Below are 230,686 nucleotides of genomic sequence, written 5' to 3' on the forward strand. Positions count from 1 at the left end.
AAAGAAGCACTAACGCTACTGAAGGACTGGCAAGATGAAGGGTTCATGGATCCGCAATTTGGTACCCGCACGTATGACGATATCCATGCCATGATGGTTAATGGAGAAACGGGCATCGCTTTTGGTCCTTGGCACATGCCTGACTGGGGCTTAGTACAAGCCAAACAAAATGATCCAAATGCTGAATTTGTTCCTTATGCCCTTGAAAATGCTAACGGCGATGGAGGGGTCAATGCCGTGGCTAACCGCGGCACTGGGCAATACATCGTGGTGCGCAAAGGTTTTTCTGAGCCGGAAAAAATCATGGAGATGATCAATCTGATTTATGGTGAAGTTGCCAACTCGGAAGATATTGAAGCCGAGTTTCCGGAAATTTATGACTATGCGAAAGTGGATGTCGATGGGACGGTTCGTCCATGGAATGTTGTTTTCTTAAAAGCCTATAGTGAGATTGATGATGCAGTAGAAGCTTCCAAGGCGGCGGTTGGCGAAACATCTATCGAGGATATCTCCAACTTCTTCATCAAAGAAAACGCCGAAAAAATCAAGCAATATCTGGATAGCCCTGAAGAAACTGATCCGGTGGACTGGACCCGCTATGCCTCCCGCTATTTAGCCGTCAATAATGTGATGGGCGGTATCAGAGAGCAAGGACGCTTGAATGAAGTGAAACCACCGCGTTTTGATTCGATCAAAGCCAATGAACGAAACGGCGCACAAGTAGGGAAACTGGAGGAAGAGACCTTCATTAAGTTTATCACTGGAGAAGAACCCCTGGAAAACTTCGACAACTATGTTGAAACCTGGAATAGCCAAGGTGGGACAGCCATACTTGAAGAAATGCAAGAAGTAGTAGATCAGCGAGCAGATAATTAAGCGGCCACTCCAGCGGTTCTGACACTCGTCTTTCGAACAAAGAAAAGCAAGGTTGTATGCAGGAAAACCGACTGCAGGTGCCTTTTCTTTGTTCGAATTTTTTCATCAAGCGGCTGGTGAGGCAAAAAATTTATGGAGGAGTAAGTAAATGGAACTTTCTGTTGAAAAAGAAAGCAAAAAAGAAAAGAAAAAGTGGTTTTCTCGAGATCAGCTTTTCTTTCTAGGGATGATTTTACCAGGCATCATTTTTATTTTGATTTTTTCTTATGGTCCTATGTTTGGGTTATTGATGGCATTTCAAGATTATGTGCCAGCGAAAGGTGTATTGGGTTCTGAATTTGTAGGATTCGAGCACTTTCGCTACCTGTTCAGTTTACCGGATATTTTCTTAGTAACTAAAAACACGATTTTTATCGCTTTTTGGAAAATTATCTTTAATACGATCGTACCGATTCTTTTTGCGATTCTATTAAATGAAGTGCGTGTAAAGTGGATGAAACGCTCCATTCAGACCATCGTATATTTGCCCCATTTTCTTTCATGGGTCATATTGGCTTCAGTAGTGGTCAATTTATTCAGTCTTGATGGAACGGTGAATCAGATTTTACAAAACTTTGGTGTAGAACCATTAAACTTTTTGGGTAGTAATCAGTTGTTTCCTCGTTTGCTGATCGGGACCGATGTTTGGAAAAGTTTTGGTTACAGTTCAATCGTGTACCTTGCTGCCATTACCTCGATCGATCCGGGATTATATGAAGCAGCAACGATGGATGGTGCTTCTTGGTCAAAAAAAGTCTGGCACGTAACCCTGCCGGGGATGATGCCTTTTATTTTGCTGATGACGATTTTGTCGCTGCCTAATATCTTGAATGCCGGCTTCGACCAAATTTATAACCTGTATTCTCCGGTTGTGTATCAAAGCGGCGATATTATCGATACCTATGTCTACCGAATCGGTCTGATCGGTAGAGACTACAGCTTAGGGACTGCCGTTGGTCTGGTCAAATCGGTGATCGGTCTATTCTTGATTTGGTCTTCCAACAAAATTGCGGAGAAGAAGACTGACAGAGTGATGTTTTAAGGAAAGGAAAAAAGAGATGAAAGAAAAATTTAGTATACGGCATGCAGTAATTTATTTGATCGTCATTGTTTTGGCTCTTTCTTGTTTAGTACCGATGTTGAATGTCGTGGCACTTTCTTTAAGTAGCAGCAGTGCCGTCGCGGCAAATGCTGTGGGGCTATGGCCAGTAGATCTGACCTTAGCGGCTTATGAGCGCATCATGAGCGATCAGCAGTTTTGGCGTTCTTTTGGTATTTCAGTCATTCGTGTGGTGATCTCTTTATTGCTGAATTTGGTGATGATCGTAACGATGGCTTATCCGCTATCTAAATCAAAAAAAGTATTTCGAACGAGAAAATTATTCATGAGTGTGATGGTTTTCGCTATGCTCTTCAGTGGCGGCATGATCCCAACGTATTTGGTCGTTCGCAATCTAGGATTATTGAATACGATTTGGTCCCTGATTTTACCTAGTGCAGTCCCTATCGGCAGTGTGATCTTGGTGATGAATTTCTTTCGGGGAATTCCCAAATCATTGGAAGAATCTGCTCGGATCGATGGGGCCAACCCACTGCAGATTTTGGGACGAATCTATATTCCAATGTCTTTGCCGTGTTTGGCAACCGTTTCTCTATTCAGTATTGTCGGTAGTTGGAATGATTTTTTCAGTGGACTGATCTATATGACCAAGACTGAAAACTATCCTTTAATGACCTATATCCAAACACTATCAGTCAACATTGCTGAAACAATGCAACAAGCTGGGAATTTGACTTCCGAGCAGCTACAAAGTCTGCTAGCGGTCTCTGATCGAAACTTGAATGCAGCGAAGATCGTGGTGGCAGTGGTGCCGTTATTGATTATTTATCCGCTTCTACAAAAATATTTCGTTCAAGGAATCGTTGTCGGATCAGTAAAGGAGTAAACCCACATGATACACTTTTTTCATTCAGAAAACTTCTTCGCACGAATCGCTTGGAAATTCAGCCAGTTGCTCCTATTAAATGTACTACTCTTGTTTTTTAGTTTGCCGCTCTTCACGATCGGTGCAGCCATTACTGCGGGTTCTAAAGTGGCGACTGATCTGATAGAAGGAAAAGCACCGGCTGTTGTTCAGCAGTTTTGGTCGGTCTTTTGCCAAAGCTTTCGAAAGAGCACTCTTATCTGGATCAGTCTACTTTTTTCTTTGTGGCTTTTGACTGCTGATTGGTTGTATTATTTCCAACTAAAAGGGACGCCTGATCTTTTTACCGTAGGCTTAGTAATTTGTACGTTCATGTGGCTTCAATTTTTCCAAGTTTCGTTTTTCTTACTCGCACGTTACGATAGCGGAATCAAAACGATCCTTTTGAACAGCATAAAAGTCGCCGCAAAGCACCCTTTTAAAATACTTAGTCTTCATATTCTGACTGCAGCCCCTATTGTCATCATGCTTCTTTCACCCTATGCGCTGGTTTTCAGCATGTACATTGCCTGCTTTTTTGGTCTTAGCTGTTTTTTGTATGCACGCTGTCAGTTATTGTTGGCAATTTTCAAGAAATATGAGAAGGTAGAAATAGCAGAAAAGTAACTGGCTTTTATAGTTAGAAACGTTGAATGGAGGAATTTTGATGGGACAAAACACGCAGTATGGAGAAAAAAAGATTGCGATCGATCGCAGGATCGGTTTTTTAGAAGAACATACGTATCACGGGAATGATCTTGGTGTGACTTTTCAAGGACAGCAAACCACGTTCAAATGCTGGTCACCAGAGGCAGAGGCCGTTTCAGTATTGCTTTATCAAAGCGGTGTTGCTGGGACTGACGATCGTCTGCTGACGCTGCCAATGGTTCAAGAAGACAACTGTTGGCAAGTCACGACGGAAGAAAACGTCAAGGAGCTGTTTTATACCTTTGAGTTTCAACGAGATGGGCAGAAAATAGAAGCGATGGATCTTTATGCCAAGGCAGTAGGGATCAACGGAAACCGCGGTGCGATCATTGATTTAAAGGAAACAGATCCTGAAGGTTGGCAGGAAAGTCACGGCGTCGGTCAGCAGTCGATCACAGATGCCTATATTTGGGAATTGCATGTCGAAGATTTCAGTGGTGCCGAAAACAGCGGTATTTCACCAGAAAATCGCGGAAAATATTTAGCCTTCACTGAAAAAAAGACCCATCTGGTGGGAGATGAAAGTCAACCAACTGGCATGGCCTATTTAAAAGAGCTGGGGATCAATTATGTTCATCTGCTGCCGATCTTCGATTTTGACAATGATGAAACTTCGTCTGCCTACAATTGGGGCTATGATCCGAAAAATTACAATGTACCTGAAGGACGATACGCTTCTGATCCTAGTGATCCCAAGGCGCGGATTCGTGAATGCAAGCAAATGATCCAATCGCTGCACGAAGAAGCCATCGGCGTTGTGATGGATGTGGTCTTTAATCACACTGCGATCACGGAAGAATCATGGTTTAATTTGACGGTGCCTGATTATTACTACCGTCAAGATGATGCAGGGAATTTTGCGGACGGTTCTGCTTGCGGCAATGAAGTGGCTTCTGAACGGAAAATGATGCGTAAATTTATCATTGATTCAGTTTTATATTGGGCGCAAGAATACAAAATCGACGGCTTTCGTTTTGATTTGATGGGCTTGATCGATGTGGAAACCATGAACCAATTGCGGCAACGCCTAGATGATGCCGGCTTCAGCCATGTGATTTTATACGGCGAGCCATGGGATGCCGGCAGCAATCAAATTATTCAGCCGAATATCCCAGCAAATAAAAGTAATGTTTGGGCACTGTCAGAAGGTGTTGCTGTTTTTAGCAATGATTTAAGAGACAGTATCAAAGGCGATGTCTTTGAAGAAACAGACGGCGCGTTTATTCAAGGAATGAATGGTCAACCGCAAGTCAAGCAAACCTTTTATGCAGCAAATTTGGCAACGGCGATTCAAGGAAATACGAAAGTTGCCGCACAAGAAGGCGCCGAGCGCTGGGCAAAATCGCCCCGCCAAGTGATCGCCTATGCTTCAGTCCATGATAATTTGACCTTATGGGACAAGCTGGTGGCAACCATGCAGGCTTCAGTGAAGGAAAGAAATTATGAGTTTGATCCTGAGCTTTTAGCCCGCAATAAACTAGCAGCAGCCATTTTGTTTACTAGCCAAGGAGCAGTGCTGACTCAAGCTGGGGAAGAATTTGGCCGTACCAAAGAAGGAGATGAAAATTCCTTCCGTTCGCCACTGGCAGTCAATCAGCTGGATTGGTCACGTGCCAAAACCTTCAAAGAGTTGCGCGAGCTGTATCGGGGCTTGTGGGCATTGCGGCAGTCCTATGCACCATTGAGAGATGCCACGACCCAAACGGCTGAAAGCATGGTCTTTTATGAGACAAAGAATGAAAATCGCTTGGCGTATCAAGTACCCAATCGTGACAAACAGCATCCATGGCGTTCCTTGTTCGTTTTACTCAACAGCACGGAAGAAAGCTGGTCCTTTGGCTTACCGACGGCAACAGAAAATGCTTCTTGGCACATCATTGCTGACCCCAAAGGAGCTGGGATCACTTCTCGCGGCGTAGCAGCGCCAAGAATAACCATCGACCCCTTATCCTTCTGCATTTTGGCGGAACAAAGTAACTAATCAAAGTAGAAGCTAAAACAAACTAAAAATTTTAGTTTGTTTTAGCTTTTTTAGTAGTAAAAAAACAATTCTTTTGCTATACTTTTAACAGAATGAGAAGCAGAAAGCGGTGAGCAAATGAAAGTTGTGATCTCTGATATTGCCCGAAAAGCTGGCGTTTCCAGCGGAACTGTCTCTAATGCAATCAACAATCGTAAGGGGATCAGTGAACAAAAACGGCAAGCGATCTTGAAGATCGCTCGTGAGATGGGGTATTTTGATCAGCGAGAAATTAAAAAAACGGAAAGCCAAAAGATCAAATTTGTTGTAATGAACAAACAAGGAAATGTCGTAGGGGATACGCCTTTCTTTTCTGAATTGATCCGGGGGATCGAAATGGAATGCAGCGCGTTAGGCTATGAATTGGTCATTTCCCATATCACATTGGCGCCAGAGGAAGACCCGATCGAAAAGATCCGCCCAGAATTAGTAGATGGTTTGCTATTGTTAGGAACGGAATTGGAAAAACAAGATTTAGCAGTCTTCCGTCATTTGGAAGTACCCTTAGTGATTTTAGATACGATTTTTAATTCGCAGGACTTTGATTTTGTCGCCATCAATAATCGTGACAGCGCCTATGAGATCGTTGAAAAGATGATCGAAAAAGGCCACCGAGACATTGGCATCATCAACTCAACCTTTCAAATCAACAATTTCCGTGAACGCAAGCAAGGGTTTATTCAAGCGATCCAAGAGCATGATCTGATCCATTATGAAGAGACGGAAGCCTTAGTAGAACCCACCTTGGAGGGCTCATATCAAGACATGAAGGTCTATTTGGAATCCTTGCGTGCCGATCAGCGGCCGTTACCAAGCGCCTTTTTTGCGGTCAATGACAACATCGCCATCGGTGCAATGAAAGCCATTCGCGAAGTGTTCCCCGATCATCCGTTGGCCATCGTTGGGTTCGATGATATTCCTTTGGCGGAATTTTGCAACCCACCGCTGACCACCGTCAAAGTAGATAAAGTGTACCTTGGTCGCCAAGCCGTGCGACGCTTGATCGAGAAAATCACCAGTGAAGATGAAAACCATCTGAAAATGCTGGTCGCCACGACGATCGTCGAACGCGAAAGCATCAAATAAGAAAAAAATAAGAAGAAGACAAAACGTTTAGCAAGCGTTTTGTCTTTTTTTAGTTATTAAACAAAAATATTTATCTAAAACTATTGCAAAATATTTAGCTTATGCTATATTTAAGGTGTAAAAAGTAAGGGATTACATTTTGAGGAAGTGAATAGATGACACAGATCGGTCTCTTTTGTGCAACTGGGCTCTCCAGCGCACTGCTCGTCAAAGCGCTCAAAGAACAACTAGCGGATGATCAGCATTACCAAGTGAATTCCGCGCCTTTTTCAGAAATATTTATGGTGGGAAATGACTATGATTTTTTGATTTTAGCTCCTCAAACCCGCTTCAATCAAGCGAAAGTCGCAACAGCCTTTCCTAATAAAAAAATCGTTTTACTGACGGATAAGGAATTTCTGAGCAGAAATGTAGCACGAATCGTCGAAGAAATAAAAATTTAGCTAAATATACTAAAACGCAAAGGGTGGTTTTATGGATAAAGTAACAATCGGGTTCGCCCCGACTAGAAGAAATTTATTTAGTGCAGAAGCAGCCATTGAGTACGCTAATCTGACACGACAAAAAATGGACGAACTGGCCATTGATTATGTAGATATTTTAGATATCAACGAAGATGGCTTGCTATACGATGATGAAGGGGTTGAAAAAATCGCCGAAAAATTCAAAGCAGCAAAAATCGACGGTCTTTTTCTAGCCAATGAAAACTTTGGTACGGAATATGCCTGTGCTCGTCTAGCCAAAAAACTAGATGTCCCCGTCTTACTATGGGGACCCAAAGACGAGACACCAGCCGCCGATGGTTCACGTTTGCGGGATACGCAATGCGGTCTTTTCGCTATCGGAAAAGTCTTGCGCCGTTTCAAGGTACCTTTCACCTATGTCAAAAATTCTGATATTGATTCACCGGAATTTGCCCGCGGCTTGCAAGACTTTATCAAAGTCTGCAATGTCGTCAAGACCTTCAAACAAACACGAATCTTGCAAGTTGGCCCACGCCCCTTTGATTTTTGGACCGTGATCTGCAACGAAGGCGAACTATTGGAGCGTTTCAATATCTCGCTATCACCAGTACCGATCCAAGAAGTGGTGCAAGAAATCAAGAAAGTCAAAGAACAGCAGCCAGATAAATTGCAAGCAGTCATTGATTATTTCGAAACCAATACGGAAGTCCAAATTTCGGCGAAAGATTTGGAGATGGTGGCAGCCCTTAAAGTGGCCTTGCAAAACTTATGTGAAAGCTACGGCTGCAATGCAGGGGTCATCCAGTGTTGGACGGCTTTACAAGACGAAATCGGTATTTTACCGTATGCCTCCCTGTCGCTTTTACAAGAAGAAGGTCTGCCTTTTGTCTGTGAGACGGATGTTCATGGGGCGATCTCGGAACTGTTGGTCGAAGCCGCTTCGTTGGGGGAACACCGTGCGATCTTTGCGGATGTCAACTGCCGCCATCCAGAAAACGAGAATGGCGAATTGCTGCAGCACTTAGGGGTTTTTGCTTATTCCACCGCGGAGACCAAACCCATTTTGCCGCAACGGCATTTTGTTTTTGACTATCCGGGATCAGTCGCTTTTCGGGCAATCAAAGACGAGTATACGTTGTGTCGCTTTGATGGAGACAACGGCGAGTATTCGTTGCTGATGGGCACCGGCAGAGGGATCGATGGACCATACAATCAAGGAACCTATCTCTATCTAGAATTTGCGAATTTGAATCGCTTGGAATTCAAACTCGTTGAGGGCCCTTATATTCATCATGTTGCGGCGGTCAGAAAAAATGTGGTGCCGATCTTGTACGAAGCGTGCAAATATATCGGCGTGCAGCCAGATTTTTATGATCCGATCGAAGAAGACGTCAAAGCATACTTGAGAGGGGATCAATCATGGAAATAAACGAGCTGGAAATGAAGGCTTTAACGATTCGAAAATCCGTGTTAGAGCTGATCTATCAAGCAAAAACGGGTCATACTGGTTCGGATCTTTCTTGTACCGATATTTTAGTGGCCCTGTATTATCAGATAATGAATGTGGATGCGAAAGATCCCCAAAAGCAAGATCGTGACCAGTATATCCAAAGTAAAGGACATGCTGCAGAAGTACTATGGGCCGTTTTAGCGGACAAAGGTTTTTTGCCGAAAGAAGAATTAGCCACCTTTTCGCAATTTGGTTCACGACTGATCGGTCATCCAAACAATAAAGTAGCTGGGGTTGAGATGAATACTGGTTCGCTAGGTCACGGCTTACCCGTCGCAGTAGGGATCGCCTTGGCAGGCAAACTGGATCACCGCACGTATCAAACCTATACGTTGTTGGGAGATGGCGAATTAGCAGAAGGCTCGGTATGGGAAGGAGCCATGGCGGCTGCCAACTACCAGCTGGACAATTTGACCGCCATCATTGATCGCAACGGCTTGCAGATCACTGGAGCCTCGGAAGATGTGATGGCCGTGGAGCCGCTAGATGAAAAATGGCGTGCCTTTGGTTGGGATGTGCATATCGTTGATGGCAATGATATGGCTGCCTTGGTGGCTGCATTAGAAAAACCGCATCAGCCCAATCAACCGAAGCTGGTCATTGCTAAAACCATCAAAGGCAAAGGCTATTCTGCAGCCGAAAATCAAGCGCAATGGCATCATAAAGTGCCAACGGCAGAAGAGCTTGCACAAGCTATTGCCGAACTTGATCAGCAAATGGAGGTTTTGACTCATGGGAAAAAATAATATTGCCAATCGCCAAGCGATGTGCGACGTATTGATTGAAGAAGGAAAAAAGAATCCTGCGATCACGGTGTTGACCAGTGATTCTCGTGGTTCCGCTTCGTTAGCACCTTTTGCCAAGGAATTACCGACACAATTGGTGGAAGTAGGGATCGCAGAGCAAAACATCGTCAGTATTGCGGCCGGCTTAGCCCATATGGGCAAACGCCCTTTCGTTGCATCCCCTGCTTGTTTTCTCAGCATGCGCAGTATCGAGCAGATCAAAGTCGATGTCGCGTATTCGAATAAAAATGTCAAACTCGTAGGCATCAGCGGCGGTGTCAGCTATGGGGCATTAGGCATGAGTCATCATTCCTTGCAAGACATCGCAGTGGCACGAGCGATCCCTAATTTGCAAGTGCTGTTGCCAGCAGATCGCTTTGAAACGATCCAAATGTTTAAAGCCTTAGCGGCATCAAATGAACCAGCCTATATCCGTCTCGGTCGCAATCCTGTTGAAGATTGTTATGATTCTGCAGATTATCCTTTTGAGATCGGCAAAGCCATTGAGCTGAGAAGCGGTCAAGATGTCGCATTGCTCGCCACTGGCGAAACCGTGCGCCAAGCGTTGGATGCTGCTGAGCTATTGGAAAGACAAGGTATCACTGCTACCGTTTTAAATGTTCATTCCTTGAAGCCCTTTGATTCAGAAACGGTCAAACGAGTGGCGAAAGAAACAGGCACCGTGATCACTGTGGAAGAACACAGCCGATACAACGGCTTAGGAGCTGCCGTGGCGGAAACGCTGGCAGAAGAAACGGGCATTCGACAAAAAATCATTGCTTTTCCGGATGAAGCCTTGATTACTGGTTCTTCGTCAGAACTGTTTGCCCATTATGGCTTAGACGGTGCCTCCATAGCGAAAACAGCGGTTGCGTTTCTAGGAGCTTAAGATGGACAAGACCTATCAGCTTGTTTTAGATCAGAGTACATCCGGTACCAAGCTCTTACTGTTTCAAGAAGGGAAAATCCTGCAGCGTTACGATAAAAAACATCGCCAAATTTATCCAAAAGTCGGGTGGGTCGAACATGATCCCCTTGAGATTTGGCAAAATGTCCAAGAATTGCTGGCACAAGTGTTGCAAGAACAAGCGATCACTGCAGATCAAATCGTTTCCTTGTCATTGACCAATCAGCGGGAAACGATCGTTGCATGGGACCGATTGACTGGCAATCCCCTGTACAATGCGATCGTGTGGCAATGCAACCGCAGCGCCGCGATTTGTGAAGAATTGACGGCACAAGGCTGGGAAAGGACGATCAATCAAAAGACCGGTTTACGCTTAGACCCGTATTTTTCCGGCACCAAAGTGAAATGGTTGGCCCAAGAATTATCAGCCATCAAAGAAAAGTCGGGGACTGGCGAATTGGCGATCGGTACGATGGACAGCTGGCTGTTGTGGAATTTAACGCAAGGGACAGTATTTGCGACAGAAGCCAGCAACGCTTGCCGAACATTGTTTTATAATATTGAAGAGGGCCGTTGGGATGCAGAGCTCGTCAAACTTTTTGGCATCCATTTAGCAGACTTGCCAGCGATCCAACCTGCTGATACGGTTTTCGGTAGCTATCACGGAATCCCTATCAAAGGGATCTTAGCCGATTCACAAGCGGCATTATTCGGTGAAGGTTGTCAAAGCCTTGGGGATGTAAAAATCACGATGGGCACCGGTTGTTCGATCATGATGCAAGTGCAGCAGGAGCAGACGTTGCGGGATCGCCGCATTTTGACGACGGTCGGCTGGCAAACTAGCCAGGAAACAGCGTTTGCGCTAGAAGGCATCATCCGTTCCTGTGGTGACGCCATCAACTGGTTCAGTGAGCAAGTGGCTCCGCTGCCAGATGTAGCTGAGATCTGTCAAGAAGTGCTGACCAGTGACAGTCAAGAAGACATCTATTTTATCCCAGCATTGCAAGGAATGGGTGCCCCTTTTTGGGATAATACGATGACTGCCAGCTTTGTCGGCATGAAACGCACAACGACGACTCATGAGCTGTTGAAAGCCGTTTTAGAAAGCATCATTTTTCAAATCAAAGCAGTGATCGATGTGATGGAAGAAGTCGCTGAACGACTGATCAATCAGGTAATGATCGATGGCGGTGTTTCGAAAAACCGCGCCTTGATGAGCTTATTGGCGACTTTGATCAATAAACCCGTCATCGTCAGCGAAGTCGAAGAATTTTCAGCCATCGGCACAATGCTTGTTGCCAAACCAACCATGAATGAACCAGCTATTCAGCAAACCACGATCGTTCCGCAAGCCGAACAGGCCGTGATCCGTTTGAAATATGAAAAATGGAAACGGTTCATTGAGAAGTCAGCTGCTTTTAGTGAAGGATAGAAGAAGATCATAGGAACAGGATGCCTCGTTTTGCTTTTTCGAAATGTACAGGATGGCTGAATTTTTAATAAAGCAAGACGCTATTTTTGTAAGAAAAGGAGATGATAACAATGAATAATAAAGCCAGAACAATTATAACGACCGATGGTGAAGTCGATGATATGAATTCATTTTTACGCTATTTACTTTATAGCGACTGTTTTGATACCGAGGGGATTGTCTTGACAAGTTCAGTTTATCATTATGCTGGGGATCCAGATAAAGGCATTGAACCGTATCGTTGGACAGGATCTGAGTGGATCAATGACTTTATCGATCTTTATGCTCAGGTATATCCGAACTTGAAAATACACGCTGAAGACTATCCTTCTCCCGAATACTTGAAAAGTATTTACTATATTGGCAACATTGATTCTCCGGGAGAAATGACCAAAGAAACCGAGGGTTCCAAATTCCTTGAGGACTACTTGATCAATGATACAGATCCACGAAAACTATACATTCAAACATGGGGAGGAACGAACACAACGGCACGGGCATTGAAATCGATTGAGGAAAAGTATGCTCATCAGCCAAATTGGTCGGCAATCAAAGAACGAATTGAAAAAAAGGTGATTATTTATATCATTCTTGACCAAGATGTTACTTATAGCGAATATATTGAGAAAAATTGGTCGATTGAAGTGATCAACGATCGTTTCAATTTCTGGTATTTTGCCTATGCCTGGAAAATGGTTGAGTCTCAGCTAGCTACACGATTACAGCCCAAATGGCAGTTAAATTTAAGAGACAATCACGGTCCCTTATTAAAAAAATATGCATTGATTGGTGATGGCAATGTTTTAGAAGGCGAACTTGAAGAAGAACAGCGGGGGATTGATCAATATTTAGAGAAAAATCCTGACTATGCGCGCTTTGATTTTATCTCAGAAGGAGATTCCCCTTCTTACTTCTATTTCTTAAACAATGGGCTACGAAATAGTGATGATCCTAGCTATGGTGGTTGGGGTGGGCGTTTTGAAAAGGTTGACGCTGCCCGGAAGTATATCAATAGTGCTATGGACTATAATCCTTATAACCAACGTTATGAAGCGCAATATACTCTAACGAGATGGTTCGATGACATTCAAGATGACTTTAAAGGACGGGCAGCTTGGTGTATTGCCAAAACCTATGATGAGGCGGCTCACTATCCGATCGTCTCTATCGAAAAGGGGAATGATCAAGAAGTTTCTCCTGGAGAAATCCTGACAATCCATGCGAAAGCGACTGATCCAAATCAGCGAGATTTGGCGTTTAAATGGTGGCATTATTTTGAGGCATCAACTTATCAAACGACACCTGTTCCAACTGGCAATGAGTTTGAATCGATGGGCTTATTATTTGGTAAGGTATCGGAAAAGCTTGCTAAACAACCCGTCGATCCAGTTAAGCTTGTTCGAGAAAACACAGAAACCGTCGAAGTGAAAATTCCAGAAGATATCCAATCTGGTCAAACGATTCATTTGATTTTAGAGGTAACGAATGGCACTTTGACAACGTATCAGCGAGTTATTTTAATCGCCAAATAAAAAATGGAGTGATAATTATGCAAACAAATAGAAAATCTGAACACTTCATGTTCAAAGTGGCCCTTCTTTCCTTATCTTTGATGCTGACAACGAGTGGCGCGATTGCAGCAACTGTGAGCTTAATGCAAGAATCGTTTGTTGATCAAAGTGCAACGGCGGTTGAGGCATTAGTTACCGCCTCCAACTTCACAGTAATGATTTTTGTGTTGCTTAGTTCCTTTTTTGTTCGGGCAATCGGTACACGAAAAACAGTGTTATTGGGTTTGATTTTATCTTTTCTCGCTGGGATTTTTCCCGTGTTTTCCAGTAGTTATTCCCTGATTTATTTTTCACGATTAGTTCTAGGTGCGGGTTTTGGTTTGTTCAATTCCTTAGCCGTTAGCTTGATTGGTGAATATTATGAAGGCGAAGAAAAAGCACGACTGATCGGTTTACAAAGTGCCGTTCAGAGTGCTGGGCAAACAGCAGTTACCTTTTTGATCGGTATCCTGATGTTTAGCGGTTGGCAAATTGCCTTTGCTGCCAATTTTGTCGGAATCATTCCTTTAGTGCTTTATTTTATCTGGGGACCTCGAGATGATGAACCAAAACTTACTGATATCGTCGCGTCAGAGGAGGAAATTGGAACTAAAACAAAGCAGTCGATCAATTTACCAGTCATTTTACAAGCGATCGCTTTACTGATCAGTTTTGCATTTTTGATGGTCTTTTTCCTAAAATCAAGTATCTTCGTCGCAGAAGAAAACTTCGCCAATCCCTCGTTCATTGGTATCGTCATGTCGATCTACACGTTTGTTTCGATCATTGCCAATCTGTTTTACAGTAAACTCGTCAAACATACAAAACATTTTTCTTTACCAATTAGCTATCTATTTCTGGGATTGGGGTTTATTTTTCTTAGTCAGACCACTAACTTTGTTACATTTACCGTGATCGTTATTTTCTTAGGATTTGGTGGATCATTGCTGTTGCCTTATTCATGGGGATTGATCATGAGTAAAGCACCAAAAGGATCAATTAATTTGGCGATCTCGATTGCAATGGTCGGCACAAACCTGGGTTCTTTTCTAGCCCCATACTTCGGTTCGTTACCGGCGATCATGTTTGGCAATCAGCGTGCTGCTTTTGCTTTTATCTTTGCTGGAACTGTCATGTTGATTTTTGCTGTGATCTATTTGCTGATTGGCAAACGGTTAACATTGGATTAATAAGGGTAATCAAAAATAGAGATTAGAGGAATGAGATGAAGTATCTAAGTATAGATGTGGGGGGCACATTTGTTAAATATGGTGTTGTAGATGTTTCCGGACGTTTAACGGCTTGTGAAAAACAAAAAACGCCTCAAAACTTGGCGGATTTTCTCGAAGTAGTCCGAGCGATTGTTCAGCGATTCAAAACTGAAATTGCAGGTGTAGGTCTTAGTCTACCAGGAAAAGTAGATACCGAAGGGGGAATCGTTTATTTTGGGGGCTCTTTGGGCTATCTCCATGAGGTTCCGGTGAAAGCACTGATCGAAGAAGCTTGTGGCATTCAGTGTGAGTTAATAAATGATGGCAAAGCCGCCGCCCTTGCTGAACAGTGGTTAGGGAATTTACAAGGTGTAAAAAACGGCGCAGCGATCATTTTAGGGACTGGGGTTGGCGGTGGTTTGATTCTAAATCATACACTATTCGAAGGTAGCCATTTTCAAGCCGGTGAATTAAGCTTCATGACTCAGGCTCCTTCATTGAAGAATGTCTCAGATGTGACTGGTTTTACGCATTCGGCGGTTGAATTTGTGAAGCAAGGTGCCGCACTGTTAGGGCTTGAAGATGAACATGATGGACTCGCTGTTTTTGAGGCAATCCAACAGGAAGCTAGTCTTGAATTAACGCAGCTTTTTGAAAACTATTGTGAACGTATCGCGACGCTGATCATCAATCTGCAAGCAGTCATCGATATGGAAATCGTTGTGATTGGGGGAGGGATCAGTCGACAAAGTATTTTGATTGATCAAGTTCAATTGAAGTATCAGGAGTTGCGTGACCGAGTGGCCTTGATCGATTTGATGTTAGCTCCATTAAAGATCCAAGGATGTAAATTTCAAAGTGAAGCGAATCTTCTAGGTGCGATCACGCTATTTCTAAAACAGGAAGAGTGAGCAGCTGAAGTAGTTTCACTTAGAAAAAGAGTATGACAGAGCAGTCGGTATTGCGTGTTTAGAAGAACGATCGATTGCTTTGTCCAGGTATTCAACTAATGCACTTTGAAAAATGCAAAAAATGAAAACGATTTAAATTGATTGGGAATTTAAGATGCTTAAGGAGGAACTATATGGAGACCAAACGAATTCAACTGAATCAAACGGCTTACGTGGATACCTATTTATTGCACCAATCCAAAGAGTACAATGTCGGCAAGAAACGACCGCTAGTGATCGTCTGTCCAGGCGGCGGCTACGCCTTTACCAGTGATCGAGAGGCGGAAGTCATTGCCTTGAAATTCAATAGTATCGGGCTAAATAGCGTTGTTTTATGGTACACCACCGGTGATCAGGTGAAAAACGTTCCCCACAATGCCTTGATGGAAGCTGCCCAAACCGTCAAAATCATTCGTGCGCATGCTCAAGAATGGTTGGTGGATGAGGAGCAAATCATCGTTTGCGGTTTTTCAGCAGGCGGACATCTAGCGTTGCAGCTAGCGACGCGCTGGCACGATGCTGAGCTGGCAGAAGTGTTGGGCGTCAGCAGTGACTTACTGAAAGTGAATTTGGCGATCGCTGGCTACCCATTGGTTTATCAAGAGCATGCTTTCCCAATCGATGAGCTAGGCTTTGCCGCTCGTCTAATCGAAACACCTTTAACTGCCAACGAGCGCTTTTTTGGGAGTAAACAACCGACGGAAGAAGCCATTCAATCCATGAGCATTTTGCATCATGTCGATCAGTGGACACCTCCGATGTTTCTCTGGCATACGACGGAAGACGTCTTAGTCGATGTGGCGCACTCGTTGAAGTTGGCGGTCAAATTAAGAGAAGCAGAAATTCCATTCGAACTGCATATTTTTGAAAAAGGCGAACACGGACTGGCATTAGCGGATCGAACAACGGCACGCAAGTCAAGTCACCTCAATGCCCATGTCGCCAAATGGTTTGAGCTGTGCGAAGGCTGGCTCAGTAGTTATATTGATTAATAACCGCCAGTGCACAACTTGTGCCGATGAAAGGAGAGCTCCACCGTGAAAATCACCGTAAACCAAAACAAACGCACCTTATTGCGAGACGGACAGCATTTCTTTTATTTAGCCGATACTTGCTGGAGTGCTTTTACTAGTATTCAAGAAAATGACTGGATCACCTACTTAGACAAACGCAAAGAGCAGGGATTCAACACCCTTCAAATCAATGTGTTACCGCAATGGGATCGCAGCCGTGGTCAATTTGACTGCTTGCCGTTTCCCCTTGATGCGGGTGTCTTTGATTTTACGGTTTGGGAGGATGCCTATTTCGAACGGGCTCAGCGTCTTTGTAAAATTGCCGATGAGAAAGGCTTTACTTTAGCATTGGTTGTCTTGTGGTCAAACTATGTCGCTGGCACTTGGGCTAGCCAGTTGGACAAAGAACGCAACGTGTTGCCGGAGGATTGCCGCCAGGCCTACTATCAAAAAGTGATTAAGACGTTTGATGCCTTCCATCCGATCTACTTTATTGGTGGCGATACGGACTTCCCAACACAGCCAACCATCGATACGTATCTAGAAGCCTTTGTTTTCTTTGAAAAGCATTCGCCCAATACCTTGAAAACGATTCATATCAAGGGACGTTTTGAAGAAATCCCTGAACCTATCGTCGAACATTTGGACTTATTTTTATACCAATCAGGTCATAACAGCGCCTTTTTGAATATGCCTTATTATTTGGCAGAGCGTTTTTATCAACGAGAACCGCAACTGCCGATCATCAACTCAGAACCTTGCTATGAACAAATGGGCTATGCCCGTCACGTATACGGTCGATTTGGTCAAAAAGATGTCCGCAAAGCAGCATGGCAATCATTGTTAGCCGGCGGCTCGGCTGGGATCACGTACGGTGCCCACGGCATCTGGAGTTGGCAAACCCCGACGGCAACCTTTGCGGAAGAAATCGGGGAAGCGTTTGATCGTCCGATGATTTGGCCAGAAGCTTTGTCTTTTCCTGGGGCAGATGATTATGGCTTTATCAAGCAATTATTTGAATTATTAAATATTCAGGAGCTTGTGCCTTGCCAAGAGCGCTTGATCGATGCAGATGAACAGATTCGTATGGCAGCTATCGCAGGAAGGAAGGATGCCTTGCTTTACTTGCCAAGCAATACAACAGTTCGCCTGCAAGGAGATCTTTCTACAGCGACCGTCACATTGATCGATTTGAACACCAATCGTTTCTTGAAACCAAAACTGACAGTTACTGATGGTATCACTGTTTTCCATCCCCACAATTGTCACGAAGATGTATTGTTCGTCATCCAAATAAAGGAGTGAAAAGAAAATGGATAAATATATGGATAAGGTATTAGTATTTGCAGATAAAATCTCCAACAATCGGTATTTAAAGGCAATTTCAAACGGGTTGATGGCGACGCTGCCGATCAACATTATTGGCTCGATCGCCTTGTTGTTAGCAGTTTTGCCGATTCAAGGGTGGACAGATTTTATCAACTCGATCAATATTGGCGGTTATTTTTCCGTCGGTTACAGTATGACCGTTGGGGTTATCTCAGTGTACGCTTCCTTTCTTGTCGGTCACCGTTTAGCGACAGAATTTAAGCAGTCGGCAGTCCCTGCCGGCATCGTTTCGTTGTTTGCCTTTTTGATGATGACGCCAATGGTCACCTTGGAGGAAACAACGACCCTCGACATGAGCAAACTCGGCGCTCAAGGCTTGTTTACCGCTATGATCTGCGGCTTAGTTTTTGCTCGTTTGTACTGCTTTATTTTAGAAAAAAAAATCGCCATCAAAATGCCAGCAGGCGTGCCGCAATTTGTGACGGATACCTTCGCCGGTTTGATTCCAGCAATTATTTCTGGGTTTACCGCGATCGTCATTAGCTGGGCATTCAGTTTTACTTCTTATGGCTCATTTTCAGATTTCATCTATCAAATCTTGGCAATGCCGCTGCAAAGCTTGTCTTCTAGTGTCGGTTCGTTGTTATTTATTGTACTGATCCAAATGGTGCTATGGTTCTTCGGTATCCATGGTTCGTTGGTGGTGGGTAGCTTTGTCACCGCTTTGTACTTACCAATGGATGTAGAAAATATGGATGCTTTAGCTAGCGGTGTTGCTCGTTCCGAGCTGCCAAATATTTTGAGCAAGTCGTTTTATGATTTGTTTGCTGGTATTGGTGGGGCTGGGGGAACATTGTCATTGATTATCGTTATTTTGCTGTTGGCGAAATCAAAACAATCACGGACAGTCGCTAACCTAAGTGCCGTTCCTGGATTGTTCACCATTAATGAGCCGGTGATTTTTGGCTTACCGCTGATTTTGAATCCAATCATGGCGATTCCGTTCATATTAACACCATTGGTTCAAGTGCTTGTGGCGTACCTAGCGATCTGGAGTGGGATCGTTCCACGACTTAGTGGCGTACAAGTTCCCTTTGGCACACCGATTTTTCTAAATGGGTTTCTAGCTGGAGGCTGGCAGGTCGCAGTTCTACAAGTCGTTTGCGTTTTGGCAGGCTGCTTGCTGTACATTCCTTTTGTTAAAGTCTTAGATAAAGGAAAATTAAAAACCGAAGCAGAAGCAGCGCAAGCGGAGGGTCACCCACAAACTGAAAGTATCGATGCAACGGGGGAAACGGTTTAAAAGAAACCGATTTTATGATGACAAGCCAACGAGTTAGTGCTATAGTTAAAGAAAGAAAACCCACGTGGATTGTTACTGACTCGATCAGGCAAGACCTAAATAAGAAAGCGCTATTCTCGTTTTAGCAGCGGCTCTTATTTAGGTTTTTTGTTTTTTATCGGAGATTTTTCAGTAACCAGCTAGGTAGGTTTATCAAAAGAAAACAAAAGGAGAACGAGCAAATGGCAAAATTTCCAGAAAATTTCTTATGGGGCGGCGCGACCGCAGCGAATCAATTAGAAGGGGCGTTCGATCGCGATGGCAAAGGATTGTCAGTGGCGGATGCAATGCCTGGCGGCAAACAGCGTTTAGCGATTTTAGGTAGTGATACGTTTGATTGGACGATCGATGAGGACAAATACACTTATCCAAATCATCGCGGGATCGACCATTATGACCGTTTCAAAGAAGACATTGCGTTGTTTGCAGAGATGGGCTTCAAGAGCTATCGTTTTTCTATCGCTTGGACACGTATCTTTCCAAAAGGCGATGAAACGACACCAAACGAAGCTGGGCTAGCATTTTACGATGCGCTGATCGATGAATGTTTGAAATACGGGATCGAGCCAGTGGTTACGATCTCCCACTATGAAATGCCTTTGCATTTAGCCAAAGAATACGGTGGCTGGAAAAATCGAGCATTGATCGATTTCTATGAGCGTTTTGCAAAAGTCGTCTTGGAACGGTTCCACAGCAAAGTCAAATACTGGATGACCTTCAATGAGATCAACTCTGCTTTCCATTTCTCTGCATTGAGTCAAGGAATGGTCAACAGCACGGGTGCCAGCGACTTTACAAACGTGATCCAAGCGTGGCACAACCAATTTGTTGCCAGCAGTAAAGCAGTCAAAATCGGCCATGAATTAAACCCAGAGTTACAGATCGGTTGTATGATCATTTATGCAACGACTTACAGCATTGATGCGAACCCAGTCAACCAAGTGGCGACGATGATCCATAATCAAGCCTTCAACTACTACTGTGCCGACGTGCAGGTACGTGGAAAATACCCATCCTTTACGGATCGTTTGTACAAAGAACACGGCGTCAATAAAGAGGATCTTGAGATTACCGAAGAAGACTTAGCCTTGATTGCTGAACATACTGTTGACTATGTTGGCTTCAGCTACTACATGTCTTCTGCCGTGGATATCACCACAGAAGAAGCCGATGAAGTGCAAGGAAACTTGTTAGGCGGCGTCCGCAATCCATTCTTAGAAGCAAGTGAATGGGGCTGGCAAATCGACCCAGAAGGGCTGCGCATCGCGTTGAATGAACTGTATGATCGTTACCAAAAACCGTTGTTTATCGTGGAAAACGGCTTAGGAGCCATTGATACCTTTAACGAAGAAGGTAAGATCGAAGATGATTATCGTATCGATTACTTGCGCCGCCACATTGAAGCAATGGGGGAAGCGATTGCTGATGGCGTAGATTTGATCGGTTACACGCCATGGGGCTGTATCGATCTTGTCAGTGCTTCAACAGGCGAAATGAGCAAACGCTATGGCTTTATTTATGTTGACTTTGATGACGAAGGCAACGGCACGATGGATCGTTCCAAGAAAAAATCCTTCGATTGGTACAAACAAGTTATTGCAACAAACGGAGAAGAGTTGGCCTAAGTGTTTCGTTAGACTCACGGATGACGCAGGATCCGTTATAAAAGAAAACCGATCAACGGTGCTCCTATACTGGCGCATCGTTGATCGGTTTTTTGTGATATTTGGGTTTAACGGGTATGTTCATAGCTGTCTCGTAACAAAGATTGGAGTTGTTTTTCTGATACAGAGCCATCTAGTAATGCGGTGAGCCAATGGTTTTTATTCATGTGATAAGCGGGTAAATAGCCGCGACTTTGATTGATGATCGAAACCATTTCGGGCGCTGCTTTGATATCTAAAATTTCGATCATTTCCGTTCCTTCCAAGCCTAATTTTTGCTTTTCTACAGTCATCAGCAAGCCAAACCATTTGCCGCTTTTACGGTGCCGCAAGACTTGGTACTCGGGAAACTTTGCAAATGGATGGTCGATCTGAACATCATTGAAGGTCTGAGCGAATGCGATCAGCCGGTTTTTAAGATCCATGGGTATCCCTGCCTTTTTATTCATTCAACTCCAGTATACTGTATTTTTGCCAATATTTCGCTGGAAAAGGAGATTGGGCTCTTTGGTTTAATGAGCCGTATCACCTGCTGCATCGATAGTAATAAATAAGGCGAAGTAGCAGGCGGTTTATTTTCTCAATTTGACACTCAGCTTTCGGCATTACTTGTCATTACATTCGATTACGATATAATGTTCTTACAGAGTAATTACAAAAACAGAGAGAGGAGTGTAACGATGATTACGAAAACAAGAAAACAAGGGAATTCCATTATGTTGACGGTGCCCAAAGACTTTGGTATTCCCAATGGTGTGGAAGTAGAAGCAAAGCTAGTAGAAAATGGAATCTTGTATGAATTTATTGAACCGGTAAAGCCATTCGATGATTTCAGTGAAGATATCTTGACTGATATTATTAATGAGGGATACGAACACGAAGATATTTTATCCGAATTTAAAGCGCGTAAGAGTAAGCTGATTTCTTCATTTAAGACAATTGCAAAGGAGACTGCTACCGACGGGAAAGCAATGACCAAAGAGGAGTTGGCAACTGAAACTGGCTTATGAGGTGATTCCATCTAGACAAGTAGTGAATTATTTAAAAAAGTTGAAGGAGAAACCGCTGAAACAAAAGTTTCTTCATGTCATTTATGATGAAATAGCTGTCGAACCGTATAGCGGCGATCAAAAAACTGGCGCTTTAGCTGAAATCTGGTCAAAGGGTTTTAAGTATGCAGGGACAACCTATCGTATTGCTTATGATGTGATCGATGACTAAGTGATTCCAGACTTGTTATGTGGCACCCATGAGAATTTTTATGGACAGTTAAAGCAGTTAATGAAATAACTGGGGACCTGAATCGAAGAGTTGCGCGTAGGCGGACTCTTTTTTTGCTTTCTATTAAAAGTACGATAAGTGAAAGGTTCTAAGAAATGGATGCCTATGCTAAGATAGAAGAAACCAGCAGCGTAAATAAGCAAGTGAGGTGGTCGCTATGAAAACGACAAGTCAAGTATACATTCGTTTAAATGAACATCTATTTAAATGCAAAAAATACGATTTGAATTTTTTGATAACAAAACTTTTAATTGAGCGAATCGATGAATTTCCTGCGATCTATATTGAAGAAATCGCCTATGCTGCACAGACGACCCCTGCCAGTATCACTAAATTTTGTAAGAAACTTGGTTATGCTAGTTTTAAAGAAATGCGTAATGACCTCACGATTTATTTTGAACAAGAGTACCATTTAGCGAATACGATGTTTGAAGGGATGCTAGCGAATCTCGATACAAAGAGTGAAGTATCTGAAATGGTTGACCAATTTTTAGCCCGAGAGTACATGGTCCAAAAACAGATTTTTGACCAATTTGATCAACACCAATGCACACGGATTGCAGAAGAAATGAAACGAAAAAAACGAGTGGCGATCTTGGGTAACAGCTATTCTTTTTCGGTTGTTAATCTCCTGCGGGAACTGCTTAGTCAAATGGGCTATATCGTTTTTGAAGTGAACCGTAATGCGGAAGACCAGCTGATTGATCAAGTATTGCGGGAAACAGATATCTGTTTTGTGATCAATCTAACAGGTAGCTGGATCGACAAAAAGGCCTACTTGCTTGAAAAAACTGCCTGTCAGAAAGTTTTATTGACGTTCAGCGAGCAAGCCGCTCAAAGCAGTCTCTTTGAAGAGCGTGTCTTGTTTAAAGAGGTCGTTCCATTGATGTCGTCGAATTATTACTCGCAAAAAGTGCTTCATCTATGGATGATTTTTATGATTATGAATATGAGAAAAGAGTAAACGTAAAAAGCTATTTTCCATTTTTGGAAAATAGCTTTTATTGTTTCCTAATGAGAAAGCGCTTATATTCAAGTTAAGATATATCTTAAAAAATTTAGGAGGATTTACTGATGGATAAATTAATGCAATTTATTGAAACCAAAGTGATGCCGCCGATGATGAAACTTTCTAATCAACGTCACTTGAGTGCTGTTCGCGATGGGTTGATCGCAACGATTCCAATCACAGTGATCGGATCGATCTTTTTATTGATTCCGTATATTCCATGGCCTCAATCGTATGTATCATTTATGGGCAATCATCCCGACTTAGTGGCAAAACTGATCATTCCCTTCAATATGAGCATGGGACTGCTTTCGATCTATGCAGCTTTTGGCATTGGCGCACGATTAGCGCAAAGCTACCAACTGGATAGTTTGGCAGGGGGCGTTTCTGCAATTTTTACCTTTTTTACTACATTGACCTTCACTTCTTTAGATGAAGGAACGTTTATCTCTACGCAATATCTTGGAGGAGAAGGCATGTTTGCTAGTATTTTGACAGCTATATTAGCAGTCGAGTGCATGCGCCTTTGTAAAAAATACAATATTGGGTTTAAACTGCCAGAGCAAGTCCCTACGAATGTCAGCAGCAGTTTTGAAGTGATTATTCCCGTGTTTTTTTCAATGACGATCGTTTGGATCATTGTTCACTTGATCGGCTTTGACATCAATGCCCTGATTGCAAGTTTGATCACACCCTTATTAAGTGTTTCTTCCAACTCGTTAGCAGCACCCTTGGTCTATGTAGGATTGACTTGTATCATGTGGCTATTTGGGATTCATCCGCAAATATTAGCGACGGTGATGTTGCCGATCTGGCTAGTCAATTCTGAAGCAAATATGGCAGCAGCACAAGCCGGACAAGCGATTCCTAATCTGGGGGTACAGCCGTTTATCTTTACTTTCTTATGGATCGGCGGTGGCGGAGGAACCTTAGCACTTTGCGCAATGATGTGTTTCTCCAAATCAAAATTTTTAAAACAACTTGGTCGTCTCAGCTTTATTCCTGGGGTCTTCAACATCAATGAGCCACTGTTGTTTGGGTTGCCGATCGTTTTGAATCCAGCACTGGCGATTCCCTTTGTCGTGGCACCAATCGTGACCACTTTCGTGACCTATTTCGCGTTTGTGTCCAATCTTGTTCCCGGAATGGCGTATCCATTAGCGGCTGTGTGGACGGTTCCGAGTATTTTTTCAGCAGTAATCGCAACAGCCAGCATTCGCGGTGCTGTCTTAGTAGTGGTGAATTTCTTGATTTATTTGGGTATTTATTATCCTTTCTTCAAGGCCTACGAGCGCAAATTAGTGCATGAAGAAGGTCAAACCGAAGCATAAGTCTATGAGATGAGCAATCAAATTTTGAGAAGAGGAGCAATGACATGAAGAAAAATAAGAAGCAATTTCCTGCCGATTTTTATTGGGGAGGTGCAGTTGCCGCAAATCAATTAGAAGGGGCCTATCTTGAAGGGGGAAAAGGCTGGAGCGTGGCAGACATCAATCGCTTTCGTAATGATATCGATATAAAAAAGAAAAGCAACAAAGAAATAACGACGGCAGACGTTGAATTTGCTTTAAATGATCAAGAAGGGCGTTACCCGAAACGGGATGGGATCGATTTTTACCATACATTTCGTGAGGATCTGGCACTCTTGGCAGAAACAGGCATGAATTCGTTTCGAACATCTATTAGCTGGGCGAGAATTTTTCCAAAGGGAGACGAACAAACGCCCAACGAAGAAGGGTTGCGCTTTTATGACGAATTGATCGATTGTATCCTTGAAAACGGTATGGAACCCTTGATCACCTTGTCTCATTATGAAATGCCGATCCATTTAGCGATGGCTTATGATGGCTGGTCAAATCGTAAACTGATTGATTTCTTTGTTCATTTTGCGCAAGTCGTATTCAAGCGATACCAAGGAAAAGTCAAATATTGGATCTTAGTCAATCAAATGAACTTAATTACCCATGAATCATTTAACCACCTTGGTATTCCCGCTGACCGAGTCGACAATCTGAAGCAAGCTAAGTACCAAGGGGTTCACAATGAATTGGTAGCATGTGCGAGAGCGATCAAAGTAGGGAAAGAAATTGATCCTTCTTTTCAAATTGGGATGATGTCTTATTATGGCAATGTTTATCCAGCTACTTGTAAACCGTTGGATGTTCTGAGTGCTCTCAAAAATAATCAAATGGAATATTATTATTCAGATGTACTTGCGCGGGGAACTTATCCGAATTATGCCTATCGCTTTTTTGAAGAAAACGGCATCGAGATTCAATTTGGGGAAAACGATGAAGCGGACTTCAAGCATACGGTCGATTTTGTTTCTTTCTCCTATTACTACACGCGAATCATTCATAGTGAAAACTACGGGAAAGAAGACGCAGCTTCGCCTAACCCTTATTTAGAAGCCAATGACTGGGGCTGGGCGATTGATCCAATTGGGTTACGGATTGCTTTGAATGAGTATTATGATCGGTACCAATTGCCGATCATGATCACAGAAAATGGTATGGGTTTTTATGAGACATTGAATGAAGAAGGAACGATCGATGATACGTATCGCATTGATTTTCTGAAACAGCACATTGAACAAATGAAAGAAGCAATCTATGATGGCGTAGAACTGATCGGCTACTATCCTTGGGGACCGATCGATCTTGTTAGCTGCTCCTCATCAGAAATGAGCAAGCGGTATGGGTTCATTTACGTGGATCTAGATGATTGGGGCAATGGTTCAGGAAAACGGTACAAAAAAGCCAGCTTTGACTGGTATAAGAAAGTGACGGCTTCTAACGGAGAAATCCTCGATTAAAAAAAAAGCGGCAACGACGAAGCAGAAGCTTGATCGTTGCCGCTTTTTTTATAAGAGAGTCAGAAAAGGGAGCCGGCGTCATTAGCGTATCCGTTTCTGATAAAGCATTCGTGCCAAGAACCAGCTCACGACTACGATACCGCCGCACCAGCTAAAGGCACTGATCAAGGTGGTATCTTTCAAGTTTAACAAAAGCCCTCGCAAAGAATGGATGATCGGCGACATTGGTTGGTATTCAGCAAAAATGGCTAACGGGCGCGGCATGGTTTCCGTAGGGACGAAACCAGAGCTTAAGTAGGGCAACAGGGTGATCAAGACAGTAAACAAGGTAGCTGTCTCGGGGCTTTTGGCGATGAGACCAACCAGAACTGAGACCCAAGTAAAAGCGAAGGTGAAGCAAAAGATCAATAGGAAGGCGAGCCCCCAGCCAGCAACTGTGGCTTGAGGGCGAAAACCGATGACCATGGCAACGATCAATACGACCAAGGTACTGATCAAGCTCCGAAGGGTCGCGGCGAAGACATGGCCGTTTAAAAAGGCTGAGTTAGAAATATTCAAGGTCATCAGCCGTTCCACCATGCCGGATTTCAAATCTTCCGTCACCGTTACCCCAACGGAGGAAGCACTTTGGGCGATACATTGGACGAGGACACCGGGAACGACAAAATCGACATAAGAAGTATCGCCGACGTTCATAGCTCCACCAAAAACATAGACGAAGAGGATCATTAAAATCGCTGGGGTCAAAATTCCACTTAGCAGAGTCTCCATACTGCGAATCGATAGCAAGAGATTGCGCTTGAATAAGGTGTTGGTTTCTATAATTGCTTTCATTGGTTTCCTCCTTGGACAAGTGTTAGAAAAATATCCTCTAAAGAAGCATTCTTTTGATTAAAACTGGTGATGGTGATCGGTAGTTGATTGAGTTCCTGCAACAGCGTGAAGGAATGCTGGAAGTCTTGACTGACGGGAAATGCCAGAGAGAGACTGGACTCATTGACTTGCAGCGGAAAATCAGACAGATGCTGACGCACGGTTTGCAAGTGTTCTTTTGTCAATACGCTGATTTCCATCGTTTGCGAAGGGTGCAGTGCTTTGACTTCCGTTGGTGTTCCTTGCAAGATGATTTTCCCTTCATGCAAAATGGCGACTTGGTCTGCTAAAAATTCAGCTTCTTCTAGGTATTGGGTCGTCAGGAAAATCGTTCGTCCTTGAGCGGCGATCTCTTTGATCATGTGCCATGTGGCTAAGCGGTTTTGCGGGTCTAACCCGGTCGTCGGTTCATCTAAAAAGAGCAGGTCAGGTTCGCCGATAAAACTCATGGCGATGTCTAAGCGCCGTCGCATGCCACCAGAATAGTTTTTGACTAGTCTGTTGCTGGCATCCACCAAATCAAAACGCTCTAACAACTGTTGGACGATCAATTGTTTGTTTTTGACATGGCGCAAGGCAGCAATCATCAGCAAGTTTTCTCGTCCGGTTAGTTCTTGATCGACGGCGGAAAATTGCCCCGTCAGACTGATTTTCTCGCGAATCGCTGCTGGATCTTTGGTCAAGTCGATCCCATCGATCAGCGCGGTTCCTTGGTCAAAAGGCAGGATGGTAGACAAAATTTTGACTAGAGTGGTTTTTCCAGCGCCGTTTGATCCTAGTAAGACAAATACTTCGCCAGGAGTGACGTCAAAAGTGACCTCTTTCAAAACGGTTTTGTCTTTGAAACTTTTTTGTAAATGTTTCACGTGAAGCAGTTTCTTTTTTACATGGGTATCCATAGCTTTTCCCTCGTTTCTATAAGATAATTCAACTATAAAGGCTCTTCGGGAAAAGCAACTGCTTATTTCAATATATTGAAAAAGAAGGTGAAAAAATGAACAATTATGGTGCGACAGTGAAAGAGCTTCGCAAAAGCAAAGGCTTACTATTGAAGGAATTAGTGGACGAACAATTGTCGATGTCTTTGTTATCGCAATTTGAAAATGGCAAAACGACGATTTCCTGCGAACGATTTCATCGTTTGCTAGATAAACTAGAAGTGAGTTTTGCCGAATTTCAACTGCTGCATACGGGGGAGCATCATTCGGAGGCTCAAAAGCTAATGGTCGACTATGTCCGTTCGATGGGGATCGAATCTATTGATGAAGTACCTAAACTAAAAAAGAAATATCAAAAGCTGACCGCCTACTTTCAACGACATTACTCCTTGGAGCTGGACCACTTCTTACAACTGATCCGTTTTGACTACTTGATGAAAGAGGAGCTTTTTAAAGGGGTGCCCATCCAGGAGGCGTACCCGAAACACAATTATTGTTTGGACTCTGCGAAACATTACTTGCTGAATACCGATACATGGGGTGTTTATGAGCTGCGGCTATTTGCCCGCGTAGCAGTTTCGATGGAGCCAGCTTTGCTTTGGCGCTGTTTGACGATCGCCATCAAAAAGAGTCAGCGCTTTGCAAAAATCCCCGGCAACAAAGATATTCTATACAACACGTTTGAGACGGTGTTTTCCGTCTTTGCTGTTTTTGATGAGGTGGATTATGCGGAAAAGACCTTTCATATATGGCGAGATCATGTTTATGAAAAAGAACACATTGAGCAAGCGATCTTTATGCCGTTTTTTGAAGGCTGGACATGTCTATTAAAACAAAACAAGCCAAAAGCGGCGGACTTAATGCAACAAACGTTAGATCAATTGGAAAGATTAGGGATGAAGACCACGTTTTCCATGTATCAGTCATTAAGCACATTTGTTTTAAAGGAGGATTTCCCGGGAATTTTATTGAGTGATCCTTTGCTTTCTGAGGGAACTCGTTACGGGTGGGAAGAGCCCTAAAAAGCTATATTCCGCTGATGAAAGCGCCTTATGTTTAAGAATCGGAGAGGAAGTGATTAAAAATCAGTAAATGCAAGCAATTTGCTTCTTTTTTACTGATTAGAGGAGTATATTCGAAGTTGGAATTTTTCTTTCTTTAGAATTATTTTAATGCACTTTTTTATGAAATAGGAGGATGTAGGATGGATATTGTGACACTAGCGCGAATCCAGTTTGCGATGACGACGATTTTTCACTTTTTCTTTGTACCGTTTTCGATCGGAACTGGTGTCGTCGTTGCAATTATGGAGACACTTTATGTGATCAAAAAAGATGAAAAATATCGCCGGATGACGAAGTTTTGGGGAAATATTTTTCTATTAAGTTTTGCTGTCGGGGTCGTGACAGGGATCATTCAAGAATTTCAATTTGGGATGAACTGGTCAGACTATTCTCGTTTTGTCGGGGATATTTTTGGTGCGCCCTTGGCTTTGGAGGCTTTGTTGGCGTTCTTCTTAGAATCGACGTTCTTAGGACTGTGGATCTTTACATGGGATCGGGTCAGTCCCAAGCTGCACGCCACCTTTTTCTGGTTGGTGACGCTTGGTTCGATGCTATCGGCGTTTTGGATCTTAGCTGCCAATAGTTTTATGCAGCATCCAGTGGGGTATACCTTGAACAATGGCCGGGCAGAAATGACTGACTTCGGTGCATTATTGGCAAATCCACAAGTGTGGTATGAGTTTTTACACGTGATCACCGCAGCCATCACGATGGGTGGGATCATTGTTGCTGGTTTATCAGCCTTTCGTCTATTGAAGAAAGACAAAGACATTGACCGCGATTTTTTCAAAAAATCAATGCGGATCGGTTTTGCGGTGGCATTGTTCGGTTCATTCACCGTCTTGCTAGCCGGGGATGAACAAATGAAATACTTGGTTGAAGAACAACCAATGAAATTTGCCGCAATGGAAGGAACTTATGAAGATACCGGGAGTCCTGCGGCTTGGACTGTCGTTGCTTGGGCGAATGAAGCGGAACATCACCAAGTTTTCGGTATTTCGATTCCATATATGTTGAGTATCTTAGCCTTCAATGAACCCTTCGGCTCAATCGATGGGATGGATACGGTCAATCAGCAATTGATTGAAACCTACGGCGACCGTAATTACTACCCGCCGGTCAACACACTCTTTTGGAGCTTTCGGATCATGGCTGGTTTTGGTGCCTTGATGCTGTTGGTTTCTGGTCTGGGGTTGTATTTTACGCGTAAGAAGAAACCGTGGCTCTTTGAAAAACGCTGGTTACTTTGGGTAGTGGCAATCACTTTGTTCACCCCATTTATTGCCAATACAGCTGGTTGGCTGATCACGGAGTTAGGGCGTTACCCATGGACGGTTTACGGCTTGTTTACGATCGAAGATAGTGTGTCACCAAACGTTTCCGTGACCTCTCTCTTGATCTCAAATATCGTTTACTTCCTCTTATTCTCTGGCTTAGGCGGAACAATGGTCTATCTTGTGAAACGGGAAATGGATCATGGACCTGAAAAAGAAGCCTTTGGTGAAATCAGCCAAGGAGACAACCAAGATGGGTACGAAGACCCATTTGATAAGGAGGCGTTTGAAGGATGACCGGTCTGCAATTACTATGGTTCACGTTGATTGGGCTTTTATTTTCCGGATTCTTCTTCTTAGAAGGGTTTGACTTTGGTGTGGGGATGTCTGTGCAGACATTGGCTCACAATGAAGAGGAAAAAGACCAGATCGTTAAAACGATCGGGCCTGTCTGGGATGGCAATGAAGTGTGGCTATTGACCGCCGGCGGAGCGATGTTCGCCTCATTTCCATACTGGTATGCTTCTTTGTTCAGCGGGTTTTATTTGATTTTGCTGTTGATCTTAGTTGGGTTGATCATTCGTGGTGTCTCCTTTGAGTTTCGAGCGAACTTCCCGAAAGAGCACAAAAACATTTGGAACTGGACGTTGACGATCGGCAGTACGATCGTACCGTTTTTCTTCGGTCTGATGTTTGTCAGCATGATCCAAGGAATGCCTTTGGGTGAAGATGGCAACATGACCGCAACCTTTACGGATTACGTCAATCCCTTTTCAATCGTTGGCGGGATCGCGTTGACCTTGTTGTGCTACTTGCACGGATTAAACTATATCGCTTTGAAAACGGAAGGTCCGATTCGGGCACGGGCACGCAACTATGCAAGTATTTTTTATGGCATCCTATATGCAGGCTTAATCGTCTTTGCTGTGATGCTTTACTTCCAAACGGATTTCTTTGAGAATCATTTTGCGACAACGCTTGGTTTGTTGCTTGTGATCGTTGTACTGACACTGATTGCAAATATCGGCGTCTTTAAAGGCAAAGAAATGATGGCTTTCATTGCGAGCGGCTTGACGTTGATCGCTTTGGTGGCATTGATCTTCACAGGGTTATTCCCAAGAGTCTTGATCAGTTCGATCGATTCAAGCTATGACCTGTTGATCGCTGATGCGTCTTCAAGCCGCTACACATTGAAGATCATGAGTTATCTTTCACTGACGATCTTGCCTTTCGTCTTGGCCTATACGGCTTGGAGTTACTATATCTTCCGTAAGCGGATCAGTCATACGGAGGCGTTGGAGGGGTATAAATGATTGATAAACAAATCATGAAGCTCCCAGGAATGAAACAACTTTTAGGGCTGCTTGCGGGACTTTCGTTCCTGCAGGCGCTCTTCATTATTGGGCAGGCGTATGGATTGGCACGTGCCATCACTGGCTTATGGGAAGGACGACCATTAGAGGAACAGTGGGGCTGGATTCTGCTGTTCTTTTGTTCGTTTATCGCCCGGCAAGCCGTTATCTATTTCCGTTCCAAAAGACTCGATGATTACAGTTACCAGCAAGCTGCCGATCTGCGGGATCAATTATTGGAGAAATTGTTTCGTGTCGGTCCTCAGATCGCACAACAGCAAGGGACGGGAAATGTAACAACGATGGTCTTGGAAGGGATCAACCAAGTCGAAAACTACTTGAAATTGATTCTTGCCAAAATCATGAATATGTCGATCATTCCTTGGGTCATTTTGGCACTCGTTTTTTATCTGGATTGGGAATCCGGCTTGGTCTTGCTGTTGGTGTTCCCCTTGATCATCATTTTTATGATCATCTTGGGCTATGCCGCCCAAAGCAAAGCGGAAAAACAATACCGGACGTTTCAATTATTGTCCAATCATTTCATCGATTCTTTGCGAGGGATCGACACGCTGAAATTGTTTGGGGTCAGTAAAAAATATGGCAAAAGTATCTTTGCTTCCAGCGAACGGTTTCGGAAAGCGACGATGGCTTCATTAAAAGTCGGTATTTTATCGACCTTCGCCTTAGACTTTTTCACGACCTTATCGATTGCCGTCGTGGCAGTCTTGCTAGGCTTGCGGCTGATCAATGAAGGGATCTTGCTGTTTCCGGCGTTAACTATCTTGATTTTAGCACCAGAATATTTCTTGCCAATCCGCGACTTTTCCAGTGATTATCATGCAACCTTAGACGGGAAAAATGCGATGACTGCGGTGACGGAGATCTTGCATCAGCCGGAAGCCCAAGTACCGGCAGTAACGGTGCCTCGTTGGCAGGAAGACGCCCAGTTAACGATTGATCAGCTGGCTTTTTCCTACGAGGAAAAAGCAGCTTTGAGGGATATCAACTTGAACGTGACTGGCTTCAAAAAGATCGGGATCATCGGTCTGAGCGGTTCTGGCAAGTCTACCTTGATCAATACTTTGAGTGGCTTTCTCGTGCCAGACAGTGGCGAGATCACTCTTGGAGGAGCCCAAACCACGGCCTTTCGCCAAGCAAGCTGGCAAGAACAGCTGATCTATATTCCGCAAAATCCTTATATCTATCGGTTGACCTTGCAGGAAAATGTCGCGTTTTATCAGCCGACAGCTACCAAAGAAGCCGTACTGAAAGCCATTGAAGTGGCAGGCTTGACTGAGCTTTTGGCAGAGCTGCCGCAAGGGTTGGACACGATGTTAGGAGAAGGGGAACGGCATCTAAGTGGTGGACAAGCCCAACGGATCGCTTTAGCCCGTGCCTTCTTAGATCAGCAACGAAAGATTCTTTTGTTTGATGAACCAACGGCACATTTGGATATTGAAACTGAAGTTGCCTTAAAGGAACGGATGCTGCCGCTGATGGAAAACCGGTTAGTCTTTTTTGCAACCCATCGCTTGCACTGGATGGAAGAAATGGATGAAATCATCGTGATGGATCAAGGAAGAATCGTGGAACAAGGCACCTTGACACAACTGCAGCAAAAGCAAGGTGCTTTTACAGAACTAGTCAATGGAATGAGGAGGGAACAGCTTGAATAAAATCGGCTTATTGCGCTCATTGAAAACCGATACCTGGGTCAAGCCTTTCTTGTCAAAATACAAAAACGTTTTGGCGCTGGCCTTATTCCTAGGCTTCTTGACCTTTTTCTGTGGTGGGGCACTGATGTTTAATTCGGGGTACCTGATCAGCCGCTCGGCATCGATCCCAGAAAACATTCTATTGGTTTACATCCCGATCGTACTGACCCGAGCGTTTGGGATCGGCCGTCCAGTCTTTCGCTACTTGGAACGGTTGACCAGTCATAGCTGGGTCTTGCGCATGACCTCTAATTTACGTTTGAAATTGTATAACGTAGTAGAAAAAGATGCGATCTTCTTTAAGCAAGCGCATCGCACAGGGGATATCTTGGGCTTATTGGCAGAAGATATCAACCATATTCAAAACCTGTATTTGCGGACGATCTTTCCTACTGTGATCGCTTGGATCTTGTATGCGTTCTTGATCATTGGACTAGGCTATTTTTCTTGGTGGTTTGCTTTGGTGATGCTGCTGCTATTAGGGATCATCGTCTTTGTCTTGCCGCTTTGGTCGGTGATCATCAACGGCGCGCGGCAAGAAAAGCAAAAACACATGAAAAACAACTTGTATACGACACTGACGGATAATGTATTAGGGGTTTCTGATTGGGTCTTCTCTCAAAGAGGGAGCGAGTACGTGGCTGCCCATAAGGAACTGGAAACGCAGTTGCGGGCGGTGGATGAACAGATGCTGTCCTTTGATCGCCGGCGTGATTTTCTTTTACAAAGCATCTTTGGGGTGATCGCTGTCGCATTGCTACTTTGGACCAGCATTCGCTTTCCAGGTAACCACGGAGGAGCAGCCAACTGGATCGCTGCCTTTGTCCTGTGCGTCTTTCCTTTAGTTGATGCATTTGCGCCATTACCGTCAGCTGCTCAAGAAACCAATCGCTACAAAGACTCCATCGATCGCTTCAATGCATTACCAGAAGAAAATAGCCAAGAGGTCTCCATGGAGCAACCGTCAATACCTGAAGTGACGGGCCTCGTGTCGATCACAGTCAAGGACTTGCATTTTCAGTATCCTGAAGGCAAAGAAGTGCTTCATGGGCTGGATCTAACGATTCCTGCACATCAAAAACTAGCGATCCTTGGCCGCAGCGGTTCTGGGAAAAGTACATTTGCCTCCTTGTTGCGAGGCGATCTGCAACCGACGCAAGGGGCGATCACCTTAAATGACGTGCCAGTGACGGCATTGAGTGAGTCAATCAGTGACTTGATCGGTGTCATCAATCAAAGTCCCTATCTTTTCCATACGACCGTCTTGAATAATATTCGGCTAGGCAATGAGTCGGCTTCGGAAGAAGAAGTCTGGCGCGTACTGGAGCAAGTCGGGTTGAAAGAAATGGTGGCAGCTTTGCCTAATGGTTTGGCGACGATGGTGGATGAAGCCGGCTTGCGTTTTTCTGGTGGAGAACGGCATCGTTTGGCATTGGCGCGAATCTTGCTAAAAGACACCCCAATCATCTTATTGGATGAGCCAACCGTCGGCTTAGACCCAATCACGGAGCAAGGCGTACTTGAAACCTTTTTCCAAGTGCTGGAGAACAAAACGATCATTTGGATCACCCACCACTTGCAAGGAATTTCGATGATGGATCGTGTGCTTTTTATTGAAGATGGTCAGTTGACCATGAGCGGAACACCTGCCGAATTGGCCGCAGAAAATAAACATTTTCAACACTTATTGGCCATTGACCAAGGACGACGATAAAAAAGAGCGTCCATCAATCAGTGATGGACGCTTTTCTTATCATTGCGCTATGGCTCAGTAATTGCGCTGCAAGAGCAGTTCAGTTAATGAACGAATTTTGGCCTTGCTAGGTGCTTCTGGCAGCAGATCGATGTCGTCTAAGGCTTTTTGCGTGTAGGTGACCGCGAAAGCGCGCGCTTTTTCGACACCGCCGTAACGGACGACAAGATCCGCAACTTCTTGGGCTTCTGCCAAGGAGAGTGCTGCTTTTTTATTCAAATAAGGAGCGAATGCTGCAGGTGCCTGTTCTTTGGCAAATAGCAGCGGCAAGGTATAGACCCCTTGCGCCAAATCTTCTAGAATCGGTTTTTTCAAGGTGCCGCTATCAGAGGTGTAGTCGAGAATATCGTCGAATACTTGAAAGGCGATCCCGATGTTGCGCCCGATCTCACCAGCTCGTTCTTGGTTTTCTGTGTCGAGGCCGCCAAAATGAGCGCCTTCGAGACAAGCGAGCCAAAACAGTTCAGCGGTTTTGCCGTTGATGCTTTGCAGATAGTCGTCAATCGATTCATGGATGTTGTAGCGAGTGTGCATTTGATCAAGTTCGCCTAAAAGGAGTCGTTTCATGGCTTGTGCGTTGGTTTTTAAAAACGGGGAGCCATTCATACTTTCGATCAAAAGCTCAAAAAATTGGGTGAACAGAAGATCACCCGTGTAGACCGCGATATCCTTGCCATATTTGGCTTGAACAGTGACTTGACTGCGCCGCAGCGGCGAATCGTCAATAATGTCGTCATGGATCAAAGTGGCCATGTGTAAAATTTCTAGAGAAGCAGCAATTTTTGTTAATTGGTCGGTTTTTTTATAATGGGGATCGCCTAAGTCAGCAAATAAAAAAAAGAGCGCTGGCCGCAGCATTTTTCCACCTGAATAAGTAAAGTCGATCAAAACATCTTGTATCTCTTTGTTACGAACAGTAACGTGTTCTTCAATGATGGAACATACGGTTTTCAATCGTTGTTCGATCGTCGGATAATCGATCCAAAAGTCAAACATAGTATAACCCTTTCTAACAGTCATTCAGCCCTTATTCTAGCGTAAAGGGGCGTGATTGACTAGTTTAATGCACTCACTAAAGGAGGTGAAGTTGTGACGCTACCTGTATTTTTAGAACTTGTCGAATTTAAAGCAAAAACCGCCAGTATTTTGCCATTTTTTATTGGTGTCTGCTACAGCTGGTACAATTATCAAACGATTCATCTTGGCTATGTCTTGTTGTATTTCATTGCCATGCTGATCTTCAATATGGCGGTGGATATTTTAGATAACTACAACGATTACCATCATGCCACAGAAGGGCATGATTACAAAGAAAAAACCAATATCATTGGTCGGGAACAATTGTCTGTCAAATTGGTTTTTTGGTTGATGGTCTCCATGATCATCCTTTCCGCTGCCATGGGGATCGCCTTGGCAATGGTGGTTGGCTGGCCGCTCTTTTGGATGGGGCTGTATTGTTACCTAGTCGGGATCTTTTATTCCTCTGGTCCACGGCCGCTTTCTAGTTTGCCTTTAGGCGAGTTCTTTTCCGGCTTTACGATGGGCTTTATGATCTCATTGATCTGTGTCTATCTCAATGCCTATCAAACCTTTGAATGGAACATTGCCACGATTGGCAGTATTTTCTTGATCTCATTACCCAACACATTATGGATCGCCAACTTGATGCTGGCAAACAACATTTGTGATCTGGAAGAGGATGAAAAAAATGAGCGCTATACGCTGGTGCATTACCTTGGTAAAGCCCGTGCGTTGAAATTATTTATCGTGATGAACGTCTTGGCGTTTGTTGCGATCATTGCCTCAGTTGCTCTCAACATTGCGCCTTGGTCACTGGTTCTGACCTTTTTCGCGGCGCCCTTTGTCTGGCAACAGACAAAACGATTTATGCAAAAACAAATCAAAAGAGAGACCTTCATTTGTGCCGTTCGGATCCTTGCGGTCGGAGCATGCGTACAAGTGCTGTGTTTTGCGATTGGTTTGATTTTATAATTTTTACAGCAAAGAAAGGAAGTAAGGAAACATGAAGGAAGTTGTCATTTTAGGAGCAGGGTATGCTGGATTGCGAGCATTGCACGTACTGCAAGGAGCAAAAGAAGCGTTTCACATCACATTGATCGACAAAAACGATTATCATTATGAGGCAACCGATCTTCATGAAGTTGCGGCTGGTACGCAACCAAGAGACCGCATTTGCTATCCCATCAATGATGTCGTTCGTCCCCAAAAGACGAGCTTTGTTCAAAAGGAAGTTGCGTCGATCGATCGTAACCAGCAAGTGATCGTTTTTAAAGATCAATCCACGTGCACGTATGATTATTTGATCGTGGCGTTAGGCTTTGAATCAGAATCATTTGGGATCCCTGGTGTCGAGGAGCATGCGTTGGAAATGGTGGATGTCGACTCCGCAGAAAACATCTATCATCATTTGTTGAAACAAATGAAGGCATACAAAGAAACACAAAATCCTGACTACCTAAAAATCGTTGTCTGCGGTGCTGGTTTTACCGGAATCGAATTGCTGGGTTCATTGGTGGAAAACCGTAAAACCTTTGCGAAAGCAGCAGGCGTCAAGCCAGAAGACATCAAACTGTATTGTGTCGAAGCAGTGACTCGTTTATTACCGATGTTTGATGAAAAACTATCGGATTATGGGATCAAAAATCTCGTTAAATGGGGCGTGAACTTCCTGACTGGTAAACCCATCAAATCAATCAAACCGGGTGTCGTTGTCTATCAAGATGATGCCGATACAGGAGCAACAGCTGAATTATCAGCCAAAACCATCGTTTGGACCACAGGCGTCAGCGGCAGCCATGTGATGGCTGAATCAGACTTTTCTGCTCGTCGTGGTCGCGTGATGGTCAATCAAGACCTAACAGACCCTGATCATAGTAACGTCTATGTTGTCGGTGATGTTTCAGCAGTCATGGACCCAGCGACCAATCGCCCGTATCCAACAACGGCTCAAATCGCTTTGAAGATGGGGCAGCATGCGGGTAAAAATATCTTACGTCAAATGAACGGGGAAAAACCAACAGATTTCCACTTTGAATCATTAGGTTCAGTGGCGTCTATCGGCAATACCCATGCCTTTGGCTTAGTAGGGAAAATGGGCATCAAAGGCTATCCCGCTTCCGTGGTGAAAAAAGCCATTATGGACCGTTCCTTGTACCAAACCGGTGGGGTCAAAGAAGTATTGGCGAAAGGCCGCTTCGACTTTTATCATTGAGCAATAGAGACAGCAGACTGCGAGGGTGACCTCGCAGTTTTTTTTTCAAAAAAAGCAGTGGCGGCATCCCGCAGACTACTTTTTTCTCCCAGAAACTGCTATGATAGCCAAAAGAAGAGGACAAAGGAGCAAGGACAATGGCAGAAGGTCAACGAGTGTTACAGGGAATGGGAACGGTGATCACGATTTGGGTGCAGCATGAAACCCCAGAAGTGATCTTAGAGGAAGCAGCGAAAAGAGCCGTGGCCTTTGAACAGCGTTTTAGTGCCAATGACCCGACGTCTGAGTTGATGCAGATCAATCAGCAGGCAGGACAAGGAGCGATCGCCGCCACACCGGAATTGGTTGAATTGATCGCACTAGGGAAAACCCATAGCTTGCCAAAAGATAGCTACTTAAATATTGCCATCGGTCCTTTAGTGCAGGAATGGCGAATCGGGTTTCAAGATGCCCATCTACCAACGCCTGAGAAAATTGCTGAACTGCTGCCAAAGACTGATCCCGCCAAGATCGTTTTGGATGAAACGCTGCAGACCGTTGGGTTAGCTGCCGGCATGAAGCTTGATCTAGGGGCCGTTGCGAAAGGGTATTTTGCTGATTTGTTGATGGCGTATTTCAAGCAGGTCGGTGTCACAGCCGCTTTGATCGATCTTGGGGGCAATGTGGTGACTTACGGCGATGCCCCGAGCCATGCTGATGGCTATTGGCGGATCGGGATCCAAAATCCTTTCTTGCCAAGAGGGAATTTTGTCGCCGCGTTGAAGGTACACAATCAGTCAGTCGTTACATCAGGGATCTATGAACGAACCTATCAGGTAGCGGGCAAGACCTATCATCATATCTTTGATCGAGAAACGGGCTATCCGTTAGAGTCAGCCATTGCCAGTGTCACGATTCTATCCGACAAATCGGTTGATGGAGAGATTTGGACGACCCGCTTATTCGGCAAAGAGCCGCCAGCCATCTTGCAGGAGCTGGCGCCGTTAGAAGGGATCACTGGATTAGTCATTACCAAACAAGGTGAATTGATCTATCCGCAAGAATTAGCACGTTTGATCGAAACGCCAACAGCAGAATGAAAACAAGCAGCGACTACCTAGGAATATAGGTGATCGCTGCTTGTTTTTTTTGTAAAAAAAGAAAGTTAGACGTGGTGCAAAAAGGTCTCGATCAAGGCGGCTTCGCTGTTTGACAATGCCCGTTCGGCTTGGTGGGCAATAAAATAGGTGAGGGACAAGAGTTCCTCTGGCATTGGATAAAGATTAAAAGGGGTCGCGGTCGCTGCTTGTAGCACGCTTTCTGGTACGATCGCAATCCCAAGGTTGTTTTCTGCCAATGCCGCTGCTGTATAAATATTGCTGCTTTCTATGAGAACCGTCGCCTCTACTTTGTATTTTTGCAGCAATTGATCGATTTGGCGCCGAATCGCCGAGCCGCTGGCGGTCAAAATCAATGGACTTTGCAGCAAGTCTTTGACGGCCAATGAATCAGGCGCTAAATACCGCTTCTCTGGTTGATACAGGGAAGAACAAGGCGGAATGATCGCTAGATACCGTTCTTGATTGGTACTGTGGACCGTTAGATTCGGTGCGATCGTCTCAGGATTTTGTCCGATAAAAAAGTCCAGCTGCCCATTCAGCAGGCGTTTTTCATTGTGCTTCGGCAGGTCTTCCCGCAAGAAAAAGTGCACGTTGGGATAGTGTTCATAATACGCAGGCAAAAAGAGCGGCAGCAGGTAAGAACCAAGGCTTGGCAAGATGCCTAAGCGCAAAGAACGCTTCTCGGTCGCGGTATACCAAGACAGCCGACTTTTCAATTTGGCAGATTCTGTTTCCAAGGTTTCTAGATATTGATAATAGATTTTACCAGCTTCCGTCAGTTGAAAATGTCCCGGCTGCCGATTGATGATGGGGGTCCCTAGCTCTTGCTCGGCTCGTTTCACGGTTTGCGTCAAGTAAGGCTGTGAAATGTAGAGATCTTTGGCGGCTTTGGTGTAGTTGCTATGCTTTAACAAGGTATCGAGGTATTGCAGCATCAGATGGGAATCTTTAAGTGCCATCGCGTTGTCCTCCTAGTCATTTTTCTCATTATAACAAATTTGTTATCGATGGATAATTAAATAAATATTTCACAAATAAAAAATTCAGCCGTACACTTAATGGGTACTTGGGGAAGATTTTTTTGTTTAGGAAGAAGCCTTTCATCTCAGTAGGTCGTAAAAAACAACTTGAGAAACGATTGAAAAAAGAAATCAAAGCCAATGGTCAAAAACTTTTTATTTTTTGTTAAATGTTAAATTATTCACAATTAGGAGAGATGATAATGAAATTGATTGGAATCGTAGGAACCAACTCGACGCGTTCGACCAACCGTCGCTTACTGCAATTTATTCAAAGCCATTTTAGTGACCAAGCGGAGATCGAACTTTGCGAAATCAGTGATCTGCCGGCATTTAATGAACCAGAAGATCGGACGGCACCAGCGGCAGTCCAAGCCTTGTCAGAGAAGATCGAAGCAGCAGATGGGGTAATCATCAGTACACCAGAATACGACCACTCGATCCCAGCGGTGTTAAAAAGCATGATCGAATGGCTTTCTTATACGACGCGGCCTTTGATCGATAAACCAGTGATGATCACGGGTGCTTCTCTTGGTGCATTAGGTTCATCGAGAGCCCAAGCCCACTTGCGTCAGATCTTAGATGCGCCTGAAGTAAAAGCCCGAATCATGCCGAGTGCGGAATTTTTGTTAGGGCATTCCATGCAAGCCTTCGATGAACAAGGAAACTTGATCGATAACGAAAAAGTTGCCGAACTAGAAGACTGTTTCAATGAATTTGTCTTGTTCGTCGAAATCACGAACCGTCTGGTCAGTGAATATTCAACGGCTAAAGAACGAGCAAAGAAATTTTCGTGGGAACAAGCATAAGAAAGAGAGGAACTAGTCATGAAATTTGTCGGCCTAATCGGAACGAACGCCAAAAAATCGACCAATCGCCAATTAGTAGCGTTTATGCAGCGAGAATTTGCTGCCCTAGCAGAAATTGAACTGCTGGAAATCAAGGATGTTCCAATGTTCAATGAAACACAAGATCAAACCAATAGCGAAGTGATCCAACGGTTAAATAGCAAGATTTTAGCAGCCGATGGAGTGATTATCGCAACACCAGAGCATAACCATTCGATTCCTTCCGCATTGAAAAGCGTCTTGGAATGGCTCTCCTTCAATCTCCATCCCTTTGATGGCAAACCAGTGATGATCGTCGGCGCATCCTACGATGTGCAAGGCTCCTCCCGAGCACAGCTTCATTTGCGCCAAATCCTTGACGCTCCAGGTGTCAATGCGACAGTCATGCCAGGAAATGAGTTCTTGCTGGGGCGTGCGCATCAAGCCTTTGATGAACAAGGCAATTTAAAAGATCAACGAACGATCGACTTTTTGGAAAGCTGTTTCCGCAAGTTCGTTCGGTTTACGGAAGTCGCTAATTTGTTGAACGTACCAGAAGAAGTCGTTTATGAGCCTGGTGAATACACCGTCACAGCACCAGGACATAACGGGGATCTACCAATGGTCGTCAAATTAAGCGAAGAACGGATCGAAGCCATCGATATCGATACGTCTGGTGAATCAGAAGGGATCGCTGATGTCGTTTTCGTACGGATCCCTCAAGAGATCATTGAAGGGCAAACCTTAAATGTCGATGCGATCTCTGGTGCTTCGGTTACTAGTAACGGTGTCGTCGATGGGGTAGCAAAAGCCGTGAAAATGGCTGGTGCGAACCCAGATGTCTTGCGCAAACGTCCAAAAGCCGCCAGTGCTTTACAAACAGAAGATGAAACGTATACTACCGATGTCGTTGTCGTAGGTGGCGGCGGCGCAGGTCTGAGTGCAGCTGCCAGTGTGCTGCAAGCCAATAAAGACGTGATCTTAGTAGAAAAATTCCCAGCGATCGGCGGCAATACCGTACGTACTGGCGGACCGATGAATGCTGCGGATCCAAAATGGCAAAACGGCTTCTCCGCATTGCCTGGCGAACGCAGTGCTTTAGAAGAAGTGCTGACGATCGATGAACAAGACATCGATGCAGAATACTTGCCAGACTTCAAAGCTTTGAAGGCACAAATCACTGCGTATCTTTCAGAAACGACGCCAGAAAAAGAATACTTGTTTGATTCTGCTTTGTGGCATCGAATCCAAACTTATCTAGGCGGAAAACGCAAAGATTTGCATGGGCAACCGATCTATGGGAAGTACGAGCTAGTGAAAATCTTGACGGATCAAGCATTGGCCTCAGTGAAATGGTTAGAAGAAATCGGCGTAGAATTTGATATGAACAATGTCGATATGCCAGTAGGAGCGAAATGGCGCCGTGGGCATAAACCAGTCAAAAACGAAGGGTATGCCTTTGTATCGGCTTTGCATCAATTCGTGAAAGAACATGGCGGAACGATCTTAACCGATACGCCTGTCAAAGAATTATTGATCGAAGATGGTAAGGTTACTGGAATCATCGGGGAAGGCCGTAACGGTCAAAAAATCACAATCCATGCCAAAGCAGTGATTTTGGCTTCCGGCGGGTTCGGAGCGAACACCAAAATGTTGAAACAATACAATACCTATTGGACAGAGATCGAAGACGATATCAAAACGTCAAATTCACCAGCGATCACTGGTGACGGGATCAAACTAGGGGAAAGTGCTGGCGCGGAACTTGTTGGCATGGGCTTTTCACAAATGATGCCCGTATCTGATCCGAACACAGGGGCTTTATTCAGTGGGCTGCAAGTGCCGCCAGCTAACTTTGTGATGGTCAATCAAAAGGGGGAGCGCTTTGTCAATGAGTACGAAAGCCGCGATGTATTGACCCAAGCGGCGATCGATAATGGCGGATTGTTCTATTTGATCGCGGATGAAGAGATCAAGAAAACCGCTTATAACACGAGCCAAGAAAAAATCGATAAGCAAGTAGCTGCTGGTACGCTGTTCCGCAGTGAGACCTTGGCTGGCCTGGCAGAGCAGATCAATGTTGATCCAGCCGTCTTAGAGGCGACCGTTGCGAAATACAACAGCTATGTGGATGCTGGGAAAGACCCAGAGTTTGGCAAAGATGTTTTCGACTTGAAAGTGGAAAAAGCGCCTTTCTATGCCACACCAAGAAAACCAGCGGTTCACCACACGATGGGAGGATTGAAGATCGATCCGCAAACCCATGTGTTGACGAAGGAAGATCAAATCATTGAAGGACTATATGCAGCAGGAGAAGTTGCTGGGGGGATCCATGCCGGCAATCGCTTAGGCGGCAATTCGTTGACAGACATCTTTACTTTTGGCCGGATTGCTGGAAAGACAGCAGTCGCAGAACATCTCGAATAAAAAGCCTTGCGCGTTGTGACTCGTCACGCGCGCTAGCTTTTGAAAAAACATGTGAATAAAGTAACATGCTTAAAACAAAGGAGAGAAAAAATGGAAACAAAAATCAATCGCTGGCTGATTCTGATCGCTTCGACCGCAGTGTTGCTGTGTACGGGCGCTGTATATGCCTTTAGTGTCTTTGCAGGACCTCTTAGTCAATTAAAAGGTTGGTCCATGGAAGAGATCATGCTAGCCTTTACCATCAATGCCGCAGTTGGCCCGATTACCATGATTTTGGGTGGTTTGCTGACAGACCGAGGAGCCGCTAGATGGGTCATCGCTGGTGGAGGCGTGTTGTTCGGAGCGGGTTTCTTCCTGACGGGTTTGGTCAACTCACCCGCTATGCTGTACCTGACTTATGGAGTCTTTGCTGGTTTAGGGCAAGGCTTTGCCTATTCGGCTTGTTTAAGCAATACGATTCGGTTATTCCCGGATAAACGGGGACTGGCTTCGGGCTTGATCACAGCAGGTATGGGTGGGGCAGCGATTATTGCCGCACCGATTGCGAATCGTTTGATCGAATCACAAGATGTCTTAGCGGCGTTTCGGATTTTAGGAATTGCCTATATCGTGATCGTCTTGGTGGCTAGTCTATTTATTCGTAAAGCACCAGAAAATTACTGTCCAGCAGGTTGGCAACCAGCGGATCAAGGAAAAAATGGTCCTCAAATCAATCTAAATTGGTTGGACATGCTGAAGACACCAACTTTTTACTTGATTATCGTTATGTTAGGGGTAGGGGCTTTCTCAGGTTTGATGATTGCTTCCAACGCCTCAGTGATTGGGCAAAGTATGTTTGGTTTGACGGCAGCGGCCGCTGCCTTTTATGTCAGCTTGTACTCATTGAGCAACTGTTTTGGTCGTGTCCTTTGGGGCACCGTTTCTGATAAAATTGGTCGGACGAATACGTTGATGATCATCTATGGTGTGGTGGCATTGTCCTTATTCTTATTGACGCTTGGTCAAACAACTGTGATCTTCACTGTCGGGATCATCGGTTTAGGACTGTGCTTCGGTGGCGTGATGGGGGTATTCCCATCGATCGTTATGGAAAATTACGGACCGATCAATCAAGGGGTCAACTATGGAATCGTCTTTATTGGTTATTCTACGGCGGCATTCTTTGGCCCCAGAGTGGCAGCAGCAATCGCAGAAAGTAACCAAGGAGATTATACAAAAGCCTTCTATACGGCAATTTTCTTAGCAGTTTTTGGGCTTGTTCTCAACATAGGCTATGCGATGCTAAAAAAAGCCAAAAAGCCCGCACCTGTTATTAAATAACAATTCACCAAAAGTAGTCTTTTTGATAAAGGCTGCTTTTTTGGTGCTAAAACAACTCTTTTTTCTTTTTTTAGAACAGAGTATTGGCGGATGAAGCAAAAGAGAAAACTGTTTCATAGCAAGAATTTATCTCGTTGATTTCACTGTTTTTTCATCTTAACCCCCCATTTTTTAATAAATCGTGTTACAATAATAAAAGGCTAATACGACGGAGGGATTAAATGACAATTCGTAAAGAACGACGCCGCTTAGAAAAGCGCTTGAAGCGCACGCAATATACCCAAAAAAGTATTACGATGGCTACTACTTTAGTAGCGGGATCAACGTTTATCCCGACCTTAGGGCATGCGGCTGAAACGGCAACGACAGCAACCAGCAATGACCTTAAGGTCGTTGAACAAACAACAAACACTACACCAGAAACCGACAGCACGCCGGTTGAGGAAACGACAGAATCGACGACAGCACCTGTTGCGACCGAAGGAACTTCGGAAATAACGGAGGAGTCAGGAGCTGAAGCAGTTACTGAGGGATCAGAAACAGCGACGACAGAAAGCACAACAGTCGCTAGTGATGAAGTCTTAGAAGCAGATGAAGTACCATCAGCCCTTTCTGATTTGACTAGTCGGGCATTATTTTCACGGGCAACGATCGATCCGGCTGCCTTTATCAGTCAGATTTGCGGCTATGCAACGGAAGTGGCGGCAGCAAACGATCTGTATGCCTCTGTTATGATGGCACAAGCGATTTTGGAATCTGGTTGGGGCGCCTCGACTTTGACGACCACGGCCAACAATATGTTTGGGATCAAAGGCAGCTACAACGGCCAATACGTGACGATGGATACCTATGAAGATGATGGTTCTGGCAATTATTATTTGATCAGCGCTAAGTTTCGGAAATACCCATCATTAAAAGAGTCTTTTGAAGACAATGCATATGTGTTGCGCAACACGAGTTTTTCTAGCGGCAACTACTATTACAGCGGTGCATGGAAAAGCAATACGACCTCTTACACGCAAGCAACCGCTTGGCTACAAGGGCGGTATGCAACCGATACTTCTTATGCCAGCAAATTAAACAATTTGATCAGTACGTATAATTTAACGCAATATGATACTGGCAGCTCAAACACAGGTGGCGGCAATAGCAATGAAACGATCGTCAGTGATGAAACAGCGATCAATCAGCAGATGAAAACCACGTCATCTATGAATATTCGTTCCGATGCTTCCACCAGTGCCTCTATTACTGGTTCGTTAGCAGCTAATACGACGTTTACGGCAACGGCGACCAAAACCGGCACCAGCGTCAATGGCAACACCACGTGGTATAAAATTTCTGGCAAAGGTTGGGTCAGCGGCGCGTATTTGACGAAGGTTTCGACCGACTCTTCAAACAACAATAGCGGATCAGGCAACACCGGTTCTGACAATGGCAATTCCGGTACGACGATCAACAAGCAAATGAAGACGACGGAAGCGATGAATATTCGTTCTAGCGCGTCCACTAGCGGATCAGTGGTAGGGTCACTTAGCAAAGGCACGACCTTTACTGCCACTTCCATGAAAACCGGCACATCAGTCAATGGCAACAAAAATTGGTATTATGTCTCTGGCAAAGGTTGGGTCAGCGGTGCCTACCTTACTGAAGTGACCAACAATAATTCTTCTGAAGCGGAAAAAGAAGACAATGGTTCAAGTATCAATCAACAAATGAAAACGACGGCCGCATTGAATGTCCGCTCCGATGCTTCTACCAGCAGCCGTGTCGTGACAACGCTTGGTCAAGGGGTGACCGTTACCGTGACAGCGAAAAAGAACGGCACTTCAGTGGAAGGCAATAAAACGTGGTACTACGTTTCTGGCAAAGGTTGGGTCAGTGGTGCCTACTTGACAACAACCAGCAGCTCTTCCAATAATAACGGTTCAACAACCACAAATCAGCAAATGAAAACCACCGAGATTTTAAATGTTCGTTCCGATGCTTCTACCAGCAGTAGTATTACTGGTTCTTTAAGTAAAGGAGCAACCGTCACGGTTACCGCAACAAAAACCGGGACGACCGTCAATGGCACGAACAAATGGTATTATGTTTCTGGCAAAGGCTGGGTCAGTGGTGCCTACTTGACGTCTGCTAGCAGTGGGTCTTCTAATACGAATACCAGCAGCAGTTCAACGAAGACGCACACGGTGAAATCAGGGGACAGCTTATGGTCACTGGCACAAAAATATAACACCAGCATCAGCCAACTCGCATCATGGAACAACATCAACAGCAGCTATACGATCTTTGTCGGTCAAAAACTGATCGTTTCCAAGTAACAAGCAAAAAAACCGCGTGCAAGCCATTGGCTCACGCGGTTTTTTTATGATGGATCCGCTTCTTCCGGAGCAGCTAGTTTTTTTTTCAAGAAACCGCTTGTTTTTTCGTAAGCGCAATCAAACTATTTGGTCAATCATAGGACCCTGCGTTAGAATGAAAGAAGCAATAGAAATTGCTAGTTTTAAAGGAATTGCTTCAGAACCAGAACGATCGAAGCGTACACAAAATAAGGAGGATTTCACATGCACAACAGAAACCTAACGATTATTGGCAGTTACGACACTCGAACAGAAGTATTACCGGTTATTGAGCAATTGACAAACGAAGGCTATGGCAAAGAGGATATCGTGCTGTTTGCGAATCAAACAGTCATCGATCAATTTGGGTTAGAATCCATCGACGATGTGGAAGTGGAGCAGGCAGCTAGTGAGGATGAAGATCGTTCGCTTTGGGAAAAAATCAAAGATGCTTTTTCTTTCGGCGATTCCGATCATAGGCGTGATGAGCATGATCCGTTATATGGTTATCGTGATGACCTTGAACAAGACAAACTCGTTGTCGGTGTCTACGATTATCAGCCGATGGACAAAATAACCGATCGTGATGCAGATACTGGTCCGATCATCGATCAACCGTTACCAGGTGAAACAGCAATGCCAGATGAGTCCGTCCATCCAACGCCCCGCATGGGAGACAGCGATATTGAAGCACCGATCCATGACCCCAACCATCTGCGTAACTTATAAATAGAAGGGGTTAAACAATAAAGGAATCATTAAAGCCAGAGGAACAAGCATCCGTCGCACCTGCCAACCCTTAGTGAAGGGATGGGCCCGCAGGTGATCGACCGTCGCCCTCGGGCTTTTTTTGTTGCGCAACGGACAATTATGTCTTTGTCATCTTTGAAAATAAAACTTAATTTGTTGACGATTGCTTTTTTTTGTATAATATAAGAATGAGATAGATCATTGACGGAAGGTCCAACCATATTTTTGGGAAAGGATGGGGAGTGCGATGAAATTCAAGTTCAATATGCAGTCGGCATTAGTCAGTTGTTTTGTTGCGGTTTTTTTGAGTGTGGCGATCAATCAAGATGCCAATGCCTTTGTTGCCGCGCCCTTTGTACGAGATTCTTCCAGTAGTTCCTCCGAGCCACCTTACCAGACAGCAAGCAGCAGTATCGAAGAAACCTCTGATTCCAGTCAGATTTTTTATGAAGCCAGTGTTAGTTCTTACACATCGCCTTCAACGACTAGTCGCTCGATCGAAGCGTCGACAAATGAAGGCACGTCTGTTTCCGTAAGTGAAGCAGAGACAGAGCCTAGCGTCAGCACTTCTGCAAGTAGCGAAAGCAGTTCGAGTACCGCGCCGAGTGGCGGATCAACCACCACCAGCGATACGTCTAGCAGTAGCGCTAGCAGCAGTTCTTCAAGCTCTTCCAGTACGAGTTCGACCAGTACTACAACAAGCAGCTCCAGCAGTGAAACGACTGAGCCGTCTTCAGAAACCTCCAATAGCGACGACGAAGCCGCGGAAGATACGAGTGAAAATGTTGATCTAACAGTCGAAGGGGCTCACTGAGCCTGACTGTAAAAATCAGTCTCATCTAAAGGGACCATTTCAGCTAGGCCTTGTGCCTAGCTTTTTTATTTGCTTATGTTCAGAGCCACGAACACACCAAGCGCACGAAGGATGCGCGATTCCTCACTCTGAGACTTCAAAAAGTAACAAAGAGGAAGGTTTTTTGGAGGATTGCTGGAACAGAAAAGAGCTGTCTTACGTTTTTATTCACTGCCTCCATAAAAAAAGCTGCACTTGCAAGCATATCATAAAGTGATTCTGAGTAGTTTCGCTATAATAAGTGCGAGGAGGGGTGTTATGGGAAAATATTTTAAGCACTTCGAAAAATTGATTAGTGTTGTGGTTGATATCATGTTAGGACTGTTGGTTCTGTTGGTTTTGGTGGTGATGGCGGAAGCGATCTACAAAATCGTTGTCCATGTGATCCCACTGCATGAAGTTAGCGATCTTTCTTTATTGATCGAAGAGATCGCGACATTGTTTATTTTACTGGAAATTATTTTGATGTTATTGCGTTACGTAAAAGAAGGTCACCATATTCCGGTGCGTTACTTGATTTTGATCAGTATCACAGCAATTTTAAGAGAGCTGCTTTTAGCGCAAGGAAAAGGGTTAGAAACGCTCTTTTTGGCGTTAGCGATCTTGGTCTTGATCATTGTGCTGCAGGCGTTGGAAAAACTCAAAGCCTTTCATAGTTCCAAAGGACTGTAAAAAAAATCATCCGATTGGTTGACGAATGACTCGTCAAGGGATCGGATGATTTTTTAATTCTTCAAAAAGCACTCGGCTTTCTTGCTGCAGCCGCTTGCCGATATCTGTTTGCCCTACCGTTGTTCTTTCCGTTTGCCGCACGACGATTTTTTTCTGAGTGACGATGTCACGTCGCTGCTGGATGGCTTGCTGGCGATCTGTAAAGGGTTGATGGGCTGCTAAGGTCATGCCGAAGGAATTTGACAACAGCGTGTAACCAGCAATGCCTGTGACGGATTGGTAGGAGCGAGAGAGTCCGCCATCGATCACCAATAAACGACCATTTGCCTTAATGGGCGTCTCTCCTTTACGCACTTTGACAGGGGTGTGGCCATTGATGATGTGGCCTGTCGGCGGCAGACCGAAGGCAGCTAGGACACGGCAGCAGAAGTCTTCGTTTTCCCTTAAAGAATAATAGGCATTTTTTTGTTCCGTATGAGTGTTGCGATCTGCTATAAAGTAGCGCTCAAAGGTTTTCATGGCTTTTTTGCCGAAGAGGGAAGAGCCTTCGCCACACCAAAGATACCAGATCATATCGGTGGCAAGGTCTGTTTGGTTTTCTGGTTGGGCAAAACTTTCCTGCAAACATTGCTGAAAAAAGTCCATCAACGCTTTGCCTGCTAAGGGCTGCTGCTGGAAAGTAAAGGCCAGGAAATCGCCGTTTTCCCGACAAGGCAGGCAGCCGTGATACAGTAGGTTGTCGTTGAAGCGCTGGTACAATGTGCCATGCTCGACCAAAAAGCGCATATGCGCAGCTAAGCGGGGCGAGCGTTGAAATTGGCTCAGCAAATCTTGCAATACTTCATGTTCTTCGGCTGTCAAACGGTAAGGATCATCGGGATCTACTAGTTGAAAACAGCCGTTGATCAAAGGATAGGTCTGGTCTAGCTGGATTTGTTGTCGATCTTGAGACAAGCGATGCAATAAGCAGCGCTCTGCCATCGCAAATGCCGGTCGCCGCTGGATCACGGCTGCTTCGACTTTGAATTGGATGATGGCAAATGCCTGCTGCAAAAGCATGGCGGCTTTTTTTTGCTGGCTTGATAAAGGGTCCACTGTTTTTTGCGGATAAAAGCCGGCATTTTCTGTGTAATATTTTTGGCTAAAAGCCAGTGCTTTTGATAGATCGATCCCATAACCATCTTGTAATAATGCCAAATTGCCGTAGCGAGCAGCGATGCGGATCGTATTGGCCAAACAGGGCAGCGAGCCGCAAAAGCTACCGATCCACAAGATATCATGGTTGCCTAGCTGAATATCCAGTGAAGGCAAAGTCATCAAGCGATCGACGATTTTGTCTGGCGCCGGTCCTCGATCATAGATATCGCCTAAGACATGGAGATGGTCCACTACGAAACGCTGAATCAAGTACGCCAGTTCTTGGCAAAAAAGCGGGGCTGCCTCTAATTCAATGATCTTATCAAAAATCGCCTGATAGTAAGCTTCTTTATTGAAGTCGGCATCATATTGGTACAACAGTTCTTCTAAGATGTAAGCAAAAGAAGTCGGCAATGCTTTGCGTACCTTGGAGCGTGTGTATTTACTGGAAGTAAAGCGGGCAACTTTCACTAGCTGTGCCATCTTCAAGCGCCAATCGGCAGGGGTCCAGGCCTGTTCTTGTAATAGCTCCTCTGGATAATAAATGACAAAACAGAGTTCGGTCTGTTCTTCTTTCGTCAAGACACCGGTAAACAAAGTCTCGACTTTTTCTCGAATACTGCCAGAACCATTCCGCAAAATATGGTCAAAGGCATCGTATTCGCCATGCAGATCGCTGACAAAATGCTCGGTAGCTTTCGGCAGCTGCTGGATGGCTTCCAAGTTGATGATCTCGGTCAGGTTTGCCAAGGTGTCTTTATTGAACATGGGCCTGTTCTTTGGCTTGTTCTTCAATCAGCATCGCGCTTTCTTCAATGGAGCGTTTGCTGACATCGATCACCGGAATGTTCAGCTTTTTGAACCATTCATTCGCGTAGGCTAATTCTGCTTCGATTCGTTCACAATTGGTGTAATGGGTTTCTTCTTTCAAGCCCAATGAATGCATCCGGGACCGCCGGATTTCCGTAAGGGATTCTGGATTCGTAGTCAAACCGACCATTTTCCGTGGGTCGACTTGGTGCACTTCGGCTGGCAAAGCGACTTCAGGAATCAAAGGCAGATTCGCCACTTTGTAGCCGCGATTTGCCATGTATAGGCTCAATGGGGTCTTTGAGGTTCGCGAAACCCCTAATAGGACAAAGTCAGCATCGAGAAATCCCCGTGGGTCTTTGCCGTCGTCGTATTTCACCGCAAATTCCATCGCGGCCACCCGGCTGAAATATGCTTGGTTCAAGCGATGCAAGGCACCAGGCTCTTGGACGGCTTCTACACCGAATGTTTTTTCCAGCATCGTGGTCAAGGGCGACATAAAGTCGACATGCTGCAAGCCAGTCCGTTTGGCAAAGGCATCAACAAAAGCGACTAATTCTTTATTGACTAAGGTGGTAACGACGATCGATTTGTCTAGCAAGGCATCTTTGAGGATCTCGCCTAAGCTCTCTTCATCATTAGTAAAGGGAAAGAGCTGGATATCTGAAAGGTCGATCGTGGGAAACTGCGCGGAAACGGCGGCGATCAGCTTTTGTGCCGTTTCGCCTACGGAATCTGAAATCAAATATATTCGAACGTTCTTCATTGTTTTTGCCCCCTAAAAGTGTGTGTTGTCACTGTCATTGCCTGCTTGAATAAAGTAATTCATCAGCCGCGTCTTCGTGATTTTGCCGATGACTTTTTTTGGTTCCTGTGGATTGACCACTGGCAAGGTATCGACTTCATGTCGTCCTAACAACGTACCAGCCGTCAAGATCGTTTCTTCCGGTGTGATGGTCACGATGTTTGGCATGCGAGTCATGATCATCGCTACGGGTGTTTTTTCCGGTGCGGCATTGCTGATCGCAAAGCGCAGCAGATCTTTGCGGGAGAGTACCCCAATCAGTTCGTCTTGGTCATTTTTGACATAGAGGGAACCGACATCGTACATAAACAAAGTCGTGACTGCTTCATAAACGGAGACCGTTTGTGAGATCAGCAACGGTGGGATCATGACTTCTGCAACTTTGGTATGGTAGAGTTTTTCGAAAAGCAAAGGCTCAACGGTTTGTCCTGTATAGAAATAGCCGACTTTCGGTCGGGCGTCTAATAAACCGGTCATGGTCAAAATCGATAAGTCATTCCGCAAGGTTGCGCGGCTCAAACCCAACTGCTTCGCAATGGTCTCCCCACTGATCGGCTGATGCTCTTTGACGATCTCAATGATTTTCATTTGTCTTTGGCTTAATTCCAATGTGTCACCTTCTTTATTTTATGTGCTATGCTATTGATTATATGATTTTCCGAATGAAAAGGCAATCCTTCTCTTTTAAAAAGGATAAATCCCTTAAAAGTTTTCTTTTTTTGGCTTGACGATTAAATGTGTCATACTATATACTGCTAATTAATCGAAATAGTATATAACATTTAAAAGGAGGAACATGATGGAAAAAGCAGTCGTATGGTTTTCAGAAGGCACGAAAGAGCAAAAAGCATTATTAGGCGGGAAAGGGGCAAATCTTGCGGAGATGACCAATTTAGGTTTGCCTGTTCCTCAGGGATTTATCGTCCCGGCCACCATTTGCCTGACCTATTTAGAAGAACAGGTTCTTCCTGAGGCGATCATCAAGCAAGTCAAAGCTGCCATCGAAGAATTGGCAGTCCGCAGGAACAAAACATTTGGCGGACTGCACTCGCCGTTATTGGTTTCTGTCCGCAGTGGTGCCAAGTTTTCCATGCCAGGGATGATGGATACGATCTTAAACCTTGGGTTGAATGATGAAACCGTCCAAGGGTTGGCTCAGCAGACGGGGGACCCCGTCTTTGCTTATGATTGTTACCGCCGTTTGATCCAGATGTATGGGGATGTGGTGAAAGGTGTAGCAAAAGAACACTTTGAAGCCTATTTGACAGATTATAAGAAACGGCAGAATTATGTGTCAGACCAAATGATGACCGGCAATGACTGGCAAATGATCTGCCGCGTGTTTCAAAGTATTTATATGGAACATACCCAAGAAGCGTTTCCCCAAGACCCGTTTCAGCAATTATTGGCAGCCATCACGGCAGTTTTTCGCTCATGGAACAACCCACGGGCTAAGACCTACCGTTCCCTCCATCGGATCCCTGACGATCTAGGGACTGCCGTAACGATTCAAGAAATGGTTTTTGGCAACAGCGGGATTAATAGTGGGACGGGTGTCGCCTTCACCCGCAATCCAGCAACCGGGGAACCGGGACTTTTCGGCGAATTTCTAGTGTGTGCTCAAGGGGAAGATGTGGTTGCTGGCATTCGTACACCACAACCGATCCAAGCGTTGGCGCAACAACATCCTGTGATTTATCAGGAACTAAAGCAACTGGCTGAGGGGTTGGAGGATCACTATCAAGACATGCAAGACATTGAATTTACCATCGATGACGGCCAGTTGTTTGTCTTGCAAACAAGAAACGGCAAACGAACCGCCGCTGCGGCAGCGCAAATTGCAACGGATATGGTCGCAGAAGGTCGGATCACCATCAGGCAAGCCTTAGACCGAATCACACCAGAAATGATCGATCAATTGTTGCACCCGTTATTTGCCCCCGAAGCCTTGCAGCAAGCCGAAGCTTTTGCGCAGGGCTTGCCGGCTAGTCCAGGGGCAGCTTCAGGACATGTCTATTTCACTGCAGAGGCGGCGGAAAAAGCCAGCCGCACAGGAGAAAAAGTCCTGCTGCTGCGGCAGGAAACCTCACCTGAAGACATTGAAGGCATGGTGGTGAGTGAAGCGATCATTACCGCTCGTGGGGGGATGACTTCTCATGCGGCGGTGGTCGCCCGTGGTCTGGGGGTCTGCTGTGTGGTAGGGTGCGATGCATTAAGTGTCGATGCATTTTTGAAACAGGCCCGCTGCGGCGAGCTGCTGATTGAAGAAGGTGACGTACTTTCCGTAGACGGCAGCACTGGTAAACTGTATCAAGGGCAGCTGCCTATGACCAGTGTACAGGAGCGGGTTTTGCTGGATCAGCTTTTGACGTGGGCACAAGCCCAGGCAGATCTAAAGGTTTACGCAAATGCGGAAACGAAAAATGACATTGAGGCTGCGCTGGCCTTTGGGGCAGCGGGCATCGGTCTGGCACGGACGGAGCATATGTTTTTTGGGGAAGCGCGTTTGTGGAAAATGCGGGAAGTCATCTTGGCAGAAACGAAGGCGGAACGATTGGCGGCTTTGGCTGAGATCAAGGCTTATCAAAAAGCCGATTTCCAAGAAATGCTGCAGGCCGCGCAAGGAAAGAAATGCACGATTCGGTTATTAGATCCACCACTCCATGAATTCTTGCCCCATGAGCATGAACGCCTTGAGATGGCCCGCCGCAGTAAAAAATCATTGGCAGTGATCGAGCGGCGAATTGACGAACTGCAAGAGGTCAATCCTATGATGGGGCATCGCGGCAGCCGTTTAGGACTCAGCTATCCAGAAATTTATGAAATGCAAACAGCGGCGATTTGTGAAGCGGCTGTGGAGTTGCGGCAGCAAGGAGTCGAGGTAGAGGCGGCGATCTTATTGCCCCTGATCAGTTTGCCCGCAGAGCTGCAGGTGTTGAAAGAGACTTTGACACAGGTGATCGCCCAAGCAGAAGCAACCCTTCAGCAACCGTTGCACATCGAGATCGGGATGATGATCGAGACGCCTAGAGCGTGCTTGATTGCTGGGGAGTGTGCTGAAGAGGCGGCGTTCTTTAGTTTTGGTACCAATGACTTGACCCAAATGACCTTTGGCTTTTCGCGGGATGATGCCGGCAGCTTTATTCAAGCCTATTTGCAGTCGGGGATCTTACAAGAAGATCCTTACCAGCACTTAGATCAGGTAGGTGTTGGCGCGTTGATGCGTCAAGCGATCGCCGGCGTAAGAGATCGTCAGCCAGAGCACTCGATCGGTGTTTGTGGCGAAGTCGGCAGCGATCCCTATTCTATTGCATTTTTGCGAGAGATCGGCATCGACTATGTTTCTTGTTCCCCATACCGGATCCCTGCTGCTTGGTTAGCGATCGCCCAATCAGCCCCCATCATCGAAGAGGCGTCAGTGAGCACCCGCTAAAATAGGAGAAAAAAATACACCGCAGTCCACTAGCAAGGTTCGCTTGCTTGGTGGATTACGGCGTGTTCGTTTAGCGTCGTACTTACAGGGGCTGATCCGTTTTTTGGATCGCAGGTTTGCGTCCTTTTAAATACCAAGTGATCCCAATGACATGGGCGAGGTAGATGGCAGCGAGGACGAAACGTACCAGCAGATTGGAGATCAATAGTGCAGGAATTGCAAAGACTATCAGCATCATGGCAAACATCCGGAGCATTCCTTTGGTGCTCAGCTGTTTTTGTACGAGTGGTTTTTCAATGTATTTTTGATAATTTTCTGATTGAACCAAGCGTTGATAATAGGTATCGGAACTCCGCAGCCAGAAATAAGCCGTCAGCAAGTAAAAGACGGTTGTAGGTAAGAAAGGCAAGAAGATTCCTAAAGTGCCTAAACCGAATGTCAGTGATCCACAAAGAAAAAATAGTGTTTTTTTCAAAAGTAACCCTCCTTATTTGGGTGTTTCGTGTCTTACCCTCAGTATAACGGAGGAGGGGCTGCTTGAACATGCGTTTTGTGCTTTTCCCCGTTTTTTAGCGGCAATAAGAGTTTTTCTTCCCCTTACTCCTGCTTTTTTGATAGACTAGAAACAACACAAAGGGGGAAGCAGCATGGAAACGATTGAATTGAATACCGGCATTCAGATTCCAGTGATCGGCAGCGGGACGAATACATTTGGGAAAGAAAACCGAGAATACCAAGGTGCGATCAATGATGATACGACAGAGCTATTGACTGCCATCAAGCTTGGGTATCGGCATTTTGATACGGCGATTTCTTACCGCAACGAAGCCGTGGTTGGCAAAGCCATCAAGGAAAGCGGGATTGACCGCAGCGAATTTTTCCTGACTTCTAAGATTCCTGGCAAACCAGAGCATACGCAAGATGCAGCTGCCGTGAAAGCGTCTGTCGAAGCGAGTTTAGCAGCCTTGCAGACGGAATCGATCGATCTTTATTTGATCCATCATCCGTGGGACAACTTGGCAGAGATCGCCGCTGTCTGGGCGGTTCTTGAGGCTTATGTCGATAAAGGAGTCTTAAAAGCGATCGGGGTGTCCAATTTCCAAGAAGAAGAACTCAGCTATTTATTGGCAAACAGTCGGATCAAACCAGCGGTCAATCAGATCGAATCGCATCCAGGCAAGTGGAATGATGCGATCATCTCGTATTCCTTAGACAATCAGGTAGTTCCAGAAGCCTGGGGTCCGCTTTCCCGGATTTCGGAAGCGGCACGGGAAACCTTGACCCAAATCGGGGAAGCGCATCAAAAAACCTGGAGCCAAGTGGTCTTGCGTTACCAAATCGAGCGTGGGGTGATCGTGATTCCGAAATCCCATTCAGAAAAACATCAAGCCGAAAATTTAGCGCTCTTTGATTTCGCTTTGACGGCGGAAGAAAAAGCCGTCATCAAAGAATTATAGGCAATAGAAGCGGTCCTATTAAAGGGACCCTACAGCCAGTGCGGAAACTTCCGTGCTGGCTATTTTTATGCAGTCGTAACGCTCCTTGATGACTGAGGAGCTTTTCTATTCGTTACAACAGCCACCGTAAGCCTTAGCAAAAAAGAAAATGCGCTTGCAGCCGTTTCTGACAATGAATCCTCTTAAATATTCAAAGAAATGACCGATTATCCTTACTAAGGGTCGTCTACGGACGAGTCTTCAGTGGATCGTGTGAAATTGGAAATGAAGGAGTGGCACAGTTGTGAAAAAAAGAAAAAAGACGATAGGAATTTATGTGATGATCACCTTGATGCTGGTTGCGGGGATCCCGATCATTGTCATGCTGACAAGTTCCTATTTAACCACCAAGAACTTATTGATTGAACGAAATGATTTGAACAAAGAAAGTGCCGTCAATTTGATCTTGGCGGAAGAAAAGAGTTTGCGCCGATCGACGGAAAGCAAATTGAAATCAATGGCTGAACTGCCAGCGATGAAAACAGAATTCAGCATGGGACGTATCCGTTCAGATCTTTCTTTAGCGATTGCTGGGAGCAACAGCTTCTTAGCAGTAACTTTTGGGACAGAAGATGATGAGTATGTGACCTTCAATCCCTTACCGGATGACTATAAACCCACAATTCGGCCGTGGTACAAAGGGGCTGTAAAAGCCGAAGGAGAAGTGTATTGGACAGCACCTTATTTAGATACGGTGTCGAATCAATTTGTGACGTCGGCTTCGATCCGGGTCAAAAATTCCCATAATCAAGTGGGGGTTTTAAGCGTCGATGTTTCCTATGAAAGCATTCAAAACATCTTGTCTTCCTTTACCGTGGGGCGGACTGGGAATGTCACCTTAGTTTCAGAATCTGGGGTCATCGTGACCTCAAAAAATACCAAGCAAATCGGTAAGAATATCAAAGAAGAAGAAGTGTTCCAAAAAATCAAAGAAGCCAAAGATCCGACAGGCATGGTTGGTTTAGGCGACTCGAATAAAGTCAATGATGTGTTGTATGACAAGTCTGCTGATTCCAATGTTTGGGCGTACTCCGAAGTCAAAGCTAGTGATCTAGACAAAGAGTTAGGAGCGTTGGTCCGTACCACGATTATCGTTACGATCTTGATGCTGCTCTTTGTAGGACTGGTTTCTTATGCCGCGATCAAAGTAGTCGCAGCGATCATCGATTGCTTCAATCGCTACTTTAGAAAAGTCGGTGAAGGCAAACTAGAGAAGATGAGCAAAACCAAACGAGCCAAAGGCGAAAAATGGACATGGGATCAACTGGCACGCCGAGTTGTATATCCAGACAAAGCAGGCAATGAGATCCAGCAAATGGCGGACAATTACAATGTGATGATCGAAGGCACGGGTGCATTGATCCAAAAAGTACAAAAAGAAAGCAACAGTGTCGCAGGAATGTCGGATTCTTTATTAGAATTGTCAAAACAAACCAATATTGCGACAGAAGAAGTCTCTCAAACCATTACGGGGATAGCTGAAGTGACCGGTGCTCAAGCCCAAGAAACAGAATACAGCGTGTCACAAATGCAAAACCTCTCGCAGGTCGTGAAAGAATTACGAGAAAATGTTGGCGGCATGAGCAGCAAGTCGCAAGAATCTACGAAGATCAATCAAGAAAACTTAACGATCATGGATCAAGTCGATGACAGCTGGCGACAAGAGTTGGCACAGATGGAGCGCTTGATGTCGAACATGACGGGAATGAATGATAGTATCCAAAATATCAACTCGATCATTGGGGTCATCAACGATATTTCTTACCAAACCAACTTGCTAGCCTTGAATGCATCGATCGAAGCCGCAAGTGCTGGCGAGTCTGGCAAAGGCTTTGCCGTCGTGGCTGCTGAGATCCGTAAATTGGCGGAACAAAGCAAAGCTTCTACCAAAGAAATCGAAGCGATCATTGAAGAAATTCGTGAGCAGTCTAGTCAAATGGTCAAACAAACGTCGGCGTCTGTCAAAGGCGGCGTTCGCCAAACCAACTTGATCAAAGAAGCGATCTCATCTTCAAAAGAAGTTTTCCAACGCAGCAGCTATATGATTGAAGGCATCCATCATATTGAAGCAGCCAGTGCCCGTATCGAAAATATTCAAAACAGTGTACTGGAAAACTTAGAAAACATTTCCGCATCAACGGAAGAAAATGCCGCTGGCACACAAGAAGTTTCCGCAAATGCAGAAGAAGTCTTGGCAACCATGGATGAATTTACCAACCATGTGGCAGACCTCAGAGACATTGCAGAAGAGTTGAAGCGATTGACCAATCGTTTTGAAGTGGAGAAATAAATCAAGCAAAAAAATCACTCATCAGCTATTCGCAAGAATGGCTGATGAGTGATTTTTGTTTGTTGAGGAGGAGACTACAAAAAAGCCAAGACGAATGTTGCTCATCTTGGCTTTTCATAATGATATTTATAAAACCTTATTACGGGCTATTGTGTCGTTTCGGTCCGCTGGATGATCATCTCCACGCGGCGGTTTTCCGAGCGGCCTTGTGGGGTGTTGTTATCGGCTTTCGGTTCGGTATCGGCAAAGGCTTGGATGGCAGCATTTTTTTCTAAAACGGCGCCTTTGCTGATGAAGTATTCCATAACGGTAATCGCACGAGCGGAACTAAGATCCCAGTTAGATTGGTAGCGGCCATTGCCTTTTTCCGGTACGTTATCGGTATGCCCGGCGATCACGATTTTGTTGGCTTTTAGTTTTTTCAGTGAGTCCGATAGTAGATCCAGTGACTGACGAGTGGTGTCCGTGATCTCGGCGCTACCAGAGGCAAACAAGATGCTGCTGGCTAGCGTGATATGCAAGCCATCGGATTCCAAGCGGACTTCTGTCTGGTCTTTTAAGCCAGAAGCGGCGAGTTCTTGTGACAGCTGGTCGCTGATTTTTTCTAGCTGCTGATTTTCCAGTTGGGTCCGGACCGCTGCTTCTTGCGCTTGTGCTTCGGCAGAAGTGGCGGCTTTTTTTCGCGGCGTGGTCTCGCCCATATCGATCACTGACCCGATGACGGAGGCGTTGCTGTGGTGGCTGGAAAGGATGGTGCCGAATTCGCTTCGGATTTCTTGAAACTTCTCATCATCGACTTTCGCCATGGCAAACATGACGATGAATAAGGCCAGCAGCAAGGTCAACATATCCGAGTAAGGCAAAAGCCACGCTTCGTCTACATGTTCTTCATGTTTCTTTTTTCGCTTCATGTCGCTTCACCCTTTATAATTGTTCTTGCCGTTTTTTCGGATCGATCAAGCTGTATAATTTTTTCTCAATACTTTTCGGCGATTGTCCGGCTTGGATCGCTAAGACCCCTTCAACGATGATCGACATCATTTGGACTTCTTGCTCCGATTTCAAAGTTAATCGTGAGCTAAAAGGAATGAACAGCACATAACCGAAGAAAATACCATAAAGGGTCGCCACAAAAGCCGCCGAGATCATATGACCCAGTGCTTCTACATCCTCTAAATTGCCTAGCGCCCCTATCAGCCCGATCACGGCTCCTAACACCCCTAAGGTCGGGGAACTCGTGCCGGCGGTTTTAAAAATAGCCGAGCCGATGCGATGCCGTTCTTCGATCCCATAGATCTCATTTTCCATGATTTCTTGGATCTGTTCGGCAGCGATGCCATCCACCACCATTTCCAAGCCCTTTTTTAAAAAAGGATCTTCTAAGTTTTGGATAGCACCTTCAAGAGATAGTAGGCCATCGCGCCGAGCTTGGTTAGCTAATTCAACGATGGTATTGATGGTTGTTTTTAAGTCGTATTCTTTATTTTTCAGCAGAACGCCGAAGATCTTCGGGATTTTTTTGATATCACTGCTGGGAAATGAATTGATAACGGCTGCGATCACACCGACGAAAATGATAATCGCGGCTGCCGGATTGATCAAAACGGCCACATTGGCACCTTTTACAATCATCCCAACCACCACAGATATCAATCCTAAAATAATACCGATCAGCAAGAAAAAATCCATTTGTTGCGTCCTCCTAAATTCTATTTCCAGGTTTTAAACCCTCATTTATTTTATCGGTGAATTAAAATCATTCTTAATAGCAAAAAAAAATAATCCAAAAAATAACTAAAATAAATTTTCTGTTTCTCCTTTTTTTGTTCTTTTTTTGACAAGTTTCGTCAAATTGTTGAAATGGTACAGCTTGCAATTTTTGTGAATATTTATAGATGGTACCGTTTTTTTTCGTGAAGCGCTTCTCAGGGTTTGTCATGTCATCAGGCACAAATGAAAATATTTTAATCAATTTTTCGAATAATGCTTGTTTTTTTATCAAAAAACTGATTTTGATCAAAAGGCATAGATATGCTTGTAAAACGCTTTATATCGATCGTTTGCTTTTTATAACTGGGGACGAAATTGCGATGAAACAGTGTTTAACAAATAACATAACACGTCTGTAACTTAAATGTCATATCCGTAAAGTTGCAAAAATCAAATTGTAAAATAAAAATAATTCTACTATAATGACATCACGTCTTCTTGTTTTTTTAATCTATAACAAAAAAATAAATAAATATATTTGTTTCTGTTCCATCGATGAAAAAAACGTTTGGTACAGAAGGTGGAAGGAGCAATTATTGTTGGATACCTATGATTTATTAAAAACAGCTATGAACGTTTCTGCACAACGCGCAGAATTGATTTCGTCTAATATCGCTAATGTCAACACGGATGGGTACAAAGCAAAACGCATCGTGTTTGAAAGCGAATTAAAGCAGGCACTCGCTTCGTCAGGGACCGACGCTGTAACAGAAGCGTCAGTTTCTCAAGTAAAACCGAAAATCACTGAAAATGCAACTACCAGTATCAAAGACAACGGCAATAACGTGGATCTTGAGGTAGAGATGTTGGATCAAGCAGCCAATGGGTTGTATTACAGTGCATTGACCGCACAAGTCAATGGTCGCTTGCAAATGATGAATCTTGTCTTGAGTAATTGATAGAAAGCGCAGGAAAAACAAATGGGTATATTTAACGGACTAACGATCAACGCGAGCGGTCTAGCATTGGAACGGTTAAAACTAGATACGATCTCCAGCAATATCGCAAATGTAAATACAAATCAAACACAAACAACCGCGGCTTATCAAAAAAAGAGTATTCTTTTTTCAGAAAATTTAAAAAATAGTCGTGAAGGAACACCGGCTACATACGGTGTCAAAGTGACGGGGATCGCTGCCGATGAGACGGAAAAACTGACCTATGATCCTAGCAATTCCGCTGCCAACGCTGAGGGATATGTCGGTCAATCAAATGTGGATATTGCCGATGAAATGGTGGCAATGTTGCAAGCGGTTCGAACGTACGAAGCCAATGTTTCTGCTTCAGAAATGAATAAAACAATCTTGAAAAAAGCATTAGAAATATCAAAGGGGTAACGAGAAAATGGATGGACTTTTAACGACAGGATTAACAGACTACCAAAACGTTTTGCGGACACTAGGCACGGGGGCTGCTTCAAAAGAGACTAGTGTTGTGGGCACCAAGGAAAACCAGTTTTCTTCCTACTTGACCAATGCGGTCGATCAGTTGAATCAAAAAACGGCGGTCATGGATCAAGATACTGTTAATTTGATCACCGGCGATGAAAGCGATCTAGGCAATGTGATGATTCGCATGACGGAGGCGCAATTGGCGCTACAAACAGCCGTTCAAGTACGAAACAAGTGTTTAGAAGCTTACAATGACGTGAAAAATATGCAGTTTTAGCAGTGGGTGAGGGAATAAGAATAAATGATGGATAAAGTGAAAGAATGGACAGAACAACTCAAAGACCGTTGGCAAATGCAAAGCTCTTTAAAGAAAATGATCGTTGTTCTTTCCGTTATCAGCGTTCTCGGAATCACAGCAGCTGTTTATTATTTAAATACGCGAATTGAATACGGTATCTTGTTTACGGATCTAAGCGATGCCGATGCGGGAACGATCAGCAAGGATTTGGATGAACAGCAGATCGCCTACAAATTAGCCGACAATGGGACGACTATTTTGATCGATAAGGACCAAGTCGATGAATACCGCATCAATCTTGCCGTGGACAATAAGTTACCAAATACCAGTACAGGCTTTGAATTATTTGATGATGCCAACATGATGACAACGGATGAAGACCGCAAAATCATGTATCAGCGGGCAGTAACGGGCGAACTACAGCGAGCAATCGAGTCGATCGATGCGGTCAAATCCGCCAAAGTTTTACTCGTGATGCCAGAAGAAAGTGTCTTTTCTTCGGAGGAAAGTGCGCCGACGGCCTCTATCGTGTTGTCCTTGAAAAATCAGCAAATCTCAGACGAGTCCGTGCAAGGGATCGTTACCTTGACTTCCGGCGCAGTGGAAAAGCTGAAGCCTGAAAATGTAAAAGTCGTTGATAGCGCGGGCAATACGTTGACTAGAACCGAAGATGAAGCCAGTCAATTAAGTGGCTTAAACAATAAATACATTGCCATCAAAGATTCCTATGAAAAAACGCTAGAAGAAAAAGTAGCGAAGTTGCTGACACCGATCTATGGTGCAGACAAATTCCAAGTGTCGATCAATTTAGACTTGAATTTTGATTCGATCGAGCGGAAGAAAGTCACTTATGATGACCCAGAGATCAAGAGTGAAACAGTGCAGGCTGCTGGTTCGCAAGGGACCGTCCAAGAAGCCCAAACAGGGACTGTGGATGACAATGTCTCCAATGTGACGGGCACGGACGGAGAGGGGAACAATTCCTACAGTCGCTCCGTTGAAAATGAATTGGATACCGAGACCACTACGACCATTACGGCTCCTGGCATGATCGAACGAATGACCAGCTCAATCGTGATCAATGCGAACCTTTCGCAAGCGGATCAAGCAGAATTGCAGCAGTTGATTGCTAGCGCCGTCGGCTATGACAATGATCGTGGCGATCAAATTGCGATCCAAGGGTTTGACTTTGCCCAAGCAGAGGTTGATCCAGCCGCTGATCCTCAAGGGAATGAACAGATTGCAGCTGCCAAAGGTTATGTCAAGTATGCCATCATCGGCGGTATCGTGTTGACCTTGTTCTTGGTGATCTTAATGATCGTTGGCGTGATCCGACGCCGACGCAAAGAAGACGAGTTGGAAGTGGATGTGACGGATGAAATGGTCACTTTTGCACAACCATCCGCTGCTAGCATCGGAGCGAGTAACCCGGTTGCACAAGAAGTCGTTTTTGGCGGTGTCGGTAACCGGTCTGCTGAAACGAAACCAGCGGTGCCAGAAGCATCCACACAAGAAGCCACAGCAGAACATACAGGAGAACCAACATTGGATCAAACGGCTAGAAATTATGCCGAAAGCAATCCTGAAGTAGCGGCGGAATTGATCAAAGCTTGGATGAAAGAAAAATAAGGGGGCAGCCATGGATACAATAGACGGGGTAAAAAAAGCAGCGATTCTTCTGATTTCTCTAGGATCAGATACCTCTGCAAAGATCATGAAGCTGCTGCCAGAATCATTTATACAAAAAGTGAGCTATGAGATCGCCAACATCGACTTTGTCAGTCCCGAAGAGCGGGATCAAGTGTTGGAGGAATTTTCTCATACCGCAACGGCCCGCAAATATGTCTTAGACGGCGGGATCGATTATGCCAAAAATTTGCTGAACCAAGCATTAGGCCCTCAAAAAGCCAAAGAAGTCATTGACGTATTGACTCAGATTCAGCTGCGGGAACGGCCCTTTAATATCGCTCGCAAAGCCGATGTTCAACAGTTGACCAATCTGTTGATCGGCGAACATCCACAAACGGTAGCGTTGATTTTGTGCTACATGCAGCCGGACAAAGCGGCCAGCGTCTTGTCACAGTTTCCCGATCATTTGCAAGTGGAGATCGCTGAACGGATCGGGACGATCTCCAGTACGTCGCCTTTGGTGATCGAACGGATTGAAAAAGTGATCGAGAACAAATTCTCGAATTACATTGAGAACGATACGGAAAATGTCGGTGGTGTGCATACACTGGTAGAAATCTTGAACTCAGTCAGCCGCAGTACTGAAAAGAACATTTTGAACGACTTGGAAAAGCGGCAACCGGAACTATCCAACGAAGTGAAATCAAGCTTGTTTACTTTCGAGGATATCGTGACCCTCGATCGCTTGGATGTTCAAAAAGTCTTGCGAGATGTTCAAAACGATGTCTTAGTCTTAGCGCTTAAAGGCACGACCGACGACATCAAGAACTTTATTTTCTCCAACCTCTCATCACGGGCGGTGGAAAATCTGCAAGAAGAAATTCAATTTATGGGTCCTACCCGCTTGTCTGCTGTAGAAGAAGCCCAACAAAGTGTGGTGGCTGTGATTCGACGGCTAGATGAAACCGGTGAGATCTACATCGGAAGGGGCGACCAAGATGCAGTGGTCAAATAGCAGTTTATTGAAGCAGCAGGCGGTCAAAACGACTGAAGCTGCTCGCAGTATTTTGACGGATACGACCATCAAAGCGCCGATTGAGAAACCGAGCTTAGACCCAGAACTGCAAGCGGCTAGACGTGCACGCCAGTTGGAGCAGGAACGGCATCTGCAGCAAATGGAAGCCTTGAAACAGCAAATCTTGACCGATGCACAAGCGCAAGCGGCGCAAATTCTAGCAGAAGCGAGAACGGAAGGCTTTCAAGCAGGACAAGCAGACGGCTTTCAACAAGGCTATCAAGAAGGACTCAATGCCAGCAAAGAAGCCGCGCAAGCATTGATGACACAAGCCCAAGCCAATGTCGCTGAAGCCGTTTCTGAAATCAACACCTTTCGCTCAGAGAAAAAGCAAGAAATGATCGCTTACGGCACGGCAATCGCCGAAGCCTTGATCAATCAACGTTTTACAGACGAGCAAGCAGGCTTCCTGCCTTTTGTGGAGTCTGTGCTATGGCAATTTGAACAACCCGATCAATTTGTGACTATTCGCAGCCAAGAGCAGCACCTTGCAGGGTTGCGAGAATTTTTGGAAACCAAAAAACAGACGATCAGCGGGTTTCGCTATTTACTCATGGCAGATGACGGCTTGGCGGAACACGATTTTTGTATCGAATCTGAAAATGCCTTGGTGGTTTTTGAACTGAGGGAAGAAATCGCTCGCTTTTTGAGCCAATTTTTAGAAAGCAGTGTGAAGGAATGACGTTTGAATTACCGATCACAGCGCTGCGCAAAACAGCGCAAGCACAGCCGTTCTTTACCACTTACGGCAAAGTCAGCGAAGTCGTAGGTCTGCTGATCAAAGTCGAAGGGTTGGCGGTTTTCATAGGAGAAATCTGTGAAGTCGCACTGCAAAACAAGACACATACAGCTTTAGCCGAAGTCGTGGGCTTTGTGAAAAAAACCGTGCTCCTGATGCCCCTTGATCAGCTAGAAGGCATCGGACCGGGCTGTTTAGTGCGGCCAACTGGCAAATCGTTGACGGTAAAAATCGATGATACGCTGCTAGGGCACACCTTAGATGGACTAGGGCGACCGTTAGATATGGCGCTGGATCTGGAAACTGCGTCAGAATATCCAGTTAGTCAAGATTCTCCTGACCCCTTTCGTCGTCAAAAAATCGCTGAGATCATGCCGACAGGTGTCCGGGCGATCGATGGTCTTTTGACCGTCGGCCTTGGCCAACGGATCGGCATTTTTGCTGGCAGCGGGGTCGGTAAGAGTACCTTATTGGGGATGCTGGCTCGTTATTGCGAAGCAGATGTCATCGTGATCGGCTTGATCGGCGAGCGAGGACGAGAAGTCAAAGAATTTATTGAAAATGATCTAGGCCCAGAAGGCTACCGCAAGTCGGTCGTTGTCTGTGCTACCTCCGATATGCCACCGCTTGTACGACTAAAAGGGGCTCATGTGGCAACGGCGATCGCTGAGTATTACCGCGATCAAGGCAAGAAAGTCGTATTGATGATGGATTCGGTGACCCGTTTTGCGATGGCGCAGCGGGAGATCGGTTTATCAACAGGTGAACCACCGACGACCAAAGGCTATACCCCTTCTGTGTTTACAGCTTTACCGAAGTTGTTAGAGCGCAGTGGGATGTCTGACAAAGGCTCGATCACTGCCTTTTATACCGTCTTGGTAGAAGGTGATGACATGAATGAACCGATCGCTGATGCGGTGCGTGGAATTCTTGACGGTCATATTCTGTTGTCACGGAAAATCGCCGCTCAAAACCATTATCCTGCCATCGATATTCAAAACAGCCTCAGCCGTTTGATGAAGACCCTCGTTTCTGAGGAACAGCATGAACATGCGGGGGAACTAAAAGAAAACATGGCCGTTTATGCAGAGGCCAAGGATATGATCGATATCGGTGCTTACAAAAGCGGCAGTAATGCGTTGACCGACCAAGCGATCGCGTTGCATCACCCTATCCTAAGGTTTTTACAGCAAAAAGTGGATGAGCGGATCCCATTTGAACAAACGATTTTTGAATTGGCGCATTTGTTCAGTGAAGAAGCGCTGATCGAGCGCCAGCGTTCGACCATGTAAAACAGATGATAAAGGAGCAAACATGCAAGCATTTCACTTTTCCTTAGAAAAAGTATTGGATCACCGAAAAACCATTGAGCAAGAAGCCAAACGAGCGTACGCCCAAAAACAGCAATTGTTGATTCAGCAAGAACAGCACCTGAACACGCTGGCACAGGAAAAAGCCCAGCTTTTTGATGTCAATGAAATGACCATTGGGCGGATGCAAGTGCAGCAACGCTATTTGCTTGCTTTGAATGCCACCATCGATGAGGTTCAGAACAAAATGTTTCACGTGAAGCAAGAATTGGCAGAGTCTTTATCGGTAGTGGTAGAAGCGCAGCAGGAACGCAAGATCGTGGAAAAACTGCGAGAAAAACAATTTGCTGAATACACCTATGAACAGCAATTGGAAGAGCAAAAACAATTGGATGAGTTCGGCAATCGCGCCTTATTTTCTTAAAGAACTAATGTTTTAGTGATGAGATGACCTTGGTTTTAAAGCATCAGCTGAGAGGAGGTGAACAATGAAAGAGATCACAACAAGTGCCGCAACCGCTGTACCTGTCGGTAGCAAATCAAAAAAGATGGAGGCGTCACCAGAGGTCTTCAGTTTGATGATGCGACAGCTGACAGTTCAAGCAGGCAGCAACCTGCCAGCCCCTATCGAAACATCAGGGATGACGGAGCAAATCGCTGCCGCACCAGAAATGGGTACGGCCAGCAGTATGGAACATCTGCCGCAGGAGTCAGAAATCACTTCAGCAGCTGAACAATCTGCAACGACGCAAGCGCCAGAAATGAGCCAGATCAGCCAGACACCTTTTGCAGGCTTGGTTCAGGAAGCGGCACAGGCATCAATGGTAACGACGGAGCAGAACCAAACAAGCGCCACAGCAGCTTTAGCACCAATAGACGTAGCCACCACAGTCATCGACCCCTCCGAGTCTACGCTTGAAGGTCTGGATTTGATGACAAATGACAGAAGTGAAGCCGCAGCACCAACGCTTGAAACGCCTTTGCCAGAAGACTTAGTAGGCGAAGAGCAGTCCACGGCAAAAGGGATCGCGACTTTCAAGGAAATCGATTCAGTAACAAAAGCCGCGATTGCGCAGACGACAGAAGCACAGCTGAAACAGTCCACCGAAGGGACCGCTCAATTGGGCCAAACGGGACCATTGGATCAAGTGTCGCCAGTGACCCACCAAGCGACGGATACGACTAGCACCTTGCAAAGCACGAAGGAAACAGTCGCCAAAAATACGGAAGCTGTTTCTGCACAAGCCATTGCTTTTTCGGGAGTAACCGACAATGAAATGGCGACACCAGCACTGCAACTGCTTGATGTTTCTCCCCTTTTGAGCAAGCAAGGACTAGCGCCAACAAAAGCGAGTATGGAGCAAGCGGCTCTGCCCTTAGCAAAAGCGACTGCCCAACTCGTCCAAACGAGCAGCACGTCAAGCGAGAAAAAAATCACGTTGCAATTCGTTCCCGAGAAATTAGGCACGATCCAGCTTTCTCTAGAAACGAATGCCCAAGGCAGCCGCTTAGAACTGACCGTTCAGCAGCCGCAAGCCAAAGAATTATTGCTGTCCATCAAGCATGAGCTAGAGCAAGTTTTGCAAAAGCAAGAGCAGCCGATCCTAGCAATCAAAGAACCTACGTTAGCTTCTGTCCAGCAGGCTGGTCCGCTGTCAAATCAATCCTTTGCCGGCAGTATGATGGCAAGTGACAGTCAGTTAAACCAACAGCGTTTTTTACAGGCTCAAAAAGGACAAAGCAAAAAGCCATTTCATCAAAGCAATACGGTTGAAGAAGAGCAGCAATTAGCACCGATCGATCATGCGATCAGTATTTTAGTGTAAAGGAGGAGACCTATGGCAGATGAAATTACAGCAGCTGCGGCCGGTATTGCCAATATATCGGCATTAACGCAAACAAAAAAATCTTCAGATATCTCCATGGATGATTTTTTGAAGATCTTAGCAGCATCTATGAGCAACCCATCGATGGGAGGCAGCGATTCTTCTGGTGGTGGTAGCACCGACTATATCTCGCAACTGGTTCAATTTACGACCTTAGAGAGCTTGAATGAATTGAGCGAAACGTTGACGACCTCGGTGATTTTACAGCAACAGCAGCAAGCTTTTAGCTTGATCAATAAACAAGTCACTCTGATGGACGGCACAGAAACATTGTCAGGAACCATCGAAAAGGTCCGCTTTGCCAATGGCTACGCCACGATCGTCGTAAATGGCAAAGAATACAGTATGAGTGCGATCCAAGAGATTGGCGGCGAAGCAAAATGAGTTTGACGATTCAACAGGGGCTGCAAAAAGTTGCCGGGGAGCCTTATCAAAATCCCCGCAAAGCCGTGGACAAACAAGCCTTCTCTTCAATGCTTGAACAAAAACAAAACGACATCAAAGTCTCGCACCATGCGCAAAAGCGTTTGACCGCAAGGGAATTGACCTTACAAGACGATGATTACCAATCCCTTTCAACGGCGCTTAGCGAGCTAGCGGAAAAAGGCAGCAAAGAATCACTGCTTGTTTACAAAGATATGGGCTTGATCGCCGATGTCCATTCACGAACCATCATTACGGCGATGGGGATGAATGAGCTTCACACCGTCACCAATATTGACAGCGCCACATTTATCAAATAGCAGCTGGACTGAAAAGGGGCTGCAAGTATTTTCTGAATGACAGAGGGAAATACGCCAACCATAAGGAGGAAAATAAGCATGTTACGATCATTATATTCAGGTGTCAGTGGAATGAAAAATCTTCAAACGAAAATGGACGTGGTTTCAAATAATATCGCCAACGTCAATACGGTCGGGTTCAAATCAAGTAGAGTCCTTTTCCAAGACATGATGAGCCAAACGATGTCTAACGCAACTGCACCAGGCAACGGCTTAGGCGGGATCAATGCAACGCAGATCGGTTTAGGGGTTCAGACGGGCTCCATCGATACCATCAATACAGTCGGTGCCCCGCAATCGACTGGTCGCAGCATGGATTTTTATATCAGCGGACAAGGCTACTTTATGGTACAAGGACCAGGAGCAAATGGCGAAACCTATTACACACGAGATGGCGCATTTGTTCGCGACAGCAACGGAACCTTGACCAATAGTGATGGGATGCAAGTCTTAGGTCGTTCAGTCAATGGCGGTCAACCAGTTGTCTATGATGACAACTTTGATGAAAACACGGCATTGAGCGGACAAGGTGCGGTATCTCCCTTGTCGATCCCAAGCACACTGACCGTCAATGGGGAAACCTTGACCTATAACTCCATGGCAATCGATGCCAATGGCTTAGTGTTGGCAAAATACGGCAATCAAACCTTTGTGATGGGAAAAGTCGGTGTCGCAACCTTCAATAACCCAGAAGGCTTAGAAAAAGTCGGCGGCAACAACTATATCCAAACCAGCAACTCAGGAAATGCGATCGTTGCAGGCCCCGGCAATAATGGAGCGGGAACGCTGCAAGCAGGTGCCTTGGAAATGTCGAATGTCGATCTTTCGACAGAATTTACCGAAATGATCATTGCGAGCCGTGCCTATCAAGCAAATTCAAGAAGTATTACGACTTCTGATGAAATGCTGCAAGAATTATTGAATCTAAAACGTTAAGAACGTGACGCTTCATCGTTGAGAGGAGTTTGACCATGATTCTAGTGACCGCATTGAATGGCAAGCCATTCTATTTAAATCCAACATTGATTTATCGGATCGAAGAAATGCCGGATACATTGATCACACTGACAGACGGCAAAACCTTAGTGGTGACGGAAGCTGCGCAAGAAGTTGCGCAGCGGGTGATCGAGTATCATACGGTGATCCATTCGAACCAAGTGAAAACGTAAGGGTGGGAAAGATGGCAAAAGAAGAAAAAGTACCAAAAGCAGAAAAAGAGAAAAAAGGCTTGAACATGGTTGTTTTACTGCCGATCCTCTTGATCGTGGTAGTCGGCGGCAGTATCGGCGGAACCTTAGTGACGAATCACTTTTTGACGGGGGAAAAAACAGCAGCTGCTGAAACAGCAAAAGACAGCAGCAAAATCTCCTCAGACGAAGCGATCGTGGCATTGGATGAATTTTTAGTCAATCTGGCAAAAGAAGACAACCAAGAGCAGCAATACATGAAGGTCAATTTATCGATTTTAGTGGCGGATGAGGAAAAAAGCGCGGAAGCCACGAAAAATGTGGCTGTCATTCGTGACAGCGTCGTAAACTTATTGCGCCAACAAAAGGCCAGCGGTATTTTGAGCTCCGCCGAAAGTGTACCGAATTTAAAAAAAGCATTGAAAGAAACAATTAATCAGGAATACGGATCAGAAATCGCCAAGGATGTTTATGTGACGGATTTAGTGATCCAATAGAAAGAGGCATGTTGATGGAAACATTTTTATCGCTGGTCAAAATGATTGGGTTTTTGCTGCTTATTCTTTATTTGATCAACATTAGTTTGAAATATTTGAATCGTTACACGAACCAGCACAATCATCAGTTGCGTATTTTGCAAAAAATCGCCGTCAGCAAGTCGTCTTCGATCGGGATCGTCCAAATCATGGACAAATGTTACGTCATGAGCTTTTCTGAACAGCAAAATCAGATCATCAAAGAGTTGACGCAAGAAGAAACGGCCGCTTTTTTACAGCAAAGCCTAGAAAGCACCCAAGTGCAAGCTGGCAAAGATTTTTCTGAATGGCTAAACAAAGCCAAGGCGGAAATTGCTGGAAAACGAGGCAAGCAAAAATGAAGATCAAAGGCAGAGATATCAAGATCATGGCTGCGGTCCTTTTCAGCAGTCTGATGCTTCCGCAGACGGCATTTGCGCTAGACACGGAAGACGTCAGTTCCACCATCAACAATTTATTGTCGAATGGGAATGGCTCAAGTGATACGATCAATACTTTCTTGTTGCTGACGCTGCTTTCCCTTTTACCAGTCTTGCTGATCATGATGACTTCTTTTACTCGTATCATCATGGTTTTGTCCTTTGTGCGCAGTTCGTTAGGTACACAGCAAAACCCGCCCAATCAAGTGTTGATCGGGTTGGCCTTATTCTTGACATTTTTTATTATGAAACCTGTGTATACCGACGTCTACCAGCAAGCGATTGAACCGTTTGATCGACAAGAGATCAGCCAAGCCGAAGCCTTTGACCGCTCAGAAAAACGGATCAAGGCCTTTATGATGGTACAGACACGGGAAAAAGACATTGCCTTGTTTGCGGAAGCTGATGGGGAGACCGAAAAGTATCATTCTTCTGACGATGTTCCTCTGACCGTTATGGTACCGGCGTTTATTATCAGTGAGTTACGAACGGCTTTCAGTATCGGCTTTTTGATTTTTATCCCCTTTTTGATCATTGATCTGGTCGTCTCTAGTATCTTGATGTCGATGGGGATGATGATGCTGTCGCCGATCATGATCTCACTGCCCTTCAAGATCTTACTTTTTGTTTTAGTGGATGGCTGGTATCTGATCGTGGAGTCGCTGATCAAGAGCTTTCAATAGCCGCTAAGAAAGGAGCCAAGAGGAAATGACAGTAGAAATGGTACTTGATGTGCTAAGGGAAGCCTTTCTTCGAATTCTAGCGATATCTGGCCCCGCCTTATTGGTCGGCATGCTCGTTGGATTGGTGATCAGTATTTTTCAAGCCACTACCCAAATCCAAGAACAAACGTTGAGCTTTGTGCCGAAACTATTAGCGATTTTTTTGACTTTGATCTTAGCGGGAAATTTTATGCTGAATCTCTTGTTGAATTTTACCGAAATGATCTTCAAAATGATTGCGGCAATGTAAGGAGGAAACCTGATGGCGACGATTCAAGCGACGGTGTTGATTTTTTGTCGAATATTGGCGTTTGTCGTCCTTTGTCCGATCTTCTCACAGCAAAATTTTCCGTCACTGGCAAAAATCGTGATTGGCATGGCGTTGACGGTCCTATGTCTGCCGACGGCACCTGCGATTCCCGAGCTTTCCCTCTTTATGCTGACGGTTTTCGTCATCAAAGAAGTACTGTTTGGGATGGCGATGGGCTATTTGAGCCAGCTGGTCTTTACCGGTGTGGAAATTGCGGGCCAATTGATCGACTTTCAAGTAGGCTTTTCGATGGCGCAAGCCTATGATCCGACGTTGCAAATCGCCTCTTCCCAGTATGGCAAAACGTACTATTGGCTGACGATCGCTGTGTTTTTTGGTCTTGATCTGCATCATCGACTGATCACAGCACTGCTGTTGTCTTTTCGGATCGTGCCCTTAGGCTCTGTGGTGATCCAAGGCACGACGGTTGAAGGCATCGTCAAACTTTTCAGCCAAATGATGGTGATGGCAGTCAATCTTGCGGCACCAATGATCATTGCGCTGCTGTTGGTGGACCTCGTGCTAGGTGTGATCTCTCGTTCGATCCCCCAGATCAATATTTTGATGATGAGTCTCTCGATGAAAACTGCCATCAGTTTTGTGGTGTTTCTCTTGCTATTACCCAATGTCCTTTCGTACTTAGGCAAACACTTGCCAGATACGGTCCGCTACTTGCAGGAGTTTATCGAGTCCTTTCAATAAAGTAACAGGCAGCCAGCAGGAGGTGAGAAGATGGCAGAAAAAGATGGCAAAACCGAGCTACCCAGTGCCAAGCGGCTGCGGGATGCCCGCAAACGCGGGGAGGTACCTAAGACCCAGGAATTAGCAGCTGCTGTTTCGCTGCTGGTCTTCTCATTTTTGATCCTGTCTTTATGGCAGTTTTTCGCCGCTTCTTTTTTGCCTTATTTTTCCCAAAGTTTGGCGCAGCTGGCTGATTATCAAACCAGTTTGGCGGATCTGCCAAAACTGGGGGTGCAGAGTATCTTGCTGCTGCTTTTGTTGTGTGCGCCCGTCTTTCTGGTTGCGCTCGGAGTCGGGCTTATCACGAATTATGCCCAAGTCGGTCTGTTGTTTTCCGGCAAGGCCATCAAACCAGATTTTAAAAAGCTGAACCCCATCAGCGGGATCAAGCAGCAATTCAGTTTGCGCTCGTTGATGAATTTAGGCAAAACATTGGCGAAATTCGGCGTGATCGTCTACTTGTGCTATCAACAATTTTTAGCCGCCGTCCCTGTTTTACTGGGTTTGAGTGAAGTGGGGTTGGAAAAAACGATCCTGTTCATGCTGCTGCGGGCCAAAGAATTGTTTTTACAGATTTCGATTTTCTTGATCATTTTAGCCGTAGTCGACTACGGCTACCAGCGCTATAGCCATCGTAAGAACTTGATGATGAGCAAGCAGGAAGTCAAAGAAGAGTTCAAGCAAATGGAAGGTGATCCGCAAGTCAAAGCACAGCGCAAAGCGAAGTACCGTGCGATGACCCAAAATGCCATCGCCAACGTCAAAGAAGCGACGGTTTTGATCACCAATCCGACCCACTTCGCCATTGCGATTCGTTACGATGCCAGCAGTGAAGGGGTGCCTCGGGTCTTGGCCAAAGGGGCAGATCAGCTGGCGCAGCGGATGAAAGCAGAAGCCCTGAAAGAAAATATCCCACAGATCGAAAACCGTGAAGTGGCACGGGCCCTTTATCGTCAAGTAGAACCCGGGGATCTGATCCCTGTTGAAATGTATGAAGCCATTGCCGAAATCATCGCTTTGGTCTATCAGTTAGAAGAAAGCCAACGCGGCAAGATTTAAGGAAACAGGAGGAACAAAAATGAATGAGGCTGCCTCAAAACCGAAAAAAGGCATTGGTCTGGCGGATATCTTAATCTCGGTGATCGTCCTAGCTATTATTGGTTTGATTATTATTCCATTACCGAGTGCATTATTAGATATTTTGATCATTATCAATTTGACGATTGCGATCAACATTTTACTGATCACCCTGTTTACCAAATCAGTGTTGGAATTCACTACGTTTCCAACCTTGCTGCTGATCACAACGATGTTTCGTTTAGGTTTGAACCTATCTTCCACTCGTTTGATCTTGACCCAAGGAAATGGCGGACACGTGATCGATGCCTTTGCCAATGTCGTTGCCGGCAGCAATTATATCGTGGGGATCATTTTGTTCGTGATCATCATGGTCGTTCAGCTAGTCGTCGTGACCAATGGTGCAGGGCGTGTCTCAGAGGTGACTGCTCGATTCACATTGGATGCGATGCCCGGCAAGCAAATGGCGATCGATTCCGACCTAAATGCCGGTTTGATCACAGAAGCGGATGCCCGCAAACGACGAAAAGATCTGCAGCGAGAAGCTGATTTCTTTGGTTCGATGGATGGTGCCAGCAAGTTTGTCAAAGGAGATGCGATCGCAGGGATCTTGATTACTGTCATCAATTTAGTTGGTGGGGCGATCATTTTCTCCATGGGCGGACAAATGACCGTCATGGAAGCCTTCGCCCAATTCGGGAAACTGGCGATCGGGGATGGCTTGGTCAGCTCGATTCCCTCTTTACTGATTTCGATTGCTTCTGGGGTGATCGTGACTCGTTCCGATAACGATAGTTCCTTTGGTTTGGATATTGCGGCAGATGTGATGCGTAATCCCCAACTGTTTCGGATCGTGGGGGCGATTCTCTTCGTTTTAGCCTTAGTTCCCGGGTTTCCTTTTGTGCCTTTTGTGTTGATTGGCTTAGGCCTTTTCGCAGCCAGCTTTCTGGTGACGCAAAAAGAAGAAAAGCAGCGAGTGGAACAAAAACAATGGGAACAAAAACTGGCACTGGAACGCAAAAAAGAAGCACAGGAAGAAGACGATTCCGTGGCTTCCTTCCAAGTGGAACCAATCTCAGTGGAAATCGGTTATGGTTTGATCCCTATCGTGGATAGTTCGATCGACAACAGCTTGATGAACCGCATCGTGGCGATCCGTAAACAGAGTGCCAGAGAATTAGGGATCTTAGTCAGTCCCGTTCGTATTCGCGACAATCTCTATTTGGATGCCAATGATTACGTGATCAAGATCCGCGGCAACGAAGTCGGCCGCGGCGATATTTACCCGAACAAAGTCATGGTGATCAGCCCGAATGAAGAGCCATTTCCTTTTCAAGGAATCACAACAAAAGAACCAGCCTTTCATCTGGATGCTATGTGGATCGATGAATCCGATAAGGAGATGGCGGATCTGCAAGGGTTTACGATTATCGAGCCGTTGACCGTGATCGCAACACACTTAAAAGAAATCATCTATGCCCATGCACCAGAGCTGTTAGGTCGCCAAGAAGTCAAGAAATTATTGGAGGGCATCAAAGAGCAGTACAATGTCGTGATCGATGAATTGATCCCCGATATTTTGCGGCTCGGCGAGGTCCAAAAAGTTTTACAAAATTTATTGGATGAACAAATTCCCATCAATGACTTAGCAACGATCTTAGAAACCTTAGCCGATTACGGCGTTGTCACGAAAGACGTAGAAGTTTTGACAGAATATGTTCGCCAAGCACTGAAACGGACGATCGCTGCCAAGTATGCCAATGAGAACCACGAGCTGCAAGTGGCGGTGATCCAGCCGAAACTAGAAGAAATCATCGCTCAAAGTATCCAAAAAACCGCAACTGGCTCGTACCCGGTCTTAAAACCAGATACCGTGACCAAGCTGTTGGATTCCATCAGTGGGATCCAACATGCGGCGATCGCTCAAAATATCAATTTCGTGATTCTGGCATCGCCTAAGATCCGGTTAGCATTCAAAAAAATGATCGTTTTTAATTTTCCAGATATCGCCGTTCTTTCTCTGAATGAGATTCCCAATGAAATTGCGATCGAAACGGTGGGCAGTATTGACATTTAAGCAGAATTTTCTTAGGAAGGGGCATCGCCGATGTATGAAGTCGATCGAGAAGCGGAGATCATCAAGTATCTGCCGCTAGTGGAACGGGTGGTTCAGCGCCTGTCTATCAAAACCGCCGATTATGAATCAGGCGATCTCTACAATATTGGGGTGATTGGGCTGATGGATGCCTTGCGGAAATTCGATCCCTCAAAAAAAGTTCCTTTTGAAAGCTATGCAGCGATTCGCATCAAAGGGGCTATCATTGATGAAGTACGCAAGCACGCCAAAATCTCCCGTTACAAAATGGCGGCAGTCAATCAGTTTTATCAAGCGCGGCAAGAGTTGGAGCAAAGCCTCAAAAGAGAAGCGACCGACACCGAGATCTGCAAACAGTTGGGAATCAACCAAAGTCAACTAGCGGATATTTATGAGAGTCTGCACTACTTAGCCAGCGTCTCTTTGGAAGATACCTTGTTTGCTTACCAAGAAGAAGGCATGACCTTAAAAGATATGGTTCGAGATCCTGCCGAGAATGTCGAAGAGACCTTGGTCGCCGAAGAAAAACGCACCGCTTTGGTTGCGTGCATCAAAAAATTAGGGGAACGGGAACAATTGATTTTAAGTTTGTACTATACCGAAGAACTGACGTTAAAAGAAATCGCTGAAATCTTAGAAGTCTCGATTCCGCGAGTTTCACAAATTCATGGCAAAACGATTGCCAAATTGCGCACATTGATTGAGGAGGAACTGGCATGATTCGAGGACTGGATGTCTTATCACGGAACATTTCATTATTACAAAAGCGACAAGAGACGACGAGCGGCAATATTGCCAATGTCAATACAACAGGGTATCAAGCAAAAACCTTATTCCAGTCGACGCTAGACGAAGTGGCATTGCATAATTACCAAAGCGGGCCCAATGCGGATACCCGCCGTGACATCGGTGGATTGTCTTTAGGGACGCAATTAGCAGGCAGTACGATCAGTCAAGACCAAGGTGCTGTCAAACAGACGGGACAAGCCAGTGATTTTGCACTGCTTTCCGAAGGCTACTTTGTCGTTCAAAACAATGCGGGTCAGCGGTTGTATACGAGAAATGGCGACTTTACTGTCAATCAGCAGAATCAATACGTGACACAAGAAGGCTATCTTGTCTTGGGTGCCAATGGACAAGCAGTCAGCGCCTTAGGACCAGCGAACTTTCAGATCCAAACATTCCCCCAAGAAGCATTGACTACAGATGGTCAAAACTACGTGACTAGCAACGCAGCAGGAACCACGGTGAATGCACCAGTGATCCAACAAGGTGCCTTAGAACAAGCCAATGTAGCGGTTGCCGATGAAATGGTGGCGATGATCCAGACTTCTCGGGAATTTGAAGCCAATCAGAAAGTCTTGAGTTCAACGAATCAGACATTGCAAAAAGCGGTCAACGAATTAGGAAAGATTTGAGGATGAGTCAATGAATATCAGTGGATTATTAGGAATCAGCCGTTCTGGGATGAATCATTTGCAGACAAACTTAGACACGACAGCCAACAATATTGCCAACGTCAATACCAATGGCTACCAAGCACAAACGACGCACTTTCAAGCATTGATGGAAAATGCCATCGGTGCAGAAGAAACGCTGTTTAATGGCAACGCCGCCCAATATGGTGCGTCAATGGGGGCGAAGGCAACCACGACCACCAGTTTTGCCCAAGGCAATCTGGCGGGCACTGCTCAGCCATTAGATCTCGCGATCCAAGGCAATGGCTTTTTCGGGGTTCGGGACCAAACCGGTCAATTGCTGCTAAGTCGAGCAGGCAATTTTCATTTAAGTGAGAACAAGCAATTAGTCAATAGTGAAGGGTACCCTGTGGCAATGACCACAAACGTACCGACCGCGCAGTGGCCAGATGCGCAGCAAATCGCAATAGATGCCAGCGGTCAGTTGACGACGGAAGAAAATGGTCAGACTCGCGTGTTGGGACAGCTGGCCCTTTATCAGCCGACGAATACAGAAAACATCACGTCAGTGGGCAACCAACTGTACAGTGCCGGTGATCAAGCGTTGCTTACTTCGCAAACCAATCCGGCAGCCTTTGGCAGCGTGTTGCAAGGACAGTTAGAACAGTCGACGGTGGATCTAGCGACTTCCATGACAGACTTGTTAACGACCCAGCGTGCGTATGGATTGAATACGAAAGCCATGCAGACAGCTGATGAGATGTGGTCCGTGATCAATCGTTTTACAGATTAGAGGAGAAAGAACATGATTCGCTTAACCAAGGTCAGTAAAAAATTCAGCAATGGTACGTTGGCATTGGCCGATATTTCTGTTGCGATCCCTCAAGGAGAATTTATCTATGTGGTGGGTCCCAGTGGTGCCGGCAAATCGACATTATTCAAATTGCTCTTGAAAGAAGAAGAGCTTTCGGCCGGTTCTATCCAAGTCGGCAATGTCTTGTTGGAACAACTCAAAGACCGTCATCTCTATATGATTCGACGACAAGTCGGTATCGTCGGACAAGAAGACCTTTTGCTTCCTTATCTGACGGTTGCCAAAAACGTTGACTATGCGCTGCAAGTACTAGGCACTCCCCGTAAGCTGCGTCAGGAAAAAACCGCCAAAGCACTGCAACTGGTGGGTATGTTTCCTCAAAAGGATCACTATCCTGAAGAGCTTTCCGTGGGACAGCGCAAAAAAGTAGCGATCGCGCGGGCGATCGTCACAGAGCCAGCAGTCTTGATCGCCGATGAGCCCACCGCCAATCTGGATGCGAAATCAGCCGTTGAAGTCATGAAACTACTCTTGCGGATCAATCAAGTCGGTGCCACGATCCTCTTGGCGACCCACGACAGTACGATGGTCAATACGGTCCGTAATCGGGTGGTCGAGCTGCAAAACGGTCGCTTGGTTCGTGATGAATACCAAGGCGGCTATACGCGCTTTGCTGATCCAAAAGATACATATGTCTGGTGAAGATGCTTAACTTTTCTAGCAAAAGATCCGATTAAAGAACTAGAAGATTGTTTTCATAATCGGATAAAGAAGGAGTGACCCAACGATTATCAAGTGAAGAGCGAATCTTGATAAACAGCACGACTGATCATTTTGCATAGGAAAGGATACTGTTATGAAGAAGAAGGTACAAGCTATCATCAAAAAAATCCGCTTGGCGGCGTTGATTCCGCTAGGTTTTACCCTGATCGTATTATTAGGATGCTATTTCTTCGTGATCCGCACCCACGGAGACGGACAAGCAGCAAAAAGTTTCTTTATTTTTTCAGTGATCGTATTGCTGCTAGAAATCGCAGTGTTAGTAGGAATGACCTATTTGGTAAAAAAAGAGACCCACTCGGGCATGGATACGTTGTTGACAGAACTAGAAGCAGTTGGTTCTGGTGATCTGTCGCATATCGATGAGATCGGCAGCAGCGACCAAACTTCCCTTTTTGGGCAAGTTCAAAATCGTTTTCAAGGGGTTTTAAACACCTTCAAAGCGGTGATCGTTGGCATGCACGAAGAAAGCAGCCGGATGGAAAAAATGGTAGGCGGCCTAACGACAACCTCAAAAAATGCCAAAAATTCAATTGAAAATGTGCGTCAGACGATGAATGCCATCGCAGATGCCACTAGTTCACAAGCCTCCGAAGCGGAACAAACCTCCTTTGATATGGACGAGCTAGCCTTAAGTATCGAAGAGATCCACAAAGAGATCGAATTGATGAACGGCTATGTCGGTCAATCCCAAAGCAGCAATGTCCACAATTCAGAAATGATGTTCCATGTATTTGAAAGCTGGGAGATCGAACGGCAAAACCAAGCGGAATTAGTAGAAAGCATGAACGACATGAACGAAGATGTCCAAAGCATCGGTAAGATCGTTCAGCTGATCAATGACATTTCTGATCAGACCAACTTACTGGCATTGAATGCATCCATCGAAGCAGCTCGAGCTGGAGAAGCGGGCCGAGGGTTTGCCATCGTTGCGGAAGAAGTCCGCAGCTTGGCGGAACAAAGCAGTCAATCAACGAAAAGCATTCGTTCGATCATTGAAACGATCCGCAAAAAATCGGAAAAAGTGGTCTCTGCAGTGACGGATTCCTTTGAAAGCGGCGAAAAACAAACCAACAATATCAACAAAGCGATCGAATCAGCCAATGAGATCTCTGATATTGTTGAAAAATTGGTTTCAAGTATTCAAGCCGTGGAAGCCCATATTACCGGGATCGTTGAGAAAAAAGACATGGTTCAAGTTTCCGTCAGCAACATTTCGGCTGCTGTTTCGGAAACCTCTGCCGGCACCCAAGAAGTAACGGCAAACTTAGAAGACTTCTACTTAGTCATCGAAGACTTTGAACGGAATGTGCAAGAGATCGAAACGATCGCCACTATCCTTAAATTCCAAGTGGATAGTTTCAAATTCTAAAAAGGAGCAGTGACGCCAATGGAACAATACGTTGTATTTAAAAGTCATCAACAACTCTTTGCCTTGCGTATCGACTATGTGGTACGGGTCATTGAGGCTGCTTCTTTTACCCAGCTGCCAGAAGTGGCGGATTTCGTGCTGGGGATCCAGCCTTTTGAAGAGGCGATGGTGCCGATCATTGACATCCGCAAAAAGCTGTTTGATGAATTTACACCGGAAACTGGGCAAAATGTGGTCTTGTTGTGTCACTGGCAAGAGCAGGCGATCGGCCTTTACGTGGAAGAGATCGTCGGCATTTTACCGTTAGTTGAAAGTCCTAGCAATGCGGAACTAAATACATCAGGACTCAAGCAAAACTATATCGAAGCCTTTCTGAAAAAAGACGATGAACTTGTGCTGGCATTGGAGCTGCCGTTTCTCTTCAGCTATGAACAAGCCGCTGAGATGACGGCGGAGTTAGACGCCTATCAGACAGAGGAATTGGCAGCCGCCAATGACCATGACAATGATGACCGTGAATGAGGAACTGCATGTGGGGATCTCGGAGTATAAGATCGCCCAAGCGCCAACGCGTTTGATCACGGTGGGTTTAGGTTCTTGCATCGGCACGATCATTTACGATGAAGCCAGTCATATCGGCGGCTTGAGTCATATTATGCTGCCAGATAGTCAGCCTTTTTTGCACAAGCGGGAAATCAAGCCCGAGAAGTTTGCGGATTTGGCATTGCCAGCGATGGTGGCTGAGCTGGAACAAAAGATCCGTCGGCCTCGCTTTCAAGCGAAAATCGTTGGCGGCGCCAATATGTTTCAGTTCCAGACGCTTAACGCTGCCAGCAATATTGGCCAGCGCAATATTGAAGCCGTCGAGGAAGTCTTGGCTCGGTTAAACATTCCGATCGTAGCCAAACATGTTGGCGGCAGCGCTGGTCGAACGATGATCGTAGATCTTCAGGATTTCAAGACCATGGTTCGGCAAGTCAAACAAGAAATCGTTTATTTGTAAAAGGAGTACAGGGATATGAAAAAAGTAATGATCGTCGATGATTCGGCATTCATGCGGAAAGTAGTGACAGATTTATTGAATCAGCTGCCTGATATCGAAGTGACCGTCGCTGCCCGCAATGGCAAACAAGCATTGGACTATCTGACCAAAGAAGCGATCGATTTGGTAGTAATGGATGTGGAGATGCCTGTGATGAACGGATTAGAGACCTTGCGGAGGATGAAACAGCAATCAGCCATTCCCGTCATCATGCTTAGTTCATTAACCAATCAAGAAACCACGATTGAGGCATTGGCGCTAGGCGCCCGAGATTTTGTCGAAAAACCGGTCAGTCTATCGATGATTGAAAAAGAATGGATCGCTGAATTTCATCAAAAAATTTTGGCGATGGATCATGAAGCCGGCACGGTTCAAACCCTGATGCCAACGATTGCCCAGCCCACTAAGCTGACGCAAAACAGCTTGCCGGTATCACTTGATGCGCTAGTCATTGGTGCTTCAACAGGCGGACCGCGTGCCTTGCTGGGGATAATCCGCCGTTTGCCTGCGCGTTTGCGTTGTCCCATTTTGATTGTTCAGCATATGCCTGCGGGATTTACGGCTTCCTTTGCAAAGCGCTTAGACACAGAGACAACCGTCCGAGTACAAGAAGCAGTCGATGGCATGCGGATCGAAAATCAAGTGTATCTTTGTCCAGGGGATTACCACATGACGGTCAAACAAGGGCACTTGCAGCTGGACCAACGAGAAAAACGTCATGGGACGCGGCCAACCGTCGATTATCTTTTTTCCTCAGCTGCTGACTACTATGGCCCGCAACTAGCGGCAGTGGTTTTGACGGGGATGGGAAAAGACGGCACCGCTGGCTTACGACAGATCCAAGCGGCTGGGGGCTATACGATCGTTCAAGACAAAGAAACGTGTACAGTCTTTGGAATGCCGCGGTATGCCATTGAACAAGGAGTCGTGGATGAAGTCCTGCCGTTGCAGGGCATTGAAGCAAAAATTGCACAGATGGTCAGGTGAAGAAGATGGAAGAAGAATTTGCCTTATTTAATGCGTGGGTGGATCGCCGATTAGGGATTCCATTAGCCGCATACAAAGAAAATCAAATGCAGCGCCGCATCCTTACGATCATGGAAAACAGCGGGGCAAAAACGTTGAGGGAATACCAGCAATTGATCGAAGGCGATGAAGGGGTGCGGGCGGCTTTTTTAGCCCATATCACCATTAACGTAACGGAATTTTATCGCAACAAAGAACTGTTTGACGCCTTTGAACGCGTCTTGAAAACCATTGTTCTCCCGAAAACCACTCTGCCCAAAATTTGGAGTGCCGCATGTTCGATTGGGGCAGAGCCCTATACGATCGCGATGCTGCTAGAAAAAAACCAAATTGCCGCAGCCAATGTCTTGGCTACCGATATCGATACGCAAATTTTGGCAAAAGCCAAGCAAGGACTCTATCGAGACCACGAATTGCGGAATGTCTCAGCGGCAGAACGTACCCGTTTTTTTGATGCAAAAGAAAAGAACCAGTTTCAGATCAAACCAGAAATCAAACGGCGGGTTCATTTTAAGCAACACGATCTTTTGAAAGACCCGTACAATGGGCCTTTTGATGTGATCGTTTGCCGTAATGTGACGATTTATTTCAAAAGTGATGCTCGGGATGCCGTCTATCAAAAATTCAGCGATGCATTGGTGCCAGGGGGCATTTTGTTTACGGGAGCGACAGAAACGATCAATTTTGCGGAACAATTCGGTCTCAAGAAAATCGATTCGTTTATCTATCAAAAAGTATAATTTTGTAAAGGAGGGACCCATTTGGATGACAATAGTGTCTATCGTACCCTTTTCTTTGAAGAAACAGACGATCATTTAGCGCAGTTGAATGATCATGTCTTGCAATTGGAAAACGATCCAAAAGATAGCGCCTTGCTGAATGATATTTTCCGTTCTGCCCATACCCTTAAAGGGATGGCGGCAACGATGGGCTATGACGTCATGACGCAGCTGACCCATAAAATGGAAAATATTTTTGAGTTATTTAAAACAGGGACCTTGCAAGTGACCCAGCAATCGATCTCATTGATTTTCAAATGTCTAGATCGTCTGTCAGAACTTGTGGAGGATCTGCGGGAAGAACGTGACCTGCAGCCAGCTCAAATTGCCGATTTATTGGCCGAACTTGACCAAACAGAACATTCTGGCGGCCTACCAACCGAGACAGAAGCAAGTCAAAAACCCACCGCAGTGGGCGCATTAACCCCACAGCTTCAACAGATCGATCCTTCTGATCTGTATGTGATCGAGCAAGCGGCTGGAGATGGCTATCAAGCGGTCCAAATTGCTGTTCGCTTAGATGCCCAATCCATGTTAAAAGGCGCTCGTGCCTTCTTGATCATGGAAAAGCTGGGCCAAGCAGGGGATGTTCTCTATACAGAACCAGATGCCCAAACACTCGAAGAAGGCACCTTTGAATCAGATTTTTCACTGCTGTATTTGACGCAGCAAACACTGGCTGATGTCGAGCAAAACATCGCCAGCAATAGTGAGATCGAAGCCTTCGTGGTGGCACCTTTTGATCCATCAGCCGCTGTGTTGGAGGAGGCAGAAGAGTTACTTCAACCAGCGCCGACCCAAGAGTCAGAGACTCCTGCCCTTCAGCAAGCGACAACAGAAACGAAAGAAAAATCGTCGGCGCCCGCGCATCATGCGTCCGCCCAAAATCAATCGATCCGAGTCGACTTGAATCGCTTAGATTCATTCTTGGATCTCGTGTCCGAATTGGTGGTCTATCGCAATCAATTAGAGGATGTCAGTGAGCGGGAAAATATCGAAGCAGTCAAAGACCCCTTAGAGCAAGTTTCACGATTGACCTCTGAGCTGCAAGATTTGGTCTTGCGGATCCGCATGCAGCAAGTCAATGTCGTCTTTAGTCGCTTTCCGCGAATGGTTCGGGACTTATCCAATGAACTGCAAAAAGAAATGGAACTTGTCATTTTTGGGGAAGAAACGGAATTGGATAAAACAGTGGTTTCTGAGTTGAGTGAACCTCTGGTCCATCTATTGCGTAATTCTGTCGATCACGGCATCGAAGCACCCGATGTTCGAGAAAAATTGGGCAAACCGCGCAAGGGTACGATTCGTTTGGCGGCCTACCAAGAAGGCAATCGCGTGATCATTACTTTAGAGGATGATGGCAAAGGCCTTGATCCGCAAGTAATCAAAGCAAGTGCTGAAAAGAAAGGCTTAGCAACGGAAGGCCTTTCCGATGAAGCGTTGCAGCAGCTGATTTTCCATCCTGGTTTTTCAACGGCGCAAGAAGTGACCAATATTTCTGGGCGCGGTGTCGGGATGGATGCTGTGCAATCGAAGATCACCCAATTAGGGGGCACGATCGAAATGAAGAGTCAGCCGAATAAAGGCACGCAGTTTGTGATCAAATTGCCATTGACCCTGTCGATCATTCAAGCGTTGATGGTTCGTGTCGGAGCAGAAACCTTTGCGATCCCATTAAATCTCGTCGAACGCGTGGTGATGGTCAAAGAAGAAGAGATCATCCAGACGGTCTCGGATGAGGTCTATCGTTTTCAAGAGGAGTTGATTCCCTTGGTTCGGACCGATCAACTCTTAGCGATCGAAGGCGATCCATCTGAGAAAAAATTCGCCATCATCGTCAACAATGACCAGCAATTTCACGGCATTTTGGCAGATGAACTGATCGGCCAGCAAGAAATCGTCATCAAGAAAATCGATCCGCTGCTGCAAAAGCTGAATCGCTATCAAGGAGCAACGATTATGGGTAACGGCTCGATTGCACTGATCTTAGACATTCATGCCATCTGTCAGGAAAAAAAGGATGACCGCTTATGAGTTATACAGCGCTGCAGATCGATGGCCTAAAAGAACTGATCAATATCGGCGGTGGTCACGCTGCGACGAGTTTATCAAAGCTCGTCCAACAACCGATCGATATGCGGGTACCGGAAGTCGAGATTCTAGCTTATGAGGACCTGTATCAGCAGATCATGGCGGAAGACAAAGAAGTTCATGTGGTGATGAGCCAGATCGAAGGGGCGTTTCGAGGGATCTTCTTGTTTGTCTTAACGGATGAATCCGCCGCAAAATTGCGTCAGTTGATGATCCAAGAAATCGATCCGTCTGAAGAATTGAAGCAATCGGTCATCAACGAGTTGACTAACATTCTTACCAATTCTTTTTTGATCGCGATCGGCCAACTATTGGAAACTCAGCTGAGTGCGTCTTTACCAAGCGCCAGCTATGATTTCTTTGGCGCAGCGATCAGCTCCATCTATTTGGCGATGGCCCAGTATGATGAGCAGGTGATGGTGATCCGTAATGAGTTCGTCTACGCCAAAGAAACATTAGAGGCATCGTTATTTTTGATTCCAGAAATCGGTGTACTAGAAAACATATTTGATTCATTAGGAATTTGAAAGGGGCAAATACAATGTCAAAAAAAGTATTGATTGTGGATGATGCGGTATTTATGCGCATGAAATTAAAGGATATTTTAGAAAAAAACGGCTATGAAGTCGTGGGGGAAGCCCAAAATGGCCAAGAGGCTTTTGAAAAATACCAAGCAACGACACCAGACTTAGTGACTATGGATATCACGATGCCAGAAGTGGATGGCTTAGAGGCATTAAAAATGATCCGCACGTTTGATGCGCAGGCCAAAGTCGTAATGTGCAGTGCCATGGGACAACAAGGAATGGTGATGGATGCGATTCGCGCCGGTGCGGTGGACTTTATCGTGAAGCCCTTTGACACGGACCGCGTAATCACTGCCATCGACAAAGCCTTTGCCTAATGCCTAGGAGGATAGCGACATGCAGATGATTCTTTTCAAAATGGCTCAGCAGTACTATTTGATCTCGGCGGACTCGGTGGACGAGGTCATTGATGCCCCTTCCTTTACGAAGGTGCCCTTAGCACCAGAGTGGGTGGAAGGGTTGATCAATCTGCGGGGGTCTGTCGTAACGGTGATTCGTTTGGCAAAATTGATTCCCATCATGGAACCAGCCTACGAAAAAAACATATTGATCATAAAGAAGCAAGAGGAGACCAAAGGGGTCCTTGTAGAAGAAGTAATTGAAGTTCTTGATATCACCGAAGACGATATCCAACTAAGCAATCAAGAGACAGAACATGCCGTTGGGGTCGTGACGATCGGTGAAAAAGTAGCCAGTGTGATTCAAATCGATCACATGATTTTTTAAAAAAATGGGGGATTAGTGTGGATCAGGTATTGACGCAGCAAGAGATTGATTTATTGTTGAATGCGATGAGCAGCGGAGAGATCGATCAAGAAATTATTGAGATAGAAGACAAACAAGCCAAAGTGAAAGCCTACGATTTTCGCCGACCAACAAAGCTGTCGAAAGAATACGTCAATACCCTGCACATGATCTTCGAGGATTTCTCGAAGATGAGCAGCAGCATGCTTTCTACCCAACTGCGGACCAATGTTTCTTTGCAGTTGGCAGCTATCGAACAAGTCAGTTATGACGAATTTATCCATTCGATACCAAAATTTACTTTGTTGGGGCTCTTTCATTCGCAGCCTTTGAGCGGGATCCAAATGATCGAGATGAACCCACAACTGTGTATGATGTTGGTGGAGTTGTTGTGCGGCGGATTGGATGTTTATCAAAACAAGCCGATCGAAATGGATTTTAGCGAGAAAAAAAGTTTTACTGATATTGAAACAGCGATCTTGGAAGAAGTAGTAGCACAATTTGTACGGGTCTACCAAAATGTTTGGAAGGACATCGTTGCCTTGGATTCGGTTTTGGATGGAATCGATACGAATCCGCAATTGATGCAAAACATGTCGCCCAACGAACCCGTCGTGTTAGTGACCTTTACTATCAAAATTTTTGAAGTGAAACATTTTATCAATCTATGTATCCCCTATGTCTTCTTTGAAGGGATCATTGATAAATTAAGTTTCCGCAATTGGTTTGATAGCAATCAGCCAGTCAACCAAGACGATAGCCGCGAGTTGCAAAAAAGTTTGAATGGGGTCGGATTGAATCTAGAAGTTCTGCTGGGCCATGCTCAAATGAGTCTTTCTGAGTTTCTCCACTTAGAAGAAGGCGATGTCATCAAACTAGACAAAAAAATTACTGAACCATTAGAGACCTTCATCGATGGAAAACCTTACTTCCGAGCAAAACCTGGGAAGCAAGAGGACCATTTAGCCATTGAATTATTAGACAAGTTAGAAGAGGAGCAAGAACTATGAGTGAACGTTTATCCCAAGCAGAAATCGATGCATTGTTGAATCAAAGTGCCCCAACCCAGCCGCAAGGATTAGAAGAGCAAGTCAAAGTCGACATTATCGGCGAAGTTGGCAATATCTCCATGTCGCAAGCGGCGACGACGTTGTCTTCCATTCTTGATCGTCGGGTCAGCATCACGACTCCCCGGGTGTCTAAAATCAAATTTGGTGAGATCTTAAACGACCTCGTTGCACCAAAAGTAGCAACGACAGTTGAATTTAAAGAAGGCCTTTTAGGCAGTAATTTGATGCTGTTAGAAGTCAAAGATGCCATCGTGATCGCTGATTTGATGATGGGGGGAACCGGTGAAACCAGCAACACCCAATTCACGGAATTAGAGCTAAGTGCTGTGGCAGAAGCCATGAACCAAATGATTGGGACTGCCTCGACTTCGATGGCGACGATGATCAGCCGTAAAGTGGATATCTTACCGCCGATCGTCAAACTATGGGAGACACCAGAAAACATTGAGTATAGCGGGATCGAGGCAGAGGAAGAGATTTATTGTATCTCATTTTCTTTGCGCGTCGAAGGTCTGATCGAAAGCAAAATCATGCAGATCTTTACGGATCCGGTGGTTAACGATATCGCCAGTGCGATGCTGTCCGATGAAGCGACTGTCGTTACTCGAGAAACACCAACACCGCAGCCAACGGCACCCGTTACTGCGCCTACCCCTGAACCGGCGGCTACATCAAAACCCGTTGAAGTCAGCAAACCGGCGTTTCAAACATTGGCCTCCAGCGGAGTGAGCGATGGGGACAATTTGGACTTGATTCTTGATGTGCCATTGGATCTAAGTGTCGTGTTAGGCCGCAGCAAAAAAACCATTAAGGACATTTTATCTTTCAATACGGGGTCCGTCATCGAGTTGGAAAAACTGACGGATGAACCGCTAGAGATTTTGTTGAACGGCAAGCTGATCGCCACTGGGGAAGTCGTGGTCATCAATGAAAACTTCGGTGTGCGGATCACCAACATTCTTTCGCAAAAACAACGCATCCACAATTTGCATTAATTTGAAGAAATCGCAAAAAGTTAAACATATGGGTTTAACTTTTTTGTGATTTGACCGATAGTAGAGGGTAGAAGAATGAGAACGGAGGAGAACCTATGAAAATCGAAAGAGGTTACGCAGAATACAGCGACAAGGCCATCAAACGTGAAGCGGTCAAACAAGAAAAGCCAACTGCTGCTCAGACAGAAAAAACCGTCGATGTTCAATTGTCCGAAACAGCTCAAGCCATTCAAAAGAGTGCCAATCAAACAGCCAGTCGCAGTGAGCGAGTGGCTGAATTGAAACGAGCGATCAAAGAAGGCACCTACCAAGTATCTGTCGAAACGATCGCAGATAAAATGCTGCAACAAGATGAAAAGCAGGTCGACTAGATGACAGAACGGGAATTTGAGCGTCAGCTTCAGCAGTTCTTGCGGTTGCTGCAAAAAGAAAAGACCTGCTTGATCAAAAATCAAGCAGAAAAATTACCAGAACTCGTCGAGAAAAAAACCGCCTTCGTACCCGTTTTTTCCACGTATGAAGGAACTCTTTCAGTGACGATCAAAGAACTCATCCGCCAGATCCAAGTGCAGCAAGCCGAAAATCTCCTGCTGACGGAGCAAGCCATTAGTTTCCAAACCGTTTTGATGGATGCAGTCAAAGAAAATATCAAGACACCGGCAAATACGTATTCGAAATACCAAGAAAAACAAGCTGTCTCAACAGCGATCATCGATCAAAAAATGTAAGGAGTACTTCTATGACAGGACTATTTGGTTCATTAGGCACCGCAACCCGGGGCATGACCGCCAATCAAGCAGCGTTGCAAACCAGCAGCCACAACATTGCAAATACCAATACAGACGGCTACTCAAGACAACGAGTCAACTTGCAAGCCGAAGCGTCTTATCATTTAGCGGGTGTTGGCAGCATCGGTATGGGTGTGAAAGTCGGCAGTGTCGAACGGATCGTCGATGATTTTGTCATTGGACAAGTACGCAATGCCAATTCTACCTATACATATTATGAACAAAAAGCAGACATATTAGGACAGCTGGAAAGTTTAATGAATGAGCCTTCCGACAATGGACTGTCCAAACAGCTGGCAACGATGTTTGATTCTTGGACCGCATTAGCCAACAATCCTGAACTGGATACGTCTAAGACCCTTGTGCTGGAAAACAGCAGTACATTTGCCGATACCATCAACCAAATGGGCAAACAAATGACGCAGTTGCAAAGCGATACGCTGGATACCATCGAAAAATCCGCGCTGGACTTCAATGAGAAGGTCAAGCAGCTGCAATCCTTGAATGAACAAATCTATGGGTTGACGACAAGTGGTGAAACACCCAATGATCTCTTAGATCGTCGAGACAGTCTGTTGAAAGATCTCTCGGGTCTAGCAGGGATCGAAACCAAGACCGATCAATATGGCCGTGGGTTTGTATCCATGAGCGGACAGACGATTTTAAGTGCGGAGGAACGCAATACCCTTAGTGTGGTGGTGGGACAAAGCGACACAGGCGCCTTGGTTTCCAAAGACGGCAACGCCTTGAATCCTGCCGAAACCATCACGGGGTCTTATCCAGCTGGAACCGTCTTGTTGACGAAAACCACCGACAATGGCGACACCGCCTATACAGAATTGCCGATCAAAGAAGGGGCGATCGGTGGCCTGCAAGCATCATCTAGTGAAATCGGCAGCCGCTTGACGGAATTGAACAACTTTACGACGACGATCGCGCAAGCCATGAACATGGTCTTTACCGGCGGCGCTTCTCGTACAAGCGGACTATTTGAGATCGGCCAAGATGATACCGGCACAGCGACGACGATTCGGGTCAGCCAAGCACTGTTAGATAACCCAAGTCTGGTGACCGGCGGAACGAGCAATGCAGCAGGAGATGGTTCAAGAGCTGCTGCAATGGCAAAACTCAGCAGTGCCAAATTGGATTTCCCGTTGTCAGAAAAGACGATCGCTTCTTTTGATTCTGAAACATTGACGTTTGCCAATGCAGCATCCGGCATGAGTGTCAGCAGCTATTTTAACAGCATCGTCACCAAAAACGGGATCTCAAAACAGCAAGCCGACAATACGGTCAGTGCCCAATTGTCGCTGCTGAATCAACTAGAATACAAAAATCAATCGGTGTCCGGTGTTTCATTAAATGAAGAAATGTCAGATGTGATTCGTTTCCAACAAGGATTTCAGGCCAATGCCCGCATATTATCGGTCGTTTCTGAAATGTTAGACACATTGATCAATCGAACAGGAGTGTAGACCATGCGTATTTCCAATTCAATCACCTACAATGATTTTTTACGAAATCTAGGAACCAACGCCTCCAAAGTCCAATCCACGTTGAATCAGCTATCGAGCTTGAAAGAAGTCAGCAAGTCCTCGGATAATCCACTGCTGGTTTCAAAAATCATGGATCTCAATGTGTCGTTAAATCAAAACAAAACTTACAATAATACGATTAAAGACAGTATTTCTTGGACAAAAGCCCAAGATTCTGCTTTAGAAAGCGTCAGTACCTCGATGCTACGGATTCGCTCATTGGTTCAATCTTCTGCCAATGCGACGGCCGGCAGTGAGGAATTAGGCGCAAATCGTTCAGAGATTGAGCAAGAGATCGAAGGCATCGTTGAATCATTAAATACCAACTTTGATGGCCGCTATCTATTTAGCGGAACGAATACAACGACGGCGCCTTTTGAGATCGTCAAAGAAAATGACGCCATCGTCGGTATCAAATACAATGGCACCAGTGAAGACTTGCCCCGAGAAATCGCAAACGGGGTCTCGGTGGATCTGTTAGCCAGCGGTGATCGACTGATGAACGAGACGGGCACCGCTACGGATCCCCAAAATTTAAGCACCTACTTCAATGATTTATTGTCTGCGTTGCGCAGTGATGATAAAGATGCCTTAGGGGGCGAGCTTTTAACCGCTCATGACCAGCATGCCACCAATGTAGTGAATGTACGGGCGCAGATCGGCACCCTCTACAATCGCTTGGAGGCGGCAGCTGATCGAAATGAGACGGAAAAGCTGAACTTGACCGAAACACTGTCCAACAAACAAGACGTCGATATTGCGGAAAAGTATATGGAATATCAAAATCAAATGACTGCCTACCGCTCAACATTAGCAATGGGAACAAAGATCATGCAGATGTCCATTCTAGATTATTTAAATTAACCCAAAAAACTTTTGTTCTTTGACGGGAGCAAAAGTTTTTTATTTTTTTTAGAAAAAAGGCTTAACCCTGAACGGTTTCTTCCGATAAATAGTAGCAGAGGGAAACCTTAGCGAATAAAAATTAGGAGGAACTACACATGAGAATCAATACAAACGTTTCAGCATTGAATACTTACTCACGCCTAACGGCAGCAAATGCTTCTAAAAGCAATTCTTTGTCTAAATTATCTTCAGGCTTACGCATCAACAAAGCTGGGGACGACGCAGCTGGCTTAGCAATTTCTGAAAAAATGAAAGGCCAAATCGGCGGTTTGTCACAAGCAAAAAGCAATGCACAAGATGGTATCTCATTGATCCAAACAGCAGAAGGTGCATTAAATGAAACCCACAGCATCTTAGGCCGTATGCGTGACCTTGCGGTTCAAAGTTCAAACGGTACGTTAAGTGATGATGACCGCAGTGCGATCAACAAAGAATACACTGCATTGTCTGATGAAATCGACCGTATCAGCAATACCACTGAATTCAATACAAAAAGCTTGTTAACTGGTGAAGGCGATGATGCGAAATCATTCACTTTCCAAATCGGTGCCAACGCAAACCAAACAATGAGCGTTTCAATCAACAACATGAGCTCATCTGCCTTGAAAGTAAAAGGCTTAGATTTAACACAAGCCATTGACACAAGCGATGCCAAAGCTGTTGCTGCAGCAAAAGATAAAGCAGTAGCGACTGCCTTCAAAGCAGATGCTACAACAAAATATGCAGCGGACGGCACAGTTGATGCGGCAGCTGGTAAAACAGTTGCTGAATTACAAACAGCCATCGATACAGCTGCGGATGATACAGCAAAAGCAACAGCTCAAAAAACATACGATGATGCTTTAGCAACATTTACCGCTTCTGATGAAGGCAAAGCAGCAGCGGCAACTGTCAGCGTTGAAAACAACCCAATCACGAAAATCGATGAAGCGATCAAAGCAGTTTCTGCACAACGTGCGGATCTTGGTGCGGCGCAAAACCGTCTAGAACACACAATCAACAACTTAGGTACAACACAAGAAAACCTATCTGAAGCAAACTCACGTATCCGTGACGTTGATATGGCCCAAGAAATGATGAGCTTTACGAAGAGCAACATCCTTTCTCAAGCAGCAACTTCAATGTTGGCACAAGCAAACTCAATGCCTAACAGCGTATTGAGCTTGTTACAAGGATAATTTTTGATCAAGTGAACCACTGACACAAGGACTGCCTAGGGGAAGCGCAGTTCTTGTGTTTTACATAGCAGCACAAAAACGCTTAGAAATGAGGAAGCTCTGATGGATATTCAGCCAATGTCAGGAATACACCCGATCGAAGCCGTTGCGTCGGTCGCTAAAGCACGTCCGATCGAATCCCTAGATCCAGAGACCGCCAACCTTCAGCCGCAACACCAAGAGGGGAAAATGGCGGAGAAAAAGGAACGGACAGTGGTCACTGAACCGCCGATCCACTATTTTTCAGTAGCCGATCAGCACAAGATCGCAGCCTCCGTGGAGGAAGTGAATCAGCGACTACTTGGCAAAGATATGAAATTGGCTTATGAAGTACATGAGCGCACAGGGCGTACGATGGTGCGTTTAGTGGATATGCAGACCAACGAAGTGATCAAAGAGATCCCACCAGCCAACATGCTAGATGTGATTGGAAAAATATGGGATGACATGGGCATTGCGGTCGATCGAAAGGGATGAAACTATGGCAAGTGTAACCAGCAGTTCAGGAATCAGTACAACGCTAGGGAGTTATTCTGGCGTGACTTCAGAAGATATTGAAAAATTATTGGCGGCAGATGCGATCAATAAGACCCGTGCTGAGAATAAAATCACGTCGCTTAAAGCACAAAAAACGGCATGGAGTGATATCAGCACTCGCTTGACTAACTTTTTGTCAAAAGTCGATGCGTTACAAAAAGATGATGCTTATCAAACAAAAAAAGCGACGACCACCAATAGTAGTATCGCTTCAATTGCAGGAACAACGGAAGCCCCAGAAGGCACCTATGATCTAAAAGTCAACCAACTAGCAACAGCCACGAAGGTGACGGGGAGTCAAGTAGCTCAAAGCAGCAAAACGGCCCTAAATGTCAGTGGTCAGCTCTCATTGACCAGTTCGGAAGTCGATGAAGATGGCAAACCGATCACCGCTTCGATCGAGATCACGGCCGAAGACAGCTTAAAAGATGTGGCAGCTAAGATCAATGGCCAAAGCAAGACGACCTTCGTTGCAGCGAGCATCGTGGATAACCGTTTGATTTTAACGAATACGAAAATGGGCGACAAAAACTTCTTGATCGACGGCAATGCCGCCGAAGGATTAGGGATCGGTTCAACTGCGGCTACGACGCAAGGCCAACCGGCTATTTTTGAACTAGACGGCATGGAGATCACCCGCGACAGCAATAGTGTGACGGATGTTATCGATGGTGTCACTCTGACGTTAGCGAAAAAAAGCGAGGAGCATGTGACGCTTTCTTTAGCCAATGATACTTCGAAAGTCGTTGATGCAGTACAAGGATTAGTGGATCAATACAATAGCTTGATGAGTTTTATCGGCGATAATTTGACCGTGGGAGATCCTAGTAGTGAAAACAACAAGACGGGGACCTTGGTGGGAGACAGTGCGTTGACCCGTCTACAGACTCAATTGCGAAATTTGATCACCATTCCAGCCGTCAGCGGCTCAAAGCTGACTGCTAATAAGCTAGGCATCTCCACCGTCGATAATGATGGTACATTGGGACTGGATACGACCAAGTTAAAAGAAGCCCTAGCGGAAGATCCCGCTGCTGTGAAGTCCTTCTTTTATGCAAGTACGAAAACCAAAGAAGCCGATGGCACTGCGAGTACGAAAGAGACCGGCTATACATTAGCGCTAAAAGAATTAGCCAACAGCTATGTCGTCAATACTTCAGCCAATAAAGGGATCATTGCCACCAAATCTGCGACCTATGACAGTACCATCAAGGATTTGAACAAACAGATTACACGGTTTGATGCTATTTTAGCAATGAAAAAAGAGCGTTACATCACAATGTTTACCAAATTAGACTCCGTGATGATGGAGGCTGAAAATCAGCTGAGTTACCTAAGCAATCAGTTTGCCAATACGTCAAACTAGGCAGGATAGCCGATTAAAGCAGTCATTTTTTCATTCGCATAAGAAACCCTCGTCAACAAGAAAGGAAACAACCTATGGAGCCACACGTATCATTAGATGAACGTTTGAATCAGATTTTAACTGGGTTTGCAAAATGGCGCGGCGACAGCGAAGAAGCCGGTCGTTTGATGGCAGCCAATGCAGCGGTCATAGCAGCCATGCAAGCAGAAGAACAGAGCCATAGTCCACAAACCAGTGCATTGGCGCAACAAGTGATCCAAGCGTATCAAGCGTTCCTAGAGCAGGTCAAAGCCCAGCAGCAAGAGATCAAACAAGAATTGGGGCGTTTGAACCGCAAAAACAATCTTGTCAAAACGTATTTGCAGCAAGAAGACAGTGCCGCCTTCGTCGAATTTGATTTATAGTGAGGAAAAAAAGATGAATTATCAAAAAATGCAAAACAACTATCTGCAGAACCAAGTAATGAGTGCCTCCCCCAACAAACTGATTGAAATGCTGTTGCAAGCAGCCATCAAAAACATCAAATTAGCAGTGATCGCATTGGAAAAAGAAGAGTTGAGCCAAGCCCATCAGCAATTTGTCAAGGCGCAGAATATTTTATTGGAATTACGGGTCTCTTTAGACCGTGAGCAAGGCGGCGCTATTGCTGAAGATCTCGATCAGCTGTATGGCTATATGTACGATCAGCTGGTCAGTGCCAATGTCCAAAAAGAGGCAGCCCCTGCAGAAACGGTCGTCCCACTTTTAAGCGAACTACTGGAAAGCTGGCAAACGATCACCCAATAAATTTGAGAAAAAGCAAAGAAACGACCACCTAAAACCTAGAAAAGTTTAGTAATTGGTTAAATTTTTACCATGTATCCCTTTTCACTAAGCTTTCTTTTTCCCCTCCTCGTCCCTATCTGGTACTCTTTTTATGAGCGTACCGAAAAGGTGCAAGGAGGTTTTTTTTTGAAACAAAAAATAGTACAAAAGCCGCTTTTCTGGCAAGTGGTGATTCTGATTGCAATGAGTGGTGTTTTTTTATTACCGCAGATCTTAGGCCAAGGCATGATTTTGGGCTCTGATGTGGTCTTTCACTTCAATCGTTTTTATGAGACCAGCCAGCAGATCAAAGAGGGCAATTTTCAATATTTTCTTTCTATCTACGGGTTTCAGCAATCTGCTCGTATCGTCAATGCATTATACGGTCCCTTTTTTGCCTATTTCCAAGGTCTGCTGGTCTTGCTGAGTCCTTCGTGGTTTTCCTACCAACTGCTCGCCAATGGGCTGCTCTATCTGCTAGCAGGGTTTTCGATGTTTGGCTTATTAAAGAAACTACGAGTCAATGGCTGGCTGTCAGTGGGGATGAGCATCCTGTTTATGGCGACCTATTCTGTCCAGTATTGGATTGAGCGGCAGGGCTTTTCTGCTTGGGGAGCAGCCGTGTTACCGCTGTGTCTGATTCCACTGATCGCACTAGGGGAACATAAACGGTTGCGGCCTTTTGCGGTAGGGGTTTCCGTGGCGGTCTTATTTCAAATCCATGTGTTTTCAAGCATCTTGTTAGTGCTCTTATATGTGCCCTTTTTCTTACGCGCCTTTTTTGTTGGAACTTCCGGCGAAGAAAAACGACAATTGGTGCTGCGCTTAGCAGGAGCGATCGGGATTTTCTTGCTGCTGACCGCCAATATTTGGTTAGGGATGTTGGATCTCTATACGAGTAACACGTTGATCGCGCCTTTTGTGAATCGCAACATGCAGAACAATACCATTACTGGAACCAGCAGCTATTGGTGGACGACTCCGTACCTGCTGCCAATCTTATGTGCCTTGTTCTTTTGCGGTGCGATTCGTGTATGGCCTCGTCTATCCGGCGGCTTCAAATTAATGACAGCAGCTGCAGCGGTCTTTTTCGTTTTATCATCGAACGCTATTCCTTGGCAATGGCTAGGCAGTCTGGACAATGGTGTGATCAATTTACTACAATTCCCTTTTCGGTTCTTTGTTCCTGCCACGATTTTGATCTTAGTCGGTTTGTGCCTGCTGGTTCCTTATTATCGGGGCAAGCCATTGGCAAATCCGCGTTGGTTCGTCCTCGTTTTAGTTTTGAGTGTTGGTCAAATCCTGATCCAAAACACGGTCAAAATGCAGGACTGGCACTCCGATGAAGCGGCAGTTTCACTGCGAAACCACACCTATCTCTCGGCGGAATCTGAAGCGCAATTGAAGGAAGCCTATTTTAGTAAAGACAAGTCCTTAGCATTAGCGCTGTATCAACGTTCTACCCCAGATTATCTGCCCCTCTATCAAGAGACCAAGAAGAACAAGTACAATTTGTACGGGGAAGAAATCATTGAAAAAAATGATACCGTGGCAAAAACCGTAGAAAACGGGAAACTTACTTTACGTTGGCAAGGTGATCAAGAGGCGTGGAAGGCGTTACCGATCATCAATTACCGCTATACTGAATTGACCCTCAATCAGCAGCCACTAACTGAGAAAGATGTCTCTTTGAGTGCCATTGGTGCCGTTTCTGTCCAACAGCAAGCAGGGGAGAATGTCTTAGTCGTTGACTATGACGCACCTTGGTTTTTCGACGGAGCTTTATGGCTGACGATCATTTCTTGGCTCGCTTTACTCATCGGCTTTATCAGCTGGAAAACAAGACAGCTGTATCGTCGTCGTAAGGTCGTACAAGCTTTATTGAAAGAATCTGAATAAAATGAATCAGAAAAGAACTTCAGCGAGAGGGCTGAAGTTCTTTTTTTGTTGATCAGCAACAGTGTACCTATTTTTTTCCGAGAGAAACAATAATCGTTGCGTGCGCAACGATTATTCCTTATAATAGATAAGACACTTTGAAGAACCAAGAAAGGCAGGAGTGCTCATGGAAGCCATTATCCGCTCAATCAATCATATTGCCCGTCTCGCCACCCTTTATCGGGAAAAAGAACTGAAAAAATTTGGTTTAGGTGGGATGCATCATACCTATATCTTAAACATTTGCCGTCAACCGGGGATCAGTCAAGAAGCCTTAGCCAAGAAGATTTTTGTTAATAAAAGCAATGTTGCCCGTCAACTAGCGATCTTAGAAGAACGAGGATTTGTCACTAGAACCAGCAGTCCCACCGACAAACGACAATTACTGGTTTATCCAACCGAAAAAGCACTTGTTGTCCAACCAAAGATCCAACAGCTGCTTCAAAGCTGGAATGAACAAGTCGTAGCAGGTTTTTCTGCTGCCCAACAGCAGCAGTTGATCGCTGATCTGGAAATCGTCAAAGAAAATTCCCAACGGCTTTTAGCGAAAGTTGAGGCGATGGAATGAATCTTTTGACTCAATATTTAAAACCCTATATCGGCCGCATTTCCCTTGGCGTCAGCATCAAATTCTTCGGGTCATTGATGGACTTGCTATTGCCTTGGATTTTGGCGTATATCATTGATTCTGTGATTCCCACGAAGCAAGTATCAGCGATTTTTGCTTGGGGCGGGGCGATGGTGGTCTGCTCCATCATCGCAGTTGTCGCCAATATCATCGCCAATCGGATGGCCTCTAGTGTTGCTCGCGATACCACCGGTAGTATTCGCCATGATTTATTTGAAAAAGTTTCCTATCTGTCGATTCCGCAAGTCGAAGAAGTCGGGATTCCTTCCTTGGTGTCTCGCTTGACGACAGACACTTACAACATCCATCAAACGGTAGGGATGATCCAGCGGATGGGGATTCGTGCCCCGATTCTGTTATTAGGGGGAATCATGATCACTGCTACATTAGATCCCGTTTTGACACTGGTCTTAGTAGGCGTCTTGCCCTTCACTTTAGTGGCGGCAGTCACGATCTCAAAACGGGGGATCCCCTTGTTTGCCTCATTGCAAAAGCAAGTGGATGTGTTGGTGCGGACTGTCCGAGAAAATGTAACTGGGGCTCGGGTGATCAAGGCCTTGTCTAAAGCAGATTACGAGAAAAAGCGCTTTGATCACGTCAATCAAGACGTAGTAGCTGCGGAAACCACTGCTAATCGAACCATGGCTGCGACACCACCTCTGATGGACCTCTTTTTGAATATCGGGTTGACATTGGTGATCGTCGTCAGTGCCTTTCGCGTCAATCAAGGGTTGACCCAACCAGGGGTCATCATTGCCTTTTTGACCTATTTTACGATCATTTTGAATGCCATGCTCAGTATCACTCGCATCTTTGTAATCGTGTCGAAGGGGCTCGCTTCTGCCGATCGGATCCAATCCGTCTTGCGCCTCCCGCAAAATATGCAAGTCATTGAGGCACCTGTCAAAGAAGAGTCGGCGCATATCGTTTTTGAAAAAGTTTCCTTCACTTATCCTAACGGTACCCGGGTGCTGAAAGACATCGATTTCTCCTTGCAGCCGGGAGAAACCTTAGGGATCATCGGTGCGACTGGTAGCGGAAAATCAACGATCGTCAAATTACTGCTGCGGCTCTATGACCCAACGAAGGGTATGATCCGCATCGCTGGTCGCGACATTCGCTCCATCGATCCGACGGAGTTGCATCAGTTATTCGGTGTCGTCTTACAAAAAGACGTGCTTTTTGCGGAAACGATTGAAGAAAATATCGCCTTTGGCCGGCGGTTTTCCAAAGAGCAGATCGAAGAAGCGGCGGCTCGCGCCCAAGCCAAGGAGTTTATCAATCAACTACCCAAGCGCTTAGCTCATCCACTGCATGCCAAAGGCAGCAATTTAAGCGGCGGTCAAAAGCAGCGGGTCTTGTTATCGCGGGCATTGGCGGGGAATCCGGAAATTTTGATTTTGGATGACTCCGCCAGTGCGCTAGATTATCGGACCGACGCTCAGTTGCGCAAGGTCCTGAAACAGCAGTTTCAACAGACGACGACGATCTTGATCGCGCAGCGGATCAGTTCGATCCAGCATGCCGACAAAATTTTGGTACTGGAAAATGGTCAAATGAACGGTTTTGGCAGTCACCAAGAATTACTAGCAGATAATGTGATCTACCAAGCCATTTATCAAGGGCAGACAGGAGGTGCCGATGATGCCGAAGATGCCGAAGAAAAAAACGGAAAAACCAAAGGATAGCAAGAAAACACTCCGCCGTTTGTGGGGCTATCTCTACGAGTACAAAGGACTCCTGTTGGCAGCCGCTATTTTAATGATGGTCAGCAACATCTTCGCCTTGGTGGGCCCGTTGCTTTCCGGGTACGCCATTGATGCTATTCAACCGGGTCCCGGCAAGGTCATTTTTGAACGAGTCTTCTTTTATTGTGGGCTGATGCTCCTGTTTTATCTTGCTTCTTCCCTTCTTAGTTATCTGATTTCGCTCATGATGATTCGCTTGAGTCAGCGGGTGGTGGCAGCGATGCGCAAGGCGATTTTTGATAAAATCACCGAATTGCCAGTGGGGTATTTTGACCGGGTCGCCACTGGGGATATCATCAGCCGCATCAGTTATGACGTCGATACCATCAATACGTCATTGGCCAGCGATGCCATTCAAGTCCTCAGCAGTCTTGTGACGATCATTGGTTCGTTTGTGATGATGGTTTTGATTTCGCCATTGCTAGTGCTGATTTTTGTCGTAACGGTCCCTGCTTCGATCTTTTTGACCCGCTTTTTGATGAGCAAATTTCAACCATTGTTTCGCCGTCGTTCCCGCAAATTAGGTGAGCTGAACGGCTTTGTGGAAGAGATTATTTCTGGTCAGCAAACGATCAAGCTGTATAACCAAGAAGAAGCGATCATCAGCCGTTTTGACGAAAAAAACCAAGAAGCGGTGGATGCCTATTACAATGCCGAGTACTACGGTAGTATGACTGGTCCTTCCATCAACTTTATCAACAATCTGTCGTTGTCCTTGATCAGTATGTTTGGCGCCTTGCTGTTTTTGTTCGGTCATCTGACATTAGGGAATGTTTCTTCCTTTGTTCTTTACTCCAGAAAATTCTCAGGACCAATCAATGAGTTAGCCAACATCTTCAGTGATTTGCAATCGGCATTGGCGGCGGCAGAACGGATCTTCCGTTTGCTGGATGAAGAACCGGAAGTTTCTGATGTTCCTGGAGCCTACGAATACCACGAGGTGTCTGGTGAGGTCGCCTTTGACCATGTGACCTTCGGCTATCAAGCACAGCAGCCCATCATCAAAGACCTTTCGCTGCAAGTACCAGCTGGCAGCTTGGTCGCGATCGTCGGACCAACCGGAGCCGGGAAAACCACCATCGTGAACCTCTTGATGCGGTTTTATGACCCTGACCAAGGAGCGATTCGGTTAGACGGCAAAAATATCCGCCAAGCGACACGCCGCAGCTTACGGCAAAGCTATGCGATGGTGCTGCAAGACACGTGGCTGTTCACGGGAACGATTTTTGAAAATTTGGCCTACGGCAAGGCGAATGCGACGATGGCAGAAGTCCAAGCTGCTGCACAAGCCGCCCATATCCATGACTTTATTATGAGCCTGCCAAAAGGCTATGATACTTTGATTTCTGAAGACGGGACCGGTATTTCACAAGGGCAAAAACAACTATTGACGATTGCGCGAGCAATGCTGTTAGATGCCGATCTGCTGATTCTTGATGAAGCCACATCAAATGTCGACACGCAAACGGAGCTGCTGATCCAAGCAGCGATGACCAAATTGATGAAAGGCAAAACCTCCTTTGTGATCGCCCATCGCTTGTCCACGATTCGACATGCCGACACGATCCTCGTGGTGGAACAGGGCAATATCGTAGAGCAAGGGACCCACGAAGAGTTAGTAGCCAAAGAGGGGCGTTATGCCTCACTCTATCAGGCACAATTTGACGCATGATCCATAGCTAGTCCGCATCCGTACAAGGAGTAACCCACTGCTTGCACGGATGTTTTTTGCGTGCCATCGGCTTTCTTGGCACAGGTAAAAAATCTTCTTATGACAAATCAGGCAATTATCGGTATACTTAAGAAAGGGGTATCATCAAACAGAAAGAAGGGAAACAATTGGATCATAAACAACTAAAAGAATTCCCCAACGATTTCTTATGGGGTTCAGCATCAGCAGCCTATCAAGTAGAGGGCGCATGGCAAGAAGACGGCAAAGGCGCTTCAGTTTGGGACGATTTTGTCCGCATTCCAGGCAAAACCTTTAAAGCAACTAACGGAGATGTCGCGGTCGACCATTACCACCGCTTCAAAGAAGATGTTGCCTTGATGAAAGAACAAGGATTGAAAACCTATCGTTTTTCCATTGCATGGACACGGATTTTTCCAGAAGGACGAGGAGAAGTCAATCAAGCAGGGTTAGACTTTTATTTAGCATTGATCGATGAGCTGATTAAAGCAGGGATCGAACCAATGGTGACCTTGTACCATTGGGATCTGCCACGTACGTTGCAAGAAGAATATGGCGGCTGGGAATCTCGCAAAATCATTGAAGATTTCACCAACTATGCGGCCGTATTATTTGAAGCCTTTCGCGGCAAAGTTCACTATTGGGTCAGCTTGAATGAACAAAATATCTTTACTTCTTTAGGCTATCTTTTAGCTGCCCATCCACCAGGAGTGACCGATCCTAAACGGATGTATGAAGTCAATCATATCGCTAACTTGGCAAATGCGTCGGTGATCAACAAGTTTCATGAGATGAAAATCCCAGGGAAAATCGGACCAAGTTTCGCCTACTCACCAAACTACCCAATCAACAGCGACCCGAAAAATATTTTGGCAGCTGAAAATGCCGAAGACTTGATGGCGCATTATTGGTTAGACGTCTATCTATGGGGCGAATACCCGATTGCCGCAATGAATTACTTGAAAGAGCAAGGGATCGCACCAACGATTGAACCAGGAGATATGGACTTGCTGCGTTCAGCAAAACCAGATTTCTTAGGGATCAACTATTACCAAACAGCAACGAATGCCTACAATCCATTAGATGGTGTCGGTGCCGGTAAAATGAACACCACTGGGAAAAAAGGTAGCTCCGAAGAAACCGGGACACCAGGAATGTTCAAAAAAGCTGAAAATCCATTTGTGGAACGGACGAATTGGGATTGGGAGATCGATCCTCAAGGGCTGCGGATCGCTTTACGCCGAATCACTAGCCGTTATCGGGTGCCTGTGATCATTACGGAAAACGGACTTGGTGAATACGATAAACTAACAGACGATCACCAAATCCATGACCAATACCGCATCGATTATTTAGCAGGGCATGTCCATGCCATCAAAGAAGCGATCAGCGACGGCGCGGAAGTTCTTGGCTATTGCACCTGGTCCTTCACTGATTTGCTAAGCTGGTTGAACGGCTACCAAAAACGCTATGGCTTTGTCTATGTCGACCAAGATGAAACCCAAGAAGGGTCACTGGCACGCTACAAGAAAGACAGCTTCTACTGGTATCAAGAGCTGATCAAAACCAACGGGCGAGAGTGCTAGCCTCCTAAAGCCAATACCTGAATAAGCGAAACGACCCCTGCAACGGCAGTGATCGTTTCTTAGAAAAAAGTACGTTCCACCTGTAGCGACCGCCCAAAGGTAGACCAAAAGTCTCGCTTTTTGGGCCGCTTCAAAGGAGAACGTCCTTTTTTTGAGTATTATCGTTGACAAGTGTAAACGATAATTGTAAAGTAGAAGAAGATTACAACTGTAAACATAAAAGGTGAATGGGTTTGCATAGCAAGCAAGGAGGAAGGAAACAATGATCGAAAAGAATTATGGGGTAAAAGGGATGACCTGTGCGTCTTGTTCCCAGACAGTCGAAAAAACAGTCAGCAAGCTGGCGGGGGTCGACCAAGCAGCTGTCAATTTGGCTACTGAAAAATTACATATTCGTTATGATGAGCAGCAGCTCACCGAAGAAACACTCGCTGCGGCCATCAAAGCAGCGGGCTATCAACTGATCGGCTCTCAAAGACAAGAGACCTTTGCCATCTCGGGCATGACCTGTGCGTCTTGTGCCCAAACAGTAGAAAAAGCTGTCCAAAAATTAGCGGGTGTGGAGCAAGCCTCCGTCAATCTGGCGACAGAAAAACTGACGGTCAGCTATCAACAAGACCAAGTTTCCGCCGCGAAGATCGCAGCTACCGTGAAAGAGGCGGGCTATGACGCACAGCTGCCGACTGCTTCTGCCGACAAGGCGGATTCAAAACAGGCAGAGATTCGTGCTTTATGGCAACGGTTTTGGCTTTCGGCGCTCTTTACGATCCCCTTGTTCTATTTGACGATGGGGGAAATGATCGGTTTGCCGATCCCTGGTTTTTTAGATCCAATGGCCTATCCAGTCAATTTCGTTACCACTCAATTGATTTTAGTCTTACCGGTGATGGTCCTCGGTCGCGCCTTTTACATTGCTGGTTTCAAAGCGCTTTGGAAAGGCCATCCTAACATGGATTCCCTCGTCGCATTGGGAACCAGTGCTGCCTTCTTTTATAGTATTTATGGGACCGTGATGGTCTACCTGGGCACGACCCACTATGCGATGCACTTGTACTATGAAACGGCCGCCGTTATTTTGGCATTAGTTACCTTAGGAAAATACCTTGAGTCGGTCTCGAAGGGCAAAACCTCCGAAGCCATCAAGAAGTTGTTGGATCTCGCACCGAAAAAAGCCCGCGTGCTTCGCGGCAGCGGGCATCAAGCCGAAGAAGTCGAAGTGGGTATTGAAGAAGTCGCAGCCGGCGATATCTTAGTCGTACGACCTGGTGAAAAGATTCCTGTGGATGGGATCGTTACCCAAGGACGCTCTGCCATCGATGAATCAATGATCACCGGAGAAAGCTTACCTATCGAAAAACAAGTCGGTGATCGGGTGATCGGCGCTAGTATCAACAAAAATGGCTCGTTTCAATACGAAGCCACCAATGTGGGAGAAGATTCAACGTTAGCGCAAATCATTCAGTTAGTAGAAAATGCCCAAGGCTCCAAAGCGCCGATTGCCCGCATGGCAGATAAAGTTTCGGGTGTGTTTGTCCCGATTGTCATGGTCTTGGCGGTTTTTGCAGGACTTGCCTGGTTTTTCTTAGGACAAGAAACCTGGATCTTCTCATTGACCATTACGATTTCTGTATTAGTGATTGCTTGTCCGTGTGCCTTAGGATTAGCGACACCGACCGCCATCATGGTGGGTGCGGGCAAAGGGGCAGAAAATGGCGTCTTGATCAAAAGCGGCGATGCGTTAGAAACAGCTAGAAACGTGACGACGATCGTCTTTGATAAAACCGGTACGATCACAGAAGGCAAACCAGTCGTAACCGATCTCCTGCCTGCCGGCAACCACACGCCGACGGAATTGCTGCAGCTGGCGGCTTCTGTTGAAAAAGGCTCAGAACATCCATTAGGCGAAGCCATTGTGATCGAAGCCCGCACGCAAGCCCTCGCCCTGCAAGAAGTTGACGGGTTTGAAGCGATTCCGGGGCATGGGATTCAAGGCACGATTGCTGGCAGTCCAGTCCTATTAGGCAACCAGAAATGGCTGGAAAAACAAAACGTTGCCATCGATGGCCTGATCGAGCAAGCCCAACAATTGGCTCACGAAGGGAAAACACCGATGTATGTTGCCAAAGACGGCGAAGCGATCGGGATCATCGCTGTGGCAGATACTATCAAAGAAAGCAGTCGAAAAGCTATTGAACGGTTGCATCAAATGGGCTTGTACGTAGCAATGATCACGGGCGACAATGCCCGAACGGCACAAGCCATCGCCAAACAAGTCGGTATCGATGAAGTAATCAGTGACGTCTTGCCAGAAGATAAAGCCGCCAAAGTAGCCGGCCTGCAAGCCAAAGGCCAAAAGGTTGCGATGGTAGGTGACGGGATCAATGATGCGCCGGCGTTAGCCCAAGCCGATGTAGGGATCGCGATTGGCTCTGGTACCGATGTCGCCATCGAATCGGCAGACATCGTACTGATGCGCAGCGATCTGATGGACGTCCCATCAGCGATCGAGTTAAGTCGGGCAACCATCAAAAACATCAAAGAAAATCTTTTCTGGGCTTTTGCTTATAACGTCTTAGGCATTCCTGTCGCAATGGGTGTGTTGCATCTTTTCGGCGGCCCCTTGCTCAATCCAATGATCGCCGGGGCGGCCATGAGCTTCAGCTCGGTATCCGTTTTATTAAATGCCTTGCGGCTGAAACGATTCCAACCCTCAGCAAAAAAATAAACGAAGCAACGAATGCAACAACAAAAAGACCTGCCCACGGTTTCTGATGGAAGAAAACCGTGGATAGGTCTTTTTAGTGCTGGACATCTAAATAAGAGTAGGCCCGCACGTCATAACGGTTGCGACTACGGGAAAATTCGATAGGTGAGCCATTTTTCTGATAGACGATCTGTTCGATCTCTAAAACCGGATCATCGGCTTTACAGTCCAAATACCGTTGATCGTACGCGGTGCTTTTATCAGCGGCAATGGTGCGGTAAGCGCCGGCAAACTGGACCCCTAGTTCCTCTTTAACATAGCGGTAGATAGAACTTTCTAAATGGCCACGAGTTAAATTGGGCACCAAATGGACCGGCATATAGGTATATTCTAAAATAAACGGCTGGTCTTCAAGAATCCGCAAGCGGACAATACTATAGATTGGCTGTTCTTCCGTCAACATCAACTTTTCTTGGATCGTTTGGTCAGGAAATTCGACTTGAAAATCGATGACCTGACTGACTAGCTTGCGGCCAGCTTTGCCCATTTCTGTTGACAAGCCTTCATAGACCGTTAAAGCAGTGGTGTCTTTTTTTAAGAATGGATGGTTCAATATTTTTGTTCCAGCGCCCCGCTGAGAATAAACCAGTCCTTCCATGGCTAAAATACCGATGGCTTTTTTGACGGTCATCCGGCTGACTCCGAATTCTTCGACTAAATCAGTTTGATTCGGCAGTAAGCTGTCAGGCGGATACGTTTTGTTTTTGATACGTGTGCGTAAAATATTGGCAATTTCTTGGTATTTTGGCATCTGATCACCTCGCAAGAAGTATAGCTGAAAAAAGCGGTTTCGACAATCAAACCTTGGTTTTTTTATAAAAAGAACGGCTGACTGAAAAAATTCAGCCAGCCGTTGCGCTTAATCGATCGATGGTTCTGCTTGACGATCTAAAACACGTAAGAATGGATACCAGATTAAGCCGACGATCACCACGTCAATGACTTGCAGCAAACCACCTAACCAAGAGTTGGTTGCTAAGACACCACTGAAGACCACTGGAACGGTCCAAGGAACAGAAACACCAGTTGGTGCAGGAACAAGTCCAGCCGCCATCACTAAGTAGTTGAAGGTCGTTACCACAAGAGGTGCCACGACCCAAGGAATCAGGATTGTCGCATTCAAGACGATCGGCATACCGAAGATTGCTGGTTCGTTGACGTTAAAGATCCCTGGTGCTAAAGCCAAACGACCAACATCGCGGTATTGTTTTTTCTTCAATACAAAAGCCATCAAGATAACAACGGCTAACGTCATACCAGAACCGCCTAATCCAACGGTGAAGGTTTCCATAAATGGTTTTGTGACGATATGCGGCAGTGCATCCCCATTTTGATACGCTTCTAAGTTGTCTAACATTAATGTATTCCAAATCGGGTCCATCACAGAGTTGACGATGATTTGACCATGTAGACCGAAGAACCAAAGGAATTGGACAAAGAACAAAGCCAATAGAGTTGCTGGCAAGCTGCTGCCTAGTCCAGTCAATGGTTTTTGGATCAATTCATAAACCAAGTCATGCAAGTTGGCATTGAAGACACCCGTCATGATGGCATTGATCACTAAAAATACCGTTAAGGTGATAATTGCTGGAATCAAAGCGGCAAAAGATTTAGAAACTGCTGGTGGCACCCCATCAGGCATTTTGATCTGCCAGCCGCGTTTTGTGATGCGGCAATAGATTTCAGCTGCTAAAAATGCTGCGATCATCCCGATAAACATCCCTTTTGCGCCAAGACGATCAAGAGACAGCACGCCGGAGATCGTTTCGCCAGATTCAGTAGTCATAAAGAAAGGAGTTAAGATCAAAAAGCTGGCAAAAGAAACGGCGCCGCCAAAAATCCCTTCCACATCATATGATTTTGATAAATAATAGCCGATACCGAAAGTAACGAAAACAGTCATGATACTCATTGTTGCATTTTGCCCATTGCCAAACAGCGTTCCTAATGTTCCTTTAGTGGCATCACTGAAGAAGGGCAGGTTGTTTAAAACGACCACGATCGATCCAAACATAGTGATTGGGAACGAAAGCATAAATGCGTCCCGCAAGACGGTCAGATAGCGATTTTGTCCTAAGGCATTCGCCAAGGGCAAAATCTTTTCAGATAACTTGTCCATAAAACCATTCATTATTAGTTCACTCCTTAAATTTCTTTTTGCAATCGATTACATTGATAATGTATCATGTTTTATTTTAAATGTCTATACATTTATTTTAAAAAAGATTGATTTTTGTAACTGCTTCCTTTATGATTAGGGCAGCAAAGAAAAAACGAGGAGTGAATGAAGATGGATTATCAATTTCCAGCAGGCTTTTGGTGGGGGTCAGCCGCTAGTGGCCCACAAACAGAAGGTGTATTTGAAGGTGATGGCAAAGGGGCAAGCATCTGGGATTACTGGTATCAGCAAGAACCAGAGAAATTTTTCAATGGGGTAGGTCCTGAAAAAACCTCGCAAGTCTACACACGCTATCAAGAAGATATTCAACTCATGAAAGAAACCGGCCATACGACGTTTCGGACGTCGATCCAATGGAGTCGTCTTTTCCCGCAAGGCAAAGGAGAAGTCAATCAAAAAGCCGTTGATTTTTACAATGCCTACATTGATGAATTGATCGCCAACGGGATCGAACCTTTCATGAATTTATACCACTTCGATATGCCAATGGCGCTGCAAGAAAAAGGCGGCTGGTTGAACCGAGAGACCGTGGATGCCTATGTCGCGTTTGCGCAAACCTGCTTTACGTTATTTGGTGATCGTGTCAAGAAATGGTTCACTCATAATGAACCGATCGTCCCTGTTGAAGGCGGCTATCTTTACCAATTCCATTATCCGAATGAGATCAACATGAAACATGCAGTCCAAGTTGGGTTCCACGAAACGTTGGCGAGTGCTAAAGCCATCAAAGTCTACCATGAGATGAACCTTGGTGGGGAGATCGGCATTATTTTGAATTTGACGCCAAGCTATCCAAGAGATGAGAACGATCCAGAGGATGTCAAAGCAGCGCAAATCGCAGATGCCTTCTTTAATCGCTCTTTCTTAGACCCTGCGGTCAAAGGCACGTTCCCAGAAGAATTAGTGACCATCGTCAAGGAATTAGATATGGTACCAGCGATGGAAGCTGATGATTTACAAACGATTCGCGAAAATACGATCGACTTGTTGGGGATCAATTATTACCAACCTCGTCGTATCATGAAGAAAGAATCACCGATCAATCAAGCGAAAAGTCCAATGCCAGATGATTACTTTGATAACTATGATATGCCGAACAAGAAAATGAACCCGTATCGTGGATGGGAAATCTATGAAAAAGGGATCTATGATATTTTGACAAACACGCGAGAAAACTATGGCAATATCAAGTGCTACATTTCTGAAAATGGCATGGGTGTCGAAGGAGAAGAACGTTTCGTCAATGCTGATGGCGTGATCGAAGATGATTACCGCATCGAGTTTGTCTCTGACCACTTGAAGTACGTCCACCAAGCGATCCAAGAAGGAACCAATTGTGTCGGCTACCATATGTGGACCTGCATGGACAACTGGTCATGGACCAATGCTTACAAGAACCGTTACGGATTTATCTCCGTTGACTTAGCAAATGATGCTAAACGAACAGTGAAAAAATCAGGTCGTTGGTTTAAAGAAGTTTCAGATAATAACGGCTTTTAATAACAATGAAAAAAGCAATGCTGTAGGGATCAGCATTGCTTTTTTTGTGTAAAATCGCGGATTTTTCTGTCTTGTTCCGAAGGGAATTCTCTATTAAAAAACCACCTGTTTTTGCAAATGATAAGCTGGGTTAAACAAAAGCACAGTTTTGATAAAGAAAAGACTAGACATGGAAACGTTCTCGTGGTATTCTTTAGTAGAAATCGGTTTCATTATTTTGTTTAGGGTTTGAAAGGAGAAAAAACAATGGATAAATTTATTGGATTTATGGAGAAGCACTTTATTCCGATCGCTTCTAAAATAGGCTCTCAAAGACATCTAGTGGCCATTCGTGACGGATTTATCGTAACGATGCCGTTGATGATCTTAGGCTCTTTTGGGGTATTGATCAACAACTTACCAATTCCTGCCTATATTGATTTTATGAATGGCATTTTTGGTGAAGGGACATGGCAAGCCTTTGGGAACAACTTGTCAGCAGGTACTTTTTCAATACTTGGTCTGTTAATCGCTTTCACAGTAGCGTATAATTTAGCTAAAAGCTACAATCAAGACGCATTAGGTGCTGGGGCGATCTCAGTTGCAAGTTTCTTCGCATTAGGTGCAATGGCGACAGGCCCAGATGGTTTGTTAACAGCTGCCGGACTTGGTTCTCAAGGATTATTTTTAGCATTAATCGTATCGATCATTTCTACTGAGATCTTCCGTCGTCTAGCTGGCAACCCACGCTTAGTCATCAACATGCCTGATGGCGTACCACCAGCAGTATCACGTTCATTTGCTGCGTTATTCCCAGCAATGATCACCGTATCGATCTTTGCTTTGTTTACAGCAATTTTCCAAGCATTTGGTGTGACAAGTATCGTATTGTCCTTCTATGAATTGGTGCAACAACCATTCATGGGCTTGGCAAACTCTTACCCAGCTGCTTTGCTATTAGGTTTTATCTCTGCATTCTTATGGTTCTTTGGTTTGCATGGTGCCAACATCATCGACCCGTTCATGCAAACGATCAATGTGCCAGCGATCGAAGCAAACGCACGAGCATTAGAAGCAGGAACAGATTTGCCTTATATCGTCAACAAACCATTCTTTGATTCTTTCGTGAACATTGGCGGAACAGGCGCGACACTAGGTCTTCTGATTGCGATCTTTTTAGTTGCTCGTCATCATAAAGCGTATATGACTGTCGCAAAACTATCCGTTGCACCAGGTGTGTTCATGATCAATGAACCAGTGATGTTTGGGTTACCCGTTGTCTTGAACCCAATCTTGTTCATCCCATATGTGTTGACACCACTTGTTTTAGTCACGACTGCTTATTTTGCAACTGCAACTGGCTTAGTTCCTGCAAGTACCGTCATCGCACCATGGACGACGCCACCAATCATCGGCGGTATTTTGTCGACACAAAGTATTGCTGGCGGAATCTTGGCAGCTGTTAACTTGATCTTGTCGATCGTTATCTACTTGCCGTTCGTGAAAATGGCGCAAATTCAAGAAACACGCCGTTTAAAAAATGCGTAATGTCTGATCGAGTCGATTAGAAACAAGCGCCAAACGTAATAGACCTTATCCGGCCGCGATCAGAGTGCAATACCCCTTATCACACTGCTTCATTGGAAGGTGCAGTGGTGTGATGACACTCTTTTCGTTTGGCCGGTTCTTTTCTCGTTTTTCAATCAATACAACACACGTTTTGGAGGTGGCAAAATGCCCAAATATATGGAGATCGCAGATGTTCTGCGTAAAAGAATCAAGGACGGAACTTATCCGAAAGACAGTCTTTTACCTTATCAAACAGAGTTAGTGGAAGAGTTTGGCGTCAGCCGAATGACGATTAAAAATGCGGTGAATATCCTGATTATGGAAGGCTTGCTGCTGACAAAGCGCGGCTTAGGGACCAAAGTTTTGAATCATTCCTTTTGGGGCAAAGATACCTCATCGGTGACAGAATACAAAGGCCTGAGCTATCAGATGAAACAAGAAAAACGGACGTTGACTAGCCAAGTCATCACCTTTGAAGTCTGTTTTCCTACAACAAGAATTCAAGAGATGCTTCAGATCACTGCCGAACAACCAATCTACCATGTGATCCGTTTGCGGATCTTAGAAGGCAATCCATACATACTCGAGCATTCCTATATGCCGTTGGATCTGGTCAGCGGTTTGACGAAAGAGATCTTGGAAGAATCCGTCTATGACTATCTGTTGCAAGATTTAGGCTACAAATTTGCTGGTGCTTATCGGACTTTTCAGGCTGCCAAAAGTGATGAATACGATCAAACCTATTTAGCGTGCCAAGTAGATGATCCGGTATTGGAATTAGAACAGATCATCTATTTAGAATCGGGACGTCCAGTGGACTATTCCTGCAGCCGCAATCGGTATGATGTTCGTGGCTATTCCATGTTAGACATGAAGCCTGATCTGTTACAGCACCGCAAAAAGTAACGGCTTACAAAATGCTTCTTCAATGAAAAAACGCTTCATAGCTACTGTTGGCTATGAAGCGTTTTTGTTTTGATTTAAGAAGTGGGTTGATTTTGATCGCCTAGTTTGGCTAAGATAGTTTCCGCAACGGCTTTGGGAATACCAGCTTGCTGGATCTCTTCCACCGAAGCTGCTTGAATGTTCTTTAACGACTTGAAGGTTTTCATCAGCTGTTGCTTGCGTTTTGGTCCTAAGCCAGGAATTTCATCCAGCTTGGAAGAAAAGCTGTTTTTACTGCGCAGTTGGCGATGGAAGGTGATCGCAAAACGATGGACCTCATCTTGGATTCGTTGCAGCAAAAAGAATTCCACAGAATTGCGTTCCAGTTGGATCGGATCTAAAAATTCCCCGAAAATCAACTCGCTGGTTTTGTGTTTGTTGTTCTTCACTAAACCTGCAACCGGAATATCTAAACCTAGCTGGTTATGCAGCACTTCTTGGGCAGCACCGACTTGGGCTTTCCCGCCATCGATGATGATCAGATCAGGAAAAGGCAGGTTTTCTTTTAGGACACGAGAGTATCGGCGGTAGATGACTTCTTGCATAGAGCCATAATCATCGCCGCCTTGTGCGGTACGAATCTTATATTTCCGATAATCATCTTTAAACGGCTTCCCGTCGACAAAAACCACCATTGCAGAAACCGGATCGGTTCCCATGATGTGGGAGTTATCGAAGGCTTCAATCCGATAAGGTGTCGGGATCCCCATGGCATCGCCTAGACGATCCACAGCACCGATCGTCCGTTCTTCAGTACGCTCGATCAACGCAAATTTTTGGGCCAAGGCAATGCGGGCATTTTTATTGGCCAAATCGACCAATTTCTTTTTGTCGCCTCGTTGGGGCTGCAGGACTTTGGTTTCCAACAGCGCTTCTAATGGGGCAGCATCGACATTTTGCGGAACAAAGACTTCTTTGGGAATGAAGTGTTCATTCTTTTGGTAAAACTGGCCGACGAAGGTCAAGAAATCTTCATCCGCTTCATTGTAGAAAGGAAACAAAGAGACTTCTCGTTCGATCAGCTTTCCTTGACGGATAAAGAATACTTGGACACACATCCAGCCTTTGTCGACACTGTAGCCAAAGACATCACGGTCCATCAGGTCGGTCAGGGTCATTTTTTGTCGCGTCATGACGGTATCGATCGCTTGGATCTGATCCCGCAGCTCAGCCGCTCGCTCAAACTCTAATGTTTCAATGGCTTCGCCCATCTTCTCTTTCAGATCTTTCAAAATATCGACGTGACCGCCGTGGAAAAAGTGTTTGACTTGATCCACGATCTTTTGATAATCCTTGGGGTCTACATTATTGACATAAGGACAGACGCATTGACCCAAATGATAATAAAGACAAGGCCGCTTTTGAGAAGGACCGCATTTTCGTAAAGGAAAGAGGCGATCTAGCACCCGTTTGGTTTCATTGGCTGCTCGTGCATCAGGATAAGGGCCAAAATATAAAGCCCCGTCTTTTAAAACTTTACGAGTGATGATCAAACGCGGATAGCGCTCTTTGGTCACTTTAATAAAAGGATACGACTTGTCGTCCTTTAACATGATATTGTATTTTGGTTTGTTTTTTTGAATCAAATTGATTTCCAGCAATAAAGCTTCCGTATTTGATTCGGTAACGACGTACTCAAAATCATTGATTTCTTGAACGAGCCGTTCGGTTTTCGTATCGTGGCTGCCGGTAAAATACGAACGGACACGATTTTTTAAAATTTTGGCTTTCCCAACATAGATGATTTTGTTATTTTTATCTTTCATTAAATAACAACCAGGTTGATCAGGAAGCAGCGCTAATTTGTTCTTGATTTGTTCGTTCATTTCAAGATCCTTTCTTACTGGTTTGCTTCACGAACTGCATAAGTAGTCAAAGGGCGGTCTAAGTTTCCCTCAAAAAGGGGAACGTTAGAGCCCATAGCCAGTACTCCTCATTTTAGCACAAATTTCTTAAGAAACAATCAATCGGACCAGATCGGCAGTGAGGAAGCGTAATCGTAAGAAAAGGTTAAGAAATCCCACGAGGCGGTGGTTCCCCCAAAAAAATCAGTTTGTTATTATACGCTTGCCACCTGTGAGGGATCGTTTTGCGACCACTCCTGAATGAAGGTCCGCAATCCCTCGATGGCTGGTTCTGTGACTACTTTGCGCTGGATTAAGTAAAATTGGCGCTCAAAGTTTTTATCCAGCAGTTGATAGCCAATGCCGTGGGCGGCTCGCTTGGAAAGGATCGAACAGCCGAAGCCTTGTTTCAGCAAAGCGACAATCAATTCATTGCTGGCGATCTCGATGATCGGTCCTTGAATGTTCTGTTCCTCCAGATAGCGCTTAGTGTAATAGTAGACACCAGAACTCGCTTCTCGGACGAGCCAAGGACCGGTTTGGGGATCGCCAGCTAAGACGAGCTGATCTTTCAAAATCGGAAAACGCAAAATACTCGGTGCGGATAAGGGTTTTTCAATGATCCCTAAATCCAGTTGATGTTGTTCAAGCGCTGTTAAGACTTCAGCGGAGTTCATCATCGATACCCGAAAACGCACCGTGGGAAAGGCGTTGTATAAAGCAATCATCAAGTTAGGCATCAAGGCCATCGCATAGGTATGAGAGATGCCTAGGGCACAGTGGCTTTGGTGCTGCGTGTTGGTATGGATCTCGCTGGTGATCGTCGACCACTCATCCAATAAATTCAGTGCCTTTTCGTAAAGGTACTCTGCTTGGGGTGTGGCGATCACGTTTTTGCGACCATTGCGTAAAAAGAGCGGTGTATCCAGGTCTTGTTCCAACTGCTTGATTTGAGCAGAAACCGTGGGCTGCGAAATAAATAGCAATTCGGCAGCTTTCGAAAAATTTTTCGTTTCATAGACCATCTTAAAAGTCTCCAATAATTTTAACATTGCAATCCCTTCCATTAGAAAATTCAATCATAACTATTATACCAATAAATCCTACTGATCGGTCAATCTGTGTATAATGGATGTTATATGAAAGGATGAAAGCAATGAAGCAACGACAAACAGCTTTGATACTTCCCGGTTTGTTCCTGTCCTTTTCGGTAGCCGTCATCGCCCGAATCATGGCTTTGGCTGTGCCAAAATTAGGGGGAGCAACCCTTGCTATTTTATTAGGAATCATTTTAGGAAATACACTGTTCAAGCAAGAACGCTATCAAGTCGGGACGAAGGTTGCGGAAAGTCGTCTCCTAGAATATTCGGTAGTTTTGCTGGGCTTTACCGTCACTTTCCAGACTATCAGTGAAATGGGTCTTCGGGGCTTTCTCTTTATTTTGCTGATGATGAGCTTGGTCATTACCGCTGCTTATTTGATAGGGAAAAAAATGGGCTTTAATCAAAAGATGAGCCTGATGATGGCAGGCGGCAATGCTGTCTGTGGGTCCTCTGCGATTGCGGCGATCGCACCAGCCATTGATGCCGATGATGAAGAAAAAGGGCAGATCATCACCTTGGTCAATCTTTTAGGAACGGTGATGATGCTGACGCTGCCGTTTTTAGGCTTGGCCTTATACGGCGATGATCTATTGCAAAAAAGTGCCTTACTTGGCGGCACACTGCAATCCGTCGGGCAAGTCGTGGCGGGGGCTAGTTTGATTGATGCCGACACCGTCAAATACGCGATGCTCTTTAAAATCGCGCGCATCATCATGTTGGCAGTCGTCGTCATTGTTTTTGAACGAATGACGACAAAGACCCCCACCAAAACCAAAGGCAAAGGTAAGCTACGGCTGCCAATCCCTTGGTATGTGTTGGGCTTCTTGACCATCTGTATCTTGAACAGCTTCTTGCCGCTGCCTAGCTGGTTGAATGAGGGGGCTCATTTTATCAGTACGTGGTTTGAAACAACGGCGTTGGCAGCCATCGGTTTGCGCCTGGATTTCCGCAAGTTTTTAAAAGAAGGACCGCGCTTTTTATTCTATGGTCTTTCCGTTGGAGCCGTCCAAACCGTGGGTGCTGTTGCGTTGATTTGGTTGCTGCGGCTCTGATTCACACGAGGCACATCCCATAAAGCACGTTTGAAGCGTACGATTGTTTAACGAAAAAAGCCACGACGGTTGATCGAAGGGCACGCTTTGCTGTTTCTGTTGGAAGAGGCAGCAAGGCGTGGCTTTTCAGATCAACTGTCGGGCTTTTTTTAGCGACAAAGATGGTTAGACGGGGACTTGGATGACTTGAACACCTTGTTGCTCAATCAAGTCGATGACTTTGGGATCAGAATAATGGTCGGTAATCAGCAGATCGATAGCCGCAATTGCGCCAATCGTAAAATTGGATTGCTTACCGATTTTGCGATAATCCGCGATAACGATCAACTTGCCAGAATTTTCGATGATTTTCGCATTGACTTTGGCTTCGTGGATCACTGAAGTGGAAATGCCGGTCTGTAAATCTAACCCACTACAACCAATGATCGTAACATCAGAACGAACATGAGAAAACGACTCCACGGCGATATCCCCTGACAAGGCCGCTTTAGGATAGCGTATTTCGCCGCCACTTAAAACGATCGTTGATTTTGGATGGTGTTCCATTTGGATCACACTTGTATTGTTCGTCAACAAACTGATTCGTTTGTCTGTGAGATGGCGCAACGTTTGAGCGGCGCTAGTACTCGTATTGACGAAAAGGGTATCGCCATCTTTTACTTGGCGAGCCGCTTCTTTGGCCAGTCGATCTTTGATGTACTCGATCGAGTCGGTGGGATGCGCTTCATCTTCATAAGCTTCACAGTATTCGATTTTTCCGTGGGTTTGTTTGATCTGACCCATCTCACTCAGTACGGTACAGTCTCTGCGGATCGTCATCTCTGATACTCCCAACTGATGACTGAGGGTCTTCACATCAGAAAAACCAGATGTTTTTATCAGATCGATCAATTGTTTTCTCCTTTGCCTCACTTCTTCATTGGAACGTTTCACGATACTTCCTCCTTACATGCGCTTTATTCTATTCTTGTCTTTCATCGTTTATCCAGATTGCGATTGCCTTTGCATAGCAAAAACCTTCTCGCCTCCTTCTCGCAAGTTCAAGTGATGATCCCACACCACTTGTTGAGAAGCAACGATGTGTTTGTTGTTTCTTCTTTCGAACTCATTTTAACATATCCCCTATACATTACCATATATATTAAATAATCACATTTATTTATGGGTTAATTAACATATAATAAGCTAAATTAACATAAAATTAGATTGAAAGCGTTTTTCTATATGTTAGAATCAAAGTGTAAATAAGCAAGGGAGGAATAAGAATGGCACATGTAAATGATGTTTCGAAAGAGAGTTGGCTTTTAAATACGTTTCCAGAATGGGGGACCTATTTGAACGAAGAGATTGAAAATGAGCTTGTGAAAGAAGGCACAGTTTCCATGTGGTGGCTAGGCTGTACGGGTATTTGGCTGAAGAGTGCGGAAGGAACCAATATTTTATGCGACCTTTGGTGTGGCACTGGCAAGCGCAGTCATGGGAATGGGCAAATGAAAAAAGGCCATCAAATGATGCGAATGAGTGGTGTACAAGAAATGCAGCCTAACCTACGGACGCAGCCCTTTGTGATCGATCCATTTGCAATCAAAGGAGTGGATGCATTAGTGGTGACCCACATCCATTCCGATCATTTAGACATCAATACCGCAGCCGCAGTTCATCAAAATTGTCCAGAAGCAAAATTCGTCGGTCCCCATGAAGTCGTTGCAACTTGGTTGAAATGGGGAATACCAGAAGAAAAAACCATCGTGGTCAAACCGGGGGATGAAGTGACCATTGGGCAGGTGAAAATCGTCGCTTTAGAAGCATTCGATCGAACCGCTCTGATTACTTGTGAAGACCCGGATACCAGCTTGAAAGGAAAAATGCCACAGGACATGGATCGTATCGCAGTCAATTACTTGTTTGAGACTTCCGGTGGGGCGATTTATCATGCAGGAGATTCTCATTATTCGAATGTATTTGCTAAACATGGGAATCAGTACAAGATCGATGTTTGCTTAGGTGCATATGGCGAAAACCCGCGGGGCATCACCGACAAAGTTACTTCAGTCGATATGTTGCGGATGGCCGAATCCCTCAATGCCAAAGTGGTGATTCCCGTACATTATGATATCTGGTCCAATTTTATGGCTGATCCAAAAGAGATCACCGAGATTTGGAAGTTTAAAAAAGATCGTTTGAACTATGAGTTTAAACCGTATATTTGGCAAGTTGGCGGCAAATTCACCTACCCAACGAATAAAGATGATCTTGAATTTAATTTCTATCGTGGCTTCAAAGATGTGTTTTCGGTCGATAATGATACGCCATTCCCTTCTTTCTTATAAAAGAAGGGGGATGCTGCAAAAGCCAAATTTGAAAGGAGCAAAGGTAATGCTGCGTTATTTTTATGAAAATGAGTTGGTTGCAATCAACCATGAACAGCCCGAAGACTGGGAAGCTGCTATCTGGGCGAGTGGCGAAGGATTAAAGCAAAAGGCGTTGATTACGGATCAGTACATTGAAGATGTCATTCGGGATGTCCATCAATACGGTCCTTATATTGTGATCATTCCCAAAGTAGCCATGCCCCATTCTTCAGCAGAAAGCAAAGGCGTCTTAGGAACAGGGATCGGATTGACGATTTTTCCAGCCCCCGTTTCATTTCAAGATGATGACCCCGACAAAGAGGCGCAGTTGTTCTTTATGCTCGCTGCCAAAAACGCTGAAGCACATATGAACAATATCGCTGGTTTATCAGAGATGTTGATGGAAGAGGGGCTGGTAGAAGATCTATTAGGTGTAAAAACGATGGCAGATTTTGAAATGGTGATGGAGAAATATGACCAAAAAGAAAGCAGGGATTAGATGGAAGTGGTAGGAGATTTCTTATTGAGATGCTGGGATTACTTTGCTCAGAATATTTTGATGCAGCCAGCTTTTTTGATCGGTTTTATTGTACTGATCGGTTACTTACTATTGAAACGGCCGTTTGTTGAATGTGTCGCAGGTTTCTTAAAAGCCACCGTTGGTTACTTGATTTTGACGATTGGCTCTGGTGGATTGGTCAATAATTTCCGTCCGATCTTGGTGGGGCTTAAGGAGCGTTTTGAATTAGATGCGATGGTCACTGACCCGTATTTTGGTCAAAATGCGATCACCGCCGGCATTGAAGAACGATTCGGACGCACCTTTGGTGACACGATGCTCTTATTATTGATTGCCTTTGTTTTTAATATCTTACTCGTTCGCTTTAAAAAATATACGAAGCTGCGGGCCGTCTTCACTACTGGAAATGTGCAAGTACAGCAAGCCGCAACGGCCTTTTGGTTGCTGCTATTTTGTTTTCCAGACTTGGGTCGGATCGAAGTCTTACTTGTCATGGGCTTGATCTTAGGCTGCTATTGGGCGGTTGGTTCCAATTTGACCGTGGGCATCTGTCAAGATTTGACGGAAGGTGCTGGTTTTGCGATTGCCCATCAACAGATGTTTGGTGTTTATTTCTTTGCGAGACTTGCGGAACGGTTCAAAAAGAACAAATCCAACCGGAAATTAGAAGATGTCGAACTACCGGGTTTTTTATCGGTCTTCAATGAAAATATGGTATCGACTTCGATCCTGATGCTCTTTTTCTTCGGTATCATTTTAGTGACACTTGGACAAGATTATTTAATAACAGCAGGATTTATGGCAGAAGGACAAAGTTTCTTATTTTATATTTTACAAACATCACTGATGTTTGCCGTCTACTTAGCAATTCTTCAATTAGGTGTGCGCACCTTCGTTTCCGAATTGACCGAGTCATTTCAAGGAATCTCAAATACGATTTTACCAGGTGCTGTTCCGGGGATCGATATCGCCGCAACCTTTGCCTTTGGTTCACCAAATGCTGTGACGGTGGGCTTTTTATTCGGTGCATTAGGACAATTTTTAATGATTGCTTTACTGATTTTGTTCCGGTCACCAACGATCGTGATTGCCGGGTTTATCCCACTGTTCTTTGATAATGCAGCGATTGCCGTTTTTGCCAACAACCGTGGAGGTATCAAGGCGGCTTGTCTTTTCCCATTCTTATCAGGCATCATTCAGATCGGTGGTTCGGCCTTGATCGCTACTTGGGTAGGATTGTCCCAATATGGCGGCTATCTTGGTATGTTCGACTGGGCGACCGTCTGGCCATTCTTTACAGTATTGATGAAATTCTTAGGCATCATTGGTGTGGTTCTTGTGGTGGTGATCTTATTAGTGATTCCACAATTGCAGTACCGCAGAGATCCAGAAGGGTATTTCTTGATCGTAGATGATTACGATGCGTATGTAGAAAAACAAAAATAATGAATTCTTAGGAGGAAAAAAGATGAGAGTATTAGTATCTTGTGCAAATGGATCAGGAACAAGTTTGATGATGATGCGGAGTGTTGAAAAAGCTTTGAAGTCTGAAGGGATCACGATCACCTCTATCCACCACTGCGCGATTTCTGAAGGCAAAAGCACCGCCAAGAATTACGATGTGGTCTTTACGCCAATGAACTTTGTCAATATGTTCGATAAAGCAAAAGAAAAGGGCGTAACAGTGATCGGGGTCAGAAATGTGATGTCTCCAAAAGAAATCATTGAGCGGGTCAGAGAAGCGGGTCTTTCAAAGGAGTAGTCAGCGTAACAGGATGTGGCAAAACAAAAAGGTTGGTCAAACAAAAGAGAGGGGAATTTCATGAGCAGACCAAAACTACAGATTGCTTGCGATCACTCCGATTTAGCTAGTGCACTGGCAGATATCAAAAAAGTCGGCGATGTGGTTGATATTATTGAAGCAGGGACTATTTTATTGTTGCAAGAAGGAGAACAGGTATTACGCTGTTTCCGAGCAATGTATCCGGAGAAGTTGATCGTAGCAGACACAAAATGTGCCGATGCCGGTGGGACGGTCGCCAAAAACTGCCAGCAAGCTGGCGCGGATTATATGACCGTGATTTGTGCAGCAACGATCCCAACAATGAAGGCAGCGGCAAAAGAAATTGCTGAGATCCAAGTAGAATTATATGGTGACTGGACCTACCAGCAAGCACAGCAGTGGCTAGATGCCGGCATCTCACAAGCTATCTATCATCAAAGTCGTGACGCACTGTTAGCTGGTGAAACATGGGGAGAAAAAGATTTAACGAAAGTCCGTAAATTGATCGATATGGGGTTTCGAGTGTCAGTCACGGGAGGATTGAGCGTCGAGACGTTGGCTCTGTTTGCTGGCATTGATGTGTATACCTTTATCACAGGACGAGGCATCACTGCAGCTGACGATCCGCAACAAGCAGCAGTTGATTTCAAGCAAGAGATTTTACGGATTTGGGGGTAGTTTTCCATGAGTTTGATCGGTCTATATGAAAAAGCAACACCCAAAACCCTCTCTTGGTCGGAACGATTGCAGTTTGTCAAAGACCGAGGCTTCGATTTCATTGAAATGTCCATTGATGAAACCGATGAACGCTTGGCACGCTTAGAGTGGGACCAAGAGCAACGCAAAGAGATCGTCGAGGCAATCTATGCCTCGGGGATCAAAATCTTGTCTTTATGTCTCAGTGGACATCGGCGGTTTCCCTTTGGTTCGATCGATGAAAAAAAGCGCAAGCACGCGATGCATCTGATGGAAAAAGCCATTGACCTGGCTTCAGATTTGGGTATTCGCTGCATCCAATTAGCCGGATACGACGTGTACTATGAGGAAAAAAGTCTTTGTAGCCGAGAATGGTTCATTGCCAATCTAAAAGAAGCGGTCGCTAGGGCGTCTGAAAAGGGTGTCGTTTTGTCACTAGAGATCATGGATGATCCGTTTCTAAATTCTATCTCAAAGTATTTACGGATCAAGGAGCAGATCCCTTCGCCCTATCTACAAGTCTATCCAGATGTCGGGAACCTATCGGCCTGGCCAGAAAATGATGTCGGTTATGAATTAGAAAAAGGCATTTGCGAGATAACCCAGATTCATTTGAAAGATACATTGGCGGTTTCAGATAAGTTTCGAGGAAAGTTTAAAGAAGTACCGTTTGGCACTGGGTGTGTTGATTTTGATGGCTGCTTACGCACGCTGAAGCGGTTGAATTATAACGGTTCTTTTGTCATCGAGATGTGGAGTGAGACGAGCGCTGACCCGATTGCGGAAATCGAACAAGCCAAAGCATTTTTATTACCAAAACTAAAGGAGGTCGGTTACCTTGATCAATCAGCTTCAATTGATGAAAGAGCGAGTCTATCAAGCCAATAAGAGACTGCCTGAGGAAGGACTAGTAAAGCTAACTTGGGGAAATGTCAGTGAGATCGATCGAGATTTAGGGATCATCGTCATTAAACCCAGCGGTGTTGATTATCAGACGATGACGGTTGATTCAATGGTAGTTTGCGACTTAGCGGGAACGCCGAAAGAGGCGAAGGCGTTGAAGCCTTCCTCGGATATCAAAACCCATGCGCTATTGTATAAGCACTTCGAAGGCGTCAAGGCGATCGTCCATACGCATTCGACAAATGCGGTAAAATGGGCGCAAGCACAGCGAGACATTCCTGCATATGGAACGACGCATGCGGATACTTTTTATGGTAGTGTCCCTTGCACACGACCGTTACGGGCCTCTGAGGTAACGGCAGACTATGAAAAAGAAACTGGCAAAGTCATTGTCGAGACGTTTGAAAAGCGGGGATTAGATCCACTTGCATGCCCAGCTGTCCTCACAGCGGGACACGGTCCCTTTACTTGGGGGCAATCTGCGGAACAAGCGGTCAGCAATAGTATTGTTTTAGAAGAGGTCGCAGAAATGGCATTAGGTACCGAAGCTTTGACCTTGGATCGAACACCGATCGCTGATTATTTGCTGGATAAACATTATTTCCGCAAGCATGGCGAACATGCTTATTATGGACAAGGATAACGGAAAAGCAGCCATTCCTAGCGATCAAGGAACGGCTGCTTTTCTATTCGTTTTCTTCAGCGAGTGTTTTCACATAAAAGCGATCCATCGTGGTATGCTGTGCTGCCAATAGTGGCTGGCACAATGCGCGATAGCCGGCTTTTTGATAGACATGCAAGGCTGCTTCTAGAGAATGATGGGATTCTAAATAGAGTTGCCGATAACCTAGTTCATCAGCTTTGGCCTCGATCTTCGCCAGCAAGGGATAGCTGAGGCGCTGCCCTTTGGCAGCATCACTGAGATAAAATTTTTGCAGCTCGGCGATTTTCCCTTCTGAATCATAAGCGGCAAGACCACCGCCGCCTAAAAGGATACCCGATTCATCGGTGACGACAAAATAATGGCGGCTAGCAGGATCTGCTGCATAAAATTCACTTAAGTGGTCTAACTCGGGATCAAAATAGGCAGTTCCTGGAACCGCCAACTGGTGGTCGGTCAAGCTTTTGCGAATGATAGCAGCTAATGGCGCATCATCTTGAGATTGGATCGGACGAAATATCGGCTTCATGCAGTTCCTCCTTAACGTAAAAGTAAATGAATAGCTATAGTGTACCACAAGCATCGAGGTAGTGTTTAGTGATGATAAGAAAAGCCATCCTCGCAATGGCGCACCTCTTTAATAAAAAAACGCCCCTCGTTGCCAGGCTCCTAATGTAAAAAGGAGGATGGCGAAACGAGGGGGCGGTTTTTGTGTTAGTCATGGAAGCAGTAATTAGAGCGTTTCACCATTAGAGGCGATTACTTGCTGGTACCACGCAAAGGAATCTTTTTTCAAACGATTCAAGGTTCCTTTGCCGGTATTGTCTTTGTCGACATAGATCATGCCATAGCGTTTCTCCATTTCGCCGCTGCCGAAGCTGACGATATCAATGATCCCCCAAGGCGTATAACCTAATAGCGGTACACCATCTTCAACCACCGCTTTTTCCATCTGTTCGATATGCTCTTTCAGGTAAGTGATGCGGTAGTCATCATGGACTTGCTGTTCATTGGTTAATTGATCGTAAGCACCAAAGCCATTTTCTACGATAAATAGCGGCAAGTCATAGCGTTGATAGATCGTATTTAACACATAGCGCAACCCGACTGGATCGATAGGCCAGCCCCAATCAGAAGCACTGATATAAGGATTACTCACGATTTTTGCTCCCGGGATATCCTCAGTTGGTGTGCCAGCCACTTCATCAAGGGTTGAGATCGTTCCTGACATGTAATAGCTGAACCCAATATAATCAACGGTTCCTGCTTTTAATAGCGCTTGTTCCTCGGGCGTGATCTCAATCGTGATGCCTTTTTTTGCCCAATATTTTTGCACATAGGTTGGGATCTTGCCTCGTACGTGGACGTCGCTGTAAAAATAGCGCCGTTCATTGGCTTTGACGGATGCCATCAAATCAGCTGGCGCACAAGAGTAGGGGTAGACCGGGACATAGGCCATCATACAACCAATCTGAAACTCTGGATTGATTTTTTTGCCTTCGATCACGGCTGCCGCGCTGGCAATCAACTCATTGACGCCCGCTTGAAAGACGAGTGCTTCTTTTTGACTGTCATCCTCGATGATCATGGCAGAATTGGTCCAAACGTGCAGCGGCTCTTGCCCATCTGCTTGATTATTGATCTCATTGAAAGTCATCCAATACGTCACTTTGTCATGATACCGTTGAAAAACAGTCTTAGCGAATTTGACAAAGAGGGGAATCACTTCTTTGTTAGCAAACCCACCAAATTCTTCATAGAGGGCATAAGGCATTTCAAAGTGAGACAAAGTGATGACGGGTTCGATGCCATTTGCCTGCAATTCGTCGAAAAGATCATCGTAGTATTGGAGACCGGCTTCATTTGGTTCTTCTTCTGTTCCAGTTGGATAGATCCGGCTCCAAGAAATCGATGTCCGTAGACATTTCAAGCCCAGTTCTTTGAATAACTGGATATCTTCTTTGTAACGGTGATAAAAGTCAATGGCTTCATGGTTCGGGTAATATTCCCCTTCAATGACTCCTTTGGTGATTTTACGGGGAATACCGTTGCCACCGGCCGTCATGACATCGGCGGTACTCATTCCACGGCCAGCAACATTCCAAGCGCCTTCCGCTTGATGGGCAGCGATCGCGCCGCCCCATAAAAAATCTTTCGGCATTTTTGCGGACATAAATTTCATTCCTCCTCGACTCATTCGTTTGCTTATAATTCTACTTTCTGGGAACGGTTAGAGGCGATCACGAAAGGCAAATAGATCAAGACCGAAATCGCAAGACAAACGACACCGACAACCGCAGCGATCGCATTTCCTCCAGTTCCTAAAAAGAGATTAATGATTCCTGGGGTCGTCCATGGTACCCCAATCGCTGGGGTCGGCATGATCGGCCAGACAACAGTGACAAAATAACCCACCAAAATATTGACCATTGGTGTCAAAATAAACGGAATGATCATGATTGGATTCAAGACGATCGGTAGACCGAAGATCATCGGTTCATTGATTTGGAAAATTCCTGGAACTAAGGACATCTTAGCGATCTCACGTTGTTCTGGACGTTTTGAAGCGATGAAGATCGCAATGATCAAGCCCAATGTCATACCAGTTCCGCCCATATTTGCGAACATATCATTTAAAACGCCCCAGGTTTCTTTGTAAGGAACGTCCCACAAGGAGCCGCCCTGGTTGATAAAGTCTAGGTTAGCTAGATCTTGTTCGGTAAAAATCGCTGAACGAACCGCATTCAATGTGTTTGGTCCATGGATCCCGATCGCAAACAACGTGGTTTGCAAGAATGCCAAGATCAAGACACCGACGACATTGCCCCCCAGATCCCGCAATGGACTTTGGATCCCGTTGTAAATCAGTTCATTGATGCCTTCCGGTGCAATCATTAAAACTAAGAAATTGATCAAAGCAGTGACTGCCACGATGATCACGATCGGAATCATGCCAGAAAAGGAACGGGAAACAGCTGGTGGTACCATTTCAGGCATTTTGATCTGCAATCGTTTGACCTTGAAAAGCTTGGGTAAGAATTCACCGACCAAACAAGCCACGATCATAGCTACGAACAACCCTTGGGCGCCTAAATATTGTGTAGAGATCACATTGACATCATCTACTGCAAACGAGGTCGGGTACAAGATCATAAAGGCAGCGACACTTGTCAAACCAACTAACGTAGCATCTGCTTGGAAATGCTTGGCTAAAAGTTGGGCAACAAGAAACGCAATGAATAAACTCATGATGTTGATGGTCCCGTTCGCCACGGAAGCTAGAACTTGCTGGGCGCTTTCCAGATTAGGAAAAAGCCGATTCAGTTGAAATAATTGCACGATGAAACTTTCATTGGAAAATAAAATATTGTTGACCAAAATAACGAGAGAAGAAGCGATGGTCAGTGGGAAAATCAGCATGAATGCATCCCGGATCGCTGCTACGTGGCGTTGATTGTTCAACTTTGTTGCGATTGGTACCAACGAGCGGTCTAACAGGTCATTGAATTTTTGCATAATAATAACACCTTTCCTTAATTGATGCCATCATTATAGCGAATGAGAGCGGCTAAAAGTAAGCGGATACGGATTCCGTACATATCTCTCAAGAAATGAAAAAAATTCCGCATCCGGAACACAGTGTTACAAAAAAAGATGGTTCAGTAAACTGAACCATCAAGGGTTGGAACGATAATCTTGTAAATAGCCGATCAGTGTTTCTAAAATCGCTACTGAAGGCAATTGACTAGTCAAATCAAGAAAGATGTCTTTGCGTTCCTCTTTGATCGCATACTCGATCGAATAATCGCACAGGCGTGCCAACGTACTTTCCCGATTGGGGGTAATGCAATATTTTTGCACGATCGCTTGATTGTCTAAACCGGTAATGACTTCGATCAGTTCTTTGGTTTCACCAGAGACACTCAGAAAAACCAAAACATTTTTTTGATCTTTTCGCAAAAAGCTTTTGATTGGGTAGGTCAGCTCATCAATGCTGATACTAAAGTAACCGAGACTGGCTAGCTTGCGGGCAACGTATTGCGCGATCGCACCGGATGCCCCCATCCCCATAAATAAGATCAAATCGGCATCCCGCATCGCTTCGGCAAGTTTTCGTATTTGGTATTCCGCATCAGGGTGGAAGATCTGCATATTCAAGCCTTTGATGCGCGCTTCTAAACCTAAGTGTTCAGGATGCGCGTCAAAATGGGCTTTTTCTAAATGATTTTTGATATAGAAGCGAAATTCTGGAAACGACTGAAAGCCGACTTTTTGAATAAAACGAAAGACCGAAGTCGAAGAGACATGAGCATCATCGGCAATGTCGCGCACACGCATATACGGGATCTTTTCTAAGTGATTGACGATAAAACGGTAGATTTCTTGTTCTACCGCAGAGAGCTTGTTCAAGTTTAATTGTTCAAAAAGCGCCATGCTGGTTCCTCGCTGTCCTAGATAATCAATTTACACCAGTATAGCATATCCGAACTTTTAACGGTGCAGCTGTTGGTGGATCTGATAGACTGCGCCGATCAAGCCGGCATCGTTTTTTAGCTTCGCTGGACGAACAGGCGCGATGGTTTGTCCGCGCAAATAATTGATCGCTTCATGCCGTGTTTCCGTGATCGTCAAGCGAGCCTGCAGGCGTTCCCAGAAATAAGGATTGGCACTGATGCCGCCGCCGATCAATACCAATTCTGGGTCAAAACAGCTAATCAAATTGATCAACCCTACAGACAAATCCGTTAGAAATTGGTCCGTCAGCTTCAACGCCAATGCTTCGCCTTGCTGCGCGCGGTCAAAAATCTCTTTGGCGTCTTGGGTGGGTTCAAAGCCAGGAACTGCTGCGCCAGATAAATTGTAGAGGCGAATCAAGCCGCCCACGACGGCAGTTTTTTTATTGATGGAACTTTCCTCGATATTGCCTTCTTCTGGCAGCTGATCGATCACCATCCAACCAAATTCACCAGCCATGCCATGAGCACCTCGGTAGACTTGATTATTGATTACAATCCCACCGCCTACACCAGTGCCTAGGACAAGACACAAATAGTTGGCTACCTCTTGCGCATTCCCGATCCATTTTTCAGCAATCGCTGCTGCATTGGCATCATTTTCCACCGCCACAGGCAATCCTGTACGCGCTTCCAAGACTGCTTTAAAATTTTCACCATATAACGATTTGATAGCGCCAGCCGTTAACATAAACCCGTCTTTTTGAACGATCCCTGGGGCACTGATCCCAATGCCATCAATCGTGTGGCGGCTCTGGGCATCTTCGATGATCGTGAGTAGATCCTGATAAAACTGGGCTGGCTCATAGCTAGTGGGGATCGCTGATTTTTCAAGGATCACTCCGGTTTCATCTAAAACCCCATATTTAATACTTGTTCCGCCAATATCAAATCCTACGTACATTCTTCTTCCTCACCTTTCAAAACATTGTTGCCTTAAGTGTACCATCTGGCAGGAGGAATTTTTTTCTTTTTTCAGCTATTTTTTGACAGCCGTTTCCGCTGCATCCAAATAAAACAAAATGTCACTTTTGCCTTCCTGATTGGTTCCTTTGTACACCTCCGTATCCAGGCCTCCGATACGAAAGCCTGCTCGCAAGTAAAACAGACAGGCAGAAGGATTATTGTCCTGCGCTTGTGTATAGATGCCGCGATAGTCTTTGGCAAGGGCCGCTTTCAGTGCCTGTTGGATCAACAGTTGACCGATTCCTTGCTTGCGGTAGTCTGTGTTGACCTTTAAGTCATAGAGGTACAGATACTTGAAAAAAGCGTCTTGAACGATCGCTAAGCCGATGCATTTTCCATCATCATAAGCACCGATAAACAGACTGTTTCGGCTCATTTCATCATAGCAATAATTTTCATCTGGGAAACGCATCGTCTGAATGTCTTCAGGTGCAAATTTACAGATCGTGTACTGCCAGTTGCCCTCATTATAAGACGGCAGCATTTTCCCCCATAAGGAGAAGGGTTCGTTTTTCAAGCGGATATCAGCTTGGTGTTCTTGATCGATCAGTTTGATTTCTAGCATGGGACACCTCGGTTTTCTATAGTTTTCAATCATGAGTATTTAAAAGTAAGTTGTTGCAGTTTAGTTTACTACAAAGAATGAAAAATCACGATACTTATTAAACAGTCTGGTCTTCCTGTGAGAAGGGACGTTTTTGTAGGAGTAACTTAGTTGTTTGTCTATACATTTAGGTGGAAAAAGCAGAAAATATTCTATTGATACCTTAGTCACAATGACCGACGGAAAAATACGTCTTAAGTTTGATTATATTTATCGCTTGTTTTTTTATACTGAAGGTAGATAGAAAAAACGGAGGACAATCACTTGAAAAAAGCAATTAGTATGATCCTGCTCGTGTTAACGATCGGGACCGTCACATTGGTTACATGGTCTTATTTTACGAAAGATGATTCCAGCGAACTGGTTCAGCTGGTGGATCGTTTCAATCCTTTCGTACCGGAGAAAAAGGTTTATGTCAAAACATCCAATGAGTATGGCGTGCCGCAAGAACATGATGCCTATGAATATACGCAAGAAGGAATCAATGAAGATGGACAAAAAATAAAAATCACGTTTTGGGCACCACAAAAATTAAAAGAAAATGCCTACCTAGAGCTTGATGCAAAGGGCAAACATGTGGAGTCGTATCAAGAGGTGACCGAGCAAGATCTCCCTGACGCTATCAAAGACGAGTTGGTTACGACCCATTGATCATCGAGCCTGCTTGAAGAAACGGACAGAAAGTCATTTCCCACATGTTGGGAGATGGCTTTTTTTAGTACCTTCACCTAAAGAAAAGTTCGCCAAGATTTGATTTGGGTGAAAAAGATTAGAGGATGATAGAATTTTCAGAAAAAATAGATAATTTTTTCAATTCTTAGTTGCAATAGCAGAAACGTCTGGTATTCTCTATGAGGTAGTTAAAAAAAATCATTCATATAATTAAAAATAGCAACAGTGAGAGAATCACTGTGTATGAAGGATCAACGGTTTTCGAGGAGGAACGTATGACAGAAAAAAATCAATTAAAAAAACAGATGAAAACCAGGCACATCACTATGTTGGCACTAGGTGGCGCAATCGGTGCCGGCCTATTCAAAGGCAGTGGGGAAGCGATCCAGTTAGCGGGGCCTGCGGTCTTGCTAGCGTTTATTTTTTGTGGGCTGATCTTATTTGTCGTCATGACAGGACTGGGACAGTTGGTTTTATCTGACCAAAAACAACATGGCCTTTCGGGCTTAGTCCAGCCGTATCTTGGCTTGCATACAGCTGATTTCATTGATTGGATCTACTGGTCAATGTGGATGATCAACATCATCGCCGAAGCAGTTGCTGCCGCAAGCTTTTTGCAGCTGTGGTTTCCCAATATTCCAGCTTGGATCTTTGTTTTGATTTTGGCACTACTCACGACCATCATCAATTTGTTTTCGGTCCGCTTGTTTGCAGAAACGGAATACTGGCTTTCGTGGGCCAAAATCAGTGTGGTGATTGTGCTGATCTTGGTGGGTCTCTATCTGGTTGCCACGCAAGTCTTTGATCTGGGCTTTTTACCGACGATGAGACAAATGACAGACTATGGTGGTTTTGCCCCTCACGGTCTCAAAGGATTTATCAATTCTTTATTGGTCGTAATCTATTCTTATGGCGGTTCTGAGTTAGTAGCCATCACGATTAGTGAAGCAGAAAATCCAAAAAAAGCGATCCCTCAAGCAATCAAAGGAGTAATGACTCGGATTGCCGCTTTTTACATCATTCCCATGTTTCTTTTACTGATCATTTATCCGTGGAATCAATTAGCAGATCCAAATGTCAGTCCCTTTGTAATGGTGTTTCAAAAAATCCATGTGCCTTTTGCTTCCGACATCGTTAATTTAGTGATCATTTTGGCCTTGTTTTCCTCCATCAATTCTGGGGTCTATGCTTCTTCAAGAACGTTGTTTTTCCGGTTAAGCAACAATGGCCAGAAAAAAAGCCGCTTCACGATGCTGAATAAAAACAGCGTGCCCCAACGAGCGATCATGTTTTGCAGCGGTACTTTATATCTTGGAGTCGTTCTTTCTTACTTTTTAGGCGACAAACTCTTCAATTATCTGGCAGGCTCCCTGTCGTATACTGTATTACTGATTTGGTTGTTGATCAGTGTGGCGGCGTTTGTTTTGGTACGCAAGCAGAAGAAAATGGGCTATACGATTTTTTTGGGTGGGGCGATCCTTGCGTTGCTTTTGCTGTTTGCCGGAATCTTGATCACTAACCCATTAGCGGTTACAGGTTTCACCGCATTGCTGTATACGATCATTTTTCTTAGTTTTTATTGGAACCATCGAAAAATAGGGGACACCAGTGGAAAAAGTTGAAGAACCCTCCCTTAAGGCATAAACTGATGGAGAAGGAACAGCCCGCTTGGCTATTTTTTCGCTTCTCAGGAACATGGCTAAAAATAAAGTAAAGGAGAATACGAAAATGGTTAATTTTTGGACATTGATTTTCGGCACCCTCAGCTGGGTTGTGGTGGAAAGTCTGCTTTACAATCCGATGCATAAGTGGGGCAAGTTTTGGGCGAAAGAATCAGGAATGGTAGAGAAGATGGACGGTCAGCAGATGACGACCGGTGACATGCTCTTTACCTTTGGCGGCACGATTGTTGGTGGGATTCTCTTATCGGCAGCGACCTATCAAGTCGTCTATTGGTTTGCCACATTCGATCATGATGGTTGGCTGATGACCTCCTTGCAAGTCGCTTGCTTATTGTGGCTAGGGGTGTATGGGGTCGCCACCTTCGTGATGGCTGTTTACTCGGGACAGTCCCGTAAATTAGTTGGGCTGCACCTTGTGAATGGGTTTCTAGGAGTGATCGTTTTAGGGCTTGTTGTCGGACTAATTGGACAATAGGCAGCGATCATATCCCAGCGAGAACGTTCAAAGATCTCAACGAATCAATCCTAAAGAAAGCCGATCTTGTCTCGACAAGGTTGGTTTTTTTGCGCGTGAAATTAATCTCACTATAAAAAAAAGCTATAAAAGCAAATTTTTTATGCTATACTGAAAATAACTAAATTTGACAGGAAACACAAACCCACGGGTTTGCGAAAAATCATGAAAGAAGGAAACTTAGGGAAAACGAGGAGGGGAAAAATGAAAACGAAAAGCAAGTTAGGTAGAAGAATGTTTGCTACCGTTTGTTTGGCGGTGCTATTTTTTTTGGCAAGCTGCAGCCGCGCAGGGGTTGACTCTGCAGCTGCAAATCAAGTATTGACCAATAGCAACAGTCATCAACAATATGCTTTGTATCTATTTGAAGATGGAAGGATCACTGTCAATAAAACGCTGAGTTTTTTGGTCGATCCGAATCAGGAACCTGCGGACTTGGTAGAAGAACAAGAGGCGCAATTAGTGCAGATCAACGAAACACTGCAAGCAGAGTTTCCCAAAAGCAAAGCACTGACTGCGGCAGACATCGGCACTATGCACACCTTTGAAGTGACAAATGCCCAAGTGATCATTGATCAAGAGAAAAAGGAAGTGCGCATGACTGGCGATGATTTTGAGAAAGTATTCAAAATGGTGGACAACAATGACAAGCGTCTGATCGATGATGAACAAAACGAGTACGAGTTTTCTTACGATGAGAAATAGCAAGTGATAAAAAAGCAGCTGCCTCCGACGAGACAACCACTTTAGACTGCAGACAAACCTTAGACAAAAATGAGGTTTATTTTTTTTCGTTGCAAAATATTAGTGACTATTACGGAAAACATTTTGCGCAAGGAGTAAGTCCGCGACTTTGCGCTTCTGCTAAAGTGGCAGGCGTGTAGGTACCGTTGCCGCATTTTCTCGTATGATATTTCGAACCTGTTGGTGTAACGAGGACCGACGTTTGGGCTTGATTGCTAGCAGCGACTGGCTGACTTTGTTCTGGCACAGCGGCGGCTGCCTGCCGTTCTTCCTCCGCCTTGGCTTGAGCGGCTGCTTGTTCGTTGGCAGCGATCGTTTGCGCCACTGTTTTTGTTCGAGTAGCTAATTCCTCATCGGGGGTCTTGAGACGAGCGACAGCATCTTCTGCACGAGCAAGGGTATCTTTTGTCGGCTCCGCCTCTGCCGCTTCCACCGCTTGGACAGCTTCTGCAACGAGTGCTTCTGCTTCTTTCTCAGAAATCTTAGTTTCTACAGTGGATAACCGACTTTCAAACGTTTCCTTGTTCAACACTGCTTGTGCGACCAATTCTTTTGCCTGATCGAAATCCTTGCGCTCAAGAGAAGCTTCAGCGGTATCAAGGGCTTTGCCGATGGCAAGGTGTTCTTCAACTACAGCTAGCCGGGTAGCAAAATTTTCGTAGGTTTTACTTAAAGCATGAATCAGCGTCACGGCTTCGTCATAATTCTTTTGGTTTGGCTGGGTTTCGGCAAGCGCCAGTGCCGTCTCAGCTTTTTCCAGTGCTGCTTGTTCTTGTCTTTCAGCTTGTAAATTCGCTAGAAATGCGCGAGAAGGTTTGACGGTGACGACTTCTTCTTTGGCGCTTCCACCCATTGAGGCTTGGAGAGTAAATTCCTGTTCCTCTTCATCTTCAAGTTGCACGGTGTAAGAAAATGTTTCGTCCGCCAGCGAAACCTCCACCCCGTTGATCGTCAGTTGCGCTTCTGGGTTGGTTTGACCCGTAATCGCCGCTTCGCCTTGTTCGTTGGTAACCAGTTCTGCTTCATCTACGTGAAGCTCCGGTGTTGCTGCTGGAGTCATTAGTGCTCCGCCAATCAATAAGAGAAAACCACCCATAAAAATAACGATTTTGTTGCGAAGCGACTTTTTCTTGATCAAACTAAGAACAAAAAAGATTCCGCTTACAACCATTGTCAAAAAACCAACAACAAAAATAAATATCCCCATACTTTTTTTCCATTTCCTTTCTTGTGAATAATTTAATTATAACATTTTTCCTAACTTATCCGCCATTAATAACCGGCTAGCAAGGGTTGCTGAACGTATGGAGGGAGTTCAACTAGCAAACCAATAGATTTTTATCAATAATAAATAGATTTACGGAAATTTTTATTATAAAATGATGTAGAAAGAGTTGTTTTTCGTTTGTATTTGCTTTTTTTGCTAAACAGCTCTTGGTCCTAATACACGTATTTACTTCATTACTAAAAAAGACGCTTTGAACAAACGGATGAAATCGAGCAAATACCTGCAAACAAGCGGCTTTCCCCAAATAACACCATAAAAAAGACATTCCCCCTCATGTGCAACTAAGCCACTTCATTGATAAGAAAATCAGTATGTGCAAAAGGAGTAGCAATGAAAATCACACAAATCCAATGTCCCAGCTGCTTGGGTCAGTTAACCGTTGACTGGGAGACAGGAAAAGCAGTCTGCCAGTATTGCTTAACTAAGTCAGTCCTACAGTCGCCGCCAAAACAAACGCAAGAAGCTTCGAATGAACAGGCTCCCGTAGTTTTTCAAAAAGTCAAAGAAGGGTTTTATTCGTTTGCCTTTAATGAAGACGAGGTAGCAAATGCCTTGAAAAAATGGCTGATCCAACAGGAATCAGTTCCTGAGGACATTATCGTTCATCTTGAAGTCAGCGAGGTAAAACGATATTTTATTCCGATTTATGAATTTCAGGTGACCTATACGATGCACTGGGAGGGGGCCTTTGGCTACGATACCCATTCCATTGCATGGGCAGGCTCGCATACGACCACGTGGGAAAAGAAGCGAGGCGACCATTCAGGTGAGACGGTTATATTTTATCAATGCGGCAGTTCGGAGGTGATCGAACAAGAAATTCCTCAGAGCTTTGAGGTCAATGATGAAATGAAAAGAAAACCGCACTTTAATACCGATCAAAAGGAATTTCAACAGCTAGTCTCAGCACATGCTATTCATGTTTTTCCCTTTGATATTGAGCAAGAGCAGGCGCTCTTTGGTTCTGAAAAACAAGCGGAATTGAGAGCTCATGCGAATGCGGTGATCCAGAAGAAAGAATCTGCCGATCATCTAAAAGAGCTGCACCTAAATCTTTCCCTGATCAGCTGTGCTACAGAAGAGCTCTACTTTCCCCTGTATATGGGCACCTTCAAGTACCAAGAGCAATCCTTTGAATTTGCGATCGACGGCAAAGATCCTGACCGAATGAAGCTGCCGATTATCCCACAGTGCCAAGCTACCTATCAAACGGTTGCGAATTTTTCAAAAGCTCGTAAGGTTTTTGGCTGGTCCTCCGTACTCTTTTTTACGTTAGGTGTGATCCTGATGATCTTGGCGCTATTCATTTCTGAATGGCTTCCTCTAGGAAGAGTATTTAGGGCTGTCATAGGGGGGATTGTCATGAGTTCCCTGCCAACTGCAGTTTATTGGGTAGTATCGGGGATAGTGTTGCACTTTCTAAAAGAACAGTACCTCAAAACAGTCCAAAAATTTAGAGATGAGCTCCAAAGAGAATTATTAGGTAAGAAAACTGGGACAGCTTTTTTAGCAAACTACGAGAAGCGTGGAAAGCATCTTGCAAGAATGAGGAAATTTTATGAATGGCTCGATACGCTCGCTTATGTGGTCGTGGTCGTTATCCTTATTTGGAACATTCTTCGGTTTCTTTGATAAACCATCTTGTTGAAAAGAAAAAACGATTCATAAAAAAGGAGAAAAAATGAAAATCACCCAAATCCAATGTCCCAGCTGTCTGGGACGTCTAGAAGTTGATTGGGACTCAGGGAAAGCAGTCTGTCAGTATTGTTTAAATGAGCTGTTGATCAAACCGGAACAAAAAAACCAGGAACAAACAAAACAAGTCGTCTCGCTTAAAGAGTTGCCACACATTCAAGGGACTGTCAAAGAAGGGTTTTATCCGTTTGCCTATGATGAAAAGGCATGTGAAGCGGCGTTAAAAAATAAACTAGCATGGCAAGAGACCATCTCGGAAAGTATCTTTTTTGAGCTAGAGATGGTTCATCTAAAACGTGTATTTATCCCGATGTATTACTTTCAAATTGCTTATGATGCTCAAGTGAGAGGGAGCTATGTCCACGAGGAACAGCAGAGGGGGAGTGGGCGCATTACTGCCGATATTTCTTTACATAACAGCGGGAACACAACAATTTTCAATGAATATTTCCCTACGGATACCCAAAAAGAAGCGGATTACAGTATCAATGGTAAGCTGCCGCTGCATCTTCAAAAAGGAGCCGCCTATTGCACGGATATGCAGCAGTTTTCGGCACTTAGCCAAGGCGCTCAGGTGCTGCCCTTTGATATTTCCAGAGAAGCGGCACTCTCTGATACCCATCTAATGGAAGTCTTTGAAGCAAAAGCCAAAGACCATTTGGTGGGAGCAGATGTTGCCAATGAGGTTCAACTGACTCTTTTTCCGAAACAATGTGATACGGAAAAACTGTATTTTCCTTATTACATTGGCGAATTCAAATACGGAAACCAAACCTATTCTTTCGTGGCTGATGGCACCGATGCTGAACGTCTCTTTCCAACCCAGCTTCCTGAATGTGAACAGCTGGTGCAAGTGAAGAAAAGTTTTTCGAAGACCAGTAGTGTCCTTTGGCAATTCTGCTATACCTTCTTTTCATTCGGAATAATTTCCGGGACCCTTTTAAATTTTATTTTTGGTGGATTTTTAATGCCTGCCGTTTCCTTTAGTTTGATTGGCACATCGATCGTGCTTTTTGTCATTTGGCTAGTAGTTTCATTTTTTTTGATTACACAAAAAATCAACTTCTTTACAGAACATAAAAAGTTTAAAAAGGATCTGAATCAAGCACTCAGTCAGCCACAGGCAGATCAAATAGCTATTTTGCAGACATTTGAAGCCCGAAGAAAGAAACTCGTCCGAAAAACAGTATTTTACAGCAGTCTGGAAAACATGGCGTATGAATTTGCCTTGATTCTCTTCTTAGCAATATTGGTTTGGTATTTCGATTTTTATGGCTTATCTCTTCTAGTGCTGCTGGCGTTTGTCAGCTGGAATACGATCCGTATTTTTACAACGAATAGCTCTGATCGATGCATCAAAACGAAAGGATGATCTCGTGGATATCATTCCCATTCAATGTCCCCATTGTTTAGGGGAACTAGAAGTAAACTGGGGTGTCGGCACGGCAGTCTGTCTGTATTGCCGCGGCAAAATGGTCATCAAATTGCCCTTTGACCACGCCAAAATTGCCCAGTCCAGTCCCCTGACGGACAAACAGCTTGCGCTGACCCAGCTGACGGCTCTCTTGAAGAAAATCAGTTTGTCGTCTGCTGCTCTTAGGGAAGACGCACCATCAGCCGGCGTTTTCGTTGGACAAGAGCAGCCAAAACCAACGTCAAGAAACCAGGTGTCTCCGATTCAAAGGGCGCCCATCCATCAGCGCAACCAGCGACAAAATCGTTTGACTGCCTTTTTTCAAAAACAAAATTTTTTGTTCTATTTTTCTGGAGAAAGACAAGTGCTACCAAGGCAATGGCAAAGACAAGTCCTCGCTAGTTTTCAAGTGCCTGAAACGGAGACCCCTCTTGCGTTGCTAACGTCAAAGATGACTGGCAAGAAAGCGAATGCGGGACTGCTTTTTGGCGTTGAACGAGTGTATTTGTGCACGTACGAAAAGAAAGAAAAACGAATAGTCAGTTTTTCCTGGATTGTTTGGAAAAACCTCGGTTTTGAGGTCCAGCATAAAATGTTTAGTAGCTTTTTGGTGATTCAACAGGAATATCGTGTTCCTCTTCAAGCATTGGGCTTTGCGACCCAATCATTTTTGCAAGAATTACAGCAGTTGTTGCAAGAGTGGGAGACTGGCTAGTGCTGAGTATCGATGAAATCAAATAGGGAATCAATTTATTGGTCAAAAAAACAAAGAGAGCGTCGCAAACAGCGGCGCTCTCTTTCACTTCATGTGGTTTCCAACTCAGCATCGTTGGTCCCTGTTAAATACTCGGCTTCATCGTTTAAAAGACTGGCCGTCGTTCGCAGCGTGTCGTAAGAATGCAAAACGGCAGCGAGACTTTTTTGCGAATCACTGATTTTCATAGTCGTCGACTCGGTACTATCTAACACGACTAAGGCTTGTTGGTTGATGGCTTGCATGGTTGCGGCAATGGTTTGGGTCAACTGCTTGGTCTGTTCGGCTAATTTTTGCATTTCATCGGCAACTACCCGAAAGCCAGCTGCTTGTTCGCCGATCCGTGCTGTTTCGATGGAAGCGTTGAAGGATAGCAGTTTGGTTTGTTGTGCAATGCGGTCGATGTCATGCAGCACCGCTGTCACCTGTTGGCTATCCATTTCTAAGGCATGGGTCGTTGCTTGATTTTGATCAGACAGCCGTTTGACTTGCGCCAAGTTTTCTGACAAATGATCGACTTGCTGATGCCCGTTGGCAGAAAGTCGTGTCAGGGAAGCAGCACTTTCTTGCACTTTTTTGATAGTGACCGCTAAGGCTTGTTCTCTTTGGGTAATGTCAAAAGCGATTTTGACGACGTTGACGACTTCTTGCTGCTCATCGAGGACGGGGAAGTAGATCCCTTCTAAAATCAGTTTTTCTCCTTGTTTGTTTTTTCGGATGATTTTGTCTTGAAACCGTTGCTTTGAGTACAGCAGTTGATTCCAAAAAGCTTGGTAATCCGTACTGGCAGCATAATGGTCAAAACAAAAGGTCCGATGCGGCAAGCCAATGATTTCTTCTTGGCTGTACCCTAGGATATCAGTCATGTTGGCATTGGCGAAAACAACTTCTTTTTGCGGATCAAAGACTATGACAGCGAGTTCTTGAAAAATAGCAGCGAGCAGACGGTTATTTTGTGTTTCATCTAATGTGAATTTCATACGTACTTACCTACGCCTTTCAGTTTTTTGGGAAGTTTACACAGCGAGTGTCTTACAGTTATCGGTCATGAAGGCAAGGCAGTTAAGAGTGCAAAAACCACCTTTTTTGTCGAACAAAATGCTTGGAAACAGAAGAAAGCAAGATTCTTTGCATCAGAATGACTTGGTGGTACCCTTAAGATCAACACGAACGATTTCAAACAAAAGGAGAGAATCGTATGACAGATAGAATTTCGTTGGAAAAAGCAGCCGTTGAATTTAGTGAGGCAAATGCACCGCACCCACGGATCTATGAATTACCGCCAGAAGAAGGGCGCGCACTATTGGAACAAGTCCAAGAGTCACCCGTCAATAAATTGGCGGTTGAGATAGAAGATCAGACCGTAGATACAGGCGAATGGGGGACCATCAATGTTCGTTTTGTTCGTCCTGAAGGAAATCATGCGATTCTCCCTGTCATTTATTATCTCCATGGCGCGGGCTGGGTCTTCGGCAGTGCCGCGACTCATGATAAATTGATCCGTGAATTGGCGGTACGAACCAACTCGATCGTCATTTTTCCTGAATATAGTCGTTCACCAGAAGCAAAATACCCAACGGCGATCGAACAAAATTATGCGGTCTTGCAGCAATTACCGGGATTTGTCGATGTCAAAGGCTTAGACCTTAGCCGTTTGACCGTGGCTGGTGATTCCGTAGGTGGGAACATGGCGACCGTTATGACCTTGTTGACGAAAGCCCGTGGCGGCATTCCGATCGCACAGCAATTATTGTTCTATCCTGTGACAGATGCCCGCTTTGATACGCCTTCGTATGAAGCATTCGGTGAAAATTATTTTCTGACCAAAGAAGGGATGCAATGGTTCTGGGATCAATACACGACGGATGAAACACAGCGGGATCAAATGACCGCTTCTCCACTACGCGCGACCAAAGAGGAGTTAGCCGATCTGCCGCCAGCGTTGATCATTACAGGCGAAGCAGATGTCTTGCGGGATGAAGGGGAAGCCTATGCGCAGCATTTACGAGCAGCTGGCGTGGAAGTCACCCAAGCACGGATGCAAGGGATCATCCATGATTTTGTGATGGTCAATGCGATGGATCAGACCCAAGCCGCACGAGCGGCCATGACACTGGCTGTCGGATGGCTGACGGAAAAAAATGTCCCCGCAGAATAAGAAACCGACGAAAGCAGCTTCTTTTTTTGCGGTGTTCTGATACAGACAAGGATGTATGGAGTGGAGCGATCCACTCCTTTTTTTGTCGGAAAAATTGAAAGACGTACACCTGCAGTCTGAAGCAGATGCAAACGCTCTCTAAAAAATCACGCTTTTATAATACAGATTTTAATAAGTGTTTTTCGTTGATAAATAAATAAAAAGTGCTATTATATGTATTGTGATTAATACAGTTTTTGAAAAGAGGTAATACAGTGAGTGCAAGAGGATCAGAAATCATTGTTGAAAGTTTAGAAAATCATCGGGTGCCTTATATCTTTGGGATTCCCGGTGCAAAAATCGATGGCGTGTTTGACGTGTTGAGTGATCGGGGACCAGAGTTGATCTTGGCACGACATGAACAAAACGCGGCCTTTATGGCACAAGCAATCGGTCGCCTGACAGGAGAGCCAGGAGTCGTCATTGCAACAAGTGGACCAGGAGCCAGTAATTTAGCGACTGGGTTGGTCACGGCAACTGCCGAAGGTGATCCCGTCTTGGCACTAGCAGGCCAAGTGAAGCGTTCTGACCTTTCAAAATTGACCCACCAAAGCATGAATAATGCGGCGTTGTTTGCGCCGATCACGAAATTCAGCAGTGAAGTCCAAGATCCTGAAACCCTTTCTGAAAGTATTGCCAACGCCTTTCGCATCGCAAAAACAGCGAAAAAAGGGGCGAGCTTTTTATCCATTCCTCAAGATGTGACAGACGGAACCGTTCAAGGGGCAGCGATCAAACCTCTATCTTCGCCTAAATTAGGCAGTGCCGATGCAGAAGATATCCAGGCACTCGTCGATCGGATCAAAGAAGCCAAACTGCCTGTCTTACTCTTAGGGATGCGGGCTTCAGGCGTGAAAGAAACACAAGCGATTCGTCAGTTAGTTGCAAAAACTGGGTTGCCTGTCGTAGAGACCTTCCAAGGTGCTGGAATCATTTCTCGTGAATTAGAAGAGCATTTCTTTGGCCGCGTCGGCTTATTCCGCAATCAGCCTGGTGATATGTTGTTGAAACGCAGCGACTTAGTGATTGCTGTAGGGTACGACCCGATCGAATACGAAGCCCGCAACTGGAATGCGGAAAAAGATGCCCGCGTGATCGTTATCGATGAAGTACCGATGGAGATCGATCCATTTATGCAGCCAGAAGTTGAACTGATGGGCAGTATCGCGAAAATTATTGAACAACTATCAAAAGCCATCGATCAGTATCACTTGAGCGAAGACGCCCAAAACTATTTAACGACGCTGCAAACCAAACTCAATGAAAAACCAGCGGATGTCGAAGGCAGTAACAATACCTTGCATCCCTTGGAAATCATCGATGCTTTGCAACAAGAAGTGACCGACGATATGACGGTAACGGTGGATGTCGGCAGCCATTACATTTGGATGGCCCGTCATTTCCGTAGTTATGAGCCACGGCATCTGCTCTTTAGTAATGGCATGCAGACCTTAGGAGTCGCTTTGCCATGGGCGATCGCTGCAGCGCTCGTGCGACCAAATACTCAAGTGATCTCTGTATCTGGCGATGGCGGCTTCTTGTTTTCTGCCCAAGAGTTAGAAACAGCTGTCCGTTTGAAACAAAACATCATTCACTTGATTTGGAATGACGGTACCTACAATATGGTGAAATTCCAAGAAGAAATGAAATATGATCGTGCTTCTGGGGTTGATTTTGGACCCGTTGATTTCGTAAAATATGCCGAAGCGTTTGGTGCCAAAGGCCTACGGGCAACCACTAAACAAGAATTGATGGCAGCCATCGAAGAAGGCTTTGCAACGGATGGTCCAGTGATCATTGATATCCCTGTGGATTATTCAGACAATGCCGATCTGGGCAAAACGATCCTACCTGATCAATTTTATTAAGACCAAAGGAGCAGCAAGATGAAAGTGAAAAACAAAAGTTATTTATATCAGCATGGCACCCTAGGTGGGTTGATGCAGGATTTAATGGATGGCACGGAGCAAATCGGCAAAATGCTTGAATATGGCAATTTTGGGATCGGTACGTTGGCTGGTTCCAATGGTGAAGTGATTATTTTAGATGGTGAAATCTACCATGTAGACGAGTCGGGCAAGGTACAAGTGCTCCAAGGAAATGAAGGAACCCCCTATGCGGCAGTCGTTGATTTTTCTGCGGCGAAGCACCTGCAGGTCAGCCAAGAAATGACCGATGAAGAAGTGAAAAACCACGTCCTGACAGAAGTCAGCCCGAATTTGTTTTCCGCTGTCAAGATTCATGGGGTATTTACCAAGATGCACGTCCGCGTTGCCCCAAAGCAAGAAAAACCGTACCCAAAATTCATTGAGATCATCCAGCATCAGCCGGAATTTCAAGCAGAAGATATCAGCGGCACGATCGTTGGGTTCTTTACCCCGTTGTTGTTCCACGGTGCTGCGGCTGCTGGTTTCCATCTGCATTTTATTAGTGATGATCGGACATTTGCTGGACATGTCTTAGACTTTGAAGTGGCAGCTGGTGAAGTCGAATTGATGGAACTAGCCGAATTTCGTCAGCATTTTCCTATCGACAACCAAGACTACTTGCAGCGGGAGATCGATGTCGCAAAAATCGCCAAAGATATTGAAGCTGCCGAATAAGCAGCAGGCAGCAAAAATAATTGATCGCCAGTAGAGTGGTCTCGGATCGAATGGAACGCAAAAAAGCAGTGAAGCCAACGCTTCGCTGCTTTTTTGTGCTTTCTTCTATTCATGCGGATTGCTGCAAAACCTGGATGCTTCGATAGAAAAGCTGGAAAATAGTCAAAAATCTGAAATAATTCCTACTTATAAGCAAATAAATTGATATATTTTAAGAATAATGATAATTTTTGTACTAATTAGAAGTATTTTGTTGAGAGTAATTGCACTTGACTGATTTTATAGAGAAAAGAGGAAAGATATGAAAAAAAAGTTGACGACTGCGCAAGGAGCCAGTGTAGCGGATAACCAGAATTCTTTGACAGCGGGGCGCCGTGGCCCAGTGTTGATTCAAGATGTCCATTTGCTAGAAAAACTGGCACATTTTAATCGTGAGCGGATTCCCGAACGGGTCGTTCATGCGAAAGGTGCGGGGGCTCATGGGGTCTTCCGAGTAACAAACGACGTAACGATGTACACGAAAGCGGCGTTTCTTTCAGCCATCGGGAAAGAAACGGAGATGTTTATTCGCTTTTCAACGGTTGCCGGAGAACTAGGGTCTGCGGATACGTTGCGCGATCCTCGGGGGTTTGCGGTTAAATTTTACACGGAAGCGGGGAATTATGATCTCGTGGGCAATAATACCCCGATTTTCTTTATTCGTGATCCGTTGAAGTTTCCTGATTTTATCCATACCCAAAAAAGAGACCCGCGAACGCACTTGAAAAATCCAGAGGCGGTATGGGATTTTTGGTCCCATTCACCGGAATCCCTCCATCAAGTCAGCCTGTTGATGGGGGATCGGGGCTTACCGGCAACCTTTCGTCATATGCATGGGTATGGGAGCCATACATTCGCTTGGCTCAACGCAGAGGGAGAACGCTTTTGGGTGAAATATCATTTTCGGACGGATCAAGGCATTATGAACATGAGTGCGGCACTCGCAGCAGAACTTGCGGGAAGCAATCCTGATTATCATATTGAAGATCTATATAAAGCGATTGAGGCAAAGGAGTATCCTTCTTGGACACTCTATGTTCAAATCATTCCCTTTGAAGAAGGTTGGTCAGCTGCCGTCAATCTTTTTGATGTGACCAAAACAGTCTCACAAAAAGACTATCCGCTCATTGAAGTGGGACGAATGACTTTGAATCGCAATCCAGAGAACTATTTCAACGAAGTCGAGCAAGTCACTTTTTCACCGGGCAATATCGTTCCAGGGATTGATTTTTCTCCGGACAAACTATTGCAAGGTCGGCTGTTTGCTTACGGTGATGCGCATCGTTATCGAGTTGGACCCAACAGCAGCCAGTTGCCGATCAATGCGCCAAAAGCGCCTGTCCATAATCACCAACAGGACGGTTTCATGAATACCAAAACGAATTCTTCAGGGATCAATTATGAACCGAACAGTTTCGATGGCATCAAAGAAAACCCGCATGCCAAGGGCATCCACTATTCGTTAGAAGGAGAGATCGGTTCCTTTGATTACGATGAAGACTATTATAGCCAAGCAGGTGATTTTTATCGTTTGCTCTCAGAAGAAGAACGAACACGTTTAATTCAAACGATTGCGGGAAGTTTGGGACAGGTTCAAAATCAACAGATCAAAGAACGGCAGGTCATGCATTTTTACCGTGCGGACCCAGAATACGGCAGACGAATCGCTGAAGCGATCGATGTGAACATTTAAGAAAGGAGGAAAAAGAATGTTACTTTTACATGTAGTTTTTGGTCTTTTATCTTTTGTCGGAGCAATGATGCTGGGGGTGGCCTTTAAAGGGCAGCTGCGAGAGCTTTCAAGGCTTCAGCAATGGGCAGTCGGTTTGAGTTATACGGGCACGCTGTTGACGGCGATTTTGGGGATCTTGTCTGCATCTTCTCATCCAATCATCGTACTCATGACCCTCGTAGGCGCACTGGCTTTTACGAAACGGACATTTTTAAGTGCAGATCAATCCAAAGAGCAATGATTGCTGATAGTAGCAGCGTAGAAGGAAAAAGCGTACTTGATTCATTGGAAAAGTCCCATATAAAGCTGCTTCCACTAAAAAAGAACAGCTTTATATGGGAGGATTAGTCAGGCGTTCGTTTAAAGGCGACAAGGAAATATCAATTCTCTTTCTTTGGAGAAGCGGCGTGAATGATTGGAATTACTACGTATTATCAAGAACGACCAACCGCAAAATTCTCGGATTGATTCGATTCAAAAGATAATTCCAATCGGCAGCGTCGGGTATTGATTTTAATAAGACACTTTCAACATCCAGTAAGTATTCAGTGGCGTATTCGGAGTAGTTAGTAATGAGAAAATTAATGTTTTTTTCTTTTAAATACTCGTGGGAGAGTTCGTTTGAATCAGGGTAGTACATTTCATGATAAACGCCAAGATATTTTCGGATAATACTTTCGGCGTACTCACAAACATACTCGTTACCTTCAAAAATAACAGCTATAGTTCTCCGTGTGCCCCAATTCTCTTCAATGATGGCTTCCATGTGGAAGGTGAGACTTGCACAAAAATCATCCAATTGGTCGAAAGAATAGAGTGTTTTCACAAGAGGATGTGAGAGCAAAAACTGGCGATTTTTTTTATATTCAGCCGCAAATTTCTCTTTGACGAAAGCATTCAAATCATCGATGTTGACGTTCATCGTTGGCGATAACAACTCACGAAGCTTGAAAATAGTAAAGAATGACTCTAACCAAAGCAAATCTTTTTGTTCATCAAAGCTGTTGCCGCGATTTTGGGCATAGAAATCAGCAGTGATTTGTTTGATCGCGGGCCAGTGGTTATAGTTAAGACAAAACGCTTTGCTTGTTTCTAGATCGGTGTTGAGTTTGCGACGACAAATGATGCAAGTCAGAAGATAGATTGCTTCTTCTTGAGGAAACTCAAAGGTAAAATAACGCTGGATAATCTTTTTAAGGTCCTCATAATTTGAAAGTAAACCATTTTTTTTAACTAACTCGCTTAGTTCTGGAGAGGGGGCAGCAAGTAAACCGCGTTTGCTGCGCTCCACGCTAATATAAAGGATATAAGCAAAATAAGAAAACGAAGAGCTCTGTAAGGCCTTCGTTTCCAAAAGGTCAGTGATTTCCATCACCGCATCTTGTACATGGATCGAGGGAAATAACGTGTGGACATTAATGTCAGACTCGTAGTAAAAAAGACAGAAAAATTTTCGTATATCGATCTCCGAACCTGCCAAAGAGACGGGATCCGTTTTTATTTTTAAACCGAAAGGGGATAAAAATGGCTGTATTTTCCGGAAGTAGCTGATCAGCGCTTGTTCAGAAATATTAAGCGTTAAGCTCCAATCAAAGAGGGTTTGCTGCTCATCATAAAAAATACTTTCTAAAATCTGGAAAATCGGTTCATCTTTTATCAGTTCTTGCTTTTGCTTTCGATACCTATCATGATCGATTTCTTCAAAAAGATACCCGATTTTTGCTGTATGGATCGCCATAGCCCCTTTAAAATACTCTCGCAAGCTAGCAATGTCAGTAATCAACGTACGCGTACTGCTCTCGGTCACTTCAGCGAGTTCTCCCAGTGTACGGGAGGGACTTTTCTCAAATTCATTCAACAATTGCAGCCAGCGAATCAACGTGCGATTTCGCATGAATTTTAATTGAAATGTTTTCATGTCAGCCTCCGAAAAATAAGTTTAAATAATTATAGCATAATCATTTACACAGAGAATGAAACGTTCAACTGTTAGGCGTTCTTGCCACAGTGCCTTGAAGGCTCTGACTACCAGCAGAACATTTCCGGGAATATCAATCGTTCACGGTAAGTATAGCAAGGACCTGAGAAACCAATTGCCAAAAATCATACATAAACTTGAGAAAACGAAACGCTAATAGAAAGGCTCCAAACGCTAGATAAAAAGCTAATGAAGTAAGAAAAGACGATAAAAACACAGTTGTTCAACTGGCAGTTGCCCATTTGAACAACTGTGTTTTTTTCTGATGACGCCAGAGGATCTTAGGCAACAGAAAGTAAAAGCTGCAACCCAGACTCGATAACGAATTGGATGCAAAACGTGATCCTTTACCAGTAGACCCATTCTTCCAACAACTCGTTTTCTTTGACAAGCACGGGAGTCATTTGCTTGAGTCGAAAAAACGAAGCGTAGTATAATAAAAGAGAATTGATATTTATTTACTATTTGGATGACAACATGTTTTTTTGATAGAGGTTGTTAAGTGAAAAAAGGAGAGAAAGGAAATCGCCTATGAAGCATTCGCAAAAAGGGGTAGCGCTTCTTTTGGTTTGCGGACAACTTTTAGCTGGTGTGCCAGTTTCAGCTGCGGTTGTTGCATCGGAAGGTACGATCGTTGCCCAAACATCAGAAACAGCTGCACAAGAAAGTGACAGTAGCAGCACAGCAGGGACGGTTGAAGAAACTGCTCCAGCAGGGGAAGGACAAGTGTCCGATTCGGAGCAAGGATCGGCACCTGTAGAAAGTGTACCAGAAGGATCTGAGACAGCGCCGGAGGGAACAGAGCAAACCGAAGAACCAAACCCAGATCCTCAACCGACGCCAGAACCGAACCCAGAGCCAGAGCTACCGAGTAAGCCAGAGCCTTCTCAGCCAGAAGAACCAACCCCAGCACCGAAACCAGAAAAACCAACACAGCCTGAAGCGCCCAAACCTGAGACGCAGCCAGAGAAGCCCCAACCGTCAAAACCTGTAGAAACGCAACCGACACCAGAAGAAAATAGGGGAGCAAGTCAAGAAACACCGGCGGCTGTGTCTCCGATCATACCACCAAGTACCCAAGCACCAAGCGGGCCAAGTCAATCCGATCCTATAACGCAGCAAGGTAGCGAAACGAGCTTGACGGTCACACCAGTAAAAGAAGTGTGGGATTTTATCCAAGAAATCGGCGAAGATGCTCGGGAAATTGGCTTGAAAAATGATTTGTACGCTTCTGTCATGATTGCACAGGCTATTTTAGAATCAGGTGGCGGGCAAAGCAGACTGAGTCAGGCGCCGTATTTCAATCTCTTTGGTATCAAAGGAACCTATCACGGACAGGGTGTTGCCTTTCGGACACAAGAAGATGATGGTTCGGGAAATCACTACACAATCACGGCAACGTTCCGCCAATATACTGGCTACAAAGAGTCATTGATGGACTATGCTCGTTTGTTGAAAGAAGGGGTCGGGCAGCAGTCTGATTTTTATAAAGGCGTATGGAAATCAGAAGCGACTTCTTATCAAGAGGCTGCCCGTTATTTGACTGGTCGGTATGCCACAGATACGACGTATGATCAAAAGCTGACAGCTTTGATCGAAGCCTATGCGTTGACTCGTTATGATCAGAAAAAACCTGATGTGACCGCAAGTGAGACGTATCTTTTTCCTGTTGAAAAAGCCGTTGTCACTTCTACCTTTGGTCCACGTTGGGGAAGTTTTCATCGAGGTGTTGACTTTGCCGCAGCGTTTGGGACACCCATCATGGCGAGTCAATCTGGAACGGTCATCCGTTCAGAGGTTCATCCTTCTTGGGGGAATTATGTAGCGATTCTCCATGAGGACGGGATGACGACACTCTATGCTCACAATCAACAGAACCTTGTGAAGGTTGGTCAACAAGTGGAACAAGGAGAAACGATTGCGCTCATGGGTAGTACGGGCAATAGCACAGGCGCACACCTGCACTTTGAAGTCAGTGCATCGCCTAGTTTGAGCCAAGCGAAATTGGTCGATCCAATCGCTTTTTTAACAAAATAAGGATTGCCGAAAAGAGAGTATCGTGGATACTTTCTTTTTTTGTCTTTTTCCAGCAATTTTTTGGGAGCAACAATTTTAATTTTTTTTTCATGAAAACCGAAAAAATGTTTAAAAAAATCGTGCATAGATTCTTTATAATTTTCACATAACCGTAACAGTTGCTAATCCATAAACTGGCGTGAGCAGATCGGTCAACCAGCAGCACAAATGGTAGGTTCGAATGCTATTGATGATGAGCGGAGAAGCAAAATCGTTACAGTTGTTACCCCTACGAATAAAAAATTGCTAACGAAGTAGGGGAGCGAATAATCAGGAAGTGCATCAATTATAAGTCTATTCCTTTTTTTCTAATCAGTATTGATCGTTGAAAAGAACTAACAAGAAATGATTAACCATAAAAAAGTAGAAGAGATAAATGAGCTGCTCTTTTTTTCTGTTAAACGAAAAGAATGTTTTACACAGTGATGCATAAAATAAAAAAGAGGGGAACATTTTATGAGAATAAATAAAACGGATTTTGAGGCAGTGATGGCCAATAGCGAATTTTTAGACTATTACTGTCAATTATTTGAACAAAACGGTGAACGATCCGTCACAGATAAGCAATTAGAAAAATTACACTATTTGATTCAAAAGCAGGTGGCACTAACGATTCAAAAGAATGCGAGCTATTCCTTTTTTACACAAACATACAAGCTGCCGCAAACACTCGTAAAGGATTACCAACTGTTAGCGGAATGTACCGAGAGGCTTTCAAAAATAGAAATGGATCAGTTGATACCCAAACAATTTATTGAACAGGACTTTAACGTGCAGATGAAAAAAGTAAGTCAAGAAACGCAATATGAACAGCTTTTAAACATCATGACAGACACATTTAGACAAATAAAGAAAACATAGGTGATTTTCAACATAGCAGCTTTTTTTCAAAATGAAGCAAATGATACAAAGAATTTTCTTATTTCTTAAGCAGAATCTGATGAAAGCAAAAGCGAAATCCTTGCACTATTTTTAATAGCCGATAAAATAATTGTTATAAGACAGTAGTCTGGACACAACGCTTTTTTTCATCAGTCTATGAAAAAACCGATTTTTTATGTAGGATGAAAACCGATATAATGAGACTGCTTAGGCGCCTTTCATGCGTAAATTAGCCGCAAAAAAGAAATTCTTAGTAAGGAGCTTATGTTTGAAAAATTTTCAATTGAGTTTTGTCACAAGCAAATCGACCGTCCGATGGCTGCAGATTCTAAGTGAATTTGAAAAAAATGAAATTTGTAGTGCCAGCCATTTGGCTGAAGTAACAAGTAGTACTACAAGGACGATTGGCAAAGACATCAGTCAGATTAATGATTATTTCTGTGGGTTGATCCTGATCACTTCCACCAATCAAGGCTATTCGTTTGAACTATTTGATTATTCACAGTATGAAAAGAAAAAAGCCTCGCTTTTAGCGAATGAACCGCTCTTTATTTTATTGGAAAATATTTTTATTGGAGAGTTAAAGACGATCGATGAGTGGGCGGACTGCTTGTTTTTATCCAAGAGTACCTTATCAAAATACTTGCAGCGCATTCATGAACAACTGGCACGTTTTGATCTCCAACTAGCACTAGATCCCCTGAATATCGTTGGACAAGAAGCAGATATCCGCAATTTCTTCTGTACCTTTTTCTATGAAACAGATAGCACACCCCATACTGTCTTTCCGCCAGCTGCGGTCCAACAGGCAGTAACGGAAATCGGCAGGATGTTTGACAAAAATAGTTATCACACCGTTTCGTTTTCACAATATACGTATCTACTTTATATTTCGCTTGAGCGATTTATGCAAGGCAAAACTGTGCAAATCAACGACGAATTGTACCACGCCTTGCGACACAGTATTCAGCTGATGCACTTTCAGCGAATCAATGGCATTATTGAAAAGTACTTTCAATGTCGATTGACGAACGATGAACTTATCTTTTTGTTTGTTAGTATTATCACAAAGAAAAAACTGCAAAATGTGATCGTCGAACAAAAGTTTTGTCTTTCTTATAATCATTGGACCGAGATTCGCACGTTGACCAACGAGTTTTATCAGATGTTGAATGTATCGTCGAAAAAGCCTAAAGAAGATCAGATTCTGATCGAATCCTTTTTTACTTCTGCCAAATTGAAGGAGTGCTTATCCACTTCGGCCAATCGTAATATTTATGATGTGAATGCGTTTATTAAGAAAACTTTTTCTAAGGAGTTTGCTGCTTACCGAGAGTTTTTAGAAAGTAGTTGCGAGTACCACACCCTTTATTCTGTGGAGTATCTGACGGATTTTTGTGCAAACTTAGTGATTTTTATTGAATCTGTTCGAGAACGTCATTGGTTTCCCCGAAAAAATATCGCCTTTATCTTCGAAGGAAATAACAATATCGTTCAGTACATTGAGGGCTGGTCCAACCGCTATTTTAGCCGATCCCATCAAGTCTTTTATCCTGACTCAGGGGAAGTCAATGCTCAATATTTAGAACAAAATACCATTGATCTGCTAGTGACGAACTATGCCGAGCATGCGACCGAATTTCGAGATATCGTTGAATGTATCGTCTTCAAAACGATCCCTTCTTCTTCTGACTGGAATCGGCTGCTTGAACGGATCAATCCTAACGTCACCCGCCAATTTGCCCTAAAAGACCTCTTCTAGTTCCCCATTCTGTTTTGACCTAAAGAGTTGCTAGAAAGGGCCTTTTACATGAAAAGAAAGCATTTTTCCTTCACTGCTTAGACAGTGAGAAGGAAAGATGCTTTCTTTTTTAATGGCTTGACTCTCCGCAGCTGTGCAGGAGTGTGGGAAGGGGAAGTGGGGAATGCATCAGGTACGGATGCAAGCCTTTGGAACCAGCGGTTTTCAATTCAATCGATCAATGTGGGCGAAATCATTGGGCTTCACTTAAGTAAATCAAACTCCAAGGCGCCTTTTGGTTTAGCTGAAGACCGGTCAATTCCCGATAGAAACAGGTTTTGTCTTTGACCGTCAGCTGAATGATCTCTTCTTCCGTATACTCGTTTAGAGAAGAAATTTTTAAAACATAAAGTTCTTTTAGTATTTGCAGCTGTGCGTCGATATCTAAGAGCAACGACATTTTTTCGAAAAAAGTACCCTCATCTTGTTCATAGATCGCCAAGAATCGTTGGCGCAAAGAGAGATAAAAATTAAAGATTTTTGGGTGTGTATAAGAACAGGGCGAGTGGATAAATTCTACGTCAAAAAAGTTTACATATTCTTCGGCTGATTGGATCGTTTTTAAGTTCATATCAATACTCCTTATAAGTGTTAGGAAAAAGTGACAATACGTGTCATTATCAAAAAGAGTCACTGTTAAGCAATGTCTTACTGAGAAGGCCCTTTTGTTTTTTTTAATGATTGGGGGAAGGACTTTCGCTACATTCAATGTACAGGATATTCCAAATTGGCTCAAACGCGTTTTTTCGTAACCATACGAAGATTTGTTTTCGCTGGTATTAACGTCAAAAATGTTCAACTATTCTGATAATTGTTGTTATAAAAAGAATATTTTCGGAATGAGCGAAATGACTGGGTTTCCTTTCTTTTCCAGCAGGTTGTTTTTTCATTCGCTGAAATCATGGTTGAGAAAAAACAGCATCAGTTGACCGGTAGGCTCATCCCCGTCATTTTTTCAAAGGTGTGATACTATAGAATTATCTAGAAAAACGATCCTTTGATTCAAGTTGCCAATGCCAAAATAGTGCGAAGACACGCAGTTGCAGTGAGACGCAACCGTCTGTTTCGGTGAAAAGAATTGGCTAAATAGGGACGTTTATTAAAGCAAACGAGGAGCAATTCAATGAATGAGAAAAAAACAGTTGTAGTGATCGGCGGCGGACTTGGTGGTCTATCAGCGGCGGTCTCATTAGCCCAAAATGGCTTTGATGTATCATTATATGAAAAAAATCACCATTTAGGTGGCAAATTGAACCGACTGGAAACAAACGGCTTCGGCTTTGACTTAGGTCCTTCGATTTTGACGATGCCGCAGATTTTTGAAAAATTATTTACTGGCAGCAATCGCGATATGGCGGATTATGTTGCGATTCGCCGATTGCCATTGGAATGGCGCTCCTTTTTCCCCGACGGCACCAAGATTGATCTCTATGGCGATCTTGCCCGCATGGCAAAGGAAAACCCCCACTTGTCGGAAAAAGACATGGCAGAGTACCAAGACTTTTTGGACTATGCGCAAAAGATTTATGATATCACGGAAAAAGGCTATTTCGAGAAAGGCTTAGATACCACGAAAGAAATCTTGAAGTATCACGGCGTGATCAAAGCGCTGAAAGGCTTTGATTATTTCTCTTCCATGCATGATGCCATTCAAAAACGTGTCAGCAATCCGCAGCTGCAAGACATGCTGAGCTATTTTATCAAGTATGTCGGCTCGTCTCCTTATGACGCCCCAGCCGTCTTGAACATGATGATCTACATGCAGCATGCCCAAGGTGTCTGGTACGTGCCAGGCGGGATGCATCGGTTAGCCGAAGGCATCGTTCGCTTAGCAAAAGAGATTGGTGTGACCTTCCACACGGGACACAAAGTGGAAAAATTGATCGTTGAACAGGAACAAATCCGTGCCGCTCGTTTGGATGATGGCACGTTGATCGAAGCCGACTATTTTGTTTCCAACATGGAAGTGATCCCGGCTTATGAAGAGCTGTTAGAAGAAGCGCCGACCTTTACTCGAAAACTGGAAGAAAAATTTGAACCAGCAAGTTCTGGCTTTGTCTTGCACTTAGGGGTCAAAACCTCCTATCCGCAACTGGCGCACCACAACTTTTTCTTTTCCAATGCCTCAAAAGAAAACTTTGATCAAAATTTCCATCAGCATCAGCTGCCGGAAGACCCAACGATCTATTTGGTCAATGCCAACAAAACCGATCCGTCGCAAACAGTGGCAGGGCATGAGAACATCAAAATCTTGCCTCATATCCCTTATTTGCAGGATAAACCCTTTACGGAAGCGGAATACGATGCCTTTCGTGAACGGATCTTGATCAAGCTGGAAAACATGGGCTTAACGGATCTACGCAAGCACATCGTGTATGAAGACCGTTGGACACCCGAAGACATCCAAAAGAATTATTTGTCACATCGCGGCGCCATCTACGGCACGGTCTCTAATCGCAAGAAAAATCATGGCTTTAAACACCCGAAACACAGCGAACGCTACGACAATCTATACTTCGTTGGCGGTACGGTCAATCCCGGTGCCGGCATGCCGATGGTGACCCTTAGTGGCCAGCAAGTCAGTGAGATGATCACCAAAAGAGAACACTAAGATAAGAAAGGATGATGACTGTGTACCTGCTGCTCGCTGGTATTTGCGCTGCTTGGCTGGCAGGCTGGCTGATTTTTTTCCGCCTGCCGACGATACCCACCCGCAAGGAGACAGCCGCATCCAAAGACTTGAAGGAGAGGGCAGAATTGTCGATCATCATCCCCACCCGCAATGAAGCAGAAAATTTGCCGCAATTGTTGGCATCCTTGCAGCAGCAAACCCTTTATCCTGTGGAGATTTTGGTGGTTGATGACGGATCGGAAGACGAGACGATCGCCTGTGCCAAGCGCTTCGGTGCGACGGTCTTGCAAACCGCTGCCGATTCTGCTGGGAAAGCGGCGGCTTGCTGGTTAGGCGCCTCACAAGCGGTGGGCAAGTATCTATTATTTTTGGATGCCGATACCTTCTTTCTAGCAGAAGATGGCTTAGAGCGCCTTTTCGCTGCGTATGAGGAGCGATCGGGACAAGGCCTGCTCTCGGTGCAGCCCTATCATCAAACGAAGCGCCTGTATGAACAATTATCTGCCGTCTTTAATGTCATCTTACCTGTCGGGTTGAACCGCTTTTCTATCGTAGGCGAAAAACTCTCAGCCGGCGGCGCCTTTGGTCCGTGTATCTTGTGCAGCAAAACAGCGTACCTTCAAGCCAATGGGCATCAGGACATGCCACAAGGAATCTTAGATGATCTAGCATTAGCGAGACGCTTTAAGAAAAAACGCTTGCCGATCACCTTGTATGGTGGAAAAGACCTGTTGGCCTTTCGGATGTATCCAGCTGGTGTTCGTCAACTTGTTCAAGGCTGGACGAAGGACTTTGCCACTGCTTCGCAATTCACTCACCCTTTGATCATGGCGGGTGTCATCTTGTGGATCAGCGGCGGCATTGGGGTACTGGCGGCACCGTTTCTGATGGAACCGCTTTGGCTAGGACTGCTTTTTTATGCTGCTTATTTTGGACAAACTCTGTGCTTTGCCCGCCGTGTCGGCAACTTCAACCGAGTCTTGCTGCTTTTTTTCCCATGGTACTTTCTTTTTTTCCTAGGCTTATTTGGTTGGTCATGGATCCAAACCCATTTGTTGAAATCCGTGACCTGGAAAGGACGAAAAATCAATTTATAGGAGGCGATGCACATGCCGCTGATCACCTTATCTCCACTGCTCTTGCTCATTACAGACAGCTTGGCTTGGCTGCTGTTTCATCTAGGCATCTCGTTTGGCTTGCGCAAAGTCAGTGATGCTTTTTTTGAACGTCATGCCAACTGGTTCCGTTCTTTTGCCTTTGAAAAAGGCGGCAGAATCTGGGCGGAGGTATTTCGTATTCGTCAGTGGAAAGACAAATTGCCCGACGGCACTGTGATTGCCAAAAAAGGCTTTGACAAATCTCGCTTGGCTCAGCAACAAAAGGACTATCTGGAAAAATTCGTCATCGAAACACGCCGAGCAGAGCTGACCCATTGGCTGCTGATTGTTCCAGCACCGTTCTTTTTCCTCTGGAATCCTACGTGGGCGGGCTGGGTGATGATCGCCTATGCGTTATTGGCAAACTGCCCATTCATCATGATCCAACGCTATAATCGCCCCCGTTTGGAGCGAGTCTTGCTGAAAAAAAGTGCCCTGCAAGTCAAGCAGAAGGCGACGGTCTAGGTTCATGTAGGCGTTGCTTTTAAGATTCGCCGAAAAATAGGCAAACGGGAAATCAAAAGGATCGGAGGATAACTGCCTTCGATCCTTTTTAAAAAATTGGTGTTAATTTTTATGGGATGCGTCAAGACCATTCTTTGTACACTAAGGTCATTCAGAGGAAAGGGTGATCGTATGTCATCAGAAGGATGTGGGCAAATTTTCGACCTGCCTTTGCAGGCTGCTGCATTGGTTGGTCGTGTGTTTGGACAAGCACAAAGTATTTTTGTAAGTATAGAAAAGAAGGAGGGATGCGCAAGATGATTGAAGATAGCCGTCAACGGGACCACTATTACGACATGCTGATTGAAAAAAATTCCCAATATGAAGGGATTTTTTACGTTGGAGTAAAAACCACCGGCGTCTTTTGCCGTCCTACCTGTCCAGCGAAAAAACCGCTCAAGAAAAACTGCGAGTTTTTTCAGACGGCACAAGAAGCGTTGCTGGCGGCGTATCGTCCCTGCAAACGATGTCGCCCGCTCAGCTCACCTAGCCACTTATCCCCTGACGTGAAAAGCCTTGTGGAAGCGGTGGAGAGGAACCCGGAGAAAAAGTGGACCGACAAAGATTTTGAAGTGCTAGCGATCCATCCCAATACTGCACGTCGACAATTTAAAAAATATTTTGGCATGACCTTTATCGAATATTCCCGTGCACGCCGTTTAGGGTTAGCGTTCAAGCAGATTCGTGAAGGAGAACCGCTGATCCAAGCACAATTAGAAGCCGGCTTCGATTCTGGCAACGGCTTTCGAGATGCGTTTTCCCGGATTATGGGGGAATTGCCTTCCAACAGCCGTGAAAAAACGATTCTTTCTTCTGCTTGGCTTGAGACCAAGCTGGGATCGATGCTGGCAATCAGCGACCAGCAGCAGCTTTACTTGTTAGAATTCGTGGATCGCAGAGGGCTAGAAACGGAGATTGCTGTTTTGAGAAGCCGCTTGAATGCAGTGATCATTCCGCAGCAAACAGCAATCATTCAGCAACTCAAGCAAGAACTGACGGAATATTTTGCAGGAAATCGAACTGTTTTCACGATTCCAATTGCATTGATCGGCTCCGATTTTCAGAAAGCCGTCTGGCAGCAGCTGTTGGCGATGAAGATTGGAGAAACATACTCCTACAAACAATTGGCACAGCGAATCGGCAATGAAAAAGCCACCCGAGCTGTTGCCAACGCCAACGGAAAAAATCAATTGGCGTTGATCGTTCCATGTCACCGTGTCATCAATAGTGATGGTAGTATCGGCGGCTATGGCGGCGGTGTCGAACGCAAAAAGTGGTTGCTGGCTTTGGAAAAGCAGGTCCAGCCGACTGTAAAGATTTGAAAAAGAGATAACTATGCGTGGGAATCAGCGCTTCATCGATCAGTACATGGAATGGATCGAATCCTCTTCAGTAAAATATATATTTAGCGGAACTCATGGAACCTTTCATGAGTTCCGTTTTTTATTAGATTTGAAGGAGACATAGAGAAAAGGTGGGACCTTCGTTAGTGTCTAACCGTTCTTAACCTCTATAAAAATAAGCATTGAATGATTTTCTTAAACAACCAAAGCATATCTTTTTACAACTTACAAAAAGTAAGTTATGATTATCTCGAATTCGAAATAAAGAGGTGAGGAAAATGGCGCATCAAGAAGAAGCGCTCAAAGCGTACATTGGTTTGCTGCGTACGGCGAGTCGTTTGGAACAAGTGGCAAAAAAAGATGTTCGTTGTTATGGCTTAAATATCACAGAGTTTTCTGTACTGGAATTGCTTTACCATAAAGGCACCCATACGACGCAAGCCATCAAGGAAAAAATTTTGATCGCCAGCAGCTCGACAACCTATGTAGTCGATCAATTAGTCAAAAAAGGCTGCGTGCGCCGGGAACCTAGCCAAGAAGATCAACGGGTAACTTACGTCAGGATTACGGAAGCAGGCAGGGCATTGATGGAGAAAATTTTTCCCAGTCATGCACAAAAGATTGCGGCGAGTTTTTCCGAACTCAGCAGTGAAGAATTGCAACAATTAAAAACAATTTTACGAAAAATAACTTACGATCAGAAATGAGGAAAAGAAAATGAGAAAACAAGATCAATTATTAGGGGTACACCATGTGACGGCCATGACAAGTGATGTGGAACGGAATTACCATTTCTTTACAGATGTGTTAGGGATGCGTTTAGTGAAAAAAACCGTCAATCAAGATGACATTTATACGTACCATACCTACTTTGCGGATGATTTAGGGTCACCGGGAACGACCATGACGTTCTTTGATTTTCCCAATACCGCTCGCGGCAGCAAAGGAACCAACTCGATCACCCGCACTAGTTTCCGAGTACCCAGTGATGCTGCCCTTGATTATTATGCCGCACGCTTTGATGAATTTGAGGTAAAACACGAAGCAATCACCACCGAATTTGGGAAAAAAGTGATGCGTTTTTGGGATTTTGATACGCAAGCTTATCAATTGATCTCTGACGAACACAATACTGGCGTGAAAGCTGGTACTCCTTGGAAAAAAGGACCGGTTCCTACTGAATTTGCGATTTATGGCTTAGGTCCTGTCGAAATGTCTGTTTCTTACTTGGCAGATTTCAAAGGGCTGCTGGAATCCGTTTTTGATTTCAAAACCATTGATCAAGTAGATAATCGCTATTTGCTAGAAGTCGGTGAAGGCGGCAATGGCGCTCAAGTCGTTTTAGTGGAAGATACCACGAGCCCGCAAGCGCAACAAGGCGATGGCGAAGTGCATCATGTCGCTTTTCGCTTAGCTCACCACGACTCATTAGCAGTTTGGCAAGAAATCTTTGATAACTTGGGATTGGCCAACTCCGGCTATGTGGATCGCTACTATTTTGAATCCTTGTATGTGCGCATCGGCCATATTCTTTTTGAACTAGCAACAGATGAACCAGGGTTCATGGGGGATGAGCCATACGAAACATTGGGTGAGTCCTTATCATTGGCACCATTTTTAGAAAATCGCCGTGAATACATCGAAGGAGTCATCAAACCCTTCAATACAAAACGCGCCTAAGGAGGCACACAGTATGCAACCCATTCAACAGATCCACCATATTTCAGCCATCGTAGGCGATCCGCAAACGAACGTTGCCTTTTACCGCGACGTGTTGGGGTTGCGCCTCGTCAAACAAACCGTCAATTTTGATGATCCCTACACGTATCATCTTTATTACAGCAATCAAGCGTTAGAAAATGGGACCATCATCACTTTCTTCCCTTGGGCAAATGCCCATCCTGGACGAGTAGGAAGCGGACAAGTCGGCACGATCGCCTTTCGTATTCCTAAAGGCAGCAGTGCCTATTGGCAAGAACATTTGGTGAAACATCAAGTAACTGTCCAAGAAAGTACATTGTTTGATCGGCCAACGTTAGAACTTCATGATCAGCATGACCTGTCTTTGGCGTTAGTCGAAGCCGAAGAATCGGCGGAAACACCAGCGATTGTAGGCTTTCATGGGGCCGTCTTGCTTTCGGCACAACCAGAAGCGACCATTCAAACGCTGGCAGATGATCTAGGTCTGAACATTTTTAACAAAACAGAGAAAAGCACCCATCTTCATACCGCAGGCACCCTCGCTCATGAGATCGTCGTGCCCCATGCAGCAATGCCAGCAGGGCGCTGGGGTGTCGGCACCGTCCATCACATCGCGTGGTCCGTGCCAACGGAAGCAGTGCAAAAAGAGTGGCAAGAATACTTGTACGATCAAAGATACGGAGTCACTGAAATCAAAGACCGCAACTATTTCAAAGCCGTCTATTTCCAAGAAAGGGGCAACATCGTCTTTGAGATCGCAACAGAAACCCCGGGCTTTTTCGTTGATGAACCGTTGGAAACGTTAGGACAGCAGTTGATGTTGCCAGCCCAATTTGAAAGCCGTCGTGCAGAGATCGAGGATCGCTTGCCAGACTTATCGGTTTAGAAAAAAGGAGACGCTGTATGCACTATTTAGATCCCAAGAATTTGACCCAACGAGAAAATTATAAACTACTGATCGGCTCCATCATTCCACGGCCAGTGGCAGTGGTCAGTACGCAATCAGCCGATGGTATCGTCAACATCGCCCCATTCAGTTTTTTTAACATCGTCAGCTCAGAACCCGTGATCCTCTCGTTGGCTATCCAGCGTAAAGAGGGGGAACTGAAAGACACCGCCCGCAATCTGTTGGCGACAAAAGAAGCCGTCGTGCATATTTTGGATCAAACAAATGTCCAAGAGGCCAATAAAACCGCGGCATTATTGCCCGCAGACCAAAGCGAGTTGACGGTTTCTGGATTTACCACAACGACATCGAAAACAATTGTCGTTCCTGGCTTGAAAGAAGCCAATGTACGCTTAGAAACGATTCTGCATCAACACGTACCCATCAAAAAAGACCAGCAGACCACTGCCGATCTCTTATTGTTGGAAGTCGTCGGCTACCAGATTGCAGAGGATGTCTATCAAGATGGCAAGATCGATCCCCGTGCCTTACAAGCAGTCAGCCGGCTAGCGGGAAATTCTTACGCAACGATTGGGGAGATTTTCGATATCAAACGACCAAGTTAAAGGAGGAACTTCGATGAAAGCAATCTATCAACAAGGAGCAGCTGACGCACCAGTTTTGGTGCTGCTCCACGGCACCGGTGGCGACGAACAGTCGCTGCTAGAAGTAGGCAAAGCCCTTGATCCCCAAGCATCACTATTAGGTATTCGCGGGAACGTTTTAGAAAACGGCATGCCCCGTTACTTCAAACGCCTAGCTGAAGGGGTGTATGATGAAGCCGACTTAGCACTTCGCGGCGACGAATTAGCCGATTTTATTCGGCAAGCCGCCAAAGAATACAACTTTTCGTTAGCGCAAGTGGTACTGGTGGGTTATTCCAATGGCGCCAACATTGCCATTCGCTTATTACTAAATGATAGTGACCACTTCAAAAAAGCGATCCTCTACCACGCCATGTATCCAGTCGAGAATGTACCGACGAATTCCTTGCCTGACACTCATGTGTTTATGAGTTTTGGCAGAAACGATCCGATCGTTTCCCTAGCTGACAGTGCTTACGTCCAAGAGATCTTTACCTCGCGGGGCGCAGTCCTTTCAACCGTTTGGACCCCGAGTCATCAGTTAACGTATGAAGAAGTTGAACACTCGCGCACGTGGTTGACCAAACAATAAAGCAGTGCCCATTTCCTAATCAAACAGCGATCCTGCTGGTTGGTTAGGTTTTTTTGTTTCACGTGAAAACATTGAACAGAGAGTAGATCAGCTCCACCAAGATATGCTTTACATTAGTTCTGTTAGTATGGGTGGTTTTTATATTCTTAAAGCTTCTAGATTATAAGGTAGCTTGTTATCTCTAACCTGTTTAAGTTAATAACATGAATTATTCCTAAAAAAAATGGTAATACAATTTAATAAAACACATAATGGAAAATGAGTTTGGTGATGATCAAAACCAGTTAGGGATTATACCTAGCTGGTTTTTTTATTATGGAAGCAGATTTGTTGAAAGTTCCTTTATTTAACAACGTTGATTGTTGTATCGATGAATGGCGGAGTGACTTGTGGTTCTTTAGATACCAAGACTCAAAAACCAGTGAACGTACTTGTTAAAAATAACATTAAGGTCGTTCCCTTGATGGATTTCAATACCTTTATCAATTGGGTTATTAATTGATAATCATTGTTTTGGCGCCATTTTTCGTATTTAAAGATAACAAAGACATTTTTATATAAAAACAAAAAATTGTTGACAGACAAAATGAAAGCGTTTATATTGGGTATGTGGTTACTACCAGTTGAGAGTAAGGGGAGGACATAAGATGCTTGGTTTGGTTTTAACAGGTCATGGAGGATTTGCGCAAGGGATGGAAAATGCGCTTGCGATGATTGCAGGGCCGCAAGAACAGTTTCTAGCAGTGTCGTTTTTAGAGGAAAATCCGTTAGCTGACTTTGAAAAAGAGTTGCAAGGAGCAATCGATCAATTAAAGGAAACCTGTGATGGGGTCGTGATTTGTGCAGACCTTGTAGGCGGGACCCCTTTTAATGTTGCGATGACCGCTGCCAATGAGGACCCGCAAGTCGAGGTCATCGGCGGCATCAATCTACTGCTGCTAGTGGAAGGTTCGTTGACTAGATATACGGCAACTGATCCAGAGCGTTTTTGTCAAGAACTGGCAGAGATTGGCAAGAGCGGTATTTTTCACGGAAAGATCAAAGGCCATGAGGAAACCAATGAGGAAGAAGGGATTTAACGATGTGGGAAATGATCTTAGCAGCCTCAATCGTGGTGCTTGTTTTTCTCTTTCTCTTTTTGGCGGTCTCATCTTTCTTGAATGGGAAACATCTGAAAAAGCAAAAAGGCTATTTCGCTGAATTGCAGCAGTCCTTGAAAAAGGGGCAGAAAATTAAATTATACGGCGGCATTATTGGGGAGATTCAAGCACTTGGGAAAGAGACGGTCGATCTAAGGGTGAAATCGGGAACGGTGATCGAAGTAGAACGCAGTGCGGTTGCAGAAATCATGCAGTAAATAGAAGGAGGACATATTTATGGGAGAACCAAATATTTTGTTGACGCGAATCGACAATCGGTTGATTCATGGGCAAGTTGCCACCCAATGGAACGGTACGTTGGGGGCAAATCTAATTTTAGTGGCAAATGATAAGGTCGCCAAAGACAAAGTCAGACAAGGGTTGATGGATATGGCGGCGCCAGCTGGCGTCCAAACGAGGTATTTCTCGATTCAAAAAACCATCGAGATCATTCATAAAGCATCGCCAAAACAAAAGATTTTCATGGTGGTTGAAAATCCTCAAGATGCGTTGAAATTAGCTGAAGGTGGGGTGCCAATCAAGAAACTCAACATTGGGAATATGCATATGTCAGAAGGGAAAAGACAGGTTGCTACGACAGTTGCCGTCGATGAAGCAGATGTCGATGCCTTTAAAAAACTGAAGGAAATGGGGGTGCAATTAGTGATTCAGCGGGTTCCAACGACACCTGTTGAAGATGAAAAGAAATTATTTCAGTGATGCAGAGGTAAGGAAGGAGAAAGAAAATGGATTACACGATTTTTCAAATCATTTTAGTCTTCATAGTTACATTCATTGCCGCAATCGATCAATTTAGTTTTTTAGAATCATTGTACCAGCCCATTGTTACTGGGATGGTTATCGGACTTATTCTTGGAGATCTTCAAACCGGCTTGATCGTTGGCGGAACCTATCAGTTAATGACGATCGGCAATATGCCGGTGGGCGGCGCGCAACCGCCAAATGCGGTGATTGGCGGAATTATGGCAGCAATCTTAGCGATCACGCTGCAGCTGGAACCGACAGTGGCCGTCGCTACGGCGATTCCGTTTTCTTTGCTTGGGCAATATGGGGTGACGATTATCTTCTCACTAATGTCGCCAGTGATGTCAAAAGCTGACAGCTACGCCCATGATGCCAATACGAAGGGCATTGACCGGATCAATTATTTAGCGATGGTGGGTCTTGGAACGATCTTCGGCTTGATTGTGGTCTTATTCTTTATCGGCGGTGCTGCCTTCGGGAATCAGGCGGTCGCAGCGATCCCTCAATGGTTGATGGGTGGGCTCGGCGCAGCTGGGGGCATGATGCGGTATGTCGGTTTTGCGATTTTACTAAAAGTGATGGTTTCCAAAGAAATGTGGGGCTTCTTCTTTATGGGGTTTGGTTTAGCCACGATCGTAATGGCGGCACCTTCCTTGCAAGGACCAGCCTTGATCATTCTAGCCTTTATCGGTTTTGCATTAGCCTTTTGGGATTATCAAATCCAGTCCAAATTTAAAGTAGCAACAGCCAATACCTATGATTTCGGAGGCGATGAAGATGGCATATAATATTCCCGATTCTTATAGCGAACAAGCGCCCGCAGAACAACTGGATAAAAAGACCTTGAACAATATGGTCTGGCGTTCCTTATTTCTACAAGCCTCTTTCAACTATGAGCGAATGCAAGCAGGAGGCTGGTTATTCAGTATTTTACCGGGATTGAAAAAGATCCACAAAAATGAAAAGGACTTGGCTGCTTCAATGAGCCATAACCTAGAGTTTTTCAATACTCATCCATTCCTCGTGAACTTTGTGATGGGGATCATTCTATCGATGGAACAAAACAAAGCCGATATTCCCATGATTCGGGCAGTGCGAGTCGCCGCGATGGGACCGCTAGGCGGGATCGGTGACGCGTTATTCTGGTTCACTCTGGTACCGATAACAGCTGGTATCACAGCCAATATGGCGATCAACGGCAACATCGCTGCACCGTTTATTTTCTTACTGGTATTCAATGCGGCCCAATTTGGTTTACGGTTCTTCTTGATGCATTGGTCCTATCGTTTAGGGACAGATGCGATTGGGATCTTAACGGAAAATGCCAAAGAGTTCACCCGAGCAGCGAGTATTTTAGGGATTTTTGTTGTCGGTTCCTTGACCTGCGTGTATGGGGCGACGTCTTTGGATATTCAGATCCCTAACGGTACTACCAATGAAGTGACACAAGCGACGACGATCGTGGACGATCAAGCAGCCATTGCCGCTTACGAAGACATGCTGTATACCACGGATGAGAATGGACAATTGACCGACACACTGCAAGAAAATGCGGCGGTCAACGAATTGGCTAACGGCAAATATGAATTGACGTTTAACAAAGTCAACGAAGTGCCCGTGACGATCGATATTCAAAAAATCCTCGATGGGATCTTACCGCAAGTGATTCCATTGACCATCACACTCATGCTGTATTTCTTCTTATCAAAACGCGGCTGGACGCCGTTGAAATGTATCGCTTTGCTGCTAGTGATCGGCTTGATCGGTTCTGGCTTTGGTCTGTATCCATCCATTTGGCCGCAATAAGCAAGCTAGCAGAAGAAACGGCGCAACACGTAGGAGGAGTTTTGCTAAGCAAGCAAAAGCTGACTTTTCAGCTTAGCTCGTGCTGGCAATTGGTTCATTTTCCTGCGTGAAGAGATGCAAGTTCAGGAAACAGAGCCCCTGTAGACGATTGTTTGACACGCCTATCGGGAAATAGTACACTCGTTATGTGGTAGTAACCAGTTTGGAGGGGCTTATGAATATCAATAAAAATCGACAACCATTATACGATCAATTGTTAAATTTACTGATTGAAAAAATCGAAAATGAAATGGAAGCAGACACGATGCTTCCCTCAGAAAGAGAACTGTCAAAGCGCTACGGGTTAAGTCGGACCACCGTTCGCTTGGCACTACAGGAGTTAGAAAAATTAGGCTATATTTATCGCCAACATGGTAAAGGAACCTTTGTCTCGGAGATCCGCAAGCAGGCAACCAATTTATCGGGTTCCTATAGTTTTACCGAACAGATGAAAGCACTGGGGAAACAACCGGAAACTAGAGTATTGGCATTCAAAAAAATGGAAGCGACAAAATATTTTGCCACTCAGTTGCAAGTTTCCATTGGCGAGCCGATCTACAAGTTAAAACGATTGCGTCTTGCTGATGGCCAACCGATGATGATCGAGCGTTCTTATCTGCCCGTCAAGCGCTTCATGAATTTAACGAGTGAGATGATCGAGCAAAAACCATTGTACGATATCTTCCATGAAGATTTTCATCAAGTGATCCGCCTAGCGGACGAAGAATTTTTTGCCAGCATTGCCAGTGCGAAAGATGCGGCATTGCTAAAAATCCACGAAGGTGCGCCGGTGTTGAACCTGGTACGCAGCACGTTCAATATTGAAAATGAAGTGATCGAATACACCTTGAGTGTTGCTCGAGCAGACCAATTTAGATACAAAGTCCGCCACTTGCGTAACGACGAGTAGCGCATTTCCTAGACAGTCTGAAATGATCCGCTCGAGCAAAGAAAAGGTGTGTATTCAAAACCAGTGAGGTCGAGGAAGTTTGCCCTTTGGGTGATCGCTAAGTATTCATCCAAGACAACGCTCCTCGTACCGTCAATGGGAATACATACTGGAAAACCAGCAGCTAGGAGGAAGAAAGATGTTTCAACTGTCAACAAAGGAATTAGCAGAATTAGGTGCGGAGATTACAACAAGAGAAATCAAACAACAGCCAGAACTGTGGCAAGAAACCTTGACGATCTATCAAGAAAAGCAAGAGGCGATCGCGGCTTTCTTACGTACTATCAAGCAAAAGACGGACAAGCGAATCCGCGTGGTCTTCACGGGAGCGGGGACATCGCAATATGTTGGAGATACGATCGTTCCTTACTTGAATAAGAACGGCGCAACGGTGGATTATCTTTTTGAAAGTATTGCTACGACGGATATTGTCGCTGCTCCAGAACAAGTTTTATTTGCGGATGAGCCAACACTGCTCGTTTCTTTTGCTAGAAGTGGCAATTCACCAGAAAGTTTAGCAGCGGTCAAAATCGTCGATCAATTCGTTGCGGACAGCTATCATTTGACGATCACTTGTGCAGCCGACGGATCTTTGGCACAACAAGCTGCCGCTGATGAAGCGAGTTATCTGTTATTGATGCCTGAGAGGTCAAATGATGCTGGATTTGCGATGACGGGAAGCTTTTCTTGCATGGCCCTTTCGGCACTGCTGATTTTTGACCAGACGCCTCTGGCGGAAAAAGGGCATTATGTTGAAACCCTTAGCCGGTTGGGGCAAGAAGTGATCGACAGAGAAACAGATCTCCAAGTACTGACGGACCGTTCCTTTAAGCGAATCGTTTACCTTGGTTCAGGCACGTTGTCGGGGTTGGCCAGGGAAGCGCAGCTAAAAGTATTGGAACTGACTGCGGGAAAAATCGCCACCGTGTTCGATTCTTCGATGGGCTTCCGTCATGGACCGAAATCATTCGTAGATGATCAAACCCTCGTCTTTGTCTTTGTCAGCAATACGCCCTACACGCGGCAATATGATCTTGATATGTTGGAAGAATTAAAGAGTGACGGCATCGCCGTCGCAGTGACCGCCATCGGACAGCCGGCAGCTGTGAATTTTTCAGGAACAAACTTTTTCTTTCCAGATGACACTTCACTGCCAGATGGCTATCTTGCCTTAGCAGACATTGTTTTTGCGCAAACGATCGCACTGTTGGCATCGATCAAAGTCGGTAATACACCGGATACCCCTTCGCCAACGCGTACCGTCAATCGGGTGGTCAAAGGCGTGACGATTCATCCGTATAACAACTAACGATGACTGAGAAAGACCACCACGAGCACGTATCTTTTCGTGTACGAAGTCGATACGTGCGGTGGTCAATCAGTCGAACGACTTCATCAATAGACATTTTTATACGTGCTGACAACCGTTTCGCCAACACTGAAAAAAGTGAGAGCGGTTGATTCTTTGGCATGGACAAAAAAGGAGGAATTTTAATGAAAGCAACCATAACGAAAGCCAAAAAAGCGGCAATGGATCGCCTGTCAACGAAAGAAGGAGTAATCGCGGCTTTAGCAATCGACCAACGTGGTGCCTTGAAAAAAATGATGGCAGCACTTGGCGTGGAGGCTGACGCAGAAAAAATCAGCCAGTTTAAAAAGCTAGTCTCACAAGAATTGACCCCTTACGCATCTTCTATTTTATTAGATCCAGAATATGGGTTAGCAGCTGCGCAAAGCCGTGATCCAGAGGCGGGGCTTTTGCTGGCGTATGAAAAAACCGGCTATGATGCGACTACGCCGGGACGTTTGCCTGATTTATTAGGGGAATGGTCAGTTGAGCGATTAAAAGCAGCAGGCGCCGATGCCATCAAATTTTTGCTTTATTATGATGTAGATGAAGATGCCCAGATCAATCAGTTGAAACACGTCTTTGTGGAACGACTCGGCAGCGAATGCCAAGCCGCTGATCTGCCCTTCTTTTTAGAAGTTCTTTCCTATGATGCTAAGTTGCCTGAAGTCGACTCAAAAGCATATGCGCAACGCAAACCAGAAAAAGTCATCGGATTGATGAAGGAATTTTCAAAACCACAGTACAAAGTCGATGTGTTAAAGGTGGAAGTACCAGTCAACATGAATTATGTGGCAGATTTTGCCAAGGAAGAAGCCGTGCATACCAAGGAAGAAGCCGCAGCGTATTTCAAAGCGCAAAGCGATGCGACGCATCTGCCGTTTATTTTTCTCAGTGCAGGTGTATCAGCCAGCTTATTCCAAGAAACACTGGTTTTTGCCAAAGAAGCCGGTTCAACCTTCAATGGCGTCTTGTGCGGCCGGGCAACGTGGAAAGACGGTGTTGATCCCTTTGTAAAACAAGGGACAGAAGCAGCCAAAGAATGGCTAGCAAGTACCGGAAAACAGCACATCGAAGACTTGAATGAAGTGATCCAAAAGACCGCTACTTCTTGGTGGGACAAAGTTACGGTCGAAGAATAGTTTTTTCGCTGTTTGACAAGAGAAATGGCCAATGATCAGACATCTTAAGGGCTTTTGAGAAGAAGTGCAGGCTTCTGACTTAAGGCTTTAAGGTGTCTTTTTCTAGTGAAAAAAGGTTGATAGTATAACGGATGCTGACCTCATTTAGACAAAAAAAGGTTAGCAAAAAAATTATGAAAAAAAGTCATGGCACTACGGATGATTTATCATAATTTTTTCATATAGACTAAGTTAACTTTGCTAGTTAAAAGAAAATGAAGGCAAGAAAATCAATCCCAAAAGATTTGTTAACAGGTTAAGTCAAAAATCCCTCAAAAGCTTTTCTCATTTTTCAGAAGTATTGCCAGTAGAAAATCGCTTGATAAAAAAGTCGTGGCTTGCTATTCTGTTCTGTAAATTGACAGAAGGAGATGGCGTATGAAGCAAATGGCAATCAAAGAGAATCCGTTTTTGACGCGTCTGGATTATCAGCGGGCAGTGGAAGACATGATCGCTCCTTTGCGAGAAGCGATCTTGGCAGATGACTATCCAGGATTGAATCTAGGTAGCAGTGGGGCCGTGTATGACCGAACACGGGCTGAGATGGAAGCGCTTGTGCGTCCTTTGTGGGGGCTGGCGCCTTATTGGAGGATTTGCTCAGATGATCCGTTACGAGCAGCTTATGTGGAAAAAGTGATCGCGGGGACAGATCCTGAACACGCATTTTACTGGGGAAGCATCACGGATTATGATCAATACATCGTGGAAGCAGCCGCATTGTCATTGACTCTTTTATTGCAAAAGGACGCTTTTTGGACAGCGTTGCCGCAGAAGAACCAGCGAAAGCTAGTGGCTTGGCTATCCCAAGCACTTGAGTGCAAGATTCCTAAGAACAACTGGACATTTTTCAAAGTGTTGATTCGCGTTGCCCTGTTTCACTGTGGGGAACCGTTGACAAAAGAAGCATTGTCCCAAGAGTTGGCATTGATCGATTCCATGTACGTTGGCGATGGTTGGTACGTAGACGGGAAAACGACGCAGCGAGATTACTACATTCCTTTTGCGTTTCATTATTACGGCTTGATTTACGCTACATTTATGCAAGACGAAGATCCAGAATGGGCGCAGCGTTTTAAAGAGCGAGCCACGCTATTTGCGCAAGACTTCGTCTATTATTTTGATGAAGATGGCGAAGCCTTGCCCTATGGCCGCAGCCTGACTTATCGGTTTGCGCAAGGGGCGTTTTTCTCGGCACTGGTTTTCGCAGACGTCGAAGCTATCCCATGGGGACAGGTGCGAGGACTACTGGCGAAGCACTTGCGCAATTGGATGGCACAAGAAATTTTCACTTTCGATGGTCGCTTGTCCATCGGGTACCACTATGAAAATCATGTAATGGCAGAAGGGTATAATGCACCAGGCTCGCCTTATTGGGGGCTGAAGACCTTTTTGCTTTTAGCGGTCGCAGAAACGCATCCTTTTTGGCGGGCTGAACCTGAGCCGATCAAAAGAGAGCCGCAAAAACGGATTGAAAAAGGCAATATGTTGCTGGTGCACAATGAAAAAAGCCATCATCTGTTGGGGTATCCTGCAGGCTTGATGCTTGAACAGCAAGCCCATGCTCAAGCAAAATACAGCAAATTCGTCTATTCGAGCAAACTTGGTTTCAGTGTGCCGAAAGCTGGCGTCACGTATGCCGAAGGCGCCTTCGATAGCACATTAGCTATTGCTCGAGATGGCAGCTATTTTCGCACGAAGGGCGCAGTCAGGGATTATCGAGTGACGGAAAAAGGGGTCTTTTACCAATGGGCACCCTTTGAGGAGGTAGTGATTGAAACTGAGATTTATCCCTTTGGTCAGTGGCATGTGCGCGTGCACGAGTTGACGACGACGATTTCGTTGGACCTCCGTGAGGGCGGGTTTAGTGTACCGCTAATCGGACGGTTGCCTCAGGCCCAAACAGGACCGACCTGGAGTCGAGTCAGTGAAGGAGGCTTTTGTTCTCAAATCATCAACATCGAAGGCTATCAACAAGCCAGTATTGTTCAGCCAGAAGCCAATACCTCCGTCTTTTTTCCAAGAACTAGTTTTCCATACTTAGCAAAACATATTCCACCAGGGAAGCACCGTTTGATTTGTTTAGTCGGTGGTATCGTAGAAAAAGAAAGGAGCGATCCAAATGATTACGCTAGCAATAAAAAATAAGCAGGACCAGGTGATCGTCGGTCGCATCGACCATGAAAAAGAACCCGCGCCGTTTCAAGTTTCTGGTGATGATTTGGCCGTATTAGCCATTAAAAACTATCCTTATGAGGAAGGGGATAAGATCGTCGTTGAGGTGACGGGGGAGAATCCGTATTATGTCCTTCAGCTTGATGAAACCTTAGCACCATCACTGATCTATCTTTCCCAATCCACTTGGGAATATCAGATCCCTTGGACGGAATCTCATCGAAAGTCCTCGGTGGAAACGGCCTTTACCTCGCAGCGCCATCACCTGATGGTGCGCAAAGCCCATGCGTTTGAGATCACGAATTATCAAAATTTATCCTTCAATGCCCATGATCAAAAGTCAGCGACAGGGGCGTATCCTCATGCTTCAGCGAATGTGGAAACGCGAGATGATTCCGTCTTTTTTGCCAAGAATGCGATTGATGGAAAATATGGCAACCGATCCCACGGGTCGTATCCGTTTGCTTCTTGGGGCATCAATCAGCAAGCCGATGCTGCATTGACCATTGAGTTTGGTCGTCCCGTCTTGATTGATCGGGTTCGCTTCCTATTGCGGGCAGATTATCCCCATGATAGCTATTGGACCAAAGGGACCTTGGTCTTTGCTGATGGAGAAGAGCTGGTGGTGGAAACGACAAATACGGCGTCTTTTCAAGAAGTTCGTTTTCCAAAAAAAGAAACGACTAAGCTGACCTATAAAGAGCTGCAAAAAGCAGAGGATGATTCCCCCTTCCCAGCTCTTACACAAATCGAAGTATTTGGTTGGAACTGTTAAAAAAAGAGGACGAGAGTATGACAGGTCTGCATTTGTGTGCAGTTGTCATGCTCTTTTTTTTAGGAATCAAGGAAGGAAGGTCGCTTTTTTTGTGCGTTTACGTTATAATGATTTAAGTTAATATGTTAACAAGTTAAGAGGAGGGTAAACATGCGTCTGCAAGAGAACAAACAACGCTTGATCCTGTTAGGAGAAAAAGTGACCGATGTGTGGTTAGCGGATAAAATCACCGCGTGCATCCAACAGATCGAAAAAAATAGTCAGCGCTTTGGCACACAGTTTCCTTCAGCCTGTGCCACCAATGGCAAATATCGGCTGAAAGGCAACGATGATTGGACCAATGGCTTTTGGACGGGGATGTTGTGGCTCGCCTATGAGTGGACCAAAGAAAAGAACTTTTTGACTCGAGCTATGGAGAATATTGACAGTTTTCAAACGCGCTTAGACGACCATTTTGTATTAGATCATCATGATATCGGGTTTTTATATAGCTTATCCGCCGGTGCTGGCTACAAGATCACTGGCGATGAACACTGCAAGCAAGAAGTCATTCAAGCAGCAGATGTTTTGTTGGCACGTTTTCAAGAAAAGGGGGAATTTATTCAAGCTTGGGGCACTTATGGCGACCCACAAGAATACCGCTTGATTATTGATTCGCTACTGAACTTGCCGCTTTTATTTGCAGCAACCCAATTATCGGGAGAGACTCGTTACGCAGAGGCCGCGAGTAAGCATTATCAGACAGTGCGAAAGACTGTCATCAAAAATGACGCCACCACCTTTCATACGTACTATTTCGATCCAGAGACGGGACAGCCAAGTCACGGTGCGACGCATCAAGGAAATAGCGACCAGTCGATTTGGGCACGAGGGCAAAGCTGGGCGATTTTAGGGCTTCCTTTGAATGAAAGCTACCTGCATAGTCAGCCTTTTCCAGAAAATTATTCGCAGATCGTGGAGGTGTTCTTAGCTCATTTGCCAGCAGATTTGGTGCCGTATTGGGACTTTGATTTTAACGACCAACATCCTGCTGAAAAAGACAGCTCAGCTTTAGCGATCGCAGCTTGTGGCTTGTTGGAAGCAGAGAAAATGGGGGCGTATCCTGATGCCCAAAAAATCGCTAAAGGGATGCTTTACCAATTAGGCGAGCAGTATGCAGCGAGCCAAGTGCCAGAAAATGAGGGCTTATTGCTACATGGTGTGTATGCTCATGCGGAAGGCAAAGGCATCGATGAACCCAATCTTTGGGGAGACTATTTCTATTTAGAAGGATTGATCCGATTGGCATTGCCTAATTGGCAAAGATACTGGTAAAGGGGAAGACGACATGCGAACGTTTGAGATAAAAGAAGATTTTTTGTTAGATGGAAAACCAATCAAATTGATCAGCGGAGCGATCCATTATTTCCGTATGACACCGGCGCAATGGACAGATAGCCTCTACAATCTAAAAGCACTGGGAGCCAACACAGTTGAGACCTACATTCCTTGGAATCTCCACGAACCTCGTGAAGGAGTCTACGACTTTGCAGGAATGAAAGACATTTGTGCTTTTGTAAAGCAAGCCCAAGCGCTAGGCTTGATGGTCATTTTGCGGCCTTCCGTCTACATTTGTGCTGAATGGGAATTTGGCGGGCTGCCAGCTTGGCTGTTAAACGAACCGATGCGGTTGCGCTCAACCGACCCACGCTTCATGGCAAAGGTGCGTAACTATTTCCAGGTCTTGCTGCCAAAACTTGTGCCGTTGCAGATCACACATGGGGGACCAGTGATCATGATGCAGGTGGAAAATGAGTATGGCTCTTATGGAATGGAAAAAGCATATTTGCGCCAGACCAAAGAGTTGATGGAAGAATGCGGCATCGATGTACCCTTGTTTACTTCAGATGGGGCATGGGAAGAAGTCTTAGACGCTGGGACATTGATTGAAGACGACGTCTTTGTCACAGGCAATTTCGGCAGTCGTTCCAAGGAAAATGCGGCTGTGATGAAAGAGTTTATGGCAAAACATGGCAAAAACTGGCCCATCATGTGCATGGAATATTGGGATGGCTGGTTCAACCGCTGGGGCGAGCCGATCATCAAGCGAGACGGTCAAGACTTAGCTAATGAAGTCAAAGAGATGTTAGCGGTCGGCTCCTTGAATCTCTACATGTTCCATGGAGGCACGAACTTTGGCTTTTACAATGGCTGTTCCGCTCGGGGAGCGCTGGATCTACCACAAGTGTCCAGCTATGATTACGATGCTTTACTGACAGAAGCAGGAGAACCTACCGACAAATACTATCATGTACAAAAAGCCATAAAAGAAGCCTGTCCCGAAGTGTGGCAAGCCAAACCACGGACCAAGCAATTAGCGGCATTAGGAACCTTTCCCATCGAAAACAGTGTCTCATTATTGGCTATCAAAGATCAGCTGATGGCACCACAAGAAAGCATGTATCCTCTAACAATGGAAGCTGCCAGCACAGGCTACGGCTATTTGCTCTATTCGGTTCAGTTAAAAAACTATCATCGAGAAAACAAATTAAAAGTGGTAGAAGCTAGCGATCGGTTGCATATTTTTACCGACGGCCAATTACAGGCGATCCAATACCAAGAAACGCTAGGTGAGGAGCTGTTGATCCAAGGGACACCAGATAAAGAAACCATCGAGCTAGATGTCTTAGTAGAAAACTTAGGGCGCGTGAACTACGGGTTTAAATTGAATGGGCCTACACAAGCCAAAGGCATCCGTGGGGGCATCATGCAAGATATTCATTTCCATCAAGGCTATCGTCATTACCCATTGACGCTTTCCGCAGAACAGCTACAAGCCATCGATTATCAAGCAGGAAAAAATCCGACACACCCCTCCTTTTATCAAACGACCTTCACGCTGACAGAGGTAGGAGATACGTTTATCGATTGCCGTGGGTATGGGAAAGGCGTCGTTATCGTCAATGGCATCAATCTTGGTCGCTATTGGCAACGTGGCCCCGTGCATTCCTTATACTGTCCGAAAGAATTTTTGAAAAAAGGCAGCAACGAAGTCGTGGTATTTGAAACCGATGGCGTTGAGATCAAGGAACTCGTTTTCTGTGATCAACCTGTCGTAGAATAAAAAACTAGAAGTAGAGACCCAAATTTACGCGGGCTCTACTTCTATTTTTGTTTTGAAATATTTCCAATGCTTGTAGCTGACGATGTATTCAGCGACACTTCCATCTGCCAAATAGGAGTGCTTGACTTGTTTGACCGCAGGCTCTCGGAAGCTCAGTTGCAATAAGTTCAACAATTCAGCGTCATCAGGAAAGACGATTTCGTTGGTTTCAACAGAAGCCAATGAGAAAAGGTCGATCGCAAAGTCTTTTCGGACCCGCTCATAAACACTAGCATATTGGTTGAGGTTTTTGGCGATCGGTTCTTTCATCAGCTTCTTCGGCAAATGAGTGATGTGAACCAAGAAAGGAACGTCGCCAAAATAGCGGACTCGTTTGATTCGGTAGTAGGAAGCACTGGCAGCCAATCCTAATTCTTTCAAAATCTCTGGGTCATTTCCTTCTTCCACCGCAAGGACCTTGACCTTTTCTTGGTCCAGTGAATGCAGCTCAATGTCGGAAAACTTCACACTCTGAGATACTTTTGCTTTTGAAACAAAGGTCCCTTTGCCTTGGATGCGATACAGATAGCCAGCACTCGTCAATTCATTCAACGCTTTGACTGCCGTGATCGAACTAACAGAATACATCCGCTTGATATCCGCCTCTGAATAAAACTTATCGCCGGGAATGAATTTATGGTCTTTGATTTCTTGTAAAAGATCTTGCTTGATCTGCTCATACTTTGGCAGCACAGTGGTTTCCCTCCATTCCATATGAATACATCAAGCATAACATGTTAAATCCTTTCCTGCCACTTAATTAGTGTAGAAAATTCGTTGTTTTCCAGTCTATACAGGCCTGAAAAATAAAATTCAATATGTTAAGATATTAGGTTTACGAATGGCTTGCCATGTGGTATAGTATGCTTACAAGGAACATAACATGTTAAGTGGGGCGACCTGCGGAGTAGGAGGGAAATTAGTGGAAAACATTGTATTGATCAGTCATGGCGGCATGGCAGAAGGGGTCAAAAGCAGTCTGGAGATGATCGTAGGCCAGCAAGCAAACGTTCACACCGTTTCATTACGACCAGATAGTGACAATCTACAATTTGAGAAAGAATTGAACGAGAAAATGAAAGCCCTTAACGGTCCAACATTGATTATTGCGGATTTATTAGGAGGAACCCCGTGCAACGTTGCAGTCAAGAATTATTTAGAGGATGACGAAGTGGCGATCTTCGCTGGAATGACATTGTCCGTAGTGATCGAGGCAGTCGTCAATCAACGAGCGACGATCAAAGAGCTGCTTTGCTTAGCCAAAGAAAACATCGTTGATGTCAAAGCAGGGATGAACCAAGCAGAACAAGAGATGTTAGAAGAAAAGCAAGAGGAATTAGGGGATTACAGTGCGTATGCTGGGCAAGAAAATATCGTCAATAGTCGAATCGATGAGCGCTTGATCCATGGACAAGTCGCCGGTATCTGGTCCACCAGTTTAAACACGCAACGGATCATCGTAGCCAATGATGAAGCCGCCGTAGACCCATTACAAAAATCTTCTTTACGAATGGCAGCGCCAACTTCGATGCGACTTTCGGTCCTTCCGGTGGCAACGGCAGCCAAAAATATTCGCGCCGGTCGTTATGGAAAACAACGGTTGTTTTTGCTTTTCAAAAATCCCCAAGATGTTTTGCGTTATATTGAAGCAGATGGACCGATCAAAGCGATCAACGTCGGCAACATGAGCTACAAAGAAGGCGCACGGGAAGTGACCAAAAGCATTCAAGTACTGCCAGAAGAAGAGCCGATCTTTGAAGCGATCGCCGCAAAAGGCATCACCGTCACGGCACAGCTTGTACCCAATGAACCATCGATCGACTTTATGAAGAAATTACGAGGATAAACCAGGCAGGGATTGAATCGAGGAGAATATGTAGCGGAAGATTTGTCAAAAAACGAGTGTTTTTCACGATTTATCTGAGGCGACATAACGATCGATAACTAGCCAGTTAAGACTCGTTCATACAATTAGGAGGAAAATTCATGCATTTAGCAGCGTATCAAATCATTCTTATTACTGTTTATGCTTTTATTGCTATTAATGATTCACTTATTTCCAATACGTTGACCCAACCAGCGATCGCCGGAATGATTTCTGGAATGATCATGGGGGACTTAAAGACCGGTTTGATGGTCGGTGGGACCTTACAGTTGATGCGTTTGGGGATCGCCGCATTTGGTGGTGCATCCGTCCCGGATTATTTTACCGGCGCAGTACTGGGAACAGCGTTTGCCGTGATCTCAGGAAACGGCGCGGAATATGGCATCGGCTTAGCAGTTCCAGTGTCCTTGCTGATGCTGCAACTGGATGTCGTGGCTCGTTTTTGTAACGTATTTCTACTACACCGGATCGATAGAGCCATCGACAACATGCAAGTCAAACGAATCCCACGGTTAGTTTTATCGGGTTCTTTCTTATGGGGATTGTCACGGGCGATTCCGATTTTATTGATGCTTTTAGCTGGAGATGCAGTCGTTACGACGATTACCGATAACACGCCAGAATGGCTGATGACCGGACTAAAAACCGCTGGTGGCGTCTTGCCAGTCGTCGGGGTAGCGATCTTATTGCGCTACTTGCCAACAAAGCACTACATTCCTTATTTGTTATTAGGCTTCTTTTTAGCTGCGTATCTGCAAGTACCAATGCTCGGCGTTTCCATCATCGGACTTGTAGCAGCAATGTTAGTCTTTAAACGTGATAGCGAAAAAGGCACGGTTGCAACGGCAGCTGCCGGAGATTTTGAAGGAGGATATGATGGCGATGAGTGATCAAAAACTGACAAAAAAAGAGTTGAATACCATTAGCTGGCGTTATATTTTGGCAAGCCAATTAAACTGGAACTATGAGCGAATGATGAGTTCGGGCTACCTTTACGGCATCCTGCCCGTCTTGAAAAAATTCTATGGCCATGATGAAACCCAGCTGCAAGATATGCTGCGGACCCACAATCAATTTTTTAATACCAATGCGATCTTTGGGAACTTGATCATGGGGATCGATGTCGCTATCGAAGAACAAGACGGACACAAAGCCAAAGAAACGATCATCGCCTTGAAAACGGCCTTGATGGGTTCCTTAGCCGGTGTCGGTGACTCCTTGTTCAACGTGATTTGGGGAACGATCTTTGGCTCTGTTGCTGGCACATTGGCGCAAAATGGTTCCGTCGTTGGTTGTGTCATCTGGATCATCGCCAACATCGCGTTACTTTTCGGTCGGGCAGCGTTGCTTCCCTTAGGTTACAAACAAGGGGTCAAATTAGTGACGACCTTGAAAGACAAATTATCTGCCTTCACTAATGCCGCAACCGTTTTAGGGGTCACAGTGATTGGTGCTTTGATTCCCTCTGTCGTTAAAGCGACCGTTCCTTTTGTCTATAAAAAAGACGGCGTCGAATTAGTGATCCAAGACACGTTGGATGCCATCTTGCCATCCCTTGTACCTATCTTGCTCGTCTTGCTGACCTACTGGATGTTAGGCCAAAAGAAACTAAATTCCACTCGAGTGATTTGGATCATCTTGATCTTGTCGATCGTTTTGAGTGCGTTTGGTATTTTGGGTTAGGAAAGAATCATGGTGTAAAAGGAAATGGGCAGCTGCTGTGATTGTTTTGTAAATCGTATAAGCAGTTAGGGTAGTCAACCTGTTTTCTTTTTTAGAATAGTTGAAATCAATGGAAAAGAGTGCGGAAATGAATTTCTTCACTCTTTTCCCATTCCACGAAATGATAGCGCTATCTTTTGCGCGGGGAAATAGGAGGAGTAAAGGATGGAAAAAGGGAAAAAATATCTGCTGATCATGGGGTGTTTCTTGTTGCTGTATTCGGTAGTTGGCGCCACTCGTCTTTCTGGAAATGCCGAGGAACAAATACCCGAATTGCCGGAAGCAGAATCGATCTATCACTCGGATTTTTCTAACCAGAAAGGGTCTTGGCAAGATTTAGTCGGGAAAGCCGAAGTAGCACAAAATGCTACTGGTTTAATGATCAGTAATACGAAGCAAGGCACCAATCTGGAATCAGTAACGCTCAACAAAGATGCTCCCAAGCGGTCTTCAGGGGATTTTGAAACTACTTTCTTATATGAAGACCAAGCGAACATTGGGGTGGTCTTTCGCGCAGATGAACAAAAGACAGATCAGTGGCAATCGTTTGCTTATAATCGTGATGGGCAGTGGCAACTTGGTCAACCAGGTGGAAAATGGCTGACAGCTATTTCTGGACCTACTTTGATTGCGGGACAAAAATATGAACTCTTGCTTCAGTATGAGGGCTCGAGTTTTCGTGCCTTTTTAAATGATCAGCTATTTTATGAGAATCAAAAGGTAAACTATCCCAATGGTACGGCAATTGATGGGGACTGGTCTGGGTATGTGGGTATCCGTTTGTTTGGCAATTTATCTAAGCTGAAGGTATTATCGATGCGCAGCGGTCCTATCGGCAGCTTGCCCGTGGAAGATCATACAGCAGAATTTATGCAGCTGCAAGAAAAATGGCAAAATCAACTGGTTTCCGATCGCTATGATCCAAATAATCCGACTATGGTTGATTACGTGCAGATGGTCACCTCAGAAGCTGAGGCGTTGTATCAAACCATAAATAAAGCATCTGATCGAACGAGCCTATGGCCCCTCGAACAAGGGAATACTGCTTCAGCGGATGTAACGACTCAATTTACAAAATTACAGAAAATGGCTTTAGCCTATGGTACGAAAGGTAGTTCTTTGTATCAAGATGATGCAGTGGCGACGACGATTATTGATGGGATAGATTTCATAGTCACTCGAAAAGGGTATGATGGGAAAAAGTACCATGGAAACTGGTGGGATTGGCAAATCGGTGTCCCGCAAAAACTGATCAGTACTTTAATGATTTTAGGCGCTGAGTTACCGTCCGAGAAATTACAGCAATACACTGCCATTATCAGCAGTTATGTACCAGATCCCTTCAAGCAATTGTATACGAAGACACAAGGCAGTTTTACTGAGCTTGCTTTTATTCCAAATTTTGTGACTTCTGGTGCTAATCGTACAGATCTCGCGCTTACTGTATTAGGCTTGGGCATTTTGCAAAGGGACGCTGGGAAAATCACGCAAGCTTCAGCAAGTATCGAAGAAGTATTTCAGTTAGTCACAAAAGGCGATGGTTTTTATAAAGATGGTTCCTTTATTCAGCATAATACGATCCCTTATACTGGTTCTTATGGAAATGTACTGATCAAGGGTGTGGGACAAATTCTAGCTATCACGCAAGGATCAAGTTTTGAGATGGACGCTGATCTCGTACAAACGTTTGTTAAAAATGTTGATCAAGCATTCTTGCCGTTGATCTATCAAGGAGAAATGCTGCCGTTGGTCAATGGTCGTTCGATTTCAAGAGCTCCAGCCAAAACCAAAGCCGGCTATGGCTCATCAACAGTCTATAATTTGTTGATCGTATCCCAATTCGCACCAACCCAATACCAGCAAAAATTCCGTGAAGCTGCCAAGTATTGGCTCAAAGAAAATCCAGACTATTATTTGACGAATGCAAGAGACTTCAATGATTTACAAATGACAATGAATCTCTTGGCAGACCCATCGATTACAGGGGATGCATTACCTTTTACGGGAACAAAACTGTACGCTTCAATGGATCGCTTTGTTCAACGAACAACTGATTATATGGTGGGTTTAGGACTATATTCCAGTCGCATTTCTTCCTTTGAAGCTGGCAACAAGGAAAACAAGCGTGGGTGGCATACAGCAGACGGGATGCTCTACCTCTATAATGATGATCAAGTTCAATTCAATTCTAGCTATTGGCCGACCGTCGATCCATATCGCTTGCCAGGAACAACCGTGGACACCATACAATTAGCGGATGAAAATTCAGCTTTTACAACGGTAACGTCTCCAGAAAAGTGGGTAGGCGGTGTGGCTTATGATGGTGCAGCTGCGGTGGGAATGGCATTAAACAAAACGGGTACAAAAAATAACGGGAATGTTTTACCTATGAACGTGCGGGCAAAAAAATCGTGGTTTATCATTGATGGGCAGATTGTCGCTTTAGGTGCGGGAATCACTGGTGATACGACAGCTTCTATTGAGACGGTCGTGGATAATCGCTTACTAAACGATGCGTATACTTATCAAATCCTTTCTGATCAAGGAAGTATTGATCAGTTAAATGAAACAAGTAGCAAGCAGTGGTTGTTGTTAGACTCCGATCATTCCCAGGCCAATATCGGTTACTATTTTCCAGAAGAAACGACAGTAAACGTGGTAAGTGAAACACGAACAGGCAGCTATACAGAAATCAATGAGGCCTTTCCAAGTAATGCGGTTTATACCGGAGAATATCGAAAATTCTTGATCAATCATGGCAAAAATCCCATGGAGGATCATTATGCGTATGTCATGTTGCCAGGTATGAATGAAACAGAACTGACTGCCTATGCCCAAGAAGAACCGCTGGAGATTTTAGCCAATACCTCGGAAGTTCAAGCAGTAAAACTTGATCAAACTGACTATTTAGGTATCAATTTTTGGCAGAATGATGGAGGTAGTGTCGCCGATATTACTACTAACAAACCTCTTTCATTGATTAGAACAAGTAGAGAAGGCAAAACCATCTATGCCTTTTCTGATCCAACTCAAACAACGACTACCATGACCTTAAAATTGCCAAAAGACTACCAAAAAATCGTTTCTCAAAGCGATGGAATCAGTTATGATGCTTCGACGAATCTATTTACGGTGAACTTTGCGGAGCAAGACGGTGGAAATAAAGTGATTGTAGTCGAGTAAGGTGTTTCAATGCTATCTGTCTCATCATCAGCAGCTAGGGATCAATCTCTAGCTGTTTTTTGTCAGCTAGAAAATGATACGATGAAAGGCTAAACATAGACTTTTCTTTGACTATTAATTCCTTTAACTACTTTTCAAGGGCCGAGGTTTTGTCAAAAAAATCCTCACAGAAAATGCTGAAAACTTGCGCATTAGCATGAAACGTTTGCTAATTTTCTTCTTACTTAAAAGGCGTATGTTTGCCACTAAAGAATGTATCTAAGATTGCAAGCACACTTTTCCAAGATTGCAGTGGCAACTTTTCAAGTAAGAATTGGTAGCGAATTTATCCGAAGGCGCGGCGATTAACAATATACTCTTCTCCATCAATTTCAAAAAGATAATAGTGTTGACCATAAATAGAAACAATATCTTCAGTAACTGAAACAGTTCTATTCATAAGATTATTACTAGAAATTGTTCCTACATACGGATCTCTTGGGGACAGAGACAGTTTATACAAATTATAGTTACCTGTTATTTCAACTGTTTGATCGATGAAAGTAACGCCAGAAATTTTTCCAGCAGGAGAATCTAAAAAGATTGAGGCAATTTGATTAGAACGATGATTATTCAAATAATAGATTTTATCCCTATTATTAAGGATATTTAGTATCGCATATTTGTTGAATAATGGGACAGCAGGAAGTATCCCCTTAGAAATTGAGTCCGCCGTTTTTTGCGCTGCATCCAGCATCTCTTGATTGTTGCTAACCTGGGCATCATATAAATCAGCCATCACTGATCCATTGTCATGTTGGAGACCTAAAGTATGCCCCATTTCATGTCGGATAGTTGAAACCAGCTGTACGTAGCCGGAGGTTCCTTTTCCAGATGATGCGTCATTTAAAGCAGCTTTATTCAAAAATATTCTGTTCGTACTATTCCCCCAACCAAATCCGGAGTACCCCATATCTGCATAGGAATCGCCATCCGTTGATTGCAAAACTAAATCAACTTGGTTATCTGCTGCATTTACACTTGATTTTTCGACAATTACCGATCTCCCAATCGACTGATTCCATGATTGCGCAGCTTCATTGACAGCCTCTTGGTAGGCTTCTCCTAGTGAGTTTGAGTCGTAAATGATGGTACCGTATTCGTTAACACAAGTAGCTGTACCATACAATATTCCAGGATAGTAATAATCAACAATAGGCGTCTTCGCTATGTCGGCTGACTTTGCATCTACAGAAATTGTTCCTATAGAGTAAATTAATGCAATTAAAAATAACGAACGAATTCTTGAAAAAATTTTTTTCATTGTTTTCCACTCCTTAAACTTGTTGACTTGATTTCATACAGATAATTCCAAAAATCTTTTTCCCATTTATCTTGTATGGAAAGATGCTCCCAGGGCATCGAATTTTTTTCAAATTCAACGAAATGTCGAATCTTTATATTTTTTCTAGCTTTTTCAATTTTCAAAAATTTGAGTGGATTCACATTTTTTGCCCAATCAAATAACCAATGATCATCTTTCTGGTAATTGTATTCATAAGGCAACAACTCAACACTTCTCTCACAAAGAATGTTTAAAATGGTTTGATCTAAATACAAGTATTCATTCTTATTTATCATACGTACTATGGCTTCTGGTCGTATCTGTTCATTGAACACAACTACATTAAATAAAATAACTCCAGAATTGAAGTAATTCTTCATAGTTTTTACGCCAAAATATTTAAAGCTGTCCTCTGTATCACTTATAACTGAGAAGTAGAAGTCTCTAACTGCAGCAATTGATTTTTGATCAGGGATCAAATCAAAGAAATTGGATACGTCATCGTATACAATAGTGTCATTATCTAAATAGAGAATGTAATCATAATTGCTAAAATATGAAGGTAGAAATAATCTCCACAGAGTGACTTCAGGAAAACGCGAATTACTATAATTCTTTATTTCGTTTATTATTTTAGGTGGATACCAAATAGTAATAATTACATTTTTTTCTCCATATAATCTAGAAATACTTTTCAATTTCAGTATTTCTTCGTTCCCTAGTTCATTTACAACTACTAATATATCTAAAGGTTCATTCCCTTCATAAGTATTTACTATTGACGCAATGGATACTGCAGCTAATTGAATATGTGACCCCGTAACACAATAAACGACAGCTTTCTTCTTCATAGTTCAGGTCCACCCTTTTTAGTGTTTCTTATTTTTTAATAAAAACCTTCTATAGAAACTTAGGCAATAAAAGCATTTAAGCTTATTTTATCGTATCTGATTTCCAATATGAGCGTTAGTCCCACTATTGGGATTAACATAGTTAACGAGAATCAACAATTTCTTATCGTATTTTCCCGAAAGGGTTGTCAGATTAAGCCTAAATCAAAAATCCCGTCAGAGAAATCTGACGGGATTTTGGTGGTGAACCTAGGTAAAACAGGTCATTGTTATCCATTCCAAGTGAACTAAAAACTGTTAAATCAACATTTCGCAACCAAGTGAGGTTGCTACTTTATTCCCACTCCACAGTAGCAGGTGGTTTGCTCGTAATATCATACACGATTCGATTGACGTGTGCGACTTCGTTGACGATGCGGACGCTGATTTTTTGTAGGACTTCCCATGGGATGCGGGCAAAGTCAGCGGTCATGCCATCGATTGAAGTGACTGCACGAATGCCGACGGTATAATCGTAGGTCCGGCCATCACCCATGACACCGACGGAGCGGATGCCTGGTAAGACGGTGAAGTATTGCCAAATGTCGCGGTCTAAGCCGGCATTTGCGATTTCTTCCCGCAATATTGCGTCCGAGTCGCGGACGATCGTTAGTTTTTCTTCTGTCAATTCGCCAAGGACACGAATACCTAGACCTGGTCCAGGGAATGGTTGGCGCCATACGATGCTGTCTGGCATGCCAAGTTGAGTCCCTAATTCACGGACTTCGTCTTTGAACAAGGTGTTCAATGGTTCGATCAATTTGAATTGCATGTCTTCAGGTAAACCACCCACATTGTGGTGTGATTTGATGGTTTGAGCAGTCTCGGTCCCTGATTCGATGACGTCGGTATAAAGGGTTCCTTGGGCAAGGAAAGAAACGCCTTCTTCGCCAGCTAGTTTGGTTGCTTCATCATCGAAGACGTACACGAATTCATTTCCGATGATCTTGCGTTTTTCTTCAGGATCAGAAACCCCCGCAAGTTTTGATAGGAAACGTTCTTTGGCATCAACTTTGATGATGTTCAAGCCGAATTTGCCGCCTAAGCTTTCCATTACTTGCTCGGCTTCGCCTTTACGCAAGAGGCCGTGGTCAACAAAAATACAAGTCAGTTGATCGCCGATCGCTTTTTGTAAAAGAACACCAACGACAGAAGAATCGACCCCGCCGGAAAGACCAAGCAAGACTTTTTTGTCGCCCACTTGTTCGCGGATTTTTGCGATTTCCATATCGATGAAGTTGTCCATTGTCCAATCACCTGTACATTGACAAACGTCAATGGCAAAGTGACGCAATAAGTCGTTGCCGTATTCTGAATGGCGAACTTCTGCGTGGAATTGGATACCGTACATTTTGCGCTCGGCATCTTGGATAGAAGCGATCGGGCAATCTTTGCTCGTTGCCACGACATCAAAGCCTGCAGGTGCTTGAGTGACCAAGTCCCCGTGGCTCATCCACACGGTTTGGGTTGCGGGCGTGTTTTGGAAAAGGGCCGCTGCATCAGAAGTGACTTCCAATTCTGCTTTGCCGTATTCACGGTTTTTGGCAGGTTCAACTGTTCCGCCTAATTTATAAGTAATCAACTGCATGCCGTAACAGATCCCTAAAACTGGGATGCCTAAATCAAAAATTTTCTCGTCGATGCCGAAAGAGTTCTCGTCGTAGACGCTGTTTGGTCCGCCAGATAAGATGATCCCTTTGGGATTCATCGCTTTTACTTCTTCAGCGGTAATGCGGTGGCTCAATAATTCTGAGAAAACACCGAACTCACGAATACGGCGTGTAATCAGCTGATTATACTGACTACCGTAATCAAGTACGATAATTTTTTCGACGTTTGGCAAAGTGTCAACGTTTGTCACAATAAATTACCTCAATTCTTTTAGTTTTTATTGAAAAAAGGCTGGGCCTTTTCAACAGCATAATTATAAAAATGAAGCGGTCAATACTTGCGCAAGAACACTTCATCGATCAAATGGTGCTTTGTTTTATGAAGAATTATATCGGCTCTGCTGCGTGTAGGCAAGATATACTCGTGTAAATTCTTTAAATTCACATTTTTCCATACTTCTTTTGCCATTTTAATCGCTTCCTTGCGATCCCCGATCGCATATTGGTAATAATAATTGCTGGGATCTTGAAAGGCAGTGTCTAGTAATGATTCAAATCGTTCCAAATACCATTTTTCAATCAGTGCCGGTTGGGCATCCACGAAAATTGAAAAATCAAAAAAGTCACTGATATAGATTTGTTGGTTGGCAGGCAATTGCAAGGTATTGATGCCTTCCACGATCAAGATATCTGGTTGACTGATCGTTTCATACGTATCAGGAATAATATTGTAGACTTCATGGGAGTAGACGGGGATCTGGATGTCTGGTTCTCCTGATTTGACCGCATTCAAAAAGTTGATCAAGGCTTCCATGTCATAACTTTCTGGAAATCCTTTGCGATTCAAGTTGCCGCGTTCTTCCAAGACTTCGTTCGGGTACAAAAAGCCGTCAGTGGTGATCAGTTGGACGGTTCTGCGGGGAAACAAACGGGCCAACAAATTTTGGACGAGCCGTGCGGTGGTGCTTTTGCCGACGGCGACGCTTCCGGCGATGCCGATGATAAAAGGCGGCATTTTAACATAGCGGTGTAAAAAGAGTCCCTTGCTGAGGGTCAATGATTCAAACTCTTTCATATAAAGATGGATCAGATGGCATAAAGGCACGTAAACATCTTCCACATCTTGGACCGAGATCCGGTCGTTCAAACTTTTGATATTATCCAATTCTTCTTGAGTGAAAGGCATCATGCCGTTCGTATAAAACCCTTGCCATTGCTCACGAGGAATTTGATAAAAATTCATGGTTTCTTGCATAGTAGGCTCCTTTTTTGCGGCATCATCGGTTTCTATTAGAAGTGATAGGCCACTGTTCGAAAGTATTTTACCATAGAAACCCGCAGAACTTGGAAAAAAGACATGATTTCCTTTGCAGAAACAACAAAAAACTGTTTTTTCGTTGTTTTTTTTGCTGGGCGTTTACTTCTGGCTGTTTTTCGGTATGATTAGAAAGAAACAGCAGACAAATCTTGCACGCCTTTTTACTGGTGTTTTCACTATGTTCACTCGTTCAAATAGAAGAAACAAGGAAAAAACCAGTAGAAGCCATTAGAAAAAACAAGCGAAAAGGGAATAGAAGAAAGGAGCATAAACATGAGTAATCACTACTATACAGAAAATCCTGATACGGCCCATGATTTTGAACAGTGGTCGTTTGAATTAAGAGGAAAGAACTTTCATTTTGTGACAGATAGCGGGGTGTTTTCCCGTGAGACGGTGGACTACGGCTCGCGGGTGCTGATCGATGCGTTTGAGTGGGCGGAGCTGCCAGAAGGAAGTTTGCTAGACGTTGGGTGTGGCTATGGTCCTGTTGGCTTGTCGTTGGCTTATGCAAGTCAGCGACCTGTCGAGATGATCGATATCAATCAGCGGGCAGTGGATTTGGCAAAAGGCAATGCCCAGCGTAACGGCATTGAACAGGTAGATATCCATCAATCCAATATCTATGCCCAATTAAATCAACCTGCTTATGCGGCGATCCTCAGCAATCCACCGATTCGGGCAGGAAAAGAAGTCGTCCATGAGATTTTGACAGGGGCGTTTCCGCTACTAAAAACAGGGGGGACTTTAACGATCGTGATCCAAAAGAAACAAGGGGCGCCGAGTGCTCAAAAGAAAATGCAAGAGACCTTTGGCAATGCCGAAATCATCAAAAAAGACAAAGGCTATTACATCATTCAAAGCGTAAAAGAAGCGTAGCTGCTCTTTGATTCTCAGCAGATCAAAGGCATCGCCAAGGCAAGCGCTGGTTAGCAGCAACTGGACCAGTTGGTTTCTCAAAAAGCCTATTGCCAGCAGCCTTTCGGGCAATTGCAGCGTTGGTTAATCAGCTGTCTATATCATCGGGCTATTTTTGATCAACGAAAAAGAAAGTCGCACACTTGTTGAAAGTGTGCTATTTTTTTTGAGAAAAATTTGCTACACTTTAGGCAAGAGAGGAGAGAAGCAGATGAAATTGACGATTAAACAGATTGCTGAAATGGCTGGCGTCTCTGTCACGACCGTGTCGCAGATCCTAAACAATAAAGGCAGCCGTTTTAGTGAAGAAACCCGGAAGCGGGTCTTAGATATCGTAAATAAATATCACTATAAGCCGGATTTTTTTGCTTCGAATCTTATCAACCGCCATTCAAAAACGATCGGAATGATCGTGCCTGATGTGACGGATTTCTTTTTCTCTAAAGTCATTGAAGGGGCGGAAAGTTATTTCAATCCACTAGGTTACATGCTAGTGTTATGCAATTCGCGCCACAGCCAAGAAAAAGAGGTTCAATATTTGAATGAACTGTCTCATCGTTCGGTAGATGGTATCTTATTAGCGACGCCGCATTTACTGCCGGAGGATTATTCCTTGAAGAGCGGGTTCTTTGATGACCGACCAATTATTTTAGTCGATCGCGGGATCAATCAGCGGGACAATGGTCGTTTAATCGTGAAAGAATACGAAGGTGCCTACCAAGCCGTCAGTTATTTGATCAAAAACGGTCACCGCAACATTGCGATGCTCAAAGAAATCACCGGCTACTATCAATTAGAGGAACGGTTCAATGGCTATCGCCATGCCTTGAAGGACCATCAGATCCCTTTTAAAGGCCGATATGTAGAAAATGCTGAATTAACGGTTACCGGCGGGTACGAAGCAACGAAGGAATTATTGAAGTACAAAGAGATCACAGCGTTTTTCTGCGGCAACGACGCCATGGCGATCGGCTGTTATCAAGCGATTTATGAGGCTGGCAAAAAAGTACCAGAAGACTACTCGGTGATCGGCTTTGATGCCTTGAAATTATCGGAATACATCACACCACCGCTTACCACGGTCATGCAGCCGACCTTTGAAATCGGTTTTACCGCAGCGAAGTTTTTAGTGGACGCCATTGAGTTTCCGACACGGCGAATTCCAAATAAGATTTTTGATACAAAATTAATTATTCGTGAGAGCGTGAAGACATTGACAAGCGAGAAATAATGCGGTATATTTCTTCTTGTAAGTGTTTTCATAGTTTTGCGATATTTAGTAAACTGTTTTACTAAAGTGGTTTACCCTACGAAAAATTATTGTATAATGTTAAAGGAAGCGAGGGTCATTTCGATGCGAATGGTGGATTTAATTGAAAAGAAACGTGACGGCAAGTCATTAACGAAGGAAGAAATTGACTACATTGTAACTGCGTATACTGAAGGAAGTATTCCAGATTATCAAATGAGTGCCTTGTTGATGGCTATTTTTTATGTAGATATGACAGATGAAGAGATCACGAACTTAACGCTAGCAATGGCAAATTCTGGTGAAGTGATCGACCTATCCTCAATTGAAGGAATCAAAGTCGATAAGCATTCGACTGGTGGTGTTGGTGATACGACCACGTTGATCCTAGCGCCATTAGTGGCTAGTGTTGGCGTACCGGTTGCGAAAATGTCTGGCCGCGGCTTAGGCTATACCGGAGGGACGTTAGACAAGCTTGAAGCGATCCCTGGATTTAAAATCGAGCTTTCTGAAGCCGACTTTATCCGATTAGTCAACGAAAGTAAAGTGGCCGTGATCGGTCAATCAGGAGATTTAGCTCCTGCGGACAAAAAACTGTATGCCTTACGAGATGTGACGGCAACGGTTAGTTCGATCCCATTGATCGCCAGCTCGATCATGAGTAAAAAAATCGCGGCAGGTGCCGATGCGATCGTGTTAGATGTAACCACAGGCGATGGCGCCTTTATGAAAAACTTGGAGGATGCCAAACGCTTAGCCCAAACGATGGTCCGCATCGGAAAATTGGCAAATCGCCAAACGATGGCAGTCATTTCTGATATGTCACAACCTCTAGGGGAAGCGATCGGGAACAGTTTGGAAGTGGTGGAAGCTATTGAGACACTGCAAGGAAAAGGACCGAAAGACTTGGAAGAAATGTGCTATGCACTGGGCAGCCAAATGGTCGTTTTAGCGAAAAAAGCTGATTCATTGGAAGAAGCACGCCAACTGTTGGAAGAAGCCTTGCATTCAGGCAAAGCGTTAGAAAAATTCAGACAGATGATCACAGACCAAGGCGGAGACGCTTCAGTGATCGATGACCCGAGCAAGATTTTGACAGCGAAATATGAAGTGGAAGTCCCAGCGAAAACTAGTGGCGTGGTGACGAAATTAGTTGCCAATGAGCTAGGGATCGCGGCGATGATGTTAGGGGCAGGTCGTAAGACCAAAGACGAAGACATCGACCATGCAGTGGGCATCAAATTGCATAAGAAAGTTGGCGAATCAGTAACTGAAGGAGAATCGCTATTGACGATCTACAGCAATACCGAAGCAATCGAGGATGTCAAAGCATTGATCGACCAAAATATTGAAATTGGGGAAGATGGCGCAGAACCGCCATTGATCCATGACATTATTACAGAATAAGGAGCGAATAAAAATGGAATTGAATCGCATGATCGACCACACGATTTTGAAAGCAGACGCAACGGAGGAAGATGTTTTACGAATCATCGAAGAGGCAAAAACCTATCACTTTTATTCTGTCTGCATCAATCCAACGTGGGTTTCATTAGCGGCAGAAAAATTACAAGGCGAACCAACGGCTGTTTGTACCGTGATCGGCTTTCCTTTAGGGGCAAACACATCTGAAGTCAAAGCTTATGAAACAACAGATGCGATCAAAAATGGCGCAGATGAAGTCGATATGGTAATTAACGTAGGTGCCTTGAAATCAAAACAATACAAAAAAGTTCAAGTAGACATCGAAGCAGTCGTTGAAGCGGCCAAAGACAAAGCGCTTGTCAAAGTAATCATTGAAACAGCGTTATTAGACAACGAAGAAATCGTCAAAGCCTGTGAATTAGCCAAAGCAGCCGGTGCAGATTTCGTGAAAACCTCAACTGGCTTTTCAACTGGTGGGGCAGTCATTGAAGATGTTCGCTTGATGCGTGAAACTGTAGGACCAGAAATGGGTGTCAAAGCTTCCGGTGGTATCCACAACGAAGCAGAAGCGGCAGCTATGGTCGAAGCGGGGGCAAACCGCTTAGGAACAAGCGCAAGTGTTGCCATCGTGACTGGCTCAACAGGTGCTGGCTATTAAGCCTAGCATTAAGTAAAGTAGCAAAAATTAAAAACAAGAGCGGGGAAGACAATGACAATAGCGAAAAAAGAGTGGATCGACACCGCCGTTTCCGCCTTAGATAAAGCGTATGTGCCGTACTCTAAGTTTCCGGTTGGTGCTTGTCTCGTTGCAAAAAATGGGACGATATATCAAGGGATCAACATTGAAAATGCCTCATATGGCTTAACAAATTGCGCAGAACGAACGGCTTTTTTCAAAGCCGTTTCTGAAGGCGAAAAAGAGTTTCAACATTTGGTTGTGGCGGGTCATACGCCAGAACCGATCTCTCCTTGCGGTGCTTGCCGCCAGGTCATGGTGGAATTTTGTGCGCCAGATATGCCGGTGACCTTAGTCGGCGATGATGGTGTCATCAAAGAAACCACGGTAGAAGGCCTATTGCCTTATTACTTCACGAACAAAGATTTATAAACCATGTTCATTCAGTCGATGCGGCTGTTGAAAAAAACTATATTTTTAGGGGGCTTTACAGCAATGAAAAAAGCAAAATTATTTAGTTTAGGTATTGTTGCAGTAGCTGGGTTGACTTTACTTGGTGCTTGTGGCGGAGGAAATTCAGGTTCAACTGATTCAACTGGCGGCGGTTCTGCAGACGGTACGACTGATGCAGCGCATAGTGTCGCAATCGTTACCGATATCGGTGGGGTGGATGACCGTTCATTCAACCAATCCGCGTGGGAAGGCTTAGAAGCATGGGGTGAGGAACACGGGATCGCTCGCGGTGCTGGTGGTTATGACTACGTGCAATCAAATGAAGCATCAGAATACACAACCAACGTAAATGGTGCCGTTCAAAATGGTTTCAAAACGATTTTCGGTGTGGGTTACTTATTGAAAGATTCAATCGCAGCAGCAGCTGACCAAAACCCTGATACACAATTCGGGATCATCGATGATGTGATCGAAGGCAAAGACAACGTTGTTTCGGCAACATTTAAAGATAACGAAGCAGCTTACTTAGCTGGTTTTGCTGCAGCTTATACAACCAAAACAAACAAAGTCGGCTTCATCGGTGGTGAAGAAGGCGTCGTTATCGACCGTTTCGAAGCTGGTTTCATGAAAGGCGTTCAAGACGCAGCTGAAAAATTAGGCAAAGAAATCACGGTTGAGCCTCAATATGCAGCATCATTTGGTGATCCTGCCAAAGGGAAAGCATTGGCAGCTTCAATGTACCAAAGCGGCATTGACGTAATCTTCCACGCATCTGGCGGTACTGGTGCAGGTGTCTTCCAAGAAGCAAAAGCAATCAACGAACAATTGAACGAAGCAGACCTAGAAGACAAAAAAGTTTGGGTCATCGGTGTAGATAGCGATCAACAAGACGAAGGTAATTTTACAACTGCTGACGGCAAAGAAGATAACTTCACATTGGCTTCAACATTGAAAGGTGTTGGCGCAGCGGTACAAGATATCTCAACTCGTGCGTTAGAAGACAACTTCCCTGGCGGCGAACACATTGTTTACGGCTTGAAAGATGGCGGTGTAGACATTACTGAAGGGTTCCTTTCAGATGATGCCAAAGCAGCGATCGAAACAGCGAAACAAGACGTGATCGACGGCAAAGTAGAAGTACCAGAAACACCTGAAAAATAAAGTGGTTCTTTTCGGTTATCTTGCCCTAGCCTAGGGCAAGATGATCGTTGTTGGATTACTATGTTGATGAAAGCTACGGGTTTTCATGAGGATAGTAATCATCCTAAGCAATAGCAATTATTTTTTTGACATGACGAATGGTTTGTATAAGCGAATTAGAAAGTAAGGATGTGAGTAATTTGGCTGAGGAAAAATATGTTGTAGAAATGCGTCATATCACCAAAGAGTTTGGAACGTTCAAAGCCAATGACGATGTCAACTTGCAAGTAAGGCCGGGAGAAATCCACGCATTGCTTGGTGAAAATGGAGCGGGCAAGTCGACCTTGATGAATATGCTGTCAGGATTATTGGAACCAACATCTGGTGAAATCTGGATGAATGGTGAAAAAGTGAATATCACGAGTCCGACCGCAGCAAACAAATTGGGGATCGGTATGGTGCATCAGCATTTCATGCTGGTAGACGCCTTTACTGTAACAGAAAATATCATTTTGGGAAGCGAACCCCATCATCTCGGTGTGTTAGATCGCAAGAAAGCCCGCAAAGAAATCAAAAAAGTTTCTGAACAATATGGTTTATCGGTTGATCCAGATGCCTATGTGCGTGACATCTCTGTCGGGATGGAACAACGGGTAGAGATCTTGAAGACTCTTTACCGCGGCGCAGATGTACTGATTTTTGATGAACCAACGGCAGTTTTGACACCGCAAGAAATCGAAGAGCTGATCGAAATCATGCGCGGATTGGTGCGCGAAGGGAAATCGATCATCTTGATCACCCACAAACTGGATGAGATCAAAGCGGTGGCAGACCGTTGTACAGTTATCCGTCGGGGACAAGGGATCGGCACTGTCAATGTCAAAGACGTCAGCTCCCAACAGTTGGCCGATATGATGGTTGGTCGTTCTGTGTCCTTCAAGACACCGAAGAAAGAGGCGTCACCAAAAGAAGTCGTGCTTTCTGTTGAAAACTTAGTTGTAAAAGAAAACCGTGGCTTAGAAGCAGTCAAAAACTTAAGCTTAGAAGTACGTGCAGGTGAAGTATTGGGGATTGCTGGTATCGATGGCAATGGGCAATCAGAGCTGTTACAAGCCATCACTGGTTTACGGAAAGTCGAAAGCGGCAAGGTCTTGCTGAATGGCGATGACATCACCAACTTCAAGCCTCGGAAAGTCACCGAAGCCGGCGTTGGTCATGTGCCAGAAGACCGCCATAAATACGGGCTTGTCTTGGATATGATGTTATCAGAAAACATCGCCTTGCAAACCTACTACAAAAAACCTTTGAGTAATGCAGGTGTCTTGGATTATGGAGAGATCAACGAGTTTGCTCGTGACTTGATTCAAGAATTTGATGTACGAACAGTCAATGAGATCGTACCGGCACGGGCATTGTCCGGCGGGAATCAACAAAAAGCGATTATCGCACGAGAAATCAGCCGCGATCCTGATCTATTGATCGTTGCCAATCCGACCCGTGGGTTGGATGTCGGAGCGATCGAATTTATCCACAAACGCTTGATTGAACAGCGGGATAAGTTCAAAGCGGTATTGTTAGTCAGCTTTGAATTAGATGAAATTTTGAATGTATCAGACCGCATTGCTGTTATTCATGCTGGTGAGATCGTTGGGGTCGTTGATCCGAAAGAAACATCAGAGAAAGAGCTTGGCTTGTTGATGGCAGGGTACTCCTTGGAGGAAGCAAGACGAGAGCTGCAAATGGAGGAAGTAGGTGGTTCGGTTGAATAACCGCAAAGAAAAGATCCGCAATATATTAGTGCCGATCATCGCTGTCTTGTTGGGATTCGTCCTTGGCGGAATCATCATGGCGGCCTTCGGCTACAGCCCGATCACAGGGTATACACAAATGTTCCGGACCGTTTTTATCAACGGACAAACAGGTGGATTAAATGCCCGCAACATTGGTGAGATTTTTGTTACAGCAGGACCATTGATCTTTACCGCTCTTGGATTTGCCGTTGCAAACTCAGCGGGATTCTTCAATATCGGTCTTTCTGGTCAAGCGCTAGCAGGTTGGGTTGCCAGTATCTGGGTCGCACTAGCGATGCCGGATGCGCCTCGGTTGGTGGTCTTGCCATTAGCCGTGATCGTAGGGGCGTTATGCGGGGCGATCGCAGCTGCGATTCCTGGGTTCCTACGGGCATTCTTTGGTACGAGTGAAGTCATCGTGACGATCATGATGAACTATATCTTGCTTTATACGGGGAACCATTTAGTCAATAATGTGATGAGCGAATCCATGATCACGACAAAAGGGGTCACGAAAATGGTGGGGGAAAATGCCTCCATGCAGACCCCGTTTCTAGCAAGCATCACGAGCAACTCTCGCTTGAACTTGGGGATCCTCTTGGCCTTGATCTTCTTAGTTTTGGTTTGGTTCTTGATGAAAAAAACCACTCTTGGTTATGAGATCCGCGCGGTGGGCTTGAACCCAAGCGCTTCTGAATATGCTGGGATGAGTAGCAAACGGACGATCATTATCTCCATGATCATCTCTGGAACACTTGCCGGATTAGGTGGAGTCGTTCAAGGACTAGGAACGTTTGAAAACTTCTTCGTTCAAGGGTCATCATTAAGCATCGGATTTGACGGTATGGCTGTATCCTTGTTAGGAAGCGGCTCATCGATCGGAATCTTGCTTTCAGCCCTCTTGTTCAGTATTTTGAAATTAGGTGGACAAGGCATGCAGTTTGCAGGTATTCCATCTGAATTAGTTGATGTTAATATCGCAATTATTATTTTCTTCGTAGCGATCAGTTTTGTGATTCGTTTCTTGTTGGCAAAAATCTTTGACGGCAAAAAAGAAGCGCTGGTCGTACAGGAGATTGAAGCCCAACCAAACGATCAAGATCAGGAAGGAGGAACCATCTAATGGATATTAGTTTAATTTCTTCGATCGTCACTCAAACATTGATTTATGCGTCTCCTCTGATTTTGACGGCGCTAGGTGGCGTGTTCTCAGAGCGAAGCGGGATCGTTAACGTGGGTCTTGAAGGAATCATGGTTATGGGTGCTTTTAGCTCGATTGTTTTCAATATTGAATTTGCGTCACAATTTGGTGCGTGGACACCGTGGTTAGGGATGCTCGTCGGCGGACTTGTCGGTGTGGTTTTCTCCTTGCTGCATGCGGTGGCAACCATCAACTTCCGTGCAGACCACATCATCAGTGGTACGGTGATGAACTTGATGGCACCAGCTTTGGCCGTGTTCTTAGTTAAAGCGATCTACAACAAAGGGCAAACCGATAACATCCAACGGACATTGGGGTATTTCAATTTCCCGATTCTTAAAGATATTCCTATCATTGGCCCGATTTTCTTTAATCAAACGTTCTTACCGGCGTACTTCGCCATTTTGATCTCAGTGATCGCGTGGTTCGTGATTTTCAAAACACGCTTTGGGTTGCGTCTTCGTTCTGTCGGTGAGCATCCTCAAGCAGCTGATACCTTAGGGATCAATGTTTACGTGATGCGTTACTCAGGCGTCTTGATCTCTGGATTCCTTGGTGGGATGGGCGGTGCCTTGTTTGCTCAATCGATCGCGGGTCGCTTTGCTGTGACAACGATCGCCGGTCAAGGGTTTATCTCGATGGCTGCGATGATCTTTGGTAAATGGAATCCACTTGGTGCGATGGGAGCAGCGATTTTCTTCGGTTTCGCGCAAAACATCAGTATCGTAGGTGGCCAGCTGCCAATCATCTCTTCCATTCCAGCAGTTTACTTACAAGCTGCGCCTTATGCCTTGACGATCATCGTGCTCGTTCTTTTCCTTGGAAAAGCTGCTGGTCCGAAAGCTAACGGGAAGAACTACATTAAATCTAAATAATTTTTTCAGTATGAAAGGGTGGGGCTATGGGACATGAATGTGTTGCTGTGTCCTGCCCTTTTTCTATCCTCTGGGTGAAAGGAAAGCGTCAGGAAATTTCCAAAGCAACCCAGCGCAATTTTTGCTTAAGTTTAGTATGATAGAGGTAGTAGATCCGCTTGTAAAAGCATAAAATAAAGAAAGTAGGGAATAGAATGTTTAAACGTGTACACTTGATCGTGATGGATTCAGTCGGAATTGGTGAAGCACCTGATGCGGCAGCTTTTGGTGATGTCGGTTCAGATACATTAGGCCATATTGCAAAAGAAGCAGGCTTAACGATCCCTCACTTGGAACAATTAGGCCTAGGTACGATTCGTCCTTTAGAAGGCGTAAAGGCGGTAGCTGACCATGATGGGTATGCAACCAAATTGGAAGAAGTTTCTGTTGGGAAAGATACGATGACGGGTCACTGGGAGATCATGGGCTTGAATATCCAAAAGCCTTTCCGCGTATTTCCAGATGGGTTTCCCGATGAATTATTGCAACAGATCGAAGCGTTCTCTGGACGCAAAATCGTCTGCAATGCGCCGTATTCTGGGACAGCAGTCATTGATGACTTTGGCGAACATCAAATGAAGACCGGGGATCTGATCGTTTACACTTCGGCTGACCCAGTGTTGCAGATCGCCGCTCATGAGGAAATCATTCCATTAGAAGAATTGTATCGTATTTGTCAGTACGTTCGGGATATCACGAAAGATGAGCCGTATATGATCGGCCGCATCATCGCGCGTCCTTATGTCGGTGAGCCTGGAAACTTTACTCGTACGAGCAATCGTCATGACTACGCACTCGATCCATTTGGCCATACAGTGTTAGATTCATTGAAAGAAGCTGGAAAAGACGTGATCGCCGTTGGGAAAATCAATGATATCTTCAACGGGCAAGGAATCACCGATTCTGTACGGACGAAGAGCAATATGGACGGTGTGGATCAATTACTGAAGGTGATGAAACAAGACTTTACGGGTCTAAGCTTTACGAACTTAGTCGACTTCGATGCGCTTTATGGTCACCGTCGCGATGTCGTAGGGTATGCCCACGCCATTGAAGATTTTGATTTGCGTATTCCAGAACTCTTAGAAGCAATGGGAGACGAGGATCTGCTGTTGATCACAGCTGACCACGGCAATGACCCAACCTTTACGGGAACGGATCACACGAGAGAATATGTGCCATTACTAGCGTACAGCAAGAAATTCCAAGGCCAAGGAAAATTGCCACAAGGCTACTATGCGGATATTTCCGCAACGATCGCTGAAAACTTTGGTGTTTCAGCTACAGAAAACGGAACTAGCTTTTTAAAACATTTAAACTAGAGGTGATGAAATGACAACGTTACATGAGAAATTACAAGAAACAACGGCATTTATCAAAGGAAGCGGCGTCGGTGAAGTGGAATTTGGCTTGATTTTAGGTTCTGGCTTAGGGGAATTAGCCGATGAGATCGAAAACCCAATCGTGTTGCCTTATAACGATATCCCGCATTTTCCTGTTTCGACAGTGGTCGGTCATGCTGGACAATTGGTCTATGGAACATTAGCTGGGAAAAAAGTCTTAGCGATGCAAGGACGATTCCATTATTATGAAGGCCATTCGATGCAGACGGTCACTTACCCCGTCCGTGTGATGGCGGCATTGAAAGCTCATTCTTTAGTCGTGACCAATGCCTGTGGCGGTGTGAACGAAAGCTTCCAGCCTGGAGACTTGATGTTGATCACCGATCAAATCAACTTTATGGGGGACAACCCACTGATTGGTGAAAACGAAGAAGAAATGGGTCCACGTTTCCCAGATATGAGCCAAGCTTACCATTTGCCTTATCGGGAAGCGGCACAAAAAGTTGGCGCATCAAAAGGATTGCACTTAAAAGAAGGCGTCTATATGGGCTTCTCAGGTCCTACGTATGAAACGCCAGCAGAGATCCGCTTTGCTCGGACGATCGGTGCCGATGCTGTCGGTATGTCGACTGTCCCAGAAGTGATCGTTGCTGTTCACAGTGGCTTGAAAGTCTTAGGTGTTTCTTGCATCACAAACTTGGCTGCTGGTATGCAAGCGAGCTTGAATCACGAAGAAGTCGTGGAAACGACGGAACGGGTCAAGGCAGAATTTAAAGCGTTGATCAAAGAAACGTTAGCAGTACTATAAAAAGCAGACCAAAGGAGAAAAACGAATGAGCGTTCATATCGAAGCAAAAGCAGGCGAGATCGCAGACAAAATCTTGTTACCAGGTGATCCACTGCGGGCGAAATATATTGCTGAAACATTTTTAGAAGACCCGATCTGTTACAACAATGTTCGGGGAATGTTGGGCTATACAGGCGTTTATAAGGGCGAGCGGGTCTCTGTACAAGGAACCGGCATGGGCATGCCTTCAGCGAGCATCTATGCCCATGAATTGATCAACTCTTACGGCGTGAAGAAATTGATTCGGGTCGGTACGTGTGGTGCCATCTCAAAAGATGTCCACGTGCGTGATCTTGTGATTGCCCAAGCGGCAGCAACAAGTTCATCGATGGTGGCAAAAAACTTCCAAAGTTTCCATTTCCCACCAATCGCTGACTTTGCACTGCTGCGTAAAGCCTATGATACAGCGATTGAATCAGGATTTACGACCCACGTCGGCAACATCTTATCTGAAGATACCTTCTACAAAGATGACATGACGGAAACGTTACAGTTGGCAGACCTTGGAGTGATGGGTGTTGAGATGGAAGCCGCAGCCTTATACTATTTAGGGGCGAAATTCCACGTTCAAACCTTAGCGATCTGTACTGTCAGCGACCACATCATCACTGGAGAAGAAACAACGCCAGAAGAAAGACAAACGACGTTTAACGACATGATCAAAGTTGGCTTAGAAACAGCGATTGCGTAAAAAAGATACCACAGGATCGGTGCATGAACGATGCGAGGGCTGCTTGCTTTTGAGAGAGCAAGCAGCCAAATCGTATTGGTTTGCATGCAACCGAGAATGTGTTATCTTTTTTTGTTGGCAAAAAGCCACGAAGAAGCGTTGCACTTTTGCCAGAAAATGGTTTAATGAAAAGAAAAGGTGTAAAAAGGAGACGAGACAATGAATAATTTTACGTTTCATGTAACGACGGACATTCGTTTTGGGAAAGACCGTCTGAACGAATTGCCAGAAGTACTGAATACATTTGGAAAAAACGTCTTGCTAGTCTATGGTGGCGGCAGTATCAAGAAAAACGGCTTGTACGATGCAGTCATGGCGCAATTGACTGCCAACGGCAATCAAGTCACTGAATTGACTGGTGTCGATCCAAATCCACGAATCGAAACCGTTCGTCAAGGAGCCGCTCTTTGTCGTTCAGAAAAGATCGACGTCATTTTAGCTGTTGGCGGCGGTTCTGTAATTGATTGCAGCAAAGTGATTGCTGGGGCGGCTTGCAGTGAGCAAGAGCCTTGGGACTTAGTACTTTCCAGAAGCTATCAAGGACCAGCGATTCCATTAGTAACGATCTTGACCCTTGCGGCTACCGGCAGTGAAATGAATCGCGGCGCAGTGATCTCTAATCTAGAAACGAAACAAAAACTTGGCGTTCACGGACCCGAATTTTTACCGAAAGTATCCTTTTTAGATCCAACAACGACCTTTAGTGTCAGTCGTTATCAAACGGCTGCCGGTTCAGCGGATATCATGAGCCATCTGATTGAAAATTATTTCAGTAAAACAGAAGGAACAGATGTCCAAGACGGTGTAGCAGAAGGATTGCTAAAAGCAGTCATTAAAAATCTGCCCATCGCATTAAAGGATCCCTCGGACTATGACGCACGGGCGAATTTGATGTGGGCGAGCACCTTAGCCTTAAATGGTTTGACTGGAAGCGGCAAGGGTGGTGCATGGTCTTGTCATGCGATGGAGCATGAGTTGAGTGCGTTTTATGACATTACCCATGGCATCGGCTTAGCGATCCTGACCCCACGCTGGATGCTTCATGTATTGAATGAAGAAACGGCGCCGAAATTTGCGCGTTTTGCCAGAGAAGTCTTTGGTGTCCAAGAAGCAGTGCCAGAATTAGCTGCCCGAATGGGGATTCAAAAACTGTATGACTTTTTTGCTTCTTGCGATATTCCGATGACTTTGCCAGAAGTGGGAATCGCCGATGACACTCATTTTGCTGAAATGGCGGCTCAAGCAGTTCAATTCAGCTCTATTGCAACAAATGCGTATGTACCGCTACAAGAAGAAGACGTGATCGCAATCTACCAAGATTCCTTGACTCCTTCAACCTATCTTTAATCATTAAACAGACCGTTCCTGCGACTTGGTTGTCGCGGAGCGGTCTGTTTATTTACCCTTCAGAAGAAAAAGCCAAACGGGCCATTAGCTGATTCGCAATCAAGGCGTGTCCTGCAGGAGTAGGGTGCACACCGTCATCGCCTGTCAGTGCCTGTGGGGAGCTAGCGACGGATGCTTCGGCAAACAAGCCATCCAGCGGCAGCAGTTGACAATGAAAGGCGGCAGCTAAGCGACGAACGATTTGGATTTTCGGATCAAGATCGATCCGCCAGGTTTGGCGATCTTCAGGATATGGCAATACAAAAGGTTCCAGCAAGAAAATACGCGTGATCCCCTGTTGGGTCACTTGTTCCAGAATTTGACGGTAGGTTGCCTCAAAGGACGTTGCCGCAGCTTCTGAACCAAAATCGGGACCACCGGCATTGTGCCACGTGTCGTTGATCCCAATCATAAAGACCAAGACGTCAGGCGCTAATTGGAGGCAATCTTCTTGGAGACGGGCTAAGACATCGGCAGCTTTATTGCCGCCGATCCCGCGGTTATAAAAGGTAAAGCCCGCAGTGGGGAATTTCTCTGCCAGCTGATCGGCAACGAGACGGGCAAACCCATGTCCTAAATCGTGGGGGTCTTGGCGATCACGATCGCAATCTGTGATGCTGTCACCTAAAAATAAAACGGTATCATTTTTGACTAGTTTCATAATAAGCTCCTTTCGAGTATGCCCTCAATTATAAAAGAGGGGGGAGAAAATGCCAATAAAAAAACTGCCCTTTGGTTAAAAAGGGCAGCGATAAGCGAGGCTTATAAGTAGTATTTTTTCGCAACAGTCAAATCATCGTTCAATTCATAAACAAGTGGTTGACCAGTTGGGATCTCAAGATCCATGATATCTTCGTCAGAAATACCTTCGATATGTTTTGCTAATGCACGTAGAGAGTTTCCGTGAGCCGCAACTAAGACAGTTTTGTCGTCTTTTAATGCTGGGGCGATTTCATCTTGCCAGAAAGGCAATGCACGTTCTAAAGTAACTTTTAAGTTTTCTCCACCAGGTACGTCGCGAGGGTCAAGCATTGCATAACGACGGTCGTTTGCAGCAGAACCTTCATCTGAAGCTTCCATCAATGGAGGTAAAACATCGTAAGAACGACGCCAGATGTGTACTTGTTCGTCACCGTATTTTTCAGCAGTTTCTTTTTTATTTAAACCTTGTAATTTACCGTAATGACGTTCGTTTAAGCGCCATGATTTGATCGTTGGTACCCAAAGTTGATCAGAATATTCTAAAATGTAATTACAAGTTTTGATGGCACGAGTTAAAACAGATGTGTAAGCAACGTCAAATTCGATGCCTGCTTCTTTGATTTTACGTCCGCCTTCGATTGCTTCTTCGACACCTTCTGGCGCTAGATCAACATCAGCCCAACCGGTAAACTGGTTTAATTTGTTCCATTCGCTTAGTCCATGACGAGAAAATACTAATTTTGGCATGTAAAACTCTCCTTTAGATATTCGATATTTTTCTGAAATTTTCAATTCCGTATTTATTGTACACTCTTTCTCAAAGAATTTCCATGGTTTTGGAGGAAAAGCTGGGGGAAAACGCCATTCTTAAGGAAAAACAAAAGGGGATCATTAAAAAGAGGACCGCTTTTGTTTCATGCTGTTCTAGGGGGAGTCGACAACTATGAACGTAACTTGTTCCATTCTTCTTCGGATAATTTTATGTATTTATAGCATGTACCTACAGAAACACCGCATTTTTCAGAAATATATTGAATCGTTTCTTTTTTTTCGTAGTACAATTGACGGATTTTTTTAATCGTTTTTGGATCGATTTTTGGACGACCGCCAATTTTGCCTTTTTTGCGGGCTTTATTTAAGCCGACCAGCGTGCGCTCTTTGATGAGTGAGCGTTCCATGATCGCAAGTCCTTCCATTAAATTGAAGTAAACCTGTCCCATCGGACCGCGGGTATCGATTTGTTCTGCCAGTGAAACCAGATGAAGCTCTCGCTGTTTTAATAGATCAGTGAGATCGGTCAGCTGTCTGGTCGTTTTCCCTAAACGATGCAGTTCCGTAACGACTAAGGTGTCGCCGGGCTGCATTTGTGCCACCACTGACTCCAATGAATGATTTTCTTCACTTTCTTCCACGCTAAATGTCTCATGGAAAAATTCATGACACCCAAATTCTTCGAGCTTGTTTAATTGTTCACTTGTTGAGTTGTCGGTGATCGTTGAACGAGCATAGCCTATGATTTTCATAAACCCTCCTACCTTTCCCTTTTTATTGAATGTATCATAATTATTTCTTAAATGATAGGGTAATTTGCACAAAAAATAATAAAAATTAAGTCGATTGAAGAAAAATAACGAAAAAAAGAGAAGCATTTTTGCTTCTCCTTTTTTGTTTCCTTTATCTAACGTGCTTGGTACTCGGTCCTTCAGGCAATCCGACAATGATCGTATGAACCATATCCAAAAACAGACCGTGTTCAACCACGCCCACTGTAGCATCTAATTCCTGTGCCAACTCAGTAGGAGCGGTGATCATTTCTAGATGAAGATCGATGATGTAATTGCTGCAATCGGTTTTTAACGGTTCGCCTTCTTCATTCAGACGCAGTTTTGGATGGTAGTTTTTCTTCTCGAACAGACGCAACAGCTGTTGGCTGCCATAAGGGATCACTTCCACTGGCAACGGGAAGGCACCAAGTGTTTCGACCATTTTCGATTCATCAACGATCCACAAAACTTTTTTGGAGTTAGACGCCACGATTTTTTCGAATAAAAGGGCTGCACCGCCGCCTTTGATGCCATGATAATCCTTGCTGATCTCATCTGCACCGTCGATCGTTAGATCCACAGCGTCCACTTCATCGATGGTGCGAATCGGGATACCTAATCCTTCTGCTTGTTTTTTCGATGCCCAAGAAGTTGGGACACCAGTGATCGATAGACCTTCTTCTTTTACACGTCGACCCAGTTCTTCAATCATGTAGTAGGCTGTTGAGCCAGTGCCCAAGCCAACGACCATGCCATCTTTTACATAACTAGCCGCTTCAATGCCGACCATTTCTTTTAGGTTCATTTTCTTCCCGCCTTTTTTAAATAAATGCTTTGTCTCTATTATATAGGAAGAAGCGCAAAATTTGCGGATTTTTTCGTAACAGATTTCTTTTGAAAAAAGCTTGGGAGGATACTTGACAGGTAAGAATAAGCATGATATTCTATCAAAGGTGCTTTATCTACAGGTCTCTCGTTGGAGACGTGCTGACTGTCTATCAAAGCATAGTTGATATGAATGCAGAGAATGCATTATTTTTTATCGCAAAAAAAGAACCACCTGGATGTGTGGGACTATAAAGCGAATCAAGGAAGGAGGACAACTAGGGATGCCTACAATTAATCAATTAGTACGTAAACCTCGTAAATCCAAGGTTGAAAAATCAAATTCACCAGCATTGAACAAAGGATATAACAGTTTCAAGAAAGCTCAAACGAATGTTAACTCACCTCAAAAGCGTGGGGTAGCTACTCGTGTGGGAACTATGACACCGAAAAAACCGAACTCAGCTCTACGTAAATATGCGCGTGTTCGTTTGTCAAACTTGATTGAAGTGACAGCTTATATTCCAGGTATCGGACACAACTTACAAGAACACAGCGTGGTCTTGTTACGTGGTGGACGTGTAAAAGACTTACCAGGGGTACGTTACCATATCGTTCGTGGTGCATTGGATACTGCCGGTGTTAACGATCGTAAACAATCTCGTTCTAAATATGGTACAAAACGTCCTAAAGCTTAATCTTTAAGACAAACAGATCAAATGAATCTTATTTAAATCAGAACTGATATCTCGGAAGGAGGAGTTACGGATGCCTCGTAAAGGTCCTGTTGCAAAACGTGATGTTTTACCAGATCCTATTTATAACTCAAAATTAGTAACTCGTTTGATCAACCGTGTAATGGTTGATGGTAAACGCGGTGTTGCTGCAAATATTATCTACAATGCTTTTGGCATTATCAAAGAATCTACAGGAAATGATCCATTGGAAGTTTTCGAACAAGCAATGAAAAACATTATGCCTGTATTGGAAGTTAAAGCTCGCCGTGTCGGTGGTTCTAACTACCAAGTACCAGTAGAAGTACGTCCTGAACGTCGTACAACTCTAGGTCTTCGTTGGGTGGTAAACTACGCTCGTTTGCGTGGCGAACACACAATGGAAGAACGTCTTGCAAAAGAAATCATGGATGCAGCAAACAACACTGGTGCTTCTGTGAAAAAACGCGAAGACACACACAAAATGGCGGAAGCCAACCGCGCATTTGCTCACTATCGTTGGTAAGATCCTCACTGCTTTTTATTGGAAGGTACTGAGACAACCTTAGCTTAAGTTAAGTAAGAATGAGAGGGGAACAACCTAGAATGGCAAGAGAATTTTCGCTAGAAAAAACTCGTAATATCGGGATCATGGCCCACGTTGACGCTGGTAAAACAACGACAACTGAACGTATCCTTTATTACACAGGTAAAATCCATAAAATTGGTGAAACACATGAAGGTGCTTCTCAAATGGACTGGATGGAACAAGAACAAGAACGTGGGATCACAATCACTTCTGCTGCGACAACTGCGCAATGGAAAGAAAACCGCGTAAATATCATCGACACACCAGGACACGTGGACTTCACAATCGAAGTGCAACGTTCATTGCGTGTACTTGATGGTGCTGTAACTGTGTTGGACTCACAATCAGGTGTAGAACCTCAAACAGAAACAGTTTGGCGTCAAGCGACAGATTACCGCGTACCACGTGTTGTATTCTGTAACAAAATGGACAAAATTGGTGCAGACTTCTTATACTCTGTATCAACTTTACATGATCGTTTACAAGCAAATGCTCACCCAATCCAATTACCAATTGGTGCGGAAGATGACTTTACTGGTATTATCGACTTAGTAAAAATGAAAGCTGAAATCTACACAAATGACTTAGGAACTGAAATCCAAGAGACTGAAATTCCTGAAGAATATGTAGAATTAGCTGAAGAATGGCGCGAAAAATTAATCGAAGCTGTTGCTGATACTGATGAAGAACTAATGATGAAATTCTTGGAAGGTGAAGAAATCACTGAAGAAGAATTGAAAGCTGGTATTCGTCAAGCAACATTGACTGTTGACTTTTTCCCTGTTCTTTGTGGATCTGCCTTTAAAAACAAAGGGGTTCAATTGATGTTGGATGCAGTCATCGACTACTTGCCTTCACCACTTGATGTTCCTGCGATTAAAGGGATCAATCCTAAAACAGACGAAGAAACTGATCGTCCGGCTGACGATGAAGCACCATTTGCTTCATTAGCATTTAAAGTAATGACTGACCCATTCGTAGGCCGTTTGACATTCTTCCGTGTGTATTCAGGTATCTTGAACTCTGGATCATACGTATTGAATGCTTCAAAAGGCAAACGCGAACGTATCGGTCGTATCCTACAAATGCACGCCAACACACGTGCTGAAATCCAAACAGTATACTCAGGCGATATCGCCGCTGCTGTTGGTTTGAAAGACACAACAACTGGGGATACACTATGTGATGAAAAATCACCAGTAATCCTTGAATCAATCGAATTCCCAGAACCAGTTATCGAAGTCGCTGTTGAGCCTAAATCAAAAGCTGACCAAGATAAAATGGGGGTTGCTTTACAAAAACTTGCTGAAGAAGATCCATCATTCCGTGTGGAAACAAACGCTGAAACAGGCGAAACTGTTATCGCTGGTATGGGAGAACTTCACTTGGACGTCTTAGTTGACCGTATGCGTCGCGAATTTAAAGTTGAAGCAAACGTAGGTGCGCCTCAAGTTTCTTATCGTGAAACATTCCGTGCAGCAACACAAGCGGAAGGTAAATTTGTACGTCAGTCTGGTGGTAAAGGTCAATACGGTCACGTATGGGTCGAATTTACACCAAACGAAGAAGGTAAAGGCTTCGAATTCGAAAACGCGATTGTCGGTGGTGTGGTTCCTCGTGAATACATCCCAGCAGTTGAAAAAGGACTTGAAGACTCAATGGCGAACGGTGTCTTAGCCGGTTACCCATTAGTTGACATCAAAGCAAAACTTTATGATGGTTCATACCATGATGTCGATTCAAGTGAAACTGCCTTCCGTGTTGCAGCTTCTATGGCTTTACGTGCTGCAGCGAAGAAAGCAAATCCAGTAATTCTTGAACCAATGATGAAAGTAGTTATCACTGTACCAGAAGATTACTTAGGTGATGTTATGGGTCACGTAACTGCTCGTCGTGGACGCGTAGAAGGAATGGAAGCACACGGTAACTCACAAATCGTGAACGCAATCGTGCCATTAGCTGAAATGTTCGGTTACGCAACAACACTTCGTTCATCAACACAAGGTCGCGGTACGTTCATGATGACATTTGATCACTATGAAGATGTACCTAAATCTGTTCAAGAAGAAATCATCAAGAAAAACGGCGGCAAAGCTGAATAATTGATGGAAGTATAGGAAATTAAGTAAAAAGCTATATTTTTTTCTGAGTTTCGTGTACAATATTATCGATGATAAGGGATGGGGAGCTGCGGCTCCCTACCTATCAAATATAAAAAATAAACTGCATTTTTAGGAGGAACATTTTAAAATGGCAAAAGAAAAATTTGACCGTTCTAAACCCCACGTAAACATTGGTACGATCGGACACGTTGACCATGGTAAAACTACACTTACAGCTGCTATCACAACTGTATTATCTAAAAAAGGTTTGGCTCAAGCTTCAGCTTACGACCAAATCGATGGCGCTCCAGAAGAACGCGAACGCGGAATCACAATCTCAACTGCTCACGTTGAGTACGAAACTGAAGCACGTCACTATGCTCACGTTGACTGCCCAGGACACGCGGACTACGTTAAAAACATGATCACTGGTGCTGCTCAAATGGACGGCGCGATCTTAGTAGTATCTGCTGCTGATGGTCCTATGCCTCAAACACGTGAACACATCTTGTTATCACGTAACGTTGGTGTACCATACATCGTTGTTTTCTTAAACAAAATGGATATGGTTGATGACGAAGAATTACTAGAATTAGTTGAAATGGAAGTTCGTGACTTATTGTCAGAATATGACTTCCCAGGCGACGATGTTCCTGTAATCGCTGGTTCTGCTTTGAAAGCTCTTGAAGGCGATGCTTCATACGAAGAAAAAATCATGGAATTAATGGCTGCAGTTGACGAATACGTTCCAACTCCAGAACGTGACACTGACAAACCATTCATGATGCCAGTCGAAGACGTATTCTCAATCACTGGACGTGGTACTGTTGCTACAGGCCGTGTTGAACGTGGACAAGTTCGCGTTGGTGACGAAGTTGAAATCGTTGGTATTGCTGAAGAAACTGCTAAAACAACTGTAACTGGTGTTGAAATGTTCCGTAAATTGTTAGACTATGCTGAAGCAGGGGATAACATTGGTGCATTGCTACGTGGGGTTGCTCGTGAAGACATCCAACGTGGACAAGTATTAGCTAAAGCTGGTACAATCACACCTCATACAAAATTTAAAGCTGAAGTTTACGTTTTAACAAAAGAAGAAGGTGGACGTCACACTCCATTCTTCACTAACTACCGTCCTCAGTTCTACTTCCGTACAACTGACGTAACTGGTGTTGTTGAATTACCAGAAGGAACTGAAATGGTTATGCCTGGTGATAACGTAACAATCGACGTTGAATTGATCCACCCAATCGCTATCGAAGACGGAACTCGTTTCTCAATTCGTGAAGGCGGACGTACTGTTGGTTCAGGCGTTGTAACTTCAATCCAAGCTTAATTTGATTGATCGAAGAGCAAAAGCGTACGCGCTTTTGCTCTTTTTTTTTGACTCGTAGAACCAAAAAAGAGCCGCCATCTCTAGCGTTGACGAATCCACTGCGGTTCATCGAAGCTAAAGAGAGCGGTGCTTTTTATTTTATTAGTTTTTGCTTCTTCAAGAAGGCGTCAAATCCTTGGTCAGGGCGATTGCTGTAAAACCCAGCAAATTTTTCTGACCATGGTTTGGTCTCGCGAGCTTCTCCAAAATCAGTCATTGTTTGATCGTAGGCTTCGATCGCCTCATAAGAATAGTCCTGATAATGGTTGTAATGAATGACCGCTTCTTCTGGCAAGCGAGGCTTGACCTTCATTTCTACGATTGGTTTACCGATGCTCAAGCCAGCCACAGGGTAGACATATTCCGGTAAGTGCAACAATTCAGCGATTTTGGCGCTGTCTTTGCGGACACTGCCGGAAATGACGGTACCTAAGCCCAGCGATTCAGCAGCGATCGCACCAGATTGTAAAGCAATGCTGGCATCAGTGGTGGCGATCAATAATGGCTGATAGCCCTCATCGATTGGATAGGGGGTCTGTTTTTTCTCAGCAACTTTTTTGGTTCGGTTTAAATCTGCGAGAAACAGCAGAAAGAGCGAACTTGCTGCGATATGAGGATTGCCGGGATTCCATTCGACCATTTGTTGGCGGATCTGCGGGTCGTCGATCACCAGGATCGAATAGGCTTGCCCATTCATCCAGCTTGGTGCTTGACGAGCGGCAGTCAAAATCGCGGTTACTTGTTCTTGGCTCAAGCGGTAGTCAGGGTCAAATTGTCGGTAAGTGCGATGATTGTGCAAAAGCTCAATGGTTTCGTTCATAGGTTTGCTCCTTTAACTGTTTGGTGATTTTTGTGAATCGTTCTTGAAATCGTGGTAAATCATCTTTGGCTAAGCGGGTATAGTTCAAACGCAAGCCATTCGTATCGTTACTGAAAAGAAACGCAGGTGCTACTAAGCAATCGTTCGCCAAAAAGCGCGACCAATCTTTGCGAGTCAATGTGCGGTGACGCCAAGTCAACCACAGGTAAAGACCGCCTTTCGTCGGCTGCCATTGCCAGTCCTCCTGAAATGCCTGCAAGAGTTGGAGTAGGTCTTGCTGGCGCTGGGCCATTTCTGTAAGCAGTGTCCGCTGCTGCTGGTGGTAATCAGAGGAGCGTAAGACGATGTTGGCAAGGACTTGCGGGAAAATCGTGGTATCGATCGCCATCCGTTTTTTCGCTTGGGCAAATTGGTCGGCTAACGCTTCTGGCACCAAAAGCCAGCCGATTTTGATTGATGACCCAAGTAATTTTGAAAGCGAGCCTAAATAAATGACGGTTTCGGGAGCTATGGATTTTAGCTTGGGCGGTACTTCATCAAAAGCCAACTCGCTAAAAACATCGTCTTCTATGATCGGTACTTGGTAGGTCTGGCAAAGGCGGATGATCGCTTGGCGCCGATGCTCGCTCATGGTGTGGCCAGTTGGGTTTTGGAAGGTGGGATTCAGATAGACGAATTTGATCTTCTTTTCCTTCAACACTTTTTCCAATGCCGCAGGCCGCATCCCTTCACTATCCTGCTTGATCCCAATCAGCTGGACATTCATCGTGGAAAACAAGGGGAGAGAGAACAAGAAAGAAGGGTCCTCTGTCGCAATACAATCCCCCGCATGCAATAAGACTTGCATCAGCAAGGTGATTCCTTGCGTCGAACCGGCAGTAATTACTAGTTTTTGACCGCTGATGGGCAAATTGAAGGAATCAGCAAGGTGCTGCAATAAGATTTCTTGCAAAGGCTCATAACCAGTCGGTAATACTTTGGTGCTTTCTTTGCGGATCTCTTCCCATGTAAAGGCGGGAAACGTGAAGTCGGGAATCAGAACGGTAGGTAGATCACCTGTGTACAGATCCAGCACATCCTTCTCGGTGCGCAAGTGCTGAATCTGTTGAACGTAAGGGTCTTGCTGCAAGTAAGGGCTGCTTAAAGACGAGCGCAAATAAGAAAGCGGTGTTTGTCGGTTCCCCCAACGACCTTCCAATACGCGAGAGCCGCTGCCTTGTTTTCGTTCGATCCATCCTAAGCTTTTCAATTCATCTAACGCTTTGACGACGGTGGAACGGTTGACGTCAAAAGTCTGAGCAAGGCTGCGCTCTGGTGGTAAACGATCCCCAGGCCCATAGGTTCCCGCTTGGATCTCTTCGATAAAATGGGTCACGATCTGCTGGTAAATCGGTTGTTTCTTTTGTTTGTCGATACTTGATGAAGCCATCCTGCACCACCTTTTTCAATTGGATGGTTTAAAAATAAGCCAAATGGCTCTTTTCGTCAAGGGGAAGATTGACTATACTTAGCAAAAAGCACAAGGAGATGAGGAAGATGGAAAAAGTAATATCAATTGCCGGGTCTGATTCAACCGGAGGTGCCGGTATCGAAGCAGATTTAAAAACGTTTCAGGAGTATGGTGTCTTTGGTTTTGCCACGATTGCTTCGATCGTCACGATGGATCCACAAGCGGGTTGGAGCCATGAAGTAACAGCAATGGAACCAGCACTTGTTGAAAAGCAATTGATCTCCGCTTTTGCAGGTGATCCGATGGATGCCCTTAAAACGGGGATGTTAGGCAATGAAGACAATATTGTGCAAGCAGCGAAGATGATTCAACAACAGCAAGTCAAAAATGTGGTGATCGATCCCGTCATTGCTTGCAAAGGGACCGCAGAAATCTTACAGCCAAAAAGTGTCGATGCCATCATCACGCATTTGTTGCCTTTAGCAGATGTTGTCACCCCTAATTTAGTAGAAGCGGGGATTCTTTCGGGTTTGGGGGATTTGACGAGTGTGGAAGCCATGAAGCAAGCTGCTGAAAAAATCCATCAATTAGGTGCTAAATACGTCGTGATCAAAGGTGGTCATCGCTTGCCAGGAGCAAAAGCCATTGACCTTGTTTATGATGGAGAATCCTTCCTCTTGTTAGAAAGTGGCAAAATCGCTACTGATTTCAATCACGGAGCAGGCTGCACCTTTTCAGCGGCGATCGCTGCCGGTCTTGCAAAAGGCAAACCCGTCGTGGAAAGTGTTCGCTTAGCGAAAGCCTTTGTCACAGCAGCAATCAAAGAAGGCGTGGTCATCAATCCCTATGTGGGCCATGTGTGGCATGGTGCCTATACCCACGCCCAAGGACGTATGAATGAGGAAGCGCCGCAATAGCAGGTTTGCTTCTATATAAATAGGAATTGAAGAAGCGCTTAAAAGAAGCGGGCAACGCTTCTTTTTTTGTGTTTCGAAAACAAAAGAAAATTTTCTGAAAGAAATGCAAAAGAATCCCGGTTTTTCCATAAAAAAAGCTTGCAATCAATGTTTATCCGTAATATAATCATAAAGGTGCTGTTTACGTAAATACGTAAGTCACACTGGCAGCAAAGAAATTTTCTGCCGGCTACGAAACGAGAGGTTGCGACACGCCCGGACGCTTTGCCATGGACGAGCGTGACGGAAAATTTTCGTGGAGCTATGTCTACTTTTCAAAATAGGCGAAGGAGGGAAAACAATGGCAAAACAAAAAATTCGTATCCGTTTAAAAGCGTATGAACATCGTATTTTAGATCAATCAGCGGATAAAATCGTAGAAACTGCAAAGAGAACTGGAGCTGGCGTATCTGGTCCAATTCCATTACCAACTGAACGCAGCTTGTACACGATCATCCGTGCGACGCACAAATACAAAGATTCACGCGAACAATTCGAAATGCGTACACACAAACGTCTAATCGACATTGTGAATCCAACACCAAAAACTGTTGATGCTTTAATGAAGCTAGACTTGCCAAGCGGTGTTAATATCGAAATCAAACTATAATAATTAAGATGGAGGTGTAATCATGACCAAAGGAATCTTAGGGAAAAAAGTGGGAATGACTCAAATCTTCACTGAATCTGGCGAATTGATTCCAGTAACTGTAGTAGAAGCTACACCAAACGTAGTGCTACAAGTGAAAACAATCGAAAATGACGGCTACGAAGCGATTCAAGTCGGCTACCAAGATATGCGTGAAGTTTTGTCTAACAAACCTGCGAAAGGTCATGTTGCAAAAGCAAACACGGCTCCTAAGCGCTTCATTCGCGAATTCAAGAATGTAGAGCTAGAGGGCTTAGAAGTAGGATCAGAAATCAAAGTTGATATTTTTGAAGCAGGAGACATCATCGATGTAACCGGCACTTCGAAAGGTAAAGGATTCCAAGGCGTTATCAAACGTCACGGACAAAGCCGCGGACCAATGGCTCACGGTTCTCGTTACCACCGTCGTCCTGGATCAATGGGTCCAGTTGCACCTAACCGTGTATTTAAAAACAAACGTCTTGCTGGACGTATGGGCGGAAATCGCATCACGATCCAAAACTTGGAAATCGTACGCGTAGACGCAGAACGCAACGTTATCTTGATCAAAGGTAATGTACCTGGCGCGAAAAAATCATTGATTACAATCAAATCAGCTGTGAAAGCTAAATAAGTAGATAGGAAGAAAGGAGGAACTAAGGAATGCCGAATGTAGCATTATTCAAACAAGATGGAAGCCAAAATGGCGAAATTACATTGAACGAAGAAATCTTCGGAATCGAACCAAATGAATCAGTTGTCTATGATGCAATCATCATGCAACGCGCTTCATTAAGACAAGGAACACACGCTGTGAAAAACCGCAGTGCCGTTCGTGGCGGTGGCCGTAAACCATGGCGCCAAAAAGGAACTGGACGTGCCCGTCAAGGTTCAATCCGTTCACCACAATGGCGTGGAGGTGGCGTAGTCTTCGGACCAACACCACGTTCATACAGCTACAAACTTCCTAAAAAAGTTCGTCGCTTAGCAATGAAATCTGTATTGTCAGAAAAAGTTGCTTCAAATAACTTGGTAGCAGTAGAAGGATTAAGCTTTGATGCTCCAAAAACAAAAGAATTCAAACAAGTTTTAGCTAACTTGACAATTGACTCTAAAGTATTGGTAGTTTTAGAATCTGAAAACGACTTTGCCGCTTTATCTGCGCGCAACTTGCCAAAAGTTTCTGTAGTTACTGCTGATAACATTAGTGTGCTAGACATCGTTTCTAACGACAAAATGTTAGTGACACAAACTGCTCTTACTCAGATCGAGGAGGTGCTTGCATAATGAACTTACTAGACGTTATTAAACGCCCAGTGATCACTGAAAAATCAATGCTTGCCATGGATGACAAGAAATACACTTTTGAAGTGGACACAAAAGCTAACAAAACTTTAGTAAAACAAGCTGTAGAAGCTGCCTTTGACGGAGTGAAAGTGGCAAACGTGAACATCATCAACGTTCGTCCTAAATTCAAACGCATGGGTAAATATGCAGGATATACAAAAAAACGTCGCAAAGCTGTTGTGACTTTAACTGAAGATTCTAAAGAAATCCAAATTTTCGAAGCTGCTGAATAAGCAACTCACGCATAAATTTTACATGGGAGGGAAAAAGACGTGGCGATTAAAAAGTACAAACCTACCACGAACGGCCGTCGTAATATGACAAGTTCTGATTTCGCTGAAATCACAACTTCAACACCAGAAAAAACATTGTTAGCTCCTTTGAAAAACAATGCTGGTCGTAACAACAACGGACGTATCACGGTTCGTCATCAAGGTGGCGGTCACAAACGTCAATACCGTTTGATCGATTTCAAACGTAACAAAGACAACGTCGTTGCTACGGTTAAAACGATTGAATATGATCCAAACCGTTCTGCTAACATTGCGTTAGTACATTACGAGGATGGAGTAAAAGCATACATCTTAGCACCTAAAGGATTAGAAGTTGGCATGACTGTCGTTTCTGGTCCAGATGCAGATATTAAAGTAGGGAATGCATTACCACTAGAAAACATTCCAGTCGGTACTGTTATCCACAACATCGAAATGAAACCTGGTAAAGGTGGACAATTGATTCGTTCAGCTGGAACAAGTGCTCAAGTACTTGGTAAAGAAGGCAAATACGTATTGATCCGCTTGAACTCTGGTGAAGTACGGATGATCTTAGCATCATGTCGTGCAACAATCGGTTCTGTTGGTAATGAACAACACGAATTGATCAACATCGGTAAAGCCGGTCGTTCTCGTTGGATGCGCAAACGCCCAACTGTACGTGGTAGCGTAATGAACCCTAATGATCACCCACACGGTGGTGGTGAAGGTAAAGCACCAATCGGACGTAAAGCACCAGTTTCTCCTTGGGGACAACCAGCACTTGGCTACAAAACACGTAACAAAAAAGCAAAATCAGACAAACTTATCGTTCGTCGTCGTAAAACTAAGTAATATACTTGACCGTGTGTCGCACATTTTGAGAGGAGGTACACCATGGGTCGTAGTTTGAAAAAAGGACCTTTTGTCGATGACCATTTGATGAAAAAGGTCGAAGCACAAGAAGGCGCTGAAAAGAAAAAAGTGATCAAAACTTGGTCACGTCGTTCTACAATTTTCCCTAATTTTATCGGATTTACAATTGCTGTGTATGATGGACGGAAACATGTACCAGTTTACATCCAAGAAGACATGGTAGGACACAAATTAGGTGAATTTGCACCAACAAGAACTTATCGCGGACATGCTGCCGATGATAAGAAAACAAGACGCTAATTTTGAGGGGAGGATATCCAAAAATGGCAGAACAAATCACATCAGCGAAAGCAACTGCTAAAACAGTCCGCGTTTCTCCTCGTAAATCTCGTCTAGTTATTGACTTAATCAGAGGGAAAAGCGTTGCTGAAGCAATCGCGATCTTAAAGTTCACACCAAATAAAGCAGCTGGAATCATCGAGAAAGTCTTGATGTCAGCTATTGCCAATGCAGAAAATAATTTTGACTTAGATGTTGAAAACTTGATTGTTTCTGAAGCATTCGTAAACGAAGGACCAACGATGAAACGTTTCCGTCCACGTGCGAAAGGTTCAGCTTCACCGATCAACAAACGTACAAGTCATATTACTGTAGTCGTATCAGAAAAATAAGGAGGGACAATCAGTGGGTCAAAAAGTACATCCAATTGGAATGCGTGTAGGCATCATCCGTGACTGGGATGCTAAATGGTATGCTGAAAAAGAGTATGCTGAATTTCTACATGAAGATTTGAAAATCCGTAAATTTATCGCATCTAAACTTGCTGATGCCGCTGTGTCTACAGTTGAGATCGAGCGTGCAGCAAACCGCGTGAATATTTCAATCCACACAGCTAAACCAGGTATGGTTATCGGTAAAGGCGGATCTGAAGTCGAAAACCTAAGAAAAGAATTAAATAGCCTAACTGGCAAACGAGTTCACATCAACATCGTTGAAATCAAAAAACCAGATTTAGATGCTAAATTAGTAGGCGAAGGAATCGCACGTCAATTAGAAAACCGTGTTGCTTTCCGTCGTGCTCAAAAACAAGCGATCCAACGCACAATGCGTTCTGGCGCTAAAGGAATCAAAACACAAGTTTCTGGCCGTCTAAATGGTGCGGATATCGCTCGTTCAGAAGGTTACTCAGAAGGAACAGTTCCACTTCATACATTACGTGCGGACATTGATTACGCATGGGAAGAAGCAGATACAACATACGGAAAACTAGGAGTTAAAGTGTGGATTTATCGTGGAGAAGTTCTTCCAACTAAAAAGAACACTGAGAAAGGAGGGAAATAAACATGTTAGTACCTAAACGTGTAAAACACCGTCGTGAGTTCCGCGGAAAAATGCGTGGCGAAGCGAAAGGCGGAAAAGAAGTAGCATTCGGTGAATACGGCTTACAAGCTGTTGAATCACACTGGATCACAAACCGTCAAATCGAAGCTGCCCGTATCGCAATGACTCGTTATATGAAACGTGGCGGGAAAGTATGGATCAAAATTTTCCCTCACAAATCTTATACTGCCAAAGCTATCGGGGTACGTATGGGTTCTGGTAAAGGGGCTCCTGAAGGATGGGTATCACCAGTTAAACGTGGTAAAATCATGTTTGAAATTGCCGGTGTACCTGAAGAAGTTGCGCGCGAAGCGCTACGTCTTGCTTCTCACAAATTACCAGTGAAAACGAAGATCGTAAAACGTGAGGAAATGGGTGGTGAATCGAATGAAGGTTAAAGAAATCAGAGAATTAACCACTGCCGAAATGCTAGATCAAGAAAAACAATTGAAAGAAGAATTGTTCAATCTTAGATTCCAATTAGCAACAGGTCAATTAGAAAACACTGCACGTATCAAAGAAGTACGTAAATCGATTGCACGCATTAAAACAGTATTGCGTGAACAAGTTAAGTAATAGTGGAAGGAGGCCATTTAGCGTATGACTGAAGAAAGAAATCAACGCAAAGTTTACCAAGGTCGCGTGGTATCAGACAAAATGGATAAAACTATCTCTGTTGTCGTTGAAACAAAGAAAAACCACCCTATCTACGGCAAACGTCTGAACTATTCTAAGAAATACAAAGCACACGATGAAAACAACGAAGCAAAAGTTGGCGATATCGTGAAAATTATGGAAACTCGTCCATTATCAGCTACGAAACGTTTCCGTCTAGTAGAGATTGTTGAAAAGGCAGTGATTATCTAATCACACGAGATTTTCCTATATAGATTGTGAATTGCAAAATCTGAAAGGAGGATACACATCGTGATCCAAGCAGAAAGCCGATTAAGAGTGGCGGACAACTCAGGTGCCCGTGAAATTCTAACGATCAAAGTCCTTGGCGGATCTGGTCGTAAAACTGCCAATATTGGTGACGTGATTGTTGCTACGGTTAAACAAGCAACGCCAGGTGGGGTTGTCAAAAAAGGTGACGTCGTTAAAGCCGTTATCGTTCGTACTAAATCAGGAGCTCGTCGTACAGACGGTTCATACATCAAATTCGATGAAAATGCTGCGGTTATTATCCGTGACGATAAGAGCCCTCGTGGAACTCGTATCTTTGGCCCAGTTGCCCGCGAATTGCGTGAAGGCAACTTTATGAAGATCGTTTCCCTAGCACCAGAAGTATTGTAATAGTGATTCTTATCTAAAGGAGGTGCGAAACAAACATGTTTGTTAAAAAAGGCGATAAAGTTAAAGTTATCACTGGTAAAGACAAAAACAAAGAAGGCGTTGTGCTAGCAGCGTTTCCTAAAAATGACAAAGTCGTTGTTGAAGGTGTCAATGTTGTCAAAAAACACCAAAAACCTTCTCAAACTGCTCCTCAAGGCGGAATCGTTGAAATGGAAGCACCAATTCATGTTTCTAACGTGATGGTGGTTGATCCATCGAACGGTGAAGCTACGCGTGTCGGTTACAAAGAAGTTGACGGCAAAAAAGTCCGCGTTTCTAAGAAAACCGGAGAAGTTCTTGATAAATAATCTGATGAAGGAAGGAGGGGCTAACAGATGAACCGCCTTAAAGAAAAATATTCAAAAGAAGTTGTCCCATCATTAATGGACAAATTTAACTACAGCTCAATCATGGAAGCACCAAAAGTTGATAAAATCGTTATCAACATGGGTGTCGGTGACGCTGTTTCTAATGCTAAAAACTTAGACAAAGCTGTTGAAGAATTACAATTGATCTCAGGTCAAAAACCATTGATCACAAAAGCGAAAAAATCTATCGCAGGATTCCGTTTACGTGAAGGAATGCCAATCGGTGCGAAAGTAACTCTACGCGGCGAAAGAATGTATGAATTCTTAGATAAACTAGTAAGTGTGTCATTGCCACGTGTCCGTGACTTCCACGGTGTGAGCAAAAAAGCGTTCGACGGACGCGGAAACTACACTTTAGGTATCAAAGAACAATTGATTTTCCCTGAAGTAGATTATGATTTGATCGACAAAGTACGTGGTATGGATATCGTGATTGTAACAACAGCAAACACAGATGAAGAATCTCGTGAATTGTTGACACAATTAGGCATGCCATTCCAAAAATAAAAAAAGGAGGCGAACTACGTGGCTAAAAAATCAATGATTGCTAAAAACAAACGCCCTGCTAAATTCTCAACGCAAGAATATACTCGTTGTGAACGTTGCGGACGTCCACATTCAGTTTATCGTAAATTTCATCTTTGCCGTATTTGCTTCCGCGAACTTGCCTATAAAGGACAAATTCCCGGCGTGAAGAAAGCTAGCTGGTAAACTATACTCGCATAAAGGAGGTAAATTATCCCATGGTCATGACAGATCCAATTGCAGATTTTCTAACGCGCGTGCGTAACGCAAACATGGTTAAACACGAAAGCCTAGAAGTACCTGCTTCAAAAATCAAACGTGATATCGCTGAAATCTTGAAACGTGAAGGTTTCGTCCGCGATGTTGAATACATTGAAGATGACAAACAAGGCGTGATCCGCGTATTTCTTAAATACGGTAAAAACGGTGAACGTGTTATCACAAACTTAAAACGTATCTCTAAACCAGGCTTGCGTGCTTATGTCAAAGCTGACGAAGTACCAAAAGTATTGAATGGTCTAGGAATCGCGATTATCTCAACTTCTGACGGTGTAATCACTGACAAAGAAGCTAGAGCAAAAAATGTTGGCGGCGAAGTAGTCGCTTATGTATGGTAATTTAAAATATTCCACAAGGAGGTGCCTCTAAGTGAGTCGTATCGGTAATAAGATCGTCGTTCTTCCTGCTGGTGTTGAAATCAAGCAAAACGGAAACGACATTACAGTTAAAGGACCTAAAGGTGAATTAACACGTACTTTCTCTTCTGATATCACAATGAATATCGAAGGAAACGAAGTAACATTCACTCGTCCAAATGATAGTAAAGAAATGAAAACTATCCACGGAACTACCCGTGCAAACTTCAACAACATGGTTGTTGGTGTTTCTGAAGGTTTCCAAAAAGCGTTAGAATTAATCGGGGTTGGGTACCGTGCTCAATTACAAGGGAAAAAACTTGTATTGAACGTTGGTTACTCTCATCCAGTTGAAATCGAAGCGCCAGCTGGAATCGAAATCGAAGTTCCTTCAAACACTTCTGTGATCGTTAAAGGATCAGATAAAGAAGTCGTTGGCGAATTGGCTGCCAATATCCGTGGCGTTCGTCCTCCAGAACCTTACAAAGGCAAAGGAATTCGTTATGTTGGCGAATTTGTACGCCGTAAAGAAGGTAAAACTGGTAAATAGTCGTAATTCTTTACGACTAGCAGCTTAGGCTAGCAAAATTAAAAGAGGTGACAAATTGTGATTACAAAACCAGATAAAAACAAGACACGTCAGAAAAGACATCGTCGTGTACGTAACAAAATCTCTGGTACTGCTGAGTGCCCACGCTTAAACGTGTTCCGTTCGAACAAAAACATCTACGCACAAGTAATTGATGACGTAGCGGGTGTGACGCTAGCAAGTGCCTCTGCCTTAGACAAAGAAGTTTCAGGTGCAACAAAAACTGAACAAGCACAAGCTGTCGGTAAATTAGTCGCAGAACGTGCAGCAGCAAAAGGTATTAAAGTAGTAGTCTTTGACCGTGGTGGATACCTTTACCATGGCCGTGTAGCAGCTTTAGCTGAAGCAGCTCGCGAAAATGGACTGGAATTTTAAGAGAAGGAGGAACACCATTCATGGTTTATATTGATCCAAAACATTTGGAATTAGAAGACCGCGTTGTTGCGATCAACCGTGTAACTAAAGTTGTTAAAGGTGGACGTCGTCTACGTTTTGCTGCATTAGTTGTTGTCGGTGACAAAAACGGACACGTAGGTTTCGGTACTGGTAAAGCGCAAGAAGTACCAGAAGCAATCCGTAAAGCAATCGAAGACGCGAAGAAAAACTTGGTGGAAGTACCAATGGTTGGTTCTACAATCCCTCACGAAGTTATCGGTGTATTCGGCGGCGGACGCATCCTTATGAAACCTGCTGTAGAAGGTTCTGGGGTAGCTGCTGGTGGACCAGTTCGTGCCGTATTGGAATTAGCTGGGGTAGCTGATATCACATCTAAATCTTTAGGTTCTAACACACCAATCAACGTTGTTCGCGCAACAGTTGAAGGTTTAAAACAATTAAAACGCGCTGAAGAAGTGGCAGCACTTCGCGGCAAATCAGTAGAAGAATTAATCGGTTAAGGAGGACACTATAATGGCTGAATTGAAAATTACTTTAAAACGCAGTATTATCGGACGTCCCCAAAACCAACGTGATACTGTAAAAGCGTTAGGTCTTACAAAGTTGAATTCAACAGTTGTAAAACCTGCTAATGATGCAATCAAAGGCATGGTTAACACTGTTTCTCACTTAGTGGACGTTGAAGAGGTCTAAGGATCAGCAGATCTAGTTTGATTAAGGAGGTGCCAAACCTATGAAACTTCATGAATTAAAACCATCAGAAGGCTCACGCCAAGTACGTAACCGTGTCGGACGAGGAACTTCATCTGGTAACGGTAAAACAGCTGGACGTGGACAAAAAGGTCAAAAAGCTCGTTCAGGCGGCGGAGTACGTCTAGGATTCGAAGGTGGACAAACACCATTGTTCCGTCGTTTACCAAAACGTGGCTTTACAAATGTGAACCGCAAAGAATATGCAGTCATCAATCTTGATGTCTTGAACCGCTTTGAAGACGGTGCTGAAGTAACACCTGTTGCTTTACACGAAGCTGGAATCGTCAAAGACGAAAAAGCTGGAATCAAAGTATTAGCTAACGGAGAATTAACGAAGAAATTGACTGTGAAAGCAGCTAAATTCTCAAAAGCAGCTGAAGAAGCAATCGTTGCTGCTGGTGGATCAATCGAGGTGATCTAATGATCAGACTATTGAAGGATGCCTTTAAGGTTAAGGATATTAGATCCAGAATATTGTTCACCGTCTTAATCTTGTTTGTCTTTCGTCTGGGAACACATATTACTGTGCCAGGCGTAGACGCAAGTCGCCTAAATACCATCGCGGATCTACCATTTTTAAACATGTTAAACTTGGTAAGTGGTGGCGCCATGCAACAATTTTCGATTTTCTCGATGGGGGTTTCGCCTTACATCACTGCCTCAATTGTCATTCAGTTGTTGCAGATGGATATCGTCCCTAAATTTGTTGAATGGTCGAAACAAGGTGAAGTGGGTCGTAAGAAATTAAATCAGGCAACACGTTACTTGACGTTGGTATTAGGCTTTGTCCAATCCATGACATTAACGGCTGGATTTAACTATTACACTCAACTCGGGTTTGTAAACAATCCTAATATGGCAACCTATATCGTGATCGGACTGATTTTAACAGCCGGAACGATGTTAGTCACTTGGTTAGGAGAGCAGATCACCGAGCGTGGTATCGGAAACGGTGTGTCAATGATCATCTTTGCGGGGATCATTTCACGCTTACCAGCAAGCATCAAAGAATTGATTGAAGATTACTTCATTAACGTGGATCAATCGGATATCTGGCTAAATGCTATCTTTATGGCGCTGCTTGTGATTGCTGTGTTGATCGTCATTACTTTAGTAACGTATGTTCAACAGGCAGAACGCAAGATTCCGATCCAATATACAAAACGGGTAGCAGGAGCGCCTACCAGCAGTTACCTTCCTTTGAAAGTAAATGCTGCCGGGGTTATCCCAGTTATCTTTGCCAGTTCTTTTATTACAACACCAAATGCGATCATTCAAGCATTAGGTAGTTCATATAGAGGAGAAACTTGGTACGAAGTGGTGCAAACGATCTTTAGTTACAACACTGTACCGGGTGCGATCATCTACACTGTCTTGATTGTTGCGTTTACCTTCTTCTACGCATTTGTTCAAGTGAACCCTGAGAAATTAGCGGAAAACTTGCAAAAACAAGGAAGTTACATTCCGAGTGTGCGTCCTGGTAAAGGAACAGAAGAATATGTATCGCGTTTGTTGATGCGATTAAGCACGGTTGGATCGATCTTTTTAGGATTGGTTGCTTTACTTCCAATCATCGCTCAGATGGCTTGGAATTTACCGCAATCGATCGGACTAGGTGGAACGAGTCTATTGATCATTATCGGTGTGGCACTTGATACTGCCAAGCAGTTAGAAGGGCTTATGCTGAAACGGAAATATACTGGTTTCATCAATTAAAGTTATTGAAGTGTTGAGGATTTCCTCAACACTATTCAAAAACTTACAGGAGGAATTAGAATGAACTTCATTTTAATGGGATTACCTGGTGCTGGAAAAGGTACTCAGGCAGAACGTATCGTTGCTGAATACGGTCTTCCTCATATTTCAACAGGCGATATGTTTCGGGCTGCGATGGCGAACGAAACAGAACTAGGCCTTAAAGCAAAATCATACATGGATCAAGGCGCATTAGTTCCTGATGAGGTTACAAATGGGATCGTTAAAGAACGTTTAGCTGAACCTGATACCGAGAAAGGTTTCTTATTAGATGGTTTTCCTCGTACATTGGATCAAGCAAAAGCGTTAGATGAGATGCTTGCTGACCTTAACAAAAAACTTGATGCCGTTATTGATATTCATGTTCCTGAAGAAGTTCTTGTAGAACGTTTAGCCGGCCGCTTCATGTGCCGCAATTGTGGGGCAACTTATCATAAATTGTTCAATCCTCCCAAAGAGGAAGGAACATGTGATCGTTGTGGAAGTCATGACTTCTACCAGCGTGAAGATGATAAGCCTGAGACGGTCAAAAATCGTCTAGCTGTCAATATCAAAAGCAGTGAACCAATTTTGACTTATTACAAAGACAAAGGGTTATTGCAATCGATTGATGGGGATCGCGACATCGACGCTGTATTCGAAGATGTTCAAAAGATCATTGACTAATCATAGATTGCCCGAGTCCAACTTGCAGCTTAAAACTTTCTCTTGAAATCTTTGACAGGATATGATAGAATATGTCAGTCCGACTTCTACTTTTTATTAAGTAGGAGCATAGTTTGAGAATATCAGGTGGGAACCGAGTTTCCGCCATTTTATCGTGTGAAAATCACAAGTACAAGGAGGTACTGTGCGTGGCAAAAGAAGATATGATTGAAGTCGAAGGTACAGTCGTCGAAACTTTGCCGAATGCAATGTTTAAAGTAGAATTGGAAAACGGACACCAAGTTCTAGCGACCGTTTCTGGTAAGATCCGGATGCACTACATTCGTATTTTACCTGGAGACAAAGTAACGGTGGAATTATCCCCGTATGATCTGAACCGTGGCCGCATTACTTATCGCTTTAAATAATTGTACTCCGTAAAACCACAGGAGGTATTATCATGAAAGTAAGACCATCAGTAAAACCAATGTGCGAACATTGTAAAGTAATTCGTCGTAAAGGACGCGTTATGGTGATTTGCCCAGCAAATCCAAAACATAAACAACGTCAAGGATAATCGGAGGTGTAACAAATATGGCTCGTATTGCAGGAGTAGATATTCCTCGTGATAAACGTGTGGTCGTTTCACTTACTTATATCTATGGTATTGGTAACACGACTGCAAAACAAATTTTAGCTGACGCTGGCGTGTCTGAAGAAGTTCGTGTTCGTGATTTAACGAATGAACAAACAGATGCTATCCGTGCAGAAGTTGATAAATTAAAAGTTGAAGGTGACCTTCGTCGTGAAGTGAACTTAAACATCAAACGATTGATGGAAATCGGTTCTTACCGTGGGATCCGTCATCGCCGTGGATTGCCAGTTCGTGGACAAAACACGAAAAACAATGCACGTACTCGTAAAGGCCCGTCTAAAACAGTCGCAGGCAAGAAAAAATAATTCCTAAGTGAAGGAGGTTAAAACTTCATGGCAGCAAAAAAAGTGAGTCGTAAACGCCGTGTGAAAAAGAATATTGAAGCGGGTATTGCACATATTCACTCAACATTCAATAATACAATCGTAATGATCACTGATACTCATGGTAATGCATTAGCATGGTCATCAGCTGGTTCATTAGGTTTCAAAGGAAGCAAAAAATCTACTCCTTTTGCCGCTCAAATGGCAGCAGAAACAGCTACCAAAGCAGCAATGGAACACGGATTAAGAACTGTTGAAGTAACAGTTAAAGGACCTGGTTCTGGACGTGAAGCAGCAATTCGTTCATTACAAGCAGCAGGTTTGGAAGTGAGTGCGATCCGTGACGTGACTCCAGTCCCTCATAATGGATGCCGCCCTCCAAAACGCCGTCGTGTTTAATGAGTGCTGCTCATTTTGAGTGTAACAAATACGTCATTGAACAAGACACTTTTCGTTTTGAAAGGGGTAATAGATAAGAATGATTGAATTCGAAAAACCAAGAATCGCAAAGATTGATGAAGACAAAGATTATGGCAAGTTCATCGTGGAACCTCTTGAAAGAGGCTACGGAACTACACTAGGAAATTCCCTACGTCGTATTTTATTATCTTCTTTACCTGGTGCGGCAATCACCAATATTCAAATCGATGGAGTTTTACACGAATTCTCAACTGTTAAGGGTGTTCGGGAAGACGTTGCTCAAATCATCTTGAATATTAAAGGTCTTGCATTGAAAATGTACGGGGATGAAGAAAAGACCCTTGAAATTGATATTTCAGGACCTGCTACAGTAACTGCTGGCGATATCATCGTTGATAGTGATGTAGAAATCCTTAACAAAGATATGTATATCTGTACCGTTTCTGAAGGTGCTACGTTCCATGCTCGCTTAACAGTGAAACCTGGCCGCGGCTACGTTCAAGCGGACGAAAACAAAAAAGAAGACATGCCAATCGGCGTTCTTCCAGTCGATTCAATCTATACACCAGTACGTCGTGTCAACTACCAAGTAGAAAACACACGTGTCGGTCGTCGAGATGATTTCGACAAATTAACGATGGAAATATGGACTGATGGCTCAATCGAACCATTGGAAGCAATGAGTTTGTCTGCGAAAATCATGACTGAACATTTAGACATCTTTGTTAACCTAACTGATGAAGCGAAAAACGCTGAAATCATGGTTGAAAAAGAAGAAACACAAAAAGAAAAAATGTTGGAAATGACGATCGAAGAATTAGACTTATCTGTTCGTTCATACAACTGTCTAAAACGTGCAGGAATCAATACTGTACAAGAATTGACAAACAAATCTGAACCAGAAATGATCAAAGTAAGAAACTTAGGCCGTAAATCTCTTGAAGAGGTCAAAGTGAAATTACATGATTTAGGTTTAGGACTACGTAAAGACGATTAAACCGTTTTCGATTACGTTAGTTCGGTTCGTCTGACCGATACAACATTCGAAAGTGAAGGAGGGAAACCACGTGAGTTATCGTAAACTAGGACGCACATCTAGCCAACGTAAAGCGATGTTGCGTGATTTGACAACTGATTTATTCATTAACGAACGTATCGTTACGACTGAAGCTCGTGCGAAAGAAGTTCGTTCAACTGCAGAAAAAATGATCACTTTAGGTAAACGTGGTGATTTGCATGCACGTCGTCAAGCAGCAGCATTCGTTCGTAATGAAGTTGCAAGTGTACGTGAAGAAAACGAAGAAGTAGTTATTGAATCAGCATTACAAAAATTATTCAATGATATCGCTCCTCGTTACACAGATCGCCAAGGTGGATATACTCGTATCTTGAAAACAGAACCAAGACGCGGAGATGCTGCACCAATGGTTATCCTAGAACTTGTTTAAAATCACACTTATCATCACTTTATAGATGTTTACTAAGAGTGTTATGATGTTGGAAGAAACTTTCCGAGTCTAGCTCAGCGCCTACACCTCGATGTATTTCGAGGTGTACGCACTCATCATAAAGTGCTTTTTTTTTACTTTCGATTACCTGTCAAGACAGGTGATGGCAAGTGAAAAAAAGATCTGGAGACAAATCGTGCGCGAATCATTGAAAAACGTGCGCTTTTTTGGTAGTGTTAGAAAGAATTAATCGCAAATGAAGGAGTCTATCATGAAGCCAATCATTGAATTGAATGCTATTACTGTGCGTTATAGCGAAGAAGAGCGTGCCGCGTTAAATAACGTATCCTTTTCCATCAACAAAGGGGAATGGGTGGCGTTGATCGGCCATAACGGCTCTGGAAAATCAACTTTAGCAAAAACCATCAATGGCTTGATCTTGCCGCAAGAAGGCAGTGTTTCTGTCGGCGAATTGCCTTTGAATGAAGAAAATATCTGGAATATTCGAAAAATGGTCGGTATGGTCTTTCAAAACCCTGACAATCAATTCGTTGGTTCGACGGTGGAAGATGATGTGGCTTTCGGTTTAGAAAATCAAGGAATCCCGCGAGAAGAAATGCTGGTTCGTGTCAAAGACGCTCTGGAACAAGTACGGATGAGCGAGTTTGCGACCCGGGAACCCGCGCGTCTTTCTGGTGGTCAAAAACAGCGGGTAGCCATTGCTGGCGTCGTTGCATTGCGCCCAGATATCATCATTCTTGATGAAGCCACTAGTATGCTAGATCCAGAAGGTCGTGAAGAAGTGATCGCAACGATCAAAAAAATCAAAGAAAAAAACAATTTGACCGTGTTATCGATCACCCATGATATCGATGAAGCAGCCAACGCCAATCGGGTGCTGGTGATGCGTCAAGGAGAGCTCGTCCGCGAAGGGACACCCGCAGAGATTTTTTCTGCAGGTCCAGAACTGATTGAGCTAGGCTTAGATCTGCCATTTCCTGAAAAATTAAAGGCGGCACTAAAACAGCGGGGCGTCACGGTACCGCAAGCGTACTTAACTGAAGAAGGGATGGTGGATTGGCTATGGACATCCGTTTTGAACAAGTAGGATTCACCTACCAACCGCATTCTCCGTTTGAACAACGGGTTTTGTTCGATATTGATTTAGAGATCAAAGAAGGCTCTTATACCGCCTTAGTCGGTCATACAGGGAGCGGAAAATCTACGTTGTTGCAGCACTTGAATGCATTATTAAAACCAACGACTGGCACGGTCACGATCGGTGAGCGAGTCATCAAACCCGAGACAGACAACAAAAATCTAAAACCGTTACGTAAAAAAGTCGGGATCGTTTTTCAATTTCCTGAATCCCAATTATTTGAGGAAACTGTTGCGAGAGATATCGCTTTTGGACCGAAAAACTTTGGGGTCTCCGAAGAAGCAGCCAAAGGTTTAGCCCAAGAATACATTCAATTGGTAGGTTTAGATGAAAGTTTTCTGGAACGTTCACCATTTGACCTTTCAGGGGGCCAAATGCGCCGTGTAGCGATTGCTGGGGTCTTGGCTATGGAACCAGAAGTTTTGGTCTTAGATGAGCCGACAGCTGGCTTAGATCCACAAGGACGCAAAGAGATGATGGAAATGTTTGATCGCCTGCATCGGGAAAAGAACATGACGATCATTTTAGTGACCCACTTGATGGATGATGTGGCAAACTATGCTGATTATGTCTATGTGTTAGAAAAAGGCCGTCTCGTCAAAGCCGGCACGCCGTCTGTTGTGTTTCAAGACACTGCCTGGCTGCAAGAAAAGCAGCTAGGGGTACCGACAGCAACCGCATTTGCGGAGCAACTACAAGCCAGAGGATTGGCATTTGAGCAGTTGCCGCTAACGGCTGATGAACTGGCAGATGTTTTAGTAGCAAAGGGGGCGACTGCCCATGATGAATAAACTGATTTTCGGTCGTTTTATTCCTGGGGACTCCTTGATCCACCGTTTAGATCCACGAGTCAAATTGATTGCTAGTTTTTATTTTATCGCGATTATCTTTTTGGCGAATAATTGGCAAAGCTATTTATTAGCGGGTGCTTTTACGCTCTTTTGTATCTCCTTTTCAAAAATCGATTTTGGCTTCTTTATTCGAGGCGTGCGACCTTTGATTTGGCTGATTTTATTTACCGTGGCGTTACAGATTTTATTTACTACCGGCGGCGACGTCTACTGGTCTTGGTGGATCTTTAACATCACAGAATTTGGTGTCCAAAACGGGATCTTTATTTTTTGTCGTTTTGTTTTGATCATTTTCATGTCGACCTTGTTGACGTTAACGACACCCCCATTAGAGCTTTCAGATGCGATCGAATACATTTTGCGTCCTTTAAAAGCGATCCGTTTCCCTGTCCATGAAATCTCACTGATGCTGTCGATCGCGTTGCGCTTTGTGCCAACCTTGATGGATGAAACAGAAAAAATCATGAATGCTCAGCGTGCCCGCGGGGTCGATTTCGGCGAAGGGGGACTGTTGCAGAAGATGAAGGCGATCGTTCCTTTGTTGATTCCTTTATTTGTCAGCAGCTTTAACCGTGCGGAAGATCTAGCCACCGCTATGGAAGCCAGAGGCTATCAAGGCGGCGAAGGGCGTACGAAGTATCGGATTTTGCACTGGCATCAACGGGACACATTGGTTGTCATCGTTTTTGCGCTCTTTACAGTAGCGTTAGTGTTCTTAAGAGGATAATCGAAGACCTATGATTGAAGTCAACCCACGAAAGGTTCTTAACGAAGCAACGAGGCTGCTGGCGATCCCAGCGGCTGGTTCGAAAAGGCCTGTCGATCGATCAGACTTTTCTCATAGGCTTTTTTGTGAAAAAATAGAAAGAAACAGGTGATTAAATGGTCCGCTATAAAGCGACGATCGCTTATGATGGCACGAATTTTCAAGGATTTCAGCGTCAACCCAATGGACGAACGGTTCAAGAAGAGATTGAGAAGACATTAACGAAGATGAACAATGGGCAGCCGATTCAGATTCATGGCTCTGGCCGCACCGATGCGGGGGTCCATGCGCAAGGGCAAGTGATCCACTTCGATTTCCCTCAAAAGCGCCCACTGGAAAAAATGCGCTTTGGTTTAGATACCCAAACGCCAGAAGATGTTGCGGTAAAATCGGTGGAGATCGTTGACGATACCTTCCATGCCCGCTACTTAGTCGTTGAAAAAACCTACCAGTTTCGAGTGGACATTGGGAAACCTCGCAGTCCTTTCCGCCGCCATTATGCCAGCTATTATCCGTATCCGCTAGATTTGGAAAAAATCCAACGAGCGTTGCCAGATTTTTTAGGCACCCATGACTTTACCAGTTTTTGCGCGACGGGCAGTTCCGTCGATGACAAAACGCGGACGATCCATGAAGCGTCCATGGCGGTCAATGACGCTGGAGATGAGTTGATTTTCACCTTTCGCGGCGATGGATTTTTGTACAAGATGATCCGAATCATGGTGGGCACATTGCTGAAAATCGGCAATGGACGCCTCGCACCGGACAGTATTCCTGCGATCATTGCGCAAAAAGACCGAAATGCAGCAGGTCCC

At 44.6% G+C, this 230,686-nt stretch carries 229 protein-coding genes and 1 pseudogene (2 of these 230 only partly in view); 193 read left to right on the forward strand and 37 right to left on the reverse strand.

Features of this window, described 5'->3' with window-relative positions; translation table 11 throughout:
• The 18 genes from IGJ74_RS00270 to IGJ74_RS00355 form a co-directional block, all read left to right on the forward strand.
• Positions 1-876, forward strand: the 3' portion of a protein-coding gene (locus IGJ74_RS00270; protein WP_016611650.1) for an extracellular solute-binding protein. Its footprint begins 795 nt before the window's first position; the window shows 876 of its 1,671 coding nt (coding positions 796-1,671); its start codon lies off the left edge, out of view; the stop codon is at positions 874-876.
• 148 nt (positions 877-1,024) lie between these two features.
• Positions 1,025-1,957, forward strand: a complete 933-nt coding sequence (locus IGJ74_RS00275) for an ABC transporter permease (RefSeq protein ID WP_005232878.1) — start codon at positions 1,025-1,027, stop codon at positions 1,955-1,957.
• A gap of 16 nt (positions 1,958-1,973) precedes the next feature.
• Positions 1,974-2,861 carry a carbohydrate ABC transporter permease gene (locus tag IGJ74_RS00280; protein WP_005232877.1) on the forward strand — a complete coding sequence of 296 codons (888 nt, stop codon included), beginning with the start codon at positions 1,974-1,976 and terminating at the stop codon, positions 2,859-2,861.
• Positions 2,862-2,867: 6 nt separating this feature from the next.
• Complete coding sequence (locus IGJ74_RS00285; protein ID WP_005232876.1) at positions 2,868-3,506, forward strand: DUF624 domain-containing protein; 639 nt, start codon at positions 2,868-2,870, stop codon at positions 3,504-3,506.
• Between the two features lie 40 nt (positions 3,507-3,546).
• Positions 3,547-5,568: a type I pullulanase gene (gene pulA, locus IGJ74_RS00290; protein ID WP_016611648.1), complete on the forward strand. Its 2,022-nt coding sequence runs from the start codon at positions 3,547-3,549 to the stop codon at positions 5,566-5,568.
• 117 nt (positions 5,569-5,685) lie between these two features.
• On the forward strand, positions 5,686-6,693 hold the full coding sequence (locus IGJ74_RS00295; RefSeq protein WP_016611647.1) for a LacI family DNA-binding transcriptional regulator: 1,008 nt from the start codon (positions 5,686-5,688) through the stop codon (positions 6,691-6,693).
• 155 nt (positions 6,694-6,848) lie between these two features.
• On the forward strand, positions 6,849-7,136 hold the full coding sequence (locus tag IGJ74_RS00300; protein ID WP_016611646.1) for a PTS Lactose/Cellobiose specific IIB subunit: 288 nt from the start codon (positions 6,849-6,851) through the stop codon (positions 7,134-7,136).
• Positions 7,137-7,167: 31 nt separating this feature from the next.
• Positions 7,168-8,586 (forward strand): L-fucose/L-arabinose isomerase family protein, encoded by a 1,419-nt coding sequence (locus IGJ74_RS00305; protein WP_086298926.1) that lies wholly within the window; start codon positions 7,168-7,170, stop codon positions 8,584-8,586.
• Positions 8,577-9,413 carry a transketolase gene (locus tag IGJ74_RS00310; protein WP_005232864.1) on the forward strand — a complete coding sequence of 279 codons (837 nt, stop codon included), beginning with the start codon at positions 8,577-8,579 and terminating at the stop codon, positions 9,411-9,413. The genes IGJ74_RS00305 and IGJ74_RS00310 overlap by 10 nt, the downstream gene beginning before the upstream one ends.
• The gene (locus IGJ74_RS00315) at positions 9,400-10,341 is read left to right on the forward strand and encodes a transketolase family protein (protein WP_005232862.1); all 942 of its coding nucleotides are present in this window, start codon (positions 9,400-9,402) and stop codon (positions 10,339-10,341) included. The genes IGJ74_RS00310 and IGJ74_RS00315 overlap by 14 nt, the downstream gene beginning before the upstream one ends.
• A 1-nt stretch (position 10,342) precedes the next feature.
• Complete coding sequence (locus IGJ74_RS00320; protein ID WP_218193016.1) at positions 10,343-11,791, forward strand: FGGY family carbohydrate kinase; 1,449 nt, start codon at positions 10,343-10,345, stop codon at positions 11,789-11,791.
• Between the two features lie 110 nt (positions 11,792-11,901).
• A complete protein-coding gene (locus IGJ74_RS00325; RefSeq protein ID WP_086332839.1) occupies positions 11,902-13,362 on the forward strand; it encodes a DUF1593 domain-containing protein in 1,461 nt (486 codons plus the stop codon).
• Positions 13,363-13,379: 17 nt separating this feature from the next.
• Positions 13,380-14,570: an MFS transporter gene (locus IGJ74_RS00330; RefSeq protein WP_218193015.1), complete on the forward strand. Its 1,191-nt coding sequence runs from the start codon at positions 13,380-13,382 to the stop codon at positions 14,568-14,570.
• Between the two features lie 35 nt (positions 14,571-14,605).
• The gene (locus IGJ74_RS00335) at positions 14,606-15,502 is read left to right on the forward strand and encodes an ROK family protein (protein WP_016619510.1); all 897 of its coding nucleotides are present in this window, start codon (positions 14,606-14,608) and stop codon (positions 15,500-15,502) included.
• 173 nt (positions 15,503-15,675) lie between these two features.
• Entirely contained in the window at positions 15,676-16,533 is an 858-nt protein-coding gene (locus IGJ74_RS00340; protein ID WP_218193014.1) for an alpha/beta hydrolase, read from the forward strand.
• 45 nt (positions 16,534-16,578) lie between these two features.
• Complete coding sequence (locus IGJ74_RS00345; protein WP_086298929.1) at positions 16,579-17,859, forward strand: DUF4038 domain-containing protein; 1,281 nt, start codon at positions 16,579-16,581, stop codon at positions 17,857-17,859.
• A gap of 7 nt (positions 17,860-17,866) precedes the next feature.
• Complete coding sequence (locus IGJ74_RS00350) at positions 17,867-19,186, forward strand: PTS transporter subunit EIIC (RefSeq protein ID WP_218193013.1); 1,320 nt, start codon at positions 17,867-17,869, stop codon at positions 19,184-19,186.
• Between the two features lie 221 nt (positions 19,187-19,407).
• The gene (locus tag IGJ74_RS00355) at positions 19,408-20,850 is read left to right on the forward strand and encodes a glycoside hydrolase family 1 protein (RefSeq protein ID WP_005226517.1); all 1,443 of its coding nucleotides are present in this window, start codon (positions 19,408-19,410) and stop codon (positions 20,848-20,850) included.
• A gap of 107 nt (positions 20,851-20,957) precedes the next feature.
• Here the strand turns inward: IGJ74_RS00355 and IGJ74_RS00360 are convergent, their stop codons facing one another.
• Positions 20,958-21,314 (reverse strand): MmcQ/YjbR family DNA-binding protein, encoded by a 357-nt coding sequence (locus IGJ74_RS00360; RefSeq protein ID WP_218193012.1) that lies wholly within the window; start codon positions 21,312-21,314, stop codon positions 20,958-20,960.
• 255 nt (positions 21,315-21,569) lie between these two features.
• Here IGJ74_RS00360 and IGJ74_RS00365 point away from each other — a divergent pair, with 255 nt between their 5' ends.
• The 5 genes and pseudogenes from IGJ74_RS00365 (at position 21,570) to IGJ74_RS00385 (ending at position 25,994) form a co-directional block, all read left to right on the forward strand.
• Positions 21,570-21,899 carry an AbrB/MazE/SpoVT family DNA-binding domain-containing protein gene (locus tag IGJ74_RS00365; RefSeq protein WP_218193011.1) on the forward strand — a complete coding sequence of 110 codons (330 nt, stop codon included), beginning with the start codon at positions 21,570-21,572 and terminating at the stop codon, positions 21,897-21,899.
• Positions 21,889-22,179: pseudogene (locus IGJ74_RS00370) on the forward strand (type II toxin-antitoxin system RelE/ParE family toxin). Before IGJ74_RS00365 ends, IGJ74_RS00370 begins: the two are co-directional and overlap by 11 nt.
• Positions 22,180-22,327: 148 nt before the next feature.
• Positions 22,328-23,134 carry a MurR/RpiR family transcriptional regulator gene (locus IGJ74_RS00375; protein WP_015508709.1) on the forward strand — a complete coding sequence of 269 codons (807 nt, stop codon included), beginning with the start codon at positions 22,328-22,330 and terminating at the stop codon, positions 23,132-23,134.
• 110 nt (positions 23,135-23,244) lie between these two features.
• Positions 23,245-24,510, forward strand: a complete 1,266-nt coding sequence (locus IGJ74_RS00380) for a PTS transporter subunit EIIC (RefSeq protein WP_218193010.1) — start codon at positions 23,245-23,247, stop codon at positions 24,508-24,510.
• Between the two features lie 44 nt (positions 24,511-24,554).
• Positions 24,555-25,994 (forward strand): family 1 glycosylhydrolase, encoded by a 1,440-nt coding sequence (locus IGJ74_RS00385; RefSeq protein ID WP_218193009.1) that lies wholly within the window; start codon positions 24,555-24,557, stop codon positions 25,992-25,994.
• 81 nt (positions 25,995-26,075) lie between these two features.
• On the opposite strand, the gene IGJ74_RS00390 is transcribed toward IGJ74_RS00385, so the two are convergent.
• Positions 26,076-26,828 carry an ABC transporter permease gene (locus IGJ74_RS00390; RefSeq protein WP_016611635.1) on the reverse strand — a complete coding sequence of 251 codons (753 nt, stop codon included), beginning with the start codon at positions 26,826-26,828 and terminating at the stop codon, positions 26,076-26,078.
• Positions 26,825-27,766 carry an ATP-binding cassette domain-containing protein gene (locus tag IGJ74_RS00395; RefSeq protein WP_218193008.1) on the reverse strand — a complete coding sequence of 314 codons (942 nt, stop codon included), beginning with the start codon at positions 27,764-27,766 and terminating at the stop codon, positions 26,825-26,827. The genes IGJ74_RS00390 and IGJ74_RS00395 overlap by 4 nt, the downstream gene beginning before the upstream one ends.
• A gap of 95 nt (positions 27,767-27,861) precedes the next feature.
• Here IGJ74_RS00395 and IGJ74_RS00400 point away from each other — a divergent pair, with 95 nt between their 5' ends.
• From IGJ74_RS00400 to cydC, 5 genes are all read left to right on the forward strand, one after another.
• On the forward strand, positions 27,862-28,827 hold the full coding sequence (locus tag IGJ74_RS00400; protein WP_218193007.1) for an Rgg/GadR/MutR family transcriptional regulator: 966 nt from the start codon (positions 27,862-27,864) through the stop codon (positions 28,825-28,827).
• Positions 28,828-29,009: 182 nt separating this feature from the next.
• Positions 29,010-30,440: a cytochrome ubiquinol oxidase subunit I gene (locus IGJ74_RS00405; RefSeq protein WP_005232838.1), complete on the forward strand. Its 1,431-nt coding sequence runs from the start codon at positions 29,010-29,012 to the stop codon at positions 30,438-30,440.
• Complete coding sequence (gene cydB, locus IGJ74_RS00410) at positions 30,437-31,456, forward strand: cytochrome d ubiquinol oxidase subunit II (protein ID WP_005232836.1); 1,020 nt, start codon at positions 30,437-30,439, stop codon at positions 31,454-31,456. The genes IGJ74_RS00405 and cydB overlap by 4 nt, the downstream gene beginning before the upstream one ends.
• Complete coding sequence (gene cydD / locus IGJ74_RS00415) at positions 31,453-33,174, forward strand: thiol reductant ABC exporter subunit CydD (protein WP_016611632.1); 1,722 nt, start codon at positions 31,453-31,455, stop codon at positions 33,172-33,174. The genes cydB and cydD overlap by 4 nt, the downstream gene beginning before the upstream one ends.
• Complete coding sequence (cydC, locus tag IGJ74_RS00420; protein WP_218193006.1) at positions 33,167-34,927, forward strand: thiol reductant ABC exporter subunit CydC; 1,761 nt, start codon at positions 33,167-33,169, stop codon at positions 34,925-34,927. Before cydD ends, cydC begins: the two co-directional genes overlap by 8 nt.
• Before the next feature lie 54 nt (positions 34,928-34,981).
• On the opposite strand, the gene IGJ74_RS00425 is transcribed toward cydC, so the two are convergent.
• Positions 34,982-35,962 carry a polyprenyl synthetase family protein gene (locus tag IGJ74_RS00425; RefSeq protein WP_005226544.1) on the reverse strand — a complete coding sequence of 327 codons (981 nt, stop codon included), beginning with the start codon at positions 35,960-35,962 and terminating at the stop codon, positions 34,982-34,984.
• Positions 35,963-36,055: 93 nt separating this feature from the next.
• Here IGJ74_RS00425 and IGJ74_RS00430 point away from each other — a divergent pair, with 93 nt between their 5' ends.
• From IGJ74_RS00430 to IGJ74_RS00440, 3 genes are all read left to right on the forward strand, one after another.
• On the forward strand, positions 36,056-36,958 hold the full coding sequence (locus IGJ74_RS00430; RefSeq protein WP_086294333.1) for a prenyltransferase: 903 nt from the start codon (positions 36,056-36,058) through the stop codon (positions 36,956-36,958).
• Between the two features lie 31 nt (positions 36,959-36,989).
• Positions 36,990-38,198, forward strand: coding sequence for an NAD(P)/FAD-dependent oxidoreductase (locus tag IGJ74_RS00435; protein WP_005232831.1), 1,209 nt, complete (start codon positions 36,990-36,992; stop codon positions 38,196-38,198).
• A 137-nt stretch (positions 38,199-38,335) separates the two neighbouring features.
• Complete coding sequence (locus IGJ74_RS00440) at positions 38,336-39,277, forward strand: FAD:protein FMN transferase (protein WP_218193005.1); 942 nt, start codon at positions 38,336-38,338, stop codon at positions 39,275-39,277.
• 65 nt (positions 39,278-39,342) lie between these two features.
• Here IGJ74_RS00440 and IGJ74_RS00445 read toward each other — a convergent pair whose 3' ends face one another.
• A complete protein-coding gene (locus tag IGJ74_RS00445) occupies positions 39,343-40,257 on the reverse strand; it encodes a LysR family transcriptional regulator (RefSeq protein WP_218193004.1) in 915 nt (304 codons plus the stop codon).
• 263 nt (positions 40,258-40,520) lie between these two features.
• On the opposite strand from IGJ74_RS00445, the gene IGJ74_RS00450 reads away from it, so the two are divergent.
• The 7 genes from IGJ74_RS00450 (at position 40,521) to IGJ74_RS00480 (ending at position 49,508) form a co-directional block, all read left to right on the forward strand.
• A complete protein-coding gene (locus IGJ74_RS00450; RefSeq protein WP_008376652.1) occupies positions 40,521-41,126 on the forward strand; it encodes an NADPH-dependent FMN reductase in 606 nt (201 codons plus the stop codon).
• Positions 41,127-41,144: 18 nt separating this feature from the next.
• Entirely contained in the window at positions 41,145-43,571 is a 2,427-nt protein-coding gene (locus IGJ74_RS00455; RefSeq protein WP_218193003.1) for a flavocytochrome c, read from the forward strand.
• A gap of 90 nt (positions 43,572-43,661) precedes the next feature.
• Positions 43,662-44,891, forward strand: a complete 1,230-nt coding sequence (locus tag IGJ74_RS00460; protein WP_218193002.1) for an L-lactate MFS transporter — start codon at positions 43,662-43,664, stop codon at positions 44,889-44,891.
• A gap of 221 nt (positions 44,892-45,112) precedes the next feature.
• On the forward strand, positions 45,113-47,215 hold the full coding sequence (locus IGJ74_RS00465; RefSeq protein WP_087664754.1) for an SH3 domain-containing protein: 2,103 nt from the start codon (positions 45,113-45,115) through the stop codon (positions 47,213-47,215).
• Positions 47,216-47,458: 243 nt separating this feature from the next.
• Complete coding sequence (locus IGJ74_RS00470) at positions 47,459-47,962, forward strand: general stress protein (RefSeq protein ID WP_087664755.1); 504 nt, start codon at positions 47,459-47,461, stop codon at positions 47,960-47,962.
• A 268-nt stretch (positions 47,963-48,230) separates the two neighbouring features.
• The gene (locus IGJ74_RS00475; protein ID WP_005232821.1) at positions 48,231-48,797 is read left to right on the forward strand and encodes a hypothetical protein; all 567 of its coding nucleotides are present in this window, start codon (positions 48,231-48,233) and stop codon (positions 48,795-48,797) included.
• A gap of 297 nt (positions 48,798-49,094) precedes the next feature.
• Positions 49,095-49,508 (forward strand): phosphate-starvation-inducible PsiE family protein, encoded by a 414-nt coding sequence (locus IGJ74_RS00480; protein WP_005232820.1) that lies wholly within the window; start codon positions 49,095-49,097, stop codon positions 49,506-49,508.
• A gap of 33 nt (positions 49,509-49,541) precedes the next feature.
• Here IGJ74_RS00480 and IGJ74_RS00485 read toward each other — a convergent pair whose 3' ends face one another.
• Genes IGJ74_RS00485 through IGJ74_RS00495 form a run of 3 tightly spaced genes read right to left on the reverse strand, consistent with a single transcriptional unit; the run spans position 49,542 to position 52,869 of the window.
• On the reverse strand, positions 49,542-51,413 hold the full coding sequence (locus IGJ74_RS00485) for a fructose-bisphosphatase class III (protein ID WP_008376638.1): 1,872 nt from the start codon (positions 51,411-51,413) through the stop codon (positions 49,542-49,544).
• Positions 51,403-52,221: a pyruvate, water dikinase regulatory protein gene (locus tag IGJ74_RS00490; protein ID WP_005232818.1), complete on the reverse strand. Its 819-nt coding sequence runs from the start codon at positions 52,219-52,221 to the stop codon at positions 51,403-51,405. Before IGJ74_RS00490 ends, IGJ74_RS00485 begins: the two co-directional genes overlap by 11 nt.
• A 12-nt stretch (positions 52,222-52,233) precedes the next feature.
• Positions 52,234-52,869 (reverse strand): helix-turn-helix transcriptional regulator, encoded by a 636-nt coding sequence (locus tag IGJ74_RS00495; RefSeq protein ID WP_218193001.1) that lies wholly within the window; start codon positions 52,867-52,869, stop codon positions 52,234-52,236.
• 190 nt (positions 52,870-53,059) lie between these two features.
• On the opposite strand from IGJ74_RS00495, the gene ppdK reads away from it, so the two are divergent.
• Positions 53,060-55,693, forward strand: a complete 2,634-nt coding sequence (gene ppdK / locus IGJ74_RS00500) for a pyruvate, phosphate dikinase (protein ID WP_218193000.1) — start codon at positions 53,060-53,062, stop codon at positions 55,691-55,693.
• Between the two features lie 82 nt (positions 55,694-55,775).
• Here the strand turns inward: ppdK and IGJ74_RS00505 are convergent, their stop codons facing one another.
• Positions 55,776-56,168, reverse strand: coding sequence for a YbaN family protein (locus IGJ74_RS00505; protein WP_086293551.1), 393 nt, complete (start codon positions 56,166-56,168; stop codon positions 55,776-55,778).
• 172 nt (positions 56,169-56,340) lie between these two features.
• Between IGJ74_RS00505 and IGJ74_RS00510 the strand changes: the two genes are divergently transcribed.
• Together IGJ74_RS00510 and IGJ74_RS00515 are read left to right on the forward strand one after the other, a co-directional pair.
• Positions 56,341-57,150, forward strand: a complete 810-nt coding sequence (locus tag IGJ74_RS00510) for an aldo/keto reductase family protein (RefSeq protein ID WP_005232814.1) — start codon at positions 56,341-56,343, stop codon at positions 57,148-57,150.
• 283 nt (positions 57,151-57,433) lie between these two features.
• Positions 57,434-59,479 (forward strand): methyl-accepting chemotaxis protein, encoded by a 2,046-nt coding sequence (locus IGJ74_RS00515; protein WP_142424501.1) that lies wholly within the window; start codon positions 57,434-57,436, stop codon positions 59,477-59,479.
• Between the two features lie 146 nt (positions 59,480-59,625).
• On the opposite strand, the gene IGJ74_RS00520 is transcribed toward IGJ74_RS00515, so the two are convergent.
• Both IGJ74_RS00520 and motA read right to left on the reverse strand, forming a co-directional pair.
• Entirely contained in the window at positions 59,626-60,390 is a 765-nt protein-coding gene (locus IGJ74_RS00520; protein ID WP_008376629.1) for an OmpA/MotB family protein, read from the reverse strand.
• Between the two features lie 13 nt (positions 60,391-60,403).
• Positions 60,404-61,168 (reverse strand): flagellar motor stator protein MotA, encoded by a 765-nt coding sequence (motA, locus tag IGJ74_RS00525; RefSeq protein ID WP_005232810.1) that lies wholly within the window; start codon positions 61,166-61,168, stop codon positions 60,404-60,406.
• A 620-nt stretch (positions 61,169-61,788) separates the two neighbouring features.
• Here motA and flgB point away from each other — a divergent pair.
• From flgB to IGJ74_RS00775, 50 genes are all read left to right on the forward strand, one after another.
• Positions 61,789-62,148 (forward strand): flagellar basal body rod protein FlgB, encoded by a 360-nt coding sequence (flgB, locus tag IGJ74_RS00530; RefSeq protein ID WP_034872092.1) that lies wholly within the window; start codon positions 61,789-61,791, stop codon positions 62,146-62,148.
• A 21-nt stretch (positions 62,149-62,169) separates the two neighbouring features.
• Positions 62,170-62,586, forward strand: a complete 417-nt coding sequence (flgC, locus tag IGJ74_RS00535; protein WP_218192999.1) for a flagellar basal body rod protein FlgC — start codon at positions 62,170-62,172, stop codon at positions 62,584-62,586.
• A gap of 7 nt (positions 62,587-62,593) precedes the next feature.
• Positions 62,594-62,917, forward strand: a complete 324-nt coding sequence (gene fliE, locus IGJ74_RS00540) for a flagellar hook-basal body complex protein FliE (protein WP_016611614.1) — start codon at positions 62,594-62,596, stop codon at positions 62,915-62,917.
• A gap of 27 nt (positions 62,918-62,944) precedes the next feature.
• A complete protein-coding gene (gene fliF / locus IGJ74_RS00545) occupies positions 62,945-64,567 on the forward strand; it encodes a flagellar basal-body MS-ring/collar protein FliF (RefSeq protein ID WP_050790974.1) in 1,623 nt (540 codons plus the stop codon).
• A 10-nt stretch (positions 64,568-64,577) separates the two neighbouring features.
• Positions 64,578-65,582 (forward strand): flagellar motor switch protein FliG, encoded by a 1,005-nt coding sequence (gene fliG / locus IGJ74_RS00550; protein ID WP_005226586.1) that lies wholly within the window; start codon positions 64,578-64,580, stop codon positions 65,580-65,582.
• Positions 65,566-66,324, forward strand: coding sequence for a hypothetical protein (locus IGJ74_RS00555; protein WP_218192998.1), 759 nt, complete (start codon positions 65,566-65,568; stop codon positions 66,322-66,324). The genes fliG and IGJ74_RS00555 overlap by 17 nt, the downstream gene beginning before the upstream one ends.
• The gene (gene fliI, locus IGJ74_RS00560) at positions 66,321-67,673 is read left to right on the forward strand and encodes a flagellar protein export ATPase FliI (protein ID WP_218192997.1); all 1,353 of its coding nucleotides are present in this window, start codon (positions 66,321-66,323) and stop codon (positions 67,671-67,673) included. The genes IGJ74_RS00555 and fliI overlap by 4 nt, the downstream gene beginning before the upstream one ends.
• Positions 67,674-67,695: 22 nt before the next feature.
• Complete coding sequence (gene fliJ, locus IGJ74_RS00565; protein WP_005232789.1) at positions 67,696-68,115, forward strand: flagellar export protein FliJ; 420 nt, start codon at positions 67,696-67,698, stop codon at positions 68,113-68,115.
• Positions 68,116-68,179: 64 nt separating this feature from the next.
• Positions 68,180-69,517, forward strand: a complete 1,338-nt coding sequence (locus IGJ74_RS00570) for a flagellar hook-length control protein FliK (protein ID WP_218192996.1) — start codon at positions 68,180-68,182, stop codon at positions 69,515-69,517.
• A 12-nt stretch (positions 69,518-69,529) separates the two neighbouring features.
• A complete protein-coding gene (locus tag IGJ74_RS00575) occupies positions 69,530-69,961 on the forward strand; it encodes a flagellar hook capping FlgD N-terminal domain-containing protein (RefSeq protein ID WP_218192995.1) in 432 nt (143 codons plus the stop codon).
• Entirely contained in the window at positions 69,958-70,320 is a 363-nt protein-coding gene (locus IGJ74_RS00580; RefSeq protein WP_005232787.1) for a hypothetical protein, read from the forward strand. The genes IGJ74_RS00575 and IGJ74_RS00580 overlap by 4 nt, the downstream gene beginning before the upstream one ends.
• 78 nt (positions 70,321-70,398) lie before the next feature.
• Positions 70,399-71,295: a flagellar hook-basal body complex protein gene (locus IGJ74_RS00585; protein ID WP_005232786.1), complete on the forward strand. Its 897-nt coding sequence runs from the start codon at positions 70,399-70,401 to the stop codon at positions 71,293-71,295.
• A 35-nt stretch (positions 71,296-71,330) separates the two neighbouring features.
• A complete protein-coding gene (locus IGJ74_RS00590; protein WP_005226609.1) occupies positions 71,331-71,528 on the forward strand; it encodes a flagellar FlbD family protein in 198 nt (65 codons plus the stop codon).
• A gap of 11 nt (positions 71,529-71,539) precedes the next feature.
• Positions 71,540-72,043: a flagellar basal body-associated FliL family protein gene (locus tag IGJ74_RS00595; RefSeq protein ID WP_008376623.1), complete on the forward strand. Its 504-nt coding sequence runs from the start codon at positions 71,540-71,542 to the stop codon at positions 72,041-72,043.
• A gap of 14 nt (positions 72,044-72,057) precedes the next feature.
• The gene (locus IGJ74_RS00600; RefSeq protein WP_008376622.1) at positions 72,058-72,423 is read left to right on the forward strand and encodes a flagellar biosynthetic protein FliO; all 366 of its coding nucleotides are present in this window, start codon (positions 72,058-72,060) and stop codon (positions 72,421-72,423) included.
• A complete protein-coding gene (fliP, locus tag IGJ74_RS00605; RefSeq protein WP_005232783.1) occupies positions 72,420-73,184 on the forward strand; it encodes a flagellar type III secretion system pore protein FliP in 765 nt (254 codons plus the stop codon). The genes IGJ74_RS00600 and fliP overlap by 4 nt, the downstream gene beginning before the upstream one ends.
• A gap of 25 nt (positions 73,185-73,209) precedes the next feature.
• The gene (fliQ, locus tag IGJ74_RS00610; RefSeq protein WP_005232782.1) at positions 73,210-73,473 is read left to right on the forward strand and encodes a flagellar biosynthesis protein FliQ; all 264 of its coding nucleotides are present in this window, start codon (positions 73,210-73,212) and stop codon (positions 73,471-73,473) included.
• A gap of 12 nt (positions 73,474-73,485) precedes the next feature.
• On the forward strand, positions 73,486-74,235 hold the full coding sequence (fliR, locus tag IGJ74_RS00615) for a flagellar biosynthetic protein FliR (protein ID WP_016619533.1): 750 nt from the start codon (positions 73,486-73,488) through the stop codon (positions 74,233-74,235).
• Between the two features lie 30 nt (positions 74,236-74,265).
• Complete coding sequence (locus IGJ74_RS00620) at positions 74,266-75,333, forward strand: EscU/YscU/HrcU family type III secretion system export apparatus switch protein (protein ID WP_005232780.1); 1,068 nt, start codon at positions 74,266-74,268, stop codon at positions 75,331-75,333.
• A gap of 19 nt (positions 75,334-75,352) precedes the next feature.
• On the forward strand, positions 75,353-77,428 hold the full coding sequence (gene flhA / locus IGJ74_RS00625) for a flagellar biosynthesis protein FlhA (RefSeq protein ID WP_005226622.1): 2,076 nt from the start codon (positions 75,353-75,355) through the stop codon (positions 77,426-77,428).
• Positions 77,429-77,458: 30 nt separating this feature from the next.
• Positions 77,459-78,166 (forward strand): sigma-70 family RNA polymerase sigma factor, encoded by a 708-nt coding sequence (locus tag IGJ74_RS00630; protein ID WP_005226623.1) that lies wholly within the window; start codon positions 77,459-77,461, stop codon positions 78,164-78,166.
• Positions 78,163-78,864, forward strand: coding sequence for a flagellar hook-basal body protein (locus IGJ74_RS00635; RefSeq protein WP_016611606.1), 702 nt, complete (start codon positions 78,163-78,165; stop codon positions 78,862-78,864). The genes IGJ74_RS00630 and IGJ74_RS00635 overlap by 4 nt, the downstream gene beginning before the upstream one ends.
• A gap of 10 nt (positions 78,865-78,874) precedes the next feature.
• Entirely contained in the window at positions 78,875-79,657 is a 783-nt protein-coding gene (locus IGJ74_RS00640; RefSeq protein ID WP_218192994.1) for a flagellar hook basal-body protein, read from the forward strand.
• 12 nt (positions 79,658-79,669) lie between these two features.
• The gene (locus IGJ74_RS00645) at positions 79,670-80,380 is read left to right on the forward strand and encodes a cell division ATP-binding protein FtsE (protein ID WP_005232774.1); all 711 of its coding nucleotides are present in this window, start codon (positions 79,670-79,672) and stop codon (positions 80,378-80,380) included.
• A 154-nt stretch (positions 80,381-80,534) separates the two neighbouring features.
• Complete coding sequence (locus IGJ74_RS00650) at positions 80,535-81,830, forward strand: methyl-accepting chemotaxis protein (protein ID WP_005226627.1); 1,296 nt, start codon at positions 80,535-80,537, stop codon at positions 81,828-81,830.
• Positions 81,831-81,848: 18 nt separating this feature from the next.
• Complete coding sequence (locus IGJ74_RS00655; protein WP_010748543.1) at positions 81,849-82,352, forward strand: chemotaxis protein CheW; 504 nt, start codon at positions 81,849-81,851, stop codon at positions 82,350-82,352.
• Complete coding sequence (locus IGJ74_RS00660; RefSeq protein ID WP_005226629.1) at positions 82,324-82,833, forward strand: chemotaxis protein CheD; 510 nt, start codon at positions 82,324-82,326, stop codon at positions 82,831-82,833. Before IGJ74_RS00655 ends, IGJ74_RS00660 begins: the two co-directional genes overlap by 29 nt.
• A 15-nt stretch (positions 82,834-82,848) precedes the next feature.
• Positions 82,849-83,859, forward strand: a complete 1,011-nt coding sequence (cheB, locus tag IGJ74_RS00665) for a chemotaxis-specific protein-glutamate methyltransferase CheB (RefSeq protein WP_061053560.1) — start codon at positions 82,849-82,851, stop codon at positions 83,857-83,859.
• 5 nt (positions 83,860-83,864) lie between these two features.
• Complete coding sequence (locus IGJ74_RS00670) at positions 83,865-84,638, forward strand: CheR family methyltransferase (RefSeq protein WP_034878173.1); 774 nt, start codon at positions 83,865-83,867, stop codon at positions 84,636-84,638.
• 21 nt (positions 84,639-84,659) lie between these two features.
• Complete coding sequence (locus IGJ74_RS00675) at positions 84,660-86,711, forward strand: chemotaxis protein CheW (protein ID WP_430608674.1); 2,052 nt, start codon at positions 84,660-84,662, stop codon at positions 86,709-86,711.
• Positions 86,708-87,295: a chemotaxis protein CheC gene (locus tag IGJ74_RS00680; RefSeq protein WP_008376598.1), complete on the forward strand. Its 588-nt coding sequence runs from the start codon at positions 86,708-86,710 to the stop codon at positions 87,293-87,295. The genes IGJ74_RS00675 and IGJ74_RS00680 overlap by 4 nt, the downstream gene beginning before the upstream one ends.
• Before the next feature lie 14 nt (positions 87,296-87,309).
• On the forward strand, positions 87,310-87,672 hold the full coding sequence (locus IGJ74_RS00685; RefSeq protein WP_003129084.1) for a response regulator: 363 nt from the start codon (positions 87,310-87,312) through the stop codon (positions 87,670-87,672).
• 19 nt (positions 87,673-87,691) lie between these two features.
• Positions 87,692-88,081 carry a chemotaxis protein CheW gene (locus tag IGJ74_RS00690; protein ID WP_218192992.1) on the forward strand — a complete coding sequence of 130 codons (390 nt, stop codon included), beginning with the start codon at positions 87,692-87,694 and terminating at the stop codon, positions 88,079-88,081.
• A gap of 17 nt (positions 88,082-88,098) precedes the next feature.
• On the forward strand, positions 88,099-89,109 hold the full coding sequence (fliM, locus tag IGJ74_RS00695; protein WP_008376586.1) for a flagellar motor switch protein FliM: 1,011 nt from the start codon (positions 88,099-88,101) through the stop codon (positions 89,107-89,109).
• Positions 89,106-90,164: a flagellar motor switch phosphatase FliY gene (gene fliY, locus IGJ74_RS00700; RefSeq protein WP_218192991.1), complete on the forward strand. Its 1,059-nt coding sequence runs from the start codon at positions 89,106-89,108 to the stop codon at positions 90,162-90,164. The genes fliM and fliY overlap by 4 nt, the downstream gene beginning before the upstream one ends.
• Before the next feature lie 95 nt (positions 90,165-90,259).
• On the forward strand, positions 90,260-90,535 hold the full coding sequence (flgM, locus tag IGJ74_RS00705; RefSeq protein WP_430608675.1) for a flagellar biosynthesis anti-sigma factor FlgM: 276 nt from the start codon (positions 90,260-90,262) through the stop codon (positions 90,533-90,535).
• The gene (locus IGJ74_RS00710; protein WP_005232752.1) at positions 90,536-90,892 is read left to right on the forward strand and encodes a hypothetical protein; all 357 of its coding nucleotides are present in this window, start codon (positions 90,536-90,538) and stop codon (positions 90,890-90,892) included.
• Positions 90,893-90,903: 11 nt separating this feature from the next.
• Entirely contained in the window at positions 90,904-92,427 is a 1,524-nt protein-coding gene (gene flgK, locus IGJ74_RS00715) for a flagellar hook-associated protein FlgK (RefSeq protein WP_016619540.1), read from the forward strand.
• Between the two features lie 3 nt (positions 92,428-92,430).
• Complete coding sequence (gene flgL, locus IGJ74_RS00720) at positions 92,431-93,351, forward strand: flagellar hook-associated protein FlgL (protein ID WP_016619541.1); 921 nt, start codon at positions 92,431-92,433, stop codon at positions 93,349-93,351.
• A 137-nt stretch (positions 93,352-93,488) separates the two neighbouring features.
• Positions 93,489-94,571, forward strand: a complete 1,083-nt coding sequence (locus IGJ74_RS00725) for a flagellin (RefSeq protein WP_005226642.1) — start codon at positions 93,489-93,491, stop codon at positions 94,569-94,571.
• Between the two features lie 102 nt (positions 94,572-94,673).
• Entirely contained in the window at positions 94,674-95,087 is a 414-nt protein-coding gene (locus IGJ74_RS00730; protein ID WP_016611599.1) for a flagellar protein FlaG, read from the forward strand.
• A 4-nt stretch (positions 95,088-95,091) separates the two neighbouring features.
• Positions 95,092-96,513, forward strand: a complete 1,422-nt coding sequence (fliD, locus tag IGJ74_RS00735) for a flagellar filament capping protein FliD (protein WP_061053564.1) — start codon at positions 95,092-95,094, stop codon at positions 96,511-96,513.
• A gap of 74 nt (positions 96,514-96,587) precedes the next feature.
• Positions 96,588-96,917, forward strand: a complete 330-nt coding sequence (locus tag IGJ74_RS00740) for a hypothetical protein (protein ID WP_086316749.1) — start codon at positions 96,588-96,590, stop codon at positions 96,915-96,917.
• A gap of 13 nt (positions 96,918-96,930) precedes the next feature.
• Positions 96,931-97,299 carry a flagellar export chaperone FliS gene (gene fliS / locus IGJ74_RS00745; protein WP_008376567.1) on the forward strand — a complete coding sequence of 123 codons (369 nt, stop codon included), beginning with the start codon at positions 96,931-96,933 and terminating at the stop codon, positions 97,297-97,299.
• Positions 97,300-97,464: 165 nt separating this feature from the next.
• Positions 97,465-99,216, forward strand: coding sequence for a hypothetical protein (locus tag IGJ74_RS00750; RefSeq protein WP_005232737.1), 1,752 nt, complete (start codon positions 97,465-97,467; stop codon positions 99,214-99,216).
• A gap of 166 nt (positions 99,217-99,382) precedes the next feature.
• On the forward strand, positions 99,383-99,823 hold the full coding sequence (locus IGJ74_RS00755) for a MarR family winged helix-turn-helix transcriptional regulator (protein WP_016611594.1): 441 nt from the start codon (positions 99,383-99,385) through the stop codon (positions 99,821-99,823).
• Positions 99,820-101,571 carry an ABC transporter ATP-binding protein gene (locus IGJ74_RS00760; protein ID WP_087664766.1) on the forward strand — a complete coding sequence of 584 codons (1,752 nt, stop codon included), beginning with the start codon at positions 99,820-99,822 and terminating at the stop codon, positions 101,569-101,571. The genes IGJ74_RS00755 and IGJ74_RS00760 overlap by 4 nt, the downstream gene beginning before the upstream one ends.
• Positions 101,537-103,303, forward strand: coding sequence for an ABC transporter ATP-binding protein (locus IGJ74_RS00765; RefSeq protein ID WP_016611591.1), 1,767 nt, complete (start codon positions 101,537-101,539; stop codon positions 103,301-103,303). Before IGJ74_RS00760 ends, IGJ74_RS00765 begins: the two co-directional genes overlap by 35 nt.
• Positions 103,304-103,470: 167 nt before the next feature.
• Positions 103,471-104,907, forward strand: a complete 1,437-nt coding sequence (locus IGJ74_RS00770; protein ID WP_087664767.1) for a glycoside hydrolase family 1 protein — start codon at positions 103,471-103,473, stop codon at positions 104,905-104,907.
• A 262-nt stretch (positions 104,908-105,169) separates the two neighbouring features.
• Complete coding sequence (locus IGJ74_RS00775) at positions 105,170-107,632, forward strand: heavy metal translocating P-type ATPase (protein ID WP_218192990.1); 2,463 nt, start codon at positions 105,170-105,172, stop codon at positions 107,630-107,632.
• 73 nt (positions 107,633-107,705) lie between these two features.
• Here the strand turns inward: IGJ74_RS00775 and IGJ74_RS00780 are convergent, their stop codons facing one another.
• Both IGJ74_RS00780 and celB read right to left on the reverse strand, forming a co-directional pair.
• Positions 107,706-108,422 carry a GntR family transcriptional regulator gene (locus tag IGJ74_RS00780; RefSeq protein ID WP_005232731.1) on the reverse strand — a complete coding sequence of 239 codons (717 nt, stop codon included), beginning with the start codon at positions 108,420-108,422 and terminating at the stop codon, positions 107,706-107,708.
• 108 nt (positions 108,423-108,530) lie between these two features.
• Positions 108,531-109,802 (reverse strand): PTS cellobiose transporter subunit IIC, encoded by a 1,272-nt coding sequence (gene celB / locus IGJ74_RS00785; RefSeq protein ID WP_005226670.1) that lies wholly within the window; start codon positions 109,800-109,802, stop codon positions 108,531-108,533.
• Positions 109,803-109,961: 159 nt separating this feature from the next.
• On the opposite strand from celB, the gene IGJ74_RS00790 reads away from it, so the two are divergent.
• The 3 genes from IGJ74_RS00790 to IGJ74_RS00800 all read left to right on the forward strand — a co-directional run bounded on the left by IGJ74_RS00790 (position 109,962) and on the right by IGJ74_RS00800 (position 113,804).
• Positions 109,962-111,350 carry a glycoside hydrolase family 1 protein gene (locus IGJ74_RS00790; RefSeq protein WP_430608676.1) on the forward strand — a complete coding sequence of 463 codons (1,389 nt, stop codon included), beginning with the start codon at positions 109,962-109,964 and terminating at the stop codon, positions 111,348-111,350.
• A gap of 246 nt (positions 111,351-111,596) precedes the next feature.
• Positions 111,597-112,877: a PTS sugar transporter subunit IIC gene (locus IGJ74_RS00795; RefSeq protein ID WP_005232725.1), complete on the forward strand. Its 1,281-nt coding sequence runs from the start codon at positions 111,597-111,599 to the stop codon at positions 112,875-112,877.
• Between the two features lie 186 nt (positions 112,878-113,063).
• Positions 113,064-113,804, forward strand: coding sequence for a GntR family transcriptional regulator (locus IGJ74_RS00800; protein ID WP_005226685.1), 741 nt, complete (start codon positions 113,064-113,066; stop codon positions 113,802-113,804).
• Between the two features lie 74 nt (positions 113,805-113,878).
• On the opposite strand, the gene uvrC is transcribed toward IGJ74_RS00800, so the two are convergent.
• Positions 113,879-115,669 carry an excinuclease ABC subunit UvrC gene (gene uvrC / locus IGJ74_RS00805; RefSeq protein ID WP_005232721.1) on the reverse strand — a complete coding sequence of 597 codons (1,791 nt, stop codon included), beginning with the start codon at positions 115,667-115,669 and terminating at the stop codon, positions 113,879-113,881.
• Between the two features lie 233 nt (positions 115,670-115,902).
• Entirely contained in the window at positions 115,903-116,754 is an 852-nt protein-coding gene (locus tag IGJ74_RS00810; protein ID WP_016619552.1) for a LysR family transcriptional regulator, read from the reverse strand.
• A gap of 65 nt (positions 116,755-116,819) precedes the next feature.
• Between IGJ74_RS00810 and IGJ74_RS00815 the strand changes: the two genes are divergently transcribed.
• Positions 116,820-117,842 (forward strand): YeiH family protein, encoded by a 1,023-nt coding sequence (locus IGJ74_RS00815; RefSeq protein ID WP_016619553.1) that lies wholly within the window; start codon positions 116,820-116,822, stop codon positions 117,840-117,842.
• 165 nt (positions 117,843-118,007) lie between these two features.
• Here IGJ74_RS00815 and IGJ74_RS00820 read toward each other — a convergent pair whose 3' ends face one another.
• Positions 118,008-118,775: a DeoR/GlpR family DNA-binding transcription regulator gene (locus IGJ74_RS00820; RefSeq protein ID WP_005232717.1), complete on the reverse strand. Its 768-nt coding sequence runs from the start codon at positions 118,773-118,775 to the stop codon at positions 118,008-118,010.
• A 332-nt stretch (positions 118,776-119,107) separates the two neighbouring features.
• Between IGJ74_RS00820 and ulaG the strand changes: the two genes are divergently transcribed.
• Genes ulaG through araD form a run of 7 tightly spaced genes read left to right on the forward strand, consistent with a single transcriptional unit; the run spans position 119,108 to position 124,738 of the window.
• Positions 119,108-120,172 carry an L-ascorbate 6-phosphate lactonase gene (gene ulaG / locus IGJ74_RS00825; protein WP_005232716.1) on the forward strand — a complete coding sequence of 355 codons (1,065 nt, stop codon included), beginning with the start codon at positions 119,108-119,110 and terminating at the stop codon, positions 120,170-120,172.
• Positions 120,173-120,218: 46 nt separating this feature from the next.
• Complete coding sequence (locus IGJ74_RS00830; RefSeq protein WP_218192989.1) at positions 120,219-120,692, forward strand: PTS sugar transporter subunit IIA; 474 nt, start codon at positions 120,219-120,221, stop codon at positions 120,690-120,692.
• Positions 120,693-122,159, forward strand: coding sequence for a PTS ascorbate transporter subunit IIC (locus IGJ74_RS00835; protein WP_016611581.1), 1,467 nt, complete (start codon positions 120,693-120,695; stop codon positions 122,157-122,159).
• Between the two features lie 22 nt (positions 122,160-122,181).
• Entirely contained in the window at positions 122,182-122,475 is a 294-nt protein-coding gene (locus IGJ74_RS00840) for a PTS sugar transporter subunit IIB (protein ID WP_008376531.1), read from the forward strand.
• 60 nt (positions 122,476-122,535) lie between these two features.
• Positions 122,536-123,174 carry a 3-keto-L-gulonate-6-phosphate decarboxylase UlaD gene (locus IGJ74_RS00845; protein WP_034872090.1) on the forward strand — a complete coding sequence of 213 codons (639 nt, stop codon included), beginning with the start codon at positions 122,536-122,538 and terminating at the stop codon, positions 123,172-123,174.
• A gap of 6 nt (positions 123,175-123,180) precedes the next feature.
• Positions 123,181-124,080 carry an L-ribulose-5-phosphate 3-epimerase gene (locus IGJ74_RS00850; RefSeq protein WP_010748565.1) on the forward strand — a complete coding sequence of 300 codons (900 nt, stop codon included), beginning with the start codon at positions 123,181-123,183 and terminating at the stop codon, positions 124,078-124,080.
• Complete coding sequence (araD, locus tag IGJ74_RS00855; protein ID WP_016609058.1) at positions 124,052-124,738, forward strand: L-ribulose-5-phosphate 4-epimerase AraD; 687 nt, start codon at positions 124,052-124,054, stop codon at positions 124,736-124,738. Before IGJ74_RS00850 ends, araD begins: the two co-directional genes overlap by 29 nt.
• Before the next feature lie 43 nt (positions 124,739-124,781).
• On the opposite strand, the gene IGJ74_RS00860 is transcribed toward araD, so the two are convergent.
• The 6 genes from IGJ74_RS00860 to IGJ74_RS00885 all read right to left on the reverse strand — a co-directional run bounded on the left by IGJ74_RS00860 (position 124,782) and on the right by IGJ74_RS00885 (position 130,801).
• Positions 124,782-125,285, reverse strand: a complete 504-nt coding sequence (locus tag IGJ74_RS00860) for a GNAT family N-acetyltransferase (protein WP_218192988.1) — start codon at positions 125,283-125,285, stop codon at positions 124,782-124,784.
• A 204-nt stretch (positions 125,286-125,489) separates the two neighbouring features.
• Entirely contained in the window at positions 125,490-126,929 is a 1,440-nt protein-coding gene (locus tag IGJ74_RS00865; RefSeq protein ID WP_034872089.1) for a 6-phospho-beta-glucosidase, read from the reverse strand.
• Between the two features lie 32 nt (positions 126,930-126,961).
• Positions 126,962-128,272, reverse strand: coding sequence for a PTS sugar transporter subunit IIC (locus tag IGJ74_RS00870; RefSeq protein WP_008376519.1), 1,311 nt, complete (start codon positions 128,270-128,272; stop codon positions 126,962-126,964).
• A 159-nt stretch (positions 128,273-128,431) separates the two neighbouring features.
• The gene (locus IGJ74_RS00875; protein ID WP_005232695.1) at positions 128,432-129,190 is read right to left on the reverse strand and encodes a MurR/RpiR family transcriptional regulator; all 759 of its coding nucleotides are present in this window, start codon (positions 129,188-129,190) and stop codon (positions 128,432-128,434) included.
• Between the two features lie 57 nt (positions 129,191-129,247).
• A complete protein-coding gene (locus IGJ74_RS00880; RefSeq protein ID WP_005232693.1) occupies positions 129,248-130,174 on the reverse strand; it encodes an ROK family protein in 927 nt (308 codons plus the stop codon).
• A 75-nt stretch (positions 130,175-130,249) separates the two neighbouring features.
• The gene (locus tag IGJ74_RS00885; protein WP_005232691.1) at positions 130,250-130,801 is read right to left on the reverse strand and encodes a GNAT family N-acetyltransferase; all 552 of its coding nucleotides are present in this window, start codon (positions 130,799-130,801) and stop codon (positions 130,250-130,252) included.
• Between the two features lie 321 nt (positions 130,802-131,122).
• Here IGJ74_RS00885 and IGJ74_RS00890 point away from each other — a divergent pair, with 321 nt between their 5' ends.
• The 4 genes from IGJ74_RS00890 (at position 131,123) to IGJ74_RS00905 (ending at position 134,413) form a co-directional block, all read left to right on the forward strand.
• Positions 131,123-131,491 (forward strand): YxeA family protein, encoded by a 369-nt coding sequence (locus tag IGJ74_RS00890; RefSeq protein WP_016611572.1) that lies wholly within the window; start codon positions 131,123-131,125, stop codon positions 131,489-131,491.
• 296 nt (positions 131,492-131,787) lie between these two features.
• The gene (locus IGJ74_RS00895) at positions 131,788-133,134 is read left to right on the forward strand and encodes an amino acid permease (RefSeq protein WP_008376509.1); all 1,347 of its coding nucleotides are present in this window, start codon (positions 131,788-131,790) and stop codon (positions 133,132-133,134) included.
• A 106-nt stretch (positions 133,135-133,240) separates the two neighbouring features.
• On the forward strand, positions 133,241-133,669 hold the full coding sequence (locus tag IGJ74_RS00900; protein ID WP_144330760.1) for a DUF1761 domain-containing protein: 429 nt from the start codon (positions 133,241-133,243) through the stop codon (positions 133,667-133,669).
• 243 nt (positions 133,670-133,912) lie between these two features.
• Positions 133,913-134,413 (forward strand): hypothetical protein, encoded by a 501-nt coding sequence (locus IGJ74_RS00905; RefSeq protein ID WP_008376504.1) that lies wholly within the window; start codon positions 133,913-133,915, stop codon positions 134,411-134,413.
• 109 nt (positions 134,414-134,522) lie between these two features.
• On the opposite strand, the gene IGJ74_RS00910 is transcribed toward IGJ74_RS00905, so the two are convergent.
• A complete protein-coding gene (locus IGJ74_RS00910) occupies positions 134,523-135,659 on the reverse strand; it encodes a hypothetical protein (protein WP_008376502.1) in 1,137 nt (378 codons plus the stop codon).
• A 411-nt stretch (positions 135,660-136,070) separates the two neighbouring features.
• Here IGJ74_RS00910 and IGJ74_RS00915 point away from each other — a divergent pair, with 411 nt between their 5' ends.
• From IGJ74_RS00915 to IGJ74_RS00925, 3 genes are read left to right on the forward strand one after another with little or no spacing between them, the layout of a single operon-like run.
• Positions 136,071-137,372 (forward strand): hypothetical protein, encoded by a 1,302-nt coding sequence (locus IGJ74_RS00915; RefSeq protein ID WP_008376499.1) that lies wholly within the window; start codon positions 136,071-136,073, stop codon positions 137,370-137,372.
• A gap of 49 nt (positions 137,373-137,421) precedes the next feature.
• A complete protein-coding gene (locus IGJ74_RS00920; protein ID WP_016619560.1) occupies positions 137,422-138,807 on the forward strand; it encodes a hypothetical protein in 1,386 nt (461 codons plus the stop codon).
• A 4-nt stretch (positions 138,808-138,811) separates the two neighbouring features.
• The gene (locus tag IGJ74_RS00925) at positions 138,812-139,564 is read left to right on the forward strand and encodes a hypothetical protein (protein ID WP_042890147.1); all 753 of its coding nucleotides are present in this window, start codon (positions 138,812-138,814) and stop codon (positions 139,562-139,564) included.
• 89 nt (positions 139,565-139,653) lie between these two features.
• Here IGJ74_RS00925 and IGJ74_RS00930 read toward each other — a convergent pair whose 3' ends face one another.
• Positions 139,654-140,583 (reverse strand): methyl-accepting chemotaxis protein, encoded by a 930-nt coding sequence (locus IGJ74_RS00930; RefSeq protein ID WP_142437300.1) that lies wholly within the window; start codon positions 140,581-140,583, stop codon positions 139,654-139,656.
• Between the two features lie 218 nt (positions 140,584-140,801).
• Here IGJ74_RS00930 and IGJ74_RS00935 point away from each other — a divergent pair, with 218 nt between their 5' ends.
• The 5 genes from IGJ74_RS00935 (at position 140,802) to IGJ74_RS00955 (ending at position 146,415) form a co-directional block, all read left to right on the forward strand.
• Positions 140,802-141,761 (forward strand): alpha/beta hydrolase, encoded by a 960-nt coding sequence (locus IGJ74_RS00935; protein ID WP_015508776.1) that lies wholly within the window; start codon positions 140,802-140,804, stop codon positions 141,759-141,761.
• 254 nt (positions 141,762-142,015) lie between these two features.
• A complete protein-coding gene (gene alsS / locus IGJ74_RS00940; protein ID WP_081116132.1) occupies positions 142,016-143,668 on the forward strand; it encodes an acetolactate synthase AlsS in 1,653 nt (550 codons plus the stop codon).
• Positions 143,669-143,686: 18 nt separating this feature from the next.
• A complete protein-coding gene (budA, locus tag IGJ74_RS00945; RefSeq protein WP_005232672.1) occupies positions 143,687-144,403 on the forward strand; it encodes an acetolactate decarboxylase in 717 nt (238 codons plus the stop codon).
• 301 nt (positions 144,404-144,704) lie between these two features.
• Positions 144,705-146,135: a catalase gene (locus IGJ74_RS00950; protein ID WP_005232671.1), complete on the forward strand. Its 1,431-nt coding sequence runs from the start codon at positions 144,705-144,707 to the stop codon at positions 146,133-146,135.
• 16 nt (positions 146,136-146,151) lie between these two features.
• Entirely contained in the window at positions 146,152-146,415 is a 264-nt protein-coding gene (locus IGJ74_RS00955; protein ID WP_005232670.1) for a hypothetical protein, read from the forward strand.
• Positions 146,416-146,598: 183 nt separating this feature from the next.
• Here IGJ74_RS00955 and IGJ74_RS00960 read toward each other — a convergent pair whose 3' ends face one another.
• Complete coding sequence (locus tag IGJ74_RS00960; protein ID WP_218192987.1) at positions 146,599-148,092, reverse strand: helix-turn-helix domain-containing protein; 1,494 nt, start codon at positions 148,090-148,092, stop codon at positions 146,599-146,601.
• A gap of 591 nt (positions 148,093-148,683) precedes the next feature.
• Between IGJ74_RS00960 and IGJ74_RS00965 the strand changes: the two genes are divergently transcribed.
• From IGJ74_RS00965 to IGJ74_RS00975, 3 genes are all read left to right on the forward strand, one after another.
• Positions 148,684-150,189 carry a peptidoglycan DD-metalloendopeptidase family protein gene (locus IGJ74_RS00965; protein ID WP_218192986.1) on the forward strand — a complete coding sequence of 502 codons (1,506 nt, stop codon included), beginning with the start codon at positions 148,684-148,686 and terminating at the stop codon, positions 150,187-150,189.
• Between the two features lie 495 nt (positions 150,190-150,684).
• Positions 150,685-151,089, forward strand: a complete 405-nt coding sequence (locus IGJ74_RS00970) for a hypothetical protein (protein WP_061053586.1) — start codon at positions 150,685-150,687, stop codon at positions 151,087-151,089.
• Between the two features lie 289 nt (positions 151,090-151,378).
• Positions 151,379-152,872: a helix-turn-helix domain-containing protein gene (locus IGJ74_RS00975; RefSeq protein WP_223347152.1), complete on the forward strand. Its 1,494-nt coding sequence runs from the start codon at positions 151,379-151,381 to the stop codon at positions 152,870-152,872.
• Between the two features lie 232 nt (positions 152,873-153,104).
• Here the strand turns inward: IGJ74_RS00975 and IGJ74_RS00980 are convergent, their stop codons facing one another.
• Positions 153,105-153,482, reverse strand: a complete 378-nt coding sequence (locus IGJ74_RS00980) for a DUF7006 family protein (protein WP_005232663.1) — start codon at positions 153,480-153,482, stop codon at positions 153,105-153,107.
• A gap of 552 nt (positions 153,483-154,034) precedes the next feature.
• Here IGJ74_RS00980 and IGJ74_RS00985 point away from each other — a divergent pair.
• The 21 genes from IGJ74_RS00985 to IGJ74_RS01085 all read left to right on the forward strand — a co-directional run bounded on the left by IGJ74_RS00985 (position 154,035) and on the right by IGJ74_RS01085 (position 175,647).
• Positions 154,035-155,522 carry a phytoene desaturase family protein gene (locus IGJ74_RS00985; protein WP_218192985.1) on the forward strand — a complete coding sequence of 496 codons (1,488 nt, stop codon included), beginning with the start codon at positions 154,035-154,037 and terminating at the stop codon, positions 155,520-155,522.
• 11 nt (positions 155,523-155,533) lie between these two features.
• The gene (locus IGJ74_RS00990) at positions 155,534-156,640 is read left to right on the forward strand and encodes a glycosyltransferase (RefSeq protein ID WP_218192984.1); all 1,107 of its coding nucleotides are present in this window, start codon (positions 155,534-155,536) and stop codon (positions 156,638-156,640) included.
• Between the two features lie 6 nt (positions 156,641-156,646).
• On the forward strand, positions 156,647-157,165 hold the full coding sequence (locus IGJ74_RS00995; RefSeq protein WP_218192983.1) for a glycosyl-4,4'-diaponeurosporenoate acyltransferase: 519 nt from the start codon (positions 156,647-156,649) through the stop codon (positions 157,163-157,165).
• 296 nt (positions 157,166-157,461) lie between these two features.
• On the forward strand, positions 157,462-158,526 hold the full coding sequence (locus tag IGJ74_RS01000) for a trifunctional transcriptional activator/DNA repair protein Ada/methylated-DNA--[protein]-cysteine S-methyltransferase (RefSeq protein WP_218192982.1): 1,065 nt from the start codon (positions 157,462-157,464) through the stop codon (positions 158,524-158,526).
• Positions 158,527-158,825: 299 nt separating this feature from the next.
• On the forward strand, positions 158,826-159,254 hold the full coding sequence (locus IGJ74_RS01005) for a MarR family winged helix-turn-helix transcriptional regulator (RefSeq protein ID WP_005232643.1): 429 nt from the start codon (positions 158,826-158,828) through the stop codon (positions 159,252-159,254).
• A 10-nt stretch (positions 159,255-159,264) separates the two neighbouring features.
• Complete coding sequence (locus IGJ74_RS01010; RefSeq protein WP_061053593.1) at positions 159,265-160,227, forward strand: ring-cleaving dioxygenase; 963 nt, start codon at positions 159,265-159,267, stop codon at positions 160,225-160,227.
• Between the two features lie 13 nt (positions 160,228-160,240).
• Positions 160,241-161,134, forward strand: a complete 894-nt coding sequence (locus IGJ74_RS01015) for a VOC family protein (RefSeq protein ID WP_218192981.1) — start codon at positions 160,241-160,243, stop codon at positions 161,132-161,134.
• A gap of 17 nt (positions 161,135-161,151) precedes the next feature.
• Positions 161,152-161,760 (forward strand): flavin reductase family protein, encoded by a 609-nt coding sequence (locus tag IGJ74_RS01020; protein WP_016611541.1) that lies wholly within the window; start codon positions 161,152-161,154, stop codon positions 161,758-161,760.
• Between the two features lie 13 nt (positions 161,761-161,773).
• Entirely contained in the window at positions 161,774-162,370 is a 597-nt protein-coding gene (locus tag IGJ74_RS01025) for an alpha/beta hydrolase (RefSeq protein WP_086316771.1), read from the forward strand.
• Between the two features lie 647 nt (positions 162,371-163,017).
• The gene (locus IGJ74_RS01030) at positions 163,018-163,449 is read left to right on the forward strand and encodes a PTS sugar transporter subunit IIA (RefSeq protein WP_008376461.1); all 432 of its coding nucleotides are present in this window, start codon (positions 163,018-163,020) and stop codon (positions 163,447-163,449) included.
• A gap of 2 nt (positions 163,450-163,451) precedes the next feature.
• Positions 163,452-163,727 (forward strand): preprotein translocase subunit YajC, encoded by a 276-nt coding sequence (gene yajC, locus IGJ74_RS01035; RefSeq protein WP_008376459.1) that lies wholly within the window; start codon positions 163,452-163,454, stop codon positions 163,725-163,727.
• Between the two features lie 19 nt (positions 163,728-163,746).
• The gene (gene agaV / locus IGJ74_RS01040) at positions 163,747-164,229 is read left to right on the forward strand and encodes a PTS N-acetylgalactosamine transporter subunit IIB (RefSeq protein ID WP_005232625.1); all 483 of its coding nucleotides are present in this window, start codon (positions 163,747-163,749) and stop codon (positions 164,227-164,229) included.
• 26 nt (positions 164,230-164,255) lie between these two features.
• Positions 164,256-165,062 (forward strand): PTS mannose/fructose/sorbose/N-acetylgalactosamine transporter subunit IIC, encoded by an 807-nt coding sequence (locus IGJ74_RS01045; RefSeq protein ID WP_005232623.1) that lies wholly within the window; start codon positions 164,256-164,258, stop codon positions 165,060-165,062.
• Positions 165,052-166,080, forward strand: a complete 1,029-nt coding sequence (locus tag IGJ74_RS01050; RefSeq protein ID WP_008376454.1) for a PTS system mannose/fructose/sorbose family transporter subunit IID — start codon at positions 165,052-165,054, stop codon at positions 166,078-166,080. Before IGJ74_RS01045 ends, IGJ74_RS01050 begins: the two co-directional genes overlap by 11 nt.
• A gap of 214 nt (positions 166,081-166,294) precedes the next feature.
• Positions 166,295-167,029 carry a GntR family transcriptional regulator gene (locus IGJ74_RS01055; protein WP_005232618.1) on the forward strand — a complete coding sequence of 245 codons (735 nt, stop codon included), beginning with the start codon at positions 166,295-166,297 and terminating at the stop codon, positions 167,027-167,029.
• 178 nt (positions 167,030-167,207) lie between these two features.
• Positions 167,208-168,377 (forward strand): SIS domain-containing protein, encoded by a 1,170-nt coding sequence (locus IGJ74_RS01060; RefSeq protein ID WP_086316772.1) that lies wholly within the window; start codon positions 167,208-167,210, stop codon positions 168,375-168,377.
• A gap of 185 nt (positions 168,378-168,562) precedes the next feature.
• The gene (gene lacD / locus IGJ74_RS01065) at positions 168,563-169,558 is read left to right on the forward strand and encodes a tagatose-bisphosphate aldolase (RefSeq protein WP_303394005.1); all 996 of its coding nucleotides are present in this window, start codon (positions 168,563-168,565) and stop codon (positions 169,556-169,558) included.
• A 417-nt stretch (positions 169,559-169,975) separates the two neighbouring features.
• Complete coding sequence (locus IGJ74_RS01070) at positions 169,976-171,742, forward strand: DUF2264 domain-containing protein (RefSeq protein WP_087664776.1); 1,767 nt, start codon at positions 169,976-169,978, stop codon at positions 171,740-171,742.
• The gene (locus tag IGJ74_RS01075) at positions 171,717-172,544 is read left to right on the forward strand and encodes a DUF7402 domain-containing protein (RefSeq protein ID WP_087664777.1); all 828 of its coding nucleotides are present in this window, start codon (positions 171,717-171,719) and stop codon (positions 172,542-172,544) included. Before IGJ74_RS01070 ends, IGJ74_RS01075 begins: the two co-directional genes overlap by 26 nt.
• Positions 172,545-172,694: 150 nt before the next feature.
• On the forward strand, positions 172,695-173,858 hold the full coding sequence (locus IGJ74_RS01080) for a glycoside hydrolase family 88 protein (protein ID WP_087664778.1): 1,164 nt from the start codon (positions 172,695-172,697) through the stop codon (positions 173,856-173,858).
• A 13-nt stretch (positions 173,859-173,871) separates the two neighbouring features.
• On the forward strand, positions 173,872-175,647 hold the full coding sequence (locus IGJ74_RS01085) for a glycoside hydrolase family 35 protein (protein WP_087664779.1): 1,776 nt from the start codon (positions 173,872-173,874) through the stop codon (positions 175,645-175,647).
• A gap of 24 nt (positions 175,648-175,671) precedes the next feature.
• Here the strand turns inward: IGJ74_RS01085 and IGJ74_RS01090 are convergent, their stop codons facing one another.
• The gene (locus tag IGJ74_RS01090) at positions 175,672-176,379 is read right to left on the reverse strand and encodes a GntR family transcriptional regulator (protein ID WP_034878155.1); all 708 of its coding nucleotides are present in this window, start codon (positions 176,377-176,379) and stop codon (positions 175,672-175,674) included.
• A gap of 190 nt (positions 176,380-176,569) precedes the next feature.
• Here IGJ74_RS01090 and IGJ74_RS01095 point away from each other — a divergent pair, with 190 nt between their 5' ends.
• From IGJ74_RS01095 to IGJ74_RS01110, 4 genes are all read left to right on the forward strand, one after another.
• The gene (locus tag IGJ74_RS01095; RefSeq protein ID WP_176374310.1) at positions 176,570-177,532 is read left to right on the forward strand and encodes a PTS mannose/fructose/sorbose transporter subunit IIAB; all 963 of its coding nucleotides are present in this window, start codon (positions 176,570-176,572) and stop codon (positions 177,530-177,532) included.
• Positions 177,533-177,672: 140 nt separating this feature from the next.
• Complete coding sequence (locus tag IGJ74_RS01100; protein WP_005226797.1) at positions 177,673-178,461, forward strand: PTS mannose/fructose/sorbose/N-acetylgalactosamine transporter subunit IIC; 789 nt, start codon at positions 177,673-177,675, stop codon at positions 178,459-178,461.
• Positions 178,445-179,254, forward strand: a complete 810-nt coding sequence (locus tag IGJ74_RS01105; protein ID WP_430608677.1) for a PTS system mannose/fructose/sorbose family transporter subunit IID — start codon at positions 178,445-178,447, stop codon at positions 179,252-179,254. The genes IGJ74_RS01100 and IGJ74_RS01105 overlap by 17 nt, the downstream gene beginning before the upstream one ends.
• A gap of 204 nt (positions 179,255-179,458) precedes the next feature.
• On the forward strand, positions 179,459-182,476 hold the full coding sequence (locus tag IGJ74_RS01110; RefSeq protein WP_087664781.1) for a polysaccharide lyase 8 family protein: 3,018 nt from the start codon (positions 179,459-179,461) through the stop codon (positions 182,474-182,476).
• A gap of 325 nt (positions 182,477-182,801) precedes the next feature.
• On the opposite strand, the gene IGJ74_RS01115 is transcribed toward IGJ74_RS01110, so the two are convergent.
• The 4 genes from IGJ74_RS01115 to coaA all read right to left on the reverse strand — a co-directional run bounded on the left by IGJ74_RS01115 (position 182,802) and on the right by coaA (position 187,555).
• Positions 182,802-183,779 (reverse strand): matrixin family metalloprotease, encoded by a 978-nt coding sequence (locus IGJ74_RS01115; RefSeq protein ID WP_218192980.1) that lies wholly within the window; start codon positions 183,777-183,779, stop codon positions 182,802-182,804.
• Complete coding sequence (locus IGJ74_RS01120) at positions 183,776-184,651, reverse strand: glycosyltransferase (RefSeq protein WP_016619592.1); 876 nt, start codon at positions 184,649-184,651, stop codon at positions 183,776-183,778. The genes IGJ74_RS01115 and IGJ74_RS01120 overlap by 4 nt, the downstream gene beginning before the upstream one ends.
• Positions 184,652-184,985: 334 nt before the next feature.
• Positions 184,986-186,551 carry a glutamine-hydrolyzing GMP synthase gene (gene guaA / locus IGJ74_RS01125; RefSeq protein WP_074934454.1) on the reverse strand — a complete coding sequence of 522 codons (1,566 nt, stop codon included), beginning with the start codon at positions 186,549-186,551 and terminating at the stop codon, positions 184,986-184,988.
• Positions 186,552-186,631: 80 nt separating this feature from the next.
• Complete coding sequence (gene coaA, locus IGJ74_RS01130) at positions 186,632-187,555, reverse strand: type I pantothenate kinase (protein WP_087664785.1); 924 nt, start codon at positions 187,553-187,555, stop codon at positions 186,632-186,634.
• 336 nt (positions 187,556-187,891) lie between these two features.
• On the opposite strand from coaA, the gene IGJ74_RS01135 reads away from it, so the two are divergent.
• From IGJ74_RS01135 to IGJ74_RS01195, 13 genes are all read left to right on the forward strand, one after another.
• Positions 187,892-188,497, forward strand: a complete 606-nt coding sequence (locus tag IGJ74_RS01135; RefSeq protein ID WP_061053625.1) for a class I SAM-dependent methyltransferase — start codon at positions 187,892-187,894, stop codon at positions 188,495-188,497.
• Between the two features lie 250 nt (positions 188,498-188,747).
• On the forward strand, positions 188,748-189,767 hold the full coding sequence (locus IGJ74_RS01140) for a LacI family DNA-binding transcriptional regulator (protein WP_005226832.1): 1,020 nt from the start codon (positions 188,748-188,750) through the stop codon (positions 189,765-189,767).
• Positions 189,768-189,890: 123 nt separating this feature from the next.
• Positions 189,891-191,192 carry a pyrimidine-nucleoside phosphorylase gene (locus IGJ74_RS01145; protein WP_034878152.1) on the forward strand — a complete coding sequence of 434 codons (1,302 nt, stop codon included), beginning with the start codon at positions 189,891-189,893 and terminating at the stop codon, positions 191,190-191,192.
• A gap of 13 nt (positions 191,193-191,205) precedes the next feature.
• Positions 191,206-191,868, forward strand: coding sequence for a deoxyribose-phosphate aldolase (gene deoC / locus IGJ74_RS01150; protein ID WP_061053626.1), 663 nt, complete (start codon positions 191,206-191,208; stop codon positions 191,866-191,868).
• Between the two features lie 51 nt (positions 191,869-191,919).
• Complete coding sequence (locus IGJ74_RS01155) at positions 191,920-192,318, forward strand: cytidine deaminase (protein WP_005226837.1); 399 nt, start codon at positions 191,920-191,922, stop codon at positions 192,316-192,318.
• 63 nt (positions 192,319-192,381) lie between these two features.
• The gene (locus tag IGJ74_RS01160; protein ID WP_087664786.1) at positions 192,382-193,500 is read left to right on the forward strand and encodes a BMP family lipoprotein; all 1,119 of its coding nucleotides are present in this window, start codon (positions 192,382-192,384) and stop codon (positions 193,498-193,500) included.
• A 137-nt stretch (positions 193,501-193,637) separates the two neighbouring features.
• A complete protein-coding gene (locus IGJ74_RS01165) occupies positions 193,638-195,248 on the forward strand; it encodes an ABC transporter ATP-binding protein (RefSeq protein WP_005232559.1) in 1,611 nt (536 codons plus the stop codon).
• Positions 195,241-196,392, forward strand: a complete 1,152-nt coding sequence (locus IGJ74_RS01170) for an ABC transporter permease (RefSeq protein ID WP_242691830.1) — start codon at positions 195,241-195,243, stop codon at positions 196,390-196,392. The genes IGJ74_RS01165 and IGJ74_RS01170 overlap by 8 nt, the downstream gene beginning before the upstream one ends.
• Positions 196,392-197,345, forward strand: a complete 954-nt coding sequence (locus IGJ74_RS01175) for an ABC transporter permease (RefSeq protein ID WP_005232556.1) — start codon at positions 196,392-196,394, stop codon at positions 197,343-197,345. The genes IGJ74_RS01170 and IGJ74_RS01175 overlap by 1 nt, the downstream gene beginning before the upstream one ends.
• 194 nt (positions 197,346-197,539) lie before the next feature.
• On the forward strand, positions 197,540-198,706 hold the full coding sequence (deoB, locus tag IGJ74_RS01180) for a phosphopentomutase (protein WP_005232555.1): 1,167 nt from the start codon (positions 197,540-197,542) through the stop codon (positions 198,704-198,706).
• Between the two features lie 10 nt (positions 198,707-198,716).
• A complete protein-coding gene (locus tag IGJ74_RS01185) occupies positions 198,717-199,535 on the forward strand; it encodes a purine-nucleoside phosphorylase (RefSeq protein WP_008376402.1) in 819 nt (272 codons plus the stop codon).
• A 25-nt stretch (positions 199,536-199,560) separates the two neighbouring features.
• Entirely contained in the window at positions 199,561-200,265 is a 705-nt protein-coding gene (gene deoD / locus IGJ74_RS01190) for a purine-nucleoside phosphorylase (RefSeq protein WP_005226852.1), read from the forward strand.
• A 198-nt stretch (positions 200,266-200,463) separates the two neighbouring features.
• The gene (locus IGJ74_RS01195; RefSeq protein ID WP_005232552.1) at positions 200,464-201,651 is read left to right on the forward strand and encodes an iron-containing alcohol dehydrogenase; all 1,188 of its coding nucleotides are present in this window, start codon (positions 200,464-200,466) and stop codon (positions 201,649-201,651) included.
• A gap of 52 nt (positions 201,652-201,703) precedes the next feature.
• Here IGJ74_RS01195 and IGJ74_RS01200 read toward each other — a convergent pair whose 3' ends face one another.
• The 4 genes from IGJ74_RS01200 to rpiA all read right to left on the reverse strand — a co-directional run bounded on the left by IGJ74_RS01200 (position 201,704) and on the right by rpiA (position 204,741).
• Entirely contained in the window at positions 201,704-202,351 is a 648-nt protein-coding gene (locus IGJ74_RS01200; protein WP_005232551.1) for an SGNH/GDSL hydrolase family protein, read from the reverse strand.
• A 101-nt stretch (positions 202,352-202,452) separates the two neighbouring features.
• Positions 202,453-203,139, reverse strand: a complete 687-nt coding sequence (gene gpmA, locus IGJ74_RS01205) for a 2,3-diphosphoglycerate-dependent phosphoglycerate mutase (protein ID WP_005226871.1) — start codon at positions 203,137-203,139, stop codon at positions 202,453-202,455.
• A 194-nt stretch (positions 203,140-203,333) separates the two neighbouring features.
• On the reverse strand, positions 203,334-203,915 hold the full coding sequence (locus tag IGJ74_RS01210) for a recombinase family protein (RefSeq protein ID WP_005226873.1): 582 nt from the start codon (positions 203,913-203,915) through the stop codon (positions 203,334-203,336).
• Between the two features lie 151 nt (positions 203,916-204,066).
• Positions 204,067-204,741: a ribose-5-phosphate isomerase RpiA gene (gene rpiA, locus IGJ74_RS01215; protein WP_087664788.1), complete on the reverse strand. Its 675-nt coding sequence runs from the start codon at positions 204,739-204,741 to the stop codon at positions 204,067-204,069.
• Positions 204,742-205,045: 304 nt separating this feature from the next.
• On the opposite strand from rpiA, the gene rpsL reads away from it, so the two are divergent.
• The 4 genes from rpsL to tuf all read left to right on the forward strand — a co-directional run bounded on the left by rpsL (position 205,046) and on the right by tuf (position 209,501).
• Positions 205,046-205,459, forward strand: a complete 414-nt coding sequence (gene rpsL, locus IGJ74_RS01220) for a 30S ribosomal protein S12 (RefSeq protein WP_003127956.1) — start codon at positions 205,046-205,048, stop codon at positions 205,457-205,459.
• Between the two features lie 70 nt (positions 205,460-205,529).
• Positions 205,530-206,000, forward strand: a complete 471-nt coding sequence (gene rpsG / locus IGJ74_RS01225) for a 30S ribosomal protein S7 (protein ID WP_003127957.1) — start codon at positions 205,530-205,532, stop codon at positions 205,998-206,000.
• A gap of 80 nt (positions 206,001-206,080) precedes the next feature.
• A complete protein-coding gene (gene fusA / locus IGJ74_RS01230; protein ID WP_005226900.1) occupies positions 206,081-208,165 on the forward strand; it encodes an elongation factor G in 2,085 nt (694 codons plus the stop codon).
• 148 nt (positions 208,166-208,313) lie between these two features.
• Entirely contained in the window at positions 208,314-209,501 is a 1,188-nt protein-coding gene (tuf, locus tag IGJ74_RS01235; RefSeq protein ID WP_005226902.1) for an elongation factor Tu, read from the forward strand.
• Between the two features lie 133 nt (positions 209,502-209,634).
• On the opposite strand, the gene IGJ74_RS01240 is transcribed toward tuf, so the two are convergent.
• Together IGJ74_RS01240 and IGJ74_RS01245 are read right to left on the reverse strand one after the other, a co-directional pair.
• Positions 209,635-210,360, reverse strand: coding sequence for a nitroreductase family protein (locus tag IGJ74_RS01240; RefSeq protein ID WP_061053631.1), 726 nt, complete (start codon positions 210,358-210,360; stop codon positions 209,635-209,637).
• Positions 210,344-211,789 carry a PLP-dependent aminotransferase family protein gene (locus tag IGJ74_RS01245; RefSeq protein WP_218193346.1) on the reverse strand — a complete coding sequence of 482 codons (1,446 nt, stop codon included), beginning with the start codon at positions 211,787-211,789 and terminating at the stop codon, positions 210,344-210,346. The genes IGJ74_RS01240 and IGJ74_RS01245 overlap by 17 nt, the downstream gene beginning before the upstream one ends.
• Positions 211,790-211,896: 107 nt before the next feature.
• Here IGJ74_RS01245 and thiD point away from each other — a divergent pair, with 107 nt between their 5' ends.
• The 34 genes from thiD to truA form a co-directional block, all read left to right on the forward strand.
• Entirely contained in the window at positions 211,897-212,727 is an 831-nt protein-coding gene (gene thiD, locus IGJ74_RS01250) for a bifunctional hydroxymethylpyrimidine kinase/phosphomethylpyrimidine kinase (RefSeq protein ID WP_087664790.1), read from the forward strand.
• A gap of 340 nt (positions 212,728-213,067) precedes the next feature.
• On the forward strand, positions 213,068-213,376 hold the full coding sequence (rpsJ, locus tag IGJ74_RS01255) for a 30S ribosomal protein S10 (protein ID WP_003127966.1): 309 nt from the start codon (positions 213,068-213,070) through the stop codon (positions 213,374-213,376).
• Between the two features lie 22 nt (positions 213,377-213,398).
• On the forward strand, positions 213,399-214,028 hold the full coding sequence (gene rplC, locus IGJ74_RS01260) for a 50S ribosomal protein L3 (protein ID WP_003127967.1): 630 nt from the start codon (positions 213,399-213,401) through the stop codon (positions 214,026-214,028).
• A gap of 29 nt (positions 214,029-214,057) precedes the next feature.
• Entirely contained in the window at positions 214,058-214,681 is a 624-nt protein-coding gene (rplD, locus tag IGJ74_RS01265) for a 50S ribosomal protein L4 (protein ID WP_005226910.1), read from the forward strand.
• Positions 214,681-214,974, forward strand: coding sequence for a 50S ribosomal protein L23 (locus IGJ74_RS01270; RefSeq protein ID WP_005226911.1), 294 nt, complete (start codon positions 214,681-214,683; stop codon positions 214,972-214,974). Before rplD ends, IGJ74_RS01270 begins: the two co-directional genes overlap by 1 nt.
• A 39-nt stretch (positions 214,975-215,013) precedes the next feature.
• Positions 215,014-215,847 (forward strand): 50S ribosomal protein L2, encoded by an 834-nt coding sequence (gene rplB, locus IGJ74_RS01275; protein ID WP_005226912.1) that lies wholly within the window; start codon positions 215,014-215,016, stop codon positions 215,845-215,847.
• 42 nt (positions 215,848-215,889) lie between these two features.
• Positions 215,890-216,168 carry a 30S ribosomal protein S19 gene (rpsS, locus tag IGJ74_RS01280; protein ID WP_005226914.1) on the forward strand — a complete coding sequence of 93 codons (279 nt, stop codon included), beginning with the start codon at positions 215,890-215,892 and terminating at the stop codon, positions 216,166-216,168.
• Between the two features lie 23 nt (positions 216,169-216,191).
• On the forward strand, positions 216,192-216,539 hold the full coding sequence (gene rplV, locus IGJ74_RS01285; protein ID WP_003127973.1) for a 50S ribosomal protein L22: 348 nt from the start codon (positions 216,192-216,194) through the stop codon (positions 216,537-216,539).
• Between the two features lie 13 nt (positions 216,540-216,552).
• Positions 216,553-217,209, forward strand: coding sequence for a 30S ribosomal protein S3 (gene rpsC, locus IGJ74_RS01290; protein ID WP_005226916.1), 657 nt, complete (start codon positions 216,553-216,555; stop codon positions 217,207-217,209).
• A 2-nt stretch (positions 217,210-217,211) separates the two neighbouring features.
• Positions 217,212-217,646, forward strand: a complete 435-nt coding sequence (gene rplP / locus IGJ74_RS01295; protein WP_005226918.1) for a 50S ribosomal protein L16 — start codon at positions 217,212-217,214, stop codon at positions 217,644-217,646.
• Complete coding sequence (rpmC, locus tag IGJ74_RS01300; RefSeq protein ID WP_005232529.1) at positions 217,636-217,824, forward strand: 50S ribosomal protein L29; 189 nt, start codon at positions 217,636-217,638, stop codon at positions 217,822-217,824. Before rplP ends, rpmC begins: the two co-directional genes overlap by 11 nt.
• A gap of 24 nt (positions 217,825-217,848) precedes the next feature.
• Positions 217,849-218,115: a 30S ribosomal protein S17 gene (gene rpsQ / locus IGJ74_RS01305; RefSeq protein ID WP_005232528.1), complete on the forward strand. Its 267-nt coding sequence runs from the start codon at positions 217,849-217,851 to the stop codon at positions 218,113-218,115.
• Between the two features lie 60 nt (positions 218,116-218,175).
• Positions 218,176-218,544: a 50S ribosomal protein L14 gene (gene rplN, locus IGJ74_RS01310; protein WP_003128006.1), complete on the forward strand. Its 369-nt coding sequence runs from the start codon at positions 218,176-218,178 to the stop codon at positions 218,542-218,544.
• A gap of 35 nt (positions 218,545-218,579) precedes the next feature.
• The gene (rplX, locus tag IGJ74_RS01315) at positions 218,580-218,891 is read left to right on the forward strand and encodes a 50S ribosomal protein L24 (RefSeq protein WP_005232526.1); all 312 of its coding nucleotides are present in this window, start codon (positions 218,580-218,582) and stop codon (positions 218,889-218,891) included.
• A 27-nt stretch (positions 218,892-218,918) separates the two neighbouring features.
• Positions 218,919-219,458 (forward strand): 50S ribosomal protein L5, encoded by a 540-nt coding sequence (gene rplE, locus IGJ74_RS01320; RefSeq protein ID WP_005227088.1) that lies wholly within the window; start codon positions 218,919-218,921, stop codon positions 219,456-219,458.
• Between the two features lie 18 nt (positions 219,459-219,476).
• Entirely contained in the window at positions 219,477-219,662 is a 186-nt protein-coding gene (locus tag IGJ74_RS01325; protein WP_003128010.1) for a type Z 30S ribosomal protein S14, read from the forward strand.
• Positions 219,663-219,694: 32 nt separating this feature from the next.
• Entirely contained in the window at positions 219,695-220,093 is a 399-nt protein-coding gene (gene rpsH, locus IGJ74_RS01330) for a 30S ribosomal protein S8 (RefSeq protein WP_005227093.1), read from the forward strand.
• 31 nt (positions 220,094-220,124) lie between these two features.
• Entirely contained in the window at positions 220,125-220,661 is a 537-nt protein-coding gene (gene rplF / locus IGJ74_RS01335; RefSeq protein ID WP_005227095.1) for a 50S ribosomal protein L6, read from the forward strand.
• A 57-nt stretch (positions 220,662-220,718) separates the two neighbouring features.
• Positions 220,719-221,075: a 50S ribosomal protein L18 gene (gene rplR / locus IGJ74_RS01340; RefSeq protein ID WP_005227097.1), complete on the forward strand. Its 357-nt coding sequence runs from the start codon at positions 220,719-220,721 to the stop codon at positions 221,073-221,075.
• A gap of 20 nt (positions 221,076-221,095) precedes the next feature.
• Positions 221,096-221,596, forward strand: a complete 501-nt coding sequence (rpsE, locus tag IGJ74_RS01345; RefSeq protein ID WP_003128014.1) for a 30S ribosomal protein S5 — start codon at positions 221,096-221,098, stop codon at positions 221,594-221,596.
• 13 nt (positions 221,597-221,609) lie between these two features.
• Entirely contained in the window at positions 221,610-221,789 is a 180-nt protein-coding gene (rpmD, locus tag IGJ74_RS01350) for a 50S ribosomal protein L30 (protein WP_003128015.1), read from the forward strand.
• A 40-nt stretch (positions 221,790-221,829) separates the two neighbouring features.
• A complete protein-coding gene (gene rplO / locus IGJ74_RS01355) occupies positions 221,830-222,270 on the forward strand; it encodes a 50S ribosomal protein L15 (RefSeq protein ID WP_003128016.1) in 441 nt (146 codons plus the stop codon).
• A complete protein-coding gene (secY, locus tag IGJ74_RS01360; protein WP_005227099.1) occupies positions 222,270-223,565 on the forward strand; it encodes a preprotein translocase subunit SecY in 1,296 nt (431 codons plus the stop codon). The genes rplO and secY overlap by 1 nt, the downstream gene beginning before the upstream one ends.
• A gap of 60 nt (positions 223,566-223,625) precedes the next feature.
• Positions 223,626-224,270, forward strand: coding sequence for an adenylate kinase (locus tag IGJ74_RS01365; RefSeq protein WP_005227100.1), 645 nt, complete (start codon positions 223,626-223,628; stop codon positions 224,268-224,270).
• Positions 224,271-224,458: 188 nt separating this feature from the next.
• The gene (infA, locus tag IGJ74_RS01370; RefSeq protein ID WP_002288695.1) at positions 224,459-224,677 is read left to right on the forward strand and encodes a translation initiation factor IF-1; all 219 of its coding nucleotides are present in this window, start codon (positions 224,459-224,461) and stop codon (positions 224,675-224,677) included.
• Between the two features lie 32 nt (positions 224,678-224,709).
• Positions 224,710-224,826 carry a 50S ribosomal protein L36 gene (gene rpmJ, locus IGJ74_RS01375; protein WP_002288710.1) on the forward strand — a complete coding sequence of 39 codons (117 nt, stop codon included), beginning with the start codon at positions 224,710-224,712 and terminating at the stop codon, positions 224,824-224,826.
• Positions 224,827-224,843: 17 nt separating this feature from the next.
• Complete coding sequence (gene rpsM / locus IGJ74_RS01380) at positions 224,844-225,209, forward strand: 30S ribosomal protein S13 (protein WP_005227102.1); 366 nt, start codon at positions 224,844-224,846, stop codon at positions 225,207-225,209.
• 27 nt (positions 225,210-225,236) lie between these two features.
• The gene (gene rpsK / locus IGJ74_RS01385) at positions 225,237-225,626 is read left to right on the forward strand and encodes a 30S ribosomal protein S11 (protein ID WP_005227104.1); all 390 of its coding nucleotides are present in this window, start codon (positions 225,237-225,239) and stop codon (positions 225,624-225,626) included.
• Between the two features lie 79 nt (positions 225,627-225,705).
• Complete coding sequence (locus IGJ74_RS01390) at positions 225,706-226,644, forward strand: DNA-directed RNA polymerase subunit alpha (protein ID WP_008376367.1); 939 nt, start codon at positions 225,706-225,708, stop codon at positions 226,642-226,644.
• A 70-nt stretch (positions 226,645-226,714) separates the two neighbouring features.
• Entirely contained in the window at positions 226,715-227,095 is a 381-nt protein-coding gene (gene rplQ, locus IGJ74_RS01395; RefSeq protein ID WP_003128038.1) for a 50S ribosomal protein L17, read from the forward strand.
• Between the two features lie 271 nt (positions 227,096-227,366).
• Positions 227,367-228,203 (forward strand): energy-coupling factor ABC transporter ATP-binding protein, encoded by an 837-nt coding sequence (locus IGJ74_RS01400; protein WP_005227109.1) that lies wholly within the window; start codon positions 227,367-227,369, stop codon positions 228,201-228,203.
• The gene (locus tag IGJ74_RS01405) at positions 228,179-229,045 is read left to right on the forward strand and encodes an energy-coupling factor ABC transporter ATP-binding protein (RefSeq protein ID WP_005232516.1); all 867 of its coding nucleotides are present in this window, start codon (positions 228,179-228,181) and stop codon (positions 229,043-229,045) included. The genes IGJ74_RS01400 and IGJ74_RS01405 overlap by 25 nt, the downstream gene beginning before the upstream one ends.
• Positions 229,035-229,832 (forward strand): energy-coupling factor transporter transmembrane component T family protein, encoded by a 798-nt coding sequence (locus IGJ74_RS01410; protein ID WP_005227113.1) that lies wholly within the window; start codon positions 229,035-229,037, stop codon positions 229,830-229,832. Before IGJ74_RS01405 ends, IGJ74_RS01410 begins: the two co-directional genes overlap by 11 nt.
• A 155-nt stretch (positions 229,833-229,987) precedes the next feature.
• A protein-coding gene (gene truA / locus IGJ74_RS01415; RefSeq protein WP_010748617.1) for a tRNA pseudouridine(38-40) synthase TruA crosses the window boundary here: on the forward strand, positions 229,988-230,686 show its 5' portion. 48 nt of this gene lie beyond the right edge of the window; the window shows 699 of its 747 coding nt (coding positions 1-699); it begins with the start codon at positions 229,988-229,990; its stop codon lies off the right edge, out of view.

This window comes from Enterococcus sp. AZ009 (genome assembly GCF_050548785.1).
GTDB lineage: Bacteria > Bacillota > Bacilli > Lactobacillales > Enterococcaceae > Enterococcus_D > Enterococcus_D entomosocium.

What these genes read in the sequence shown, in the direction of transcription:
- IGJ74_RS00645 (WP_005232774.1), top strand. Translation starts at nt 79,670, where the DNA reads ATGATTCGCTTAACCAAGGTCAGTAAAAAATTCAGCAATGGTACGTTG.
- flhA (WP_005226622.1), top strand. Translation starts at nt 75,353, where the DNA reads ATGAATGAGGCTGCCTCAAAACCGAAAAAAGGCATTGGTCTGGCGGAT.
- IGJ74_RS00445 (WP_218193004.1), bottom strand. Translation starts at nt 40,257, where the DNA reads ATGGCACTTAAAGATTCCCATCTGATGCTGCAATACCTCGATACCTTG.
- IGJ74_RS01145 (WP_034878152.1), top strand. Translation starts at nt 189,891, where the DNA reads ATGCGAATGGTGGATTTAATTGAAAAGAAACGTGACGGCAAGTCATTA.
- deoD (WP_005226852.1), top strand. Translation starts at nt 199,561, where the DNA reads ATGAGCGTTCATATCGAAGCAAAAGCAGGCGAGATCGCAGACAAAATC.
- IGJ74_RS01000 (WP_218192982.1), top strand. Translation starts at nt 157,462, where the DNA reads ATGATTGAAGATAGCCGTCAACGGGACCACTATTACGACATGCTGATT.
- IGJ74_RS00910 (WP_008376502.1), bottom strand. Translation starts at nt 135,659, where the DNA reads ATGGGGATATTTATTTTTGTTGTTGGTTTTTTGACAATGGTTGTAAGC.
- IGJ74_RS00815 (WP_016619553.1), top strand. Translation starts at nt 116,820, where the DNA reads ATGTTATATGAAAGGATGAAAGCAATGAAGCAACGACAAACAGCTTTG.
- rplV (WP_003127973.1), top strand. Translation starts at nt 216,192, where the DNA reads ATGGCAGAACAAATCACATCAGCGAAAGCAACTGCTAAAACAGTCCGC.
- IGJ74_RS00850 (WP_010748565.1), top strand. Translation starts at nt 123,181, where the DNA reads ATGAGTTTGATCGGTCTATATGAAAAAGCAACACCCAAAACCCTCTCT.
- yajC (WP_008376459.1), top strand. Translation starts at nt 163,452, where the DNA reads ATGTGGGAAATGATCTTAGCAGCCTCAATCGTGGTGCTTGTTTTTCTC.
- motA (WP_005232810.1), bottom strand. Translation starts at nt 61,168, where the DNA reads ATGGATTTTTTCTTGCTGATCGGTATTATTTTAGGATTGATATCTGTG.
- deoB (WP_005232555.1), top strand. Translation starts at nt 197,540, where the DNA reads ATGTTTAAACGTGTACACTTGATCGTGATGGATTCAGTCGGAATTGGT.
- cydB (WP_005232836.1), top strand. Translation starts at nt 30,437, where the DNA reads ATGACCGGTCTGCAATTACTATGGTTCACGTTGATTGGGCTTTTATTT.
- IGJ74_RS01155 (WP_005226837.1), top strand. Translation starts at nt 191,920, where the DNA reads ATGACAATAGCGAAAAAAGAGTGGATCGACACCGCCGTTTCCGCCTTA.
- IGJ74_RS01085 (WP_087664779.1), top strand. Translation starts at nt 173,872, where the DNA reads ATGCGAACGTTTGAGATAAAAGAAGATTTTTTGTTAGATGGAAAACCA.
- IGJ74_RS00285 (WP_005232876.1), top strand. Translation starts at nt 2,868, where the DNA reads ATGATACACTTTTTTCATTCAGAAAACTTCTTCGCACGAATCGCTTGG.
- IGJ74_RS00965 (WP_218192986.1), top strand. Translation starts at nt 148,684, where the DNA reads ATGAAGCATTCGCAAAAAGGGGTAGCGCTTCTTTTGGTTTGCGGACAA.
- IGJ74_RS01165 (WP_005232559.1), top strand. Translation starts at nt 193,638, where the DNA reads ATGGTTTGTATAAGCGAATTAGAAAGTAAGGATGTGAGTAATTTGGCT.
- IGJ74_RS00685 (WP_003129084.1), top strand. Translation starts at nt 87,310, where the DNA reads ATGTCAAAAAAAGTATTGATTGTGGATGATGCGGTATTTATGCGCATG.
- IGJ74_RS00915 (WP_008376499.1), top strand. Translation starts at nt 136,071, where the DNA reads ATGAAAATCACACAAATCCAATGTCCCAGCTGCTTGGGTCAGTTAACC.
- fliD (WP_061053564.1), top strand. Translation starts at nt 95,092, where the DNA reads ATGGCAAGTGTAACCAGCAGTTCAGGAATCAGTACAACGCTAGGGAGT.
- fliF (WP_050790974.1), top strand. Translation starts at nt 62,945, where the DNA reads ATGGATAAAGTGAAAGAATGGACAGAACAACTCAAAGACCGTTGGCAA.
- IGJ74_RS00985 (WP_218192985.1), top strand. Translation starts at nt 154,035, where the DNA reads ATGAATGAGAAAAAAACAGTTGTAGTGATCGGCGGCGGACTTGGTGGT.
- IGJ74_RS00330 (WP_218193015.1), top strand. Translation starts at nt 13,380, where the DNA reads ATGCAAACAAATAGAAAATCTGAACACTTCATGTTCAAAGTGGCCCTT.
- IGJ74_RS01400 (WP_005227109.1), top strand. Translation starts at nt 227,367, where the DNA reads ATGAAGCCAATCATTGAATTGAATGCTATTACTGTGCGTTATAGCGAA.
- IGJ74_RS01110 (WP_087664781.1), top strand. Translation starts at nt 179,459, where the DNA reads ATGGAAAAAGGGAAAAAATATCTGCTGATCATGGGGTGTTTCTTGTTG.
- fliP (WP_005232783.1), top strand. Translation starts at nt 72,420, where the DNA reads ATGAAGATCAAAGGCAGAGATATCAAGATCATGGCTGCGGTCCTTTTC.
- IGJ74_RS00320 (WP_218193016.1), top strand. Translation starts at nt 10,343, where the DNA reads ATGGACAAGACCTATCAGCTTGTTTTAGATCAGAGTACATCCGGTACC.
- IGJ74_RS00955 (WP_005232670.1), top strand. Translation starts at nt 146,152, where the DNA reads ATGTTACTTTTACATGTAGTTTTTGGTCTTTTATCTTTTGTCGGAGCA.
- flgM (WP_430608675.1), top strand. Translation starts at nt 90,260, where the DNA reads ATGAAAATCGAAAGAGGTTACGCAGAATACAGCGACAAGGCCATCAAA.
- lacD (WP_303394005.1), top strand. Translation starts at nt 168,563, where the DNA reads ATGAAAGCAACCATAACGAAAGCCAAAAAAGCGGCAATGGATCGCCTG.
- fliJ (WP_005232789.1), top strand. Translation starts at nt 67,696, where the DNA reads ATGCAAGCATTTCACTTTTCCTTAGAAAAAGTATTGGATCACCGAAAA.
- IGJ74_RS01240 (WP_061053631.1), bottom strand. Translation starts at nt 210,360, where the DNA reads ATGAACGAAACCATTGAGCTTTTGCACAATCATCGCACTTACCGACAA.
- rpiA (WP_087664788.1), bottom strand. Translation starts at nt 204,741, where the DNA reads ATGAACCTAAAAGAAATGGTCGGCATTGAAGCGGCTAGTTATGTAAAA.
- IGJ74_RS00305 (WP_086298926.1), top strand. Translation starts at nt 7,168, where the DNA reads ATGGATAAAGTAACAATCGGGTTCGCCCCGACTAGAAGAAATTTATTT.
- IGJ74_RS01200 (WP_005232551.1), bottom strand. Translation starts at nt 202,351, where the DNA reads ATGAAACTAGTCAAAAATGATACCGTTTTATTTTTAGGTGACAGCATC.
- IGJ74_RS01020 (WP_016611541.1), top strand. Translation starts at nt 161,152, where the DNA reads ATGCACTATTTAGATCCCAAGAATTTGACCCAACGAGAAAATTATAAA.
- IGJ74_RS01030 (WP_008376461.1), top strand. Translation starts at nt 163,018, where the DNA reads ATGCTTGGTTTGGTTTTAACAGGTCATGGAGGATTTGCGCAAGGGATG.
- IGJ74_RS00405 (WP_005232838.1), top strand. Translation starts at nt 29,010, where the DNA reads ATGGATATTGTGACACTAGCGCGAATCCAGTTTGCGATGACGACGATT.
- IGJ74_RS00780 (WP_005232731.1), bottom strand. Translation starts at nt 108,422, where the DNA reads ATGCCAAAATACCAAGAAATTGCCAATATTTTACGCACACGTATCAAA.
- IGJ74_RS00425 (WP_005226544.1), bottom strand. Translation starts at nt 35,962, where the DNA reads ATGTTTGACTTTTGGATCGATTATCCGACGATCGAACAACGATTGAAA.
- IGJ74_RS01010 (WP_061053593.1), top strand. Translation starts at nt 159,265, where the DNA reads ATGAGAAAACAAGATCAATTATTAGGGGTACACCATGTGACGGCCATG.
- IGJ74_RS00830 (WP_218192989.1), top strand. Translation starts at nt 120,219, where the DNA reads ATGCTGCGTTATTTTTATGAAAATGAGTTGGTTGCAATCAACCATGAA.
- IGJ74_RS00575 (WP_218192995.1), top strand. Translation starts at nt 69,530, where the DNA reads ATGGCAGATGAAATTACAGCAGCTGCGGCCGGTATTGCCAATATATCG.
- IGJ74_RS01075 (WP_087664777.1), top strand. Translation starts at nt 171,717, where the DNA reads ATGATTACGCTAGCAATAAAAAATAAGCAGGACCAGGTGATCGTCGGT.
- IGJ74_RS00375 (WP_015508709.1), top strand. Translation starts at nt 22,328, where the DNA reads ATGAAAACGACAAGTCAAGTATACATTCGTTTAAATGAACATCTATTT.
- IGJ74_RS00935 (WP_015508776.1), top strand. Translation starts at nt 140,802, where the DNA reads ATGACAGATAGAATTTCGTTGGAAAAAGCAGCCGTTGAATTTAGTGAG.
- IGJ74_RS00760 (WP_087664766.1), top strand. Translation starts at nt 99,820, where the DNA reads ATGAATCTTTTGACTCAATATTTAAAACCCTATATCGGCCGCATTTCC.
- rplO (WP_003128016.1), top strand. Translation starts at nt 221,830, where the DNA reads ATGAAACTTCATGAATTAAAACCATCAGAAGGCTCACGCCAAGTACGT.
- rpsE (WP_003128014.1), top strand. Translation starts at nt 221,096, where the DNA reads ATGGTTTATATTGATCCAAAACATTTGGAATTAGAAGACCGCGTTGTT.
- IGJ74_RS00455 (WP_218193003.1), top strand. Translation starts at nt 41,145, where the DNA reads ATGAAATTTGTCGGCCTAATCGGAACGAACGCCAAAAAATCGACCAAT.
- araD (WP_016609058.1), top strand. Translation starts at nt 124,052, where the DNA reads ATGAAAGAGCGAGTCTATCAAGCCAATAAGAGACTGCCTGAGGAAGGA.
- IGJ74_RS01025 (WP_086316771.1), top strand. Translation starts at nt 161,774, where the DNA reads ATGAAAGCAATCTATCAACAAGGAGCAGCTGACGCACCAGTTTTGGTG.
- rplE (WP_005227088.1), top strand. Translation starts at nt 218,919, where the DNA reads ATGAACCGCCTTAAAGAAAAATATTCAAAAGAAGTTGTCCCATCATTA.
- IGJ74_RS01195 (WP_005232552.1), top strand. Translation starts at nt 200,464, where the DNA reads ATGAATAATTTTACGTTTCATGTAACGACGGACATTCGTTTTGGGAAA.
- IGJ74_RS00295 (WP_016611647.1), top strand. Translation starts at nt 5,686, where the DNA reads ATGAAAGTTGTGATCTCTGATATTGCCCGAAAAGCTGGCGTTTCCAGC.
- IGJ74_RS01120 (WP_016619592.1), bottom strand. Translation starts at nt 184,651, where the DNA reads ATGAAGAAGAAAGCTGTCGTTTATTGTGTTACGGGGTCACATATTCAA.
- IGJ74_RS00435 (WP_005232831.1), top strand. Translation starts at nt 36,990, where the DNA reads ATGAAGGAAGTTGTCATTTTAGGAGCAGGGTATGCTGGATTGCGAGCA.
- IGJ74_RS01050 (WP_008376454.1), top strand. Translation starts at nt 165,052, where the DNA reads ATGGCATATAATATTCCCGATTCTTATAGCGAACAAGCGCCCGCAGAA.
- flgL (WP_016619541.1), top strand. Translation starts at nt 92,431, where the DNA reads ATGCGTATTTCCAATTCAATCACCTACAATGATTTTTTACGAAATCTA.
- IGJ74_RS01115 (WP_218192980.1), bottom strand. Translation starts at nt 183,779, where the DNA reads ATGAAAAAAATTTTTTCAAGAATTCGTTCGTTATTTTTAATTGCATTA.
- cheB (WP_061053560.1), top strand. Translation starts at nt 82,849, where the DNA reads ATGAAAAAAGTAATGATCGTCGATGATTCGGCATTCATGCGGAAAGTA.
- ulaG (WP_005232716.1), top strand. Translation starts at nt 119,108, where the DNA reads ATGGCACATGTAAATGATGTTTCGAAAGAGAGTTGGCTTTTAAATACG.
- IGJ74_RS01005 (WP_005232643.1), top strand. Translation starts at nt 158,826, where the DNA reads ATGGCGCATCAAGAAGAAGCGCTCAAAGCGTACATTGGTTTGCTGCGT.
- IGJ74_RS00390 (WP_016611635.1), bottom strand. Translation starts at nt 26,828, where the DNA reads ATGAAAGCAATTATAGAAACCAACACCTTATTCAAGCGCAATCTCTTG.
- rpsG (WP_003127957.1), top strand. Translation starts at nt 205,530, where the DNA reads ATGCCTCGTAAAGGTCCTGTTGCAAAACGTGATGTTTTACCAGATCCT.
- fliQ (WP_005232782.1), top strand. Translation starts at nt 73,210, where the DNA reads ATGACAGTAGAAATGGTACTTGATGTGCTAAGGGAAGCCTTTCTTCGA.
- rpmC (WP_005232529.1), top strand. Translation starts at nt 217,636, where the DNA reads ATGAAGGTTAAAGAAATCAGAGAATTAACCACTGCCGAAATGCTAGAT.
- IGJ74_RS00775 (WP_218192990.1), top strand. Translation starts at nt 105,170, where the DNA reads ATGATCGAAAAGAATTATGGGGTAAAAGGGATGACCTGTGCGTCTTGT.
- IGJ74_RS00590 (WP_005226609.1), top strand. Translation starts at nt 71,331, where the DNA reads ATGATTCTAGTGACCGCATTGAATGGCAAGCCATTCTATTTAAATCCA.
- IGJ74_RS00640 (WP_218192994.1), top strand. Translation starts at nt 78,875, where the DNA reads ATGAATATCAGTGGATTATTAGGAATCAGCCGTTCTGGGATGAATCAT.
- IGJ74_RS00710 (WP_005232752.1), top strand. Translation starts at nt 90,536, where the DNA reads ATGACAGAACGGGAATTTGAGCGTCAGCTTCAGCAGTTCTTGCGGTTG.
- IGJ74_RS00670 (WP_034878173.1), top strand. Translation starts at nt 83,865, where the DNA reads ATGGAAGAAGAATTTGCCTTATTTAATGCGTGGGTGGATCGCCGATTA.
- rpsL (WP_003127956.1), top strand. Translation starts at nt 205,046, where the DNA reads ATGCCTACAATTAATCAATTAGTACGTAAACCTCGTAAATCCAAGGTT.
- IGJ74_RS00755 (WP_016611594.1), top strand. Translation starts at nt 99,383, where the DNA reads ATGGAAGCCATTATCCGCTCAATCAATCATATTGCCCGTCTCGCCACC.
- IGJ74_RS00335 (WP_016619510.1), top strand. Translation starts at nt 14,606, where the DNA reads ATGAAGTATCTAAGTATAGATGTGGGGGGCACATTTGTTAAATATGGT.
- IGJ74_RS00930 (WP_142437300.1), bottom strand. Translation starts at nt 140,583, where the DNA reads ATGAAATTCACATTAGATGAAACACAAAATAACCGTCTGCTCGCTGCT.
- IGJ74_RS01045 (WP_005232623.1), top strand. Translation starts at nt 164,256, where the DNA reads ATGGATTACACGATTTTTCAAATCATTTTAGTCTTCATAGTTACATTC.
- fliY (WP_218192991.1), top strand. Translation starts at nt 89,106, where the DNA reads ATGAGTGAACGTTTATCCCAAGCAGAAATCGATGCATTGTTGAATCAA.
- IGJ74_RS00630 (WP_005226623.1), top strand. Translation starts at nt 77,459, where the DNA reads ATGTATGAAGTCGATCGAGAAGCGGAGATCATCAAGTATCTGCCGCTA.
- IGJ74_RS00275 (WP_005232878.1), top strand. Translation starts at nt 1,025, where the DNA reads ATGGAACTTTCTGTTGAAAAAGAAAGCAAAAAAGAAAAGAAAAAGTGG.
- IGJ74_RS00845 (WP_034872090.1), top strand. Translation starts at nt 122,536, where the DNA reads ATGAGCAGACCAAAACTACAGATTGCTTGCGATCACTCCGATTTAGCT.
- IGJ74_RS00490 (WP_005232818.1), bottom strand. Translation starts at nt 52,221, where the DNA reads ATGAAGAACGTTCGAATATATTTGATTTCAGATTCCGTAGGCGAAACG.
- IGJ74_RS01100 (WP_005226797.1), top strand. Translation starts at nt 177,673, where the DNA reads ATGCATTTAGCAGCGTATCAAATCATTCTTATTACTGTTTATGCTTTT.
- IGJ74_RS00905 (WP_008376504.1), top strand. Translation starts at nt 133,913, where the DNA reads ATGAAAACGAAAAGCAAGTTAGGTAGAAGAATGTTTGCTACCGTTTGT.
- IGJ74_RS00870 (WP_008376519.1), bottom strand. Translation starts at nt 128,272, where the DNA reads ATGCAAAAATTCAATGACCTGTTAGACCGCTCGTTGGTACCAATCGCA.
- rplD (WP_005226910.1), top strand. Translation starts at nt 214,058, where the DNA reads ATGCCGAATGTAGCATTATTCAAACAAGATGGAAGCCAAAATGGCGAA.
- IGJ74_RS00510 (WP_005232814.1), top strand. Translation starts at nt 56,341, where the DNA reads ATGGAAACGATTGAATTGAATACCGGCATTCAGATTCCAGTGATCGGC.
- IGJ74_RS00460 (WP_218193002.1), top strand. Translation starts at nt 43,662, where the DNA reads ATGGAAACAAAAATCAATCGCTGGCTGATTCTGATCGCTTCGACCGCA.
- IGJ74_RS00340 (WP_218193014.1), top strand. Translation starts at nt 15,676, where the DNA reads ATGGAGACCAAACGAATTCAACTGAATCAAACGGCTTACGTGGATACC.
- IGJ74_RS00450 (WP_008376652.1), top strand. Translation starts at nt 40,521, where the DNA reads ATGAAATTGATTGGAATCGTAGGAACCAACTCGACGCGTTCGACCAAC.
- ppdK (WP_218193000.1), top strand. Translation starts at nt 53,060, where the DNA reads ATGGAAAAAGCAGTCGTATGGTTTTCAGAAGGCACGAAAGAGCAAAAA.
- IGJ74_RS00865 (WP_034872089.1), bottom strand. Translation starts at nt 126,929, where the DNA reads ATGTCCGCAAAAATGCCGAAAGATTTTTTATGGGGCGGCGCGATCGCT.
- IGJ74_RS00465 (WP_087664754.1), top strand. Translation starts at nt 45,113, where the DNA reads ATGACAATTCGTAAAGAACGACGCCGCTTAGAAAAGCGCTTGAAGCGC.
- IGJ74_RS00360 (WP_218193012.1), bottom strand. Translation starts at nt 21,314, where the DNA reads ATGGATCTTAAAAACCGGCTGATCGCATTCGCTCAGACCTTCAATGAT.
- IGJ74_RS00475 (WP_005232821.1), top strand. Translation starts at nt 48,231, where the DNA reads ATGAAATTCAAGTTCAATATGCAGTCGGCATTAGTCAGTTGTTTTGTT.
- IGJ74_RS00555 (WP_218192998.1), top strand. Translation starts at nt 65,566, where the DNA reads ATGCAGTGGTCAAATAGCAGTTTATTGAAGCAGCAGGCGGTCAAAACG.
- IGJ74_RS01185 (WP_008376402.1), top strand. Translation starts at nt 198,717, where the DNA reads ATGACAACGTTACATGAGAAATTACAAGAAACAACGGCATTTATCAAA.
- IGJ74_RS00900 (WP_144330760.1), top strand. Translation starts at nt 133,241, where the DNA reads ATGGTTAATTTTTGGACATTGATTTTCGGCACCCTCAGCTGGGTTGTG.
- IGJ74_RS00765 (WP_016611591.1), top strand. Translation starts at nt 101,537, where the DNA reads ATGCCGAAGAAAAAAACGGAAAAACCAAAGGATAGCAAGAAAACACTC.
- IGJ74_RS01055 (WP_005232618.1), top strand. Translation starts at nt 166,295, where the DNA reads ATGAATATCAATAAAAATCGACAACCATTATACGATCAATTGTTAAAT.
- IGJ74_RS00680 (WP_008376598.1), top strand. Translation starts at nt 86,708, where the DNA reads ATGAGTTATACAGCGCTGCAGATCGATGGCCTAAAAGAACTGATCAAT.
- agaV (WP_005232625.1), top strand. Translation starts at nt 163,747, where the DNA reads ATGGGAGAACCAAATATTTTGTTGACGCGAATCGACAATCGGTTGATT.
- IGJ74_RS00920 (WP_016619560.1), top strand. Translation starts at nt 137,422, where the DNA reads ATGAAAATCACCCAAATCCAATGTCCCAGCTGTCTGGGACGTCTAGAA.
- IGJ74_RS00470 (WP_087664755.1), top strand. Translation starts at nt 47,459, where the DNA reads ATGCACAACAGAAACCTAACGATTATTGGCAGTTACGACACTCGAACA.
- fliE (WP_016611614.1), top strand. Translation starts at nt 62,594, where the DNA reads ATGGATGGACTTTTAACGACAGGATTAACAGACTACCAAAACGTTTTG.
- IGJ74_RS00325 (WP_086332839.1), top strand. Translation starts at nt 11,902, where the DNA reads ATGAATAATAAAGCCAGAACAATTATAACGACCGATGGTGAAGTCGAT.
- pulA (WP_016611648.1), top strand. Translation starts at nt 3,547, where the DNA reads ATGGGACAAAACACGCAGTATGGAGAAAAAAAGATTGCGATCGATCGC.
- IGJ74_RS00995 (WP_218192983.1), top strand. Translation starts at nt 156,647, where the DNA reads ATGCACATGCCGCTGATCACCTTATCTCCACTGCTCTTGCTCATTACA.
- rpsM (WP_005227102.1), top strand. Translation starts at nt 224,844, where the DNA reads ATGGCTCGTATTGCAGGAGTAGATATTCCTCGTGATAAACGTGTGGTC.
- rpsH (WP_005227093.1), top strand. Translation starts at nt 219,695, where the DNA reads ATGGTCATGACAGATCCAATTGCAGATTTTCTAACGCGCGTGCGTAAC.
- IGJ74_RS01015 (WP_218192981.1), top strand. Translation starts at nt 160,241, where the DNA reads ATGCAACCCATTCAACAGATCCACCATATTTCAGCCATCGTAGGCGAT.
- fliI (WP_218192997.1), top strand. Translation starts at nt 66,321, where the DNA reads ATGACGTTTGAATTACCGATCACAGCGCTGCGCAAAACAGCGCAAGCA.
- IGJ74_RS00885 (WP_005232691.1), bottom strand. Translation starts at nt 130,801, where the DNA reads ATGCTAGAAATCAAACTGATCGATCAAGAACACCAAGCTGATATCCGC.
- IGJ74_RS00880 (WP_005232693.1), bottom strand. Translation starts at nt 130,174, where the DNA reads ATGTACGTAGGATTTGATATTGGCGGAACAAGTATTAAATATGGGGTT.
- IGJ74_RS00800 (WP_005226685.1), top strand. Translation starts at nt 113,064, where the DNA reads ATGCCCAAATATATGGAGATCGCAGATGTTCTGCGTAAAAGAATCAAG.
- rpsS (WP_005226914.1), top strand. Translation starts at nt 215,890, where the DNA reads ATGGGTCGTAGTTTGAAAAAAGGACCTTTTGTCGATGACCATTTGATG.
- IGJ74_RS00875 (WP_005232695.1), bottom strand. Translation starts at nt 129,190, where the DNA reads ATGGCGCTTTTTGAACAATTAAACTTGAACAAGCTCTCTGCGGTAGAA.
- IGJ74_RS00350 (WP_218193013.1), top strand. Translation starts at nt 17,867, where the DNA reads ATGGATAAATATATGGATAAGGTATTAGTATTTGCAGATAAAATCTCC.
- IGJ74_RS00980 (WP_005232663.1), bottom strand. Translation starts at nt 153,482, where the DNA reads ATGAACTTAAAAACGATCCAATCAGCCGAAGAATATGTAAACTTTTTT.
- rpsK (WP_005227104.1), top strand. Translation starts at nt 225,237, where the DNA reads ATGGCAGCAAAAAAAGTGAGTCGTAAACGCCGTGTGAAAAAGAATATT.
- fliG (WP_005226586.1), top strand. Translation starts at nt 64,578, where the DNA reads ATGGATACAATAGACGGGGTAAAAAAAGCAGCGATTCTTCTGATTTCT.
- IGJ74_RS00520 (WP_008376629.1), bottom strand. Translation starts at nt 60,390, where the DNA reads ATGAAGCGAAAAAAGAAACATGAAGAACATGTAGACGAAGCGTGGCTT.
- fliR (WP_016619533.1), top strand. Translation starts at nt 73,486, where the DNA reads ATGGCGACGATTCAAGCGACGGTGTTGATTTTTTGTCGAATATTGGCG.
- IGJ74_RS01160 (WP_087664786.1), top strand. Translation starts at nt 192,382, where the DNA reads ATGAAAAAAGCAAAATTATTTAGTTTAGGTATTGTTGCAGTAGCTGGG.
- IGJ74_RS00660 (WP_005226629.1), top strand. Translation starts at nt 82,324, where the DNA reads ATGACCATGACAATGATGACCGTGAATGAGGAACTGCATGTGGGGATC.
- IGJ74_RS00795 (WP_005232725.1), top strand. Translation starts at nt 111,597, where the DNA reads ATGGATAAATTTATTGGATTTATGGAGAAGCACTTTATTCCGATCGCT.
- IGJ74_RS01245 (WP_218193346.1), bottom strand. Translation starts at nt 211,789, where the DNA reads ATGGCTTCATCAAGTATCGACAAACAAAAGAAACAACCGATTTACCAG.
- IGJ74_RS01140 (WP_005226832.1), top strand. Translation starts at nt 188,748, where the DNA reads ATGAAATTGACGATTAAACAGATTGCTGAAATGGCTGGCGTCTCTGTC.
- rplC (WP_003127967.1), top strand. Translation starts at nt 213,399, where the DNA reads ATGACCAAAGGAATCTTAGGGAAAAAAGTGGGAATGACTCAAATCTTC.
- fusA (WP_005226900.1), top strand. Translation starts at nt 206,081, where the DNA reads ATGGCAAGAGAATTTTCGCTAGAAAAAACTCGTAATATCGGGATCATG.
- IGJ74_RS00570 (WP_218192996.1), top strand. Translation starts at nt 68,180, where the DNA reads ATGAAAGAGATCACAACAAGTGCCGCAACCGCTGTACCTGTCGGTAGC.
- IGJ74_RS00485 (WP_008376638.1), bottom strand. Translation starts at nt 51,413, where the DNA reads ATGTTCAATAAAGACACCTTGGCAAACCTGACCGAGATCATCAACTTG.
- IGJ74_RS00635 (WP_016611606.1), top strand. Translation starts at nt 78,163, where the DNA reads ATGATTCGAGGACTGGATGTCTTATCACGGAACATTTCATTATTACAA.
- IGJ74_RS00690 (WP_218192992.1), top strand. Translation starts at nt 87,692, where the DNA reads ATGCAGATGATTCTTTTCAAAATGGCTCAGCAGTACTATTTGATCTCG.
- tuf (WP_005226902.1), top strand. Translation starts at nt 208,314, where the DNA reads ATGGCAAAAGAAAAATTTGACCGTTCTAAACCCCACGTAAACATTGGT.
- IGJ74_RS01080 (WP_087664778.1), top strand. Translation starts at nt 172,695, where the DNA reads ATGCGTCTGCAAGAGAACAAACAACGCTTGATCCTGTTAGGAGAAAAA.
- IGJ74_RS00600 (WP_008376622.1), top strand. Translation starts at nt 72,058, where the DNA reads ATGGAAACATTTTTATCGCTGGTCAAAATGATTGGGTTTTTGCTGCTT.
- IGJ74_RS00380 (WP_218193010.1), top strand. Translation starts at nt 23,245, where the DNA reads ATGGATAAATTAATGCAATTTATTGAAACCAAAGTGATGCCGCCGATG.
- flgC (WP_218192999.1), top strand. Translation starts at nt 62,170, where the DNA reads ATGGGTATATTTAACGGACTAACGATCAACGCGAGCGGTCTAGCATTG.
- IGJ74_RS00585 (WP_005232786.1), top strand. Translation starts at nt 70,399, where the DNA reads ATGTTACGATCATTATATTCAGGTGTCAGTGGAATGAAAAATCTTCAA.
- secY (WP_005227099.1), top strand. Translation starts at nt 222,270, where the DNA reads ATGATCAGACTATTGAAGGATGCCTTTAAGGTTAAGGATATTAGATCC.
- IGJ74_RS00580 (WP_005232787.1), top strand. Translation starts at nt 69,958, where the DNA reads ATGAGTTTGACGATTCAACAGGGGCTGCAAAAAGTTGCCGGGGAGCCT.
- IGJ74_RS00960 (WP_218192987.1), bottom strand. Translation starts at nt 148,092, where the DNA reads ATGAAAACATTTCAATTAAAATTCATGCGAAATCGCACGTTGATTCGC.
- IGJ74_RS01095 (WP_176374310.1), top strand. Translation starts at nt 176,570, where the DNA reads ATGTTAAGTGGGGCGACCTGCGGAGTAGGAGGGAAATTAGTGGAAAAC.
- IGJ74_RS01070 (WP_087664776.1), top strand. Translation starts at nt 169,976, where the DNA reads ATGAAGCAAATGGCAATCAAAGAGAATCCGTTTTTGACGCGTCTGGAT.
- IGJ74_RS00620 (WP_005232780.1), top strand. Translation starts at nt 74,266, where the DNA reads ATGGCAGAAAAAGATGGCAAAACCGAGCTACCCAGTGCCAAGCGGCTG.
- IGJ74_RS00280 (WP_005232877.1), top strand. Translation starts at nt 1,974, where the DNA reads ATGAAAGAAAAATTTAGTATACGGCATGCAGTAATTTATTTGATCGTC.
- rpmJ (WP_002288710.1), top strand. Translation starts at nt 224,710, where the DNA reads ATGAAAGTAAGACCATCAGTAAAACCAATGTGCGAACATTGTAAAGTA.
- IGJ74_RS00650 (WP_005226627.1), top strand. Translation starts at nt 80,535, where the DNA reads ATGAAGAAGAAGGTACAAGCTATCATCAAAAAAATCCGCTTGGCGGCG.
- gpmA (WP_005226871.1), bottom strand. Translation starts at nt 203,139, where the DNA reads ATGCCAAAATTAGTATTTTCTCGTCATGGACTAAGCGAATGGAACAAA.
- IGJ74_RS00400 (WP_218193007.1), top strand. Translation starts at nt 27,862, where the DNA reads ATGAACAATTATGGTGCGACAGTGAAAGAGCTTCGCAAAAGCAAAGGC.
- IGJ74_RS00440 (WP_218193005.1), top strand. Translation starts at nt 38,336, where the DNA reads ATGGCAGAAGGTCAACGAGTGTTACAGGGAATGGGAACGGTGATCACG.
- IGJ74_RS01405 (WP_005232516.1), top strand. Translation starts at nt 228,179, where the DNA reads ATGGACATCCGTTTTGAACAAGTAGGATTCACCTACCAACCGCATTCT.
- rpsJ (WP_003127966.1), top strand. Translation starts at nt 213,068, where the DNA reads ATGGCAAAACAAAAAATTCGTATCCGTTTAAAAGCGTATGAACATCGT.
- thiD (WP_087664790.1), top strand. Translation starts at nt 211,897, where the DNA reads ATGGAAAAAGTAATATCAATTGCCGGGTCTGATTCAACCGGAGGTGCC.
- IGJ74_RS01175 (WP_005232556.1), top strand. Translation starts at nt 196,392, where the DNA reads ATGGATATTAGTTTAATTTCTTCGATCGTCACTCAAACATTGATTTAT.
- IGJ74_RS00835 (WP_016611581.1), top strand. Translation starts at nt 120,693, where the DNA reads ATGGAAGTGGTAGGAGATTTCTTATTGAGATGCTGGGATTACTTTGCT.
- IGJ74_RS01270 (WP_005226911.1), top strand. Translation starts at nt 214,681, where the DNA reads ATGAACTTACTAGACGTTATTAAACGCCCAGTGATCACTGAAAAATCA.
- IGJ74_RS01365 (WP_005227100.1), top strand. Translation starts at nt 223,626, where the DNA reads ATGAACTTCATTTTAATGGGATTACCTGGTGCTGGAAAAGGTACTCAG.
- celB (WP_005226670.1), bottom strand. Translation starts at nt 109,802, where the DNA reads ATGAATGGTTTTATGGACAAGTTATCTGAAAAGATTTTGCCCTTGGCG.
- IGJ74_RS00300 (WP_016611646.1), top strand. Translation starts at nt 6,849, where the DNA reads ATGACACAGATCGGTCTCTTTTGTGCAACTGGGCTCTCCAGCGCACTG.
- rplP (WP_005226918.1), top strand. Translation starts at nt 217,212, where the DNA reads ATGTTAGTACCTAAACGTGTAAAACACCGTCGTGAGTTCCGCGGAAAA.
- IGJ74_RS00395 (WP_218193008.1), bottom strand. Translation starts at nt 27,766, where the DNA reads ATGGATACCCATGTAAAAAAGAAACTGCTTCACGTGAAACATTTACAA.
- IGJ74_RS00970 (WP_061053586.1), top strand. Translation starts at nt 150,685, where the DNA reads ATGAGAATAAATAAAACGGATTTTGAGGCAGTGATGGCCAATAGCGAA.
- IGJ74_RS00730 (WP_016611599.1), top strand. Translation starts at nt 94,674, where the DNA reads ATGGATATTCAGCCAATGTCAGGAATACACCCGATCGAAGCCGTTGCG.
- IGJ74_RS01410 (WP_005227113.1), top strand. Translation starts at nt 229,035, where the DNA reads ATGATGAATAAACTGATTTTCGGTCGTTTTATTCCTGGGGACTCCTTG.
- IGJ74_RS00840 (WP_008376531.1), top strand. Translation starts at nt 122,182, where the DNA reads ATGAGAGTATTAGTATCTTGTGCAAATGGATCAGGAACAAGTTTGATG.
- IGJ74_RS00810 (WP_016619552.1), bottom strand. Translation starts at nt 116,754, where the DNA reads ATGGAAGGGATTGCAATGTTAAAATTATTGGAGACTTTTAAGATGGTC.
- rpmD (WP_003128015.1), top strand. Translation starts at nt 221,610, where the DNA reads ATGGCTGAATTGAAAATTACTTTAAAACGCAGTATTATCGGACGTCCC.
- IGJ74_RS01060 (WP_086316772.1), top strand. Translation starts at nt 167,208, where the DNA reads ATGTTTCAACTGTCAACAAAGGAATTAGCAGAATTAGGTGCGGAGATT.
- IGJ74_RS00860 (WP_218192988.1), bottom strand. Translation starts at nt 125,285, where the DNA reads ATGAAGCCGATATTTCGTCCGATCCAATCTCAAGATGATGCGCCATTA.
- rpsQ (WP_005232528.1), top strand. Translation starts at nt 217,849, where the DNA reads ATGACTGAAGAAAGAAATCAACGCAAAGTTTACCAAGGTCGCGTGGTA.
- IGJ74_RS00595 (WP_008376623.1), top strand. Translation starts at nt 71,540, where the DNA reads ATGGCAAAAGAAGAAAAAGTACCAAAAGCAGAAAAAGAGAAAAAAGGC.
- IGJ74_RS00655 (WP_010748543.1), top strand. Translation starts at nt 81,849, where the DNA reads ATGGAACAATACGTTGTATTTAAAAGTCATCAACAACTCTTTGCCTTG.
- IGJ74_RS01210 (WP_005226873.1), bottom strand. Translation starts at nt 203,915, where the DNA reads ATGAAAATCATAGGCTATGCTCGTTCAACGATCACCGACAACTCAACA.
- IGJ74_RS00725 (WP_005226642.1), top strand. Translation starts at nt 93,489, where the DNA reads ATGAGAATCAATACAAACGTTTCAGCATTGAATACTTACTCACGCCTA.
- IGJ74_RS00890 (WP_016611572.1), top strand. Translation starts at nt 131,123, where the DNA reads ATGATCCTGCTCGTGTTAACGATCGGGACCGTCACATTGGTTACATGG.
- deoC (WP_061053626.1), top strand. Translation starts at nt 191,206, where the DNA reads ATGGAATTGAATCGCATGATCGACCACACGATTTTGAAAGCAGACGCA.
- IGJ74_RS01105 (WP_430608677.1), top strand. Translation starts at nt 178,445, where the DNA reads ATGATGGCGATGAGTGATCAAAAACTGACAAAAAAAGAGTTGAATACC.
- IGJ74_RS00895 (WP_008376509.1), top strand. Translation starts at nt 131,788, where the DNA reads ATGACAGAAAAAAATCAATTAAAAAAACAGATGAAAACCAGGCACATC.
- IGJ74_RS00365 (WP_218193011.1), top strand. Translation starts at nt 21,570, where the DNA reads ATGATTACGAAAACAAGAAAACAAGGGAATTCCATTATGTTGACGGTG.
- uvrC (WP_005232721.1), bottom strand. Translation starts at nt 115,669, where the DNA reads ATGAACGAACAAATCAAGAACAAATTAGCGCTGCTTCCTGATCAACCT.
- IGJ74_RS01135 (WP_061053625.1), top strand. Translation starts at nt 187,892, where the DNA reads ATGAGTAATCACTACTATACAGAAAATCCTGATACGGCCCATGATTTT.
- coaA (WP_087664785.1), bottom strand. Translation starts at nt 187,555, where the DNA reads ATGCAAGAAACCATGAATTTTTATCAAATTCCTCGTGAGCAATGGCAA.
- IGJ74_RS01390 (WP_008376367.1), top strand. Translation starts at nt 225,706, where the DNA reads ATGATTGAATTCGAAAAACCAAGAATCGCAAAGATTGATGAAGACAAA.
- fliS (WP_008376567.1), top strand. Translation starts at nt 96,931, where the DNA reads ATGAATTATCAAAAAATGCAAAACAACTATCTGCAGAACCAAGTAATG.
- budA (WP_005232672.1), top strand. Translation starts at nt 143,687, where the DNA reads ATGAAAGTGAAAAACAAAAGTTATTTATATCAGCATGGCACCCTAGGT.
- IGJ74_RS00315 (WP_005232862.1), top strand. Translation starts at nt 9,400, where the DNA reads ATGGGAAAAAATAATATTGCCAATCGCCAAGCGATGTGCGACGTATTG.
- IGJ74_RS00480 (WP_005232820.1), top strand. Translation starts at nt 49,095, where the DNA reads ATGGGAAAATATTTTAAGCACTTCGAAAAATTGATTAGTGTTGTGGTT.
- IGJ74_RS00740 (WP_086316749.1), top strand. Translation starts at nt 96,588, where the DNA reads ATGGAGCCACACGTATCATTAGATGAACGTTTGAATCAGATTTTAACT.
- IGJ74_RS00950 (WP_005232671.1), top strand. Translation starts at nt 144,705, where the DNA reads ATGAAAAAAAAGTTGACGACTGCGCAAGGAGCCAGTGTAGCGGATAAC.
- flgK (WP_016619540.1), top strand. Translation starts at nt 90,904, where the DNA reads ATGACAGGACTATTTGGTTCATTAGGCACCGCAACCCGGGGCATGACC.
- IGJ74_RS00355 (WP_005226517.1), top strand. Translation starts at nt 19,408, where the DNA reads ATGGCAAAATTTCCAGAAAATTTCTTATGGGGCGGCGCGACCGCAGCG.
- IGJ74_RS00310 (WP_005232864.1), top strand. Translation starts at nt 8,577, where the DNA reads ATGGAAATAAACGAGCTGGAAATGAAGGCTTTAACGATTCGAAAATCC.
- cydD (WP_016611632.1), top strand. Translation starts at nt 31,453, where the DNA reads ATGATTGATAAACAAATCATGAAGCTCCCAGGAATGAAACAACTTTTA.
- IGJ74_RS00790 (WP_430608676.1), top strand. Translation starts at nt 109,962, where the DNA reads ATGGATTATCAATTTCCAGCAGGCTTTTGGTGGGGGTCAGCCGCTAGT.
- IGJ74_RS00385 (WP_218193009.1), top strand. Translation starts at nt 24,555, where the DNA reads ATGAAGAAAAATAAGAAGCAATTTCCTGCCGATTTTTATTGGGGAGGT.
- IGJ74_RS00990 (WP_218192984.1), top strand. Translation starts at nt 155,534, where the DNA reads ATGATGACTGTGTACCTGCTGCTCGCTGGTATTTGCGCTGCTTGGCTG.
- rplX (WP_005232526.1), top strand. Translation starts at nt 218,580, where the DNA reads ATGTTTGTTAAAAAAGGCGATAAAGTTAAAGTTATCACTGGTAAAGAC.